At 61.7% G+C, this 230,146-nt stretch carries 194 protein-coding genes, 2 tRNA genes, 1 pseudogene and 2 riboswitches (2 of these 199 cut by a window edge); of the genes and pseudogenes, 104 read left to right on the forward strand and 93 right to left on the reverse strand.

What is annotated here, in order from left to right:
• The 3 genes in view from IOD17_RS01840 to IOD17_RS01850 are tightly spaced (at most 31 nt apart) and all read left to right on the forward strand, a layout consistent with a single transcriptional unit that may run on beyond the window.
• A protein-coding gene (locus tag IOD17_RS01840; RefSeq protein WP_233683410.1) for an Hpt domain-containing protein crosses the window boundary here: on the forward strand, positions 1-5,605 show its 3' portion. The gene continues 1,874 nt to the left of window position 1, outside the view; 5,605 of the gene's 7,479 nt are visible here — the last part of the coding sequence; the start codon falls outside the window, past its left edge; it ends in the stop codon at positions 5,603-5,605.
• Positions 5,602-6,621, forward strand: coding sequence for a chemotaxis protein CheB (locus tag IOD17_RS01845; protein WP_233683411.1), 1,020 nt, complete (start codon positions 5,602-5,604; stop codon positions 6,619-6,621). The genes IOD17_RS01840 and IOD17_RS01845 overlap by 4 nt, the downstream gene beginning before the upstream one ends.
• A 31-nt stretch (positions 6,622-6,652) precedes the next feature.
• A complete protein-coding gene (locus IOD17_RS01850; protein WP_233683412.1) occupies positions 6,653-7,123 on the forward strand; it encodes a chemotaxis protein CheW in 471 nt (156 codons plus the stop codon).
• 56 nt (positions 7,124-7,179) lie between these two features.
• Here the strand turns inward: IOD17_RS01850 and IOD17_RS01855 are convergent, their stop codons facing one another.
• Positions 7,180-7,899, reverse strand: coding sequence for a 16S rRNA (uracil(1498)-N(3))-methyltransferase (locus tag IOD17_RS01855; RefSeq protein WP_233683413.1), 720 nt, complete (start codon positions 7,897-7,899; stop codon positions 7,180-7,182).
• Between the two features lie 145 nt (positions 7,900-8,044).
• The gene (locus IOD17_RS01860) at positions 8,045-9,451 is read right to left on the reverse strand and encodes an adenosylmethionine--8-amino-7-oxononanoate transaminase (protein ID WP_233683414.1); all 1,407 of its coding nucleotides are present in this window, start codon (positions 9,449-9,451) and stop codon (positions 8,045-8,047) included.
• Positions 9,452-9,824: 373 nt separating this feature from the next.
• On the opposite strand from IOD17_RS01860, the gene IOD17_RS01865 reads away from it, so the two are divergent.
• A complete protein-coding gene (locus IOD17_RS01865; RefSeq protein WP_233683415.1) occupies positions 9,825-10,370 on the forward strand; it encodes a cytochrome b in 546 nt (181 codons plus the stop codon).
• 66 nt (positions 10,371-10,436) lie between these two features.
• Positions 10,437-11,015: a YceI family protein gene (locus IOD17_RS01870; RefSeq protein WP_233683416.1), complete on the forward strand. Its 579-nt coding sequence runs from the start codon at positions 10,437-10,439 to the stop codon at positions 11,013-11,015.
• 101 nt (positions 11,016-11,116) lie between these two features.
• Here IOD17_RS01870 and IOD17_RS01875 read toward each other — a convergent pair whose 3' ends face one another.
• The 4 genes from IOD17_RS01875 to ahcY form a co-directional block, all read right to left on the reverse strand.
• Positions 11,117-12,955, reverse strand: a complete 1,839-nt coding sequence (locus IOD17_RS01875) for a DEAD/DEAH box helicase (RefSeq protein WP_233683417.1) — start codon at positions 12,953-12,955, stop codon at positions 11,117-11,119.
• Between the two features lie 229 nt (positions 12,956-13,184).
• Positions 13,185-14,558 carry a nucleotide 5'-monophosphate nucleosidase PpnN gene (gene ppnN / locus IOD17_RS01880; protein ID WP_233683418.1) on the reverse strand — a complete coding sequence of 458 codons (1,374 nt, stop codon included), beginning with the start codon at positions 14,556-14,558 and terminating at the stop codon, positions 13,185-13,187.
• A gap of 186 nt (positions 14,559-14,744) precedes the next feature.
• Positions 14,745-15,590 carry a methylenetetrahydrofolate reductase [NAD(P)H] gene (gene metF, locus IOD17_RS01885; RefSeq protein ID WP_233683419.1) on the reverse strand — a complete coding sequence of 282 codons (846 nt, stop codon included), beginning with the start codon at positions 15,588-15,590 and terminating at the stop codon, positions 14,745-14,747.
• Positions 15,591-15,689: 99 nt separating this feature from the next.
• Positions 15,690-17,078: an adenosylhomocysteinase gene (gene ahcY, locus IOD17_RS01890; protein ID WP_233683420.1), complete on the reverse strand. Its 1,389-nt coding sequence runs from the start codon at positions 17,076-17,078 to the stop codon at positions 15,690-15,692.
• A 23-nt stretch (positions 17,079-17,101) separates the two neighbouring features.
• Positions 17,102-17,252, reverse strand: a riboswitch (S-adenosyl-L-homocysteine riboswitch).
• Positions 17,253-17,442: 190 nt separating this feature from the next.
• On the opposite strand from ahcY, the gene IOD17_RS01895 reads away from it, so the two are divergent.
• The gene (locus IOD17_RS01895) at positions 17,443-17,829 is read left to right on the forward strand and encodes an MAPEG family protein (RefSeq protein ID WP_233683421.1); all 387 of its coding nucleotides are present in this window, start codon (positions 17,443-17,445) and stop codon (positions 17,827-17,829) included.
• 123 nt (positions 17,830-17,952) lie between these two features.
• Positions 17,953-18,405 carry a c-type cytochrome gene (locus IOD17_RS01900; protein ID WP_233683422.1) on the forward strand — a complete coding sequence of 151 codons (453 nt, stop codon included), beginning with the start codon at positions 17,953-17,955 and terminating at the stop codon, positions 18,403-18,405.
• Positions 18,406-18,410: 5 nt separating this feature from the next.
• Here IOD17_RS01900 and ligB read toward each other — a convergent pair whose 3' ends face one another.
• The 4 genes from ligB to IOD17_RS01920 form a co-directional block, all read right to left on the reverse strand.
• A complete protein-coding gene (gene ligB, locus IOD17_RS01905) occupies positions 18,411-20,072 on the reverse strand; it encodes an NAD-dependent DNA ligase LigB (protein WP_233683423.1) in 1,662 nt (553 codons plus the stop codon).
• Positions 20,073-20,190: 118 nt separating this feature from the next.
• Positions 20,191-21,381, reverse strand: coding sequence for a methionine adenosyltransferase (metK, locus tag IOD17_RS01910; protein WP_233683424.1), 1,191 nt, complete (start codon positions 21,379-21,381; stop codon positions 20,191-20,193).
• Positions 21,378-22,409 (reverse strand): ArsR/SmtB family transcription factor, encoded by a 1,032-nt coding sequence (locus IOD17_RS01915; protein WP_233683425.1) that lies wholly within the window; start codon positions 22,407-22,409, stop codon positions 21,378-21,380. Before IOD17_RS01915 ends, metK begins: the two co-directional genes overlap by 4 nt.
• 46 nt (positions 22,410-22,455) lie before the next feature.
• The gene (locus IOD17_RS01920; RefSeq protein WP_233683426.1) at positions 22,456-23,367 is read right to left on the reverse strand and encodes a LysR family transcriptional regulator; all 912 of its coding nucleotides are present in this window, start codon (positions 23,365-23,367) and stop codon (positions 22,456-22,458) included.
• Between the two features lie 110 nt (positions 23,368-23,477).
• On the opposite strand from IOD17_RS01920, the gene IOD17_RS01925 reads away from it, so the two are divergent.
• The 7 genes from IOD17_RS01925 (at position 23,478) to IOD17_RS01955 (ending at position 31,179) form a co-directional block, all read left to right on the forward strand.
• On the forward strand, positions 23,478-24,602 hold the full coding sequence (locus tag IOD17_RS01925) for a TDT family transporter (RefSeq protein WP_233683427.1): 1,125 nt from the start codon (positions 23,478-23,480) through the stop codon (positions 24,600-24,602).
• 137 nt (positions 24,603-24,739) lie between these two features.
• Positions 24,740-26,740, forward strand: a complete 2,001-nt coding sequence (gene tkt / locus IOD17_RS01930; RefSeq protein ID WP_233683428.1) for a transketolase — start codon at positions 24,740-24,742, stop codon at positions 26,738-26,740.
• Positions 26,741-26,808: 68 nt separating this feature from the next.
• Complete coding sequence (gene epd, locus IOD17_RS01935) at positions 26,809-27,864, forward strand: erythrose-4-phosphate dehydrogenase (RefSeq protein WP_233683429.1); 1,056 nt, start codon at positions 26,809-26,811, stop codon at positions 27,862-27,864.
• A 3-nt stretch (positions 27,865-27,867) separates the two neighbouring features.
• The gene (locus tag IOD17_RS01940; protein WP_233683430.1) at positions 27,868-29,028 is read left to right on the forward strand and encodes a phosphoglycerate kinase; all 1,161 of its coding nucleotides are present in this window, start codon (positions 27,868-27,870) and stop codon (positions 29,026-29,028) included.
• Positions 29,029-29,044: 16 nt separating this feature from the next.
• Positions 29,045-29,365 (forward strand): MliC family protein, encoded by a 321-nt coding sequence (locus IOD17_RS01945; RefSeq protein WP_392541043.1) that lies wholly within the window; start codon positions 29,045-29,047, stop codon positions 29,363-29,365.
• A 105-nt stretch (positions 29,366-29,470) separates the two neighbouring features.
• A complete protein-coding gene (gene fba, locus IOD17_RS01950) occupies positions 29,471-30,535 on the forward strand; it encodes a class II fructose-bisphosphate aldolase (protein WP_090380503.1) in 1,065 nt (354 codons plus the stop codon).
• Positions 30,536-30,753: 218 nt separating this feature from the next.
• A complete protein-coding gene (locus IOD17_RS01955; RefSeq protein ID WP_233683432.1) occupies positions 30,754-31,179 on the forward strand; it encodes a hypothetical protein in 426 nt (141 codons plus the stop codon).
• Here the strand turns inward: IOD17_RS01955 and IOD17_RS01960 are convergent.
• Positions 31,176-32,141 carry an alpha/beta hydrolase gene (locus IOD17_RS01960; RefSeq protein ID WP_233683433.1) on the reverse strand — a complete coding sequence of 322 codons (966 nt, stop codon included), beginning with the start codon at positions 32,139-32,141 and terminating at the stop codon, positions 31,176-31,178. The two genes, IOD17_RS01955 and IOD17_RS01960, sit on opposite strands and share 4 nt — an antisense overlap.
• A 177-nt stretch (positions 32,142-32,318) precedes the next feature.
• On the opposite strand from IOD17_RS01960, the gene IOD17_RS01965 reads away from it, so the two are divergent.
• From IOD17_RS01965 to IOD17_RS01975, 3 genes are all read left to right on the forward strand, one after another.
• Positions 32,319-32,774 (forward strand): hypothetical protein, encoded by a 456-nt coding sequence (locus IOD17_RS01965; RefSeq protein ID WP_233683434.1) that lies wholly within the window; start codon positions 32,319-32,321, stop codon positions 32,772-32,774.
• Between the two features lie 31 nt (positions 32,775-32,805).
• Entirely contained in the window at positions 32,806-33,906 is a 1,101-nt protein-coding gene (locus IOD17_RS01970) for a PQQ-dependent sugar dehydrogenase (protein ID WP_233683435.1), read from the forward strand.
• Between the two features lie 88 nt (positions 33,907-33,994).
• Entirely contained in the window at positions 33,995-34,519 is a 525-nt protein-coding gene (locus IOD17_RS01975; RefSeq protein WP_233683436.1) for a YgjP-like metallopeptidase domain-containing protein, read from the forward strand.
• Here the strand turns inward: IOD17_RS01975 and IOD17_RS01980 are convergent.
• A complete protein-coding gene (locus IOD17_RS01980; protein WP_233683437.1) occupies positions 34,502-34,735 on the reverse strand; it encodes a DUF2789 domain-containing protein in 234 nt (77 codons plus the stop codon). The two genes, IOD17_RS01975 and IOD17_RS01980, sit on opposite strands and share 18 nt — an antisense overlap.
• A 190-nt stretch (positions 34,736-34,925) precedes the next feature.
• On the opposite strand from IOD17_RS01980, the gene IOD17_RS01985 reads away from it, so the two are divergent.
• Complete coding sequence (locus IOD17_RS01985) at positions 34,926-35,681, forward strand: substrate-binding periplasmic protein (protein ID WP_233683438.1); 756 nt, start codon at positions 34,926-34,928, stop codon at positions 35,679-35,681.
• On the opposite strand, the gene IOD17_RS01990 is transcribed toward IOD17_RS01985, so the two are convergent.
• Both IOD17_RS01990 and yccS read right to left on the reverse strand, forming a co-directional pair.
• Positions 35,678-36,160, reverse strand: a complete 483-nt coding sequence (locus IOD17_RS01990; RefSeq protein ID WP_233683439.1) for a GreA/GreB family elongation factor — start codon at positions 36,158-36,160, stop codon at positions 35,678-35,680. The genes IOD17_RS01985 and IOD17_RS01990 overlap by 4 nt on opposite strands.
• The gene (gene yccS, locus IOD17_RS01995) at positions 36,157-38,328 is read right to left on the reverse strand and encodes a YccS family putative transporter (RefSeq protein WP_233683440.1); all 2,172 of its coding nucleotides are present in this window, start codon (positions 38,326-38,328) and stop codon (positions 36,157-36,159) included. Before yccS ends, IOD17_RS01990 begins: the two co-directional genes overlap by 4 nt.
• Before the next feature lie 154 nt (positions 38,329-38,482).
• On the opposite strand from yccS, the gene IOD17_RS02000 reads away from it, so the two are divergent.
• Positions 38,483-39,277 carry a substrate-binding periplasmic protein gene (locus IOD17_RS02000; RefSeq protein ID WP_233683441.1) on the forward strand — a complete coding sequence of 265 codons (795 nt, stop codon included), beginning with the start codon at positions 38,483-38,485 and terminating at the stop codon, positions 39,275-39,277.
• Position 39,278: 1 nt separating this feature from the next.
• Here IOD17_RS02000 and IOD17_RS02005 read toward each other — a convergent pair whose 3' ends face one another.
• Complete coding sequence (locus tag IOD17_RS02005) at positions 39,279-40,463, reverse strand: NAD(P)/FAD-dependent oxidoreductase (RefSeq protein ID WP_233683442.1); 1,185 nt, start codon at positions 40,461-40,463, stop codon at positions 39,279-39,281.
• A 133-nt stretch (positions 40,464-40,596) separates the two neighbouring features.
• Here IOD17_RS02005 and IOD17_RS02010 point away from each other — a divergent pair, with 133 nt between their 5' ends.
• Positions 40,597-41,334 carry a substrate-binding periplasmic protein gene (locus IOD17_RS02010; RefSeq protein WP_233683443.1) on the forward strand — a complete coding sequence of 246 codons (738 nt, stop codon included), beginning with the start codon at positions 40,597-40,599 and terminating at the stop codon, positions 41,332-41,334.
• 33 nt (positions 41,335-41,367) lie between these two features.
• Here IOD17_RS02010 and IOD17_RS02015 read toward each other — a convergent pair whose 3' ends face one another.
• The 3 genes from IOD17_RS02015 to IOD17_RS02025 all read right to left on the reverse strand — a co-directional run bounded on the left by IOD17_RS02015 (position 41,368) and on the right by IOD17_RS02025 (position 46,554).
• Positions 41,368-42,603, reverse strand: a complete 1,236-nt coding sequence (locus IOD17_RS02015) for a diguanylate cyclase domain-containing protein (RefSeq protein WP_233683444.1) — start codon at positions 42,601-42,603, stop codon at positions 41,368-41,370.
• A gap of 60 nt (positions 42,604-42,663) precedes the next feature.
• A complete protein-coding gene (dbpA, locus tag IOD17_RS02020) occupies positions 42,664-44,043 on the reverse strand; it encodes an ATP-dependent RNA helicase DbpA (RefSeq protein ID WP_233683445.1) in 1,380 nt (459 codons plus the stop codon).
• Positions 44,044-44,334: 291 nt separating this feature from the next.
• Positions 44,335-46,554: a primosomal protein N' gene (locus IOD17_RS02025; protein ID WP_233683446.1), complete on the reverse strand. Its 2,220-nt coding sequence runs from the start codon at positions 46,552-46,554 to the stop codon at positions 44,335-44,337.
• Between the two features lie 155 nt (positions 46,555-46,709).
• On the opposite strand from IOD17_RS02025, the gene rpmE reads away from it, so the two are divergent.
• From rpmE to IOD17_RS02045, 4 genes are all read left to right on the forward strand, one after another.
• Positions 46,710-46,925, forward strand: coding sequence for a 50S ribosomal protein L31 (gene rpmE / locus IOD17_RS02030; RefSeq protein ID WP_090249983.1), 216 nt, complete (start codon positions 46,710-46,712; stop codon positions 46,923-46,925).
• A 26-nt stretch (positions 46,926-46,951) separates the two neighbouring features.
• The gene (locus IOD17_RS02035) at positions 46,952-47,752 is read left to right on the forward strand and encodes a thermonuclease family protein (protein ID WP_233683447.1); all 801 of its coding nucleotides are present in this window, start codon (positions 46,952-46,954) and stop codon (positions 47,750-47,752) included.
• Positions 47,749-49,188 carry a M48 family metalloprotease gene (locus IOD17_RS02040; RefSeq protein WP_233683448.1) on the forward strand — a complete coding sequence of 480 codons (1,440 nt, stop codon included), beginning with the start codon at positions 47,749-47,751 and terminating at the stop codon, positions 49,186-49,188. Before IOD17_RS02035 ends, IOD17_RS02040 begins: the two co-directional genes overlap by 4 nt.
• A gap of 101 nt (positions 49,189-49,289) precedes the next feature.
• Positions 49,290-50,558 carry a malic enzyme-like NAD(P)-binding protein gene (locus IOD17_RS02045; RefSeq protein WP_233683449.1) on the forward strand — a complete coding sequence of 423 codons (1,269 nt, stop codon included), beginning with the start codon at positions 49,290-49,292 and terminating at the stop codon, positions 50,556-50,558.
• A gap of 102 nt (positions 50,559-50,660) precedes the next feature.
• Here IOD17_RS02045 and IOD17_RS02050 read toward each other — a convergent pair whose 3' ends face one another.
• Positions 50,661-53,072: a penicillin-binding protein 1A gene (locus IOD17_RS02050; RefSeq protein ID WP_418904245.1), complete on the reverse strand. Its 2,412-nt coding sequence runs from the start codon at positions 53,070-53,072 to the stop codon at positions 50,661-50,663.
• Between the two features lie 184 nt (positions 53,073-53,256).
• On the opposite strand from IOD17_RS02050, the gene IOD17_RS02055 reads away from it, so the two are divergent.
• The 11 genes from IOD17_RS02055 to hemE all read left to right on the forward strand — a co-directional run bounded on the left by IOD17_RS02055 (position 53,257) and on the right by hemE (position 68,971).
• The gene (locus IOD17_RS02055; RefSeq protein ID WP_233683451.1) at positions 53,257-54,321 is read left to right on the forward strand and encodes a pilus assembly protein PilM; all 1,065 of its coding nucleotides are present in this window, start codon (positions 53,257-53,259) and stop codon (positions 54,319-54,321) included.
• Positions 54,321-54,893, forward strand: a complete 573-nt coding sequence (locus tag IOD17_RS02060) for a PilN domain-containing protein (protein WP_233683452.1) — start codon at positions 54,321-54,323, stop codon at positions 54,891-54,893. Before IOD17_RS02055 ends, IOD17_RS02060 begins: the two co-directional genes overlap by 1 nt.
• Positions 54,890-55,513, forward strand: coding sequence for a type 4a pilus biogenesis protein PilO (gene pilO / locus IOD17_RS02065; RefSeq protein WP_233683453.1), 624 nt, complete (start codon positions 54,890-54,892; stop codon positions 55,511-55,513). Before IOD17_RS02060 ends, pilO begins: the two co-directional genes overlap by 4 nt.
• Complete coding sequence (gene pilP, locus IOD17_RS02070) at positions 55,510-56,034, forward strand: type 4a pilus biogenesis lipoprotein PilP (protein ID WP_233683454.1); 525 nt, start codon at positions 55,510-55,512, stop codon at positions 56,032-56,034. The genes pilO and pilP overlap by 4 nt, the downstream gene beginning before the upstream one ends.
• Before the next feature lie 54 nt (positions 56,035-56,088).
• Positions 56,089-58,194 (forward strand): type IV pilus secretin PilQ, encoded by a 2,106-nt coding sequence (gene pilQ, locus IOD17_RS02075; protein WP_233684494.1) that lies wholly within the window; start codon positions 56,089-56,091, stop codon positions 58,192-58,194.
• Positions 58,195-58,198: 4 nt separating this feature from the next.
• Positions 58,199-58,717, forward strand: coding sequence for a shikimate kinase AroK (gene aroK / locus IOD17_RS02080; RefSeq protein ID WP_233683455.1), 519 nt, complete (start codon positions 58,199-58,201; stop codon positions 58,715-58,717).
• A 51-nt stretch (positions 58,718-58,768) separates the two neighbouring features.
• A complete protein-coding gene (aroB, locus tag IOD17_RS02085; protein ID WP_233683456.1) occupies positions 58,769-59,872 on the forward strand; it encodes a 3-dehydroquinate synthase in 1,104 nt (367 codons plus the stop codon).
• A gap of 10 nt (positions 59,873-59,882) precedes the next feature.
• Positions 59,883-61,466: an AAA family ATPase gene (locus IOD17_RS02090; RefSeq protein WP_233683457.1), complete on the forward strand. Its 1,584-nt coding sequence runs from the start codon at positions 59,883-59,885 to the stop codon at positions 61,464-61,466.
• A 240-nt stretch (positions 61,467-61,706) separates the two neighbouring features.
• The gene (gltB, locus tag IOD17_RS02095; protein ID WP_233683458.1) at positions 61,707-66,155 is read left to right on the forward strand and encodes a glutamate synthase large subunit; all 4,449 of its coding nucleotides are present in this window, start codon (positions 61,707-61,709) and stop codon (positions 66,153-66,155) included.
• Positions 66,156-66,189: 34 nt separating this feature from the next.
• Positions 66,190-67,608, forward strand: a complete 1,419-nt coding sequence (locus IOD17_RS02100) for an FAD-dependent oxidoreductase (RefSeq protein WP_233683459.1) — start codon at positions 66,190-66,192, stop codon at positions 67,606-67,608.
• Between the two features lie 295 nt (positions 67,609-67,903).
• On the forward strand, positions 67,904-68,971 hold the full coding sequence (hemE, locus tag IOD17_RS02105; RefSeq protein WP_233683460.1) for a uroporphyrinogen decarboxylase: 1,068 nt from the start codon (positions 67,904-67,906) through the stop codon (positions 68,969-68,971).
• Positions 68,972-69,165: 194 nt separating this feature from the next.
• Here the strand turns inward: hemE and IOD17_RS02110 are convergent, their stop codons facing one another.
• From IOD17_RS02110 to IOD17_RS02215, 22 genes are all read right to left on the reverse strand, one after another.
• Positions 69,166-69,495, reverse strand: a complete 330-nt coding sequence (locus IOD17_RS02110; protein WP_233683461.1) for a c-type cytochrome — start codon at positions 69,493-69,495, stop codon at positions 69,166-69,168.
• A complete protein-coding gene (locus IOD17_RS02115) occupies positions 69,485-69,928 on the reverse strand; it encodes an excinuclease (RefSeq protein WP_233683462.1) in 444 nt (147 codons plus the stop codon). Before IOD17_RS02115 ends, IOD17_RS02110 begins: the two co-directional genes overlap by 11 nt.
• Positions 69,929-70,020: 92 nt before the next feature.
• On the reverse strand, positions 70,021-71,256 hold the full coding sequence (locus IOD17_RS02120; RefSeq protein ID WP_233683463.1) for a beta-ketoacyl-ACP synthase: 1,236 nt from the start codon (positions 71,254-71,256) through the stop codon (positions 70,021-70,023).
• Positions 71,256-72,002 carry a 3-oxoacyl-ACP reductase FabG gene (fabG, locus tag IOD17_RS02125; RefSeq protein WP_233683464.1) on the reverse strand — a complete coding sequence of 249 codons (747 nt, stop codon included), beginning with the start codon at positions 72,000-72,002 and terminating at the stop codon, positions 71,256-71,258. The genes IOD17_RS02120 and fabG overlap by 1 nt, the downstream gene beginning before the upstream one ends.
• The gene (locus tag IOD17_RS02130; RefSeq protein WP_233683465.1) at positions 71,999-72,463 is read right to left on the reverse strand and encodes a hotdog family protein; all 465 of its coding nucleotides are present in this window, start codon (positions 72,461-72,463) and stop codon (positions 71,999-72,001) included. Before IOD17_RS02130 ends, fabG begins: the two co-directional genes overlap by 4 nt.
• Entirely contained in the window at positions 72,460-73,695 is a 1,236-nt protein-coding gene (locus IOD17_RS02135) for a beta-ketoacyl-[acyl-carrier-protein] synthase family protein (protein ID WP_233683466.1), read from the reverse strand. The genes IOD17_RS02130 and IOD17_RS02135 overlap by 4 nt, the downstream gene beginning before the upstream one ends.
• Positions 73,695-74,195 (reverse strand): DUF3261 domain-containing protein, encoded by a 501-nt coding sequence (locus tag IOD17_RS02140; RefSeq protein ID WP_233684495.1) that lies wholly within the window; start codon positions 74,193-74,195, stop codon positions 73,695-73,697. The genes IOD17_RS02135 and IOD17_RS02140 overlap by 1 nt, the downstream gene beginning before the upstream one ends.
• Positions 74,195-74,920 (reverse strand): class I SAM-dependent methyltransferase, encoded by a 726-nt coding sequence (locus IOD17_RS02145; RefSeq protein ID WP_233683467.1) that lies wholly within the window; start codon positions 74,918-74,920, stop codon positions 74,195-74,197. Before IOD17_RS02145 ends, IOD17_RS02140 begins: the two co-directional genes overlap by 1 nt.
• Before the next feature lie 11 nt (positions 74,921-74,931).
• On the reverse strand, positions 74,932-76,176 hold the full coding sequence (locus tag IOD17_RS02150) for an NAD(P)/FAD-dependent oxidoreductase (RefSeq protein WP_233683468.1): 1,245 nt from the start codon (positions 76,174-76,176) through the stop codon (positions 74,932-74,934).
• The gene (locus IOD17_RS02155) at positions 76,163-77,320 is read right to left on the reverse strand and encodes a sodium:proton antiporter (protein WP_233683469.1); all 1,158 of its coding nucleotides are present in this window, start codon (positions 77,318-77,320) and stop codon (positions 76,163-76,165) included. Before IOD17_RS02155 ends, IOD17_RS02150 begins: the two co-directional genes overlap by 14 nt.
• Positions 77,317-79,662, reverse strand: a complete 2,346-nt coding sequence (locus IOD17_RS02160) for an MMPL family transporter (protein ID WP_233683470.1) — start codon at positions 79,660-79,662, stop codon at positions 77,317-77,319. Before IOD17_RS02160 ends, IOD17_RS02155 begins: the two co-directional genes overlap by 4 nt.
• Positions 79,646-80,326 (reverse strand): outer membrane lipoprotein carrier protein LolA, encoded by a 681-nt coding sequence (locus tag IOD17_RS02165; protein WP_233683471.1) that lies wholly within the window; start codon positions 80,324-80,326, stop codon positions 79,646-79,648. Before IOD17_RS02165 ends, IOD17_RS02160 begins: the two co-directional genes overlap by 17 nt.
• A 215-nt stretch (positions 80,327-80,541) precedes the next feature.
• Positions 80,542-80,967, reverse strand: a complete 426-nt coding sequence (locus IOD17_RS02170; protein ID WP_233683472.1) for an acyl-CoA thioesterase — start codon at positions 80,965-80,967, stop codon at positions 80,542-80,544.
• Positions 80,960-82,501: an HAL/PAL/TAL family ammonia-lyase gene (locus IOD17_RS02175; protein ID WP_233683473.1), complete on the reverse strand. Its 1,542-nt coding sequence runs from the start codon at positions 82,499-82,501 to the stop codon at positions 80,960-80,962. The genes IOD17_RS02170 and IOD17_RS02175 overlap by 8 nt, the downstream gene beginning before the upstream one ends.
• Positions 82,482-83,420: a glycosyl transferase gene (locus tag IOD17_RS02180; RefSeq protein WP_233683474.1), complete on the reverse strand. Its 939-nt coding sequence runs from the start codon at positions 83,418-83,420 to the stop codon at positions 82,482-82,484. Before IOD17_RS02180 ends, IOD17_RS02175 begins: the two co-directional genes overlap by 20 nt.
• On the reverse strand, positions 83,417-84,151 hold the full coding sequence (locus IOD17_RS02185; RefSeq protein WP_233683475.1) for a glycosyltransferase family 2 protein: 735 nt from the start codon (positions 84,149-84,151) through the stop codon (positions 83,417-83,419). The genes IOD17_RS02180 and IOD17_RS02185 overlap by 4 nt, the downstream gene beginning before the upstream one ends.
• A complete protein-coding gene (locus IOD17_RS02190) occupies positions 84,144-85,814 on the reverse strand; it encodes an acyl-CoA synthetase family protein (protein WP_233683476.1) in 1,671 nt (556 codons plus the stop codon). The genes IOD17_RS02185 and IOD17_RS02190 overlap by 8 nt, the downstream gene beginning before the upstream one ends.
• The gene (locus IOD17_RS02195; protein WP_233683477.1) at positions 85,811-86,356 is read right to left on the reverse strand and encodes a hypothetical protein; all 546 of its coding nucleotides are present in this window, start codon (positions 86,354-86,356) and stop codon (positions 85,811-85,813) included. Before IOD17_RS02195 ends, IOD17_RS02190 begins: the two co-directional genes overlap by 4 nt.
• Positions 86,356-86,616: an acyl carrier protein gene (locus IOD17_RS02200; protein ID WP_233683478.1), complete on the reverse strand. Its 261-nt coding sequence runs from the start codon at positions 86,614-86,616 to the stop codon at positions 86,356-86,358. Before IOD17_RS02200 ends, IOD17_RS02195 begins: the two co-directional genes overlap by 1 nt.
• An 11-nt stretch (positions 86,617-86,627) precedes the next feature.
• Positions 86,628-86,888, reverse strand: a complete 261-nt coding sequence (locus IOD17_RS02205) for a phosphopantetheine-binding protein (protein WP_090249897.1) — start codon at positions 86,886-86,888, stop codon at positions 86,628-86,630.
• A complete protein-coding gene (locus tag IOD17_RS02210; protein WP_233683479.1) occupies positions 86,863-87,678 on the reverse strand; it encodes a lysophospholipid acyltransferase family protein in 816 nt (271 codons plus the stop codon). Before IOD17_RS02210 ends, IOD17_RS02205 begins: the two co-directional genes overlap by 26 nt.
• Positions 87,651-88,382: a beta-ketoacyl synthase chain length factor gene (locus IOD17_RS02215; RefSeq protein ID WP_233684496.1), complete on the reverse strand. Its 732-nt coding sequence runs from the start codon at positions 88,380-88,382 to the stop codon at positions 87,651-87,653. Before IOD17_RS02215 ends, IOD17_RS02210 begins: the two co-directional genes overlap by 28 nt.
• A gap of 212 nt (positions 88,383-88,594) precedes the next feature.
• Between IOD17_RS02215 and IOD17_RS02220 the strand changes: the two genes are divergently transcribed.
• On the forward strand, positions 88,595-89,365 hold the full coding sequence (locus tag IOD17_RS02220; protein ID WP_233683480.1) for a ParA family protein: 771 nt from the start codon (positions 88,595-88,597) through the stop codon (positions 89,363-89,365).
• A 97-nt stretch (positions 89,366-89,462) separates the two neighbouring features.
• Here the strand turns inward: IOD17_RS02220 and IOD17_RS02225 are convergent, their stop codons facing one another.
• From IOD17_RS02225 to IOD17_RS02245, 5 genes are all read right to left on the reverse strand, one after another.
• Entirely contained in the window at positions 89,463-90,263 is an 801-nt protein-coding gene (locus tag IOD17_RS02225) for a universal stress protein (protein ID WP_233683481.1), read from the reverse strand.
• An 88-nt stretch (positions 90,264-90,351) separates the two neighbouring features.
• A complete protein-coding gene (locus tag IOD17_RS02230; protein ID WP_233683482.1) occupies positions 90,352-90,795 on the reverse strand; it encodes a YiiD C-terminal domain-containing protein in 444 nt (147 codons plus the stop codon).
• A gap of 94 nt (positions 90,796-90,889) precedes the next feature.
• Entirely contained in the window at positions 90,890-91,324 is a 435-nt protein-coding gene (gene trxC, locus IOD17_RS02235) for a thioredoxin TrxC (protein WP_233683483.1), read from the reverse strand.
• A gap of 60 nt (positions 91,325-91,384) precedes the next feature.
• A complete protein-coding gene (locus IOD17_RS02240; protein WP_233683484.1) occupies positions 91,385-92,662 on the reverse strand; it encodes a bifunctional O-acetylhomoserine aminocarboxypropyltransferase/cysteine synthase in 1,278 nt (425 codons plus the stop codon).
• Positions 92,663-92,785: 123 nt separating this feature from the next.
• Positions 92,786-94,582, reverse strand: coding sequence for an SLC13 family permease (locus tag IOD17_RS02245; protein ID WP_233683485.1), 1,797 nt, complete (start codon positions 94,580-94,582; stop codon positions 92,786-92,788).
• A 237-nt stretch (positions 94,583-94,819) separates the two neighbouring features.
• Between IOD17_RS02245 and IOD17_RS02250 the strand changes: the two genes are divergently transcribed.
• Complete coding sequence (locus IOD17_RS02250; protein ID WP_233683486.1) at positions 94,820-95,518, forward strand: aspartate/glutamate racemase family protein; 699 nt, start codon at positions 94,820-94,822, stop codon at positions 95,516-95,518.
• An 88-nt stretch (positions 95,519-95,606) separates the two neighbouring features.
• Here the strand turns inward: IOD17_RS02250 and selO are convergent, their stop codons facing one another.
• The 5 genes from selO to IOD17_RS02275 form a co-directional block, all read right to left on the reverse strand.
• The gene (gene selO / locus IOD17_RS02255) at positions 95,607-97,067 is read right to left on the reverse strand and encodes a protein adenylyltransferase SelO (protein ID WP_233683487.1); all 1,461 of its coding nucleotides are present in this window, start codon (positions 97,065-97,067) and stop codon (positions 95,607-95,609) included.
• 73 nt (positions 97,068-97,140) lie between these two features.
• Positions 97,141-100,506 carry a mechanosensitive channel MscK gene (mscK, locus tag IOD17_RS02260; protein WP_233683488.1) on the reverse strand — a complete coding sequence of 1,122 codons (3,366 nt, stop codon included), beginning with the start codon at positions 100,504-100,506 and terminating at the stop codon, positions 97,141-97,143.
• Positions 100,507-100,586: 80 nt separating this feature from the next.
• A complete protein-coding gene (locus IOD17_RS02265) occupies positions 100,587-102,332 on the reverse strand; it encodes a potassium/proton antiporter (RefSeq protein WP_233684497.1) in 1,746 nt (581 codons plus the stop codon).
• 137 nt (positions 102,333-102,469) lie between these two features.
• Positions 102,470-104,272, reverse strand: coding sequence for an acyl-CoA dehydrogenase (locus tag IOD17_RS02270; protein WP_233683489.1), 1,803 nt, complete (start codon positions 104,270-104,272; stop codon positions 102,470-102,472).
• A gap of 82 nt (positions 104,273-104,354) precedes the next feature.
• On the reverse strand, positions 104,355-105,398 hold the full coding sequence (locus tag IOD17_RS02275; RefSeq protein ID WP_233683490.1) for an NAD(P)H-dependent flavin oxidoreductase: 1,044 nt from the start codon (positions 105,396-105,398) through the stop codon (positions 104,355-104,357).
• Between the two features lie 97 nt (positions 105,399-105,495).
• Here IOD17_RS02275 and IOD17_RS02280 point away from each other — a divergent pair, with 97 nt between their 5' ends.
• Positions 105,496-106,344: a 23S rRNA (adenine(2030)-N(6))-methyltransferase RlmJ gene (locus IOD17_RS02280; protein WP_233683491.1), complete on the forward strand. Its 849-nt coding sequence runs from the start codon at positions 105,496-105,498 to the stop codon at positions 106,342-106,344.
• Here the strand turns inward: IOD17_RS02280 and IOD17_RS02285 are convergent.
• Positions 106,341-107,594, reverse strand: coding sequence for an HD-GYP domain-containing protein (locus IOD17_RS02285; protein WP_233683492.1), 1,254 nt, complete (start codon positions 107,592-107,594; stop codon positions 106,341-106,343). The genes IOD17_RS02280 and IOD17_RS02285 overlap by 4 nt on opposite strands.
• Before the next feature lie 86 nt (positions 107,595-107,680).
• Positions 107,681-108,232 carry a PadR family transcriptional regulator gene (locus tag IOD17_RS02290; protein WP_233683493.1) on the reverse strand — a complete coding sequence of 184 codons (552 nt, stop codon included), beginning with the start codon at positions 108,230-108,232 and terminating at the stop codon, positions 107,681-107,683.
• Between the two features lie 126 nt (positions 108,233-108,358).
• On the opposite strand from IOD17_RS02290, the gene IOD17_RS02295 reads away from it, so the two are divergent.
• Positions 108,359-110,011: a phytoene desaturase family protein gene (locus IOD17_RS02295; protein ID WP_233683494.1), complete on the forward strand. Its 1,653-nt coding sequence runs from the start codon at positions 108,359-108,361 to the stop codon at positions 110,009-110,011.
• Here IOD17_RS02295 and IOD17_RS02300 read toward each other — a convergent pair.
• The 3 genes from IOD17_RS02300 to IOD17_RS02310 all read right to left on the reverse strand — a co-directional run bounded on the left by IOD17_RS02300 (position 110,008) and on the right by IOD17_RS02310 (position 113,581).
• Positions 110,008-110,199: a putative motility protein gene (locus tag IOD17_RS02300; RefSeq protein ID WP_233683495.1), complete on the reverse strand. Its 192-nt coding sequence runs from the start codon at positions 110,197-110,199 to the stop codon at positions 110,008-110,010. The two genes, IOD17_RS02295 and IOD17_RS02300, sit on opposite strands and share 4 nt — an antisense overlap.
• Before the next feature lie 21 nt (positions 110,200-110,220).
• Positions 110,221-110,868, reverse strand: coding sequence for a peptide-methionine (S)-S-oxide reductase MsrA (gene msrA / locus IOD17_RS02305; protein ID WP_233683496.1), 648 nt, complete (start codon positions 110,866-110,868; stop codon positions 110,221-110,223).
• Positions 110,869-110,941: 73 nt separating this feature from the next.
• Positions 110,942-113,581 carry a putative bifunctional diguanylate cyclase/phosphodiesterase gene (locus IOD17_RS02310; RefSeq protein ID WP_233683497.1) on the reverse strand — a complete coding sequence of 880 codons (2,640 nt, stop codon included), beginning with the start codon at positions 113,579-113,581 and terminating at the stop codon, positions 110,942-110,944.
• Between the two features lie 131 nt (positions 113,582-113,712).
• Here IOD17_RS02310 and IOD17_RS02315 point away from each other — a divergent pair, with 131 nt between their 5' ends.
• Positions 113,713-114,189, forward strand: coding sequence for a hypothetical protein (locus IOD17_RS02315; RefSeq protein ID WP_233683498.1), 477 nt, complete (start codon positions 113,713-113,715; stop codon positions 114,187-114,189).
• Between the two features lie 93 nt (positions 114,190-114,282).
• Here the strand turns inward: IOD17_RS02315 and aceF are convergent, their stop codons facing one another.
• Both aceF and aceE read right to left on the reverse strand, forming a co-directional pair.
• Complete coding sequence (gene aceF / locus IOD17_RS02320) at positions 114,283-115,950, reverse strand: dihydrolipoyllysine-residue acetyltransferase (protein WP_233683499.1); 1,668 nt, start codon at positions 115,948-115,950, stop codon at positions 114,283-114,285.
• Positions 115,951-115,961: 11 nt separating this feature from the next.
• The gene (aceE, locus tag IOD17_RS02325) at positions 115,962-118,607 is read right to left on the reverse strand and encodes a pyruvate dehydrogenase (acetyl-transferring), homodimeric type (protein WP_233683500.1); all 2,646 of its coding nucleotides are present in this window, start codon (positions 118,605-118,607) and stop codon (positions 115,962-115,964) included.
• A 266-nt stretch (positions 118,608-118,873) separates the two neighbouring features.
• On the opposite strand from aceE, the gene glnE reads away from it, so the two are divergent.
• From glnE to IOD17_RS02385, 12 genes are all read left to right on the forward strand, one after another.
• Positions 118,874-121,819 carry a bifunctional [glutamate--ammonia ligase]-adenylyl-L-tyrosine phosphorylase/[glutamate--ammonia-ligase] adenylyltransferase gene (gene glnE, locus IOD17_RS02330; RefSeq protein ID WP_233683501.1) on the forward strand — a complete coding sequence of 982 codons (2,946 nt, stop codon included), beginning with the start codon at positions 118,874-118,876 and terminating at the stop codon, positions 121,817-121,819.
• An 87-nt stretch (positions 121,820-121,906) separates the two neighbouring features.
• Positions 121,907-122,830, forward strand: a complete 924-nt coding sequence (gene ilvE / locus IOD17_RS02335; RefSeq protein ID WP_233683502.1) for a branched-chain-amino-acid transaminase — start codon at positions 121,907-121,909, stop codon at positions 122,828-122,830.
• A gap of 111 nt (positions 122,831-122,941) precedes the next feature.
• Positions 122,942-123,976 (forward strand): lipopolysaccharide heptosyltransferase II, encoded by a 1,035-nt coding sequence (gene waaF, locus IOD17_RS02340; protein ID WP_233683503.1) that lies wholly within the window; start codon positions 122,942-122,944, stop codon positions 123,974-123,976.
• A gap of 1 nt (position 123,977) precedes the next feature.
• Positions 123,978-124,979, forward strand: a complete 1,002-nt coding sequence (waaC, locus tag IOD17_RS02345) for a lipopolysaccharide heptosyltransferase I (protein ID WP_233683504.1) — start codon at positions 123,978-123,980, stop codon at positions 124,977-124,979.
• Entirely contained in the window at positions 124,979-126,100 is a 1,122-nt protein-coding gene (locus IOD17_RS02350) for a glycosyltransferase family 4 protein (RefSeq protein ID WP_233683505.1), read from the forward strand. The genes waaC and IOD17_RS02350 overlap by 1 nt, the downstream gene beginning before the upstream one ends.
• Positions 126,097-126,903 carry a lipopolysaccharide core heptose(I) kinase RfaP gene (gene rfaP / locus IOD17_RS02355; RefSeq protein WP_233683506.1) on the forward strand — a complete coding sequence of 269 codons (807 nt, stop codon included), beginning with the start codon at positions 126,097-126,099 and terminating at the stop codon, positions 126,901-126,903. Before IOD17_RS02350 ends, rfaP begins: the two co-directional genes overlap by 4 nt.
• The gene (locus IOD17_RS02360; protein WP_233683507.1) at positions 126,903-127,652 is read left to right on the forward strand and encodes a lipopolysaccharide kinase InaA family protein; all 750 of its coding nucleotides are present in this window, start codon (positions 126,903-126,905) and stop codon (positions 127,650-127,652) included. Before rfaP ends, IOD17_RS02360 begins: the two co-directional genes overlap by 1 nt.
• Positions 127,649-128,395: a lipopolysaccharide kinase InaA family protein gene (locus IOD17_RS02365; protein WP_233683508.1), complete on the forward strand. Its 747-nt coding sequence runs from the start codon at positions 127,649-127,651 to the stop codon at positions 128,393-128,395. The genes IOD17_RS02360 and IOD17_RS02365 overlap by 4 nt, the downstream gene beginning before the upstream one ends.
• Complete coding sequence (locus tag IOD17_RS02370; RefSeq protein ID WP_233683509.1) at positions 128,395-129,843, forward strand: lipopolysaccharide kinase InaA family protein; 1,449 nt, start codon at positions 128,395-128,397, stop codon at positions 129,841-129,843. Before IOD17_RS02365 ends, IOD17_RS02370 begins: the two co-directional genes overlap by 1 nt.
• Before the next feature lie 14 nt (positions 129,844-129,857).
• Positions 129,858-131,612 carry a carbamoyltransferase gene (locus IOD17_RS02375; protein WP_233683510.1) on the forward strand — a complete coding sequence of 585 codons (1,755 nt, stop codon included), beginning with the start codon at positions 129,858-129,860 and terminating at the stop codon, positions 131,610-131,612.
• Complete coding sequence (locus IOD17_RS02380) at positions 131,599-132,507, forward strand: glycosyltransferase family 2 protein (protein ID WP_233683511.1); 909 nt, start codon at positions 131,599-131,601, stop codon at positions 132,505-132,507. The genes IOD17_RS02375 and IOD17_RS02380 overlap by 14 nt, the downstream gene beginning before the upstream one ends.
• 16 nt (positions 132,508-132,523) lie before the next feature.
• Positions 132,524-133,975 (forward strand): hypothetical protein, encoded by a 1,452-nt coding sequence (locus IOD17_RS02385; RefSeq protein WP_233683512.1) that lies wholly within the window; start codon positions 132,524-132,526, stop codon positions 133,973-133,975.
• Positions 133,976-133,978: 3 nt separating this feature from the next.
• Here IOD17_RS02385 and IOD17_RS02390 read toward each other — a convergent pair whose 3' ends face one another.
• Positions 133,979-134,629 carry a lipopolysaccharide kinase InaA family protein gene (locus tag IOD17_RS02390; RefSeq protein ID WP_233684498.1) on the reverse strand — a complete coding sequence of 217 codons (651 nt, stop codon included), beginning with the start codon at positions 134,627-134,629 and terminating at the stop codon, positions 133,979-133,981.
• Between the two features lie 111 nt (positions 134,630-134,740).
• Here IOD17_RS02390 and msbA point away from each other — a divergent pair, with 111 nt between their 5' ends.
• From msbA to IOD17_RS02420, 6 genes are all read left to right on the forward strand, one after another.
• Positions 134,741-136,573 (forward strand): lipid A export permease/ATP-binding protein MsbA, encoded by a 1,833-nt coding sequence (msbA, locus tag IOD17_RS02395; RefSeq protein ID WP_233683513.1) that lies wholly within the window; start codon positions 134,741-134,743, stop codon positions 136,571-136,573.
• Complete coding sequence (locus tag IOD17_RS02400; protein WP_233683514.1) at positions 136,573-137,469, forward strand: GNAT family N-acetyltransferase; 897 nt, start codon at positions 136,573-136,575, stop codon at positions 137,467-137,469. The genes msbA and IOD17_RS02400 overlap by 1 nt, the downstream gene beginning before the upstream one ends.
• 2 nt (positions 137,470-137,471) lie before the next feature.
• Positions 137,472-138,872, forward strand: coding sequence for a PIG-L deacetylase family protein (locus tag IOD17_RS02405; RefSeq protein WP_233683515.1), 1,401 nt, complete (start codon positions 137,472-137,474; stop codon positions 138,870-138,872).
• 64 nt (positions 138,873-138,936) lie between these two features.
• Positions 138,937-140,358, forward strand: coding sequence for a bifunctional D-glycero-beta-D-manno-heptose-7-phosphate kinase/D-glycero-beta-D-manno-heptose 1-phosphate adenylyltransferase HldE (hldE, locus tag IOD17_RS02410; protein WP_233683516.1), 1,422 nt, complete (start codon positions 138,937-138,939; stop codon positions 140,356-140,358).
• A 110-nt stretch (positions 140,359-140,468) separates the two neighbouring features.
• Positions 140,469-141,752, forward strand: a complete 1,284-nt coding sequence (locus IOD17_RS02415) for an acyl-CoA dehydrogenase family protein (protein ID WP_233683517.1) — start codon at positions 140,469-140,471, stop codon at positions 141,750-141,752.
• Between the two features lie 12 nt (positions 141,753-141,764).
• Positions 141,765-142,973 (forward strand): acyl-CoA dehydrogenase family protein, encoded by a 1,209-nt coding sequence (locus IOD17_RS02420; RefSeq protein WP_233683518.1) that lies wholly within the window; start codon positions 141,765-141,767, stop codon positions 142,971-142,973.
• A gap of 70 nt (positions 142,974-143,043) precedes the next feature.
• Here IOD17_RS02420 and IOD17_RS02425 read toward each other — a convergent pair whose 3' ends face one another.
• The 4 genes from IOD17_RS02425 to IOD17_RS02440 all read right to left on the reverse strand — a co-directional run bounded on the left by IOD17_RS02425 (position 143,044) and on the right by IOD17_RS02440 (position 146,375).
• Entirely contained in the window at positions 143,044-143,916 is an 873-nt protein-coding gene (locus IOD17_RS02425; RefSeq protein ID WP_233683519.1) for a metal ABC transporter ATPase, read from the reverse strand.
• Positions 143,917-143,985: 69 nt separating this feature from the next.
• A complete protein-coding gene (locus tag IOD17_RS02430; protein WP_233683520.1) occupies positions 143,986-144,804 on the reverse strand; it encodes an aldo/keto reductase in 819 nt (272 codons plus the stop codon).
• Positions 144,804-145,976: an NAD(P)/FAD-dependent oxidoreductase gene (locus IOD17_RS02435; RefSeq protein WP_233683521.1), complete on the reverse strand. Its 1,173-nt coding sequence runs from the start codon at positions 145,974-145,976 to the stop codon at positions 144,804-144,806. Before IOD17_RS02435 ends, IOD17_RS02430 begins: the two co-directional genes overlap by 1 nt.
• Before the next feature lie 66 nt (positions 145,977-146,042).
• On the reverse strand, positions 146,043-146,375 hold the full coding sequence (locus tag IOD17_RS02440; protein WP_090249763.1) for a DMT family transporter: 333 nt from the start codon (positions 146,373-146,375) through the stop codon (positions 146,043-146,045).
• Between the two features lie 87 nt (positions 146,376-146,462).
• Between IOD17_RS02440 and IOD17_RS02445 the strand changes: the two genes are divergently transcribed.
• Positions 146,463-147,347 carry a LysR family transcriptional regulator gene (locus tag IOD17_RS02445; RefSeq protein ID WP_233683522.1) on the forward strand — a complete coding sequence of 295 codons (885 nt, stop codon included), beginning with the start codon at positions 146,463-146,465 and terminating at the stop codon, positions 147,345-147,347.
• Positions 147,348-147,379: 32 nt separating this feature from the next.
• Positions 147,380-148,675, forward strand: coding sequence for a lipid IV(A) 3-deoxy-D-manno-octulosonic acid transferase (gene waaA / locus IOD17_RS02450; protein WP_233683523.1), 1,296 nt, complete (start codon positions 147,380-147,382; stop codon positions 148,673-148,675).
• 126 nt (positions 148,676-148,801) lie between these two features.
• Here the strand turns inward: waaA and IOD17_RS02455 are convergent, their stop codons facing one another.
• Positions 148,802-150,241, reverse strand: a complete 1,440-nt coding sequence (locus tag IOD17_RS02455) for a TolC family outer membrane protein (protein WP_233683524.1) — start codon at positions 150,239-150,241, stop codon at positions 148,802-148,804.
• 219 nt (positions 150,242-150,460) lie between these two features.
• A riboswitch (TPP riboswitch) is annotated at positions 150,461-150,567 on the forward strand.
• 97 nt (positions 150,568-150,664) lie between these two features.
• Here IOD17_RS02455 and thiC point away from each other — a divergent pair.
• The 10 genes from thiC to IOD17_RS02505 all read left to right on the forward strand — a co-directional run bounded on the left by thiC (position 150,665) and on the right by IOD17_RS02505 (position 161,898).
• Entirely contained in the window at positions 150,665-152,548 is a 1,884-nt protein-coding gene (gene thiC / locus IOD17_RS02460) for a phosphomethylpyrimidine synthase ThiC (protein ID WP_233683525.1), read from the forward strand.
• Between the two features lie 88 nt (positions 152,549-152,636).
• Complete coding sequence (locus tag IOD17_RS02465) at positions 152,637-153,236, forward strand: NUDIX domain-containing protein (protein WP_233683526.1); 600 nt, start codon at positions 152,637-152,639, stop codon at positions 153,234-153,236.
• Entirely contained in the window at positions 153,227-153,691 is a 465-nt protein-coding gene (locus IOD17_RS02470; RefSeq protein WP_233683527.1) for a DUF1249 domain-containing protein, read from the forward strand. The genes IOD17_RS02465 and IOD17_RS02470 overlap by 10 nt, the downstream gene beginning before the upstream one ends.
• A 174-nt stretch (positions 153,692-153,865) precedes the next feature.
• Positions 153,866-154,687, forward strand: a complete 822-nt coding sequence (gene cpdA / locus IOD17_RS02475) for a 3',5'-cyclic-AMP phosphodiesterase (RefSeq protein WP_233683528.1) — start codon at positions 153,866-153,868, stop codon at positions 154,685-154,687.
• Positions 154,688-154,751: 64 nt separating this feature from the next.
• Positions 154,752-155,363, forward strand: a complete 612-nt coding sequence (locus tag IOD17_RS02480; protein ID WP_233683529.1) for a YqiA/YcfP family alpha/beta fold hydrolase — start codon at positions 154,752-154,754, stop codon at positions 155,361-155,363.
• Positions 155,364-155,378: 15 nt separating this feature from the next.
• Positions 155,379-157,277 (forward strand): DNA topoisomerase IV subunit B, encoded by a 1,899-nt coding sequence (parE, locus tag IOD17_RS02485; RefSeq protein WP_233683530.1) that lies wholly within the window; start codon positions 155,379-155,381, stop codon positions 157,275-157,277.
• The gene (locus IOD17_RS02490; protein ID WP_418904246.1) at positions 157,277-158,260 is read left to right on the forward strand and encodes an esterase-like activity of phytase family protein; all 984 of its coding nucleotides are present in this window, start codon (positions 157,277-157,279) and stop codon (positions 158,258-158,260) included. The genes parE and IOD17_RS02490 overlap by 1 nt, the downstream gene beginning before the upstream one ends.
• Positions 158,257-158,781: a retropepsin-like aspartic protease family protein gene (locus IOD17_RS02495; protein ID WP_233683531.1), complete on the forward strand. Its 525-nt coding sequence runs from the start codon at positions 158,257-158,259 to the stop codon at positions 158,779-158,781. Before IOD17_RS02490 ends, IOD17_RS02495 begins: the two co-directional genes overlap by 4 nt.
• A gap of 7 nt (positions 158,782-158,788) precedes the next feature.
• Positions 158,789-161,047: a DNA topoisomerase IV subunit A gene (gene parC, locus IOD17_RS02500; RefSeq protein WP_233683532.1), complete on the forward strand. Its 2,259-nt coding sequence runs from the start codon at positions 158,789-158,791 to the stop codon at positions 161,045-161,047.
• 143 nt (positions 161,048-161,190) lie between these two features.
• On the forward strand, positions 161,191-161,898 hold the full coding sequence (locus IOD17_RS02505) for a PqiC family protein (protein WP_233683533.1): 708 nt from the start codon (positions 161,191-161,193) through the stop codon (positions 161,896-161,898).
• Positions 161,899-161,956: 58 nt separating this feature from the next.
• On the opposite strand, the gene IOD17_RS02510 is transcribed toward IOD17_RS02505, so the two are convergent.
• A complete protein-coding gene (locus tag IOD17_RS02510; protein ID WP_233683534.1) occupies positions 161,957-163,480 on the reverse strand; it encodes an AhpA/YtjB family protein in 1,524 nt (507 codons plus the stop codon).
• Positions 163,481-163,654: 174 nt separating this feature from the next.
• Between IOD17_RS02510 and serB the strand changes: the two genes are divergently transcribed.
• Positions 163,655-164,869 (forward strand): phosphoserine phosphatase SerB, encoded by a 1,215-nt coding sequence (gene serB / locus IOD17_RS02515; protein ID WP_233683535.1) that lies wholly within the window; start codon positions 163,655-163,657, stop codon positions 164,867-164,869.
• A 64-nt stretch (positions 164,870-164,933) separates the two neighbouring features.
• On the opposite strand, the gene IOD17_RS02520 is transcribed toward serB, so the two are convergent.
• The 5 genes from IOD17_RS02520 to IOD17_RS02540 all read right to left on the reverse strand — a co-directional run bounded on the left by IOD17_RS02520 (position 164,934) and on the right by IOD17_RS02540 (position 172,370).
• On the reverse strand, positions 164,934-167,003 hold the full coding sequence (locus IOD17_RS02520; protein WP_233683536.1) for an EAL domain-containing protein: 2,070 nt from the start codon (positions 167,001-167,003) through the stop codon (positions 164,934-164,936).
• A gap of 64 nt (positions 167,004-167,067) precedes the next feature.
• Positions 167,068-168,873: a molecular chaperone gene (locus tag IOD17_RS02525; RefSeq protein ID WP_233683537.1), complete on the reverse strand. Its 1,806-nt coding sequence runs from the start codon at positions 168,871-168,873 to the stop codon at positions 167,068-167,070.
• A gap of 232 nt (positions 168,874-169,105) precedes the next feature.
• The gene (asd, locus tag IOD17_RS02530) at positions 169,106-169,966 is read right to left on the reverse strand and encodes an archaetidylserine decarboxylase (RefSeq protein WP_233683538.1); all 861 of its coding nucleotides are present in this window, start codon (positions 169,964-169,966) and stop codon (positions 169,106-169,108) included.
• 27 nt (positions 169,967-169,993) lie between these two features.
• Positions 169,994-170,809, reverse strand: coding sequence for a rhodanese-like domain-containing protein (locus IOD17_RS02535; protein ID WP_233683539.1), 816 nt, complete (start codon positions 170,807-170,809; stop codon positions 169,994-169,996).
• 46 nt (positions 170,810-170,855) lie between these two features.
• Complete coding sequence (locus tag IOD17_RS02540) at positions 170,856-172,370, reverse strand: HDOD domain-containing protein (protein WP_233683540.1); 1,515 nt, start codon at positions 172,368-172,370, stop codon at positions 170,856-170,858.
• Between the two features lie 119 nt (positions 172,371-172,489).
• On the opposite strand from IOD17_RS02540, the gene motA reads away from it, so the two are divergent.
• Positions 172,490-173,341, forward strand: coding sequence for a flagellar motor stator protein MotA (motA, locus tag IOD17_RS02545; RefSeq protein ID WP_233683541.1), 852 nt, complete (start codon positions 172,490-172,492; stop codon positions 173,339-173,341).
• A gap of 8 nt (positions 173,342-173,349) precedes the next feature.
• The gene (gene motB, locus IOD17_RS02550; protein ID WP_233683542.1) at positions 173,350-174,357 is read left to right on the forward strand and encodes a flagellar motor protein MotB; all 1,008 of its coding nucleotides are present in this window, start codon (positions 173,350-173,352) and stop codon (positions 174,355-174,357) included.
• A 48-nt stretch (positions 174,358-174,405) separates the two neighbouring features.
• On the opposite strand, the gene rsgA is transcribed toward motB, so the two are convergent.
• Positions 174,406-175,437: a small ribosomal subunit biogenesis GTPase RsgA gene (rsgA, locus tag IOD17_RS02555; RefSeq protein WP_233683543.1), complete on the reverse strand. Its 1,032-nt coding sequence runs from the start codon at positions 175,435-175,437 to the stop codon at positions 174,406-174,408.
• Positions 175,438-175,556: 119 nt separating this feature from the next.
• Between rsgA and IOD17_RS02560 the strand changes: the two genes are divergently transcribed.
• Together IOD17_RS02560 and orn are read left to right on the forward strand one after the other, a co-directional pair.
• Entirely contained in the window at positions 175,557-176,330 is a 774-nt protein-coding gene (locus IOD17_RS02560; RefSeq protein ID WP_233683544.1) for a class I SAM-dependent methyltransferase, read from the forward strand.
• Positions 176,331-176,426: 96 nt separating this feature from the next.
• A complete protein-coding gene (gene orn / locus IOD17_RS02565; protein ID WP_233683545.1) occupies positions 176,427-176,969 on the forward strand; it encodes an oligoribonuclease in 543 nt (180 codons plus the stop codon).
• Between the two features lie 43 nt (positions 176,970-177,012).
• Here the strand turns inward: orn and queG are convergent, their stop codons facing one another.
• Entirely contained in the window at positions 177,013-178,074 is a 1,062-nt protein-coding gene (gene queG, locus IOD17_RS02570) for a tRNA epoxyqueuosine(34) reductase QueG (protein ID WP_233683546.1), read from the reverse strand.
• 60 nt (positions 178,075-178,134) lie between these two features.
• On the opposite strand from queG, the gene IOD17_RS02575 reads away from it, so the two are divergent.
• From IOD17_RS02575 to IOD17_RS19435, 14 genes and pseudogenes are all read left to right on the forward strand, one after another.
• Positions 178,135-179,634, forward strand: coding sequence for an NAD(P)H-hydrate dehydratase (locus IOD17_RS02575; protein WP_233683547.1), 1,500 nt, complete (start codon positions 178,135-178,137; stop codon positions 179,632-179,634).
• Entirely contained in the window at positions 179,622-180,089 is a 468-nt protein-coding gene (tsaE, locus tag IOD17_RS02580) for a tRNA (adenosine(37)-N6)-threonylcarbamoyltransferase complex ATPase subunit type 1 TsaE (protein ID WP_233683548.1), read from the forward strand. The genes IOD17_RS02575 and tsaE overlap by 13 nt, the downstream gene beginning before the upstream one ends.
• Positions 180,090-180,108: 19 nt before the next feature.
• Complete coding sequence (locus IOD17_RS02585; RefSeq protein WP_233683549.1) at positions 180,109-181,527, forward strand: N-acetylmuramoyl-L-alanine amidase; 1,419 nt, start codon at positions 180,109-180,111, stop codon at positions 181,525-181,527.
• Positions 181,524-183,401, forward strand: a complete 1,878-nt coding sequence (mutL, locus tag IOD17_RS02590) for a DNA mismatch repair endonuclease MutL (RefSeq protein ID WP_233683550.1) — start codon at positions 181,524-181,526, stop codon at positions 183,399-183,401. The genes IOD17_RS02585 and mutL overlap by 4 nt, the downstream gene beginning before the upstream one ends.
• 28 nt (positions 183,402-183,429) lie before the next feature.
• Entirely contained in the window at positions 183,430-184,407 is a 978-nt protein-coding gene (miaA, locus tag IOD17_RS02595; RefSeq protein ID WP_233683551.1) for a tRNA (adenosine(37)-N6)-dimethylallyltransferase MiaA, read from the forward strand.
• A 102-nt stretch (positions 184,408-184,509) separates the two neighbouring features.
• Entirely contained in the window at positions 184,510-184,770 is a 261-nt protein-coding gene (gene hfq, locus IOD17_RS02600) for an RNA chaperone Hfq (RefSeq protein WP_090249679.1), read from the forward strand.
• Between the two features lie 14 nt (positions 184,771-184,784).
• Entirely contained in the window at positions 184,785-186,086 is a 1,302-nt protein-coding gene (gene hflX, locus IOD17_RS02605) for a ribosome rescue GTPase HflX (RefSeq protein WP_233683552.1), read from the forward strand.
• A gap of 96 nt (positions 186,087-186,182) precedes the next feature.
• On the forward strand, positions 186,183-187,343 hold the full coding sequence (hflK, locus tag IOD17_RS02610; protein WP_233683553.1) for an FtsH protease activity modulator HflK: 1,161 nt from the start codon (positions 186,183-186,185) through the stop codon (positions 187,341-187,343).
• Positions 187,343-188,212, forward strand: a complete 870-nt coding sequence (hflC, locus tag IOD17_RS02615) for a protease modulator HflC (RefSeq protein WP_233683554.1) — start codon at positions 187,343-187,345, stop codon at positions 188,210-188,212. The genes hflK and hflC overlap by 1 nt, the downstream gene beginning before the upstream one ends.
• A gap of 100 nt (positions 188,213-188,312) precedes the next feature.
• The gene (locus IOD17_RS02620; RefSeq protein WP_233683555.1) at positions 188,313-188,498 is read left to right on the forward strand and encodes a DUF2065 domain-containing protein; all 186 of its coding nucleotides are present in this window, start codon (positions 188,313-188,315) and stop codon (positions 188,496-188,498) included.
• A 37-nt stretch (positions 188,499-188,535) separates the two neighbouring features.
• On the forward strand, positions 188,536-189,723 hold the full coding sequence (locus IOD17_RS02625; protein ID WP_233683556.1) for an ATP phosphoribosyltransferase regulatory subunit: 1,188 nt from the start codon (positions 188,536-188,538) through the stop codon (positions 189,721-189,723).
• Positions 189,724-189,787: 64 nt separating this feature from the next.
• Positions 189,788-191,083, forward strand: coding sequence for an adenylosuccinate synthase (locus IOD17_RS02630; RefSeq protein WP_233683557.1), 1,296 nt, complete (start codon positions 189,788-189,790; stop codon positions 191,081-191,083).
• A 965-nt stretch (positions 191,084-192,048) separates the two neighbouring features.
• Positions 192,049-192,309: pseudogene (locus tag IOD17_RS19430) on the forward strand (HAMP domain-containing protein); the annotation flags it as partial.
• Positions 192,283-193,167, forward strand: a complete 885-nt coding sequence (locus tag IOD17_RS19435) for a methyl-accepting chemotaxis protein (RefSeq protein WP_418904251.1) — start codon at positions 192,283-192,285, stop codon at positions 193,165-193,167. The pseudogene IOD17_RS19430 and the gene IOD17_RS19435, both read left to right, overlap by 27 nt.
• A gap of 100 nt (positions 193,168-193,267) precedes the next feature.
• Here IOD17_RS19435 and IOD17_RS02640 read toward each other — a convergent pair.
• Positions 193,268-193,354: transfer RNA gene (locus IOD17_RS02640), tRNA-Leu, on the reverse strand.
• 84 nt (positions 193,355-193,438) lie between these two features.
• Positions 193,439-193,525 (reverse strand) — tRNA-Leu (locus IOD17_RS02645).
• Between the two features lie 202 nt (positions 193,526-193,727).
• Between IOD17_RS02645 and rnr the strand changes: the two genes are divergently transcribed.
• From rnr to alr, 8 genes are all read left to right on the forward strand, one after another.
• Entirely contained in the window at positions 193,728-196,277 is a 2,550-nt protein-coding gene (rnr, locus tag IOD17_RS02650) for a ribonuclease R (protein WP_233683559.1), read from the forward strand.
• The gene (gene rlmB, locus IOD17_RS02655; protein ID WP_233683560.1) at positions 196,274-197,026 is read left to right on the forward strand and encodes a 23S rRNA (guanosine(2251)-2'-O)-methyltransferase RlmB; all 753 of its coding nucleotides are present in this window, start codon (positions 196,274-196,276) and stop codon (positions 197,024-197,026) included. Before rnr ends, rlmB begins: the two co-directional genes overlap by 4 nt.
• 252 nt (positions 197,027-197,278) lie before the next feature.
• Positions 197,279-197,701, forward strand: a complete 423-nt coding sequence (rpsF, locus tag IOD17_RS02660) for a 30S ribosomal protein S6 (RefSeq protein WP_108485748.1) — start codon at positions 197,279-197,281, stop codon at positions 197,699-197,701.
• A 28-nt stretch (positions 197,702-197,729) separates the two neighbouring features.
• On the forward strand, positions 197,730-197,960 hold the full coding sequence (gene rpsR, locus IOD17_RS02665; protein ID WP_003246847.1) for a 30S ribosomal protein S18: 231 nt from the start codon (positions 197,730-197,732) through the stop codon (positions 197,958-197,960).
• Between the two features lie 36 nt (positions 197,961-197,996).
• Positions 197,997-198,890, forward strand: coding sequence for a hypothetical protein (locus tag IOD17_RS02670; protein ID WP_233683561.1), 894 nt, complete (start codon positions 197,997-197,999; stop codon positions 198,888-198,890).
• Positions 198,891-198,911: 21 nt separating this feature from the next.
• On the forward strand, positions 198,912-199,358 hold the full coding sequence (rplI, locus tag IOD17_RS02675) for a 50S ribosomal protein L9 (RefSeq protein WP_090376762.1): 447 nt from the start codon (positions 198,912-198,914) through the stop codon (positions 199,356-199,358).
• A gap of 119 nt (positions 199,359-199,477) precedes the next feature.
• A complete protein-coding gene (dnaB, locus tag IOD17_RS02680; protein ID WP_233683562.1) occupies positions 199,478-200,872 on the forward strand; it encodes a replicative DNA helicase in 1,395 nt (464 codons plus the stop codon).
• Between the two features lie 101 nt (positions 200,873-200,973).
• On the forward strand, positions 200,974-202,053 hold the full coding sequence (gene alr / locus IOD17_RS02685; RefSeq protein WP_233683563.1) for an alanine racemase: 1,080 nt from the start codon (positions 200,974-200,976) through the stop codon (positions 202,051-202,053).
• Position 202,054: 1 nt separating this feature from the next.
• On the opposite strand, the gene IOD17_RS02690 is transcribed toward alr, so the two are convergent.
• On the reverse strand, positions 202,055-203,947 hold the full coding sequence (locus IOD17_RS02690; protein WP_233683564.1) for a diguanylate cyclase domain-containing protein: 1,893 nt from the start codon (positions 203,945-203,947) through the stop codon (positions 202,055-202,057).
• Between the two features lie 110 nt (positions 203,948-204,057).
• Positions 204,058-205,968 carry a diguanylate cyclase gene (locus IOD17_RS02695; RefSeq protein WP_233684500.1) on the reverse strand — a complete coding sequence of 637 codons (1,911 nt, stop codon included), beginning with the start codon at positions 205,966-205,968 and terminating at the stop codon, positions 204,058-204,060.
• A 202-nt stretch (positions 205,969-206,170) separates the two neighbouring features.
• On the opposite strand from IOD17_RS02695, the gene IOD17_RS02700 reads away from it, so the two are divergent.
• Positions 206,171-208,486: a YgiQ family radical SAM protein gene (locus IOD17_RS02700; RefSeq protein WP_233684501.1), complete on the forward strand. Its 2,316-nt coding sequence runs from the start codon at positions 206,171-206,173 to the stop codon at positions 208,484-208,486.
• Between the two features lie 137 nt (positions 208,487-208,623).
• Here IOD17_RS02700 and IOD17_RS02705 read toward each other — a convergent pair whose 3' ends face one another.
• The 4 genes from IOD17_RS02705 to IOD17_RS02720 all read right to left on the reverse strand — a co-directional run bounded on the left by IOD17_RS02705 (position 208,624) and on the right by IOD17_RS02720 (position 212,464).
• Positions 208,624-209,889: an Hsp70 family protein gene (locus IOD17_RS02705; protein ID WP_233683565.1), complete on the reverse strand. Its 1,266-nt coding sequence runs from the start codon at positions 209,887-209,889 to the stop codon at positions 208,624-208,626.
• Between the two features lie 147 nt (positions 209,890-210,036).
• Complete coding sequence (locus tag IOD17_RS02710) at positions 210,037-211,011, reverse strand: lysylphosphatidylglycerol synthase transmembrane domain-containing protein (RefSeq protein ID WP_233683566.1); 975 nt, start codon at positions 211,009-211,011, stop codon at positions 210,037-210,039.
• A 235-nt stretch (positions 211,012-211,246) separates the two neighbouring features.
• Positions 211,247-211,684, reverse strand: a complete 438-nt coding sequence (locus tag IOD17_RS02715; protein WP_233683567.1) for a YqaA family protein — start codon at positions 211,682-211,684, stop codon at positions 211,247-211,249.
• A 51-nt stretch (positions 211,685-211,735) separates the two neighbouring features.
• The gene (locus IOD17_RS02720) at positions 211,736-212,464 is read right to left on the reverse strand and encodes a VC0807 family protein (protein ID WP_233683568.1); all 729 of its coding nucleotides are present in this window, start codon (positions 212,462-212,464) and stop codon (positions 211,736-211,738) included.
• 314 nt (positions 212,465-212,778) lie between these two features.
• Between IOD17_RS02720 and IOD17_RS02725 the strand changes: the two genes are divergently transcribed.
• The 6 genes from IOD17_RS02725 to IOD17_RS02750 all read left to right on the forward strand — a co-directional run bounded on the left by IOD17_RS02725 (position 212,779) and on the right by IOD17_RS02750 (position 217,768).
• On the forward strand, positions 212,779-213,720 hold the full coding sequence (locus IOD17_RS02725; RefSeq protein ID WP_233683569.1) for a substrate-binding domain-containing protein: 942 nt from the start codon (positions 212,779-212,781) through the stop codon (positions 213,718-213,720).
• 102 nt (positions 213,721-213,822) lie between these two features.
• Positions 213,823-214,584, forward strand: coding sequence for a substrate-binding periplasmic protein (locus IOD17_RS02730; RefSeq protein WP_233683570.1), 762 nt, complete (start codon positions 213,823-213,825; stop codon positions 214,582-214,584).
• A gap of 55 nt (positions 214,585-214,639) precedes the next feature.
• Positions 214,640-215,392, forward strand: a complete 753-nt coding sequence (locus tag IOD17_RS02735) for a substrate-binding periplasmic protein (RefSeq protein WP_418904252.1) — start codon at positions 214,640-214,642, stop codon at positions 215,390-215,392.
• 36 nt (positions 215,393-215,428) lie between these two features.
• Complete coding sequence (locus IOD17_RS02740) at positions 215,429-216,427, forward strand: type II secretion system F family protein (RefSeq protein ID WP_233683572.1); 999 nt, start codon at positions 215,429-215,431, stop codon at positions 216,425-216,427.
• A gap of 136 nt (positions 216,428-216,563) precedes the next feature.
• On the forward strand, positions 216,564-217,427 hold the full coding sequence (locus IOD17_RS02745; RefSeq protein ID WP_233683573.1) for an isocitrate lyase/PEP mutase family protein: 864 nt from the start codon (positions 216,564-216,566) through the stop codon (positions 217,425-217,427).
• A gap of 74 nt (positions 217,428-217,501) precedes the next feature.
• The gene (locus IOD17_RS02750; RefSeq protein ID WP_233683574.1) at positions 217,502-217,768 is read left to right on the forward strand and encodes a DksA/TraR family C4-type zinc finger protein; all 267 of its coding nucleotides are present in this window, start codon (positions 217,502-217,504) and stop codon (positions 217,766-217,768) included.
• Positions 217,769-217,852: 84 nt separating this feature from the next.
• Here IOD17_RS02750 and ureC read toward each other — a convergent pair whose 3' ends face one another.
• The 13 genes from ureC to atzF all read right to left on the reverse strand — a co-directional run.
• The gene (ureC, locus tag IOD17_RS02755; protein WP_233683575.1) at positions 217,853-219,553 is read right to left on the reverse strand and encodes an urease subunit alpha; all 1,701 of its coding nucleotides are present in this window, start codon (positions 219,551-219,553) and stop codon (positions 217,853-217,855) included.
• Between the two features lie 102 nt (positions 219,554-219,655).
• Positions 219,656-219,961, reverse strand: a complete 306-nt coding sequence (locus IOD17_RS02760; protein WP_233683576.1) for an urease subunit beta — start codon at positions 219,959-219,961, stop codon at positions 219,656-219,658.
• A 7-nt stretch (positions 219,962-219,968) separates the two neighbouring features.
• Positions 219,969-220,463: a GNAT family N-acetyltransferase gene (locus IOD17_RS02765; protein WP_233683577.1), complete on the reverse strand. Its 495-nt coding sequence runs from the start codon at positions 220,461-220,463 to the stop codon at positions 219,969-219,971.
• Positions 220,464-220,614: 151 nt separating this feature from the next.
• Positions 220,615-220,917 carry an urease subunit gamma gene (gene ureA, locus IOD17_RS02770; protein ID WP_117165508.1) on the reverse strand — a complete coding sequence of 101 codons (303 nt, stop codon included), beginning with the start codon at positions 220,915-220,917 and terminating at the stop codon, positions 220,615-220,617.
• Between the two features lie 3 nt (positions 220,918-220,920).
• Complete coding sequence (locus IOD17_RS02775; RefSeq protein WP_233683578.1) at positions 220,921-221,754, reverse strand: urease accessory protein UreD; 834 nt, start codon at positions 221,752-221,754, stop codon at positions 220,921-220,923.
• Complete coding sequence (locus IOD17_RS02780; protein ID WP_233683579.1) at positions 221,751-222,167, reverse strand: hypothetical protein; 417 nt, start codon at positions 222,165-222,167, stop codon at positions 221,751-221,753. Before IOD17_RS02780 ends, IOD17_RS02775 begins: the two co-directional genes overlap by 4 nt.
• Positions 222,168-222,230: 63 nt before the next feature.
• Complete coding sequence (gene urtE / locus IOD17_RS02785) at positions 222,231-222,929, reverse strand: urea ABC transporter ATP-binding subunit UrtE (protein WP_233683580.1); 699 nt, start codon at positions 222,927-222,929, stop codon at positions 222,231-222,233.
• A 113-nt stretch (positions 222,930-223,042) separates the two neighbouring features.
• Entirely contained in the window at positions 223,043-223,894 is an 852-nt protein-coding gene (urtD, locus tag IOD17_RS02790; protein WP_233683581.1) for an urea ABC transporter ATP-binding protein UrtD, read from the reverse strand.
• Entirely contained in the window at positions 223,894-224,985 is a 1,092-nt protein-coding gene (gene urtC / locus IOD17_RS02795) for an urea ABC transporter permease subunit UrtC (protein ID WP_233683582.1), read from the reverse strand. The genes urtD and urtC overlap by 1 nt, the downstream gene beginning before the upstream one ends.
• Positions 224,985-226,556: an urea ABC transporter permease subunit UrtB gene (gene urtB / locus IOD17_RS02800; RefSeq protein WP_233683583.1), complete on the reverse strand. Its 1,572-nt coding sequence runs from the start codon at positions 226,554-226,556 to the stop codon at positions 224,985-224,987. Before urtB ends, urtC begins: the two co-directional genes overlap by 1 nt.
• Positions 226,557-226,697: 141 nt before the next feature.
• Complete coding sequence (urtA, locus tag IOD17_RS02805; protein WP_233683584.1) at positions 226,698-227,963, reverse strand: urea ABC transporter substrate-binding protein; 1,266 nt, start codon at positions 227,961-227,963, stop codon at positions 226,698-226,700.
• A 95-nt stretch (positions 227,964-228,058) separates the two neighbouring features.
• On the reverse strand, positions 228,059-228,790 hold the full coding sequence (locus IOD17_RS02810) for a GntR family transcriptional regulator (protein WP_233683585.1): 732 nt from the start codon (positions 228,788-228,790) through the stop codon (positions 228,059-228,061).
• A gap of 4 nt (positions 228,791-228,794) precedes the next feature.
• Positions 228,795-230,146, reverse strand: the 3' portion of a protein-coding gene (gene atzF, locus IOD17_RS02815) for an allophanate hydrolase (protein WP_233683586.1). It continues 451 nt past the right edge of the window; only the last 1,352 of its 1,803 coding nucleotides appear in the window; its start codon lies beyond the right edge, outside the window; the stop codon is at positions 228,795-228,797.

Genomic DNA, 230,146 nt, shown 5'->3' on the forward strand with positions numbered 1-230,146 from the left:
TCTGAATTCAACCACGATTGAGGCTCCGCGCAGCGAACCCGAGTGGTCGACTGCCAGCGCCGAGACTGAACTTGAACTGGTCGACTTCAGCATTGATCTGGTCGAGGCTGAGCCTCTGCCACTGCTGGACAGCGCTGAGGAACAAGTCGCTGAAGAACTGTCGCTCGATAGCCTGGAGCTGGACGCTCCTGACAGCCTGAGCAACTGGGGCGAAGCCGAATTTGCTGCCCTTGAACTGCCTGAGGTCGAACTGCCCAGCGCCCCGCTGAACGAAGAGCCTGAACAACCGGCTGTTGAGAAAGCCCTGTCGATGGCCGATGTCATGGCCGCTCCGGTGCAGGCGATCAATCCGCCCGCTCACGACGTGCCGCCCAGCCTGTTGCCACCGCCGGCCGATGAAGAACCGGTCGATGACGAATTGCTGGAAGTCTTCATCGAAGAAGTGGGTGAAGTCTTGGAGACCATTGGCGAGTACCTTCCCCAGTGGTGTGCCGATACCGACAACAAGGATGCCCTGACCGAAATTCGCCGTGCCTTCCACACCCTCAAGGGCAGTGGCCGTATGGTACGTGCCCTGGTGATCGGTGAACTGGGTTGGGCAATTGAAAATCTGCTCAACCGTGTGCTCGACCGCACCATCACCCCGGGTGCCGAGGTTCAGCAGGTGATCGCTGATGTGGTCGCTCTGATGCCGGCACTGGTCGCTGAATTTGCCAACAAGGCGCAGCGTCAGCGCGACGATGTCGACCTGCTGGCGGCAACCGCGCATGCCTTGGCCAAAGGTCGAACCCTCCCAAAACCTGAGGCCCCGGTGGAGCTGGTAGCAGAGCCCGAGGGCAGCCCGGCCGCTACCACCGAGACCAGTGCCGCCGCTGTTGTTGAAGACAGCGACGACGGCCTCGACCCGCAGTTGCTGGAAATCTTCCGCAACGAAGCGGAAATGCACCTGGATACCCTGGTGGGCTTCCTGGCTGATTGTGCCCAGGAGCTACCACAACAGGTTACCGATGATCTGCAACGTGCCCTGCACACCCTCAAGGGCAGCGCCTCGATGGCCGGTATTCAGCCGGTGGCAGAGATTGCCTCGCCGCTGGAAAAACTGGTCAAGGAGTTCAAGACCAACCTGATCCCGATGGATCTGGCAGAAGCCGAGCTGCTGAGCAGCGCTGAAAAGCTGTTCCGTCTGGGTCTTGAACAGCTGGAAACCCATCCATTGGCAGCTTTGCCGGGAGCCAGCGAGTTTCTTGAGCGCGTGCAGAAACTGCACAACGACCGCCTGGAACATGCGGAAAGCAGCCGTCAGAGCGAACCGGGTGAGAAGCGCGATCCGCAGATGATCAGCATCTTCCTAGCCGAAGGCATGGATATCCTGCTGGACGCTGAAGACCTGCTGCGCAAGTGGCGCGAACACCCGTCCGAGCGCCAGGAACTCAGCTCGCTGCTGGAGGAACTGACCACCCTTGGCCGTGGTGCCGAGATGGCAGATTTGCCGCAGATCGATGAGCTGTGCGAGGCGCTGCTTGACCTCTACGGTGCTGTTGAAGAAGGCAGCCTGGCAGTTAGCGAGCGTTTCTTCAGTGAGGCCGAGCAGGCCCACGAAGCCTTGATTGGCATGATGGATCAGGTAGCCGCAGCGCTGCAGGTCAGTGCCGCCCCCGAGCGGGTTATGGCGCTGCGTAATCTGCTGGACGAGGCACTGGATCCCAACACTCTGGCGCTGTTGTCCAGCAACGGTGACTCCGGCATTGAGGTCGTCGAACTGGCCGATGCCACCGCAGCCCTGGAAACCATGGCTGAACCACAAGAATTGCAAGAGCCGGATACTGCGCTGGTGCTTGATGCATTTGTCGTGGAAGAACAACCTGCGCCCCTCGCCGAGGTGATCGAACCTGCCGAGGAACCTGCAGCGGCTTCGCTCTACGAGTCGCTGGATGAGGAAATGGTGGCGATCTTCCTCGAAGAAGCCGTCGATATCCTCGACAGCGCCGGACAGGCACTGGAACGCTGGTTGGCTGATCCGGAAAACAAGGCTGCGTTGTCGTCTTTGCAACGTGACCTGCACACCCTCAAGGGAGGTGCACGCATGGCCGAGATTCGCCCGATTGGCGATCTCGCCCATGAGCTTGAATCCCTTTACGAAGGCCTGGTTGACCGTCGCTACAGCTTCTCGCCTGCACTGGCCGGTCTGCTGCAGCAGAGCCATGACCAACTGGCGCAGTTGCTGGAGCAACTGCAGGCCCGTGACGTCATGCGTTCGTCTGAGCAATTGATCGAGGCTATTCGCAGTTTCCGTCAAAGTGGCGGGCAAAGCTTGCCTGTTACCCCGGTGGCGCCCGAGCCTGAAGCCGAAGCCGAAGCCGAAGCCGAAGCCGAAGCCGAAGCCGAAGCCGAAGCCGAAGCCGAAGCCGAAGCCGAAGCCGAAGCCGAAGCCGAAGCCCTGCCTGAGCTGGAAACAGTCGAATTGCTGGACACCGAGCTGCCTGAATTGCCGGCGGTTGAAGAAGAGATCGACTTCGGCATTCTGGCGGATACCGCCCCGATTGCCGCCGAAATCAATCTGACTGACGAGCTGCCGGTAGAGATCGAGGTATTTGCATTACCAGCCATTGAGCTGGATGAGCAGCTGCTTGAGCCCGAGTTGCCCGCGCCGGTTGAGTGGCAGGACACTCTTGCAGAGCCAGAGCCAGAGCCAGAGCCAGAGCCAGAGCCAGAGCCAGAGCCAGAGCCAGAGCCAGAGCCAGAGCCAGAGCCAGTTGTGGCCGTGGCAGCTGCGCCGGTGCTGGATGACGAACGTGATCCAGAACTGGTGGAAATCTTCCTTGAGGAAGGTTTCGACATCATCGACAGCGCCGGGGCAGCCTTGCAGCGCTGGATGGATGACGTCGACAACAGCCTGGAACTGGAGTCGCTGCAGCGTGACCTGCACACCCTCAAGGGTGGTGCACGGATGGCCGAGATTCGTGAGATTGGTGATCTGGCCCACGAGTTGGAGTTCCTTTATGAAGGGCTTGGACAAGGCCGCTTGCGGGCCAGTCAGGACCTCTTCACCTTGCTGCAGAGCTGTCACGACAGCCTGGCCGAGATGCTTGAGGCTGTGCGCAACAAGCGTGCGGTACCCAATGGCGACGCACTGATCGAGACCATCAAACGCTTTCGTGCCAACCCCGACGAGCAGTTGAGCATGCCGTCCTCGGTAGCCCTCAAGGCGGCCGAAACCGAGCAGGATGACGATGCCGAGTCAGACATCCTCGACATCTTCCTTGAAGAAGGTGATGACCTGCTGGAGGCCATGGAAGAAGCCATCGGCCGTTGGGAAGCTGACCGTGAAGACGGCAGCAGCATTGATGACATGCTGCGGATTCTGCACACCCTCAAGGGTGGTGCGCGGCTGGCCGGGCAGAAACGCCTGGGCGATCTGACCCATAGCCTGGAGCAGCACCTGAGCGAAGCGCAGACTCAGGGCGCGCCGTGGCCGCAAAGCCTGTTTGTTGATGTGCAGTCGGGCTTTGAAGGCTTGCAACAGGAACTCGATGTCCTGCGTCAGCGCCTGAATGCCAGCTTGGCAGTCGATAGTGGTAATGCGCCAAGCGAGGTTGTTGCGGCTGAACCGACCGCGCGTCTGCCTGAACTGGCCACACCGATTGTCGCCGCCAGTGCCATGCCGGCGCAGGAACTGGTGGCCAAGGTGCTGCCGTTCGTTCGCCGCGCTGAAGAGGCTGCGCAGGAAGCCGCCTCGCGTCGTGCGCCGCAGGAGCTGGTCAAGGTGCCGGCCGAGCTGCTGGAGGGCCTGGTCAACCTGGCGGGTGAGACTTCGATCTTCCGTGGCCGGGTCGAGCAGCAGGTCAGCGATTTTGGTTTCACCCTGAGCGAGATGGAAGCCACCATCGACCGTGTGCGTGATCAACTGCGCCGCCTCGATACTGAAACCCAGGCGCAGATTCTCAGCCGGATCCAGGCTGAGGCCGAGCGCGCCGGCTATGAAGATTTCGACCCGCTGGAAATGGACCGCCACTCGCAGTTGCAGCAACTCTCGCGTGCGCTGTTCGAGTCGGCCTCCGACTTGCTAGACCTGAAAGAAACCCTGGCTGCGCGTAACCGCGATGCGGAAACCCTGTTGCTGCAACAGGCGCGGGTCAACTCCGAGCTGCAAGAAGGCCTGATGCGTACGCGGATGGTGCCGTTCGACCGCCTGGTGCCGCGTCTGCGCCGTATCGTGCGGCAGATTTCCGGTGAGCTGGGCAAGCAGGTCGAGTTTATTGTCGGTAACGCCGAAGGCGAGATGGACCGTACCGTACTTGAGCGTATCGTTGCGCCGCTGGAGCACATGCTGCGCAACGCCGTCGACCACGGCATCGAGGCCGCTGACGTGCGCCGTGCCGCCGGCAAACCTGAGCAAGGCACCATTCGCCTGGCGCTGGGCCGCGAAGGTGGCGATATCGTTTTGACCCTGGCCGATGACGGTGGCGGGATTCGCCTGGAAGCAGTCAAGCGCAAGGCCATCGAGCGCGGCCTGATGGATGCCGATTCCGACCTGACTGACTACGAAGTGCTGCAGTTTATCCTTGAGGCCGGTTTCTCTACCGCGGAGAAGGTTACGCAGATTTCCGGGCGTGGCGTCGGGATGGACGTGGTTCACTCCGAGGTTAAACAGCTTGGCGGTTCGATGAGCATCGAGTCTGTGCCCGGCACCGGCACCACCTTCACCATTCGCCTGCCGTTTACCGTATCGGTCAACCGTGCGCTGATGGTGCTGTCGGGTGAAGACCTCTACGCCATTCCGCTGAATACCATCGAAGGTATTGTGCGGGTCTCGCCGTACGAGCTGGAAGCCTATTACGCGCCGGATGCGCCGCGCTTCGAATACGCCGGGCAGATCTATGAACTGCGCTATCTGGGCGACCTGCTGAACAACGGTCAGCAGCCCAAACTGGTTGGCCAGAGCCTGCCGCTGCCGGTGATTCTGGTGCGCTCCAAGGAGCACGCCGTGGCCGTGCAGGTCGACTCCCTGGCCGGTTCGCGTGAGATCGTGGTGAAGAGCCTGGGCCCGCAGTTCGCCGGGGTGCACGGGATTTCCGGTGCGACCATCCTCGGTGACGGCCGCGTGGTGGTGATTCTCGACCTGCTGGCGACCATTCGTGTGCTGCATGCGCACCTGCTTACCCAGCTGCAACCGCGACAGCTCAAACAGTCGGCCAGTGCCGCCGAGATTGAGGCGGAGCGCCCGACGCTGGTCATGGTGGTCGACGACTCGGTTACCGTGCGCAAGGTCACCAGCCGTCTGCTCGAGCGCAACGGCATGAACGTATTGACGGCCAAGGACGGTGTGGATGCCATTTCCCAGCTGCAGGAGCGCAAGCCCGACATCATGCTGCTGGACATCGAAATGCCACGCATGGACGGTTTCGAGGTGGCAACCCTGGTGCGCCACGACGAAGGCCTGAAAGACTTGCCGATCATCATGATCACCTCGCGTACCGGTGAGAAACACCGTGAGCGGGCCATGAGCATCGGTGTCAACGAGTACCTCGGTAAGCCTTATCAGGAGTCCTTGTTGCTTGAAACCATTCAGCAATTGGTGGGCCGCCACCCGGTAAACCGCACATGACTGAGAAGACTGCAGCCCGCATTGCGGTGATCGCCGATACCTCCCTGCAGCGTCACGTGTTGCAGCAGGCGCTGACCGGCAGTGGTTATCAGGTGGTGATGAACAGTGACCCTGCGCGCCTCGATCAGGACACCCTGAGCGCCTGTGAAACCGATCTGTGGCTGGTCGATCTGGCGCAGTCGGAAGATTCGCCGCTGGTCGACAGCCTGCTGGAAAGCGCCTCGGCCCCGGTGTTGTTCGGCGAAGGCCACGCCCCGGAGCGACATTCGGAAAACTATCCGCGATGGGAGCGCCGGCTGTTCGGCAAATTGAAGAAGCTGGTTGGCGATCCGTCGCAGGCCGTTGGCCCGAGCCTGGAAGCCTTGCTGGCTGAAGCGCAGCGGCCATCGCGCCTGGACCTGCCGGCTGCATTGGCGGACACCCCGTTGGTGGCGGGTGAGCCGGCGCGCCAGGTGTGGCTGCTGGCCGCCTCGCTGGGTGGACCGGCGGCGGTCAAGGCGTTCCTCGATGCCCTGCCGGGCGGTCTGCCAATTGGTTTTGTCTACGCCCAGCATATCGATGCCAGCTTCGAGAATGCCTTGCCGCAAGCCGTGGGTCGGCACAGCCAGTGGCATGTCAACCCGGCCCGGCATGGCGATGCCGTGCGCTGTGGCGAAGTGGTGGTTGTGCCGATCAGCCATGAGCTGGGGTTTGCCGATGACGGTGCGATGCAGATTGCCGAGCGTGGTTGGCCAGAGCCCTACAGCCCGTCGATCGACCAGATGATGCTCAACCTGGCTCAGCATTTCGGTGCCATGAGCGGGGTGATTGCCTTCAGCGGCATGGGCAGCGATGGCAGTGCCGCCGCCGCTTATGTACGCCGTCAGGGCGGTTTGATCTGGACCCAGCGCGCCGACAGCTGTGCCTGCCCGAGTATGCCGGACAGCCTGCGTGAAGGTGGCTACAGCAGCCATAGCGGTGACCCGCGTGAGCTGGCCGAGACGTTGGTCAATCACCTGGCCGAGCAGTGCAGTTAATTCGGGCGGGTGCCCTGAACAGGAAATTTTCATGAGCCAAGCCGTCGCCAACCAGAACAGCGCCAACAGCCTGACCGGCCTGTTGATGCCGCTGACTGACCGTACTCTGCTGCTGCCCAACGTCGCGGTGGCCGAGCTGATTCCCTATCGCGCGCCACAGGTCAGCGAAGGCCTGCCCAGCTGGTTCCTCGGGCAGATTGCCTGGCGTGATCTGCGCCTGCCGCTGTTGTCCTTCGAGGCAGCATCGGATGGCCAGGTCAGCGTCAGCCCTGGCTCGCGGGTTGCGGTGATCAACGCCCTGGGCGGCCGGCCGAGCATCAAGTTTATTGCTGTACTGGTGCAGGGTATTCCACGCTCGATCAAGGTCGGCAGCGATCTGCTACGTGCGGATGTCGATCTGGCGCCGCTTGAGCTGGATGCGGTGCAGTTCGGTGACGCTGTGCTGAAGATTCCGGATCTGATCGGTCTGGAGCAGAAGCTGGCGGACGCCGGATTGATCTGACGGTTTCTGTACGAAAAAGCCCGCATCTGCGGGCTTTTTCTTGGGCGCACACTTATCTAGAAATCGCCCCACAACTGCTGCGCCACGCTCAATGCCACGACCGGCGCGGTCTCCGTACGCAGCACCCGTGGGCCGAGGCGCGCGGCGTGAAAACCCTGTGCTTTTGCCTGGCTTACTTCATTGTCACTCAGGCCGCCTTCCGGGCCGATCAGAAAGGCCAGCGACTGTGGTTGAGGATGGCTGGCCCAGGGCTCGGCGACCGGGTGCAGCACCAGCTTGAGGTCAGCTGATACCTGCGTCAGCCAGTCTGCGAGGTTGATGGGCGGATGAATGATCGGCAGCACTGAACGGCCGCATTGCTCGCAGGCACTGATCGCCACCTGCCGCCAGTGCGCCATGCGCTTGTCGGCGCGTTCATCCTTGAGGCGCACTTCGCAGCGTTCGCTGACGATCAGGCTGATTTCGTTGGCACCCAGCTCGGTGGCCTTCTGAATCGCCCAGTCCATCCGCTCGCCGCGTGACAGGCCTTGGCCCAGATGAATGTGCAGCGGTGATTCGGCCTGGCCGGCAAAGGCTTCGCGTAACTCGACGCGTACGCTTTTTTTGCCCACTTCGATCAACTCGCCGCGGTATTCCTGGCCGCTGCCATCGAACAACTGCACCGCATCGCCCACGGAATGCCGCAACACACGGCCGATATAGTGGGCCTGGGCTTCCGGCAGCTCGTGCTGGCCGAGGGCGAGGGGGACATCGATAAAGAAACGGGATAGGCGCATAAAGGTGAACCTGGAATAAAGGCGCGAATTTTAGCCTTAGGGTGCGCCGCGCGCATGGATATCCGTACGGTGGATGACGCTCTTTTCATCCACCGTAATATCGCAATGGTGGATGGATAAAGCGTCATCCACCCTGCGACTGTATTTAGCCTGGATCGCGAAAGCCGGGGTAGTTGGCATTGCCCTGCGCCACGCTGACCGAGGCGCGGGTGGCGATATCGATGCCTTCGCTAGCCACTTCGGCGAGGAAGTCGATCTGCTCGGGGGTGATCACGTAGGGCGGCAGGAAATACACCACGCTGCCCAGTGGCCGTAGCAGCGCGCCGCGTTTCAGGGCGTGCTGGAACACCTTGAGGCCACGGCGTTCCTGCCAGGGGTAGGCGGTCTTGCTGGCCTTGTCCTGCACCATTTCGATGGCCAGGGCCATGCCAGTCTGGCGTACTTCGGCGACATGCGGGTGATCAGCCAGGTGCGCGGTGGCGCTGGCCATCCTTGCGGCCAGGGCTTTGTTGGCTTCGATCACATTGTCCTGCTCGAAGATATCAAGGGTCGCCAGGGCGGCGGCGCAGGCCAGCGGGTTGCCGGTGTAGGTGTGCGAGTGCAGGAAGGCGCGCAGGGTGGCGTAGTCGTCATAGAAGGCGCCATAGACCTCATTGGTGGTCAGCACCGCTGCCATCGGCAGGTAGCCGCCGGTCAGCGCCTTGGACAGCACCAGAAAGTCCGGGGTGATGCCGGCCTGCTCGCAGGCGAACATCGTGCCGGTACGGCCGAAACCGACGGCTATTTCGTCGTGGATCAGGTGCACGCCGTAGCGGTCGCAGGCCTCGCGCAAGAGCCTGAGGTAAAACGGGTGGTACATGCGCATGCCGCCAGCGCCCTGGATCAGTGGCTCGACGATTACCGCGGCGGCTTCGTGGTGATGCTCAGCCAGTGTTTGCTCCATGTGGGCGAACATGACGCGCGAATGTTCTTCCCAGCTCACGCCCTCGGGGCGCAGGTAGCAATCCGGGCTGGGCACCTTGAGGGTGTCGAGCAGTAGCGGCTTGTAGGTATCGGTGAACAGCGATACGTCGCCCACCGACATCGCCGCCACGGTTTCACCGTGATAGCTGTTGCTCAGGGTGACGAAGCGCTTCTTCTCCGGTCGGCCGTTGTTGAGCCAGTAGTGGAAGCTCATCTTCAGCGCCACTTCGATGCCCGAGGATCCATTGTCGGCGTAGAACACCTTGTTCAGGCCTGCCGGGGTGATCTGCACCAGGCGTTCGGACAGCTCGATAACCGGTTGATGGGTAAAGCCGGCGAGCATCACGTGTTCGAGGTTTTCCAGCTGCTCGCGGATGCGCGCGTTGATACGCGGGTTGGCGTGGCCGAAGACATTGACCCACCAAGAGCTGACGGCATCCAGGTAGCGTTTGCCATCGAAATCCTCGAGCCATACGCCTTCGCCGCGTTTAATCGGCACCAGCGGCAGCTGTTCGTGGTCTTTCATCTGGGTGCAGGGGTGCCAGAGTACGTTCAGGTCACGCTGCATCCATTGTTCATTCAGGCTCATCGCGGTACGGGTGCCTCAGCTTGTCATCGTCTGCGCCAAGCCTATCAGATGCCCCGTGTGCGCAGGACGGCACAACCTGCGGTGATTGCCCGGTTGGCCGCTGATCCGCTCTATCATGCCGCCTGTAGCCCGCACGCTGAACTTTGCAGCGTGGCGTTAGACTAATCTGGTTGGATCAAACTCGATGGTAACGCATCGTATTTCTCGATATTTCAAAGCGAAAATTTCCGCTTTTTGTCGATAGGTTTGTTGCTAGTCTTGCCCCACTCGCGGTTTAAGCACTTGCACGGCTTGCCAGCATGGTGTCCACCTCAAGGGCGTTGCGACCTGATGTTTAGAGATGGCTCTCGGTAATTTTATCGGAATGTTTGTTATGCAATGGCGCAATAGTTCTTCCCATTACGGCCTGGTCAGCATCCTGTTGCATTGGTTGGTGGCGCTGGTCGTATTTGGCCTGTTTGGCCTGGGTTACTGGATGGTCGGCCTGGATTACTACAGTGGTTGGTACAAGACCGCGCCGGATCTGCATAAGAGCATCGGCCTGCTGCTGTTTGCCGTGATGTTGGTGCGCGTGTTGTGGCGTTGGGTCAGCCCGGCCCCGGCGAGTTTGCCGAACCATGGTCGGCTGACCCGTCTGGGCAGCAAGCTGGGACATGGTTTTCTGTACCTGGGGCTGTTCGTGCTGATGATTTCCGGTTATCTGATTTCCACTGCCGATGGCCGAGGCATCGAAGTCTTCGGTCTGTTTGAAGTGCCTGCCAGCCTGACCAGCATCCCCGATCAGGAGGATGTCGCCGGCCTGGTGCACGAGTATCTGGCCTGGGCCCTTGTGATCTTTGCTGGTGTACACGCTCTGGCGGCACTGAAGCACCACGTTATTGACCGTGATCGCACGCTGCTGCGTATGTTCGGTCGCTAGTTTTTTTCGCTGTTTCCGGGCGCTGGATGACCACGTGCCCATTCCACACACATAAGGAGCATGCCCATGTTGAAGAAAACCCTCGTAGCTCTGGCACTTGGTGGCGCACTGATCGGCGCTGGTCAGGCGATGGCGGCTGATTACGCCATCGACAAGCAAGGCCAGCACGCCTTCGTCAACTTCAAGATCAGCCACCTCGGCTATAGCTGGCTGTACGGTACGTTCAAGGACTTCGACGGCAGCTTCAGCTTCGACGCCGCCAAGCCGCAGGACAGCAAGGTTAACGTGACACTGAACACCACCAGCGTCGACACCAACCATGCCGAGCGTGACAAGCACCTGCGCAGTGGTGATTTCCTCAACGTCAGCAAGCACCCGACGGCGACCTTCACCTCCACTTCGGTGACATCCACCGGTGAAGGCACTGCCGATATCACCGGCGACCTGACCCTCAATGGCGTGACCAAGCCGGTGGTGATTGCGGCCAAGTTTATCGGTGAAGGCAAAGACCCGTGGGGTGGCTACCGTGCCGGCTTTGAAGGCAGCACCAAGCTGAAACTGAAAGACTTCGACATCCAGAAAGACCTCGGCCCGGCATCTCAGGACGTTGAGCTGATCATCTCGGTTGAAGGCGTACGCAAGTAAGCCAGTAGGCGGGGTACAACCTGCCTGTTCAGACCTGCCAACAAAAACGCCGCCCAATGGGCGGCGTTTTTCGTTTTGTGTTTCAACGGCCGGCTAGCTGACTATGACTCTTCGCGGTTGCGCGTCAGCAGGGCCGGTTTTTCGCCGCGTGGACGTGCGCTTGCCAGTTCGTCGAGCTGCTCCGGGGTCGGGAAGCGGTCCAGGCGCGAGCCTTTGTGCATGATCACCGGTTGCTTGTCGCGCGGGCTTTTCACCGCAGCTTCCTGACGTGGCAGCTCATCGCGGTTCAGCGAGGTGGTGCGGGTGTCGCGTGGTGGGCGTGCACGGCCGGAGCCATTGCGGCCCTGGCCGCCTTGAGCGCCGCCGCCCTGACGACGGCCCTGGCCACCGGTATTGGCGCCGCCACCATTGTTACGCGGCTTGGCTGCGCGTGCACCCTGGCCGCTAGCATTGTTGGCGCCAGGCGCACCGGGCCGACGGCCACGGTTCTGCTGCTTGTTCTGATTCGGGCTGACGTAGTCGACACGGTTGCCGAAGTTGTCGATGTCATCATCGCGGAACTCGTCCGGCGCGCGGTCCGGAGGCAACGCAGGCACGGCCGGTGCAGCTGCGCGGGCCGAACCGCGAGGTTGTTGCGCGCGGCCACCCTGAGGCTTGCGGCTGTTATCGCGTCCGCTGTCCTTGCCTTTGTCCTTGCGTCCGCCGCCGTGGCGTTCGCCTTCTGCTTTGGCTCCGCGCGGTTGACGCGGCTTCTGCGGCTCGCGCACTTCCGGACGCTCGGCCTCAACGGTGCTGGCATCGAAGCCCTGCAAATCGCCATCCGGGATTTTCTGCTTGGTCATCCGTTCGATGGCTTTGAGCAGCTTCTCTTCGTCCGGAGCAACCAGGGAGATCGCTTCGCCGCTACGGCCGGCACGGCCGGTACGGCCGATGCGGTGCACGTAGTCTTCTTCAACGTTGGGCAACTCGAAGTTGACCACGTGGGGCAGCTGGTCGATATCCAGGCCGCGGGCGGCGATATCGGTGGCCACCAGAATGCGTACCTTGTTCGCCTTGAAGTCGGCCAGCGCCTTGGTGCGGGCGTTCTGGCTCTTGTTACCGTGGATCGCCACAGCTGGCAGACCGTGCTTGTCGAGGTATTCGGCCAGGCGGTTGGCGCCGTGTTTGGTGCGGGTAAACACCAGCACTTGCTCCCAGGCGCCCTGGGTGATCAGGTGGGCGAGCAGGGCGCGCTTGTGGCTGGCAGCCAGGCGGAAGACGCGCTGTTCGATACGCTCAACCGTGGTGTTCGGCGGCGTGACTTCGATGCGTTCCGGGTTGTGCAGCAGCTTGCCGGCGAGATCGGTGATGTCCTTGGAGAAGGTCGCCGAGAACAGCAGGTTCTGCCGTTGCGCGGGTAGCTTGGCCAGCACCTTCTTCACGTCATGGATAAAACCCATGTCGAGCATGCGGTCGGCTTCGTCGAGTACGAGGATTTCCACGTGCGAGAGGTCGATGGCGCGCTGGTTGGCCAGGTCGAGCAAACGGCCGGGGCATGCCACCAGCACGTCGACGCCCTTGGCCAGGGCCTGGATCTGCGGGTTCATGCCAACGCCGCCGAAGATGCAGGCGCTGACGAATTTCAAATCGCGGGCATACAGCTTGAAGCTGTCGTGCACCTGGGCGGCCAGTTCGCGGGTAGGGGTGAGCACCAGTACGCGCGGTTGTTTCGGACCGTGGCGTTGTTCGCGATCCGGGTGACCGTTAGGGAACAGTCGCTCGAGAATCGGCAGGGCAAAACCGCCCGTCTTACCTGTACCCGTCTGGGCCGCCACCATCAGGTCGCGACCTTGCAACGCGGCGGGGATAGCCCGCTGTTGCACCGGAGTGGGTTGGGTGTAGCCGGCATCTTCTACTGCACGGACTAAAGCCTCGGAGAGACCGAGGGAGGCAAAGGACATGTGTAATCCTGTCTAGTGAGGGCGCTGCCCTATGGGGTGTATTGCCAGGCTTGAATCACGCTTGGGGGGCGTAATCCCGTCCGGTACTGCTGGCCTCTGGGGACTAGCATCCGGGCGCAAGCCTGGCGGGAAGGCCCGAGTATAACAGAGCCGCCCTGCTGTGCGAGTGTCGGCCTGCCCGGTGGTTGCCCGCGCCAGGCAGCTCAGCAGTGGCGCGGGTTACAGCTGATCAGGTGACCAGTTTGTAGCAGGGCACATAGGCGCTGTTGCCCGGCAGTTTCATGCGGTGCTGATCGACGAAGGCCTGCAGCAGTCGATCCAGTTGCAGCATGATCTCGCGCTCGCCGCTGATTTCATACGGGCCGTGCTGCTCGATCAGGCGGATGCCCTTGTCCTTGACGTTGCCCGAGACAATCCCGGAAAACGCCCGGCGCAGGTTGGCCGCCAGCTCATGCACCGGCTGCTCGCGGGTCAGCTTGAGACTGGCCATATTGGCGTGCGTCGGCTCGAATGGGTGCTGGAAGCTCTCGTCGATCTTCAGCAGCCAGTTGAAGTGGAAGGCGTCGTTGTGTTCGCGGCGGAATTGTTTCACCGCCTTGATTCCCGCGGCCATTTCCCGGGCGACCTGCTCCGGGTCGTTGATGATGATGCGGTAGCGCTGTTGCGCCGTCTCACCCAGGGTCGCGCCGATAAATTCATGCAGCTGTTCCAAGTAGGCAGCGGCGCTGCGTGGCCCGGTCATGATCAGTGGAAAGGGGATGTTCTGATTATCCGGGTGCATGAGAATGCCGAGGAAATACAGCAGCTCCTCTGCTGTGCCCGCTCCGCCAGGGAAGATGATGATGCCGTGTCCGACGCGGACAAAGGCCTCCAGGCGCTTCTCGATATCCGGCAGGATCACCAGCTCATTAACGATTGGGTTGGGCGCTTCGGCGGCGATGATTCCCGGCTCGGTCAGACCCAGATAGCGGCCATGCACGTTGCGCTGTTTGGCGTGGGAGATGGTCGCGCCTTTCATCGGCCCTTTCATGACGCCAGGGCCGCAGCCGGTGCAGATGTCCAGCCCGCGCAGGCCGAGTTCGTGGCCGACTTTCTTGGTGTACTTGTATTCCTCGGTGCTGATCGAGTGCCCGCCCCAACACACCACAATTTTCGGTTCGACACCGGCGCGCAGGGTGTGGGCGTTACGTAGCAGATGGAAAACGTAATCGGTGATGCCCTGGGAACTGCTGAAATCGATGCGCTGGTTTTCCAGCTCGCTTTGCGTGTAGACGATGTCACGCAGGGCGCTGAACAGCATTTCGCGGGTGCTGGCGATCATTTCGCCATCGACGAAGGCATCGGCCGGCGCGTTGAACAGCTCCAGGCGGATGCCACGATCCTGCTGCAGGATGCGGATTTCGAAGTCCGGGTAGGCTTCCAGAATGGTCTTGGCGTTGTCGCTGTGCGAACCGGTGTTGAGGATGGCCAGGGCGCATTGGCGGAACAGCGCATAGACGCTGCCAGAACCGGTTTCGCGCAATTGTTGCACTTCACGCTGCGAGAGGGTTTCCAGACTGCCTTTGGGGGTGACGGACGCGTTGATGGTTTTTCTGCTGACCATTGAGCAACTCCATGGTGGTCTTGAGCTTCAAGCTATGCAGGGTTGACCTTGTGGTCAAGTCGGCGGCGGTGTTGAGTCGCTGCAGGATATGTCTGAGGCAGGGCGCTCTGTTGAAGTCACAGCTGAGGAGAGTGTCGCGGGAAGCGTCCATGGCACCTGGGGTGTCCATGGACGAGGTAGAGCCCCTCAGCGTGGCAGCTTGAGGTTGTTCCAGATCGCCAGGCTCGGTTCGGCCTGGTTCATGCTGTAGAAGTGCAGGCCCGGAGCGCCGCCCTGCAGCAGGCGTTCACACATTTCAGTGATGACCTGCTCGCCATACGCCTGGATGCTGTCGGTGTCGTCACCGTAGGCTTCCAGCTGCTTGCGCACCCAGCGTGGGATTTCCGCGCCGCAGGCGTCGGAGAAGCGCGCCAGCTTGCTGTAGTTGGTGATCGGCATGATACCCGGCACCACCGGAATGTCCACGCCCAGCTTGCGTACGCGGTCGACAAAGTAGAAGTAGCAGTCGGCGTTGAAGAAATACTGAGTGATCGCACTGTCCGCGCCGGCCTTGGCCTTGCGCACGAAGTTGGCGATGTCGTCTTCGAAATTGCGTGCCTGTGGGTGCATTTCCGGGTAGGCAGCGACTTCGATATGGAAGTGATCGCCGGTCTCGCTGCGGATGAACTCGACCAGTTCATTGGCATAGCGCAGCTCGCCGCTGGCCATGCCCATACCGGACGGCAGGTCGCCACGTAGGGCGACAATGCGCTTGATGCCGGAATCCTTGTACAGGGTCAGCAGCTCGCGCAGCTCGGCCTTGCTGTCGCCCACGCAGGACAGGTGCGGGGCCGTGCTGACACCGACATCGTTATTCAGCTGCAGCACGGTATTGAGCGTGCGGTCGCGGGTGGAGCCACCGGCACCATAGGTGCAGGAGAAGAAGTCGGGGTTGTAGGTCGCCAGTTGGCGCGCCACGTTCATCAGTTTTTCGTGCCCGGCTTCGGTCTTGGTGGGGAAGAACTCGAAGCTGTAACGGCGTTCTTGGCTCATAGGGTTTCTAGCCTTGCAGACGTAAGGTGGATGGCGTGCAGCCATCCACCGTGCGGGAAGTCGGCGGTGGATAAGCCCTGGGCTTATCCACCCTACGCATTAGTAGCGGTAAGCGTCCGGCTTGAACGGGCCTTCCACGGTCACGCCAATGTACTCGGCCTGCTGCTTGGTCAGTTGAGTGACCACGCCGCCGAAGCCCTTGACCATTTCCAGGGCGACTTCTTCGTCGAGCTTCTTCGGTAGCACTTCAACGGTCAGGCGCTCGGCCTTCTTCTCGGCGGACAGATCAGCGAACTTCTGCTCGAACAGGAAGATCTGCGCCAGCACCTGGTTGGCGAAGGAGCCGTCCATGATGCGGCTCGGGTGGCCAGTGGCGTTGCCCAGGTTCACCAGACGGCCTTCGGCCAGCAGGATCAGGTAGTCGTCGTTGGTCGGATCGAAGCTGCCGGCACCGGTGCGGTGAATCTTGTGCACCTGCGGTTTGACCTCTTCCCACGCCCAGTTCTTGCGCATGAAGGCGGTGTCGATTTCGTTATCGAAGTGGCCGATGTTGCACACCACGGCGCGCTTCTTCAGGGCCTTGAGCATACCGGCGTCGCAGACGTTGACGTTACCGGTGGTGGTGACGATCAGGTCGATCTTGCCCAGCAGCGCAGCGTCGACGCTGGCTTCGGTGCCATCGTTGAGGCCGTTCTTGTACGGGGAAACCAGCTCGAAGCCGTCCATGCAGGCCTGCATGGCGCAGATCGGGTCGATTTCGGAAACCTTGACGATCATGCCTTCCTGACGCAGGGACTGGGCCGAGCCCTTGCCCACGTCACCGTAGCCGATGACCAGCGCCTGCTTGCCCGACAGCAGGTGGTCGGTACCGCGCTTGATGGCGTCGTTGAGGCTGTGACGGCAGCCGTACTTGTTGTCGTTCTTGCTCTTGGTCACGGCGTCGTTGACGTTGATCGCCGGGACTTTCAGGGTGCCGGCCTTGAGCATGTCGAGCAGACGGTGCACACCGGTGGTGGTTTCTTCGGTGACGCCGTGGATGCGCTCGAGCATCTGCGGGTACTTCTTGTGCAGGATCTCGGTCAGGTCACCGCCGTCGTCGAGCACCATGTTGGCGTCCCACGGCTGGCCGTCCTTGAGGATGGTCTGCTCGATGCACCACTCGTACTCTTCTTCGGTTTCACCCTTCCAGGCGAACACCGGGATGCCGGCGGCGGCGATGGCGGCAGCGGCCTGATCCTGGGTGGAGAAGATGTTGCACGACGACCAGCGCACTTCGGCGCCCAGGGCGGTGAGCGTCTCGATCAGCACGCCGGTCTGGATGGTCATATGAATGCAGCCGATGATCTTCGCACCTTTCAGCGGTTGGCTGGCGGCGTATTTGCGGCGCAGGCCCATCAGTGCCGGCATCTCGGATTCGGCGATGATCAGCTCTTTGCGGCCCCAATCGGCCAGGGAGATGTCGGCGACTTTGAAATCATTGAAAGACATGCAATAGCACTCCATTCGTTGTCTGCGAATGGGCGCCGTTGATGCGTATGGTTAACGCCCCATCCGAGCCTGACAGGCGGAAGGTTGATTTGAATCCGCCTGATTGCATTGCTGGAATGCGCGGCTTGAGGATTCAAAACAGACTTACCGCATGCTGCAGCGCCCCTCGGACAGGTGGCGGGAGCGACCGGAGCTGTGCCGGCCACATGAAGCTGGCGAAGTATAGCCAGCCTGGGGCATAAGCCCAAGGCTTTCTGTCGGGGCAATTGGCTGGAGCGCCGTGTGTTCTGGCCAGTTCAGCCATCGCCCTGGCGGCGTATCTGCGCCAGGCTGCAGCTCTCACTATCCCCTCTCTGGAGCGTCCATGACTCTTGCCTACTGGTGCGTGTTGATTGCCATTGTCCTGCCTTACCTGGCCACCGCCAGCGCCAAGTTCCTCGGTGCCGGTTACGGGCCGCGTGCCAACAGTGATCCGCGGGCCTTTCTCTCCGGGCTGGAAGGCTGGCGCAAGCGGGCCAATAACGCCCAACTCAACGGTTTCGAGGTGACGCCGGCATTCGCCGCAGCAGTGATCATCGCTCACCAGGCCGGTGGTGCCGAGCAGGCGCTGCTGGATCAGCTGGCCATGGCCTTCGTGGCCAGCCGGTTGGTGTATTTCCTCTGCTATCTGGCCGACTGGGGGCCGATCCGTTCGCTGGTGTGGTTTGCCGGGATGGCGCTGATCGTCAGTCTGTTTGTGGTTTCCGCGTAACCTCTGCGCAGCAGCACCCGCGCGGCTTCTGACATCTGCGGCAAAACACCACGCTTGGCCGGTGGCGGACGGGTGGCGATACTGTCGCCCGTTATCCACCCGGTTGTTGGCAGTGAAGGTGTTATGAAGCTTAAAACCCTGTCCCTGGTTGTACTGGCGCTGGCTCTAAGTGGCTGCGGCGGTGTCGATCCCAATTCGCCGCAAGGCCAGCGGCAGGCATTGTTCAAGCAGATGCTCAAGGTCAGCGAAGACCTCGGCGGTATGCTACGTGGACGTCTGCCGTTCAAGGAACAGGCGTTTGTGGCGGGCGCCGCCGAGCTGGATCAGCTGACACGCAAGCCCTGGCAGCACTTCCCGCAGGTACGCGAAGAGGAGGGCGGTGAAAGCCGCGCCAAGGATGAAGTCTGGCAACGCCAGGCGCGCTTTCAGGAACTGGCCCAGGCCATGGAAGCCAGCACGGCTGCGTTGGTGGCCGCGACTGCCGTGCAACCGCTGACGCCTGAAGCACTCGCGGCGCCAATGCAGCGTGTCGAGGACAGTTGCAAGGCCTGCCATGAAGAGTTTCGCGCGTTCTAGACCTCTCAAAACCCGGCAATCTGCGCTCCTCGCAACTGGGCTTGCAGGCTTTTGACCTCGGGATGCTGAAAGAACGCTTCTAACTGCGCCGCGCGGTGCGCGCCGATACCCGGTTGACGTTGCCAATCGGCGGCACTGCGCTGAGCCAGGCTGTCCCAGTCGGCGTCCAGCGGCACTTGGCGCGGAACCCCGAGGGCGCGCAGCCAGGCCTGCTGCGGACGTGCGCGGGCCAGCTGGAAGCTCTGCTGCAAAGCTGCTGCGCTGCGTGGGCCAAGGCCGGGTACGTGGCTCAGCTGCTCGGTGGACAGGTCCAGCCAGTCCAGCAGGCCGTTGATCTTTCCCGCCTGCAACAGCTTTTCCCAGGTGCCGGGGCCGACCCCAGGCAGGGCCAGACCCTGTTTGCCGCTAAGCCAGGCCAGGCGTGCGCGAAACTGGCTGGCGCAACCGACGCTGGCCTGCCAGCAGCTCAGCGTGTTGTAAGCACTGGCATCCGGCACTTGCAGTTCGGCGCGCTCCTGGGTATGCCAGAGCACGCTGTCGAGCACCGGAATGGTCAGCCCGGAGAGGCGAATCACCACCTGATCACCGGGGCGAATATCCAGTGCCTGCCAGCGCTGCAGTGAGTTGGCGCTGACGTATTCGATGCGTCGGTCATCCAGTTTTACCGGCTGTACGCGCAGCACTGGGGTGATACGCCCGCTGCGGCCAATGCGAAAGTCCACAGCCTGCACCACGGCCAGGGCCTGGCTGACCGGGTATTTCCAGGCCACTGCCCAATGTGGCGGTTGCGCTTGCCAGCGTGCGGCCAGTGGGCGCTGGCTCTGGCGCAGGACTACGCCATCGCTGGCAAAGGGCAGGGCGTTGCGATACCACTGCTCGCGCCAGCGCGTGGCGTCGGCCACGCTGCGGATGGGCTGGCTGAACCGGGCGCTGTCGGCAAAGCCCAGGGCATTCAATTGTTGCAGGCGCTCCAGCAGGCTGGCCGGACCGTCGGGCCAGTCCCAGACAAACAAGCCAATACCTGCGGCGTCCTCGCCGCTCAGCGTCTGCCGATTCATAAGACCGGCCACCTTGCTGCGTGCGCCCTGGCTGCCATGCTTGTGCTGGATATGTGCTGGCATGCGCCAGTACAGCTCGCCTTGCAGGGTCAGGTTCAGTGCCGAAGGCAACTCGGCGGGAATTGCTGGTAGCTGGCGGGCCAGGGCGGTCCAGTCCTGCCCCTGACGGCCGTCACCGCGACTGATCAACTGCTGCAAACGGCCTTGGCGATACACCAGGCTGACAGCCACACCATCAACCTTGGGCTGAATCCACAGCTCATCGCGGTTGGCGATCCAGCGCGCGACGGCGTGTTTGTCCGGCAGCTTGCGCAGACCGGTGTGGGCCACCGGGTGTGGTTGCGGCCCGGCGCTGCTGGCCAGTGGGTTATCAGTTGCACTGTGGGCTGTGGGGAAGCAGCTGCGCCAGTGCTGCAACGTGCTGCTGGCCTGGTCATACAGCTCGTCGGCGACCGGGCTTTGTCCCTGGCGGTGGTAAGCATCGTCCCATGCGGCCAGCTGTTGGCTCAGGGCATTGAGTTCGCGTTCGGCGCGGCTGGCGGCCCAGTCGGGGCAGGCGGCCCAGAGGGAATTGCAGAACAGCAGCAGACAGGCAATGCGGGCGTTCATCGTGAGCGTCCTTGCTCGGCAGATGGCCCACTCAGCCTAGCCGCTTTTACACCGGCAGGCCGAATTGCGGGCAAGAAAAAGCCCCGCACAAGGCGGGGCTTTGGCTGTTGCGCTGAGCTTACAGACCGGCAGCGGCGCGCAGGTCGGCGACCTTGTCGGTCTTCTCCCAAGTAAAGGTGCTGAAGGTGTCGTCGCCAACGGTCTTCTGCTGCGGCGTACGGCCGAAGTGGCCGTAGGCGGCTGTCTCCTGGTACATCGGGTGCAGCAGGTCGAGCATCTTGGTGATGGCGTACGGACGCAGGTCGAAGACTTCCCGCACCAGCTTGATGATCTTGTCTTCGGCGATCTTGTGGGTGCCGAAGGTGTTGATCGAGATGGAGGTCGGCAGGGCCACGCCGATGGCGTAGGACACCTGGATCTCGCAGCGGTCAGCCAGGCCGGCGGCGACAATATTCTTCGCCACGTAACGACCGGCGTAAGCGGCGGAACGGTCGACCTTGGATGGGTCCTTGCCGGAGAACGCGCCACCGCCGTGACGAGCCATGCCGCCGTAGGAGTCGACGATGATCTTGCGCCCGGTCAGGCCGCAGTCGCCCACCGGGCCGCCGATCACAAAGTTGCCGGTCGGGTTGATGTGGAACTGGGTGTCCTTGTGCAGCAGTTCGGCCGGCAGGGCGTGCTTGATAATCAGTTCCATCACGCCTTCACGCAGATCGCTCAGCGACACTTCCGGGTTGTGCTGGGTGGACAGCACCACGGCGTCGATGCCGACCACCTTGCCGTTCTCGTACTGGCAGGTGACCTGGCTCTTGGCATCTGGGCGCAGCCACGGCAGCAGGCCGGACTTGCGCGCTTCTGCCTGGCGCTGCACCAGGCGGTGGCTGAAGCAGATTGGTGCTGGCATCAGCACGTCGGTTTCGTTGCTGGCGTAGCCGAACATCAGGCCCTGATCGCCGGCGCCCTGGTCTTCTGGCTTGGCGCGGTCGACGCCCTGGTTGATGTCCGGGGACTGCTTGCCAATGATGTTCATCACGCCGCAGGTGGCGCCGTCGAAGCCGACGTCGGAGCTGGTGTAGCCGATGTCGCAGATCACGTCACGGACGATCTGTTCCAGGTCAACCCAGGCGCTGGTGGTGACTTCGCCGGCGACGATGGCGACGCCGGTCTTGACCAGGGTCTCCACGGCCACGCGGGCGTGTTTGTCCTGGGCGATGATGGCGTCGAGGACGGCATCGGAGATCTGGTCGGCGATCTTGTCCGGATGGCCTTCGGATACGGACTCGGAGGTAAAGAGGGAGTATTCGCTCATCGTGCGGGTTCCTGTTGGTGACCGGTAATTGCAGCCCGGAGGCCATGAGTTATTGAAGGTTTGGCGAAGTGCCGCACCTGAATCTGGAAGCCGTTGCGCAAGCCCACATAGAGGCTTTCGCAGGTGTTGAGGCCGGCTGCGCTGGCCCAGCGGGCCAGGTCGTCCTGTTCGAAGCCCAGCCACAGGTCGCCGCAGGCTTCGCGGGCCCAGCTTTGGTTGTGGCTGCACAGTTCGGTGATCAGCAGGCTGCCGCCGGGTTTTGCGCGTTGCGCCAACTGCTTGAGCGCCTCGGCCGGGACGGCGAAATGATGCAGCACCATGTTCAGCACCAGGCAGTCGGCGGCTGGGTACTCGTCCTGCAGGGCGTCGGCCAGTTGCAGCTGAACATTGCCCAGGCCTTCTTGCTCGCAGCGCAGGCGCGCCAGCTCGAGCATCGCTGCGCTGTTGTCCAGCGCCAGCACCTGCTGAAAGCGCTGTGCCAGGTCCGGGAGAAAACCGCCGTCGCCGGGGCCGATTTCCACGGCGCAGGCTGCGTCGGCAAACTCCAGGGAGTCGAGCAGCGCCAGTACGCTGTCGCGGTACTGTGGCAGGCCGGCGATCAGGTCCTGCTGAGCCTGGAAGCTCGCTGCCGTACGGGCGAAGAATTCCTGGCTGGCGGCGGCGCGTTGGCCATGCACTTCGGCAATCCGCCCTTGCACCTCGGCCGGCAATTGCAGGCTGTCAATTTCTTCGAGCAAGGCATTGTGCAGGCGACTGCCCAGCTGTTCGCTCTGCGCCAGGGCGCGGCGGTAGAAAATTGCGTTGCCTTCACGGCGGGTGGCGACCAGGCCAGCCTGGGCCAGCACCTTGAGGTGGTGGCTGATGCCGGATTGACCGGTGGCGAAGATCTGCGCCAGCTCGAGGACACCGAACGAGTCGTTGGCCAGGGCGCGCAGAATATTCAGGCGCAGCGCATCGCCGCTGGCCTTGCACAGGGCAGCGAGGGCGTCGACAGGCTCGAAGGCCAGATGGGCGGCGCGCATATTCATAGGTCGGGCAGTCTAGTCGGTCATTTTTTATCCAGCAAGGGCAATATCAAAAAGTTTTGATATTGCCCTTGCTGGCGCTTAGCGCCTGTTCCACCTGCTCCAGCAGTGCATTAGCGGCCGGGCTTAGGCTGTGTTCGCGGCGCCAGATGGCATGCAGGTCACGGCTGATCTGCAGGTCGCGAACGGGCAGGTGGCACAGCTGTCCGCTGCGCAGCTCCTGCTGCACTGCCAGTTCGGAAATCCAGGCCACGGCTTGGCCGGCCAGTAGGCTGCGCTTCAGCGCCTCACTGTTGCCCAGGGCCATGGCGATACGCGGTTGCAGGCCGAGTGCCTGGTAAGCCTGCTCCAGTGTGGCGCGGGTGCCGGACCCTTGCTCGCGGATCAGCAGGGCGGCGTCGGCAAGCTCAACCGGGCTGACGCTCGCCTGCTTGGCCAACGGATGCTTGGGGCTGGCGACGGACAGCAACGCATCCGTGCCCAGGTGGCGGTGATTGAACTGCTCCGCGGTGAATGGCCCTTCGATAAAGGCCAGAGTGATGGCGTTGTCTTCCAGTTGTTGCAGGCAGGCTGCGGTGTTGTCGATCTGCAGGCTCAGTTGCAGGTCGGGGTATTGCTGATGAAAGGCCGCGATCAGCGTTGGCAGCAGGTAGCTGCCCAGGGTGGCGCTGGCGCCCAGGTGCAACTCACCGCAGCCGAGGTTGGCGAAGGCTTGCAGGTCGCGCTCGGCGGCTTGCTCCAAGGCAAAGATGCGCTCGGCATAAGGCAGCAGACGTTGCCCGGCGGCGGTCAGGGTCACGCCACGGCTTTGTCGATCAAACAGCGGCAAGCGCAGGCGTGCTTCCAGCTCGCGGATCTCGCGGGTCACCGCCGGCTGACTGATAAACAGGCGGGCGGCTCCCGCGCTGATGCTGCCGGTCTGGGCGATGGCGAGAAAGACCTTGAGGTGGTGTAGATTCATAAATAGAAGGTATGCCTTGTATCTTTTATATGTATTTTACCTATAGCACGGCTCTGCCTAACCTCCCAGTCATGGATCGCCAGTGGCGATTGTCTGTGAGGAATGCCGTGATGTTGCGCCCCTTTACCCGTTTGCATGAGCCGCTGGCTTTTGTTCGTCAATTCACCCCCAACTGGTTCGCCATGACCATGGGCACCGGCGTGCTGGCCCAGGTGGTGGCCAAGTTGCCGCTGTCTTTCCCTGGGCAGATGCTGCTGGCCGAAGGCCTGTGGTGGCTGACCGCGCTGCTGTTTGGCCTGTTCAGCCTGTTGTTTGCCGCGCGCCTGCTGCTGTTTCGCGACACGCTGTGGCCGATGCTCGATCACCCTGTGCAGTCTATGTTTCTCGGCGCGATTCCCATGGGGTTGGTGCAGGTGATCAACGGCCTGCTGCTGTTTGCCGTGCCGGTGCATGGTGCGCCCATCGTGATGCTGGCCCATGGCTTGTGGTGGCTGGCGTTGGTGCTGGCGATTGGTGTGGCGCTGGGGGTGCCGTACCTGATGTTCACCCGGCAGAAGCATGTGCTGGAAACCCTGACTGGCGTCTGGCTGCTGCCGATTGTCGCGCCGGAGGTGGTGGCCAGCGGCGCGGCCGCCTTGGCACCGCACCTGGCTGCGGAATCGGCGCAATTACTACTCAGTCTGGGCTATGTGCTGTGGGGCTTGTCGCTGAGCCTGGCGTTTGCCCTGATCGCCCTGGTGCTGCTGCGCCTGGCCCTGCACAAGTTGCCGGATATGGATTTTGCCGCCAGCAGCTGGCTGCCACTGGGGCCGCTGGCCACCGGTTGCCTGGGCTTGATCAGCCTGGGGCAAGCGGCGCCGCAGGCCTGGCAGGGCACCGCGTTGCAGGGTGCGGCCGAAATGGCGCAGCAACTGGGCCTGGTCGGTGGGTTGGCGCTGTGGGGCGCGGGGTTGTGGTGGTTGGTGGCGGCCAGTCTGTTTACCCAGCACTACATGCGCCGTGAGCTGCCGTTCAACCTGGGCTGGTGGGGTTTCACCTTCCCGCTGGGGGTGTTCACCCTGGCCACCTTTGCCTTGCAGCAGCTGACCGGCCTGGCCTTCTTCACCTGGGTGGGCCTGCTGCTGGCAGCCAAGCTGGTGCTGGTCTGGGGGCTGGTGATGCGCCGTACGCTGCACGGTTTGTGGCACGGTGAGCTGTTTCGCGCCCCCTGTCTGGCCACGCAAGCATCGATTTGAGGCGGCTGACCGGGGGCTAATCGCTGATTGTCTGGGCTTAACGACCATCTGTGATTGCCCCCATGGCGCTGCTGGGCGAAAATGGCCGCCTTTTTCGACCCTCAGTTGCCCAAGCAGCCCCCGCAGGAGATTCAGTGATGCCCAGCCGTCGTGAGCGAGCCAATGCCATTCGTGCCCTCAGCATGGATGCCGTGCAGAAAGCCAACAGCGGCCACCCCGGTGCCCCGATGGGCATGGCGGATATCGCCGAAGTCCTATGGCGCGACTTCCTCAAGCACAACCCAAGCAACCCGAAATTCGCCGACCGTGACCGCTTTGTGCTGTCCAACGGCCACGGCTCGATGCTGATCTACTCGCTGCTGCACCTGACCGGCTACGACCTGGGCATCGAAGACCTGAAAAACTTCCGCCAGCTGCACAGCCGCACCCCGGGCCACCCGGAATACGGCTACACCCCAGGCGTGGAAACCACCACTGGCCCGCTGGGTCAGGGCATTGCCAACGCCGTCGGTTTCGCCATTGCCGAGAAGGTACTGGGCGCGCAGTTCAACCGTGACGGCCACCAGATCGTTGACCACTTCACCTACGCCTTCCTCGGCGACGGCTGCATGATGGAAGGCATCAGCCATGAAGTCTGCTCCTTGGCCGGCACTCTGGGCTTGGGCAAGCTGGTGGCGTTCTATGACGACAACGGCATCTCCATCGACGGTGAAGTTGAAGGCTGGTTCACCGACGACACCCCGGCGCGCTTCGAAGCCTACGGCTGGCAGGTGATCCGCAATGTCGACGGCCACGACGCCGACGAAATCAAGATGGCCATCGAGACCGCGCGCAAGGCCAGCGACCGCCCGACCCTGATCTGCTGCAAGACCACCATCGGCTTTGGTTCACCGAACAAGCAGGGTAAGGAAGAGTGCCACGGCGCGCCGCTGGGCAATGACGAAATCGCCCTGACCCGCGCCACCCTGGGCTGGAACCATGGCCCGTTCGAAATCCCGGCGGACATCTACGCCGAGTGGGATGCCAAGGACGCGGGTGCCGCCGCTGAAGCCGAGTGGAACGAGCGCTTTGCCGCCTATGCCGCTGCCCACCCTGAGCTGGCCAGCGAGTTCAACCGCCGTATCAGCGGTGAGCTGCCGGCTGATTTCGCCGAGAAAGCCGCTGCCTACATCAAGGACGTCGCCGAGAAGGGTGAAACCATCGCCAGCCGCAAGGCCAGCCAGAACACCCTGAACGCGTTCGGCCCGCTGTTACCGGAATTCCTTGGCGGCTCGGCCGACCTGGCCGGCTCCAACCTGACCCTTTGGAAAGGCTGCAAAGGTGTGTCGGCAGACGACGCGTCCGGCAACTATATGTTCTACGGCGTGCGCGAGTTCGGCATGAGCGCGATCATGAACGGCGTGGCCCTGCACGGCGGCTTCGTGCCGTACGGCGCGACCTTCCTGATCTTTATGGAATACGCCCGCAACGCCGTACGCATGTCGGCGCTGATGAAACAGCGTGTGCTCTATGTATTCACCCACGACTCCATTGGTCTGGGTGAAGACGGCCCGACTCACCAGCCGATCGAGCAGCTGGCCAGCCTGCGCGGCACGCCGAACCTCGACACCTGGCGCCCATGCGACGCCGTGGAGTCCGCCGTGGCCTGGAAATACGCCATCGAGCGCAAAGACGGCCCGTCAGCACTGATCTTCAGCCGCCAAAACCTGCCGCACCAGAGCCGTGATGCCCAGCAGCTTAGTGATATTGAACGTGGCGGTTACGTGCTCAAGGACAGCGCTGGCGAGCCGGAACTGATCCTGATCGCCACCGGTTCGGAAGTCGGTCTGGCCGTGGCCGCCTACGACAAACTGACCGCCGCCGGGCGAAAGGTGCGCGTGGTGTCGATGCCGTCCACCAGTGTGTTCGACGCTCAGGACGCCGGCTACAAGCAGGACGTGCTGCCGCTGCAGGTCGGTGCGCGTATCGCCATCGAGGCCTCGCACGCCGACTACTGGTACAAGTACGTGGGCCTGGAGGGTCGCATCATTGGCATGACCACCTTCGGTGAGTCGGCCCCGGCTCCGGCGCTGTTCGAGGAATTCGGCTTTACCGTCGAAAACATCTTGGAAACCGCCGCCGAGCTGCTCGACGCCTGATCCGGCGAATGATGGGTGAGATGCCGCATTGCGGCTCACCCATCCTACGGCTCCCTATCGAGACCAACATGTCCAAGCGCCCCTATCGAATTGCCCTCAACGGTTACGGCCGTATTGGCCGCTGCGTGCTGCGTGCGTTGCATGAGCGCGGTGCGGGAGCGCAGTTGGAAATCGTCGCGCTGAATGATCTTGCCGATCAGGCCAGCATCGAATACCTGACCCGTTTCGACTCCACCCATGGGCGTTTCCCCGGTGAGGTGAAGGTCGACGGCGATTGCCTGCATATCAACGGCGACTGCGTAAAAGTTCTGCGCCAGGCCAGCCCGGAAGCCATCGACTGGGCGGCGCTGGATATCGACCTGCTGCTCGAATGCTCCGGTCAGTACACCAGCCGCAGCGAAGCGCAGCGCTTTATTGAGGCTGGCGCGCCGCGAGTGCTGCTGTCACAACCGATGGCCAGTGAAGCGGATATCGACGCCACAGTGGTCTACGGGGTCAATCAGGATTGCCTGAGCGGCGCCGAGCAGCTGGTGTCCAACGCCTCCTGCACCACCAACTGCGGCGTACCGCTGCTCAAGCTGCTGAATGAGACGGTGGGCATCGACTATGTGTCGATCACCACCATCCACTCGGCGATGAACGACCAGCCGGTGATCGACGCCTACCACCACGAAGACCTGCGCCGCACGCGTTCGGCCTTTCAGTCGGTGATTCCGGTCTCTACCGGGTTGGCCCGTGGTATCGAGCGCCTGCTGCCAGAGCTTGCCGGGCGTATCCAGGCCAAAGCCATTCGTGTGCCGACGGTGAACGTGTCGTGCCTGGACATCACCCTGCAGACCGCGCGTGACACCTCCACCGAGGAGATCAACCGCGTGTTGCGCCAGGCCGCGGAAAGCGGCCCGCTCAAGGGCTTGCTGGCCTACACCGAACTGCCGCACGCCAGTTGCGACTTCAACCATGACCCGCATTCGGCCATCGTCGATGGCAGCCAGACCCGCGTCTCCGGGCCGCGTCTGGTCAACCTGCTGGCTTGGTTCGACAACGAGTGGGGGTTTGCCAACCGCATGCTCGATGTTGCTGAACACTTTCTCTCCCTGACTACTCCAGCCCCCGTGAAGGACTGATATATGACCGTTCTGAAGATGACCGACCTCGACCTCGCCGGTAAGCGCGTGCTGATCCGCGAAGACCTCAACGTGCCGGTAAAAGACGGCGCGGTGAAGAGCGACGCGCGCATCCTCGCCTCCCTGCCGACCATCAAACTGGCATTGGAGAAGGGCGCAGCGGTCATGGTCTGTTCGCACCTGGGGCGTCCGACCGAGGGCGAATTCAGCGAAGAGAACAGCCTGGCGCCGGTCGCGGCCTACCTGAGCAAGGCGCTGGATCGCGACGTGCCGCTGGTCAAGGACTACCTGGGCGGTGTCGAGGTGAAAGCCGGTGAGATCGTGCTGTTCGAGAACGTGCGCTTCAACAAGGGCGAGAAGAAAAACGCCGATGAACTGGCCCAGCAATACGCCGCCTTGTGCGACGTGTTCGTCATGGATGCCTTCGGCACTGCTCACCGCGCCGAGGGTTCGACCCATGGCGTAGCCAAGTTCGCCAAGGTCGCCTGCGCCGGCCCGCTGCTGGCGGCCGAGCTGGACGCCCTGGGCAAGGCGCTCGGTGCACCGGCCCGTCCGATGCTGGCCATCGTCGCCGGCTCCAAGGTGTCGACCAAGCTGGACGTGCTCAACTCCCTGGCCGATATCTGCGACTCGCTGATCGTCGGCGGCGGTATCGCCAACACCTTCCTCGCCGCTGCCGGCCTGCCAGTGGGCAAGTCGCTGTATGAAGCGGATCTGGTCGACACCGCCAAGGCCATCGCGGCCAAGGTCAGCGTGCCGTTGCCGGTCGACGTGGTGGTGGCCAAGGCCTTCGCCGAAGACGCCGAAGCCACCATCAAGGCCGTGGCCGACGTGGCCGAAGACGACATGATCCTCGACATTGGCCCTCAGACCGCGGCCATGTTTGCCGAGATGCTCAAGGCCTCCAGCACCATCCTGTGGAACGGCCCTGTGGGCGTGTTCGAGTTCGACCAGTTCGGCAATGGCACCAAGGCCCTGGCCCTGGCCATCGCCGAAAGCTCGGCGTTCTCCATTGCCGGCGGTGGCGACACCCTGGCGGCCATCGACAAGTACGGCGTGGCGGCGAATATCTCCTACATTTCCACCGGTGGTGGTGCCTTCCTCGAGTTCGTCGAGGGCAAAGTGCTGCCGGCCGTTGACGTGCTGGAACAGCGCGCCAAGTAATTAAGGAGTGATGGCCATGCTGAAGCCTGTTTCCCTGCTGGTGTTGTCCGCTCTGTTAGGCGCATGCGCCAGCCAGCCGGCACCCTCGGACAACTGGACGCGCTGGGTCTGCGACAGTCAGGCCGAAGTGCTCTGGCGCTTTGCCGACAGCAGCCTTGAGTCGGTTGACGTGCGCCTGGGCGGCGGCGATATCGTTTATCGCCTGACTCAGGAGCCTGCAGCTTCCGGGGCGTTGTACAGCGACGGCATGCTGTCCTTCCATACCAAGGGCGAAGAAGGGCTGGTGTACTGGACGGCCAACGATGACCTGATCGGCCGTGGCTGCAAGGCACCCTGAAACGACTTGAATACAGGCCGGGTTTGCTCCCGGTCTGAATGACTTGAATAGCGCCTGCCCCTGCGGCAGGCTTGCACGATTAACCCCACCGGGAGAAAGAACACCATGGCACTTATCAGCATGCGCCAGATGCTCGACCACGCCGCCGAATTCGGCTACGGCGTGCCGGCCTTCAACGTCAACAACCTCGAGCAGATGCGCGCGATCATGGAAGCGGCCGACAAGACCGACTCCCCGGTGATCGTCCAGGCTTCCGCTGGCGCCCGTAAATACGCCGGCGCGCCGTTCCTGCGCCACCTGATTCTGGCGGCCATCGAAGAATTCCCGCATATCCCGGTGTGTATGCACCAGGACCACGGCACCAGCCCGGACGTCTGCCAGCGCTCGATCCAGCTGGGCTTTTCCTCGGTGATGATGGACGGCTCGCTGAAAGAAGACGGCAAGACCCCGGCCGACTACGACTACAACGTCCGCGTGACCCAGCAGACCGTGGCGTTTGCCCACGCCTGCGGCGTTTCCGTGGAAGGTGAGCTGGGTTGCCTGGGCAGCCTGGAAACCGGCATGGCCGGCGAAGAAGACGGTGTTGGCGCCGAAGGCGTACTCGACCACAGCCAGATGCTCACTGATCCGGAAGAAGCCGCTGACTTCGTCAAGCGCACCCAGGTCGATGCCCTGGCCATCGCCATCGGCACCAGCCACGGCGCCTACAAGTTCACCAAGCCGCCGACCGGTGACATCCTCGCCATCGACCGCATCAAGGAAATCCACAAGCGCATCCCCAACACCCACCTGGTGATGCACGGTTCCTCTTCTGTTCCGCAAGAGTGGCTGGCGATCATCAACCAGTACGGCGGCGACATCAAAGAAACCTACGGCGTACCGGTTGAAGAAATCGTCGAAGGCATCAAGTACGGCGTGCGCAAGGTCAACATCGACACCGACCTGCGTCTGGCCTCCACTGGTGCGATGCGCCGTCTGATGGCCACCAACCCAAGCGAGTTCGACCCGCGCAAATTCTTTGGCGCCACCGTGACCGCCATGCGCGACATCTGCATCGCCCGTTATGAAGCCTTCGGCACCGCCGGCAACGCCTCGAAGATCAAACCGATCTCCCTGGAAGGCATGTTCCAGCGCTACGCTAAAGGCGAATTAGCGGCCAAGGTTAACTAACGCTGTTGCTGTACTGAGAGCCCCGCCGAAGCGGGGCTTTTTGTTGGCTATGTCCCCGTGTTGTGGTGCATGCGATGGGTAGGTTGGGTTAAGGAGCAACGCGACGAAGCCCAACGAGAAGGCCGCTGCTTGTTGGGCTTCGCTGCGCTCAACACCAACCTACGACTTTGTGCCTTATCGCATGCAATAGGTTCTGAGTCGTTATCCAGGAGGACTCTATGACGAGGTTGATCGCGTTGTTGGTCGGACTAGCCGTATTGGCCGGCTGTGCCAGTCAGCCGCCGGTTGGCGAGCCGCCAGTCGCCATAACCATGGCGAGCGATCCGCAGCGCTGTGATAGCCGTGCCGAGTGCACCACCAAGGTCTCGCGTACCCTGTTGTTTGTCTACGACTACGCGGCGGTCGGCGCGCCGCTGGTGCAGCGCGATGGACGCTTGCTGTTTACCCCGGCCGATGCCCCCGTCACTGATTGGCCGGCGCTTTATATTCGCCTGGCCGAAGCCGAACACAGCGCCTTTGCCTTTAATGCGCAGTGCCGGGCGCAGGCCTGTCGCCTGACGGCCCCACAGCTACTGCAGATCTACCGCAGCTACCTGGCAGACAAACCCTGCGCCTTCAGTACGGCGGTGTGCCGTATCGACTAACGCGGTGGTAGGCCGGCGAGAAACGCCAGAATTGCCGCCTGCACCCGTGGCGTGTCCTGCGGCGAGAGGATATCGCCGGCCAGCACGTGGTGTGACGGATCCTGGGTGTCCTTGAGGGCAATCAGCTGTTTGTGCGGCGAGCCGAAGCGGGCAAAGGCGGCCTCGATGGCGGGGGCACTGACCACCTGATCGTCCTGTGAATAGAGTGTGAGAATCGGCGCACTGATCTGCTCCAGCGGCTGCTCACGCATGTATTTCACCAGCGCCATCATCGGCAGCAGCGCCTGCACCGGGTAGCGGTGGCTCCAGTAGCGCGCCTGCTCGGCGTTACGCGGTTGCCACTGATGTTCCGGGCCCAGCAACAGGGGTACAAAGTGCGTGGCCCAGGGCCAGGTGAGTACGGTGGCGGCTGGGTCTTTGGGAGCAAAGTTCGGCGACACCATGACGTAGGCCAGCGTCTGCGGATTATCGCCTTGCAAGGCCAGCCAGGTGGCCAGGGTGGCGCCGGTGGAGGTGCCGATCACCAGCACCTGTTTGCCCAAGCGCTGGCCGATCTGCAGGGCCTCCTGACTGTCCTGCAGCCAGTCCTGCACGCTGGCCTCGGCCATCGCGGCCTCGCTACGGCCGTGACCGGTGAGGCGGGTGTAGAACAGGTTGGCGCTCAGCTGCTGGGCCAGTCGGTCGCTGAGCGGTGCGGTTTCCTGGCGAGTGGCCGAGTAACCATGCAGGTAGATGATCGCCAGGTCGGTCTGGCGCTTATCCGGATAAGCCCAGACGATGGTTTTTTCCGCGCCGGGGGTGATGTCCGCGTGGCGCGCTTCACTTTCGCTCAGGTAGCGCTCAAGGTCGGCGGGCAACTGGGCAGGCGTCAGTGGCGTGTCGACGGGTGGCACGGGACCGAGGATGAATACTACGACAAGCAGTGCGAGGGTCAGCGCAGCAAGGGACAGGGCTTTTTTCATCGTGCGGTTCTTGTGTGAGTTGTTGTCGGCAGGATGGCTGTCGGCATTCTGCTACAGCCCGGTGCCTGCTGCCATCGCCCATCCGTGTGCGTGGAAAAACCATGTAAAACACCGACTATCTGTGGGTGCGCAGGCTGGGCCATACTCGGCGCACCCTTTTCCCGGATATTCGCCCGCATGCCAAGCAAACTCCGCACCCTGTTGTACTTTCTACTGGCCGTGCTGCTGGCGAGCGCACTGGGCAGTGTGTTGCAGACCCAGTTCAACCTGGCCAATCTGCAGGCCCTTGGCGCGCCGATGTCGCTGAGCGTGCGCCTGCACACCACCGGCCTGGATCTGCTCGGTTTCAGCCCGACCTTCGCGGTGCTGGTGCTGCTCGGTTTTGTCTTTGCCTTGCCATCTGCCAGCCTGCTGACGCGCAGTTGGCCAGGTGGGCGCTGGCTGCTATTTGCCCTGGCTGGGGCACTGGCGGTTCTGGCGGCCATGGCGCTGGCCAATGCGCTGTTGCCGATGCCGACGCTGATTGGCGCCAACCGCAGCCTGGCCGGCACCCTCGGCTTGATGGCCTGCGGCAGCCTGGGGGCGCTGTTGTTCGCCAGCCTGGCGCAGCGCGCGTCGGCAGTTCACGCCTGACTCCATCCACTTCGACCATAAGGCCCGTGCCATGCTGAATACTTCCCGTGCCCTGCTGTTGCTTGGTCTGCTTGGCAGCAGCCTGGCCAGCGCCATGGATTACCGCATCGAAACCGTGACTGAAGGCCTGGAGCATCCCTGGTCCATGGCCTTTTTATCGGATGGGCGCATGCTGGTGACCGAGCGAGTCGGTCGCCTGCGTATCATCGAGCAGGACGGCAGCCTCAATCCGCAGCCGGTCGGTGGCGTGCCCGAAGGCTTTGTCGCGGCCCAGGCCGGGTTGATGGAGGTGCTGCTCGACCCTGATTTTGCCAGCAATCAGCAGCTCTACCTGAGCTATGCCTACGGCACTACCCAGGCCAACAACACCCGCCTGAGCAAGGCTCGGCTGGTCGATGGTCAGCTGCAGGACGTGCAAGTGCTGTTCAGCGCGCAGCCGGCCAAGTCCGGTGCCGCGCATTACGGCGGGCGCATGGCCTGGCTGCCAGACAACAGCCTGGTGCTGACCCTGGGCGATGGCTTCGACTGGCGCGAGCAGGCCCAGGACCCGAGTAACCACCTCGGCAAGATCGTGCGCCTCAATCGCGACGGCAGCATTCCCAAGGACAACCCGCTGGTGGGCCAGACCGGCGCGGCCGCAGAGATCTACAGCCTGGGCCACCGCAACGTGCAGGGCATCGTCTATGACGCCGAGTCGCAACGCCTGTACAGCCATGAGCATGGTCCGCGCGGTGGTGACGAGCTGAACCTGATCAAACCCGGCAATAACTATGGCTGGCCGCTGATCACCTACGGCATCGACTACACCGGCGCGCAGATTTCGCCGTACACCGAGCTGCCCGGTCTGCAGCAACCCTTGCTGCACTGGACGCCCTCGGTGGCACCGTCGAGCCTGACCCAGTATCGCGGCGCGCTGTTCCCCGAATGGCAGGGCGACCTGTTTGCCTCGACCCTGGCCGAACGCAGCGTGCGCCGCATTCGCCTGCAAGACGGCAAGCGGGTCGAGCAGGAAGTGCTGTTTGCAGAGTTGGGCGAGCGTATCCGCGATGTTCGCAGCGGCCCGGACGGTGCGTTGTATCTGCTGACTGACAGCGCCGAGGGACGGCTGCTGCGTGTGCTGCCGAAGCAGTAGCTCCGCCGAATGACCTTGAACGCCGCACCCTGACGCGTGCGGCGTGCGGCATAATCCACGGCCTTACTGTGCCCATACTGCTTCGACCATGACCCCGCTTAAATACCTGCAAGGCTACCCGGCCCAGCTGCAAGACAAGATTCGCCAGCTGATTGCCGAGCAGCGTCTGGGCGATTACCTGGCGCGCTCTTACAGCGGCAAGCACGGGATTCAGAGCGACAAGGCGCTGTACGCCTATATCCAGGGCCTCAAGCAGGAGCATTTGCGCAATGCCCCGGCCATCGACAAGGTGCTCTACGACAGTCGCCTCGACCTGACTCATCGGGCCCTCGGTCTGCACACGGCAATCTCGCGGGTGCAGGGTGGCAAGCTCAAGGCGAAGAAGGAAATCCGTGTGGCCTCGTTGTTCAAGGACGCCGCGCCGGAATTTCTGCAGATGATCGTGGTGCACGAGCTGGCGCACCTCAAAGAGGCCGAGCACAACAAGGCTTTCTACAAACTCTGCGAGTACATGCTGCCGGGCTATCACCAGCTGGAGTTCGATCTGCGCGTATACCTGACCTGGCGCGAGTTGCCGGGTACGGCCGGTGAATTGTCAGCCCCGCAGCAGTAGATTGAGCTGATCGACCACCTCGGCCCAGTCAGCATCTTCAAGAATTTCTTCGCACAGAAAGGCCGCTTGCGCCTTGTCCCAGAACGGCGCGTCGGCCAACCGGCAGTCTTCCGCTAAAGGCGAGTGCTGTTTGATAAAACGCTCGATGCTGGCCTGGTCATGATCCAGGCCAAGTTGTTTGAACAGTGACGGCAGGCTGTGGGTATGTGCTTGCATGGGGGCTCCTGAGGTTGGATGGCGAAGGAATAGGCTGACTATCAAGTGATAGCAGCTTTATCGACAGGCAGGCACTCGAACCGCTGTATGCAGGTGTTTTGCCGAGCGGGCCTGGGTATTGTGGCGTGCATCGGGGCTGACCTGCTAGGCTGGCAGATACCGCCACTCCATGGCTGAGGCCACTGTCTCCATGTGTTTGAACTTTCTGCGCAGGCTGTCGCTGGCATTTTGCTGTGTGCTGCTGATCCCGCCCCTGGCGGCGCGCGAACTTTTGGCTGTAGGCAGTAACTTTCCCGGCGTATTTGAGCAGCACGGCAGCAGCTATAGCGGCCTCGCCACCAGTGTATTGCGCCAGGCGCTGGAGCCGTTGGGCTATCAGGTGCGCTTCGAGTTGTATCCCTGGGCCCGTGCGCAGCACATGGTGGCCCGCGGGGAGGCCGACATCCTTATCGGGCCTTACAAGAACGCTGCGCGTGAGCAGCTCTTAGTGTTCTCCGCACAGCCCTTCTACCGCGACCACATCGTTTTTTACCGCCCGCGCGGCGGCGTGTTGCGCTGGGACGGCGACTATCAGCAGTTGCTTGGTCGGCGCATTGGCGTAGTGCGTGCCTGGTTCTATGGCGCGGGTTTCGACAGCCGGCGTGAGCAGCTCGAATTGGTCACCGTGGAACAGGTCGAGAATGGCTTGAAGATGCTCGCTGCCGGCCGCCTGGAGCTTCTGGCCAGTAATCAGCGTAATACTCAGCCGGCGCTTCTAGCATTGGGGCTGGCTGACAAACTCGAACAACTAGAAACGCCGATCGACCTGCAGGACGGCTACTTTGCCTTTCCCCGCGATGAGCGTTACCGGTCTTTGCGTGAGCAGTTCGACCGGGCGCTGCAGCAGATGACCGAACAAGGTCGGTTGGCGCAGTTGGCTGCCGACTGGCAGGTGGAAATTCCTTAGACGACGCGCACTATTCCCAACAGTTGCACGCCACTGGCCAGACGCAGGGTCACTTCGTCGCCAATCTGTTTGCCGAGCAGGCTTTGTCCCAGCGGTGCCTGCGGGCCGATCACCTGCACGGCCTGGCCATCCTGCTGCAGCTTCATCGCTGCGCCGTCCGGGCCGAGGAACAGGCACTGGCGGCGCTCTTGCTCGTCGTTTAGCTCAACCAACGCGCCGAGTTGAATGCCCAGTTGTGGGTCAAAGCTACGCAGCACCAGCTGCTTCCAGTTGGCCAGCGTCTGGCGAATGGCGGCGGCGCGGCGGGCCTGTCCGGTGGCCAGATAAGAGGCTTCCAGACCCAGGGTGTCGTATTTGTTTTCGGCGATATTTTCTTCATGGGTCGCCGCTTCGTAGGCGGTCAGTGCCGCCTGTTGGGCCTGCAACAGGTCATCTTCGAGGCGGGCGATTACCTGTTGTAGCAGCTGGGCTTTGTTCATGTTTGCTTCTTCAGTAGGTGCGCGGCCAGGGTGCGCAGTGGCCCCAGTTGGCGGCAGATCAGCGCCAGTTGGGTTTGCACCAGTCGTTGTTGGTCATCCAGGTCATCGCTGAGTGTTTCCAGCTCACGGGCCAGCTGCTCTTCGGCGTCACTGTGGATGGCTACCGGGCGCTCATCGCTGAGGCAGCTGGCAATCTCTTCCAGGCTGGCGGCCAACTGGCTGGCGCTGGCCAGCAGCGGGTTGTCGCTGCCACTCAGGCTGGTTTCACCGCGGTGTGCGCCAAGGCCCGAAAGGTAGCTCAACAGGGTGTGGGAGAGCACCAGAAAGCGGAAGCCAATATCCGCTTCCTTACGAAAATGCCCCGGCTCCATCAGCATATTGCCCAGGGTGGTCGAGAGTGTGGCATCGGCGTTGTGCGCGTTGCGCCGGGCCAGGCGATAGGCCAGGTCGTCGCGCTTGCCGCTGGTGTATTGGGCAATGATCTGTTGCAGGTAGCGGCTGTTGCAGCTCAGGGTATTGGCCAGCAGACGGTTGAGGCGGCGACCCTGCCAGTCCGGCAGGATCAGCAGCACGGCCAGGCCGGCGATCAGGCTGCCGAGCAGCGTGTCGACCAGGCGCGGAATAAACAGCCCGTAACCGTCGCCGACCTGGTTGAAGCAGAACAACACCAGCAGGGTGATGGCAGCCGTGGCCAGGGTGTAGCGCGTGCTGCGCAGGGCGAAGAACGCCACCCCGGCGACCACCGCGAACAGCGCCTGTATCAGCGGGCTGGGGAACAGGTCGAACAGCGCCCAGCCGATCAGCAGGCCAAGTACGGTGCCGCTGATGCGCTGCACCAGCTTGAGCCGGGTCGCGCCATAGTTCGGCTGGCAGACGAACAGCGTGGTCAGCAGGATCCAGTAGCCTTGCGCCGGGTGAATCCAGTGCAGTACGCCATAGCCGGCGGCCAGGGCGATGGACAGGCGCAGGGCGTGGCGAAACAGCAGCGAGGTGGGCGTCAGTTGCAGGCGCAGGCGTTCCCAGACGTCCTTGAGTGACTGCGGTTCGCGGTCGAGCAGGCTGCTGTCTTGTTCTTCGGCGAGGGCATCGGGGTTGCTGGCATTGCCCAGCAGCGCATCCAGGCTGCGCAGGTTGCCGGCCAGCGCACCGAGTGAGCGCAGCAGGTGACGCCAGGCTGGGTTGCTCTGCATGCGCAGGTGTTCGAGCGAGTCGTGCAGGTCGGTCAGTGCCTGGCGGCAGAGCTCGCGGTACTCGAACGGCTGGCGCAGCTCGATGGCCTGGGCCAGGCGCTGACAGGCTTCGCCATGCAGGCGCAGCAGGCGTTGGCAGCGGAACAGCACATCGCTGTGGAAGAACGCCTCGGCCAGCTCGTTGTAGGGGTAATGCGAGGAGCTGGCGCGCTCGTGAATATCCTGGGCGAGGAAATACAGCTTGAGATAGCGGCTGACCTTCGGCCCCGGCCGGCCATTGCCGACCCGGTGCAAGATGATCTCTTTGGCTGCGTTGAGTGCCGCCACCACTTTGCCGTTCTGCTTGGCCAGGGCCAGGCGACGTTCTTCCACATCCAGCTGGCGCAGCGGTTCGAACAGCGCGGCCTTGAGCTTGAGGTAGCGTCCCAGCTCGCGAAACAGCCGCGCCAGGCTGTGCTGCACCGGCTGGTTGGCAAACAGCGCATTCCACAGCACCGACAGCAGGCCATACCAGGCCGCACCGGCCACCAGCAGCAGAGGCTCCTGCCACAGGCCCGCCGCACCGCCGCGCTGCTCCACGCCGATCATGCTGTACACCGCGAGAATCAGCGTGGCCGCGCCGAGGGTGGCGTAGCGTTCGCCGAGTGCGCCGAGCATGGTCAGAGCAAAGCTCGACAGCGCCAGGGCGCAGACAAACAGCCAGGGATAGGGGAAGAGAAACTCCACCGCATAAGCGGCGACGCTAAAGCAGCCGAGGGTGACCAGCAGCGCTCCCAGGCGGCCCTGCCAACTGTCGTCGGTTTCCGCCAGGGCGCTGGCGATCACCCCGAGAAACAGCGGAATCAATGCATGCATCCAGCCCTGCGACCAGCACAACAGCAGCGCGCCGCTGAGGGCGATAAACACCCGCAGGCTGTAGCTGAATTTATCCTGAGCCCAGAGGCGGCGTAGCGAATAAGGTAATGAGCGCGATGGCATGGCCCGGCCTTGAGCAAGCGTAAACAGGTAGCAGCCTAACGGAGTCTGTGCCGAGTTGGCAGCCATCGCAGGCGTTTCATGCTTATTTATCGGTTGCCGGGCTTGCGCGCGTGGTACGAATCCGCATGGCAGCTACGCTGAAATCATTCGCTGTTTGCGTGAGGCATCCGCCGTGCTGTTCACCTCGTTGCGTGCGTTGCTCCCGTTGCTGTTCGCCAGTCTGCTGTGCGCACCGTTGACGGCCGAGCCGTTACGGCTGTTTACCGAAGAGTACCCGCCGATCAATTTCAGTCAGAACGGCGAGCCGGCTGGTCTGGCCACCGAGGTGGTGAAAGAAATCATGCGCCGCACCGGGCAGAATGCGCCGATCAGCGTGGTGCCCTGGGCGCGTGGTTATCAGGAGGCCCTGACCCGCGCCAACACCGGACTGTTTGTGGCCATGCGCACCCGTGAGCGTGAGCACCTGTTCAAGTGGGTCGGGCCGGTTACCCGCAACGTCACCAGTTTCTACGCCCTGCGCCGCTCCTTTCTCTCGATCAGCCGCGCTGAGGAAGCCCGTGAGTACGGTGAGATAGCCGTGCCGCGCGATTGGTACAGCCACCAGCGCCTGTTGGCCGACGGCTTCAGCAACCTGACCCCGGTTACCGGGCCGGCGCAGGTGGTCAGCATGCTCAAGCGGGGGCGGGTCAAGCTGATGGTGCTGGACAACCTGAGCATCAATGCGCTGCTGGCCCAGGGCGATATCCAGGCCGACGAGGTGCAGCTGCTGTTCAACTACATGCACAGCGACAGCTATATCGCCTTTTCTCAACAAACCGATGATGCGCTGATCAGCCGTTGGCAGCGCGAGTTGAACGCGATGAAGCAGGACGGCAGCTTTGCCGCTATTCATCACAAGTGGTTACCGGGCGAGCCGCTGCCACCGCTTGAGCCGGCCCCGGCCCCTTGAATCAGACAAACTGCGCGGCGGCGTAGCCTGAGGCCCAGGCCCACTGGAAGTTGAAGCCGCCCAAGTGACCGGTGACATCCAGCACTTCGCCGACAAAATACAGCCCAGGCGATTTCAGCGACTCCATGGTTTTCGACGACACCTCTCGGGTGTCCACGCCGCCCAATGTCACCTCGGCGGTGCGATAACCCTCGGTGCCGGCCGGCACCAGTTGCCAGTCACCGAGCTGCTCGGCAATCGCCTTGAGTTCGGCGTGGGTGTACTGCTTCAGCGGTTTGGAGGCGAACCAGTTGTCCGCCAGCAGGCCGGCCATTTTCTTGGTAAATAGCTCGGCCAGCAGGGTTTTCAACTCGCTGTTGGGGCGTTCGCGCTGTTGCTGTTCCAGCCACTCGGGCAGGTCGATATGCGGCAACAGGTTGATGCTGATGGCTTGGCCCGGTTGCCAGAACGAGGAAATCTGCAGGATTGCCGGGCCACTCAGGCCGCGGTGGGTGAACAGGATATTTTCCTTGAAGCTCTGCCCGTTGCAGCTCACCACACAGTCTTCCACCGAGGTGCCGGACAGTTCGCTGCACAGCGCCTTGAGTTGTGGGTCGGTGAGGGTAAACGGCACCAGACCGGCGCGGGTTGGCAGCAGGTTATGGCCGAACTGCTTGGCCACCTGATAGCCGAAACCGGTGGCACCGAGGGTCGGAATCGACAGGCCGCCGGTGGCGATTACCAGCGACTCGCAGCGCACCACGCCGGCGCTGGTGTGCAGCTGATAGCCGTTGTCCAGTTTGCTGATCTCGCCCACCGAGGTGTCCAGGCGCAGCGTTACGCCGGCTTCGTCACACTCGCTGAGCAGCAGGCCGAGGATGTCGCTGGCCTTGTTGTCACAGAACAGCTGACCGAGCTTCTTCTCGTGGTAGGGCACGCCATGCTTGGCCACCAAGCCGATAAAGTCCCACTGGGTATAGCGCGCCAGGGCGGATTTGCAGAAGTGCGGGTTTTCCGAGAGAAAGTTGCTCGGCTCGCAGTACATGTTGGTGAAATTGCAGCGCCCGCCACCGGACATCAGGATCTTCTTGCCGGCCTTGTTGGCGTGATCGAGCAACAGCACCTGACGCCCGCGCGCCGCCGCTGTCAGCGCGCACATTAGCCCGGCGGCACCGGCTCCGATAATCACGACCTGGGGTGTCAGCACTGCAATTTCCTCAACCTACGACCCGCGCCACTGCGGGCGCAAAACAGCGCGCATCTTAACTGATGGCTTATGAGGTGTGCCTGGACCGGTGATCGACTAGGCTTAGCACTCTGTGATTTCTGGACCGCGATTGATGAATGGAACGCGTGTTTGCCTGCTGTTGTGGGTGCTCCTGCTGCCCTTGCATGGCAATGCTGCGCAAGCCCTGCGGCTGGTGGCTGACCCCTGGCCACCGTTCAATGATCAGACGCTACTGAATAACGGCGTGGCTTCTGACCTGGTGGCCACGGCGCTGACTCGTGCCGGCTACACCACCAGCTATGCCCAGGTGCCCTGGGAGCGTGCGGTGCGCGGGTTGCAGCAGGACACCTACGATGTGCTGATCAACGCCTGGTACACCGATGAGCGGGCCGTCTTCGGTCATTACTCGCAGCCTTACCTGATCAACCGCATCCGTTTTCTGCAACGCAAGGGCAGCCAGATCAAATTCACCCAGTTGCCCGACCTGTACCCCTACAGCATTGCCGTGGTGCGCGGTTATGCCTACTCCAGCGAGTTTGATCAGGACAGCCGGCTGACCAAGGTCGGCGTGGTCGGCTTTGAGGTCGGTGCGCGCATGTTGCAGGCGCGGCGGGTGCAGTTGACCCTGGAGGACGAGCTGGTGGCGCGCTATCACCTGAGCCGTAGCCTGGCCGGGATTCGTGATCAGCTGGAGTTTCTGCCGCAGCCGTTAAGTGAGAACGGCCTGCATATTCTGATCAGCCGTAAACACCCGCAGCACCGGCAGATTGCCGATGCCTTCAACAAGGCGATTGAGGACATGCGCGCCGATGGCAGTTATGCGCAGATCTTTCTGCGTCATGGGCTTTAGAGTCTTCACTGCTGCATTGTTAGCCAGCGCTGGTCACTGCCAGCAGTTGCGCCCACGGCCCTGGCTCTTGGCCTGATACAGGCGCAGGTCGGCCTGGTGCAGCAGGCTTTCCAGGTCGTCCGGGGCACCGTGGTAGATGCCGGCGCTGAACGACAGCGGCGGTGCACCAACGGCGTATTTCAGGCTGGCGCAGTAGCTGCGCAACTGGTCGAGGGCGTCGCTGAGGGTGGCGGCGTCCTGCTGGCTGACCATGGCGAACTCTTCACCGCCCAGACGGCCGAGCAGAGCATCGGGGAACACCGCAGAAAATGCCCGGGCAAAGGCGATCAGTGCGGCGTCACCGCTGGCGTGGCCGTGTTCGTCGTTGATCCGTTTGAAGAAATCCAGATCGAGCATCGCCACGCTGAGGTCGCGACCGCCCGAGCGGGCCTGCTGGAACAGTTGCTGGCCGTGCTCATAAAAGGCGCGGCGGTTGTTCAAGCCGGTCAGGGCATCAAACTGTGCGGCCTGCTTGAGGGCGCGCAGCAGGTCGCGGCGTTCCAGGGTCGACATCACCCGGCAGTTGAGTTCTTCCGGGCAGAAGGGCTTGCGCAGAAAATCGTCGGCACCGTGCTTGATAAACTTTGCGCTAAGCGAACCCTTGGTGTCGGCAGACAGGCCGAGAATGATCAGTTCGTGGCGTTTCATCTTCTGCCGCAGCAGCTTGACCAGATCAAAACCGCTGAGTCCCGGCATGCTGTGGTCGACCACCAGCAGGTCGATATCCGGCTGCTCCTTGAGCAGGCGCAGGGCTTCGTCACCGTCGCAGGCTTCGAGAATCTGGTAGCGGTGCGGGGTTAGAACATGGCGGATGTAGTGACGGGTGGCCTCGGAGTCCTCGGCGATGAGGATCTTTACCGCACTGTTGCTTTCCAGGCGGTGCAACAGGCGGAAGGCGTACTCGTAGGAGTGCTGGCTTTCCTTGAGTACGTAATCGACCACGCCCTTGAGCAGCATCTGGTCGCGGCGCTGCTCGTTGTAGGTGCCGCTGAGGACGATGCAGGGCAGGTGGTAACTCATCACCACATCGACAATCTCACCGTCCGGGGCGTCCGGCAGGTTGAGGTCGACGATAGCCGCGAAGAACAGCTCGGCCGAGGTTTCCAGTATCACCTGGGCTTCACCCATGGAGGCGCAGAAGATGGGCTGGAAGCCCGTCTCCTTGCGAAACAGATGTTCGAGAATCTTCAGCACCAGTGGGCTGTCTTCGATCACCAGGATATTGCGCAAGGGGATACTCCTCTGTCGCTGACCGCATCACTGCGGCCGTCTGCTTAGCTCATGCGGCAACTATAGGGTACGCACGCGCAGCGAACGACCTTTGATCTTGCCTTCACTGAGGCACTTGAGTGCCTGCATGGCGACGACGCGCTCAACGGCTACATAAGCCTGGAAGTCGAAAATGGCGATCTTGCCGACCTGCGCGCCAGGGATGCCGGCTGCGCCCGTCAGGGCGCCAAGAATATCGCCGGGACGCAGTTTGTCCTTGCGCCCGGCGCCGATGCACAGGGTGATCATCGATGGCTGCAACGGCGCGCCGCCCTGGTGTTTCAGGCTGCTCAGCGGATGCCAGTTGAGTGGCGACTTTTGCAGGGTCTCGATGGCCTGGGCGCGATGGCCTTCGGCTGGTGCGACCAGACTCACGGCCAGGCCCTTTTCACCGGCACGTCCGGTGCGGCCGACGCGGTGAATATGGATTTCCGAATCACGCGCCAGTTCGACGTTGATCACCATGTCCAACGCGTCGATATCCAGGCCGCGTGCGGCCACATCGGTGGCCACCAGCACGGACAGGCTGCGGTTGGCGAACATTGCCAGCACCTGATCACGGTCGCGTTGCTCCAGGTCACCATGCAGCGCAGCGGCCGAGATGCCTTTGGCGGTCAGATGGTCGACCACGTCCTGGCACTGCTGCTTGGTAAAGCAGAAGGCCACGCAGGACTGTGGGCGGAAGCTGTTGAGCAGCTTGACCACGGCGTCCAGGCGCTCTTCCGGGGCGATTTCGTAGAAGCGCTGTTCGATCTGCGTGTCGTCGTGCAGGGCCTCGGCCTTGACCTGCTGCGGGTCGCGCATAAAGGCCGCGGCCAGTTGCTTGATCCCGGCCGGGTAGGTGGCGGAGAACAGCAGGGTCTGCCGGCGGCTCGGGGTCTGCCCGATGATGTCGGCGATGCTGTCGTAAAAGCCCATGTCGAGCATGCGATCGGCTTCATCGAGCACCAGGGTGTTCAGACCGTCGAGCTTCAGTGTGCCCTTGCTCAGGTGCTGCTGGATGCGCCCCGGGGTGCCGACGATGATCTGCGCGCCGTGTTCCAGCGAGCCGATCTGCGGGCCGAACGGCACACCGCCGCACAGGGTGAGAATCTTGATGTTGTCTGCCGAGCGCGCCAGGCGACGCAGCTCCTTGGCCACCTGATCGGCCAACTCGCGGGTCGGGCAAAGCACCAGCGCCTGGCAGCCAAAATAGCGTGGGTTGAGCGGGTTGAGCAGGCCGATGCCAAAAGCGGCGGTCTTGCCGCTGCCGGTCTTGGCCTGGGCGATCAGGTCCATGCCCTTGAGCATGACCGGCAGGCTCTGCGCCTGGATCGGCGTCATCTCGGCGTAACCGAGGGACTCGAGGTTGGCCAGCATGGCGGCGGAAAGCGGCAGAGAAGAGAAAGCGGTTTGAGTCACGGTGCAGGCCTGCTAAACGAAATGGCGTGCAGTGTAACAGGCTGCGCCCTACGCCCTGACGTTAACAGGCAGCCGGTCGTGGGCCGGTGCGGCTTAGAACCTTATTTATGATCTCGCGAGCTAGAGCCATGCAAGGCAAGAACAGGCGAGGAAGCGGAGTTTACTGGTGTAAATGAGCATAACTCGCTTAGCTCGCCCTTCGGGTCGCGCTAAAGCGCGTTAGCCGCAAGCGGCTTGCCGAGCCTGTTTTTAACGCAGTAGGGCCGACGCGCAGCAGATCGTAAAAAGGTTCTAGAACAGATCGATGGGGTCTACGTCCAGCGACCAACGCACCGCGCGGCCACTGGGCATCTGCTCCAAGGCCAGCATCCAGCTGTTGAGCAGGCGGTGCAGCGGGGCACGGGCATTGGCCTGGATTAGTAACTGGGCGCGGTAGCGACCGGCGCGGCGCTCCATCGGTGCGGGAATCGGCCCGAGCAGTTCGATGCCGCTGAGTGCCAACTCGCCGAGCAACAGTTCGGCTTCCGTGCAGGCATTGTCGAGAAAACCTTCGGCCTGGCCGGGTTTGTGCGCTTCGGCGCGCAGCAGGGCGAGGTGGCAGAACGGCGGCAGGCCAGCGCTGCGGCGCTCACTGAGGGCCTGTTCGGCGAAGGCGAAGTAGCCCTGCTCGGTCAGCTGCACCAATAAAGGGTGGTCGGCCAAGTGGCTCTGGATAATCACCTTGCCTGGCTCTTCGGCGCGTCCGGCGCGGCCGGCGACCTGTACGATCAGCTGGGCCATGCGCTCGCTGGCGCGAAAATCCGCCGAGAACAACCCGCCATCGGCATCGAGAATCGCCACCAGGGTTACGCGCGGGAAGTGGTGACCCTTGGCGAGCATCTGCGTGCCGACCAGGATGCACGGTTCGCCGCGCTGCACGGTATTGAACAGGCTGGTCATGGCCTCCTTGCGCGAGGTGCTGTCGCGGTCGACGCGCAACACCGGCACACCGGGGAAGAGAATCTCCAGGCGTTCTTCGGCGCGTTCGGTGCCTGCGCCAACCGGGCGCAGGTCGACGGTGTTGCATTTCGGGCAGTTGCTCGGCTGGCGCTCGACGTGGCCGCAGTGGTGGCAACGCAGCTCGCGTGAGCGCTGGTGCACGGTCATCCGCGCGTCGCAGCGTGGGCACTCGGACAACCAGCCGCAGTCGTGGCAGAGCAGGGTCGGGGCGAAACCGCGGCGGTTGAGGAACACCAGCACCTGCTGGCCGGCTTGCAGGGTTTGGCCGATGGCCTGCTGCATGGGCCCGGAGATGCCAGAATCCAGCGGTCGGCTTTTTACATCCAGGCGCAGAAAGCGCGGCTGCTTGGCACCGCCAGCGCGTTCACGCAGATGCAGCAGGGCGTAGCGGCCGTTGTGGGCGTTGTGCAGGCTTTCCAGCGAGGGTGTGGCCGAGCCCAGCACGATTGGGATGTTCTCCTGATGGGCGCGCACCACCGCCAGGTCGCGGGCGTGGTAACGCAGACCTTCCTGCTGTTTATAGGAGGCGTCGTGTTCCTCGTCGATGATGATCAGCCCGGGGTTCTGCATCGGGGTGAACAGCGCCGAGCGGGTGCCGATGATGATATCGGCCTCACCGTCGCGCGCGGCCAGCCAGGCGTCCAGGCGTTCGCGGTCATTGACTGCAGAATGCAGCAGGGCGATGCGCGCGTTGAAGCGCTGCTCGAAACGCGCCAGGGTCTGCGGGCCTAGGTTGATCTCCGGGATCAGCACCAGAGCCTGCTTGCCGGCCTCCAGGGTTTCGCGGATCAGTTGCAGGTAGACCTCGGTCTTGCCGCTGCCGGTCACCCCGGCGAGGAGAAAGGCGTTGAAACTGCCGAACCCTGAACGGATCGCCGCGCTGGCCGCGCGCTGTTCGGCATTCAGCGGCAGTTCCGGCTGGGCCAGCCAGTTGGCGTGGCGCTCGCTTGGCGCATGGCGGCGCACGTCAATCTGTACCAGGCCCTTTTCCAGCAGCAGGTCGAGGCTGTCCTTGTTCAGCTGTAATTTGCTCAGCAGTGCATGGGCAACGCCATGGGGGTGCTGGGCCAGGGTTTTCAGCGCATCGCGCTGGCGCGGTGCGCGGCTCAGGCGTGGGTCGTCCAGTTGTGCACCGGGAGTGACCGACCAGAAGCGCTGTTGGCGCACTTCCGCCGGCTCGCCCTGGCGCAGCAGCACCGGCAGCGCCCAGCTCAGCGTGTCGCCGAGGCTGTGCTGGTAATACTGCGCGGTCCACAGGCACAGCTTGAACAGTGCGGGCGGCAGCGGCGATTGGGCATCGAGCAATTGCAGGGCGGGTTTGAGCTTGTCGGCCGGCACGTCGCTGTGCTCTGTGACTTCGATCAATATGCCGATCATCTCGCGTCGGCCAAACGGCACCCGCAGCCGCGCCCCTGGCTGCAAGGCGCTGCGCGGCACACCGAGCGGGGCACGGTAATCGAACAGGCGGCGCAGCGGCGAGGGCAGGGCGAGGCGCAGAATCACGTCGGGCACGCAGAGGCTCCAGTGGCAAGGGCGCGATCTTAGCACGCAGGCAAGCGACAGCCGGCCTTGCGTCGCTGCGGTGCTCTGGTATTATCGCCGGCCTATTTCCGTGCGGTACCTGACAATAGTGTCTGGTGGCGGCACGACAGCCCTGAGGAATCATCATGAAAGCCGATATCCACCCGAACTATGTAGCCGTCACCGCCACCTGCAGCTGTGGCAACGTGATCGAAACTCGCTCCACCCTGGCCAAGCCACTGAGCCTGGACGTGTGCAACGAGTGCCACCCGTTCTACACCGGCAAGCAGAAAATGCTGGATACCGGCGGCCGTGTTGATCGCTTCAAGCAGCGTTTCGGCATGTTCGGCGCCAAGCAGTAAGCTTGCGCGCAGCGACGCAGACCCACATGGTTTGCACCTCGCTACTGAAAAAGGCGTCCCTTGTGGGCGCCTTTTTCGTTTTCGGCGTTTATGCCGGCGGCGCGCTGGCGTTCTGCCCGGCGCCGGGCAAGCTGCCCAGCGTCAAGGTGCAGCGCGTGGTTGACGGTGACACCCTGCGTCTGGCCGACGGACGCAATGTACGTCTGATTGGCATCAACAGTCCCGAACTGGGCCGCCAGGGCCGTTCCGCCGAACCATTTGCCGAAGCCGCACGCAAGCGCTTGCAGGCGCTGGTGGCGGCCAGTGAGGGGCAGGTGGCCTTGCAGCTTGGCCGGCAAGCCAAGGACCATTACGGGCGCACCCTGGCGCACGCCTATGACAGCCAGGGGCGCAATCTGGAAGCGCAGCTGCTCGCCGAAGGTCTGGGCTATCGGGTGGCGGTGGCGCCCAATCTGGCGTTGGTGGCGTGTCAGCAAGCCGCCGAGCGTCGTGCAAGAGAGACGCGTACCGGGCTTTGGCAGCGTTCACCAGTGCAGGCGGCTAAACAGATAGCCCGTGGCGGATTTGCCTTGGTGCAGGGTCGGGTCCAGCGTGTCGAGCGCAATGGCGGTGGCGTATGGCTGGAAATGGAGGATGCGCTGGTGCTGCATATCGCCCCGCGTGCAGTGGACAATTTTGACCTGCGCGCTGTCCAAGGCTTGGCCGGGCAGCAGATCGAGGCGCGCGGTTGGGTGGTCGATCGCGCGAAACGCGGCGGCCTGCGTGCCGGGCAGGCGCGCTGGATGTTGCCGTTGACCGACAAGAGCATGCTGGAGGTGCTGCCATGAACGTGCGTGCATTGCTGCTACTCGTTCTGCTGGGCCAACTTGCCGGCTGTGCGGTTAATCCTGCGACCGGGCGCAATAATTTCGTGATGATGAGCGAGCAGCAGGAGCTTGACCTCGGGCGCCGCTACAACCAGCAGATCCTCAAGGAAAATCCGCGTTACGCCGACGAGAAGCTGCAAGCCTATGTGCAGCAGGTGGGCGAGCGGGTGGCGAAGAACAGCCACCGCAATCAACTGGCTTATCAGTTCACGGTGGTGGACAGCCCGGATATCAACGCCTTTGCCTTGCCAGGTGGCTACATCTATATCCATCGCGGATTGTTGGCCTACCTCAGCTCGGAGGCCGAACTGGCTGCTGTGCTCGGTCATGAAGTGGGTCACGTTAGCGCGCGGCACAGCGTGCAGCAGCAGAGCCAGTCCACTGCCTGGGGGTTGCTGGGCCAGGCGGTGGCAATTGGTACTGGCGTGGGTGCCGCTGCCGATGTGACCAGTGTGCTCGGTGGCGCCGTTGTTCGCGGCTATGGCCGCGACATGGAGCTGGAGGCCGACGGCCTCGGTGCGCAGTATCTGGCGCGTAGCGGCTATGATCCGCAGGCCATGGTCGCCGTGGTCAAGGTGTTGAAGAATCAGGAAGACTTCGCCCGTGACCAGGCTGCCGAGCGCGGCGAAGCGCAGCCGGCGGGCGGTTATCACGGTTTGTTCGACACTCACCCGGACAATGATCGACGTCTGCAACAGGTGCTGGGCCCTGCACGCGCCCTGGCCACCGGTCAGCAGGAGGTCAATCGCGAGGGCTTTCTCAAGCGCCTCGACGGCCTGCCTTTTGGCGATTCGGCTGAAACCGGGGTGCGCCGTGGTCAGCGCTTTTATCATGCGGATCTGAACTTCACCCTGGCTTTTCCCCAGGGTTGGAACCTACTCAATCGCCCGGATGCGCTGATCGGTCACACTGCCGATCAGCAGGCATTTATCGCCATGACGCTGGACGACAATCCGCAAAAGCTGGCGCCGGCTGAGCTGCTGCGCCAGCGCGTCGGCGGCCAGCGCCTGGTGGCGGGTGTCGAGTTACAGCAGGCTGGCCTCACGGGTTACAGTGCGGTGCTGCCGGGTAATGCCGCCAAGCGGATAGCGGTGATCCAGCATGGCACGCGGGCGTACCTGTTCGTTGCGGCGGTGCGCGGGCAGGCCTCGCTGGAGAGCCAGGATGCGCAGTTTCTCAGCGTGATCAAGAGCTTTCGCCCGATGACCGCTGCCGAATACATGCAGGCGCAGCCGCAGCGGCTGCAACTGGTCAAGGTAAAGCCGGGTCAGACCCTGGAAAGTCTGGCCAAGGACAGCCCTCTGGCGGGGGATGCAGTGAAGGCTCTGCGCTTGCTCAACAACCTCTACCCCAGCGGCCAGCCTCGCCCCGGTGATTGGCTCAAAGTCGTACGCTAGGGCCTGCGTGCGTATCCGGACTCGTCAGTCTTGTGCAGCTGTATACAACTTGCGTATCCTCGCCGCCTGCCTGTTCAACACCCCCAAGCGGAAAAGCCACCATGTCTGATTTGAAAACAGCCGCTCTTGAATATCACGCCAATCCCCGTCCGGGTAAGCTGAGTGTCGAGCTAACCAAGCCCACCGCAACCGCGCGCGACCTGTCCCTGGCTTACAGCCCCGGCGTCGCCGAGCCTGTGCGCGAAATTGCGCGCGACCCGGAGCTGGCATACCGCTACACCGGCAAAGGCAATCTGGTGGCAGTTATTTCCGACGGTACCGCGATTCTCGGCCTGGGTGACCTCGGCCCTCTGGCGTCCAAGCCGGTGATGGAAGGCAAGGGTGTGCTGTTCAAGCGCTTTGCCGGCATCGATGTATTCGACATCGAAGTCGAGTCTGAAAGCCCTCAGGCATTTATCGACACCGTTCGCCGTATCTCGATCACCTTTGGCGGGATTAACCTGGAAGACATCAAGGCACCCGAGTGCTTTGAAATCGAGCGCACACTGATCGAACAGTGCGACATTCCGGTGTTCCACGATGACCAGCACGGCACCGCCATCGTGACCGCAGCGGGCATGCTCAACGCCCTGGAAATCGCCGGCAAGACCCTGCCGGACGCCAAGATTGTCTGCCTGGGTGCTGGTGCTGCGGCCATCTCTTGCATGAAATTGCTGGTGAGCATGGGTGCGAAGGTCGAGAACATTTACATGATCGACCGCAAGGGCGTGATCCACGCTGGTCGTGACGATCTGAACCAGTACAAGGCGGTGTTTGCCAGCGAAACTAGCAAGCGCACCCTGTCTGATGCACTGGATGGTGCAGATGTATTTGTCGGCCTGTCCGGTGCCAACCTGCTGGCTCCTGAAGACCTCAAGCGTATGGCGGCCAACCCGATCGTGTTTGCCTGCTCCAACCCGGACCCGGAAATCAAGCCGGAGCTGGCGCGTGAAGTGCGCAGCGATGTGATCATGGCCACCGGTCGTTCCGATTACCCGAATCAGGTCAACAACGTGCTTGGCTTCCCGTTCATCTTCCGTGGTGCGCTGGACGTCCGTGCGACCCGCATCAACGAAGAGATGAAGATTGCAGCCGCTCTGGCCCTGCGTGATCTGGCCAAGCTGCCCGTGCCGCAGGAAGTCTGCGACGCGTACGGTGGCATCGCTCTGTCGTTCGGCCCTGAGTACATCATTCCGAAGCCGATGGATCCGCGTCTGATCACCGTGGTTTGTGATGCGGTGGCCAAGGCCGCTATCGAGAGCGGTGTGGCGACCTTGCCGTATCCGAAGCACTACCCGCTGCAGTCGGTTAACGACGTGTTCAGCGGCTAAGCCTGCGAACAATAAAAAACCCGCTGCGGCGGGTTTTTTATTGTGTGCTTATCCGTCTGAGCATTCGAGACGAGCGGGGCACGCGTCTATGGCGGTGGTGACTTAGAACAGGTCGAGTGGCGCAGCCTCGTCTGCTGGCAGTGGGCTGCCAGGGATGCTCATGCCTGGGTCGAACTCTCCCATAGGCGGTGGCGAATCTTCGCTCTTGAAGAGCTCGAAGTAGGCGTCCGGTGTATCCGGTGTCGCAGCGCGCCCGCTGTGTGGGTCTACGCGCAGGGTCAGCAGGCCTTCGGGCTCGGGCAGCAGATGGCTGGGTTTGTCCTTCAGCGCCGCGCCCATGTAGCTCATCCAGATGGGCAGTGCCACGGTGCCACCGTATTCGTTGCGACCAAGGCTTTCCGGCTGATCGAAACCAGCCCATACGGTGGTGATGTAGTCGGCGTTGTAACCGGAGAACCAGCTGTCTTTGGATTCGTTGGTGGTGCCGGTTTTCCCTGCCAGGTCATCCCGGCCCATGGCCATGGCGCGGCGGCCGGTGCCGCGCTTGATCACGTCCTGCAGCATGCTGGTCATGATGTAGGCGGTACGACCATCAATGATCTGTTCGGCCAGGATCGGCTCGGCTGGCAGTGGTTGATCGCCAACGATTAATGTGGCGCTGCTCTGTTGGGCACGCAGTTCAATGCCGGCGGGGGTTTGTGCCGGGTTGGCGTTGAACAGCTGCTTGCCGTTACGGTCTTCAATGCGCTCGATCAGATAGGGCTCGACCTTGTAGCCGCCATTGGCAAAGGTGCTCCAACCTTCGGCGATCTCCATCGGCGTCAGGCTTGCGGTGCCTAGAGCCAGGGAGAGGTTGGGTGGCAGATCCTTGCGTTCAAAACCGAAGCGCTCGATGTAGCTCAGCGTACTGTTGATGCCGAGATCTTGCAGCAGCCGGATCGAAACCAGGTTGCGCGAGCGGTATAGCGCTTCGCGCAGGCGAATCGGGCCGAGGAAGGTGTTGTTGTCATTCTTCGGTCGCCAGACCTGCGACAGCGCATCGTCGGCGAACACGATCGGTGCATCATTCACCAGTGTCGCGGCGGTGTAGCCTTTGTCCAGAGCAGCGCTATAGACGAAGGGCTTGAAACTCGAGCCTGGCTGGCGTTTGGCCTGAGCCGCACGGTTGTAGTTGCTCTGCTCAAAGGAGAAACCGCCGACCAGGGCGCGAATGGCGCCATTGTTCGGATCAAGCGACACCAGGGCGCTCTGTGCGGCGGGCAACTGAACAAAACGCAGGCTGCCGTCATCCTGGCGCTGCACGCGGATTAGGTCGCCAATCTGGCTGACGTCCGCAGGCTGCTGTGGGCGTGGGCCAAGGCTGTTGGTGTTGAGGAAGGGGCGTGCCCATTTCATGCTGTCCCAGGCCACTGCCTGTTCTTCGCCATTGCGCAACAGTACCAGGATGCCGCTCTTTTCCACGCTGGTGACGATGGCCGGCTCCAGGCCGCCCAGGGATACCTGTTTGCTCAGTTCGCTGAGCCAATTTTCCTTGGTCATGCCCGGCAGGCGGCTTTCCGGGCCGCGGTAGCCATGGCGCTGATCGTAGGCAATCAAGCCTTCGCGCACCGCGCTGTTGGCGGCGATTTGCAGATCACTGGGCACCGTAGTGGTGACGTTGAAGCCTTCGGTATAGGCCTCGCTGCCAAACCGACCGACCATCTCTGCGCGGGCCATCTCGGCAATATAAGGCGCAACCAGTTCCGGGGCCGGAACGTGATAACTGACGTTGATCGGTTCTGCCAGGGCTTCGTCGTAGCGCTGTTTGTCGATTCGGCCAAGGTTGTACATACGCCCGAGAATCCAGTCGCGGCGCTCAAGTGCGCGGGTTGGATTGACCAGCGGGTTGAAGCGCGACGGCGCCTTGGGTAGGCCAGCAATCATGGCCATCTGAGCCAGGCTGGTGTCACGAATCGACTTGCCGTAATAAACTTGGGCGGCTGCTTCGATACCGTAAGCACGGTTTCCCAGGTAAATCTTGTTCACATAAAGTTCAAGAATTTCGTTCTTACTGAGTTCCCGTTCAATTTGCAGTGCAAGAAGTATCTCGTTGATCTTGCGAGAGAAACTTCGCTCGCTGGTAAGGAAGAAGTTCTTCGCTACCTGCATGGTGATGGTGCTGCCGCCCGATTGGATCTGCCCGCTTTTCACGATTTGCGTTGCAGCGCGCATCAGGCTGGTAAGGTCAACGCCATAATGGTTGGCAAAGTTGTCGTCTTCGGCAGCGAGCAGCGCACTGATGAAATCCTGAGGAATGTCTGCAAAAGCGATAGGCGAGCGGCGCATTTCGCCAAATTCGGCGATCAGCTTGGCATCACTGCTGTAGACCCTCAGTGGGATCTGCAGCTGGATGCTGCGCAAAGATTCGACGGATGGAAGGCTAGGGCTAAGATAGAGGAAGGCCCCGCTGAAACTGAGTACCAAGCCACAAAAAACGGCGAGGCAGGACCAGCAGAAAAAACGCAAAAGACGCATCAAGATTTTTGGATTTCCAGATAAAAGAACGAGTTAAGCCGAACACAAGGTTAAAAGAGAAAAACTGATCACATTATAAGCGGTTTTTTTGCTGGGTAGCCATTTGCGCTTCTGTCAAGACTGTTATTTAATGTGAAAAAACATAAATAGTCCGTAAGTCGCGGATGCCAATAGGAAATCGGTCGTGCTAGGGCTCTTCAATAAGAAAGCGAATACGCTACTCGGGATCGATATCAGTTCGACCTCCGTCAAGCTCCTCGAATTGAGCCGCTCCGGAAGCCGCTACAAGGTAGAGGCTTACGCAGTCGAGCCGCTCCCCCCTAATGCTGTGGTCGAAAAGAACATCGCTGAACTGGAAGGGGTGGGGCAGGCCCTTTCGCGCGTTCTGGCAAAGGCCAAAAGCGGTGTGAAAACCGCCGCAGTGGCGGTTGCCGGTTCAGCTGTGATCACCAAGACCATCGAGATGGAAGCAGGGCTTTCAGACGATGAGCTGGAAAATCAGCTGAAGATCGAAGCCGATCAGTACATCCCTTATCCGCTGGAAGAAGTTGCAATCGACTTTGAGGTGCAAGGTGCATCGCCGCGCAATGCTGATCGTGTCGAAGTGTTGCTTGCGGCGTGCCGCAAGGAAAACGTCGAAGTGCGCGAAGCGGCGTTGGCGTTGGCTGGTTTGACCGCCAAGGTTGTCGACGTTGAAGCCTATGCCCTTGAGCGTGCATACGGTCTGTTGATCGAGCAGCTTGGTGGTGGTCGCGATGAGCTAACCGTCGCCGTTGTCGATATCGGTGCCACAATGACCACGCTAAGTGTGTTGCACAATGGCCGCACCATCTATACCCGCGAGCAGCTGTTTGGTGGCAAGCAACTTACCGAAGAGATTCAGCGGCGCTATGGTCTTTCTGTAGAAGAAGCCGGCCTGGCCAAGAAGCAGGGCGGTCTGCCTGACGACTACGAAAGTGAAGTACTGCAGCCATTTAAAGAGGCGGTCGTGCAACAGGTTGCCCGTTCGCTGCAATTCTTCTTCGCCGCTGGCCAGTTCAATGATGTGGATTACATCCTGCTGGCGGGTGGTACCGCGTCAATTCCAGATCTTGATCGCCTGATTCAGCAGAAGATCGGTACCCAGACATTGGTGGCCAACCCCTTCGCTGAAATGGCGCTGAGCGGCAAAGTTAACGCAGGAGCGCTCGCCAGTGATGCGCCAGCCTTGATGATTGCCTGCGGTCTGGCGATGAGGAGTTTTGACTAATGGCGCGGATTAACCTACTCCCTTGGCGCGAGCAGTTGCGCGAAGAGCGCAAACAACGGTTTCTGGTAACGCTTGCTGGGGTCTTCATTGTTTCCGCAGGTGCTGTTTTCTTGGGGGATCAATATCTTGGTGGGGCAATAGAGCAGCAAAATTCTAGAAATGAGTTTATTAGCAGAGAAATTGCTCTTCTAGATGCTCGCATAAAAGAAATCAGTGAGCTCAAAACGCGTAGGGAGCAGTTGCTGGAGCGTATGAAGATTATTCAGGACCTTCAGGGGAATCGCCCAATTATCGGTCGAGTATTTGATCAGTTGGTGAGGACTCTTCCTGATGGTGTTCATTTCACTGCCGTTAAAATGACTGGGAAAAATATTGCGATTGTCGGGGCAGCTGAGTCCAATAACCGTGTTTCTAATCTGATGCGCAATCTTGATTCTTCTGATTGGCTGACTGCTCCGAATCTAACTGAGGTCAAGTCTGTGACCGCCGGTGCGGTGGATCAGGCGAATGTGTTTACACTCAGTGTTCAGCAAACTCAGCCTGGCGCTGATGTGCAGGAGGCTAAGCAATGAGTTTAAATGATTCGCTGGAAAGCCTGCGGAAAATTGATATCAATGATTTGGATTTCAACAATGTTGGCTCATGGCCGGTAGCTGTTAAGTTTATTGCTGGTGTAATAGTTTTCGTGGCTGTTTTGGCTCTTGGATATAATTTTCACCTGAAAGATTTGCAGTTACAGCTAGAAGCGCAGCAGGCTCAGGAATTGTCGCTTAAAGAGCAGTTTTCAAGTAAGGCATTCCAGGCTGCTAACCTAGAGGCCTACAAGGAACAGATGCAGGAAATGGAGGTTTCCTTTGGTGCGCTGCTCAAACAGTTACCCAGTGATACTGAGGTTCCTGGGCTTCTTGAGGATATTACAAGGACTGGTCTAGGTAGTGGGCTTGAGTTTGAGGAAATAAAGCTTTTGCCTGAAGCTGTTCAGCAGTTTTACATTGAGTTGCCTATCCAGATAAAAGTTGTCGGCTCCTATCATGATCTTGCGACTTTTGTCAGTGGCGTGGCAAGTTTGCCAAGGATCGTAACTCTCCATGACTTTGAGCTTGTTCCCGTTGAGGTTGGTGGCGTGAGTACGCTAAGAATGAGTATCTTGGCTAAGACGTATCGTTATAATGATAAGGGGATTGTTAAATGAGAGGGCATCTCCTTTTTCTTACTATGTTTTGTCTTTTACTTGGTGGTTGTGGTTCGGGTAGTGACTTTTCTGATCTGCAAGCATTTATGGATGAGGTTCGTGCGCGACCTAAAGGTGCAATCGAACCTATGCCAAAATTTCAGCCTTATGAGAGTTTCACCTACAGCGCGGCATCCATGCGCAATCCTTTTCAGCCACCAGTAAAGCTTGATCTGGCAAGTCGTCCGAAGGGGTCGCCAGATGTTAAGCCGGATGAGTCAAGAACTAAGCAGTTTTTGGAAGATTTTAATATTGAGACATTCCAGATGGTTGGGACTCTTTCCAATGGAGCTGGGGTTTTTGCGCTAATTAGTGGTGCGAGTGGCGTGCATCGTGTGCGCGTAGGGGATTACTTGGGGCGTAATCATGGTCGGATTATGTCTATAGATGAGGCCAAAATAGATGTCGTTGAGATTGTCCCCGATGGTGAGGGTGGCTGGTTAGAGCGCCCGCGCAGTCTCTCTCTCAAGGAGCGCTCTTAATAGAGTGAAACAGATATGAAGAAAAATAATTGGTCTGCCCAGTGGGATTTTTCAATGAATAACTACTTTTCACGCTTTACTTTATCTTTAGTTACTATTTTTTTATCGCAACAGCTAGTTGCTGCAGACTTGCAGTCTCTCGATGTGGCCGCTTTGCCAGGTGATCGGGTTGAGTTGAAAATCACTTTCGATGAGCCGGTATTGGCTCCTCGGGGCTACACCATTGAGCAGCCGGCACGTATTGCTCTTGATTTGCCTGGGGTATCGAGCAAGCTGGGTGTTAAGAATAAAGAGCTAGGTGTAGGTAATGCGCGTAGCGTAACTGTTGTTGAGGCTAAGGATCGGACAAGGCTGATTATTAATCTGACCAATTTGGCTCCTTACAGTACTCGGGCCGAAGGTAATGTTCTATTTATTGTGGTGGGCGAAAGCGCATCTAGCTTGGCTGCCACGGCTCAGCCAGCGACGGCTGTGAGTGCTTACGCGGCGGCGCCTGCGAAGCAATATGCTCCTAGAGAGCGTGCAATCAAAGCCATAGATTTTCAGCGGGGCGAGCAGGGCGAAGGTAATGTAGTTATTACTTTGTCTGATGCAACCTTAAGTCCTGATATTCAGGATCAGGGAGGGAAAATTCGACTGGGTTTTGCAAAGACTCAGTTGCCAGAGTCCTTGCGTGTTCGTTTGGATGTTAAGGATTTTGCAACTCCTGTGCAGTTTGTTAGTGCTGCAGAGTCTAGTGGGCAAGCAAGCATAGTGATTGAGCCAAGTGGTAGTTATGACTATCTCGCTTATCAGGCGGATAATAAACTGACACTAAGCATTAAGCCGCTGACTCAGGATGAGGTGGAGCGTCGTAAAAGCGAGAGTTTTGCCTACAGTGGTGAGAAGCTGTCCCTTAACTTTCAAGATATTGACGTGCGCTCAGTTCTTCAGTTGATTGCTGATTTTACTGACTTGAACTTGGTCGCTAGTGACACTGTCAAAGGTAATATAACCCTGCGTCTGCAGAATGTTCCTTGGGATCAAGCGCTTGATCTGGTTCTTAAAACTAAAGGCTTGGATAAGCGGAAAGTAGGTAACGTCTTGCTGGTTGCTCCGGCAGACGAAATTGCCGCTCGTGAGCGCCAAGAGCTGGAGGCGCAAAAGCAGATAGCTGAGCTAGCTCCTTTGCGTCGTGAGCTGATTCAGGTTAACTACGCTAAAGCTTCTGATATGGCTAAGTTGTTTCAGTCTGTAACAAGTGCTGATGGCGTGAGTGATGATCGTGGTTCAATTACTGTAGATGATCGTACTAACAGTATTATTGCATATCAAACGCAAGATCGCCTTGATGAGTTGCGGAGGATTGTCGCGCAGTTAGATGTTGCTGTCCGTCAAGTTATGATTGAGGCTCGTATTGTTGAGGCGAATGTTGATTATGATAAGGCGTTGGGTGTCAATTGGCGTGGTGCAAGCGTGGGTGACACCAGCTACGTGATCAGTGGGCGTGGTGGCAACAGGGTTGGTGCGCCAGGGTATGGTCAGAATATTCCAAACGTGCAAAATCCTACTCCTTCCTTAGGGAACTTTGTTGATATGGGTGCTGCTGGTGCTACATCAGGATTTGGTATTGGTTTTATAACGAATAATGCCATTCTTGATCTTGAACTTTCAGCAATGGAAAAGACGGGTAATGGTGAGGTTGTATCTCAGCCGAAAGTTGTTACTGCTGATAAAGAGACTGCAAAAATACTGAAGGGTTCTGAAGTTCCATATCAGGAGGCTAGTTCTAGTGGGGCAACGAGTACTTCGTTTAAAGAAGCTGCGCTGTCTCTTGAGGTGACTCCTCAAATTACTCCGGATAATCGGATCATTATCGAAGTTAAGGTCACTAAGGATGCGCCAGATTTCTCTCAGGCTGCATCTACTGGTGGTGTGCCGTCAATTTCAAAGAACGAAGTTAATGCTAAGGTTCTTGTTTCTGATGGTGAAACGATTGTAATTGGTGGTGTGTTTACTAATACGCAGTCGAAGTCAGTTGATAAGGTGCCTTTCCTTGGCGATGTTCCATATATTGGTCGGTTCTTCAAACGCGATCTAGTTCAGGACAAGAAGTCAGAACTTCTGATCTTCCTCACTCCGCGCATCATGAACAACCAAGCCGTCGCGGTGAGTCGTTGATTCAGTGCGAAACTTGATCCTTGTAGGCCCGATGGGGGCAGGTAAGAGCACCATCGGGCGTTTGCTTGCTAAAGAGTTGCGGTTGCCGTTCAAGGACTCTGATAAAGAGATTGAGCAGCGCACCGGCGCGGATATTCCTTGGATCTTCGATGTTGAAGGTGAGCAGGGTTTTCGCGAGCGTGAGCAGGCGGTGATCGCTGATCTTTGTGATGCGGGCGATATGGTGTTGGCGACTGGCGGTGGTGCGGTTATGCGTGCTGAAAACCGTGACGCCCTTAAGCGCGGTGGCTATGTGGTTTATTTGCATGCTTCTGTTGAGCAGCAGGTGGACCGTACTTCTAGAGATCGCAATCGACCGTTGTTGCGTGCGGCAGATCCGGGCAAGGTTTTGGCAGACCTGCTTGCGATTCGTGACCCGCTTTATCGTGAGATTGCCGATATCGTGGTGGAAACCGACGAGCGTCCGCCTCGTCTGGTGGTGCAAGAGATCCTGGAGCGTCTTGAGGCGCTTTCTTCCCGTTAAAGCGCAGGCTGAACTGCGCTATCCTAGCCCCCTTTGTAACCTGGGGGCTTTATGCAGACTCTTCATGTCGATCTTGGTGAACGCAGCTACCCGATCTATATCGGTGCCGAGCTGTTAGCGCGTGCGGACTTGCTGGCTGCCCATATAGTGGGGCGGCAAGTCGCAATCGTGACCAATGAGACAGTCGCTCCTCTTTATCTGGCCGCGCTTGAGCGGTCGCTCGCGGGCTATACCGTTACCTCGGTGATTCTTCCTGATGGTGAAGGCTACAAAACCTGGGAAACCCTGCAGCTGATTTTTGATGGGCTATTGGGGGTGCGGCATGATCGGCGCACAACAGTGATTGCCTTGGGTGGCGGTGTAATTGGTGATATGGCGGGTTTTGCTGCTGCCTGTTATCAGCGTGGCGTAAATTTTATCCAGGTGCCAACAACGCTGCTGTCGCAGGTCGATTCATCCGTTGGCGGCAAAACCGGTATCAACCACCCGCTGGGTAAGAACATGGTCGGCGCGTTTTACCAGCCGCAAGCTGTGTTGATTGATACGGGCACGTTGGTTACGTTGCCGGCTCGTGAGTTGTCTGCTGGTCTTGCCGAAGTAATCAAGTACGGCCTGATATGTGACGAGCCTTTTCTGTCATGGCTCGAGGAGCATATGCCTGCGTTGCGTGCGCTTGATCCGCGGGCGTTGACCGCTGCAATTGCTCGCTCCTGTGCGGCCAAAGCACGTGTGGTGGCGGCCGATGAGCGTGAGTCCGGGGTGCGTGCCACCTTGAACCTCGGGCATACCTTCGGCCATGCCATAGAGACGCACCAGGGGTACGGTGTCTGGCTGCATGGCGAGGCGGTTGCCGCTGGCACGATCATGGCGTTGGATATGTCTGAGCGCTTGGGCTGGATTACGGCTGCAGAGCGTGAGCGTGCAGTGCGTTTATTTGTCGCAGCGGGTTTGCCTGTGGTGCCGCCGCAAGATATGACGGCCGAGGATTTTATGGGGCATATGGCGGTCGACAAGAAAGTCCTCGATGGTAAGTTGCGTTTGGTGTTGTTGCGTGGCTTGGGCGAGGCGGTGGTAACCGGTGATTTTCCCCGGGAAATTTTGAATGCCACGCTGAGCGCAGATTATGCGGCGCAGCTGGCTCAGCTTAAAAACTAACGAGTGGCCCATGACAAGTTTGCATGCTGACGAGGCGTTTCTCGATCACTACCAGTTCACCCATGATCCCTTCGCATCCCGGGTGCCAGGGTTCAAATTCTTCCCGGCGCAGCGCAAGCCGGTATTGGGACAGCTGCATCACCTGGCGCGATACAGTCAGTTGTTGCTGGTGGTCAGTGGCCCGGATGGCAGCGGTAAGACGTTGCTGCGCCAGGCGCTGGTTGCGAGCACCAACAAGCAGGCCGTGCAGAGTGTTGTGGTTTCTGCGAAGGGCGCTTCTGATCCTGCGAGCATTCTGCGTCAGGTTGCTCAGGGCTTGCAGGTGCAACGTCCAGAGTTGCCGGCGATTTTGGCCCAGGTCGGGCAGTTGGCGCTGACTGGGCAGGAAGTCTATGTGCTGGTTGATGATGCCGAGGATCTCAGTGACGCCGCGTTGACCAGTCTGCTGACTCTGGCGGGTGGCAATGCCGAGGGGCGTCCTCACGTTTTCCTGTTTGCCGAGTCGCAGCTGTTGCCGCGCCTTGAGCAGGTTGCGGCAGGCGATGAATGTTTCCATGTCATTGAGTTGCAGCCCTATAGCGAAGACGAGACCCGCGAGTACATGGCGCAGCGTCTGGAAGGGGCTGGGCAGGGTATTGAAGTCTTCAGTGATGATCAGGTCGCCGACATTCATGATCAGTCCGCCGGCTGGCCGGGTGCGATCAACCAGGTTGCTCGCGAAACGCTGGTGGATTCAATGCTGGCGCGGCGCGGTGCAGTGGGGCGTGGAGGGTTTGCCTTTAGTTTGCCGCGCAACCATCTATTGGCGCTGTGCGTCGTCGCTGTGGGTGTTCTCGCCGCCTGGTTTATGCAGGGGCGTGTGGTTGAGGATGCTGAGGCGCCAGTGATTGCACAGTTGCCGCTGGGTGGCGACGCTGCGCCTCCTGCTGTGGTGGCGGGCGCGGCAGCACCTGCTGCGCCTGCGGTTGCACCTGCTATTCAGTTTGAGGGTGCCAACCAGCCGTTGCCGCTGCCTTTGGTGGGTGAGGCGCAGCCGGTCATTCGTGAGCCTCTGGCTCAGGCTGCTGGATTGAGTGGCGCGGAAGAGGCTGATGTTGCAGGGGTGCCATCTACTCCTGAGTTGGTTGCTGAGGCAGCGCCAGCGCGCCCTGCAGCGATTCCGGGTGTGCCGGCTACGCCGGTTGCGCCTGCTGTCGCTGAGCCTGTAAAGGTTGCGCCTCCGGTTGCTCCGGTGGTGAAGCCTGCTGCGCCGGTTGCAAAACCGCAGGTATCGACCCCTCCTGCCAAACCGGCGACTTCGGCTGTTGGTGGTGATTGGTATGCAGCTCAGGCTGGCTCGCGTTTTACCCTGCAGATACTCGGTGCTCGTCTGGAAAGTGGCGCGCAGGCTTTTGTAAAAGCCCATGGTGCGGATTACCACTATTTCAAGAAGCAGCATCAGGGTAAGCCGCTGTACGTAGTGACCTATGGTAGCTTTGCAACCCGTGAGGCAGCTCAGGCGGCCTTGCGCACCTTGCCTGCCAAGGTGCAGGCTGGTAAGCCGTGGCCACGCAACTTTGCCGGCATTCAGCAAGAGATTGCCCAGGCACGCTAGCTGATACACTTCAGCGCTTGTGCTGACCGGTTGGTCGTTACCACGACCTTCCGGTCTTATCCTTCGTTTTCGCGACATATGTTTTCAAGGCTTCGTCACTAAGATTTGTGACGGCCTAGGTGGGTATGTACAATGACTACCCTTTCGCCTGCGCAAAGCTGGGGCTTAGTCCTGCGCGTATGGTAAGTGGTTGAATTAGAAAGTAATTGCCTTGTGATAGGCCGTCTGGTGAGAGTCCCTATGAAAGCAGGTTTGTACCGTCCTGATGAGTTCAAGGATAACTGCGGCTTCGGCCTTATCGCCCATATGCAGGGTGAGGCTAGCCATCACCTGCTGCAGACTGCGATTGAAGCCCTGACATGCATGACCCACCGTGGCGGGATCAACGCCGACGGTAAGACCGGCGACGGTTGCGGTCTGCTGATTCAGAAGCCTGATGCTTTCCTGCGTGCCATGGCCCAGCAGCACTTTGCCGTCGAACTGCCCAAGCAGTACGCCGTCGGCATGGTGTTCCTCAACCAGGATCCGGTGAAAGCCGAAGCAGCCCGCGAAAATATGAATCGCGAGATTCTTGCGGCCGGCCTGAGCCTGGTCGGCTGGCGCAAAGTGCCAATCGACACCAGCGTACTCGGCCGTCTGGCGCTTGAGCGTCTGCCGCAGATCGAGCAGGTGTTTATCGGCGGTGAAGGCCTGTCCGATCAGGAATTCGCGATCAAGCTGTTCAGTGCCCGTCGTCGTTCCTCGGTGGCTAACGCCGCTGACAGCGATCACTACATCTGCAGCTTTTCGCACAAGACCATCATCTACAAAGGCCTGATGATGCCGGCCGACCTGCAGCAGTTCTACCCGGACCTGGGTGACGAGCGTCTGCAGACCGCCATTTGCGTATTCCATCAGCGCTTCTCCACCAACACCCTGCCGAAATGGCCGCTGGCGCAGCCGTTCCGCTTCCTCGCGCACAACGGTGAAATCAACACCATCACCGGTAACCGCAACTGGGCTCAGGCGCGTCGCCTGAAGTTCGCCAACGACCAGATCTTCGATCTGGAAGAGCTTGGCCCGCTGGTTAACCGCGTGGGTTCCGACTCCTCGAGCATGGACAACATGCTTGAACTGATGGTCACCGGCGGTATCGACCTGTTCCGTGGCGTGCGCATGATTATTCCGCCAGCCTGGCAGAACGTCGAAACCATGGACGCCGATCTGCGTGCGTTCTACGAATACAACTCCATGCATATGGAGCCTTGGGATGGTCCGGCCGGGGTGGTACTCACCGACGGTCGCCATGCCGTGTGCCTGCTCGATCGTAACGGTCTGCGTCCGGCGCGCTGGGTCACCACCAAGAATGGTTACATCACCCTGGCCTCGGAAATCGGCGTGTGGAACTACGCCCCCGAAGACGTCGTGGCCAAGGGCCGCGTAGGCCCAGGGCAGATTCTCGCAGTGGACACCGAAACCGGGCAGATCCTCGGCAGCGACGACATCGACAACCGCCTGAAGTCGCGTCATCCCTATAAGCAGTGGATGCGCAAGAGTGCCCAGCGCATTCAGGCGACCTTGGAAGACCGCGACCACGGTTCGGCGTTCTACGACGTCGACCAGCTCAAGCAGTACATGAAGATGTATCAGGTCACCTTCGAAGAGCGTGATCAGGTGCTGCGTCCGTTGGGCGAACAGGGCCAGGAAGCGGTCGGCTCCATGGGCGACGACACGCCGATGGCCGTGCTTAGCCAGCGCGTGCGCTCGCCGTATGACTACTTCCGTCAGCAGTTCGCCCAGGTTACCAACCCGCCGATCGACCCGCTGCGTGAAGCCATCGTCATGTCGCTGGAGATCTGCCTTGGTGCCGAGCGCAACATCTTCGAAGAGTCGCCTGAGCACGCTGCACGGGTGATTCTCAGCAGCCCGGTGATCTCGCCGGCCAAATGGCGTGCGCTGATGAACCTGGATCGCCCGGGCTTCGAGCGTCACCTGATCGACATGAACTACGACGAGTCGATTGGCCTGGAAGCTGCTGTACGCAATATGGCTGATCAGGCCGAAGAAGCGGTGCGTGCCGGTAAAGTGCTGCTGGTTCTGTCCGACCGCCACATTGCTCCCGGTAAGTTGCCGGCCCACGCCTCGCTGGTGACCGGTGCGATTCACCACCGCCTGACCGAAAAAGGCCTGCGCTGCGACTGCAACATTTTGGTCGAAACCGCGACTGCTCGTGATCCGCATCACTACGCGGTGCTGCTCGGCTTCGGCGCTTCGGCGGTGTATCCGTTCCTCGCTTACGAAGTGCTGGGCGACCTGATTCGTACCGGCGAAGTGCTGGGCGATCTGTATGAAGTGTTCAAGCACTACCGCAAAGGCATTTCCAAAGGCCTGCTGAAGATCCTGTCGAAGATGGGTATCTCCACCGTAGCGTCCTACCGCGGTGCGCAGCTGTTTGAAGCTGTTGGCTTGTCCGATGAAGTCACCGAGCTGTGCTTCCGTGGCGTGGCCAGCCGCATCAAGGGTGCGCGTTTCGTCGATATCGAAGCCGAGCAGAAACTGCTGGCGGGCGAAGCCTGGAACAACCGCAAAGCGATCCAGCAGGGCGGTTTGCTCAAGTTCGTCTACGGCGGTGAATACCACGCCTACAACCCGGATGTGGTCAACACCCTGCAGGCCGCTGTTCAGCAGGGCAGCTACGAGAAGTTCAAGGAATACACCACGCTGGTTGATACCCGCCCGGTGTCGATGCTGCGCGACCTGCTCAAGCTCAAGCTGGCTGATCAGCCGCTGGCGCTGGATCAGGTTGAGCCGATGAGCGAGATTCTCAAGCGCTTCGACTCCGCTGGTATTTCCCTCGGCGCGCTGTCGCCTGAAGCCCATGAAGCGATTGCCGAAGCGATGAACCGCCTGGGCGCGCGCTCCAACTCCGGTGAGGGCGGTGAAGACCCGGCCCGCTATGGCACCGTACGCAGTTCGAAGATCAAGCAGGTGGCTACCGGCCGCTTTGGTGTGACCCCGGAATACCTGGTCAACGCCGAAGTGCTGCAGATCAAGGTCGCCCAGGGCGCCAAGCCCGGCGAAGGTGGCCAGCTGCCCGGCGGTAAGGTCAACGGCCTGATTGCGCGTCTGCGTTACGCCGTGCCCGGTGTGACCCTGATTTCGCCGCCGCCGCACCATGACATCTACTCCATCGAAGACCTGGCGCAGCTGATCTATGACCTCAAACAGGTCAACCCGGCGGCACTGGTGTCGGTCAAGCTGGTGGCAGAGGCCGGTGTCGGCACCATCGCCGCCGGTGTGGCCAAGGCCTACGCCGACCTGATCACCATCTCCGGTTACGACGGTGGTACCGGCGCATCGCCGCTGACCTCGATCAAGTACGCCGGTGCGCCGTGGGAACTCGGCCTGGCCGAAACCCACCAGACCCTGCGCGGTAACGACCTGCGTGGCAAGGTGCGGGTGCAGACCGACGGTGGTCTGAAAACCGGCCTCGACGTGATCAAGGCCGCCATCCTCGGCGCCGAAAGCTTCGGCTTCGGTACGGCGCCGATGATCGCCCTGGGTTGCAAATACCTGCGCATCTGCCACCTGAACAACTGCGCCACCGGCGTGGCCACGCAGAACGACAAGCTGCGCAAGGATCACTTCATCGGCACCGTCGAAATGGTGATGAACTTCTTCACCTATGTCGCCGAAGAAACCCGCGAGTGGCTGGCCAAGCTGGGCGTGCGCAGCCTGGAAGAGCTGATCGGGCGTACCGACCTGCTCGAAGTGCTGCCGGGCGAGACCGCCAAACAGGGCTATCTGGACCTGACCCCGCTGCTGGGCAGCGACCACATTCCGGCGGACAAGCCACAGTTCTGCCTGGTCGAGAAGAACCCGCCGTTCGACGAAGGCCTGTTGGCCGAGAAGATGGTCGAGTTGGCTAAGCCGGCGATTGAGGCGGCCAGCGGTGGCGAATTCGATCTGGATGTCTGCAACTGCGACCGCTCCATCGGTGCCCGTGTTTCCGGCGAAATCGCCCGCAAACACGGTAACCAGGGTATGGCCAATGCGCCGATCACCTTCCGCTTCAAGGGCACTGCGGGCCAGAGCTTCGGCGTGTGGAACGCCGGCGGCCTGAACCTGTACCTGGAAGGCGACGCCAACGACTACGTCGGCAAGGGCATGACCGGCGGCAAGCTGGTGATCACCCCGCCGAAAGGCAGCCCGTTCAAGACCCAGGACAGCGCCATCATCGGCAACACCTGCCTGTACGGTGCCACTGGCGGCAAGCTGTTCGCCGCGGGTACTGCGGGCGAGCGTTTCGCCGTGCGTAACTCCGGTGCGCACACTGTGGTGGAAGGCACGGGCGACCATTGCTGCGAGTACATGACCGGCGGCTTTGTCTGCGTGCTGGGCAAAACCGGCTACAACTTCGGCTCGGGCATGACCGGCGGTTTCGCCTACGTGCTGGACCTGGATAACAGCTTCTACGACCGCGTTAACCACGAGCTGGTGGAAATTCAGCGGATCAACAATGAGTCGATGGAGGCTTACCGTAGCCACCTGGAGCGCGTACTCGCCGAGTACGTCCAGGAAACATCGAGTGAGTGGGGCGCGACCCTGCTGGAAAACCTGGACGACTACCTGCGCAAGTTCTGGCTGGTCAAACCGAAGGCGGCAAGCCTGAAGTCGTTGCTCTCCAGCACCCGTGCCAACCCGCAATAAGAATGCGCCTGAAGTGGTTTGATGAGGTATTGCAATGACTGAACGTCTGAATAACGACTTCCAGTTCATCGAAGTCGGGCGCAAAGACCCGAAGAAGAAACTGTTGCGTCAGCGTAAGAAAGAGTTCGTCGAGATTTACGACAACTTCAAGCCTGCGCAAGCGGCAGACCAGGCACACCGTTGCCTTGGCTGCGGCAACCCGTATTGCGAATGGAAGTGCCCGGTGCACAACTTCATTCCCAACTGGCTCAAGCTGGTGTCCGAGGGCAACATCCTCGCCGCCGCCGAACTGTCGCACCAGACCAACACCCTGCCGGAAGTCTGCGGCCGCGTCTGTCCGCAGGACCGCCTGTGCGAGGGTGCCTGCACCCTGAACGACGGCTTCGGTGCGGTGACCATCGGCTCGGTGGAGAAGTACATCACCGACACGGCCTTCGCCATGGGCTGGCGCCCGGACATGTCCAAGGTCAAACCGACCGGCAAGCGTGTTGCCGTGATCGGTGCCGGTCCGGCCGGCCTGGGCTGTGCTGACGTGCTGGTGCGCAACGGCGTGACCCCGGTGGTATTCGACAAGAACCCGGAAATCGGCGGCCTGCTGACCTTCGGTATTCCCGAGTTCAAGCTGGAGAAGAGCGTGTTGAGCAATCGCCGCGAAGTCTTCAGCGGCATGGGCGTTGAGTTCCGCCTGAACACTGAAATCGGCAAAGACATCACCATGCAGCAGTTGCTGGATGAGTACGATGCTGTGTTCATGGGCATGGGTACTTACACCTACATGAAGGGCGGCTTCCCTGGTGAAGACCTGCCAGGTGTGACCGATGCGCTGGATTTCCTGATCGCCAACGTCAACCGCAACCTCGGTTTCGAGAAGTCGCCCGAAGACTTTATCGACATGAAAGGTAAGCGTGTGGTGGTTCTGGGCGGTGGTGACACCGCGATGGACTGCAACCGCACCTCGATCCGTCAGGGCGCCAAGGCCGTGACCTGCGCCTACCGCCGTGATGAAGAGAACATGCCGGGCTCGCGCAAGGAAGTGAAGAACGCCAAGGAAGAGGGCGTGAAGTTCCTGTTCAATCGTCAACCCATCGCCATCGTCGGTGAAGACAAGGTGGAAGGCGTGAAAGTGGTCGAGACCCGTCTCGGCGAGCCGGATGCCCGTGGCCGTCGCAGCCCCGAGCCGATTCCGGGTTCCGAGGAAATCATCCCGGCGGAAGCCGTGCTGATCGCCTTCGGCTTCCGCCCAAGCCCGGCGGCCTGGTTCAGCGATTTCAAGATCGACACCGACAGCCAAGGTCGCGTCGTTGCGCCCGAGCAGAGCCAGTTCAAGCACCAGACCAGCAACCCGAAGATCTTCGCCGGTGGCGATATGGTTCGTGGTTCCGATTTGGTGGTGACGGCGATCTTCGAGGGGCGTAACGCCGCAGAAGGCATCTTGGATTACCTCGGCGTGTAGGTTGGGTTGAGCGCAGCGAAGCCCAACGGTGGCTATGAGGCCCTGCATGTTGGGCTTCGTCGCTGCGCTCCTCAACCCAACCTACGGCCGCGACAAATTGACCCTATAGACAAAAGGCACGGCACTCGCCGTGCCTTTTGTTTTTGGGTCTGCGAAAATGTCCGCACTTTTTCTGCGCCACGGTGCGCGGTGCGCCTGCGATCCGGGAGCCCGCCCGGAGGAGGGGGACGCCGCATGGCGGGGTCCGCATACTTTCCGCCGTGAAGTTTCCCTGCTGATTTCCAGGAATCCTGCCATGTCCACCCTGAAGAACGACCGCTTTCTCCGTGCTCTGCTCAAGCAACCTGTCGACGTCACCCCCGTGTGGATGATGCGTCAGGCCGGTCGTTACCTGCCGGAGTACCGCGCTACCCGCGCCAAGGCCGGGGATTTCGTCAGCCTGATGAAGAACCCTGAGCTGGCCTGTGAGGTCACCATTCAGCCGCTGGATCGTTACCCGCAGCTGGACGCGGCGATTCTGTTCTCCGACATCCTGACCATCCCCGATGCCATGGGCCAGGGCCTGTATTTTGAAACCGGCGAAGGTCCGCGTTTCAAGAAGGTCATCAGTTCTATGGCCGATATCGAGGCGCTGCCGATCCCCGATCCGGAGCAGGACCTGGGGTACGTGATGGACGCCGTGCGCACCATTCGCCGCGAGCTAAATGGCCGTGTGCCGCTGATCGGCTTTACCGGCAGCCCCTGGACGTTGGCCACCTACATGGTCGAAGGCGGCTCCAGCAAGGATTTCCGCAAGTCCAAGGCCATGCTTTACGACAACCCGCAGGCCATGCATGCGCTGCTCGACAAGCTGGCGCAGTCGGTGACTGCCTACCTCAACGGGCAGATCAAGGCCGGTGCGCAGGCCGTGCAGATTTTCGACTCCTGGGGCGGCTCGCTGTCTGCGGCGGCGTATCAGGAGTTCTCCCTGCGCTATATGCAGCAGATCATCGACGGCCTGATTCGCGAGCACGATGGGCGCCGTGTGCCGGTGATCCTGTTCACCAAGGGGGGCGGTCTGTGGCTGGAATCCATGGCGGACAGCGGTGCCGAAGCCCTGGGCCTGGACTGGACCTGCGATATCGGCAGCGCCCGTGCCCGCGTCGGCAGCAAGGTGGCGTTGCAGGGCAATATGGACCCGAGCGTGCTGTACGCCAACCCGGCGGCAATTCGCGCCGAGGTGGGGCGTATTCTCGCAGCCTATGGTCATGGCAGCGGCCAGGTGTTCAACCTTGGCCACGGCATCACCCCGGAAGTCGACCCTGAGCATGCGCGCGCCTTCTTCGAGGCGGTGCATGAGTTGTCCGCGCAGTACCACCAGTAAGCCCAGCACAAAACAAAGGCCGCATCAGCGGCCTTTGTTTTATCTACGTTTCTTAGAACCTGACTCGGATCTCGCGAGCTAGAGCGAGACAAGGCAAAAATGGCCGAGGAAGCGGAGTTTACTGGTGTAAATGAGCATTCCGAGGCCATTTTTAACGCCGTATCGCCGACGCGCAGCAGAACCGTGGCAGGTTCTCAGGGCTTACGCAAATCGCGTACGGTCTTTACCAGTGCCAGCTGTTCGGCTTCGCTGAGCTTCTCGGCGTAACCGGGCATGGCGCCTGGGCCTTCCTGAATGGCTTCGAGAATATCGCTGTCGCTGTTGTTGTCCTGCCACTTGGCCTTGCTCAGGTTCTGCGCAAAGAACAGCCAGCCGCGCAGGGTGTTGGCGCGGCCGTCTGCAGCGTGGCATTTGACGCAATGTTGGCGGTACAGCTGCTGGCCGTCCACTTCAGCCTGCGCGGGCAGGCTGCCGAACAGCGTCAATGCCGCAAGCAAACCGAGCAGCGCGGGCTTATTTGACATTGGCCAGGTTCCCTTTGAGAGCCACGCCTGCCATCACCGCACCGGCATGGCATTCGTATTTCTGGCTGTCCTTGTACTCGACGTTCTTGTAGTTGCTGGCCAGGTCGACCACGGCATTGGCGCCGGCGGCCTTGGCGGCGTTCTGGAAGCGGATCAGCGCCGATTGCAGGGCCCAGCTGCAGGCGGCTTCATCGCTTTTGTTGAATGCGTTAGTTTTCTGGCTGGTGGTCACGCCGGATTTGATCACGCTGACCGAGCCGGCCGGTTTGTTGCCGGCCAGGTAGAACTTCACGCTGCCGTCGAGGCGACCGGCATTCAGGGCTTCCTGTACGGCGGTCTCGAAGGGCAGGAAGTGAGCGGTGTCACGGGCCTGGCTGACGGCGGGGAACAGGCTGATGCAGGCTGCTGCGAGAATCCAGGATTTGGCGTTCATGGGTCGCTCCTTGTTATGAGGCTTTTCTGGGAACTGCTTGTGAGTTGCGTAAAAGGTGTTATCAGCACACACCAGTGTAATCCAGCTGTTTTTTAGCTCCAGCGTTTGAAGATCAGCGATGTATTCACGCCGCCAAAGGCGAAGTTGTTGTTCATCACGTACTGGTGGCTCATCTGGCGGAACTCGCCGCGCAGATAGTCCAGTTCACCACAGGCTGGATCGATATTTTCCAGATTCAGCGTGGGTACATAGTTGTCCTGGTTCAGCATTTCGATACTGAACCAGGACTCCAGTGCGCCACAGGCACCCAGGGTGTGGCCAAAGTAGCTCTTCTGCGAGCTGATCGGCATCTGGTTGCCGAACAGCTCCTGGGTCGCCAGGGTTTCGGCGACATCGCCCTGGTCGGTGGCGGTGCCGTGGCCGTTGACGTAGCCGATGGCCGAGGGGACTAAGCCGGCATCCTGCAGCGCCAGTTCCATCGCCCCACGCATGGTGGCCTGCACCGGTTTGGTGGCGTGCTGGCCATCGGCGTTGCAGCCAAAGCCGACGATCTCGGCGTGGATGGTCGCGCCCCGCGCCAGTGCATGTTCCAGCTCTTCCAGCACCAGAATGCCGGCGCCTTCACCGATTACCAGGCCATCACGGCCACTGTCGTAAGGGCGCGGCGAGGTGTGTGGGGCATCGTTTTTCAAGCTGGTGGCGTACAGCGCATCGAAGACCATGGCCTCAGTCGGGCACAGCTCCTCGGCGCCACCGGCGAGCATCATTGGCAGGCGGCCGAACTTGATCGCTTCATAGGCGTAGCCGATACCCTGGCTGCCACTGGTGCAGGCGCTGGAGGTGGGAATCAGGCGGCCCTTGAGACCGAAAAAGATGCTGATATTGGCCGCGGTGGTGTGCGGCATCATGCGGATATAGGAGTTGGCGTTAAGGCCGTCGGCAACCGAGTTGAGCAGCATATTGCCGAACGCCTTGATCTCGTCGGTGCTGCCGGTGGACGAGCCGCAGGCCACGCCCATACGGCCATCCTGAATGCGCTCATCGCCTAGCAGGCCGGCGTGTTCCAGGGCGCGCTCGGCGGCGTAGACGGCCAGTTTCGACACGCGGCCCATGCTGCGGGTCTGCTTGCGGTTCCAGTGCTTGGGGGTGACGAAATCATCCACTGGGCCGCCGAGGCGGGTGTTCAGTTCGCTGAACCTATCCCACTCATGCATGTAGCGAATGCCGCTTTTGCCGGCTTTGAAATTCGCTTCAATCGTTGACCAGTCGCTGCCCAGCGAGGTCACCCCGGCCATGCCGGTGACTACAACCCGTTTGCAACCGTTCATCAGCACAACCCACCGTTCACCGCGAGGACCTGGCGGGTAATGTAAGCCGCCTCCTCGGACATCAGAAAATTCACCGCGCCGGCCACTTCTTCCGGGGTGCCCATGCGAGCGGCCGGGACCATCTTGAGGATTTCCTCGACCGGAACGTCAGCATCGAGGATTTCGGTGTCGATAAGCCCCGGCGCCACACAGTTGACCGTGATCTTGCGCTTGCCCAGCTCAATCGCCAAGGCCTTGGCCGCGCCGATGATGCCGGCCTTGGAGGCGCTGTAGTTGACCTGGCCGCGGTTGCCGATCAGCCCGGAGACCGAGGTGATGCAGACGATGCGGCCCGGTTTGCGGCGGCGAATCATCGGCATGGTCAGTGGGTGCAGGACGTTGTAGAAGCCGTCGAGGTTGGTGCGCATAACGATGTCCCAGTCCTCGTCACTCAGTGCCGGGAAGGCGCCATCGCGGGTCAACCCTGCATTACACACGACCCCATAGTACGCGCCGTGCTGCTCGACATCGGCTTCCAGCGCCGCACGGCAAGCAGCGCGGTCGGATACATCGAATTGCAGGATGCGTGCCTGCTGGCCTAGCGCCTCGATCTGCGCCTGCACCGCTTCGGCTTCATCGCGGCGCGAACGGCAATGCAGCACGATGTCATAGCCGCTTTTGGCCAGGCGCAAGGCAATCGCCCGGCCGATGCCACGGCTGGAGCCGGTGACCAGAATGGTTTCACGCGTGGCCGTTGTTTGGTTCATGACGGGGACCCTTGAAATTCTTCCTGAAGATAACTGGCCACTTGCGGTGGGCGGAATACGTTGAGGCGTGCGCTGGCCTCGATGTCGGGGCCGCGCAGGTGGCACTCGAACACGCCCATGCCGTTGTCGTCCTGCAACGAGCGGCTGGCGTGGATATGCAACACGGCGCCGGCTGGAAAGCGCTCGACGCTGCATTGGTAATTGCGCGTGCCGAGCAGAAAGCCCAGCTCCACCGGCTGATCCAGCAGGCGCGCCTGGCAGCCGGCATAGGCGGCCACGCTCTGCGCCATCAACTCGATGCCGACCCAGGCGGGCAGGCTGCCGTCTGCCTGGCTGAACAGATTGCCGTCGCGCACGGTGAGCTGGGTTTCGATGTCTTCGTCACCAAAGCGCAGCACCTGATCGATCAGGATCATGTCGCCGGCATGGGGAATCAGTTCGGCGATTGGCCATTGGCTCATCGTGGCTCTCCTGCTTCACCCGGCTCTTCACCCAAGAGCAGGCTGATATTGTTGCCGCCAAAGGCGAACGAGTTGCTCATCAGTCGGCGTGGGCGGTTGCCGCTCAGCGGTGCGCCGGGTTGCACCAGGTTGAGTGCCGGCAGTGCCGGGTCGGCCTGACCGTCCCAGATATGCGGCGGCAGCAACTGCTGCGGATTGAACTCACTCAGGGTCAACCAGCAGAAGGCCGCTTCCAGCGCCCCGGCCGCGCCGAGCGTATGGCCAACCATGGGCTTGCTCGATGAACAGGCCACGCCATGGGGGAAGATGGCCTGCACCGCCTGGCTTTCCATGGCGTCGTTGTGGGTGGTGGCAGTGCCATGCAGGTTCAGATAATCGACCTGCTCCGCCCTGATGCCTGCCGCAGCCAGAGCTTTGCGCATGGCGGCCTGAGCCCCCAGGCCATCGGGCTGCGGTGCGGAAATATGGTGGGCATCGGAGGTCGCGCCGCCGCCGAGCAGGGCGATGGGCACGGTAGAGCCTGCGGGTTCAGTGCTCAGGCGCTCTTTGGTCATAAGAAACAGCGCCGCGCCCTCGCCGATATTGATGCCGTTCCGGTTGGCGGAAAACGGGTTGCAGCGTTCGGCCGAGACCGCTTCCAGGGCGGAGAAACCATTCAGGGTCAGGCGGCACAGGCTGTCCACGCCGCCGCAGATCACTGCATCGCACACGCCCAGGTCAAGCAGGCGCTGGGCGCTGAGCAGCGCGCGGGCGCCCGAGGTGCAGGCGGTGGAAATGCTGAAGCACGGCCCGCTGAGGCCCAGCCAGTCACTGAGGAAGTTTGCCGGCTCGGCCAGTTCTTGCTGGGCGTAATCATAGGATGCCGGCAGCGCCCCCTGTTTAAGGTACTGGCCGATGCCCTGGCTGGCTTCTTCGATGCCTGAGGTGCTGGTGCCGAGCACTACGCCGATGCGCTCGGCACCGAAGCGGTTGATGGCCGCGCGCAATTCACCCTCGATTTCCAGGGCGGCCGCCAGCAGCAGCTGATTGTTGCGACTCGGCGGATGGCCCGGCAGGGCCGGCAACTCTGGCAGCTCGCCAGGTACGGCGCCGACGGTCAGCGTGTGCTCGGTCACCCAGCCGTTTTGCTGGTGCATGCCGCTGGTGTCGCCAGCAAACAGCGCGGCTGCGACCGCCTGTTTGCCTTGGCCGAGGGCACAGTTGAGGCCCAGGGCTGAGAGGTATGCGGCCATCAGGGTGCCTTATCGTCAGGGAGGGCGCTGACCTGATAGATCAGATCAAGCGAGCGCTCCAGGGTGAAATCCAGCGGCGCACGGTAACTGATTCGCCACTGCGGGTTAAGCCGGCGCGTGCCATCGGTGTCCAGTTGCCAGTTGCCCCCAGGGTAGTGACTGGGCAGTTGCGCGCTGGGCGTAAGGGCGAACAGCAGGGCGGCGAACAGTTCGCGGGCTTCGGCGTTGGGTGGTAAGAGGCCGTCGCTGTGCCATGCGCCATCACGCAGCATCTGCCGCGCCAGCGGCACGCCGAGCGGGTCGAACAGCGAGGCGCGCAACCCCTGTGGTTCGTCCTGCAGCACCAGCCACCAGGTGTGCTGGTTGGCGGCCTGCTGGCGCTGCACCTGCAGGGCCAGTGGCAGCGGCGCGGTCAGGCTGGGTGACTGGGCTGGCAGTGGCGTCTGCACGGCGCAGGCCGCGAGCAGCAGGCAGCAGCCGATAAGCCAGGCGCGGCGCATCAGGTGCATGGTTCCAGCGGCTTGCGCGCCACCACGTTGACCAGGGTTTCGTTGCGTTGGCCAACCGGTTTGGCTTTCATCAGGCCCCAGCGTTCCAGCAAGCCAAAGTCCTTGGAGCGGCTCCACCACAAATAGGGGTAGGAGATATTGTCGGCGGCAAATTCGAAGCCCTGATCGCGCAGCATAGCCAGATAGCCTTCGGCGCTTTTCTGCACATGCATGGGGTGGCGGAACAGCCAGCGGATCACCCAGGTGTCGATATAGTACTGGGTCGATTCGGCAAACAGCAGGTAACCGCCTGGCTTGAGCACGCGCCAGAACTCGGCCAGGGCCTGCTCCTGCTCGACCAGGTGGTGGAAGGTCTGGTGACAGAACAGCAGGTCAACGCTGGCATCGGCCAGGTCGATGGCCGCGCAGTCGCTGGTGAGCAGCTGCACCTCCAGGCCCAGCCGCTCTGCCTCGGCGCGCGAGCAGTCGAGGCTGTGCGGGTCGGCATCCAGACCGATCATTCGCGCAGGTGCAAACGCTTCATTGAGCAAGCCGAAGGACTTGCCCTGGCCGCAGCCGGCATCCAGCAGCACCGGCGCTTCTGGCAGCGGACCGTCAAACAGGCCGCGCAGGTCATTGATCGCCACGCGCAGCACATGGTGCTGCCAGACGTGGCTCTGCAGGAACCAGAAACCGAAACGGGTTTCCTCGACGTAGCTGGTGGCCGGGTTGTTCATGGATGTCCTTATCAGTTGCTGGCGCAGAGCTCGGCGAGCACCCGCAGGCGGCGGCGCGGCTCGGCGACATAGGGGTTGTTCTGGTCCCAGGCGTAGCCGGCGAGGATCGAGCTGATCATGCGGCGGATCTCCGGCTGGGCCTTCTCGAAATAGATCACGTCCTGGAAGCTGCCGTCGTACCAACCTTCGACATACACGCGGAAAGTGTCGACGCCGCGTTTGAGCGGAATGGCAAAGTCCTGCTCCCAGTCCACCGCTTCGCCGCTGAGTTGGCGGTGCAGCAGGCCGGCGGCCATGCTCGCCGAGCGCATGGCGATGGTCACCCCAGAGCTGAACACCGGGTCGAGGAATTCCGCCGCGTTGCCGAGCAGGGCAAAGCCTGGGCCATGCAGGGTTTTCACGTTGGCCGAGTAGCCGCCGATGGTGCGCGCCGGGGTGTCCCATACGGCATTTTTCAGCACCTTGTGCAGGCTGGGAGTCTCTTCGATAAATTGCTTCAAGCAGGCGTCCAGATCCTCTGGGCGACCCTCATAGCGGGTGGCATCGGCGACGACGCCCACCGAGCAGCGACCGTTGCTGAACGGGATGGTCCAGAACCACACGTCGCGCAGGGTCGGGTGAGTGGTGATGAGAATCTTCTCACGGTCGAAGCCAGTGCCTTCGCTGCGGTCTTCGACGTGGGTGAACACCGCCTGACGCACCGGGAAGTTCGACGGTGTGTCGAGGTCGAGCAGGCGCGGCAGCACACGGCCGTAGCCACTGCCATCGAGGACGAAGGCGCATTCGACCTGGTATTCGTGGCCATCGGCGAGGCGGCGTACCGAGAGGCGCGGGCAGTCACCGCTGAAATCGACGGCGAAGATTTCTTCTTCATAGCGGATTTCCACGCCTTGCAACTCGGCCTGGTCGGCCAGCAGCTTGTCGAAATCGGCGCGCAGCACCTGATAGGTCGAGCCTTGACCTTTGGTGAAGGTGTCGCGGAAATCGAACTCGGTGTAACGCTCGCCCCAGCCAAAGGCTGCGCCATGTTTGGTCTGGAAGCCCGCTGCGCGCACCGCATCGAGCATCCCGGCTTCTTCGACGAAGTCCAGACAGTGCGACAGCAGGCTCTCGCCGATCGAGAAGCGCGGGAAGCGCTGGCGCTCCAGCACCAGCACGTCATGGCCGTTGCGCTTGAGTAGCGCGGCGGCAATCGCGCCGGACGGGCCGGCACCGATGACTACGACTTGGCGTTGTTCGACTTCAAGAGACTTCATGACGGCTTCTGACCTCGTTCAGGGCGTGGGTGGCTGGGCGGGTGCCAAGCAGGGCTGGCAACAGTGTGGAAAACAGACTCGTCAGCAGCAAGCTGAAATACACCAGGGTGTCGATCAGCTGCAATTGCAACAGCAGGTTGAGGAAGACGATTTCGGTCAGCCCGCGAATATTCAGGAACAGGCTCTCCTGCCATTTGATCCGGCTGGAGGCCGCCGGGTCAGCCCAGTGCAGGCCCAGCCAGCTGCCGAGGATCTTGCTCAGTACCGGCAGCACCAGCAGCGCGCCGAGGTAGAGCCAGGAGTAGTGTGCGCCGATGTTGTGGAAATCCACGCGCAGCACGCCGTAGGTGAGAATCAGCGGCACCGCCAGGCCATTGAGCAGCAGTTTCCAGTGGCGCGCCGGCAGGGGCAGCAGGAAGGGTTGCTTGAGCCCGGCCAGGCACAGCATGTAGGCGATACCGAAGACCAGGGCGTTGAGCCCCAGTTGCTGGAACAACAGCATCAGGGCGAAGAACGGCAGGCTGTAGAACAAGCCATGGCGCAGCTTCAACGCACGCAGCAGTACCGGCAGGCCGGCGGCCAGCAGTGGCCAGAGCAGGGTCGTTGGGTGGCTGCTGCCCTGCGCCAGGCCGAACAGGCTCCAGCACATGACGTCCATCAGAATCGCCGCATGCAGCAGGCGTTTGGTGGCGGCCGCCGGGTAGCCGATGCTGTGCAGGAACAGGTACAGCACCGGGATCGCGGTGATCGAGAACAGCAGGCCGATGCCCACAGCGCTCAGCCAGTTGCGTTCACCGGGTAGCAGCCACAGCGAGCAGGCCAGGCCGGCGAGCATGGGTATGAGGAAACTCGGCAGAGCGATTTTCAGGCTGGCGCTGTCCAGCTCCAGATCGATCACATCGCTGAGGATATAGCCCAGCAGCAGGGCAAAGCACAGACCGTAACTCAGGTTCAGCCAGTCCGGGGCGAGCAGGTCGGAGGCCGTAAGCTGCCAGTGCGGTTCGACCCAGAACAGCAGCAAGACCGGGATCGCCAGGCTGGCAACCAGCAACTGGCCGACGATGGGGATCAATCGTTTGCCGCCAACGATGGCCACCAGGGCGTAGAGCGCCAGGGCCAGTAGCCAGAAGCCGAGTACCGTCATGCTGCAGCTCCTGCTGTGGCAGGTCGTTGGCTGCCGGCCCAGGGCGCGAGCAGGAAGCAGAACAGCAGGCCCAGGCTGATCGCCAGGCCGAAGTTGGCAATCGCCGGAGTGTCGCTGATCAGCAGCAGGCCGAACGACAGCCAGCTGGTCAGCGCCGAGAGCAGGGTGCCGAGCAGGCTGATCGCCGGGCCGCCGATGTTTTCGCGCATAAGGATGGCGTAATCGACGCCGATGGCGGTGATCAACAGCAGGCCAAACAGGCTGAACAGGGTTAGCGGCTGGCCCAGCCAGCCGAGGCAGGCCAATGCCGCCAGTGCCGCCAGCAGCGGCAGGCAGACCACCCGCAACGCGCCACCGAGGCCGAACGGCAGGCATAGCAGCAAGAGGATCGCCACGCTGGAGATGAGTTTTAATTCTGCGGCGCTAAGTTGGGTGGCGCTGAACAGTGCGTTGAGTTCGCTGATCCGGTCCACCAGTTGCACCCCCGGCAGGCCCTCGACCAGCGGTTTGAGTTCGGCACTGTTGCTGAGCCCTTGCAGGCTGACCAGGCCGGCCACACCCTCGGCATTGGTGCCCAGCCATAGCGGCCGCCAGGCCTCACCCAGCGGGCTGGCCAGGGCTTGTTCCAGGCTGGCCGGGTTGTTCTGTTGCAGCGCCTGCAATTCGTTCTGCAGTGCGGCAGGCGGGACGCCCAGGTCGAGCAGCGGCTGCCAGTGCTGCGGCAGTTTGCCAAGCGCCGCGCGCAACGCCTGCAACTGGCTGTCGGGGGCGACCAGTTGGCTGAGGGCGCGATAGTCACGCAGCTGACCGTTGCGCACTGCCTGATCCAGGCGCTGACTCAACGCCGCCTGGCGCTCCAGCAATTGCTGCGGATGCGTCGCGCGCACCAGAAAAAACTGGCTGGTGGGCTGTTGGCCGGTCAGCTCGGCAATGCGCTGGGCCTCGGCCAACAGTTGCGGCTCCTGGCCCAGCCATTGGCGCAGATCATTTTGCGTGTGCAGCTGCCACAGCCCGCCGGCGCAGAACAGCAAGAGCAGCGCCAGCAGCGGCGCGCTACCTATCTTGCCGAGCAGGCGTGCCCGGCCGGCCAGCAGGCGTTGACTAAAACTCAGCAGCTGCGGTGATGGGCTTAGCCGCAGGCCACGCAGCCAGGCTGGCAGCAGGCACACCGAGCACAGATAAGCGGCAATCAGCCCGGCGGCGGAGAACAGTGCGACCTGGGTCAGCGCCGGAAACGGGGTAAAGGCCAGCGCCAGGTAGCCGATCAGGTTGGTGCCCAGGCTCAGACTCAGGCCCGGCAAGGTGGCGCGCAGTGCGCCCCAGCTGCTCCAGCCATCTGTGCCCTCGGCGTTGCTCCAACTCTTGCTTAAGTAATGTTGCGGATAGTCCGCAGCGACCCCGACCAGGCTGGCACCGAGTACCAGGGTCAGCGCGTTGATCTGGCCGAACACCAGCACGCAGGCGGTGCAGCCGGCGAGCAAGGCCATGCCGATGGGCAACAGACTGACCAGCACCCGCACCCGGCGGAAGGCCAGCAGCAACAGCAGCAGGGTGCCGAGGGTGGCGCCGCCACCAATCAGGCTGATTTCGCGGGTCGCTTTGGTCTGCCCGGCGGCGGCATACAACACGCCGCCCGCTGCCAGCAGTTGGCCGCCGGCGGTTTCGACTTGTGCGCGGGTCGCGGCGACCTGGGTGGCAATCAGCGGCGGCTCCTGCATATCAAACGCGCTGCCCTGGGCGCTGGCGCGCAGCAGGGCCCAGGTCATAGCGGATTCTTCCAGCAGCAGCGCGCCGCTGCTCAGGTCGGCCTGGATGCGGCTGCCGGGGTTCAGCGCCTGTTGCGCGCGTGCGCCCAGGCCCAGCCAGTCCTGCTCGATGGGCAGCAGGCTGAAACCGCCGAAGGTGTCGAACAACTGGCCGGCGCGTTGTTCAATCAGCTGCTGCGGTTGCTCCAGCAGCAGTTGACGATCTGCCGCCGACAGCAGACTCAGGCGGTTGCTACGCAGGTAGTCGCGCAGTACAGCGAGGTCGCTGTCGACGCTCCACTGCACTTGGGCGAAGCGGCCGCTGCCGCGCCATTGCTCGCCCACCTGCTGCACCAGGGCAATCGCCTGGTCACGCTGCGGGTGGCCGATCAATAGCAGCAGGTCGCGGTTTAGCGGCTCCTGCATACGCTGTTCGGCTTGCTGCACTAGGGCATCGCCGCTGCCGGCAGGCAACAGCGCGAGCATATCCGCCGCCACGGGCGGGCCGTTGCGCCATTGCCAGGCGGCGAGGATCAGCAGGGCCGTGAGCAGCAGCAGAAAACCGCGCGGCAGCCAGCGTTCACTGAGCAAAGTCACGCTGCTCCTGCTCAGTCAGGGCATTGCCGGCCTGGCTATCCGGCAAGCGCAGCACGCTGTAATCGCCCTGTGTTTCATGCAGTTCTATGCGTTGCACCAGCGCGCCGCCATCAATCTGGATACGGCTGAAAATCTGCTTGAGCAACACCGAGTTCGGCACCAGACGCAGTTGCCAGGCCTCGGCGGTGCCGCTTAATTGCAGCTCAAAATCTCGTGCCAGACCGCTGTGGTCGCCCTTGAGTACAGCGAGAAATAGCCGGCTCTGCTGGGCGGCGACATCCTGTCCCGGCTGTTGTTGCCAGCCGCTCGGCGTGCGTTTGGCGATGCCTTGGCTGTCGATGCGGTAATCCTGTTTGAGCGGGCTGTGCAGCTGCCAGAGCAGGCCGAGGTCGCGGCTCAGGGCAAACTGGCCACGACTGGTCAGCGGCTGCGGCAGGGCGCGCAGGTGTTTTTCCTGAATCAGTGGGCCGCGCACCACCGCAGGTTTGGCCAGCTGGGCGCTGAGTTGGTCGAGGTCGAAGGCGTGAGCCTGGGTGGTCAGCAGCAGGCTTAGCGTCAGGCCTATTGTCGCGGTGAGTTTACGCTTGGGTTGCGCCCCCTCGGGCGCGTCACTTTTTCTTGCTTGCCCAAGAAAAAGTAACCAAAAAGAAGGGCACCCCGACATCCGGGTCTCGCTGCGCTCGACTTCCCTCGCTCCATCGCTGTTCCAGAGGCCCGCCGCGAAGGGCCATCCCTGGCCCATCGCGGCTCTCGCGGCACCCATGCCGCTCAACCTCTTCCACAGCGATTGCGCTCGGCCTTCTGACGGGTACGGTCCCCGCTCCAACATTTTTGTTGGGCAGGAGCTGAGCGCGCGGCTTAATCCGGCCCAAAGACTGTTCACGCCAACACCTTCTCAACCGCCTCAATCAACACCTTGGGCGAAGCGAACTGCATCTCCCGCGTCGCGATTTCCACGGCGACCTGCACGCTGCTGCCACGGGTCATGCGGTCACCGGTTGCTGCATCGCTGATCAGGTAGTTGATCTTCAGGCGGTTCTCCCACTCCACCAGATCGGCGCGCACGATGATCTGCTGGCCGAACTGTGCGCCACGGATATAGCGCAGTTGCAGGTCGATCACCGGCCAGGCGTAGCCAGCGTCACGCATCTGCACGTAGTTGTGGCCGAGCTTGTCGAGCAGGGCGCAACGCGCTTGTTCGAAGTATTTGACGTAGTGGCCGTGCCAGACCACTTCCATCATGTCGACGTCGAAGAACGGCACCTGCAGTTCGATTTCCGCCTGCAATACGCCCTTGCTACGCATAGAGCCTCCAGTGCTGTTCGCGGATGCGGGTCAGGCACAGGCGCAGCTCGGCTTCCAGGGCGCGGTCTTCGATCACTGGGTGGAAGTCCACGGCCAGTTGCTCGCGCATGGCGGCGACCGGCGCAGGGATATCGCTCTTGCCGTCGCGCTGGCGCAGCCACACGCCCTGGTTGGCGGCCAGCAGCGTGGCGGCGGCGACCTGTTCGGTCAGCTCCAGGCTGCGCAGGGCGTCGCGGGCGGCGATGGTGCCCATGCTCACCTTGTCCTGGTTGTGGCATTCGGTGGAGCGCGAGAACACGCTGGCCGGCAGGGTGTTTTTCAGCGCTTCGGCGGTCCAGGCGCTGGTGCCGATCTGCACGGCCTTGAAGCCGTGGTTGATCATTGCGCTGACGCTCGGCGCGCCGGACAGGTTGCTCGGCAGGCCGTGGTTGTAGCGGGTGTCGACCAGCAGGGCGAGCTGGCGGTCGAGCAGGTCGGCGACGTTGCCCACCAGGTTCTTCAGGCTGTCCATGGCGAAGGCGATATGCCCGCCGTAGAAGTGCCCGCCGTGCAGCACGCGTTCTTCTTCGGCGTCGATCAGCGGGTTGTCGTTGGCGCTGTTCAGTTCGGTTTCGATGAACTGGCGCAGCAGGCCCAGGCTGTCGGCCAGCACGCCCAGTACATGCGGGGCGCAGCGCAGCGAGTAACGGTCCTGCAGGCGGTGCAGTGGCGCGGTCGGCGCGTCGATGGCCAGGTCCTGGCGCAGCCAGGCGGCGACCTGCATCTGACCCGGATGCGGTTTGGCGGCGAACAGGCGCTCGTCGAAGTGCTCCGGGTTGCCTTCCAGCGCCACCACATTGAGTGCGGTGATGCGCGTGGCCAGCTTGAGCAGGTAATCGGCGCGGGAGAACGCCTGGCAGGCCAGGGCGGTCATCACCGCAGTGCCATTCATCAGCGCCAGGGCTTCTTTCGGGCGCAGCACCAGCGGCGTCCAGCCCAGCTCGTTGTGCACGTCGATGGCGCTGCGGCGTTCGCCGTTGAACAGCACTTCACGCTCACCGGACAGGGTGGCGGCAACGTAGGACAGCGGCGTGAGGTCGCCACTGGCGCCGACCGAGCCTTCTTCCGGGATCAGCGGCAGCACGTCGTATTCGAGAAACGCTTGCAGGCGCTCGAGCAGCTCCACGCGTACCCCGGAAACCCCGTGGCACAGCGACTGCAAGCGTGCGGCGAGCACGGCGCGGGTGCTGGCTTGATCCAGCAGCTTGCCCAGACCGCAGCCGTGGAAGGTGTACAGATGACGCGGCAGCGCCTCGACCTGATGCAGCGGCACGGCCACCACGCAGGAGTCGCCATAGCCGGTGGTGACGCCGTAGATCACCCCTTCCTTGTCCAGCAGGCTGTCGAGAAAACGTGCGCCTTTGGCGATTTTTTCGCGGTAGGCGGCATCGCTTTGCAGCTGCGCCGGGGCGCTGCGGCTGGCCAGGGCGACGACCTGCTCGATGCGCAGGGGCTGTTCGCCAAACACGATGGGATCAGGCTGATGTGTCGTCATCTTCATTCCAGAACGGGTAGAAATTGAACCATTGCAGGGGCGCACTCAGGCAGCGCTGGGCCAGGCGGTCGGCATAACGCTGGGTGCATTGGCGGATCGTTTCATCGCGCTCGCTGCGCTTCCACGGCAGGCGCTCGATAAAGGGTTCGAGGATCACCTGGTAGCGGCCATTGATCTTCAAGCAGCTCATCAGGTTGACCGGGCATTGCAGCAGCCCGGCCAGCAGCCAGGGGCCTTGTGGGAAGTCCGCCGGCTGGCCGAGAAAATCCACGCTGACTTTGCGGCTGCCCTTGAGCGGTACGCGGTCGCCGGCAATCGCCAGCCATTCGCCACGTTCCAGTCGCTCGGACAATTGCAGCATGATTGCCGCGTCCAGTTCGCTGACCTGGATCAGGCGCATATGGCTGGCCCCGGCGTCGGCCAGCAGGCGGTTGAACTGTTCGGCATGTTTGGTGTGCAGCAGCACGTTCATCTGCACCCGCGCGCCGACTTCGGCCAGGGCGCGGCAGACTTCCAGGTTACCCAGATGTGCGGCCACCAGAATCTGCCCGCGGTTCTGCCGTTGCAGTTGGCCGCAGAGGTCGTCGGGGTCGATCAGGTCGACCTGCTCCAGGCCGAGGCGGCCGCTCCATACGTCGAGCTTGTCGAGCAGGGTATCGGCGAAGCTCATGAATTGGCGGAAGACCGAGAGCCGGGTCGGCTTCAGCTCGGCGCGCCCGCTCCAGGCCGCCAGGTTGCTCTGGTAGTGGCGGATGCTACGCCGCGCCTTGGCGCCGAACAGGTAGAAATACAGCACGATCAGATACAGCAACGGGCTGATCAGGCGACGGCCCAGCACACGTGCCAGCCAGGCGGTGAATTTCATCAGGATAAAACTGCCGCGCTCGCGCTGGCTGGCCCAATGGCGTTGATCACTCATGCCCGCCACCTGTGCCAGAGAATCAGTGGGGCGCGCACTAACATGCCGAAGAACAGCTTGGCGTGCATCTTGGAAATCAGCGCGTTGTCGAGCCACAGGCGAAAGTGCGAGAGGCCGTCCAGCGGGTAATGCACCTTGGTTGGCAGCCAGTGCATCGGCTGATTGCGCCAGGCCAGGCGCACCAGTACCTCGGTGTCGAAATCCATGCGTTTGCCGATGTTTACCGCGTCGATCAGCGCCAGAGTGGCGGGCAGCGGGTAGACACGAAAGCCGCACATGGAGTCGCGGATACTCAGCGACAGGGTGTTGATCCACACCCAGATGTGGGTCAGGTAGCGCGCATAGAGGCGGCCTTTCGGCACGCTGTCGTCGTACTGTGGGTAGCCGCAGATCAGTGCGTGTGGTGCGGTTTGCGAGGCATCGATAAAGCGCGGCAGATCGCTGAGGTCGTGCTGGCCATCGGCGTCTACCTGCAGCGCATGGCTGAAGCCTAGCCGCGCCGCCTCACGCAGCCCGGCCATCACCGCGCCGCCCTTGCCCTGGTTGACTGGCAGACGGACGAGGTGGGTGTCGGGTTGTGCGGCCAACTGATCCATCACCGCTGCGCAGCTGCTGCTGGATGCGTCATCAACCAGCACGCAGGGCAGGCCGGCCGCATGCAGCGCGGCGACCACCACGGGTAGGGCGTGTTCGTGGTTGTAGACCGGGATTACCGCGCAGGGCTTATGCACTGGCAGCCCCCAGCAAAATCCGCCCGGAGGAGCAGGCGGCCTCGCCGTTGCGGAAAGCGAAGTACAGCTTGCCGCGCGCGGCGTCGAAACGCAGGGTCAATTGCAGACGGTCACCGGGGCGCACCAACTGCTGGAATTTCAGCACTTCCATGCCGCTGAAGCGTGGCGGCAGATCCTTGATCAGCTGTCGCGCCAGCTGCTGCGCCCAGTCGATTTGCACCACGCCGGGCAGCACCGGGGTCTGCGGGAAGTGCCCGCTAAAATGCGCCAGGTCCAGCGGTACATCCAGTTCCAACTGCCATTCGCCGTCCTGCTCGACGGCCGAGTTGGGTTCGACCTGGGTCGGCCGTGGCGCTGCCAGCACGGCTTCGACGGTGGCCTGGGGCAGTTTGCCCTGGCTGGTGTAGGGCAGCTGCGCCAGCAGACGCCAGCGGCGGGGCAGGGCGATGGCTTCGCAATGCTCGGCCAGGTGACGGCGCAGGGTTTCGGTAACAGTCTTGCGGCCCTGGTTGCGCAGGGCGTGCAAGCCGGCCGGGCTCAGGGCAACCAGGGCGCCGAGGTAGGCACGGCCTTCCTGCACCACACCCAGGCGTGCATCGCTGAGCCATTCGTGGCTGCTCAGCGCCTGTTCGAGCATGGGCAGGGAAATGCGTTTTTCTTCCAGCTTGATGATGCGGTCCAGGCGGCCGCGCAGGGCAAAGCGGCCATCGGCCTGCAGCTCCACCGCATCGGCAGTCTGCTCGCGGTGGCCGGCAGGCAGATACGGCGAGGTCAGGTGCAGCGCACCTTCGGCGTTTTGTCCCAATACGATGCCGGCAAACGGCGTCCACAGTTCCCCGCCCTGACGCCAGGCGATACCGCCGGTTTCCGAGCTGCCGTAGATTTCCGTGGGCCATTGGCCAAGCAGCGTGTGCAACTCGGTGGCGGTTTCACCTGGCAGCGCGCCGCCTGAGGAAAACACCTGGCGCACCGCGCGCAGCGCCGGCCAGTTGAGGTTGTCGCCCATTCTTTTTAATAGCGCGGGGCTGGCCACCCAGGCGAAAGCCGTGCCGGTTGCCAGGCTTTCGCGCTGCAAATCTTCGGGGAACGGTTGGGCGCGGCGCAGGAACGCGCGGCCGGCGCAGAGTGGCCACAGCACGCGAAACAGCAGGCCGTAGATATGCTGAGTGGCGACGCTGCCGAGAATGGTCGCGTCGCCCAGTTGCGCGCCCCACAGCTGTTCCAGCGCCTCGACTTCATTGGTCAGTTGGCGCAGGGACTTGTCGATCAGCTTGGCTTCACCGCTGGAGCCGGAGGTGCACAGGGTCAACCTGCATTGGTCGAGCTCCAGCGTGGCTGGTGGCAATGCGACACTTTCTGGATTTAGCAGGTCATCCAGGTTGTCCAGCCACAGGTCGCACTGGCTGGCCATGCGCTGGCGGGTTTGCGGCTGGGCATCGGCCGGCAGCAGCACGGCAATCCCGGCGCGCCAGGCGGCGAGCAGGGCAATCGCCAGTTCGCCGGCGTCGTCCAGATACAGGGCCAGACGCTGCACGCTACGCGCTTGCAGCTCAGCGGCCAGGCGCAGAGCGTGCTGGCGCAGCGCTGGCTGGTCCATATCCGGGGTTGCCGGGCGACCGCTGTGGGCTTTGTCGAGCAGGTGCTCGAGGGGCAGCCAGTTCATTCATGTCTCCTTACGTGCTGGCGCACCAGCCACTCACCGGCAAACAGCAGGCCCATCAGGCCATACGCGATCAGCCCGGTATACAGGGTCCACCAGCTCAGCGGTGCCCAGAAATTCAGCGCCACCACCACCAGGCCGTTGAGCAGAAAGAAAGCGGCCCAGACCTGCGTCACGGTGCGCGTGTAGCGCACGGCCACTTCCGGCAGCTGCGGTTCGCTCAGGCGTGCCAGGCGCTCGATCAGCGGCGGGCCGAACTTCAGGCTGAGGCCGAACAACGCCAGCAACAGGCCGTTGAGCAACACTGGGTACCAGCGCAGCAGTGCCGGCTCGCCGGCCAGGCCGAGCAGCAGGCAGAAGCTCAGGGCCATGGCGGTCATCCAGCGGTTGCCGGGCTTGCCCCATTGCGTCAGCGCCCGGGCCAGCCACAGGCCGCCAAGGCAGACGGCAAACAGCTGCGGCGAGAGGTGCTCCATGCCGTAATACACGGCAAAGGGGTAGAGCAGCCCGGCCAGCAGCAGGAGCAGGCCAAATAGGCGACTCATTATTCGCTGGCTGGGGCGTTGACCAGTTGCAGCACCGCCTCGACCACATCACCAACGGTGCGCACTGCCTTGAACTCTTCGGCCGCAAGCTTTTTACCGGTCTGACGCTTGATATGGTCGATCAGGTCGACCGCATCAATGCTATCGATCTCAAGGTCCTGATAGAGGTTCGCTTCCGGTGTAATACGTTCGGGCTCCAGCTCGAACAGCTCGACCAGGGCGTCGCGCAGGGTGTCGAAAATCTCTTCACGGGTTTGCATCGGCGGCTTCCTCAGGCGGTTTGTTGCGATGACACGAATGCCGCCAGGCTGGCTACGTTGGCAAAGTGCTTGCGGGTGTCTTTGGCTTCGGCGTCGATCTTGATGCCGAAACGTTTCTGGATCGCCAGGCCGAGTTCCAGGGCGTCTACCGAGTCCAGGCCCAGGCCTTCACCGAACAGGGTCAGGTCGGCGGCGATATCCTCTGCGGCCATGTCTTCGAGGCCCAGGGCGTCGATGATCAGGTTTTTAATTTCCAGCTGCAAATCGCTCATCTTCGGCGAGCTCCTTAATAAAGTGTTGGTGCAGTACATCATTGAGTTTGCGGGACGCAATCGGCGCTGGCCCCAGTGCATTGAACTGTTGTGGGTCGATATCCTCGCCTACCCGAAGGCGGAAGTGAAAGCGACGCGACGGAATGCTGTACCAGGGCTCGGCCTTGGTCAGGGTGGTGGGCGTGACGCTGATTACCACCGGGGTGACAACGCGTGCGCCGCGCAGGGCAATGGCCGCTGCGCCACGGTGAAATTCCGGGTGCTGGCCCGGCGTGGTGCGCGTGCCTTCCGGGAAAATCACCAGGGTCTGGCCGCTCTGCAGGGCGCTGGCGGCTTCGTCGAGCATGTCCATGCTGCCGCTGTTGCTGATGTAACCGGCGGCGCGGATCGGTCCGCGCATGCTCGGGTTGTCCCACAGGCTCTGTTTGACCACGCAGTTGGCATCACGAATAAAGGCGATCAGCACCACCACGTCGATCAGTGACGGGTGATTGGCAATCACCATCTGGCCTGGCTGGCCGAGACGCTCGATGCCTTCGACTTCGTAGGTCAGCACGCCGCTGCGGTACATAAAACGTACGAACAGGTAGAAGGTCTTGCTCACCACGGCGCGCGCGCGGGTACGCCGAACCAGGCTGTCACCCGGCAGCAGGGCCAGCAGCGGGAAGATCAGTACGCGCAGCAGCACCCCGCCGATGCCGAACAGGCTGAAACTCAGGGCCGTAGCGATCAGCCGCCACCAATAGGGCGCGCTGTACCGGCTCAGACCTTGTTGCGAGACCAGGTCCATTGGCGGTTCTTCCAGTGATGTTGCAGGGTGGTCTGGTCGCTGCACAGGGCGCGTACCAGGTTGAGCGCGTGCGGCCATTCGCTGCGGACGCCGTCGCCCCGGCTTAGCTGCAACTGCCAGTCTTCGCCCGGGGTCAGCAGCAGGCCAACCGCATAGGGAAACGGCACGTCATCGATAAACGGCGCGTACAGCGCGGGCGGGGTTTCTTCGGCAATCACCAGCAACACTGCCGGTGCGCCGTCGTGGAGCATGCCGCAGGCTTCCAGTACGGCGTTTTCCAGGCCGTCGCCGGCACCGGCAATGGCGGTCATTTCGCTGTGATCGCCACGCTGGATCGACCACAGGCCGATGATCGCGTTGTGTACCGAGAGGCTGAATTGGGTCGGCGACAGCGGCTCGTCGTGTGCCAGATCGCTGAGGATGGTCAGGGTGCGCGGGGTTTCGCCGTGGCGGCTGGCAAACACCATGGGCAGTTGCGGGTGCGCTTCGGCCAGCGGCCAGGCGACGTGAAAGGCCATACGTGCCAGGCGGCTCAGGCGCCGGCGTTGCATGGCGGGCAGGGCGCTGACATCCGGCTGTTCGCCGGCATCCGTCAGGCACAGCGGAGCCTGATGCCAGGCGCACCAGTCAGCCGTGCTGTCCAGGCCAGGGGCCCAGGCACGCCATTGTTCGATCCTGAAGTGTGTCACGCGCTGCGCGTCCATGTCGGCTACAGCCAGCCGCAACCAGCGTGGGGCTTGGCAGCAGGTGTGGCGAAGTGCTGGCATTATCCAGACCACGCGGGTCGTGCGCAAATCCATGGCGCCGGGTTCTGACCATCGGCGACAGGTCAAGTGCCGAAAATCTCGCCCTTGTCACGTAGTTTGCATAGAATTCGGGACCATTTCGGGGTTAATGCGGGTCAGGGAGGTGTTTCATGCGGCGCGTGATCTTCAATCAGAAGGGCGGTGTGGGTAAGTCCAGCATCGCCTGCAACCTGGCCGCGGTGAGTGCCTCGCAGGGCTATCGCACCCTGTTGATCGACCTGGATGCCCAGGCCAACTCGACCCATTACCTTACCGGCCTGACCGGCGAGGAAATCCCCATGGGCATCGCCGAGTTCTTCAAGGGCACGCTGTCATCCGCGCCGTTCGGCAAGAAAGGCAGCGTGGATATCTACGAAACGCCGTTTGAAAACCTGCATGTGGTCACCGCCACCGCCGAGCTGGCTGATCTGCAGCCCAAGCTGGAGCAGAAGCACAAGATCAACAAGCTGCGCAAACTGCTCGAAGACCTCAGCGAAGACTACGAGCGGATCTACCTGGATACCCCGCCGGCCTTGAACTTCTACACCGTGTCGGCGCTGATTGCGGCCGACCGCGTGCTGATTCCCTTTGACTGCGACAGCTTCTCGCGTCAGGCGCTGTACGGCTTGCTGCGCGAAATCGAAGAACTCAAGGAAGACCACAACGAAGGCCTGGAAGTTGAAGGCATTGTGGTCAATCAGTTCCAGCCGCGTGCCAGCCTGCCGCAGCAACTGCTCGATGAGCTGATCGCCGAGGGCCTGCCGGTGCTGCCGGTCAACCTGATGAGTTCGGTGAAGATGCGCGAGTCGCACCAGGCCTGCACGCCGCTGATCCATCTGGACCGTAGCCACAAGCTGACCCAGCAATTTGTCGAGCTGCACGACCTGCTTAACGCCAATTGAGCGTTAGCCCGTAAATAAAAAAAGCTGCCTAGGCAGCTTTTTTATTGGCTGGTTCAGAGCCAGTTTTCATGCAGCAGGGCCGACGCGCAGCAGATCGTCAGCGAACGACGTAAATGTCGCAGGGCGCCTTATGTAGGAAGTGTTGCGCCAGGCTGCCGAGCAATGCTTGCGACAGTGCGCTGCGGCCGTGGCTGCCGAGTACCAGCAGTTCGATATTGTGGCTTTTCAGGCGCGCTTGCAGGCAACGCAGAATGCCGCCCTGTTCCACCGAATGGCTCAAGGTCGGGCCTTTTTCCGGCAGGTTCTGCGCTTCATCTTCGAGCAGCTGGTTGATCAGCGCTTTCTGCGTGGCCAGTTGCGCTTCGACCTGCTTGGGCGTGCCCTTGTTCGGTTCGAACACATGCAGGGCATGCAGGTCGGCGGTTTCCGGCAGCAGGCGATAGGCCTGGCCGAGGGCGCTGCAGGCGCACAGGGAGAAGTCGATGGCGGCCAAGGCGCGCTCATACGGACGGAAATCGTTACGTGCCACCAGCAGCAGCGGCACCGGGCAGTTGCGCGCGATGCGGTCGAGGCTGGTGCCGGAGAAGAAGTCATGGCGCTGGTGATGGCCGCCGAGTACCAGCAGGTCGCAGTCCAGCTCGCTGAGCTGCTGCAGCACCACTTCCGAAGGCTTGATGCCACTGCGAATCAGCAGTTGGCTGCCGGGCGGTGCGTACTGGGTGATGCTGCGATCTAGGGCCTGTTTGGCAAGCTCATGATCTTGACTGCTTTTGCTCGGATCGAGCACGTGGAGGATGGTCAGTTTGGCGTTGAACTGCTTGGCCAACTGGGTGGCGCGGCACAGGGCCATGTCGGCCGTGTCGCGCAGGTCGTGGGCAATAAGGATGTGACTGGGCATGGTCGGCGTTCTCCTGCCGATGCATGTCGGCACATTTATTGTGACCTCGAGTCATAGCTGGACTTTTGACCCAGGGCAAGGTCAGGCGTCAGCGCGTGCGTAATTGGTACAGGCCGCGACTCTGAGCCACTACTTCACCACTGTCGTCGGTCAGCTGCAACTCTAAAACGTACTCCGCTTTACCCTCTTCTGTTGCCTGTTTTTGCAGTTGCTCGATTTGCGCCTCACTCAGGCTCGCTTCGACCTGTATATCACCGGTGGCCGGGCGGCGAAAACGCAGGTTCATTTCCTTGACGATGGGGTAAAAGCGCTGAGTATCGAAGCTGGTGAGAAACAATGCCCCGCCAGGAATTTCTGCCAGGGTGAACAGCGCGCCGGCGTACATGCTGCCGATATGGTTCTGGTTACCCGTCAGCGGCATGCGCAGACGCACATGACCCACTTCCAGCACATCGGCCTTGAGCCCGCTGCGCTGGACAAAGGCGATCTGTTCTTCGGTGAGCTGGCGCACCAGTTCAGTAGGCAGCGGCATGGTCGGCTCCACAGTTATGGGTGTGTAGCCAGCCTAAAGGTTGGTCGTGAGCTCGGTAATGACCGCGGTGCCGTGGACGGATTGACCGATTCGCTCAAATGCCCTGCTGGCGCAACCAGCCAAGCAGCTGCGGCAAGGGCAGGGCACCGCTCTGTCGGGCCACTTCCACACCGCCTTTGAGCAGGATCAGGGTTGGGATCGAGCGAATGCCCATTTCTGCCGACAGTTGCGGGTTGGCCTCGCTGTCCAGTTTGCTCAGGCGGCAGCGGCCTTGCAGCTGCGCGGCGGCTTGTTCATAGATCGGCGCAAAGCTGCGGCACGGGCCGCACCAACTGGCCCAGACATCAATCAGCAGTGGCAGGTCGCCCTTGTTCTGCGCATCGAAGTTGGCCTGGGTCAGCTCGAAGGGTGTGCTGGGCAGCACCTCGGCCTTGCAGCGGCCACAACGCGGCGTATCGCCCAGGCGCTCGGCGGGAATGCGGTTAAGGCCGTTGCAGTGCGGGCAGGGGATCAGCAGAGGGTTGGGCATGGGCGACTCCAGAGGCGGTTATCCCTTATCTGGAGTCGCTTGCGCGGATATCAAGGGTGATCAGCCCGCGGCAGCGTCCAGCGCCTGGGTCAGGTCGGCGAGGATGTCGTCGCTGTGCTCGATACCGATCGACAGGCGCACCATGTCACGCGGCACGCCGGCACGCTCCAGTTCTTCGTCATTGAGTTGACGGTGAGTGGTCGAGGCCGGGTGACAGGCCAGCGACTTGGCGTCGCCGATATTCACCAGGCGCACCACCAGCTTGAGCGCATCGATAAAGCGCGCGCCGGCTTCCTGACCGCCGACAATGCCGAACGAGAGGATCGCTGCCGGCTTGCCGCCGGTATAGCGCACGGCCAGATCATGCTCGGGGTGATCCGGCAGACCGGCATATTTCACCCAGGCCACCTGCGGATGGTTTTGCAGGTAGTGGGCGACCTTCAGCGCGTTCTCGGTGTGTCGCTCCATACGCAGGGCCAGGGTCTCCAGGCCTTGCAGAATCAGGAAGGCATTGAACGGCGACAGCGCCGCGCCGGTGTTGCGCAGCGGCACCACGCGGCAGCGACCGATGAAGGCGGCGGGGCCGAAGGCTTCGGTGTAGGTCACGCCGTGATAGGACGGGTCGGGGGTGTTGAGCAGCGGGAAGCGTGCCTTGTTGTCGGCCCAGGGAAATTTGCCGGAGTCGACGACGATGCCACCGATGCTTGTGCCGTGGCCGCCGATGTACTTGGTCAGTGAGTGCACGACGATGTCTGCGCCGTGTTCGAAGGGGCGGCAGAGTATCGGCGTAGCCACGGTGTTGTCGACGATCAGTGGCACGCCATGGCGGTGCGCAGCCGCAGCCAGAGCCGCCAGATCGACGATATTGCCAGCCGGGTTACCGATGGATTCGCAGAACACCGCCTTGGTGCGCTCGTCGATCAGCGCCTCCAGGGCAGCGATGTCGTCATGGGCGGCAAAGCGGGTCTGGATGCCGAAGCGCGGCAGGGTGTGGGCCAGCAGGTTGTAGGTGCCGCCGTAGAGCTTGGCCACCGAGACGATGTTGTCGCCGGCTTCGGCCACAGTCTGGATCGCGTAGGTGATCGCCGCCATGCCGGAGGCCACGGCCAGTGCGCCGACGCCGCCTTCCAGTGCTGCCACGCGCTCTTCGAGCACGGCGTTGGTCGGGTTCATAATTCGCGAATAGATATTGCCGGCGACTTTCAGGTCGAACAGATCGGCACCGTGCTGGGTGTCGTCGAAGGCAAAGGAGCTGGTCTGGTAGATCGGCACCGCCACGGCCTTGGTGGTCGGGTCAGGGCTATAGCCGGCGTGGATGGCCAGGGTTTCCAATTTCATGCGCGCGTTCCTTCAGGGCAGATTGAAAGGTTCGCAGCATGGAGAAAGCAGCAAGGCCCGGTCAATGCGCTGGAGCAATGAAACGGGCCTTGGGTTAGATCGATGTGTTTGCAGCTTATGCCGTCAGATTGGCGTTAGCGGGAAAAACCAGGGGATGATCACTGTAGCGACGCCCCACAACAGCAGGTTGAGCGGAATGCCGATCTTCATAAAGTCGGTAAAGCGATAGCCACCGGCGTTGTAGACGAAGGTGTTGGTCTGGTAACCGATCGGGGTGGCAAAGCTGGCGCTGGCGGCGAACATCACCGCGACCACGAAGGCGCGCGGATCGACACCCAGATGCTGAGCCATGCCGATGGCGATGGGCGTCACCAGCACCGCTACCGCGTTGTTTGACAGCACCTCGGTGAGAATGGACGTGAACAGGTAGATAAACGACAGCATCAGCAGCGGGCCGGCCCAGGGCAGCCAGCCCATGACGTTCTCCACCATCAACTTGACCAGGCCGACCTTGTCCATGGCGATGCTGATGGCCAGCATGCCGAAGATCAGGCTGAGGATCTTCCAGTCCACGGCCTTGTAGGCGTCTTCCACATCCAGGCAGCGGGTCGCCAGCACGGTGACTGCGCCGATGATTGCCAGACCCTCAATGGGCATTACGCCAAACGCGGCCAGCAGCATCACCGCCAGGGTGGCGATGATCGCAATCGGCGCCTTGTCACGGCGGAATGCGCGCTCCTGCACGTTGTTGAGGCTGATCAGTTCGCCGTTGTCGGCGAAGCGCTTGATCTGTGCCGGCGTGCCTTCAACCAGCATCACGTCACCGAACTGCAACTGGAACTCGTCCAGGTTGCCGGAAACATTCTCGTCCTGGCGGTGCACGGCCAGCACGGCGATGCCGTAGCGCGCAGTCAGGTCGAGGTCGCGCATGGGGCGGTTACTGTAGCGCGAGTTGCGCCCGACGATAGCCTCGGCCAGCACCACGTCGTGGCTGCTGATGGTCTCGAAGGCTTCGCTGCGGTTGAAGCTGAGGTGGCCGCTGCCGCGCAGTTCGACCACGTCTTTGACCTGGCCGTGGATCACCAGTTGGTCACCGGCCATCAGCAGCGTGTCATGGGCGGGCTCGGTGAATTCTTCCTGGTCACGGAAGATCTTCAGCACTTGCAGGCCACTGCCGCCATTGAGGTTGGCCTCGCTGAGGGTTTTGCCGATCATCGGTGAGTCGTGCGGTACCAGCAACTCGCTCATAAAGGTGCGCTCAAGATCTGGGCGCAACTGCTTGGACAGGGTTTCACGCTCAGGCAGCAGGCGATGGCCGATGGTCAGCAGGTAGGCCATGCCGAAGGCGGCCATGACCAGCCCGGCGCCGGTAATCTCAAAGATGCCGAAGGGTTCCAGGCCAGCCTTGCGCGCGACACCGTCGACCAGAATATTGGTCGAGGTGCCGATCATCGTCAGGGTGCCGCCGAGAATGGTGGCGTAGGACAGCGGAATCAGCAGTTTTGACGGCAGTGTGCCGGCACGGCGGGCCAGGGAAATCGCCACCGGGGTGAGAATGGCCACCACCGGGGTGTTGTTCAGGCAGGCGGAAATCACCAGGGCGGTGACGGTCAGCCCGGTGAGCACACGAATCGGGCTGGTGCCAACCAGATCACCCAGCCAGTTACCCAGGGCGTCAATACAGCCGGTGCGCTCCAGTGCCGCAGAGAGCACGAACATGCAGGCGATGGTTACCGGCGCCGAGTTGCTCAACACGCTGAGCACTTCCGCAGGTGTCAGCAACTGGGTAATCAACAGCGCCGCCACGGCGATGGCGGCGACGATGTCCGGGCTCCACTTCTCACGCACAAAGGCGTAGAGCACCCAGACCAGCAGGGCGCCGACAAACAGCAAGGGCAGGGGCAATGAATCCCAGAACATGGACATCCTTAGCGTCGAATCTCGTGTGAGGTATCGGGCGCGCCAGTTCAGACGGGGCGGCCACGCAAGGCGGAGAAGATAAGGGTTGCTGCTTAGAGAGTCTAAGAATGTTTGGAAAGGTTTATATGCCTTTTCGATTTAATAGATAAGGCTGTACCGGCCGCTCTGGCGCGCACTGTGCCTGTGCGCCTAACCGGTGGCGGATTAGGCTGCGGTCTTTGCGCAGCGGAGGTGGATATGCGTCAGCTAGGTATTCTGGGCGGGATGAGCTGGGAATCCACGGCCAGCTATTACCGCTTGCTCAATCAAGGCGTGCGCGAGCAACTGGGTGGCCTGCATTCGGCCCCGTTGTTGTTGCACTCCGTGGACTTCGCCGAGATCGCTGAACTGCAGCGCCGCGCCGACTGGCAGGCAGCGGGTGAACTACTGGCCAGGGCTGCGCAGGGCTTGCAGCAGGCCGGCGCAACGGCCTTGCTGTTGGCGACCAACACCATGCACAAGGTCGCGCCGGCATTGGAAGCGGCGGTGCAGATACCGCTGTTGCATATCGGTGACGCGGTTGCCCAGGCCCTGCAACGCCAGGGTGTGCGCCGTGCGGCTTTGCTGGGCACGCGCTTCACCATGCAGGAAGACTTCTACCGCCAGCGCCTGGCCGAGCGTTTCGGTATTGAAGTGATCACCCCGGACGCCGCGCAGATGGCGGAGATCGACCGGGTGATCTTTGCCGAGCTGTGCCAAGGCCAGTTTCTGCCGCAAGCACGCGACTTCTATCTGAACTGCCTGCGCAGCCTGCACGCGCAGGGTGCCGAAGTGGCCATTCTCGGCTGCACCGAAATCGGTTTGCTGCTCGATGGGCTGGATGCGCCGCTGCCACTGCTCGACAGCACCGAGCTGCATGTGGCCATGGGGCTGGAGTGGCTGCTGGGTGGTGTGTAGGTTGGGTTGAGGAGCTTGCGACGAAGCCCAGCGATAGCCGGGTGGAGCGCTATGCGCTCCTTGTTGGGCTTCGCAAGCTCAACCCAACCTACGATGAACAGCTTATTTCCAGGTGCTTGCCCCATTCCGGTGGGCGCTGGGCGTAGCGTTCGAAGCCGGGCTGCTCGTCGAAGGGCTGTGACAGCACCTGATGCAGTTCGCGCACTGGGGTGTAGTCGCCCTGTTCGGCGGCTTCGATTGCCTGTTGAGCCAGGTAATTGCGCAGGATGTATTTGGGGTTGACCGCGTGCATGCGCATACGGCGTTGCTCCTGGTCGTCGCCATCACGTGCGCTGCGCGCCAGGTAGTCGGCGGCCCAGGTGTCAAAGCCGGCCAGATCGGTGAAGTCGTCGCGCAGGCGCGTGACCGCGTGCGCGGCCGGGCTGTCGCCGAGTTCGCGGAAGAACAGGGTGTAATCCACTGCACTGCTTTGCATCAGTTGCAACAGGCGTTGCACCAGGGCTTCGTCGCCGTCATCGGCGCTGAGCAGGCCCAGGCGCTTGCGCATCAGGTCGAGGTAGTGCGCCTGGTACAGGGGCAGGAACAGCCCCAGGGTTTCCCGTAGCGCGTCTATATCCACCAGCGGCACCAGGGCCTGGCCGAGAGCTGCGAGGTTCCACTGGGCAATCGGCACCTGATTGCTGAAGCTGTAGCGGCCGCTGTCATCGGAATGGTTGCAGATGTGCTGGGTATCGAAATCATCGAGAAAGGCGTAGGGGCCGTAATCGAAGGTGATGCCGAGGATCGACATGTTGTCGGTGTTCATCACTCCATGGCAGAAACCGTAGGCTTGCCAGTAGGCGATCATTGTGGCGTTGCGTTCGATGATCTCGCGGAACATCGCCAGATACGGCTGCTCCTGTTGCGCGCAGTCGGCGTAATGCTGGTGCAGGACATGCTCGGCCAGCTGTTTGAGCTGCTCGTGCTGGCGGGTGTAGTAGAAGTATTCGAAGTGACCGAAGCGGATATGGCTGGGTGCCAGGCGCAGCACCATCGCCGCGCGTTCCTGCTTCTCACGCCACACCGGGGTGCTGGAGCCGGTGACGCACAGCGCCCGCGAGCTGGGAATGCCGAGGGCGTGCAGGTGTTCGCTGGCAAGGAATTCGCGGATCGAGCTGCGCAGCACCGCGCGGCCGTCGCCCATGCGCGAGTAGGGCGTTTGCCCAGCACCTTTCAGATGCAGATCCCAGTACTCGCCGGCGTCATTGACGACCTCGCCCAGCAGCAGGCCGCGGCCGTCGCCCAGGCGTGGGCTGTAGCCGCCGAATTGATGCCCGGAGTAGACCATGGCGCGCGGCTCGGCGCTGCTCCACAGCTTGTGCCCGGTGAAAATCTGCGCGAACACCTCGCTGTCGGCTTCATTCGGGTCCAGGTCGAGCAGGGCCATAGCCGCCGGGCTGGCGACCACCAGGCGCGGCTCGGCAATTGGCTCGGGCAGCACGTGGGTGGAAAAGGCATCGCCGAGGCGGGCGAAACGGTTGTCGAACTGCAACTCGATCAGCGATTTCACAATCAGGCTCCAGCCGGGCGAAGCAGCCTGGCAGTGGTCAGTAAACGGCCCGCTGGGGCGGGCCGGTGGCGCGTTACTGCGGGTCGACCGCCGGAGCGGGAGGCGGCAGTTTGCTCTGCTGGGCATCAGCGGCGGCCGTGGCAGCGACCATTTGCCCGGTGGTCAGGTTGAGTTCCTGACCATGCAGGTTCTTGATCATCACCTCGACCTGGTTGAAGGCCATTTCCACGTTGTGCTCGCGGAAGCTCATGGCAATACGCGTGAGGATTTCGTCTGTGGCGGCGTTACGGTCGCCCAGCTCGCGCACATGGAAGCGCAGTTCGTAATCGAAGGTGCTCGGGCTGATGGTCAGGAAGAACAGCACGGGTGCCGGGTCGCGTAGCACTCGTGGGTTTTCCTCGGCCGCTTGCATCATCAGTTTGCGTGCCAGGGGCAGGTCGGTCTCGTAGGCCACACCGATCTTCACGATGACACGGGTGACGGTGTCGTTGAGCGACCAGTTGATCAGCTGCCCGGTGACGAAGGTCTTGTTCGGCACGATGATTTCTTTGCGGTCGAAATCGGTGATGGTGGTGGCGCGGATGCGGATTTTGCTGACCGTGCCGGACAGGTTGCCGATGGTCACCACGTCGCCGATACGCACCGGACGTTCGAACAGGATGATCAGGCCGGAGATGAAGTTGGCGAAGATCTCTTGCAAGCCAAAACCGAGGCCGACCGACAGCGCGGCGACCAGCCACTGCAACTTGTCCCAGCTGACCCCGAGGGTCGACAGGGTGGTGACGAAACCGATGCCGACGATCAGGTAGGAGAGCAGGGTGGTGGTGGCGTAGGCGCTGCCCTGGGCCAGGTTGAGTCGCGACAGCACCAGCACTTCAAGCAGACCCGGCAGGTTGCGCCCCAGGGCCACGGTGATGCCGACGATGATCAGCGCGCCGAGCACATCGTTGAGGCTGATCGGCACCAGGGTGGCGGCATCGCCCGTGCCGCTGCTGTATTGGTAGAGGGTGATGTTGTCGAGGTAGGCGAAGACCGAGATCAGGTCCGCCCAGACCCAGTACAGCCCGGCGATAAAGGTGCCGAGCAGGGCCAGGCGGATCAGTCGCAGCGATTGCTGGTTGACCTGCTCGATGTCCAGGGTGGGTTCCTCGACCACGGTTTCCGTGCCTTCGATGCCATCTTTGCTCTGCGCCTGACGCTTGCTCAGGGCGCGCTGATAGGCCAGGCGTCGTGCAGCCACCGAGAGGCCGCGGACGAAGGTGGCTTCGATGATCAGCCAGATCATCAGCAGGTAGAGGGTGTTGATCAGGCGGTCGCTGAGTTTCAGGGCGGTGTAGTAATAGCCGAAGCCAACCGCGACGATCAGTGCCAGCGGCAGCAGGCTCAGGGCAATGCCAATCAGCATGCGCAGCGCCGAGGCGTGCTCGCGAGCCGGGCCACTGAGCAGCAGTTTGTGCAGCAGCCAGACCATCAGGGCATAGCAGCTGAGCACCACGGTCAGACCGATCACGTCGTCGCCGAGGCTGGCCGGCTGGTGTTCGGCCACCGTTACCACGGCGACCAGGGCGATCACCACCAGGCCCAGTCGACGGATCTGGCGATGCAGGAAGGCCACCTGCGGGCGGCCCCAGCGGAAGTGCAGTTCGGCCACGCCGCCATCAGCAAGGATGCGGTACACGGTGTAGAACACCAGCCAGGCCTGGGCCATCTGGAACAGCGCCTGGCCCAGGTTGGCGTTCTGCCCGCGGGCGTCCATCTGCAGGGCGAAACCGCACAGCGCGAGGAACAGCGTACCAGGCAGGGCCAGCAGCACGTTGAGCATGATCGCCATGGGCGTATGCAGCTGGCTGTCGCGTTTGAAGTGGCCGATGTCCTGGTGCAGTTCGCCGAGCTTGCGGTACAGGTAGCCGCGTCGCCACAGCAGCACCACGATCAGCAGCAACAGCGGCAGAAACAGCAGCGGTCGTTCGGTCAGGCCGGCAGCCAGCTGACGCAGGTTGGCGCCCCAGGGCAGTTCGGCGATCTGCCGCTCCAGCAGGTGCGGCACCGATTTGAACCACTCCAGGTCCAGCGGTTTGTTGCTAGGGATCCAGAACATCTGCTCGTCGAGGGTGGCGCGCAGGGTTTCGGCCGTGGCCTTCAGCTGTTTCTGATTGAGTTGCAGGGTGATCGATTCGTTGAGCAGGGCGTTCAGCTCACGGTTGAGGCGGTCAATCAGCTCGCGGCGGGTGTCGATGATGTCCAGCAGGTTGCTGCGCAGTGCAGCGATATCGGCATCCGGGTCGCTGTTCGGGGCGGCCAGCAACTGGTCGACATAGGCGCTGGGGTTGTTGATGCTTTCGCGCTGCTGGTTGAGCTCGAACTGGTACAGGCGCAGGTCGGCAATCTGGTCGGGCAGGTCGCTGTCGATCTTCAGCGTCGGCAGTGCCTGCTGCTGCTTATAGAGAATGCGCGAGAGCAGCAGGCTGCCCTGCAAAACGCTGATCTGCTCGTCCAGGGCCTGGTCGCTCTGGCTCAGGCTGTCGAGTTGCTGCTTGGTTTGCAGATTTTCCCGGGTCAGCTGGTTGAGGCGGTCGGTGGCGCGCAGCAGGTAGTCAGACAGTGTCAGGTTGAGCGCACTTTCCCGCGCCAGCAGGCTGTCGCTGCCGGCCTTTTCAGCTTCGCGGGACTGCTCGGCGACGGTCTGCTCGGAGAGGTCGCGGCGTTTATCGTTGATCAGGTTCTGCAGGTCGAACAGTTCTTTCTCGATGCGCTTGATGCGTTCTTCCAGCAGGCTGCGGCGGCTGTTGCCGAGGTCCTGTAGCAGGCTGTTGCCGGCCAGCTCCTGGCGACGCAGCTGGGTTTGCGCTTCCAGCTTGGCCAGCTCGGCATTGAGCTGATCACGGCGCTCGTTGCTCAGCGGCTTGCCGGCATCGCGGGCGCTTTTCAGGATGCTGTTGATTTCCTGGCTGCGGCTCTGGTTGCTGCTGATCTCGGCCTGAGCACGCTCGGGGCGGGTTTGCGCGGTGATGATCAGGCTGTTGGCTTCGATGATCTGCTTCTGCCAGTCGCTCAGCTGGTTATTGCGCTCGGCCAGCAGTTGTTCGAGTTGCGGCAGCGGGCTGTTGGCATAGCGCAGGTTGACCTGGGTCGGCTGGCTGCCTTTGAGGCGCTCGAAGTCGCGCTGGGCTTCGCCGATCAGGCGCGGCGCTTGTTGCAGCTGCTTTTCCAGGTCAGCCAGGTGTTGCCGGCTGTCGGCCTGTTCGGCAAGCAGCGCCAGGGTTTTCTCCAGGGTCTGTTTGATCGCCTGCTGCTCGGCTTCCGGCAGCTTGCGATCGGCCAGGCCGTCGAGGTTGCGTTGCACATCGGCGCTGCTGGGCGGCTCGCCCGCCAGCAGCACGGGGGCATTCAGGCACAGGCCGAGGAGCACGGCCGAGAGGTAGACGCGGAAAGAGGACATAGTGGTGATCGTAAGGCCCGAGAGGATGCTGAGTTTAACAGGCGGCCGCACAAACGCTGACCGCTGTTTCAGCTTCCTCGTCAGAGAAAGAGTGCCGGGCCCGGTCGGCTGCCTTCGGGGAATCTGACGCCGACTTTGCGGATCTTGTTCCCTTCCATCGCGGCGACGGTCCAGGTCAGGCCTTGCCACTGCACCTGGTCGCCGATCACCGGCTCGCCACCAATTTCATGGGCGATAAAGCGGCCCAACGCTTGCTGGCCATCAATCTCGCCCAGTTGCAGGCCATACAGCGCGGCCACGGCCGCCAATTCAGCATCGCCTTCGAGAACGAAATCACCAAAGAAGCGCAGGTCCTGACCGCGTTTGGGCGCCTGACTGAACAGTCTGCCCAGTGCGGTCAGGTCATGCTCATGGCCGACGACACAGAGCAAATCGCCCGCCTCCAGGGTGGTGCTGCCGGAGGGGTGGAGCAGCTCTTTGCCACGGAACAGGGCCGCAATACGGGTGCCTTCGGGCATGTTCAATTCACGTAGGGCGGCGCCAATACACCATTTCTCCGCGCCGAGGCGGTAGATAAACAGCTCCCACTGGCTGGTCGGGTGCACTTCCAGGCCGGCACGCGATACCGGCGCGGGCTCTGGTGGGACGGTGACGCGCAGCAATTTGGCGGCAAACGGCAGGCTGGTGCCCTGCAGCAGCAGTGAGACCAGCACGATAAAGAATGCCACGTTGAAAAACAGCTGGGCGTTGGGCAGGCCAGCCATCAGCGGGAACACAGCGAGGATGATCGGCACTGCGCCGCGCAGCCCAACCCAGGCGATAAAGGCCCGCTCGCGGTCATGGAAGGCGCGGAATGGCAACAGGCCGATGAAGATCGACAGCGGCCGAGCAAACAGGATCATCCACAACGCCAGGCCCAGTGCGGGCAGGGCGATCGGCAGCAGTTCGTGAGGCGTGACCAGCAAGCCGAGGACCAGGAACATGCCGATCTGCGCCAGCCAGGTCAGGCCATCAAGCATGTGCAGGATGCCGTGGCGCGAGCGGATCGGGCGGTTGCCCAGCAGCAGGCCGCACAGGTAAATCGACAGAATGCCACTGCCACCGACGGCCGTGGTGATGGCAAAGATGATCAGGCCGCCGCTGACCACCAACAGGGGGTAAAGGCCGTTGGCCAGCTCCATGCGGTTGATCAGGTTAAGCAGCAGCCAGCCACCGCCAAGCCCGAACAGCGTCCCGATGCCAAACTGCTGCAGCAGTTGCACCAGCAGATCCCAGGTCAGGCCGTCCTGGCCGCTGGACAGGATGGCGATCAAGGTGACTGTGAGGAACACCGCCATCGGGTCGTTGCTGCCCGATTCGATTTCCAGGGTCGCGCTGACCCGTTCGTTAAGGCCGCGTCCGCCAAGCAGGCTGAATACCGCTGCGGCATCGGTGGAGCCGACGATGGCACCGATCAGCAGGCCTTCCATCCAGCTCAGGTTGAATAGCCAGGCAGCAGCAATGCCGGTCAGCCCGGCAGTAATCAGCACACCCACTGTAGCCAGCGATAGTGAGGGCCATAAGGCCACGCGGAAGCTCGATACCCGTGTGCGCATACCGCCGTCGAGCAGGATGATGGCCAGCGCCAGGTTGCCGACCAGATAGGCCAGTGGGTAGTTATTGAAAACGATGCCGCCAGGGCCGTCAGTGCCGGCGAGCATGCCGACGCCGAGAAAGATCACCAGGATGGGGATGCCGAAGCGCGAGCCGAATGCGCTGACCAGGATGCTCATTGCTACCAGCACGCCACCGATCAAAAACAGGTTATTGATGGTGCTGGCATCCAAAGTGACGTACTCCTGGCGGGCTCGGTAATGCATGGTTATGCATGGCGCGTGCCAGGGATTCTAACCTGCCGCCTTGGCTTTCTGTCAAAAAAACGCCCGGCATGGGCCGGGCGTCTTGTAACAACATGCTGGGCGCGTTAGAACCAGGCGTCCTGCATGCCCAGACAAGTGTCGTCGCGGGCTTCGAGGATGGCCAGGTCGTGGTGGCAGCTCGGCACTTCCCAGGTCAGGAAGTAGCGCGCGGCCTGCAGCTTGCCTTTATAGAAGTCGGCATCGGCGGCGTTGCCGCGCGCCAGGCCTTCTTCAGCGCGAATCGCCTGTTCCAACCAGCGCCAGCCGATCACGGTATGGCCGAACACCTTGAGGTACAGCGCCGAGTTGGCCAGGCCTTCGTTGACCTTGCCGCTCATCAGGTCGCCCAGCAGCGCCAGGGTCACGCTTTGCAGGCGTGCCAGCAGTTGCTCCAGCGGCTGGCGCAGGGCTGTCAGCGAGGCATGGGCTTCGGCGCGCTGGCAGGTGCCGTGGATCAGCTTGAGTAGTTGCTTGAGCGCCGCGCCGCCGTTCATCGACACCTTGCGGCCCAGCAGGTCGAGTGACTGGATGCCGTGGGTGCCTTCGTGGATCGGATTGAGGCGGTTGTCGCGGTAGTACTGTTCCACCGGGTATTCGCGGGTGTAGCCGTGGCCGCCGAGAATCTGGATGGCCAGTTCGTTGGCCTTGAGGCAGAACTCCGAGGGCCAGGATTTGACGATCGGGGTGAGCAGATCGAGCAGTTCCAGGGCGGTCTTGCGCTGCTCCTCGGTCTCCAGGGTCTGGGTGTCGTCGAACAGTCGCGCGGCATATAGGCCGAGGTCGAAAGCGCCTTCCACATAGGCCTTCTGGGTCAGCAGCATGCGGCGTACGTCCGCGTGCTCGACGATGGAAATCTGCGGGCTGCTCGGGTCCTTGCCATCGGCGTGGCGGCCTTGCGGACGGTTGCGTGCATAGTCCAGCGAGTACAGGTAGCCGGCGTAGCCGAGCATGATGGCGCCCATGCCGACGCCGATGCGCGCCTCGTTCATCATCTGGAACATATAGCTCAGGCCGTGGTGCGGCTTGCCCACCAGATAGCCGACGCAATCGTCGTTATCGCCGAAGTTCAGCGCGGTGGAGGTGGTGCCGCGCCAGCCCATCTTGTGGAACAGACCGGCCAGCAGGGCGTCGTTGCGCTTGCCCAGTGAGCCATCTTCATTGACCAGGAATTTTGGCACGATAAACAGGCTGATGCCTTTCACGCCGGGCGGTGCGTCCGGCAGCTTGGCCAGCACCATGTGCACGATGTTCTCCGAGATCGGCTGATCGCCGCCGGAGATAAAGATCTTGTTGCCCTTGATCCGGTAGTTGCCATCGGCGTGCGGTTCGGCCTTGGTGCGGATGTCCGAGAGTGAGGAGCCGGCGTGCGGCTCGGTCAGGGCCATGGTGCCAAAGAAGCGGCCATCGATGATCGGCTGCAGATACTTGCGCTTCTGCTCATCATTGCCGAAGGCTTCGATCAGGTTGGCCACGCCCATGGTCAGCATCGAGTAGGAGCTGGTGGCGATGTTGGCCGACTGAAAGTGAGCGAAGCAGGCTTGCGACAGCAGGTTGGGCAACTGCATGCCGCCATGTTCGAAGTCGCGGGTGGCGTTAAGGAAGCCGGCGTCGTGGAAGGCGCGCAGGGCCGGTTCGACTTCCGGGATCAGCACCGCGGCACCGTCCACGTACTGCGGCTCGTGTTCGTCGTTCTTGCGGTTGTGCGGGGCGAACAGCTCTTCGGCAATACCGCGGGCGGTGCCGATGGCGGCGTCGAAGGTTTCGCGGTTGTGCTCGGCGAAGCGCTCGCGCTGGGTCAGGCCTTCGGCGTCCAGCACTTCATACAGCTCGAAGGCCAGGTTGCGGGAACTGAGCAGGGACTCGGACATGGGTGTACCTCCGGTTGCGATGCAGCGAGTCTAAGCAGGCGCGCGCGTGGCTCCCAGCACTATCAATAAGCGTGATAGAGGCTTAGCGAGTAAAGCCCAGGGCCAGCTCTGCGGTCAGCTCTGCGGCGCCTATAGCCTTGCAGCCGCTGACATTCTGCCCCGCCCACAGCGGTGAGAAGTCGCCGCTGCCCAGGCTTTCCGCTTTGGCCCGCAGCGGGGCAATGGCCGCCGTCGCCAGCGGGAAGGTGGGTGCCAGCGGGCTGAGCGGGCCCAGCTCGCGCATCACTCGGTTGACGATACCACGTGCCGGACGGCCGCTAAACAGATTGGTCAGCGTCGTGTGCTGTGCTGCCGGGCTATGCAGGGCAGCACGGTGAATGGCGCTGGTGCTGGCTTCATCACAGCACAGGTAGGCGGTACCGATTTGCACCCCGGCCGCACCGAGGGCCATGGCCGCGCGAACACCTTGCGCATCGGCAATGCCACCGGCAGCAATCACCGGCACGCGCACCGCCTGGACGATCTGCGGTAGCAGGGCGAAGGTGCCGAGCTGGCTGCTCAGCTCATCGCTGAGGAACATGCCGCGATGGCCGCCGGCTTCCAGGCCCTGGGCGATGATCGCGTCCGCGCCGTTGGCTTCGAGCCACAGTGCTTCCGCCACCGTGGTTGCCGAGCTGAGCACTTTGGCTCTGCACGCCTTGACCCGTGCTAACAACTCGGCCGAGGGCAGGCCGAAGTGGAAACTCACCACGGCGGGTTTGAATTCATCCAGCAGATCAGCCATCTCGGCACTGAACGGCTGGCGGCCAGGGCCGCTGGCGATGGTCGCGGGGTCAATGCCGAGTTTGGCGTAGAAAGGGCTTAGCGCCTCGCGCCAGGCCGCTTCGCGAGCAGCATCGACGGCTGGTGGGGTGTGGCAGAAGAAGTTCAGGTTATACGGCTTGCTGGTTTTCTCGCGCAGCGCCTGCAGTTCCTTGCGCAAGCCGGCGGCGTCGAGCATGGCGCAGGGCAGCGAGCCGAGCGCACCGGCATTCGATACGGCGGCGGCCAAACCGTGCAGCTGCACGCCGGCCATCGGTGCCTGAATCAGCGGCAGCTCAACGCCAAAAAGATTTTGCAGTGACATGTCGGTTCTCCCTTGCCAGGCGGATCAGCCGCCACCGTACTGATCCATCAGGCACCTGGCAAACTGGTAAACTGCCCGGCCACAGGAGTCCGCCCACATGAACTACCGCCACGCCTTCCATGCCGGCAACCATGCCGATGTGCTGAAACACTACGTCCTCACTCGCCTGATCGCCCTGCTGTCACGCAAGGAGGCGCCGTTCGCCTACCTCGACAGCCATGCTGGTATCGGCCTGTATGACCTGCGCGGTGACCAGGCCAGCCGCACCGGTGAGTGGTTGGAAGGCATCGCCCGGCTGTGGCAGGCCAGCGACGTGCCGGACCCGCTGCTGGACTATCTGGAAGTGATTCGGGCGATGAACCCGGATGGCGAGCTGCGCCATTACCCCGGCTCACCGGAATTGGCGCGGTTGTTGACCCGTGAACAAGACCGCCTGCACCTGAACGAGAAACACCCGGAAGACGGCCGCCTGCTCAAGGAAAACATGCACGGCGACCGCCGCGTGGCCGTGCACCTGGGCGAAGGCTGGTATGTGCCGCGCGCCCTGTTGCCAACCCGCGAAAAGCGCGCGCTGCTGCTGATTGATCCGCCGTTCGAGCAGGTCGATGAGATGGAACGCTGCGCCCAGTCGTTGAGCGAAGCCATCAGCCGCATGCGCCAGGCGGTGGTGGCGATCTGGTACCCGATCAAGGACCTGCGCCAGCTCAGCCGCTTCTACCGCGACCTGCAAAAAAGCAAAGCGCCCAAGCTGCTGCGCGTCGAACTCTACGTACACCCCACCGACGAAGCCGCGCGGCTGAACGGCTCCGGCCTGGTGATCAGCAACCCACCATGGGGCCTGGACGACGAACTCAAGCAGATCCTGCCGTGGCTAGCCGACCTGCTGGGGCAAAGCCAGGGCGGCTGGCGGCTGGATTGGCTGATTGAGGAGAACAGCGGCGGCTAGCGGCTGTTGCTCGGCTCGACGAAGTACGTCAGCTGCTGGCGCGGATTGAGGTACTCCAGCGCCTCGCGCGGCAGCTGGGTCGGGCGCAGGCAGGCGGCGATACCCAGGCGCGGCTCCTGTTCCAGGTCGAGGATCAGCGCCTCGTGCTTGGGCACGGAGGCGTCGTAGACAATCAGCGTCGGTTTCAGCGGTTGGCTCGGGTTCATGCCGAGGATCAGGCCGTAGCGCTGGTCGTCCAGTTGCACCAGGCTGCCGGGCGGGTAGATGCCCATGCAGCGGATAAAGGCCTTCAGCGCCACCGCATCGAAGCGCGCACTGTATTGCTTGAACATCAGCGCCAGGGCTTCGTGGGGGCTGAGGCCATCGCGCGGGTTGAGCGGGTTGCACAGGTTGTCGAACTGGTTGGTGATGCACACCAGGCGGCTTAGGCGGCCGATGGCGGCTTCAGACAGCTGACGCGGGTAGCCGCTGCCGTCGCAGTATTCGTGGTGCTCGTTGATGATGCGCAGCACCTCGTCGTCGAGCATCAGCTTGTGGCCCGTGCGCAGGCCGAATTCGCAGTGCAGTTGCAGCAGTTGCTGCTCCGGCCGCGTCAGCGGTTCGGGCTTGAGCAACACCTTGCTGGGGATGTCGAGCTTGCCAATATCGTGCAGCAGCGCACCCATGCCGAGGATGTGGCAATCCTCGCTGTCCAGGCCGATCTGGCGACCGAGCATCAGGCTCAGCACGGTGACGTTCAGTGAGTGGAAGTAGCTGTCCTCGGCCACCTTGCTGTTGATGCTGTGCAGCACCGCGCCGCTGCCACCGAGCAGGGCCTCGACCATTGAGCCGACAATTTCACCGGCCTGTTTGCTGGCGTCTTCCGGGCGGCTGCGCAGGCTCTGGTTGAGCGCTTTGACCTGCTGACTCGCTTGAACGAATTTGCGGTCCACCTCGGCCAGGCGTTTGCGCAGTGCGCCGAGCTTGGCGGCGCGTTGCTGGCGAGCAACGTCCTCAGGGTTGGGCTTGGCGGGCTCGATGGGCGCGGGTGCGCTTGCGGTCACGCGTTCCAGCGGCGGGCAATCGCTGCGCGCCGGGTCATAGCGCAGGCGTTCCAGGCCGAGGGCGCGCAGGGCCTTGATCTGCCCCTCGTCCTTGATCTTGAAATTGCTGAAAGCAAAGTTGTGTTCCCACCAGGCCAGTTCGAGCTGGATATACAGGCCGATACACAGTTGATCGGGTTCGATATAGGCAGGAGCGCTGGCAGGCATGCGGGTGTCGGCAATGATGGCTAATGGCTGGCAGTCTAGCGCTTTGCCTAGCGCCTGACAGCAGGCTGCAGGCGTTTCTGCACTAATTACGGGGCAGCTTCGCTGCTGTCTTGCAGAGCGTGGTCGACCTCATCGGCCCAGGCCAGCCAGGACTGCTCGCCAAGGATGCCGCGGCGCAGGGTCAGGTAGGGCAGGCGCAGGGCTTTGCGTTGCTCGTCGGGCAGAGCCAGGTACTCGCGCTCAATATTCAGCAGGCTGTCCAGGGTCTTGCGGTGTATGGCGACATGCCGCTGCATTTCTTCGCGCAGGTTATCCAGCGAGGTATGCGCACCGGCATAGAGTTTTACCAGCAACGCATCGTTAATCTTGTTCGGCTGCACCGGCTCGCCCAGCCAGCGCAGCAGTTCGGCGTGGCCGGCAGGTGTGAGGCGGTAGTTCTTTTTGTCCGGACGGGTGTCCTGGGCCTGTGCTTCGAACTCAAGCCAGCCGGCTTCGCTGAGTTTTTTCAGCTCCAGATAAACCTGCTGATGTTTGGCGTTCCAGAAGTAGCCGAGGCCATCCTTGAAGCGCTTGAGCAGGTCGTAGCCGCTGCCGGGTTCGCTTTCCAGGAGGATAAGGATGGCGTGCTTGAGCGACATAAGCGGGTTTCACCGGCTGCTATTGAGGTGCGCCGCAGTATACGGATTATGCAAAAAGTTGCATTGGCTCCAATCGCTGCCTAGTATGCAAAAAATTGCATAACAAGAATAGCGCAGGAGCTTCCCATGAAACGTACCGGTACCCGCTTCCGCCCGCGCCTGATTCAGGGTGATTACGACGCCATCATCATTGGCTCCGGTATCGGTGGCCTGACCACCGCCGCGCTGCTGGCCAAGCTTGGCAAGCGTGTGTGCGTGCTGGAGCAGCATTACACCGCCGGCGGTTACACCCACAGTTACGAACGTGAAGGCTACGAGTGGGATGTGGGGGTGCATTACATCGGCGAGGTGCATAAACCCTGGTCGACCATTCGCCGGGTGTTTGATGTGATCAGTGACGGTCAACTGCAGTGGGCACCAATGGACGCCCACTATGACCGCATCGTGATCGGCGAGCAGACCTACGACTACGTGGCTGGGCGCGAGGAGTTCAAGGCCGAGATGCTGCGCCATTTTCCCGCAGAAGGCGCCGTGCTTGACCGATATGTCGACCTGCTCAGTGAGGTCAGTGCCAAGGTTCTAAGATTTTTCGCCGGTCAGGCAATGCCACGCTCAGTGGGCATGCTCTACAGCAAGCTGCGCCGGTTGTGGCTTCCGGATTACTTCTTCAAAACCACCCGTGAAGTGCTTGAAGGCCTGACCGACAACCAGCAGCTGATCGGCGTGCTCACCGCGCAGTGGGGTGATTACGGCCTGCCGCCTGCCGAAGCGGCGTTTGTCATGCATGCGATGGTGGCCAAGCACTACATCACCGGCGGCAATTACCCGGTGGGTGGTGCGACGAAGATTTCCGAAAGCATTATCCCGGTGATCGAGGCGGCCGGCGGCCATGTCTTCACTTACGCCGGGGTCGACCAGATTCTGGTGGAGCACGGTCGTGCAGTCGGCGTGCGCATGCAGAAAGATGGCTTCGAGATCCGCGCCCCGCAGATCGTCAGCTGCGCCGGCCTGGTGCCGACCTATACCCGCCTGCTTGACCATCAGGTGGCCAGTAACCATGGCCTGCTGGAGCAGCTGCCCAAGGTCAAGCTGTCGGCCGCGACCCTGTGTCTCTACGCCGGCTTCAAGGGCAGCGCCGCCGAGTTGAAGCTGCCGAAGACCAACTACTGGGTCTACCCGACCCATGATCATGACCACAACGTCAGCAGTTTTATGGCTGGGCAAAATCCGGCGATGCCGCTGATCTATATCAGCTTCCCCTCGGCCAAGGACCTCGCGTGGGATGCGCAGTACCCGAACAAGGCCACGGTTGAGATCGTCGCGCCGACGCAGCCCGAGTGGTTTGCTAAATGGAAGGGCAGCACCTGGGGCAAACGCGGTGCTGACTATGACGCCTTCAAGGCCGAGTTGACGGCGCAACTGCTGGAAACCCTCTACCAGCATCAGCCGCAATTGCGCGGTGCGCTGGACTTTTGCGAGCTGGGCACGCCGCTGTCGACCGAGTGGTTCCAGTGGAACGAGCAGGGCGAGATCTACGGCATTGATCACACGGTCGAGCGCTTTGAGCAGCACTGGATCCACACCCAGACGCCGATCAAAGGGCTGTACCTGACCGGCGCCGATACGGTCACTGCAGGGGTGGGCGGTGCACTGATGGCCGGGGTGCTGACGGCCTCGCGCATGCTGGGCTGGCGCGGCTACAAGGTCGGCAAACTGTTGAAAAGCTGGAAGGCACAAGCGCCTAGCGAGGGCAGTGCGACTGCGGATGTAGCGGGCTAAACCACCACGTCGATACTATTACCTAGGTTCGGTGGATTGCTCGGCACGCTGGCTGGCGTGGCGGCCTGCACCAGGCCGCCGATGTTGGCAGCCTGCAGTTCCAGGGTTTTGCGCAGCAACAGCAGTGAGGCCAGGGCAGAGGCCTGAGCCGCTGCCTGGGTGGAAACCTGGCTGATGTTCAGTTCCATGGAATCTTCCTCTGCAAATTTTCAGCCTGGCAGGCAGACCCCGGTACCGCCCAGGCCGCAATAGCCGCCGGGGTTCTTCGCCAGGTACTGCTGGTGGTAGGCCTCAGCGTAGTAGAACGGCGGCGCTTCGCGCACTTCGGTGGTAATCGGGCCAAAGCCAGCCTTTTCCAGCTCGGCCTGAAACTGCGCCTGGCTGGCTTGGGCGGCGGCCAGTTGCGCCGCGTCATGGCAGTAGATCGCCGAGCGGTACTGGCTGCCGATGTCATTACCCTGGCGCATGCCCTGGGTCGGGTTGTGCGCTTCCCAGAAGACTTTCAGCAGGGCTTCATAGGAGGTGAGCTGCGGGTCGAACACCACCAGCACCACTTCGGTGTGGCCGGTCAGCCCGGAGCAGGTCTCCTCATACGTGGGGTTGGGCGTATGGCCGCCGGCATAACCAACGGCGGTGCTCCACACCCCGGGCTGCTGCCAGAAGCGCCGCTCGGCACCCCAGAAGCAGCCCAGAGCAAATACCGCCTGTTGCAGGCCTTCTGGGAAGGGCGCTTGCAAGGCGTTGCCATTTACGAAGTGGCTGCTGGGTACGGCCATGGCAGTGGCGCGGCCGGGCAAGGCCTGCTCGGCGGTGGGCAGTTCGAGTTTGTGGGCGAGAATTTGCGAGCGCAGAACCATGGGGGTGTTACCTCGGCAGCAGGCGGTAAGGCATAGACAGTCATCGGGCGGGCTTGTTACAGCCGGCATGGGTTCAGCGCCGTTGATAGCGCTTGAGTTTCTCCAGCAGGTCGCGCCCGGCAATCGGTTGGTCAAACAGGTAACCCTGGCCGATATCGCATTGATGGCGGCGCAGGAAGGTCAGTTGAGCGAGGGTTTCGATGCCCTCGGCCACCACCTTGAGCTTCAGGTTGTGAGCCATGGCGATCACCGCCGAGGTGATTTCCATGTCGTCCTGATTTTCGGGAATGTCCTTGATAAAGCTGCGATCGATCTTGATCACGTCGATGGGGAATTTTTTCAGGTAGCTGAGCGACGAATAGCCGGTGCCGAAGTCGTCCATGGCCAGGGTCAGGCCCAGGCTCTTCAGGCGGCTGAGTTGCTGGCGGGTGTCGCCAGTGGCTTCGAGCAGCAGGCTTTCCGTGAGTTCCAGCTCCAGCAGCGAGGGCTCCAGCTGTTCCTCGTGGAGGATGGCGGCGATCTCGCCCACCAGGTCCGGGTCGGAGAACTGTTTGGGTGACAGGTTGATGGCCATCTGCAACGGCACATGGCCGACCGCAATCAGCTGCTTGCTCATGCGGCAGGCCTGACGGGTGACCCATTTGCCGATGGGGATGATCAGACCGGTTTCTTCCGCCACGCTGATAAATTTATCCGGGCTGATCATGCCCTTTTCCGGGTGGTTCCAGCGCAGCAGCGCTTCCATGCCCAGCAATTGGCCGCTTTTGAGGCACAGCTTGGGTTGGTAGAACACTTCCAGCTCGTTCTGCATCAGCGCACGGCGCAGGTTGCTTTCGACGAACAGTTTGTAATGCGCTTCGGCATTCAGCGCGTCGGTAAACACCTGCAGCTGGTTCTTGCCGTTGGCCTTGGCTTTGTGCAGCGCCAGGCCGGTGTGTTTCATCAGGGTCTGCGGGTCATTGCCATGCAGGGGCGCGCAGCCCAGGCCGATGGAACCGGTGACGTTGATCAGCTGGTTGTCGACGAACAGGGGCTTGTCCAGGGTCTGCAGCAGCTTCTGCGCGATCATCTGGCTGTCGGCTTGGTTGGTGTCCAGCAGCACGGCAAATTCGTTGCTGGCAAAACGCGCCAGCACGCTGCTGACTGGCAGGGTATTGCGCAGGCGCCGGGCCAGGCTGACCAGCAGTTTGTCGCCGGTCTGGTGGCCGAGGCTGTCGTTGATCCGCTTGAAGTTGTCGATGTCTACCAGCAGCAGGCTGATCGGCTTGCCTGGGTGCTCGTTGAAGTGACTTTCCAGCGAGCGGATAAAGGCATAGCGGTTGCCCAGGCCGGTGAGGTTGTCGCGGAAGGCCAGGCGTTCGATGTGCTGCTGCGCCTGCTTGCTGGCGGTGACGTCCTCGTAGATGCCGATGTAGTGAGTCAGGCTGCCGTCGTCGGCGTGCACCTTGGACAGTGATAGCTGGCCCCAGTAAGGCTCGAGGTTCTTGCGGCGGCTTTTGAATTCACCCTGCCAGCTGTTCTGCTCGGCCAGGCTGGAGCGCGCGTCGAACAGCAGGTCGCTGAGGTTTTCCAGTGCAGGGATTTCGGACAGGCGGCGGCCTTCCACTTCGCTGGAACTGTACAGCGTGATGGCGGTAAAGCTGGGGTTGACGTATTCCACCTGGCCGTCGCGGTCGAGCAGGATGATCGCGCTGGAGCTCTGTTCGACGGCGCGCTGGAACAGGTAGCGGGCGCTGGTCGCAGAGCGTCGCTGCTGGCTGGTCAGCACCTGTGCATACTGATCGGCCAGCTCGCCGGCGAAGGCAATTTCGTCTGCTTGCCAGGTGCGGGGCAGGCCGGTGTGTTCCAGGCACAGCACACCCACCACCTCGCCTTCGATGCGGATGCTGGCATCGAGCATGGAGGTGATGCCCATGGGTTCCAGGTGGCTGCTCGCCAGTTCGCGGGTGCGCGGGTCGAGGTGAGCGTTGTGCGCATCCAGCGAGCGACCACTGTGCAGCGCTTGCAGGTAGGCCGGGTAGGCGCTGGCGTCGATATCGCCCTGCTCGACATGCCGGCCCAGGTCGCTCTGGTACAGCGCGACTGAATGCAGCATATGGCCATCGATATTCCAGATGCCCACGCGATTGACGCCATACAGTTCGCAGGCGCTTTTGCTGATCAGCTCGGCAGCTTCGCGCAGTGGGTTGCTGTCGCTGTAATGGCGGCGGGCGAGAGATACGATCAGCTGTTGCTGGGCCTGTGAGCGTTGTTGCTGTTCCTGCAGTTCGGCCTGGGTGCGTGGGTAGAGTGCGGGCGCCTGGGGGGCAGCTGTTTCCGGCTCGTCCAGCACCAAGAGGTAGCCGCGCAGTAACTGGCGGCCATGCTGTTTGAAGCTCTCACCCAGCTCCATCAGGTTGAGGCTGCCGCGCGGGCTGTGCAGGCGGTACTGCACGCAGTAATGGCGCTGTTGGGCGACCTGTTGCTGGATGGCATCGTGCAGCGCGTAGCGCGAACTGGGCTCCATCAGGCTGGCGTAGGGCGCGTCGAGCAGAGAGCAGAGCTGATTGGCCGGTAGACCGAACTGTTGCTCACAGCCTGAATCGAGGTACAGCAGGGTCCAGCTGGCTTCATTCAAGCGCTCGAAACGCAGTAGGCCGAGGCGCGAAGGCACTGGCAACTGTGTCACAACCTCGGCCGCTAAACGACTCGCGGCATCGGGATGGCTTTTCATTCGGTGGCTGGCTTCCAGTATGCTGATTGAAGCGGCAATCGACTCACTTCATTTATCGCGTCGAGTAAGGGTGCATCATGCAATTGCGACTGACAAGAAAACTAATAACCGCCGTGTTGCTGAGCAGCTGTATGGTCACGGCTCCGCTGTTTGCCGCTGAGCCCGAGGGCGGCTTGAGCAGTGCCGAGCAGAGCAATTACCTGCTTGAACTCAAGCGCCTTTACCTGACCCAGGATGAGCGCCAGGCGCTGTTGGCCCACTGCAATGATCTGCTGAAAACTTATGCCCTGCGCGCCGCCTATCAGGTCGGTCAGGCGCAGCGTCAGGACCTGCTTTATCAGCTGCGTCAGGGCGAGGCCGGTGAGTTGCTGCTGCGTGAGGAAACCCGTGGTCAGCAGGGTACCGACATTGCCGTGCGCAACCAGCGTGTGCCGTTGTTTGGCGTCGACCCTTTCGTGCGTTACGAGTGCCCAAGCAGCGGCATCAGTTGCGTGCTGCACAACCCCAACGACGGTAGCCCAATGCTGACCATCGTGCGTGACCACAAGGGCGCTGCTGAACTGGCCAAGGCGCTGAGCTTTCTGATCCGCAATCTGCAAAAAGGCTGATCCCCTGTTGTTCATCTGACGCGTACTCAAAAAAAACCCCGCCGAAAGGGGCGGGGTCGAGGATACGAGCGTGGCTGCTCGAAAGTTGACGCGTTACAGCAGCATCGTGCGGATGTCCGCCAGCACATCACCCAGGCGCTTGGTGAAGCGCGCTGCAGCGGCACCGTTGATCACCCGGTGATCGTAAGACAGCGACAGCGGCAACATCAGCTTGGGCTGGAAGGCTTTACCGTCCCAGACCGGTTGGATGGTCGCCTTGCTGACCCCAAGAATCGCCACTTCCGGCGCGTTGACGATCGGCGTGAAGCCGGTGCCGCCAATGTGGCCGAGGCTGGAGATGGTGAAGCAGGCGCCCTGCATATCGTCGGCCGACAGCTTCTTGGTGCGCGCCTTCTCCGCCAATGCGGCGGCTTCGGCAGCCAGTTGCAGCAGACTCTTCTGATCGACGTTCCTGATCACCGGGACCAGCAGGCCATCCGGGGTGTCCACGGCAAAGCCGATGTGCACGTATTTCTTGCGGATGATCGCCTTGCCACTTGGTGCCAGTGAGCTGTTGAAGTCCGGCAGTTCCTTGAGCAGGAAGGCGCAGGCCTTGAGCAGCGGCGGCAGTACAGTGAGTTTGACCCCGGCCTTTTCCGCCACGGCTTTCTGCGCAACGCGGAAGGCTTCCAGTTCGGTGATGTCGGCTGAGTCGAACTGGGTCACGTGTGGCACGTTGAGCCAGCTACGATGCAGGTTGCTGGCACCGACCTGCATCAGGCGGGTCATCGCCACTTCTTCAATTTCACCAAACTTGCTGAAGTCCACCGCCGGGATCGGCGGGATGCCTGCACCACCGGTTGCACCGGCGGCCGGTGCTTCCTTGGCCTTCTGCATCATCGCCTTGACGTACGCTTGCACGTCTTCCTTGAGGATACGGCCTTTCGGTCCGGTGCCCGGCACAGCGCCCAACTCGACACCGAACTCGCGCGCCAGCAGGCGTACAGCCGGGCCCGCATGCACCTTGGCGCCGTCACGCTTGGGCGCGGCAGTAACGCTGGCGGCAGCGGCTGCCAGCGAGGCAATGGCGCTAACTTCAGCGGCGACTGCTGGGTGTGCGCCTTCTGGCACTTTGTGCACATCGCTGGCGGGCGCAGCGGCCGGTGCTGGCGCTGCGGCAGCGGCAGCGGCAGCTGCAGCGGCGCCGGCTACTTTCAACTTGAGGATGAAATCACCGGTGCCGACTTCATCTTCCAGTTTGACGCTGATGCTTTCCACCACGCCGGCAGCCGGCGAGGGGATTTCCATGCTGGCCTTGTCCGACTCCAGGGTGATCAGCGACTGATCGGCTTCGACCGTATCGCCGACCTTGATCAGGATTTCGATGACCTTGGCTTTGCCGTCCGAACCGATGTCCGGCACATGCACGTCCTGCACACTGCTGCTGGTCTGTGCGGCTGGCTCGGGTGCGGCAGCTGGAGCAGGCGCTGCTGCTTTAGGTGCTTCTGCCGGTGCTGCAGCCGGCGCCGCAGGTGCTGCTTGGGCAGCGCCTTCGGCTTCCAGCTCAAACAGTTCGTCGCCCTCTTTCAGGCGGTCGCCCAGCTTCACTTTCAGGCTTTTCACCACGCCGGCTTTCGGCGCGGGAATTTCCATGCTGGCCTTGTCCGATTCCAGGGTCAGCACACTTTGGTCGGCTTCGATACGATCACCGACCTTGACCATCAGTTCGATGACTTCACCCTCACCACCACCGATGTCGGGTACGCGAATCAATTCACTCATCGTTTCGCTCCTTAGCAGTCCAGTGGGTTGAGTTTTTCCGGGTTGATGCCGAACTTGACGATGGCTTCGGCCACCACCTTCGGTTCGATATCACCACGGTCGGCGAGTGCTTCCAGAGCGGCCAGCACCACCCAGTTGCGGTCAACTTCAAAGAAGTCGCGCAGCTTCTTGCGGCTGTCGCTGCGGCCAAAGCCGTCGGTGCCCAGGACCTTGAATTCCTTGCTTGGCACCCACTGACGAATCTGCTCGGCGAACAGCTTCATGTAGTCGGTGGAGGCGATAACCGGGCCTTTGCGACCGCTCAGGCACTCTTCCACGTAGGTTTGCTTGGGTTTCTGGCCCGGGTGCAGGCGGTTGCTGCGTTCCACGGCCAGGCCGTCGCGGCGCAGTTCGTTGAAGCTGGTGACACTCCACACGTCTGCCGCAACGTTGAACTCGTCACGCAGGATCTTCGCCGCCTCGCGCACTTCACGCAGGATGGTGCCGGAACCGAGGAGCTGCACATGGTGCGCGGCTTCCTTCTTGTCCTCTTCGAGCAGGTACATGCCCTTGATGATGCCTTCCTCGGCGCCCGCCGGAATGGCCGGTTGCTGGTAGGACTCGTTCATCACGGTGATGTAGTAGAAGACGTCCTGTTGCTCTTCGGTCATCTTCTTCATGCCGTCCTGAATGATCACCGCCAGCTCGTAGCCGTAGGTCGGATCATAGGTGCGGCAGTTGGGGATGGTGGCCGCCATCAGGTGGCTGTGACCGTCCTCGTGTTGCAGGCCTTCGCCGTTCAGCGTGGTACGACCGGCGGTACCGCCGATCAAAAAGCCACGGGTGCGGCTGTCGCCAGCGGCCCAGGCCAGGTCGCCAATGCGCTGGAAGCCGAACATCGAGTAGAAGATGTAGAACGGCAGCATCGGCTGGTTGTGGCAGCTGTAGGAGGTACCGGCAGCGATGAACGACGACATGGCGCCGGCTTCGTTGATGCCTTCCTCGAGGATCTGACCCTTCTTGTCTTCGCGGTAGAACATCACCTGGTCTTTATCGACTGGCTCGTAGAGCTGGCCGACCGACGAGTAGATGCCGAGCTGGCGGAACATGCCTTCCATACCGAAGGTACGGGCTTCGTCCGGGATGATCGGGACGATGCGCTGGCCGATATCCTTGTCCTTGACCAGCTGCGCGAGGATGCGCACGAAGGCCATGGTGGTGGAAATTTCACGGTCGCCCGAGCCATCGAGGATCGCCTTGAGGGTTTCCAGCGGCGGCGTCGGGATGCTGAAGCTCTTGGCGCGGCGTTGCGGCACGAAACCGCCGAGTGCGGCGCGGCGCTCGCTCAGGTAACGGGCTTCGGCACTGCCTTCTTCCGGCTTGAGGAACGGCAGGTTTTCCAGCTCCTCGTCCTTGACTGGGATGTCGAAGCGGTCGCGGAACTGCTTGAGGCTTTCAACGTCGACCTTTTTGGTGTTGTGCGCGGTGTTTTTCGCTTCGCCGGCACCGGTGCCATAACCCTTGACGGTCTTGGCCAGGATCACGGTCGGCTGCTCTTTGTGGTTGACCGCCTGGTGGTAGGCCGCATAGACCTTGTACGGGTCGTGACCGCCACGGTTGAGCTTCCAGATCTCGTCATCGGACAGATCGGCCACCATCGCCTTGAGTTCCGGCGAGTTGAAGAAGTGCTCACGGACGAACGCGCCGTCCTTGGCCTTGTAGTTCTGGTATTCGCCGTCGATGACTTCGTCCATGCGGCGCTGCAGGATGCCGTCGACGTCCTTGGCCAGCAGTGGGTCCCAGAAGCGGCCCCAGACCACCTTGTTGACGTTCCAGCCACCGCCACGGAACACGCCTTCGAGTTCCTGGATGATCTTGCCGTTACCACGCACTGGGCCGTCGAGGCGCTGCAGGTTGCAGTTGATGACGAAGATCAGGTTGTCCAGTTTCTCGCGGCCAGCCAGGGAGATCGCGCCGAGGGATTCCGGCTCGTCGCACTCGCCGTCGCCCATAAAGCACCAGACCTTCTGCTTGCCAGCCGGGATAAAGCCGCGGGCTTCCAAGTACTTCATAAAGCGTGCCTGGTAGATCGCCTGGATCGGGCCCAGCCCCATGGATACGGTCGGGAACTGCCAGAAGTCCGGCATCAACCAGGGGTGCGGATAGGACGACAGGCCTTGGCCATCGACTTCCTGGCGGAAGTTGTTCATCTGCTCTTCGGTGATGCGGCCTTCCATAAAGGCGCGGGCGTAAACGCCGGGCGATGCGTGGCCCTGGAAGAAGATCAGGTCGCCGCCATGCTCCTCGGTGGGAGCCTGGAAGAAGTAGTTGAAGCCGATGTCATACAGGGTCGCCGAGGACGCAAAGCTGGAGATGTGACCGCCCAGGTCCGAATCTTTCAGGTTGGTGCGCATGACCATGGCCAACGCGTTCCAGCGTACCAGCGAGCGAATGCGGCGTTCCATAAACAGGTCGCCAGGCATGCGTGCTTCGTGGGTCAGCGGGATGGTGTTGCGGTAGGGCGTGGTAATCGCATACGGCAGCTGTGAACCACTGCGGGTGGCCAGCTCGCCCATACGGGTCATCAGGTAATGTGCGCGGTCTTCACCCTCGTTATCGAGGACGGACTCAAGGGCGTCCAGCCATTCCTGGGTTTCGACGGGATCGAGGTCTTGCATGGCTTGCTCCAGGGCGGAAAGGCTTCCAGAATCGGAGGCCAGGTTTCGTGGCCGACTTCGTGAGTGGCCGCGTGAATTCTTGGATTGACCGGGGGTAGGACCGGCTGCGTGTAGTTTTACTACATTCCGACGCCGATTTCAGCCTTTTGGATACAATCTTTGGTAGTAAAACTACAATTATTTTTCTGCCAGTGATTCGACCCGCTCTAGCGCTGGGTGTGCCATCCATGGTCGCTGCACTGACAGACCGCTAAAAAGGATAGACCATGAGCCTGCCCGCGCTGGCCTCTTTGCCTGCTGCCTTGTCCCCCCTCGCGGTACGCGCTGAACAGTCCTTGCAACAGGCCTTCGCGGGGTTATCCAGCGAGGCGGCGACGGCCTTTGCCACGTGGCCAGCAGAGCGTTTCGAGGCCCTGCGGCGAGTTGGGGCAGCCAGTGAGTTTGTTCTGCAGCAGGGGTTACGTGACCCGCAGATGCTGCTGGACCTGGCCGCCTCTGGTGAGTTGGAGCGCAGCCTGGCGTCCGGCGAGCTGCGTGGTCAGCTGGCTCAGGCCTTGGCTGAGTGTGCTGATGAGGATGAGCTGGCGCGGCGTTTACGACGTTACCGCAACCGCCAGCAGCTACGGATTATCTGGCGCGATATCAGCCGCCAGGCCGACCTGATCGAAACCTGTCGCGATCTCTCAGATCTGGCCGATGCCTGTATCGACCTGGCCTATCAATGGCTCTACCCCCGCCATTGTGCGCAGTTCGGCACACCCATTGGCCGGCGCAGCGGCCAGGCGCAGCATATGGTCATCCTTGGCATGGGCAAGCTGGGCGCCCATGAGCTGAACCTGTCTTCGGACATCGACCTGATCTTCGGTTACCCCGAAGGTGGCGAAACCGAAGGGGTGAAGCGGGCGCTGGATAATCAGGAATTCTTTATCCGCCTGGGGCAGAAACTGATCAAGGCGCTGGATGCGATCACCGTCGATGGTTTCGTGTTTCGCACCGATATGCGCTTGCGTCCCTACGGTTCAAGCGGTGCGCTGGTGTTCAGCTTCAATGCGCTGGAGCAGTACTACCAGGATCAGGGCCGTGACTGGGAACGCTACGCGATGATCAAGGCGCGGGTGGTCGGCGGTGATCAGGTCGCTGGCGCGCAGCTGTTGGAAATGCTGCGGCCCTTCGTCTATCGGCGCTATCTGGACTTCTCGGCGATCGAAGCGCTGCGCGCGATGAAACAGCTGATTCAGCAGGAAGTAAGGCGCAAAGGCATGGCCGAGAACATCAAGCTGGGTGCTGGCGGCATCCGCGAGGTGGAGTTCATCGCCCAGGCCTTCCAGCTGATTCACGGCGGTCGCGACCTCAGCCTGCAGCAGCGTTCGCTGTTCGCCGTGCTCAATACCCTGCGTGATCAGGGCTACCTGCCGGCAGCGGTGACCGACGAACTGCGCGACGGTTACGCCTTCCTGCGCTATGCCGAGCACGCGTTGCAGGCCATCGATGACCGGCAGACGCAGATGCTTCCGGACAACGAGCAGGACCGCGCGCGGGTGGCCTTTATCATGGGCTTCGACAGCTGGCAGGCGTTCCATGAACAGCTGATGCACTGGCGCGGTCGGGTGGACTGGCACTTCCGTCAGGTGATTGCTGACCCTGATGAAGAAGAGGGGGAGGCGGTCGAAGAGGTGGTGGGGTGCGAGTGGCTGCCGCTCTGGGAGGACGTGCAAGACGAAGAAGCCGCGTGCCGACAGCTGGCCGAAGCCGGCTTCGCCGAGCCGCAGTCGGCCTGGCAGCGCCTGGCGGGGCTGCGCAACGGCAATCAGGTGCGCGCCATGCAGCGCCTCGGTCGCGAGCGCCTGGATGCCTTTATTCCGCGGCTGCTGGCGCAAGCAGTGGAACATGCCAATCCGGACCTGGTGCTGGAGCGCGTGCTGCCGTTGGTCGAAGCGGTGGCGCGGCGCTCGGCTTATCTGGTGCTGTTGACGGAAAACCCCAGCGCCCTGCAGCGTCTATTGACCCTGTGCGCGGCCAGTCCGTGGATTGCCGAGCAGATCACCCGCTTCCCGCTGTTGCTCGATGAGCTGCTCAACGAAGGTCGACTGTTCAAGCCGCCGTTGGCGCCGGAGCTGGCCGCCGAGCTGCGTGAACGGCTGATGCGCATTCCCGAGGAGGATCTGGAGCAGCAGATGGAGGCGCTACGTCACTTCAAGCTGGCGCACCGGCTGCGTGTGGCTGCCTCGGAAATCGCCGGCACCCTACCGCTGATGAAAGTGTCCGATTACCTGACCTGGCTGGCCGAGGCGATTCTTGACCAAGTGTTGGCCCTGGCCTGGCGCCATACGGTGAGCCGCTATGGCGCGCCGCGCCGCGCTGACGGCAGCGTCTGTGATCCGGATTTCGTCATCGTTGGCTACGGCAAGGTCGGTGGCATCGAGCTGGGCCATGGCTCGGACCTCGACCTGGTGTTTATCCACGACGGCGACCCGCAGGCGGAAACCGATGGCGAGAAATCCATCGATGGCGCGCAGTTCTTCAATCGCCTGGGCCAGCGCATCATTCATTTGCTGACCACGCAGACCAACTCCGGTCAGCTCTATGAAGTGGACATGCGCCTGCGGCCGTCTGGTGCGGCGGGCCTGCTGGTCAGCTCCCTGGGTGCGTTCGAGCGCTATCAGCAGGGCGAAGCCTGGACCTGGGAGCACCAGGCCCTGGTGCGGGCGCGGGTGCTGGTTGGGTGTGCGCGCGTCGGCAAGGCCTTCGAGGCGGTGCGCGCCGGGGTGTTGGGGCGTGAGCGCGACCTGGCCACCCTGCGTACTGAAGTCAGCGAGATGCGCGCGAAGATGCGCGACAACCTCGGCAGCAAGGCCACGGCAGCCGGCACCGCAGCGAATGCCTTTGAGGCAGCCGCGCCGTTCGACCTCAAGCAGGACGCCGGAGGTATCGTCGATATTGAATTTATGGTGCAATACGCGGCCCTGGCCTGGTCGCGCCAGTACCCGGAATTGCTTGAGTTCACTGACAATATTCGCATTCTGGAAGGGCTGGAGCGGGTTGGCTTGCTACCGGGTGAAGATGCCCGCTTGCTGCAGGATATCTACAAGGCCTACCGCAGTGCAGCGCACCGTCAGGCCCTGCAAAAGCAGCCTGGGGTGGTCAGCGGTGAGCAGTTTGCCGATGAGCGGCGCACAGTGATGCGTATCTGGCAGGAACTGGGCTTGAGCTGACGCAGGCTGAGCTGAATTTAATAAGCGGCTGGTTACCTGGGGTGACCGGTCAGTGCTGTACCAATCGAATCTGAGGAGCAGGCAACTATGTCGATGGCCGATCGTGATGGCGTGATCTGGTATGACGGCGAGCTGGTGCCGTGGCGCAACGCGACCACCCACGTGCTGACCCATACCCTGCACTACGGCATGGGTGTGTTCGAAGGCGTGCGTGCCTACAACACCCCGCAAGGCACGGCGATCTTCCGCCTGCAAGCGCACACCGACCGCCTGTTCGACTCGGCCCACATCATGGGAATGAAGATTCCGTTCAGCAAAGACGAAATCAATGAAGCCACCCGCGCCGCCGTACGCGAGAACAACCTGGAAAGCGCCTATATCCGCCCAATGGTGTTCTACGGATCTGAAGCCATGGGCCTGCGCGCCAGTGGCCTGAAAACCCAGGTGATCGTCGCGGCCTGGAGCTGGGGCGCCTACATGGGCGATGAAGCCCTGCAGGTAGGCATCAAGGTGCGTACCAGCTCCTTTACCCGTCACCACGTGAACATCTCGATGACCCGCGCCAAGGCCAACGGCAACTACATCAACTCGATGCTGGCCCTGCAGGAAGCCATCTCCGGCGGCGCCGACGAAGCGCTGCTGCTGGATCCGGAAGGCTACGTGGCCGAAGGCTCGGGCGAGAACATCTTCCTGGTCAAGAATGGCGTGATCTACACCCCGGAAGTGACCTCCTGCCTCAATGGCATCACCCGTAACACCATTCTGACCCTGGCCGCCGAGCATGGTCTGGAAGTGGTCGAGAAGCGCATCACCCGCGATGAGGTGTATATCGCCGACGAAGCCTTCTTCACTGGCACCGCCGCCGAAGTCACGCCGATTCGTGAAGTCGATGGCCGGCAGATCGGCGCAGGCCGCCGTGGGCCGATCACCGAGAAGCTGCAAACCGCTTACTTTGACTTGGTGACGGGTAAAACCGATGCCCACGCTGAGTGGCGCACGCTGGTCAAATAACTGTCTCGCAGGGGCTGGATGCTACGGCATTCGGCCCGCGGGCTAGGCTGATAGCCGAGCGTTGAGTTTGTCTGGGAGGCGAAAGCCTCCTTGGTCGTTTCTGGAAACCGCATGAAAATACTGATCGTTGGCCCCAGCTGGGTGGGTGACATGGTGATGGCGCAGACGCTGTTCCAGTGCCTGCAACAGCGTCATCCCGGTTGCGCAATCGATGTGCTGGCCCCCGAGTGGAGCCGGCCGATTCTCGAGCGCATGCCCGAAGTGCGTCAGGCCCTGAGCTTTCCGCTCGGTCATGGCGTGCTGGAACTGGCGACGCGGCGCACGATCGGCAAGTCCCTGGCCGGCCAGTACGATCAGGCGATTTTGCTGCCCAACTCGCTGAAGTCCGCGCTGGTGCCGTTTTTTGCCGGGATTCCCAAGCGCACCGGCTGGAAGGGTGAGCTGCGCTACGGCTTGCTCAACGATATCCGCACGCTTGATAAAGAACGCTACCCGCTGATGATCGAGCGCTTTATGGCGCTGGCCTTCGAGCCCGGGGTCGCGTTGCCGCAACCTTATCCACGCCCCGCCTTGCAGATCGATGCGCAGAGCCGTGACGCCGCCTTGACCAAGTTCGGCCTGAGCCTGGATCGCCCGGTGCTGGCGCTGTGCCCAGGGGCTGAGTTCGGTGAGGCCAAGCGCTGGCCGAGCGAGCATTACGCCAAGGTCGCCGAGCTGAAGATCCGCGCCGGCTGGCAGGTGTGGATTTTCGGCTCGAAGAACGATCATCCGGTTGGTGAAGATATTCGCAGCCGGCTGATTCCCGGCTTGCGCGAGGAAGCGGTGAACCTGGCCGGCGAAACCAGCCTGGCCGAAGCCATTGATCTGCTGTCTTGCGCGGGTGCCGTGGTGTCCAACGACTCCGGCTTGATGCATGTGGCGGCTGCGCTGAATCGCCCGCTGGTGGCGGTTTACGGCTCGACTTCGCCGGGTTTTACCCCGCCGCTGGCCGAGCAGGTGGAAATCGTCCGCCTGGGCCTGGAATGCAGCCCGTGCTTCGACCGCACCTGTCGCTTTGGTCACTACAACTGCCTGAGTCAGCTCAAGCCGCGCCCGGTGATCGAGGCGTTGGATCGCCTGGTCAGCGACCCGGTTGAGGTTGAATAGCTTGCGGGTACTGTTGATCAAAACTTCTTCGCTGGGCGATGTGGTGCACACCTTGCCAGCGCTGACCGATGCGGCGCGCGCCATTCCCGGTATCCAGTTCGACTGGGTGGTGGAGGAGGGCTTTGCCGAGATTCCCGCCTGGCACCCAGCTGTGGCGCAGGTGATTCCGGTGGCCATTCGCCGCTGGCGCAAGCACCTCTGGCAGACCTTCAAGAGCGGTGAGTGGAAGCGCTTTAAGCAGCGGCTTGGTGAAACCAGGTACGACCTGGTGATTGATGCCCAGGGGCTGCTGAAAAGTGCCTGGCTGACCCGTTACGTCAAAGCGCCGGTTGCCGGGCTGGATCGTGACTCTGCACGCGAGCCACTGGCTAGCCGCTTTTATGATCACGCCTATGCCGTGCCGCGCGAGCAGCATGCCTTGGAACGAACACGTCAGTTGTTTGCTCAGGCATTGGGCTATGCGCTGCCTGCCGGTGTTGGCGACTACGGCCTGAACCGTGCGCAGCTGGCCGATGAGGCGCCGCAGCCTTACTTGCTGTTTCTGCACGGCACCACCTGGCCAAGCAAGCATTGGCCTGAAGCCGACTGGCGTGCGCTGGCCGAGCGAATGAGTGCACAGGGTTGGGCAGTGCGCCTGCCCTGGGGAAATGAGACCGAGAAAGCCCGTGCCGAGCGAATTGCCGCCAGCATTGAAAATGCGGCGGTGCTGCCCAAATTGAACCTTGCAGGCGTGGCGAAAGTGATCGCTGGCGCCAGCGCCTGCGTGGCGGTGGACACGGGCCTCGGCCACTTGGCCGCTGCGCTGGATGTACCGAGTATTTCCCTGTACGGCCCGACCTTGCCGGGGCGCGTCGGTGCCTATGGGCGTGGTCAGGTGCATCTGTGCGCCAGCGGGCCGAATGCCGGCTCGGGGGATCGCCACAAGCCTTGCTTCGATGGCCTGGACGCCGAGCGTGTCGCCACACAATTGCAGGCCCTGTTGCTGGCCGAGGACGTTGTCTGATGCAGCTCGCGTTTATTCTCTACAAGTACTTCCCGTTCGGCGGCTTGCAGCGCGACTTTATGCGCATCGCCCTGGAGTGCCAGGCGCGCGGTCATGCCATCCGCGTCTACACGCCGATCTGGGAAGGTGAAGTGCCGGCAGGTTTCGAGGTGGTGGTGGTGCCGGTGAAGGCGCTGTTCAACCACAAACGCAATGAAAAGCTCACCGCCTGGGTCAAGGCCGACCTGGCCAAGCGCCCGGTGGATCGGCTGATTGGCTTTAACAAGATGCCCGGTTTGGACGTCTACTACGCCGCCGATGGTTGCTATGAGGACAAGGCGCAAACCTTGCGCGCGCCGATCTACAAGCGCTGGGGGCGCTACAAGCACTTTGCCGATTACGAGCGGGCGGTATTTGCCCCCGAGTCGAAGACCGAAATTCTGATGATCTCCGAAGTGCAGCAGCCGCTGTTTATCAAGCATTACCACACCCCGCTGCAGCGCTTTCACCTGCTGCCGCCGGGTATCGCTGCAGACCGCCGCGCGCCCGCCAATGCCGCGGAGATTCGCGCCGAGTTCCGCGCCGAATTCAAGCTGGCGGATAGCGACCTGCTGCTGGTGCAGATAGGTTCCGGCTTCAAGACCAAGGGCCTGGATCGCAGCCTCAAAGCCCTGGCCGCCCTGCCGCGCGAGCTGAAGCAACGCACCCGACTGATCGCCATCGGTCAGGACGATCCGCGCTCGTTCCAGCTGCAGGCCAAGGCCCTGGGCGTGTCCGATCAGGTGCAGATTCTCAAGGGGCGCAGCGATATTCTGCGTTTCCTGCTGGGTGCTGATCTGTTGATCCACCCGGCCTACAACGAGAACACCGGCACCGTGCTGCTAGAAGCGTTGGTTTCCGGCTTGCCGGTGCTGGTGACCGATGTGTGCGGCTATGCCCACTACATTGCCGAGGCCGATGCCGGGCGGGTGCTGGCCAGTCCGTTCGAGCAGGAGCGGCTTAATCATCTGCTCGCCGATATGCTGGCTGACGATCAGCGCCGCGCCTTCTGGTCGCGCAATGGTCTGGCCTATGCCGACAGCGCTGACCTGTATTCCATGCCGCAGCACGCGGCCGACATCATCCTGGCGGCGCGTCCATGAAGTTGGTACTGGCTGAACCCTTTAAGAGCCTGTGGGGCGGACGCGATGCTTTTGCTGCTGTCGAGGCGCTGCAGGGGCAGGTGTACCGCGAGCTGGAAGGTCGTCGCACCCTGCGCACCGAAGTCGATGGACGTGGTTACTTCGTCAAGATCCATCGCGGTATCGGTTGGGGCGAAATCGTCAAGAACCTGCTCACTGCCAAGCTGCCGGTGCTCGGTGCGCGCCAAGAGTGGCAGGCCATTCAGCGTCTGAAAGAAGTCGGTGTGGCGACCATGACCGCCGTGGCCTACGGCGAGCGCGGCAGCAACCCGGCCGCGCAGCATTCCTTTATCGTCACTGAAGAACTGGCGCCGACCACCGACCTCGAACAGCTGAGCCTGAACTGGGCGCAGCAAGCGCCCGACCCAAAACTGAAGCGGGCGCTGATCAAGGAAGTGGCCTGCATGGTCGGCAACATGCACCGCGCCGGGGTCAATCACCGCGACTGCTACATCTGCCACTTTCTGCTGCACACCGATAAACCGGTCACCGCCGACGATTTCCGCTTGTCGGTGATCGACCTGCACCGCGCCCAGGTGCGCAGCCAGTTGCCCTTGCGCTGGCGCAACAAGGACCTGGCCGCGCTGTATTTCTCGGTGCTGGATATCGGCCTGACCCGACGCGATAAATTGAGATTTTTGCGCCACTACTTTCAGCAACCTTTGCGTCAGACGTTGAGTGCCGAGCGCTCCTTGCTGGCCTGGCTGGAGCGCAAGGCGGACGCGCTGTATGCGCGTAAACAGCGGTATGGGGATGCGCTCTGATGGCGGGTTGGACGTGCAAGCCGGATTACGCCGCGCTGACTGAGGAATTCGGCAGTGTGGACGCGGTATTTGCCTTGACTGGCGAGCAGATCACCCGTGATCCGAGTTCCGAATGCATTCGTATCGAACGTGATGGTGTGCGTTATTACGTCAAGCGTTACTGGCATGGTGGCAAAGGGCGGCCTGTGCGGCGCTGGCTTGGACGCTTCTTCGCCAAGCCCAGGGTCAAAGCTGAATGGCAGAACCTGCGCCGTTTCGCGCGCTGGGGTATTCCTACTGCCGAACTGGTGGCCTATGGCTTGGAGCGTGAGGCTGGTGCCTTTGTGCGCGGGGCACTGATTACTCGCGAGTTACCCGGTACGTTTGATCTGGCGCATATCGCCCATCATCAAGCGCAACGCCTACATGGCCAATGGTTACGCACGATCAGCCAACATTTGGCCGAGGCAACCCGCCGTTTGCATGCCCATCATTTCGCCCATAACGATTTGAAGTGGCGCAATTTGTTGGTGGATGAAGCCGGTAAGGTGTTCTTTATCGACTGTCCGACCGGAGCATTCTGGTGGGGGCCCTTCCTGCGTTACCGCATCGTCAAGGATTTGGCCTGCCTGGATAAGGTGGCCAAGCAGCGGTTGTCGCGGAGTCAGCGGTTGCGCTTTTATTTGCAATATTTGAGGCAAGAGCGTTTGAGCCCGAGTGACAAGGTGCGTATCCGGCGGATTGTGGGTTTCTTCGAGGGGCGCGAATGAGCGACTTTATTGCAGCCCAGGATCGCGCCCTGCTTGAACAGCATGGTTTGACTCATTTCGATGCGCTGTGGGCGTTGAAGCTCGAGGCGGTGGATGAACCCAACACTGAACGTGGCGGCTGGAGCAGCGTTTATCGCCTGGAATTGGGTGAGTGCGCTTTTTACCTCAAACGCCAGAGCAATCACCTGACCCGCACCCTGCGTCATCCTTTCGGTGAGCCGACCTTTGCCCGCGAATTGCGCAATATTCAGCGCTATGCGGCCCTGGGGATTCCGGCTCTGCAGGCGGCCTTCTTCGCCGAGCGCAAGCTACCGGGCGAACACCGTGCCGTGTTGCTGACCCGGGCGTTGGATGGTTGGGATGATTTGAGTCATTACCTGGATAGTTGGGCGCAATACTCCGCTGAGGTGCATCAGTCCATCCTGACGGCCTGTGTTGAGTTGGCGCGCAAGCTACACGGTGCCGGACAGGTGCACGGTTGCTTCTATCCCAAACATATTTTCCTGCGCCGCGAAGGCAGCACTTTTGCCGCCTGCCTGATCGACCTGGAAAAGACCCGGCCACTGTTATTGGGCCGGCGTGATCGCATCAAGGACCTGGAACCGCTGTTGCGCCGCATTGGCACGCTCTGGGGGGCGGACGAGATCCGACATTTCCTCGCAGCCTACCTGGATGACCCTCGGGATGTGGCGGATTGGCTACGGTATCTGGGCGCGCGCCGCCAGGACAAGGAGGCGCGTTGATGCAACTGGCTGAGCTGGCAGACGCCGGGCGCACTCCGCGACTACCGCAGCCTTTGCAGTTGCCGGGAGGCGATTTGCAATTGCAGCAGCTGCTGCGCGTGTTGCCTGGCCAGCGCTATGTGGCGTTGGCTCAGTGGCAGGGGCGCCCGGTGCTGGCCAAACTGCTGGTCGGCAATAAGGCGGCGCGGCATTTTCAGCGCGAACTGGACGGCGCCCGCCAACTCGCGGAGCAGGGCTTGAGTACTCCGCAGTTGCTGGCCGACGGCCTGTGTGAAGGTGAGGGTGGCTGGCTGCTGTTCGAATACCTGCAAGGCGCCGAGAGTCTGTGGGAGGCCTGGCGCGCGGTGGAACACCAGCCGCTGCTGAGTGTTGATCAACAGGCAATACTGGCCAGCGCGTTGGCCAGTATTGCGCAAATGCACAACCAGGGTTTGTGGCAGGCGGATCTGCATCTGGACAACCTGTTGCAGCATGACGGTCAGCTCTACGTAATTGACGGCGGTGGCGTACAGGTTGAGATCGCCGGGCAGCCGCTATCGCGTAAGCGGGTTCTGGAAAACCTCGGGGTGTTCTTCGCCCAACTGCCGGTTGAACTGACGCCCTTTATCGAAGAACTGCTGGTGCATTACCTGTTGGTCAATGGCGAGCATGCCCTGCCGCTGGAGGCGTTGCTGGGGGAGGTGGCCAAGGTGCGCAAATGGCGGCTGCGCGACTATCTACGCAAAGCAGCCCGCGACTGCACGCTTTTTGCGGCCAGGATCGGGGCTTTTGGCCTGCGCGTAGTGCGCCGTGCTGATCAGGCGATGTTGCAGCCCTTGCTGGAAAATATTGATCTACTCACCGAGCAGGGTCATATCTACAAAACCGGTGGTGCTGCCACCGTGGCACAAGTACAGCTGCAAGGCCGATCGCTGGTGGTCAAGCGCTATAACGTGAAAAGTCTCGGTCACTGGCTCAAGCGCTTCTGGCGGCCCAGTCGTGCCTGGCATAGCTGGATCGCCGGCAACCGCCTGCAGCTGTTGGGCATCGCCACACCACAGCCACTGGCCGTACTAGAGCGGCGCTGGTGCTGGCTGCGCGGGCGTGCCTACCTGATTACCGAATACTGCGGCGGGCAGGATATAATCGCGCGTTTTCAGGCGTTCCACGACGGCTCGCCCCCGGAAAGCGACCTGTTGGCGCTTGATCGCCTGTTCGCCGCCCTGCTGCGCGAACGCATCAGCCACGGTGATTTCAAGGGGCACAACCTGTTCTGGGATGACCGCCAGGCGTGCTGGTCGCTGATCGACCTCGACGCCATGCAACAACATTGCAGCGCGCGCAGTTTCGCCAGGGCCTATGCCCGCGACCGCGCCCGTTTTTTGCGCAATTGGCCGGCTGACTCTCAGCTGTTCAAACTGCTCGACCAACGTTTACCGCTGACGCCCGTCGTCGGCTCAGCAGACTAAAAGAGGCACAACCAGTGGCATTGACGATTCTCGGCCTTTCCGGCGCCCTCAGCCATGATCCATCCGCCGCCCTGTATATCGACGGCAAGTTGATCGCGGCCGCCGAAGAAGAGCGCTTCGTGCGCGACAAGCACGCGAAGAATCGCATGCCCTACGAGTCGGCCAAGTTCTGTCTGGAACAGGCCGGAATCAAACCGTCTGACGTTGATGTGGTGGCTATTCCGTTTGCGCCGATCAGTATCTTCGAGAAAGCCCGCTGGCAATATGCCAAGCGCTACTGGTACGCACCGGATCGCGCCCTCGATGCGATCCTCATGGGCAATCGCCGCTACAAGCGTTACCACAAGAAGATCCAGTGGTGCCTGGAGCAGCTGGGCTTTGACCTGAAGAAGATCAAGATCGAGCCGGTCGAGCACCACCTGGCCCACGCTGCCAGCGCCTACCACTGCTCGGGTTTCACCGAGAAGACCGCGATCCTCGGCATCGACGGTAAGGGCGAGTACGCCACGACCTTCTTCGGTTACGGCGAGAATGGCAAGATCCACAAGATCAAGGAATTCTACGATCCGGATTCGCTCGGCGGCCTGTACGGTGCGATCACCGAGTTCCTCGGCTTCGAAATGCTCGACGGCGAGTTCAAGGTCATGGGTATGGCGCCCTACGGTGACGCGGCTAAGTACGACTTTTCGCGCCTGGCCAAGTTCGAGAACGGTGAGCTGATTATCAACACCGACTACGCCAACGTCATCGGCTTCCGCCGCTACAAGGAAAACGGCAAGGGCTACTACTTCTCGCCCAAGCTGATCGAGTGGCTCGGCCCGAAACGCCAGGGCGACATCGCCGACGATCCGTACATCCATTACGCGGCCAGCATGCAGGCGCTGTTCGAGAAGCTGGCGCTGGAGATGATGGAGTACTACCTCGGCGACATCATCCGCGAGACCGGCAAGATCGCTTTCGCCGGCGGTTGCGCGCTGAACGTCAAGCTGAACCAGAAGATCATTGCCCGCGACGACGTGAAAGAACTGTTCGTCCAGCCGGCCTCCGGCGATGCCGGTACTTCGGTTGGTGCAGCTGCCTATATTTCGCACCAGCGCGGCGTGCCGGTGGAGAAGATGGAACACGTCTACCTCGGCCCGTCCTACTCCAACGAAGACGTGATCGCGGCTTGCGCCCGTCACCCGAGCAAGCCGGTGTTCAAGCGCATTGACGACATGCCGCAGCGCATCGCCAAGATCATGGTCGACGCGAATCCTGTGGCCTGGTTCCAGGGGCGTATGGAGTTCGGCCCGCGCGCCCTCGGCGGTCGTTCGATCATTGGTTGCCCGAGCGTGGCCGGTGTGGCGGATCGCATCAACGAGCAGATCAAGTTCCGCGAGCGCTGGAGGCCTTTCTGCCCGTCGATGCTCGACACCGTGGGTCCGCAGATGCTCAAAGTCGACCACCCGAGCCCGTTCATGACCTTCACCTTCGAGGTCAACGACGAGTGGAAGACCCGTGTCGGCGAAGTGGTGCACGAAGACGGCACCTCGCGCGCCCAGGTGCTCAAGCGCGAATACAACCCGCGCTATTACGACATGATGCTGGAACTGGAAAAACTGACCGGCAACGGCGTGTCGCTGAACACCTCGCTCAACCGCCGCGGCGAGCCGATGATCTGCTCGCCGACCGACGCGCTTAACATGTTCTACGGCTCCGACCTGCAGTACTTGATCATGGAAGACATCCTGGTGGTCAAGGATGGCAAGGATTGGTATGACAACGTCTGAGACGCTTATTAGCGTCATCATTCCTACATACAACTATGCACATTTGTTACCACGTGTGCTGGGCTCTGTATTGCCGCAGTTGACTGATGATATTGAGTTGATTGTTGTGAACGACGGGTCCACTGATGATACGTCATCGTTGTTGTCGGACTATGTAAGCCGTTACCCGCATTTACAAGTCGTTGAGCAGCCTAACGGAGGGGCCGCCTCGGCGCGCAACTCTGGTATTCGATTGGCTAAAGGGCGTTATGCGTTATTGCTCGATGCCGATGACGAATTGCTCCCTGGCGCTTTGTCTACATTACGAGCGACGATCAGCTCGGCTCCTCAGGTTGGTATGGTTCTAGGCGGATATATCTCCGTTTATCCTGATGGTAGAGCGCGGCTGCGTGCTCCAACCCCTGTTCCCGTAATGCCTGCTGACAAGTTGATTAAGCAGTATCTACTGGATAAGAGTATTGCTATTTCCCACTGCTGTTCACTGTTTCGTCGAGACTTGCTTTTGCAGCGCTTCTACCCAGAAAGCTTACGCAGTGGTGAAGATATCGCAGTATTTGCTTATCTATTAGTGAGTGCCCCTGTGCTTGTTGTAAGGGAGCCGCTGGCGAGAATCTTCAAGCATGGCGACAGCCTTCGGCATAGCCGTGTGGGAGAAGAGGCGATCGCGCTTGAAATGGTTAAGCAAGTCTTCGATGGATTGCCAGAGAATTGCCAGTATTTGCGAAGGCGTTATGAATCGCAGCGATATTTGTCACTGTTTCGAGCCGCCCAACTTGACTCGGATGTTGATGCCGCTTTGATTTTTTATCGAAAGGCGTTTGCTCTCGCTCCATTGCAGGCATTGCGCTGGGGTTATTTTCGTAAAGCTATACGCTTACTGGTATGTAAGAAATAGGCTGTAAGGAGTTTATATGGAAGTTGTTCTGTCACGTTTGAAACGGATTTCACCAGTCTGGTTGACGTTTTTTTCTAGTTTGCTTTTGTCGTTAATTGCAGTTGTGGGTGAGGTTACCATCGGTAAGGATGGTGCGTTCTATGTTGATTTAGCCGTTACATATCTTGAATCTGGTACGGCAGCCACTTTTGCACGATTTGACTGGCCTTGGTTTTCTATCATTTTGGCCGTCTTGAGTCGCTTTACCGGTATCGGCCTTGAGTTGGTTGCTTATTGCCTGTGTGCGCTTTTTATGGCGGGTACCTGTTGTCTTTTGGTTGATATTGTTGTTAAGCGCCTACCGCAAACTGGGTATTGGGCGTGCTTGGTCGTTCTATCAATGCCGGCTTTTAATGCTTTCAGGGGCGACGTATTAAGAGAGTATGGGTTCTGGTTTTTTAGCATTTTGGCGCTTTGGTTGGCTATGCGCTGGTATTCGCATCCCACTTGGATGAGAGCGTCACTGGTTCAGATAGCAATTGCAGCAGCAGCATTGTTCCGTCTGGAGGCTGTGTTATTGATGCCTGCACTCGCCGTTTGGCAGTTGGTAGGTGTTAGGTCGTGGGCTGATTTTGCTAAAAGTGTGCAGTTCAATGCGCTTCCTGCTTTTATTGGTATAGTTGCGCTGGTTTGGGTGCTTCTGGGTGCGGGCTTGTCGGCAGAGCGACTCAATGATTATGTGGAATTGCTAAACCCCAAAGGCATTTCCAGTAACTTTAGAGACGCAGCTGAGAATTTCAGTAAGGGTGTCCTTCATCGATTTGCAGAGAATGATGCCAAACACATCCTTTTGTTCGGCTTGTTTGGCAGTGCTGTTTTCATGTTCATGAAGCTGCTGGGGCCTTTTGCAGTGCCGCTTTTGTTTAGGCGAGGACGAGAGGCCGTTGGGCAATTTTTTGTGGAGTTCAAGCCGTTTGCTTGGGCTTTCGCTTTTTATTTTGCTGTGATTATGCTTTTTTATACACAGCAATTGTTTATGAACTCTAGATATATCAGCTTTTTGAATTTGCTTGCTGTGCCTGCGGCTGTTGTTTCGTTTGTATGGTTTGTTGGTCGCTTTCCTAAGTGGGGGCGCTTTTTATGTGTGCTCGCCTTGTTGGTAATGCTGGACAACGTGCTGTCGTTTTCTGCTAAGAAAACACACTATGTTGAAAGCGGTCATTGGATTGCGCAAAATGTAAAGAAAGATGCTTCTATCTATTATGCGGATCCGAGGATTTCCTACCATGCTGGCCGGGGCTATCCAAAGCAGCGACTAAATATGACTGCGGCCATGAGTGAAGATCATCAGGCGCGGTTTGATTATTTTATTATTGAGGCGGATGCTGATGAAAAGTGGCTTGTGGTTTGGATGCAACAGCACAATAAACGCGTAATCACGCAATTCGCGAATCGTAAAGGCGATACTGTGCTGGTTGTGGGTGACTAGTATTTATAGCGGTATTAGTTGCAGGCGATGTTTTAGTATTTTTCCGCTAGGTGCCAACGAGCTTTCTTGACAGTATTGGTCGAAGCAAGCAATCGCTTTGGGCTGGTTAAGTGTGTTGCGGTCTCGACTGTCTCTGAGCAGATGCTGAAAATTTCTCAGCCGTTTGATGGTGCCGAGCGCTCCCCGGCTTCGGCTCAAGTCAGCCAAATCGATCAGGCCCATCTTGTTTTCAGGCGTCAAGACGATGTTGCCGAGATGTAAGGACCGAAAATAGATCCCCTGGCTATGAAGTGTTGCGATCAGGCTGCCCAGTTGGGTGAAGAGTTTTTCTGTCAGCTCTTGCTCATGAAGCTGTCTCAGGGTTCGGCCTGGTAGTGGTTGGTAGTGCACGATGTCGCGCTTTAGCTCTCGGCAGCGGTATGTCTGGATGATTTGTGGGCATGGCAAGTTCAGTGTCTTGAGCATTGCGGCATTATCAGCAAAGCGCTGTGCGTAGGGCCAGATGGCTGCTGAGGAGATCAAGCGCTTGCGGCGAAAAAGCTTGAGGAAGCTGCCGTCACGCAAACGCAGCACTTTTTCGCCGTGGCCGTCGGCCTCGATGATTTCTGCGCCTTTGCGCAAGCTTTCATAATCAGATTTTGAGAGGGCTTGCATACCAATACCTTTCTTGGGACTCATCATTCTACCCTGAGACAGGCTCAGACCGCTCAGCGATGAAATGGTGCCGTGGTACACTAAGGCAATTTAACTGCTTTGGCGTTTTCCATGAGCCGATCAACCCAGCCGCAAACCTCCAGTTTGAAAATTTATTTCCGTTTGTTGGCTTACGTTAAGCCCTATATAGGGCTCTTTCTGGTTAGTATTCTTGGTTTTCTAATTTTTGCGTCTACTCAGCCCATGTTGGGCTATGTGCTGAAGTTTTTTGTGGACGGTCTGAATAACCCAGATGCTAGTTTTTTTGCCTCTGTACCGTATTTAAATGAATTTTCATGGCTTGAAGGTCTTAAGCTGTTGCAGGCTGTGCCTTTGCTTATTGTATTGATTGCACTGCTTCAAGGAATAGGTTCGTTTTTCGGGAACTATTTCCTGGCGAAGGTTTCACTGGGGCTCGTGCATGACATGCGTGTGGCGCTTTTCAATAATTTACTTGTATTGCCTAATCGCTACTTTGATAGTCATAACTCAGGGCACCTTATATCGCGAATTACTTATAATGTAACTATGGTTACGGGTGCGGCAACTGATGCGATTAAAGTTGTTGTGCGTGAAGGGATGACTGTGGTTTTTCTTTTTATCACGCTTTTGCTGATGAATTGGAAACTTACGTTGGTAATGCTCGCCATTCTTCCTGTTATTGGTCTAATGGTTTCTAGTGCAAGTAAGAAGTTTCGCAAGCAAAGTAAGAAAATTCAAGTGGCGATGGGGGATGTTACGCATGTTGCGTCCGAGACCATTCAAGGCTATCGGGTTGTGCGTAGTTTTGGTGGGGAGGCGTATGAGCAAGAACGTTTCTATAAAGCCAGCTCAGATAATAGGCAAAAACAGCTTAGGATGGTGAAAACCAACGCCGTGTATACACCTAGTTTGCAATTGGTAATTTATGGGGCAATGGCTGTATTAATGTTTCTTGTGTTGTTGTTACGTGGTGATGCGTCGCCCGGCGAGCTTGTTGCCTACATCACGCTGGCGGGTCTTTTGCCGAAACCGATCCGCCAGCTTTCGGAGGTTAGTTCGACTATTCAGAAAGGCGTTGCGGGCGCGGAAAGTATCTTTGAGCAGCTTGATGAGAAATTAGAAGCTGATAATGGCACTCAAGAGCGTACCAAGGTCGTAGGTCGTCTAGATGTACGCAACTTGAGCTTTCGCTATGAGGGAAGCGATAAAGCCGTTTTGGACAATATCAGCTTTGTGGCTGAGCCTGGGCAGATGGTTGCTCTGGTGGGGCGCTCGGGCAGTGGCAAGTCTACATTGGCTAATTTAATTCCGCGTTTTTATCATCATGATCAAGGACAAATTCTGCTCGACGATCTTGATGTTGAAGATTACAAGCTGCGTAACTTACGCAAGCATATAGCACTGGTTACGCAGCATGTGACGCTCTTCAATGATACGGTCAGGAACAATATCGCTTATGGCGATTTGGCTGATGCATCAATCGAAAATGTAAGGTGTGCATCTGAGTCCGCCTATGCCGCAGAATTTATAGAGCAGATGCCGCAGGGGTACGACACGCTCGTTGGTGAAAATGGTGTTCTTCTATCTGGCGGTCAGCGCCAGCGGTTGGCAATTGCTCGTGCGCTCTTGAAAGATGCGCCTTTACTTATTCTTGACGAGGCAACTTCTGCACTTGATACCGAATCGGAGCGACATATTCAGGCTGCTCTGGATGAGGTGATGAAAGGCCGCACCACGCTGGTTATTGCCCATCGGCTAAGTACTATTGAGAAGGCTGACCTTATTCTCGTAATGGACAAAGGCCGTATTGTTGAGCGTGGCACGCATACCGAGTTGCTGGCACTGAATGGCTATTATGCCCGTTTACATGAGCGAGATTTTGTCGAGCCTGTGGAGCCCTCCGTTCAAGGGGCTGATACCTGATGCTCAACCATCTGCGCGCCTGGCGCGAGCGTGGCTGGGCGTCGATTGATGCGGCTGCTTATGCCGAGGCCTGGCAACGATTTGGCGGTAGTGTGGCCACTCATCCTCAGGTGGTCGAGCGTCTGGCCGCTCTGGCCGGTATCCCTGTTCGCTATCTTGGCTGGTTTGCCGGTGGTGATCTGCAGGCGGCGATTCCGACCTGGGGGCGGCATCTGGCGCTGTCCAAGGATGTGCTCAAACAGCGGGGTAAACGCGGCCTGTTCGACCTCGGTAATGCCGAGTTGATTATTCCGGCAGCACCTTCAGCCGATGTCTCGCTGCGTCATCGCGGTCGTTATATCTCAATGCTCAATGCCGGTGTGATCAGCACCCTACGTGAGCAGCCCGAGGGCCTGGCCTTGGCCCGTGAACCCGAGGAGTACAGCAAGAAATTTCGCTACAACCAGCGTCGCGAGCAGCGTTTGCTGGAAGAGGCGGGCGGAGTGATTCGGCCGATGCTAGAGCTCTCTGCTGCCGAGCAGGCGCTGATTTATGCCGATTTGTTTCAGCGGCGCTGGGGCTTTGAGGCCACCGGCAAGGCGCATCTGACGGAGGTGTTCAGCCTGATGCGTGACTTTATGACGGGCTCGCTGATTTACCTGAACGACCAGCCGGTGGCGATTCAAGTGCTGTATCGCGTCGAGGCGCCGCAGTGGGTGAGTCTGGAATACATCAACGGCGGCGTTGATCCACAGAACCGCGAATTCAGCCCTGGCAGTGTGCTGAGTTTTATCAATACCCAGACCGCCTGGAGCGAAGCGCGCGCGCTGGGCAAACCCCTGCGTTATTCCTTTGGTCGGGCTGATCGCGAATACAAAGACCGCTGGTGCAACCGCGTTGCGGCTTATCAGGTGTAATCATGTCTGCCCGTAAACAGATCCTGCTCAAGCGCCATCGCCGACAAAAGCGCATAGCGTTGCTATTGGCCCTTGTTGTCTTGGCCTTGATCGGTGTTCTGGCGGCTTGGTGGTGGGTACCGATCCTTATGCTAGCTGGCTGGCTGGCGCATGAAGCCTGGTTTGCCGACCACCTGTTCTATTCGCCCAGCGATGATTACAGCTACGCCTTTGCCGAGTCGACCTGTACCGTTAATGGTCGCATTGCTGCCGGTTACATAAGGCTGGACGGCGAGATGGAGGCGGCGGACACCCTGATTCTGCAGGTGCAGATAAACGCCAGTTGGCTGGGGCGTTGGTTCGATCCTTATGTGCTGATGGGCACAGATCGTCAGGATTTTGAGCGCGGCGTGAACGGGCGGCGTTATCTGAACTTGTCCGGGCAGGGTGACCTATTGGCGCAGGGCAGGCTGTCGCTGCGTGGCCGCTTTTGTCGCCTGGATCCGCTTGTTACGCTTTATGCGCAGCGCAACCCGAACTACGCCGAGCAGCGTCTGATGATTATCGCGCCGCACGCCGACGACGCCGAACTGGCTGCCTTTGGCCTGTACAGCCGGGCGCGCGAGGTCAGCATCCTCACTCTCACGCAGGGTGAAATTGAAGCCGAGGCTTATCAAACCCTCGGGTTGGAACAAGCGGCGGCTGCGCAGCTCAAGGGCCGTTTGCGCGCCTGGGACAGTCTGGCCGTACCGCTGTGGGGCGGTGTGGCGCAAAGTCAGTGCCTGCAACTCGGCTATTACTGCCTGCAGTTGCCGGCGATGCAGGCGCAGCCTGAGCAGGCGTTTGGTTCGCGAGAGTCCGGCGAAGCCGATATTCGCAACGTGCGGGCGAACAATGCCCTGTCGTTGCCCGGTGATGCCGATGGCATGCCCAGTTGGCGCAATTTGCTGGCAGATCTGGTGGCAGCGCTGGAGCATTACCAGCCCGAGGTCGTCGTCACTCCGCACCCGCAACTGGACCCGCACAGCGACCATGTGGCGAGTACCCAGGCGCTGCTAGAAGCGGTTGAACTGAGCAGTTGGAAGCCGAGAACCCTGTTGCTGTACGCCAACCACCTGCATGACAACGACCGCTGGCCCATGGGGCCGGCCGGTTTTGGCATTGCCCTGCCGCCGGCGATCGAGGCTTTGCCGGCCGATGGTCTGTGGAGCCCGAGCCTGGATACCGCGCAACAACTGGATAAAGCCATGGCGCTGGCCATGCAGCACGATTTACAAGGCCCGCTGCCGCTTAAACGGCGTATTCGTCGGTTGATTCAGCGTGTGCTGGTCGGGCGGCGCTGGCCCGCTACCGGTGAAGATGAATTCTTCCGCAAGGCGGTGCGCCGCCATGAACTGTTCTGGGTACGCACGCTCGGCGGTTAGCCAGCGCAATGGCCTGCCAATGTTATGATCCCCGGCAATCTGTTCTGCCGTTTCTGGAGTGTTTATGAAAGTGTCCATGCCGCGTTTCGACCAGGCCGCCGTTCTGGTGGTGGGCGATGTCATGCTCGATCGTTATTGGCACGGCGGCACTTCGCGGATTTCGCCGGAGGCACCGGTGCCAGTGGTCAAGGTTGAGCAGATTGAGGATCGCCCGGGTGGCGCGGCCAACGTCGCGCTGAATATCGCTGCCCTCGGGGCGCCGGCCACCTTGCTCGGTGTAGCCGGTGAGGATGAAGCTGCAGCAAGCCTGCGCAACAGCCTGCAGGCGGTTGGCGTAAAGACCTTCTTCCAGACGATCAAAGACCAGCCGACCATCGTCAAACTGCGCGTGATGAGCCGTCATCAGCAGCTTTTGCGCATGGATTTCGAAGAACCGTTCCGCACCGACAGCGCGGCCCTGGTCGCCAGCGTCGAAGCGCAACTGGACGGCATCAAGGTGCTGATTCTTTCTGATTACGGCAAAGGCGCGCTGCAGAACCACCAGGCGCTGGTGCAGCTGGCACGCAGCAAGGGCATTACCGTGCTGGCTGATCCCAAGGGTAAAGATTTCTCCATCTACCGCGGTGCGAGCCTGATTACCCCGAACCTGCACGAGTTCGAAACCATCGTTGGCCATTGCCGTGATGAGGCCGAGCTGGTGGCCAAGGGTGCCGCCCTGATGGCAGAACTGGAACTGGGCGCGCTGCTGGTGACTCGTGGCGAGCATGGTATGACCTTGCTGCGTCCAGAGCATCCGGCACTGCACCTGCCGGCGCGTGCCCGCGAAGTGTTTGACGTGACCGGTGCCGGCGATACGGTGATTTCCACCCTGGCCGCCAGCCTGGCGGCGGGCGAAGAGCTGCCGAATGCAGTGGCGCTGGCCAATCTGGCCGCCGGTATTGTGGTCGGTAAGCTGGGGACTGCTGCCATCAGTGCGCCGGAACTGCGCCGTGCAATCCAGCGTGATGCCGGCTCCGAGCGCGGTGTGCTGAGCTTGGATCAACTGTTGCTGGCTATTGAAGACGCCCGCGCCCATGGCGAGAAGATTGTCTTTACCAATGGCTGCTTCGACATCCTGCATGCCGGGCATGTGACCTATCTGGAGCAGGCCCGCGCACAAGGCGATCGCCTGGTGCTGGCGGTAAATGACGACGCATCGGTCAGCCGCCTGAAAGGCCCGGGTCGGCCAATCAACGCCGTGGATCGGCGCATGGCTGTGCTGGCGGGGCTGGGCGCGGTGGACTGGGTGGTGAGCTTCAGCGAGGACACCCCGGAAAACCTGCTGCGCGCGGTCAAACCGGATGTACTGGTCAAAGGTGGTGACTACGGCATCGAGGGTGTGGTGGGGGGCGATATTGTCCGCGCCTATGGGGGCGAGGTGCGCGTGCTGGGGTTGGTGGAAAACAGTTCCACCACCGCCATCGTCGAGAAGATCCGCAGCAAGTAACCCTCCACACTGACTGGCTGCTTTGCCAGTCGCCGGCGTCGGCGCGGTCATAGGCGCTTGTCCTGGCCGCGCGCATGATCCGTGGCATCCCCCGTATGGAGTGAGATGCCATGAGTTCCGACGTACAGGGCCGTGCCCTGGCAGTGCTGAATCGAGTCGCCCAGGCTGACTGGCCGGACCGTTTGAGGCTGCGCAAACCTTTCGAAAAACTGATCTACACCGGCAGCCGTGCAAGCTTTCGCGCGGCGGCGCAGCGTGCGGGCAAAGTCGCCAAACTGCCGCGTCCGGTTGACCCGGATGCGCTGTTCGATCTGTCCCTCTCCGATGAGCAGCAGATGCTGGTGGAGATGCTCGAGGCTTTCGCCAGTGAAGTGCTGCGCCCGCTCGCCCACGATGCCGATGAACAGGCGGCGCTGCCGGCGGCGTTGCTCAACCAGGCGCACGAGTTGGGGTTGACCCACTATGCGGTCAGTGAGGCGCAGGGCGGCATGGCCGGTGAGCGCACCACCCTGAGCAATGCATTGATTGCCGAAGCGCTGGGCAAGGGAGATTTGTCCTTGGCGGCTGCCTTGCTGGTGCCCTTGTCGGCGGCCAACTGCATCCGTCGTTGGGGCAATACCACGCAGCAGGCGCGTTGGCTGCCTGCCTTTGTCGCTGAGGAACCCGCGCCCGTGATGGCCATCGCGGTGAATGAGCCGACGCCGTTGTTTGATCCGCACAAGTTGGCGACTCGTGCGCGTAAACGCGGCAAGCACTATGTACTCAGCGGTGAAAAGTGCCTGGTGCTGCGTGGCCTGGATGCCAGTCAGCTGATCATCGCGGCGCAAGCGGCGGATGGCCCGGCGTTGTTTATTGTCGAGGCTGGTGCCAAGGGCCTGCAGCGCAGCCCGCAGCCGGCTATGGGGCTGAAGGCCGGCAGTACGGCGCGGGTGCGGCTCAATGGGGTCAAGGTGCCGGTTGAGGCGCGACTGGCCGCCGAGTCGTTCAATTACCAGGGCTTTCTCGATTATGCAGGGCTGGCCTGGTGCGCATTGGCCGTGGGCACGGCGCAGGCGGCGCTGGATTATGTGGTGCCTTATTGCAACGAGCGCGTGGCCTTCGGCGAGCCGATCAGCCACCGCCAGGGCGTGGCCTTTATGGTTGCGGACATGGCCGTAGAAATTGATGCCATGCGCCTGATGGTCTGGCGTGCGTGCGCGCGGGCCGAGCAGGGTTTGCCGTTTCACCGTGAAGCCTATCTGGCACGCCTGCTATGCAGCGAAAAGGCCATGAAGATCGGCACCGATGCCGTGCAGCTGCTCGGCGGCCATGGCTTTACCAAAGAACACCCAGCCGAGCGCTGGTACCGCGATCTGCGTGCGCTGGCGATTATGGCCGGCGGTCTCCAGCTTTAAGGGCGCCTCAACATGAACCTGGAACCCCCAAAGAAATTCCGTGGCCTGGTCAATCAGGCCCATCAGGTGGCGGAGAATTATTTTCGCCCGATTTCACGCAAATACGACAAGGCCGAGCACGCCTATCCCAAGGAGTTGGACCTGCTCGCAGCGCTGCTCGATGGCATGAACGCCGGGTCGCCGGACGCCATCGGTGCCACCTCGGCGAGCAAGCGTGGCGCAGCCCGTGAGCAGCAGGACGGCATCAAGAATGGCGGCAATCTGTCGGCCCTGCTCGGGGTGATGGAGCTGTGCTGGGGTGATGTCGGCCTGCTGCTGGCCATGCCGCGTCAGGGCCTGGGCAACGCGGCGATTGCCGCGGTGGCCAATGATGAGCAACTGGCGCGCTTCGGCGGCACCTGGGCGGCCATGGCTATTACTGAGCCAGGCTGCGGCTCGGATTCGGCGGCGATTCGCACCACGGCGATCAAGGATGGCGATCACTACGTGCTCAACGGCGAGAAGATCTTCGTGACTTCCGGCGAGCGAGCCGATGCCGTGGTGGTCTGGGCCACCCTGGACAAGAACCTCGGTCGGGCGGCAATCAAGTCCTTTGTGGTTGAACACGGCACGCCGGGCATGACGGTGACGCGTCTAGAGAAGAAACTCGGGATCAAGGCTTCGGATACGGCCTCGATCAGTTTCAGCGATTGCCGCGTGCCGGCCGCGAACCTGCTGGGTAATCCGGAAATCGATGTGCAGAAGGGCTTTGCCGGGGTGATGGAAACCTTCGACAACACCCGCCCGCTGGTCGCCGGGATGGCAGTGGGTGTGGCCAAGGCCTCGCTGGACCGCACCCGTGAACTGCTGAAGAAAGTCTGCAAGCTGGATTACCGCACGCCGCTGCTCAGCGTCAGCCATGCCGAGGCGACCCTTTATCGCCTGGAAGCCGAATGGGAGACTGCGCGCCTGCTGACGATGAAAGCCGCCTGGATGGCCGATAACAAGCTGCCCAACTCCAAGGAAGCCTCCATCGCCAAGGCCAAGGCCGGGCGAGTGGCCAACGAGGTCACGCTGAAATGTGTCGAACTGGCCGGCACGTTGGGCTACGGCGAAGATGAGCTGCTGGAAAAATGGGCGCGCGACTCGAAGATTCTCGACATCTTTGAAGGCACCCAGCAGATCCAGTTGCTGATTGTGGCGCGGCGGTTGCTGGGTAAGAGCTCCAGCGAATTGAAGTAGTTGTTTACGCGGGCTGGATGAGTCCAGCCCGTCTGCCTGAAATCCCTTTTTGCCTCGGCTAGACGGGGCTTTATTGCATCTGTGCCAGCCAATCCTTCCAGCGAATACGCTCATCGCGCACCAGCCAGCCCTCCTGTGCGGCAAAGCCTTCTGCCAGCCATAGGCCGCGAGTGCTGGCCGGGTGCAGTTGGCCCTGTTTCAGGGTCAGCAGCTCGGCAGTCGGTCGGCCTTGGTTCAGCGGGATTAGAAACAGATCGGGGCGGGCGCGGTTGAGGCGGGCGATCAGTTGGCCGTCTTCCAGGTGTTCGTCGACATGCAGCAGGCTGAGTTGACGTGTTTCCTTGGGCAAATCCAGGCGCAGGTCGTAGACCAGCTGCAACGAGGCGGTCGGCAGGTGCACATAGGCGCGCGGGCGTTCGAGCAGCTTGAGGTTGCCGCATTGCACTGGGCACGCGGCGCCCGACAGCGGGCTGAGGCTGAAGTGAGCGGTTTCACGGTAGCGTAAGGTGCTCTGGTAGGGCGTAGGCAGCCAGGTGTCGCCAAAGCGGCCGCTTAGCCAGCCTTCCGGGGTTTCCAGCAGGCATTCTTCGGCTACTTCCTGAATCGCCGTGAGCAGCGGCAGGTTGAGTTCATGGGCCGGCACGTAGCCGGAGATCAGTTTGAGCACCACATCGCCCCGATCCGCGCGGCGCTGGCGCACCAGCACCCAGTATTCGCGGCCTTGCCAGCAAAGGGTTAAACGCACTGAAACGCCCAGATTGGCCAGTTCCACGGCAAAGCGCTGGCTGTCGGCCACCGCCACCGGTTGGCGCTTTTCCAGCATCTGCGCAAAGTTCAGCGGCATGCCCAAGCCTTGGTAAGTCAGGCCTTCCGGGCTGGCTTCGACAAACAGTTGCAGGGTCTTGAAGCGGCTGGGGTCTTTGCGGATCAGGGTGCGCGGCATGGCAACTCCTCGCGGATGTCGGCGTGGGCATGGCCTGAGAGCTTGGCACAGATCGTCGGGTGAGACTCGTCAGGCAATATCCTGAATTACAGCGGCTGCGGTGGCGACGTTATGGGCCAGGTGCTGCGGGTTGATGGTGCCGATAATCGCGCTACAGGCGCCTGGGTGACCAAAGATCAACTCGAAACTGGCGCGCACCGGGTCGACACCCGATGCCAGACAGGCGTGCCCGCTGGCCAGGGCCTTCTTGATCAGGATGCCTCTGCCGTGCAGTTCGGCATAGTCGAGTACGGCCTGTTCGCCTTGTTCGTTGAGGTTGTAGGTGACCATGGCGCAGTCACCCTGTTCAAGGGCCAGCAGGCCGCCTTCGACGGTTTTGCCGGAGAGGCCGAAGCCGCGAATCTTGCCCTCGCGCTTAAGCTCGGCGAGGGTTTCGTACACGCCGCTATCACGCAGAATCGCCACATCGTTGCCGTCGGAGTGCACCAGCACCAGGTCGATAAAGTCGGTTTCCAGGCGCTTGAGGCTGCGCTCCACCGAGAACCGTGTGTGCGCCGGGCTGAAGTCGAAGTGCGATTGGCCGTTGTCGAACTCTTCACCGACCTTGCTGACAATCACCCATTGCTGGCGCTGGCCGCGCAGCAGCGGGCCGAGGCGGGTTTCGCTGGTGCCGTAGGCCGGCGCGGTGTCGATCAGGTTGATGCCTAGATCATGGGCTTGGGCCAGCAGTTCGCGGGCAGCGGCATCGCCGGGGATGGTGAAACCGTTGGGGTATTTCACCCCCTGATCACGGCCCAGTTTGACCGTGCCCAGGCCCAACGGCGAAACCAGCAACTCGGTGGCGCCCAAGGGGCGATGCAGGTTGTGCAGGCTGTGCAGGGGATGCATCAGAACAGTTCCTCCCAGACGGGTGGGGCAACGCTCGGGCGCGGCAGCGCGGGCAGTGGCGCATGTGTGGTCGGCTGAATACCGTCACGGCTCAGTGCGGCCAGCACGCGGTCGGCAAAGTCCGGGGCTAATGCCAGTTTAGTTGGCCAGCCGACCAGCAGTTTGCCCTGCTCGTGCAAAAAGGCGTTGTCCGGGCGCACCAGGCCGGACTGCGCCGGCTCCGCGCGATCCACTCGCAGTGTGGCCCATTGCGCGGCGGACAGATCGACCCAGGGCAGCAGCTCGCTCAGCTCTTTTTTCGCTGCCTGGATCTGCGCCGCTTCGTCGCGGGCTACGCCATCGACTTCGGCCAGATCGCCGCCCAGGTACCAGACCCACTGGCCATCGGCCGCGGGGTGGGTGGTGATGGTCACGCGCGGCTTCGGCCCGCCGCCCAGGCAGTGGGCGTACAGCGGTTTGAGTGTCGGGCCTTTGACCAGGGCCATATGCAGCGGGCGCAGTTGCTGGGTCGGTTGGCTGAGGCCGAGGGCGCTGAGCAGTTCGGCATTGCCACGGCCGGCGCTGAGGATGACGCGTTGCGCGCGAATCTCACGGCCATCGATAATCAGGCCGAGCAGCTCACCGTTTTCCCGCAGCGGTTCGATGCGCTCGGCGGCCAGTAGACCATCGCCAGCCAGTTCACTGAGGCGGCTGATCAGGCTCGGCACATCCAGCACCAGTTCCGCCAGGCGATAGACCTTGCCCTTGAATTTCGGGTGCTGCAGGGCCGGTGGCAGCTGTTCGCCCTTGACCTGATCGACCCGGCCGCGCACCGCTTTGCTGGCAAAGAAACTGGTGATATTGCCGGCCAGACTGCCGGGCGACCACAGGTAGTGGGCATCGGAGAGCAGGCGTACGCCGGTCAGATCCAGCTCACCGCTGCCGGCCAAGGCTTCGCGCCAGCGCCGCGGCATATCGGCGATGGCTTCGGAGGCACCGGTCAGCGCGCCGTGCAGGGCGTATTTGGCACCGCCGTGAATGATGCCCTGGGATTTCACACTCTGGCCGCCACCGAGGCGGGTGTTCTCCACCAGCAGGGTGGCAAAGCCCTGGCGGCGCAGGCGCGCATTCAGCCAAAGGCCGGCAATGCCGCCGCCCACGATCAAAACATCAGTGCTCAATGCCTGGGACATGCAGGTGTCTCACCGGGAAAACAGGCGCGCAGTATAACCGGCTCGCGCTAACGCGCCTCCCTCGGCTCAGTGGCCGACGCTTTGCGAGAACAGCTGAATCACCACCACGCCGGCGACAATCAGGCCCATGCCGAGCATGGCCGGCAGGTCCAGCCGCTGCTGGTAAAGAAACACCGCCGCGATGCTCACCAGCACGATACCCAGGCCCGCCCACACCGCATACGCGACGCCGACCGGGATGGTCTTCACAACCAGGCTGAGCATCCAGAACGAGATGGCGTAGCCGACCACGACCAGCAGCAGGGGCAGGGGTTTGTTGAAACCGTCCAGGGCCTTCATTGAGGTGGTGGCGATGACTTCGGCAGTGATGGCAATTGCGAGGTAGAGATAGCCGCCCATGATGTGGCCTCCAGAGTGATCTGGCGGCCATTCTAGTGATCTTGCGGATGGGATAAAGTGATTACCTATCTGATATGGAGATGGGTTATGCAGTGGAGCCTGGAGCAGGTTCGCCTGTTTGTCAGCGTTGCGGATGGTCAGTCGTTCTCCGCTGTGGGCCGGCAAATGCAGCGCGCGCAATCGGCCGTGAGTAATGCGATTGCCTTGCTGGAGGCTGACCTTGGCGTACGGCTGTTCGAGCGCAGCAGCGGCCGCCAGCCACGCCTGACCGATGCCGGCGCGGCTCTGCTGGAGGAGGCGCGCGAGGTGCTCCGCCAGTGTCAGCGTCTGGAAGGGCGGGCGCTGGGCCTGGTGCGCGGAGAAGAAGTACGCCTGCGCCTGGCGCAGGATGAAGCCATGCCCTATCAGCCGGTGCTCGACAGCCTGGAGGCGCTGGCGCAGCAGTTCCCGCTGCTGGAGGTGCAGCTGGCCAGCGGCGCCCAAGGCGATGTGGCGCGCAAGCTGCTGGAGCACCGCGCCGACCTCGGCCTGCTGTTTCACCATGAGCAGATGCCCGATGCGCTGGAGCGCCAGCGCCTGGGCACCATCGAGATGGTCACCGTGTGCGGGGCAGGGCACGCTTTGGCGCGGGCCGGACATGTCGACCGGCGTGAGCTGGCGCGCCATCGGCAACTGCTGATGGCGCCACAGGACAGCCACTATCCGGGCGGTGAGCAGCTCAGCCCGTCGGTCTGGCGAACGGACAGTTTCTACGCCATGGCCGAGTTGCTGATGCGCAATCTCGGCTGGGCCTGGTTGCCGCGCCATGTAGTGCAGTACCCGACTTACCAGAGCCAGCTGGTTGAGCTGAGTAGCGATTGGACGCCACCACCCTTGGTGGTCGAATTGGTCTGCCGTCGCGATGAGGCGCTGGGGCCGGCTGCGCTGTGGCTGGCCGAGTGCTTTGCCGAGCACCTGCAGGCCATCGGCTGATCAGCCCCAACCACTCTGTTAAGCTGCGCGCCATGAATAGAAGCCTCTACACTCTGCTGTTTCATCTCGGCTTACCACTGGTGGCCGGGCGTCTGGCCTGGCGTGCCTGGCAAGCGCCGGCCTATGCCAAACGTGTCGGCGAGCGCTTTGCGCTTGGTTTGCCGCCACTCAAACCCGGTGGCATCTGGCTGCATGCGGTGTCGGTGGGCGAGAGCATCGCCGCCGCGCCGTTGGTGCGTGAGCTGCTGGCGCGTTACCCGCAGTTGCCGATCACCATCACCTGCATGACGCCGACCGGCTCGGAGCGCATCCAGGCCATGTTCGGCGGCGGCGAGTACGCTGGCCGCGTACAGCATTGCTACCTGCCATATGACCTGCCCTGGGCGGCGGCTCGCTTTCTCGATCAGGTTAAGCCCAAGTTGGCTGTGATTATGGAAACCGAACTGTGGCCCAACCATATCCACCAGTGCGCCAAGCGTGGCATCCCGGTGGTGCTGGCCAACGGGCGGCTGTCCGAGCGCTCGGCCCGTGGCTATGCGCGCTTTGCCAAGCTCACCGCACCGATGCTCGCCGAGCTGGATTTGCTGGCGGTGCAAACGGCGCTGGAGGCCGAACGCTTTCGCAGCCTGGGTGCGCGGCCTGAGTGCGTTGAGGTTACCGGCTCGATCAAGTTTGATCTGACCATTGATCCGGCGCTGCTGACCCGCGCCGCTGCCTTGCGTGAGCAATGGCAGGCCACGCAGCGCCCGGTGTGGATCGCCGCGAGCACCCATGCAGGTGAAGACGAGATTGTTCTTGCCGCCCACCGCGAGCTGCTCACACACAATCCTGATGCTCTGCTGATTCTGGTGCCGCGCCATCCCGAGCGTTTCAATGCGGTGTTCGAGTTGTGCCAGCGGCAGGGCTTTAGCGCACGCCGTCGCTCAACGGACGAAGCGCTGCTGACGAGCGATCAGGTGCTGCTCGGCGACACCATGGGTGAGTTGCTGTTTCTTTATGCCCTGGCTGATATCGCCTTTGTCGGCGGCAGCCTGGTGGCCAATGGCGGGCATAACCTGCTGGAGCCGGCGGCGCTGGGCAAACCGGTATTAAGCGGCCCACACCTGTTCAACTTCCTGGAGATTGCCGCGCAGTTGCGCGCTGCCGGTGCGTTGAGCGAGGTGGCGGATGCAAACGGTTTGGCGCAGCGAGTCGCGCAACTATGGCGTGAGCCCGAAACAGCACTGGCCATGCGTGATGCTGGACAGGCCGTTATGCAGGCCAATCAGGGCGCTCTGGCGCGTTTGCTGGCAGGGCTTGGACGCTTGCTTGAGGGTAAATCGCAATAGGTTATGTCGGCGTGGCGGGGGACTAACCCATGCCCGCGAAATTGCAATCGCGGGCATGGCCCGCTCCTACAAATGGTGTTCCACAAAAAAGCCCGCTGATTCAGCGGGCTTTTTATTTGGCTCAACTCAGTACTGCGAGTTGCTGCGCAGCTGTGCCTCGGCAGCCTTGGCCAGGTCCGGCGGGAGGAAGTCTTCATCCGGGTTGTAGTCGGATTTCAGGTACTGCTCCAGGGCGTTGAGGTCGTCCGGGCTGAGGGTGCCGGCGGCCTGTTTCAGGCGCAGGTTGTTGAGGATGTAGTCGTAGCGTGCGTTGTTGTAGTTGCGCACCGAGCTGTACAGCTGGCGCTGGGCGTCGAGCACGTCAACGATGTTGCGCGTACCGACCTGATAGCCGATTTCGGTGGCTTCCAGGGCGCTCTGGTTAGAGATGATCGACTGCTTGCGCGCCTGCACGGTTTCCACGTCGGTATTCACCGCGCGGTGCAGGTTGCGGGTGTTCTGCACCACTTGGCGACGCAGGCTTTCACGCAGTTGCTCGGTCTGGTTCAGGCGCTGGTAGGACTCGCGCACCTGGGAGCTGGTCAGGCCGCCGCTGTAGATCGGGATATTTAGTTGCAGGCCGATTGTGCGTTGCTCGACGTCGCCGCTGAAGCGGTTGACGGTGGCGGCGTTGTTGCTGAAACCAAGGCTGTCGTTGTCGCCTTTCTGGTAGCTGGCCACCGCGTCCAGGGTCGGCGCATGGCCGGATTTACGCTGGCGCAGGGTTTCTTCGGCGGCATCGACGGCGTAGTTGCTGGCCTGCAGATTGAGGTTCTGCGCGGCGGCGGTATCGACCCAGGCCTTGGCGTCGTTCGGCGTCGGGGCGAGGATCGGCAGGCTGTGCTCGATGCCTTCCAGCGCGCTGAAGTCGCGGTTGGTCAGGGTGGTCAGGGCCTGGAAGGCATCTTCTACCTGGCGCAGGGCGATGATGCGGTTGGCGCGGGCGGTGTCGAAACCGGCCTGGGCTTCCAGCACGTCGGTTTTGTCCGAGAGGCCGACATCAAAGCGCTCGTTGGCCTGGTCCAGCTGGCGCTTGAAAGCCGCTTCTTCAGCCTTGGTCGAAGCCAGGTTGTCCTGCGCGCGCAGCACGGCGAAGTAGGCTTCAGCACTTTGCAGAATCAGGTTCTGTTCGGTGGCCGACAGCTCCAGCACGGCTTGTTCGTTGCTGGCTTTGGCCGCCTGCAACTGGAACCAGCGATCAGCGCGGAACAGCGGCTGGCTCAGGTTGGCCTGGTACACGGTGCCGCTGCGCGAGCTGGTGATGGCTGGCGAGTCGACCTGGGTGCGGGTGTCGCTCAGGTTGGCCCCGGCAGACAGGTTTGGCAGCAGGCCGGCGCGGGCCTGGGGCACCACTTCACTGCGCGCTTCATAATCAGCACGGGCGGCGGCCAGGTCGGCGTTGTTGGCGGCGGCTTCCTGGTAAACCGTGATCAGGTCAGTTTTGGTGGACAGCGGGGCTTGTTCAGCCCAGGCCATTGCGTTGGACGCGGCGGCCACGGCGATAGCCAGAGAGAGTCTGCGCAACATTAGGGGAAATCCTGAATTTGGCGGTAATCGACAAGGCTAAGGGGCCGTGCCTAGGGGGTCAAGGGCAGTTATGGCGGCTGTAGTGTAGTTTGCAACAAGCTATGTTGCCTGGGTGCAACAATCCGGGTGTCGGCGTCGGATTCGTCATTATCCGACGCATGGGTCATGAATATTTGACTCGCGGGTTGGTTTTATTGTCCGGGGTTGATTAGACTGGCCAGGTTCTTGTCGGGGTGCCCCAATTGCGGGGCTGAGATTGGCAGCTGCCGGATCCCGTTGAACCTGATCAGGTTAAGGCCTGCGTAGGGAACAAGATGTGCTCGCCCTTCCCCTGGCGAGCCTCTGGCACCGCCTCAGGTGCGCCGTGCGCCGCTCGTCTCTTGCAGGTTCGCTCCGACATTCAGCCCTGGAGAGAGCCCGCCGATGAGTGCACAACAACAAAAGAACCTGAGTGAAAGCGCTCAGGTCGATCAGCAATCCATCCAACCCTTCCCGCGTTCGCAGAAGATCTACGTCCAGGGTTCGCGCCCGGATATCCGCGTGCCGATGCGCGAAATCAGCCTGGACGTCACCCCGACCGACTTCGGCGGTGAGATCAATGCACCCGTGCTGGTTTATGACACCTCCGGCCCGTACACCGATCCGAACGTCACCATCGATGTGCGCAAGGGGTTGGCCGATGTGCGCTCGGCCTGGATTGATGACCGTGGCGACACCGAGCTGCTCGCTGGTCTGAGTTCGCACTTCGGTCAGGAGCGTCTGGCCAGCCCCGAGCTGACGGCCATGCGCTTCGCCCACGTGCGCAACCCGCGCCGCGCCAAGGCCGGCAAGAACGTCAGCCAGATGCACTACGCGCGCCAGGGCATCATCACTCCGGAGATGGAATACGTCGCCATCCGCGAGAACCTCAAGCTACAGGAAGCCCGAGCTGCCGGTTTGCTCAAGGAACAGCATGCCGGCCACAGCTTCGGCGCGAGCATTCCCAAGGAAATCACCGCCGAATTCGTTCGCGAGGAAATTGCCCGTGGCCGCGCGATCATCCCGGCCAACATCAACCACACCGAGCTGGAGCCGATGATCATCGGCCGTAACTTCCTGGTGAAGATCAACGGCAATATCGGCAACTCGGCGCTGGGTTCTTCGATTGAAGAAGAAGTGGCCAAGCTGACCTGGGGGATTCGCTGGGGCTCGGACACGGTGATGGACCTGTCCACCGGCAAGCACATCCACGAAACCCGTGAGTGGATCATCCGTAACAGCCCTGTACCGATTGGCACCGTGCCGATCTACCAGGCGCTGGAGAAGGTCAACGGCGTGGCTGAAGACCTGACCTGGGAGCTGTTCCGCGACACCCTGATCGAGCAGGCCGAGCAGGGCGTGGACTACTTCACCATTCACGCCGGCGTGCTGCTGCGTTATGTGCCGATGACCGCCAAGCGAGTCACCGGCATCGTTTCTCGTGGCGGCTCGATCATGGCCAAGTGGTGCCTGGCGCATCACAAAGAGAACTTCCTCTATACCCATTTCGAAGAAATCTGCGAAATCATGAAGGCCTACGACGTCAGCTTCTCGCTCGGCGATGGCCTGCGTCCGGGCTCGATTGCCGACGCCAACGACGAAGCGCAGTTCGGCGAGCTGGAAACCCTCGGCGAGCTGACCAAGATCGCCTGGAAGCACGACGTGCAGACCATGATCGAAGGCCCTGGCCACGTGCCGATGCAGCTGATCAAGGAGAACATGGACAAGCAGCTGGAGTGCTGCGACGAGGCGCCGTTCTACACCCTCGGCCCGCTGACCACTGACATCGCCCCCGGTTACGACCACATCACCAGCGGCATCGGAGCTGCGATGATCGGCTGGTTCGGTTGCGCCATGCTCTGCTACGTCACGCCCAAGGAGCACCTGGGTCTGCCGAACAAGGATGACGTGAAAACCGGCATCATCACCTACAAAATCGCCGCCCATGCGGCGGACTTGGCCAAGGGCCATCCGGGCGCGCAGATTCGTGATAACGCACTCTCCAAGGCGCGCTTCGAATTCCGTTGGGAAGATCAGTTCAACCTCGGTCTGGATCCGGATACCGCGCGCAGTTATCACGACGAAACGCTGCCCAAGGACTCGGCCAAGGTGGCACACTTCTGCTCCATGTGCGGGCCGAAGTTCTGTTCGATGAAGATCACCCAGGAAGTTCGCGTCTATGCTGAAGAACAGCGCATTGCCGCTGTCGACCTGGAAGTCGAAGAGGGCATGCAGGCCAAGGCGCAGGAGTTCAAGGCGCAGGGCAGCCAGCTGTATCAGAAAGTGTGAAGGGGCTTTTGCTAGGCAATTTTGCGTAGCAGTATGAGCGTAACCAGGACGGGCCTTCGGGCCCGTTTCTGTTAATGATGGGGGCGTTATGCAACGAGATGATGTTGAAGTGATCGCGCGTGAGGCCTGCTTTAGCGGCTTCTATAAGCTCGATCGGCTGCGTTTGCGCCATCGCCAGTTTGCCGGTGGCATGGGGCCTACGCTGACCCGTGAGCTGTTCGTGCGCCACGATGCAGTGTGCGTGCTGCCCTACGATCCGCAGCGCGATTGCGTGGTGCTGATCGAACAGTTCCGCGTCGGTGCGCTGGATAAAAGCCCCAATCCCTGGCTGCTTGAGCTGGTCGCCGGTTTGATCGACAAGGACGAAGAGCCCGAGGAGGTCGCCCGTCGCGAAGCCGTCGAGGAAGCCAATCTGCAGCTGACCTCGCTGTGGCCGATTACCCAGTATTACCCGTCGCCGGGCGGCTCGGATGAGCGCGTGCATCTGTTCGTTGGGCGTTGCAGCAGTGAAGGTGCCGGTGGCGTGCATGGTCTGGCCGAAGAAGGCGAGGACATCCGGGTCCAGGTGATGCCGCTGGAAGATGCGCTGGCCGCCGTGCGCGACGGACGTATCGATAACGCCGCGAGCATCATCGCCCTGCAATGGCTGGCACTGAACCGTGATGAAGTGCGGGGAATGTGGTCGTGAATCTGTTGCGCGAGCGCTATCGGGTCGACCTGGTCGAGCTGCAAGCGGCTTGCGAGGCCAACTATGCACGCCTGATGCAGCTGCTACCGGCCATGCGCGATGGCCCAACAGCTCAGCCGCAAGCGCGTCGTGTGGCCTTGAGTCAGGGCGAACAGCAGCTGGGTGTATTAGCCCTGCAAGTGCTGGAAACCTGTCCCTATACCTCGACCATAGAAGTGCGCCAGGAGCACAGCCTGCCCTGGTTGCCGGTACCCCAGCTGGAAGTGCGCGTGTACCACGATGCGCGCATGGCCGAAGTGGTCGGCGCGCAGCGCGCCCGGCGTTTTCGCGGCATCTATCCCTACCCCAATGCCGACATGCATCAGCCCGATGAGAAGACCCAGCTCAACCTGTTTCTGGGGGAGTGGCTGAGCCATTGCCTGGCTTGTGGTCATGAGTTGGAACCGGTTCGCTAGGTTTTTCTCCGTCCCTGCCGATAGCCTGTTGCAGGCGCATCTCACCGGGACGCGCTAGCCTTAAGGCGGGCGCTGGATTTACAGCGGGCGTTCTGTGATCTATTCCCCTTTCACGGGTTTACCGGCCGCAGGGCTAGCCACCATAATTCACGCATTCCGCTCAAGGAGAAGGTCTTGCCGGGCGCGCCGATTAAAACCACTGCTGTTGATCGCTCGGTACTGCTGGTGCAGTTGTCCGACAGTCACCTGTTTGCCGACGGCACGGGCAAGCTGCTGGGCATGGACACCCAGGACAGTTTGCAGCGGGTGATCGAGCGTGTGCTGCTGGAGCAACCGCAGATCGACCTGATCCTGGCCAGCGGCGATCTGTCCCAGGACGGAAGCGAGGCGTCCTATCAGCGTTTTCTTGAGATGACCGCTTCTATCCCCGCGCCGGCGCGCTGGTTCCCTGGCAATCATGATGAAGTGCCGGCGATGCAGGCCGCCTGCGTTGGCAGTGATCTGCTCGAACCGGTGGTTGATCTGGGCAACTGGCGCGTGACTCTGCTGGACTCTTCGATCCCCGGTGCGGTGCCCGGCTACCTCAGCGATCAGCAACTGGCCTTGCTGGAACGTGCACTCAGCGAAGCGCCGGAGCGTCATCACCTGATCTGCCTGCACCACCATCCGGTGTCCATCGGCTGCAAATGGATGGAGCCCATTGGCCTGCGTAATCCGGATGCCCTGTTTTCCGTACTGGAGCGTTTCAGTCAGGTGCGAGCAGTGCTCTGGGGGCATATTCATCAGGAGCTTGATCAACAACGCGGCCCGATCCGTCTGTTGGCCTCGCCCTCTACTTGTGTGCAGTTCGCCCCGGGTAGCGAGGAGTTTCAAGTGGACACCACGGCGCCTGGCTATCGCTGGTTGCGCCTGTTCGATGACGGTCGCCTGGAAACCGGGGTCTCGCGGGTGACCGGGATCAAGTTCGAAATCGATTACACCATCAAAGGCTATTAAGGCGTTTGCAGTGCTCGGCTAACCGGTTGCAGCCGGCCGCCGCAACCGGTTAGCCTCCCGCCCCATGATCGCATCCATTCTTTATATCCACGGGCTTAACAGCTCGCCGGTCTCGCTCAAGGCCAGCCGGTTATGCCGCGCCATGGACCAGCTGGGGCTGGCCGCACAGTTGCGCGTGCCGGCGCTGCATCACCACCCGCGCCAGGCGATGGCCCAGCTTGAGGCGTTGGTTGCCGAGCTGGGGCGCCCCGTGCTGGTTGGCAGCTCGCTGGGCGGCTACTATGCCACCCACCTGGCCGAACGCCATGGCTTGCCGGCACTGCTGATCAACCCCGCCGTGCGCCCGCACCTGCGCTTCGATGGCTACCTGGGGCCGCAGAAAAACTATTACAGCGATGAAACCTGGGAACTGACCGCCGACCACGTCACGGCCCTGGCTGAGCTGGATGTAGCATGCTTGCAAGACCCCGCGCGCTATCAGGTATGGCTGCAGACCGCCGATGAAACCCTCGATTATCGCGATGCCGAACGTTACTACCGGCACGCCGCCCTGCGTATTCAGGCAGGGGGTGACCATGGTTTCCAGGGCTTTGCCGAACGCTTGCCAATGCTTTTTGCTTTCGCCGGTATTCCCCGCCATCTGTGGCAGGATATCGACTTTTCCGCTCTCAATTGACGAACAAGAGACCCCATGGCCCAGCAGAACACCTACAACGCCGATGCCATCGAAGTCCTTTCCGGCCTCGACCCGGTGCGCAAGCGCCCGGGCATGTACACCGATACCAGCCGGCCCAACCACCTGGCTCAGGAAGTCATCGATAACAGCGTCGACGAGGCGCTGGCCGGGCATGCCAAATCGATTCAGGTGATCCTGCATGAGGACAACTCTCTGGAGGTGCTCGACGACGGGCGCGGCATGCCCGTGGACATTCACCCGGAAGAGGGCGTGCCAGGCGTTGAGCTGATCCTCACCAAGCTGCATGCCGGCGGCAAGTTCAGCAACAAGAACTACCAGTTCTCTGGCGGCTTGCATGGCGTGGGTATCTCGGTGGTCAACGCGCTGTCGACACGGGTGCTCGTCACGGTCAAGCGCGACGGCAACGAATACCAGATGAGTTTTGCCGACGGCTTCAAGGCCAGCGATCTGGCGGTGATCGGCACAGTCGGAAAGCGCAACACCGGTACCAGTGTGCACTTCTGGCCGGATGCCAAGTACTTCGACTCGCATAAGTTTTCTGTTAGCCGCCTCAAGCACGTTCTCAAGGCCAAGGCCGTCCTGTGTCCGGGGCTGGCGGTCAGCTTCGAGGACAAGGCCAGCGGCGAGAAAGTCGAGTGGCTGTATGAAGACGGCCTGCGCTCCTACTTGGTGGATGCCGTCATCGAATTTGAACGGCTACCCAATGAGCCCTTCTGCGGCGCGCTGGCCGGCAACAAGGAAGCCGTGGACTGGGCGCTGCTGTGGTTGCCGGAAGGCGGCGACGCTGTGCAGGAAAGCTACGTCAACCTGATCCCCACCGCGCAGGGCGGCACCCACGTCAATGGTCTGCGCCAGGGCCTGCTGGATGCCATGCGCGAGTTCTGCGAGTTCCGCAGCCTGCTGCCGCGCGGGGTCAAGCTGGCACCTGAAGACATCTGGGAGCGAATTGCCTTTGTCCTGTCGATGAAGATGCAGGACGCGCAGTTCTCCGGGCAGACCAAGGAGCGCCTGTCGTCCCGTGAAGCGGCGGCATTTGTCTCCGGCGTGGTCAAGGATGCCTTCAGCCTGTGGCTCAACGCCCACCCGGAACTCGGTCAGCAGCTCGCCGAGTTGGCGATCAGCAACGCCAACCGCCGCCTCAAAGCCGGCAAGAAAGTCGAGCGTAAACGCATCACTCAAGGCCCGGCACTGCCTGGCAAACTGGCGGACTGCGCCGGGCAGGACCCGATGCGTTCCGAGCTGTTTCTGGTCGAGGGTGATTCCGCCGGCGGCTCGGCCAAGCAGGCGCGGGACAAGGAGTTTCAGGCCATCATGCCGCTGCGCGGGAAGATCCTGAATACCTGGGAAGTTGACGGCAGCGAAGTGCTGGCTTCGCAGGAAGTGCACGATATCGCCGTGGCCATCGGCATCGATCCGGGCTCCAGTGACCTGACCCAGCTGCGCTACGGCAAGATCTGTATCCTCGCCGACGCCGACTCCGACGGTCTGCACATCGCCACCTTGCTATGTGCCCTGTTCGTCCGCCATTTCCGCCCGCTGGTGGATGCCGGCCACGTTTATGTAGCGATGCCGCCGCTGTACCGCATCGACCTGGGCAAGGAAATCTTCTACGCCCTGGATGATGCCGAGCGCGATGGCATCCTCGACCGCCTGGTGGCCGAGAAGCGCCGTGGCAAGCCGCAGGTCACGCGCTTCAAGGGCCTGGGTGAAATGAACCCGCCACAGTTGCGCGAAACCACCATGGACCCGAACACCCGGCGTCTGGTGCAACTGACCCTGGAGGACTATCCCGGGACTCAGGAAGTCATGGACATGCTGCTGGCCAAGAAACGCGCCGGCGACCGTAAATCCTGGCTGGAGTCCAAGGGCAACCTGGCCGAGGTGTTGCTCTGATGCAGCGCTTGCTGGCTGCATGCCTGCTGTTCTGTGCGCCTTTGCTGAGTGCCGCTGCGGCGTTGGAAGAGCTGCAACTGCTCAACGAGCGGCCGGTAGAGGGCGTCAGTGGCGGCAATCTCTCGGGGCTGGCCTGGTGCGACAGCGCGCTGTGGGTGGTATCCGACCGTGATGACCGGCAGATCTACCGTTTGACCGGGCAGGATACGCAGTGGCAGGCCACGGCCGAGCCTTTTGTTGCGCCGCCCCCGCCGGATGTCCGGCTGCCCTGGGGGCTGCGTATGCGCAGTTGGCTGGCCGGGCTGGTGCGCGGTGGCGAGCTGGATTTCGAAGGCCTGAGCTGCGACGCCGCAGGCAACCGCTACCTGGTCAGTGAGGCGCATGCCGCCGTGTTGCAATTGCCGGTGATGGGTGAGCCGAACTGGCTCAAACTGCCTCAGGGCTTGGTGCGCCAGGCGCGGGCCAGCGGCATGCTGCTGCATCACAACTCGCTGTTTGAAGGGGTTGCCGTGGATCCTGCAGGCGAGCGCCTGTACCTGGCCGCCGAGCGCATGCGTCGCGGGTTGCTGGTGGTGCACAAACAGCGCGCCACTTGGCGCTGCACTGGCGGTTGCGTGCTGTTCAGCGAGGCTGGCAGCGAAGCCGGGCCGGAGCAACTGGGCAGCAAGGCGCAGCCGCGGGATTTTTCCGGGCTGGCGTTTTATAACGAAAAACTCTTCACCCTGGAGCGTCAGGCGCACCGTATCTGTCGGCGCAACCTGAGCAATGGCCAGGCCGAGAAGTGCTGGTCGTTTGCCGCCGAAGCGCTGACCCCGGAGCGTCGTTACCCGCCATCCTACGGCCTGGCCGAAGCGCTGTGGGTGGATCAGGACGGTGCCTGGGTCGGTGTCGACAACGGCCGTTTCAGCCGCACCGACGGTGAGTCGCGGCCGATCATCTGGCAGTTTGCCGCGCCGAAAGGCGGCTGGGGCAGCAAGCCGTGAGTGAACAGCCCGCTGGCAAGCGCGCCGGCCGAGTGATGCTGGTGCTGGCCTGGGGGGCTGCCTTGCTGTTGGCCACGCAGTTCTTTGCCGACTGGGAAGAGGGCCGTCGCAACCCCAACCGTGCGCCTGAGTCGCAGCATGGCAACGGTTATGTCGAGGTAAACCTGGCCAGTGGCCGGCAGGGGCACTACATGGCTGGCGGCAAGATCAATGGCGAGGCGGTGACCTTTCTCCTCGACACCGGTGCCACCCAGGTGGCGGTGCCTACCGAGGTGGCGCAGCGTCTGGGTTTGCAAGCCGGCGCAGCGATCACCATCAGCACGGCCAATGGCCGCGCCACAGCGCACCGCACTCGCCTGGCTCGTCTGGAACTGGGCGATATCGTCCTGACCGACGTAGAGGCTTTGATCGCCCCCGGCATGGGCGGCGATGACGTATTACTGGGCATGAGCGCCCTGAAACAACTCGAATTTACCCAGCGCGGCGGCACCTTGGTGCTGCGCCAATCCACCTTGCAATGAGGCACGCATGAGCGAACCCCTCGATTTGAGCCTGGACGGTGTAGAGCGCCGTTCCCTTGCCGACTTCACCGAGCAGGCTTACCTCAACTATTCCATGTACGTGATCATGGACCGCGCCCTGCCGCATATCGGCGACGGCCTGAAACCCGTGCAGCGGCGCATTGTCTACGCCATGAGCGAGCTGGGCCTGGACGCCGACTCCAAACACAAGAAATCGGCACGTACCGTCGGCGACGTGCTCGGTAAGTTTCACCCGCACGGCGACAGCGCTTGCTACGAAGCCATGGTGCTGATGGCGCAGCCATTCAGTTACCGCTACACCCTGGTCGACGGCCAGGGCAACTGGGGTGCACCGGACGATCCGAAATCCTTCGCCGCCATGCGCTATACCGAGGCGCGCCTGTCGCGTTACTCGGAAGTGCTGCTCACCGAGCTGGGTCAGGGCACGGTGGACTGGGTGCCGAACTTCGACGGCACCCTGAATGAGCCGGCCACGCTGCCGGCACGCCTGCCCAACCTGCTGCTCAATGGCACCACCGGCATCGCCGTGGGCATGGCCACCGACGTGCCGCCACACAACCTTCGCGAAGTGGCAGCGGCCTGCGTTCGCTTGCTGGATCAGCCGGATGCCACGGTCGAGCAGCTCTGCGAACATGTGCTCGGTCCGGACTTCCCTACCGAGGCGGAAGTCATCACTCCGCGTAGCGACCTGCTGAAAATCTATGAAACCGGCCGGGGTTCGGTGCGCATGCGCGCCGTGTACCGCATCGAAGACGGCGATATCGTGGTCACCGCGCTGCCGCATCAGGTCTCCGGGGCCAAGGTGCTGGAGCAGATTGCCGCGCAGATGCAGGCCAAGAAGCTACCAATGGTCGCCGACCTGCGTGATGAGTCTGACCACGAAAACCCGTGCCGCATCGTCATCATCCCGCGCTCCAACCGCGTCGATGCCGATGAACTGATGACCCACCTGTTTGCCACCACCGAGCTGGAGTCCAGCTACCGGGTCAACACCAACGTCATTGGTCTGGATGGCAAGCCGCAGGTGAAGAACCTGCGTCAGCTGCTGCGCGAATGGCTGGAATACCGCGTGGGCACAGTACGCCGGCGCCTGCAGTTCCGCCTGGACAAGGTGGAGAAACGTCTGCACCTGTTGGAAGGTTTGCTGGTGGCCTTCCTCAACCTGGATGAAGTGATTCATATCATCCGCACTGAAGATCAGCCCAAACCAGTGCTAATGGAGCGTTTCGGCCTGACCGACGTGCAAGCCGATTACATCCTCGACACCCGCCTGCGTCAGCTCGCGCGTCTGGAAGAAATGAAGATCCGCGGCGAGCAGGACGAGCTGGCCAAGGAGCGCGCCAAGCTGCTGGCCCTGCTCGGCAGTGAGGCCAAGCTGAAGAAGCTGGTGCGGGACGAAATCATCAAGGATGCCGAAACCTACGGTGATGATCGCCGCTCGCCAATTGTGGCCCGTGCCGAAGCCCGTGCCCTGTCTGAAACCGAGCTGCTGCCGACCGAGCCGGTGACTGTTGTAGTGTCCGAGAAGGGCTGGGTACGCTGTGCCAAAGGCCACGATATCGATGCCACCGGGCTGTCCTACAAGGCCGGCGATGGTTTCAAGGTTGCTGCGCCCGGACGCTCGAACCAGTACGCGGTGTTTATCGACTCCACCGGGCGCAGTTATTCGCTGGCGGCGCATACCTTGCCTTCGGCGCGCGGCCAGGGCGAGCCACTGACCGGCCGCCTGACGCCGCCGCCGGGCGCGACCTTCGAATGTGTGCTGTTGCCGGATGACAGCGCGCTGTACGTGATCGCCTCTGACGCGGGCTACGGCTTTGTGGTCAAGGGTGAAGACCTGCAAGCCAAGAACAAGGCAGGCAAAGCCCTGCTTAGCCTGCCGGCTGGCGCCCTGGTGGTGCCGCCGAAAGCGCTGGCTAATCGTGAGGAAGACTGGCTGGCGGCGGTCACCACCGAAGGTCGTCTGCTGCTGTTCCCGGTGCGTGACCTGCCACAGCTGGGCAAAGGCAAGGGCAACAAGATCATCGGCATCCCTGGTGAGCGGGTTGCGTCGCGTGAGGAATACCTCACCGATCTGGCCGTGCTGCCGGTCGGCGCGACGCTGGTATTGCAGGCCGGCAAGCGTACCCTGTCGCTGAAAGCCGATGACCTGGAGCACTACAAGGGCGAGCGCGGCCGGCGCGGCAACAAGCTGCCGCGCGGCTTCCAGCGTGTCGACAGCCTGCTGGTCGAGGTTCAGGGCTAGCGGATGCATGCGGCTACAGTGTCGCGCTGGAGTCGCGCGTGGCTTTCAAGGATGATACGCAGCCGCAAGGCGGGTCGTGGTAAGCGACCCGCCGGCACCTAATAGGTATGCACGCCGGTGGTTCTGCCGGCTGGATGAGTGAGATGACTGCACTGCGTTTCCCCGCAATTCTGCTGCTGGCGGGCGTGCTCGGCCTGGCCGGCTGTACCCGTTATCAGCAAACGCCGCTGTACCAACTGGACAGTGGCAATATCCGCGTGCCAGCGGCCGAGCAGGGTGTGGCTGTGCTGATTGGGCCGGTGGCGATTGCCGATTACCTGCAGCGTGAAGCCCTGTTGCAGCGTCAGGCCGATGGCAGCCTGACCGCCGCCGAGGATGCGCGTTGGGCCGGTAGCCTGGCGGCCGAGATCGACCAGCAGCTTTTACGTCAGCTGGCTTCGCGTCTGGACAGCCAGCGTCTGGTGCTGGCGCCTGCCACTGCCGGCTTTGTTCCGCAGGTGCGCCTGGGCTTGTCGATTACCCGTCTGGATTCTGGCCCGCAGCGCCCGGCCGTGCTGGAAGCGCAGTGGCGCCTGGCCGGGGCGGACGGCAAGCTGCTGGATGGCCGTCTGGTGCGCCTGGAAGAGGCTCACAGCGGCAGTATTGTGGATCAGGTGAGGGCGCAGAGCCTGGTGCTGCAACAGTTGGTCGAGCAGCTGGCTGACGCTGTGCAAACCCATGGCAAGCCCGCACCAGTGGCCACTCCCGCGCCCGCGCGCAAACCGGCGCCGGCCAAACCGGCAGCGCCCGCCGTACCCCGTATACCGGTGGCTGAGCCGATTCGCAGCGAAGGCGAAGTGTTCCGCTTCTAGCAATACGCCATAACCCCATAAAAAACCCGCCGATTGGCGGGTTTTTTATGGGCGCTGATCAGCGGCTTTCGTGCATGCGCGCCAACTGGCGCTCCAGCAACGACGGGTAAGGCTCCAGCAAGCGCTCGACGCAGCATGCGCCCTGGGGGCTGGCGATGGCGCGGATGCGGGCGCGCTGGCTGACCAGAGCATCGTCGGCGACGCTGCGCTCGACCAGCAGCAGGTTGCGGCTGTGCTGCGACAACGCCAGGGCGTTCTGGGCGGTTTCGCTGAGCAGCAGGTCGCCCTGGCTGAGGTTTGTCAGGTTTTCCCCAAGGGTCAGGCCGAGCTGCAGTTGCAGGGTAATGCCGCTGTCCGCCACTTCGATTTGCAGGGCATGGCCGAGGGCGCGCATCAGTTCACCGCAGCAGATGGCGTGGGTCAGGTAATCCTCGTCGCAGTCCAGCTGATGGAACAGCATCAGGCTGCTGCCGTCGCTCAAGGTGTGCAGTTCGCCCTGGTACAGGCTGGCAGCCTGGTCCAGGCAGTCCCGGTAGCGTTGCAGCAGCTCCATCAGGCGCGTACGCGGCAGGCGCCGCAGCTGCTCCTGGGCGCCCAACTGAATCGCCAGTACGGCGCTGGGCAGGACCTGCTGGATTACTGGGGGCGGTACCAGTGTGGGTTCGCTGTGGTCGCGCAGGTCGGCAAAGGGGTCATCCACTGCGCTGTCGTATTCATCGCTGGCGCTAGCCTGTGGGGCTGGCACTTCATCCTCAACGTCGAAGCGCTCATCGTGCAGATCCGGGACGCTGAAGTCCGGTTCGTTGTCGAACGACTCCTCAAGGTAGTCGTCTTCATCCTGGGCAACAGGCTTTTCGTCGTAGGGCTGTTCTTCGACCAGCACAGGTTTTTCTGGCACCAGGCGCGCTTGCAGCTGGCGCGCCAGGTCGCCGATTTCATCCTGGCGACCTGCGCCGGGGGCCGGATCATCCGGGTCACGCAGCCAGACGCGCAACTGCAGCAGCGGCGTGGAAATATGCCGGCCCAGGCGCATGCTCAGGGACAGGGTCAAGGCCAGCAAAATCAGGCTGAGGATGCCCATACTCTGCAGGCTGATGGTCATCGGCTGTTGGAATTGCTGCATATCGAGGCTGATGCGCAGCTGCCCGGCGATCACTTCCTGAAAGGTAATCGGTGTGGAATACAGCCCTTCGGTTTCCCCCAGCATGCTCTGGTTCGGGCGCGAGCCGGCTTCGGCGAGGATGCGGTTGTCCACGCTGTAGATCGCGGCGTGGGCCACCAGCGGGTTTTTCACCAGGTTATTGAGCAACACGTTGAGGCTGAGGATGTCGTTGGACACCAGCAACTCGGTTGCCGAGGCGGCCGTCTGGGTAATCAGGCTGGTGCCCAGGGCTTCGGCTTGCTGCTGCATGGCGTGCTTGAACTGCATGCCGATCACCCAGCCATAGATCACCAGGGCCAGGGCCACCAACAGCAAACTGTGGCTGACAATCCGCAATGCCAGGGGAATGCGCCGTTGGCGCAGGGCCTGGAACAGCAGGAGGAAGAAATTATCGGGCTTTACGGGGGCAGGCCGGTTCACAGAGCTCGGCTCTTGTCGACTGTAGTTGGCGCGCAGTATAGCGGTGCCCCCGCAGTGGGCAAAGCGCCGTGCGTGGCTGTTTGCCGGTGAAAATGGGTAGAATGTGCGCCTTTTCCACGGCATGTGACCTGTTCAACATGCCGCTGCCCTTGACGCTGTCCCGGAGACCGAGCCTTGCGCGAAATCGTCCTGATCAATATCACCGGCGAAGATCGCCCCGGTTTGACTGCCGCCATCACTGGCGTACTGGCCCAGGGTGGGGTGAATATCCTCGATATCGGCCAGGCGGTGATCCACGACACGCTGTCGTTCGGCATTCTGGTGGAAATTCCCGACAGTGCTGCCGCCTCGGCCGTGCTCAAGGACATTCTCTTCACTGCTTACAAGCTCGATCAGCAGGTGCGCTTTACCCCGGTGTCCGAAGCGGACTACCAGCAGTGGGTGAGCGGCCAGGGCAAGGCCCGGCATATCGTCACCCTGCTGACCCGCAAGGTCACGGCCGAGCAGCTGCAGCGTGTCAGCGCGATTACCGCGCGTTATGACCTGAATATCGACCATATCGACCGTCTCTCAGGGCGCATGCCGTTGGATATGCCGGCCGAGCAGGGCAAAGGCTGCATCGAGTTTTCGGTGCGTGGCGAGCCGGCTGATCCGGCGGCCCTGCGTGCCGAGTTCCTCAGCGTGGCTCAGGAGTTGAATGTCGACATCGCCTTCCAGCGTGATTCGCTGTTCCGTCGCAACCGTCGTTTGGCGGTGTTCGATATGGATTCGACGCTGATCGAGGCAGAAGTCATCGACGAGCTGGCCAAGGCCGCCGGTGTGGGTGAGCAGGTCTCGGAGATTACCGAGCGCGCGATGCGCGGCGAGCTGGATTTCGCCGCCAGCTTTCGTGAGCGCCTGGCGCTGCTCAAAGGGCTGCCGGAAACCGTGTTGGCGGACATCGGCGCTTCGTTGCGCCTGACCGAGGGTGCCGAGACGCTGTTCAGCGAATTGCGCAGACTGGGATACAAAACCGCGATCCTATCCGGCGGCTTTACCTACTTTGCCAAACAGCTGCAGGCCAAGCTGGGTATCGATTATGTGTTCGCCAACGAACTGCAGATCGTCGATGGCCTGGTTACGGGTGTAGCGGTCGAGCCGATTGTCGATGCTCAGCGCAAGGCCGATTTGCTGCGCGAGCTGGCAGTCAAGGAAGGGTTGCGTCTGGAGCAGACCATTGCCGTGGGTGACGGTGCCAATGACCTGCCGATGCTGGCCATTGCCGGCCTGGGCGTGGCGTTCCGCGCCAAACCGCTGGTCAAGCAGTCGGCCAAGCAGGCGATTTCCACATTGGGGCTGGACGGCATTCTCTACCTGCTGGGCTTCCGTGATCGCGACGGTCAGGAATAAGTGCCAGGCAATAAAAAGCCGCCTACGGGCGGCTTTTTATTGCCTGGCTTGAGCGCGTTGAGCCTTACTCGTCCCCAGCAGCGAAGTCGTAGTCCATCGACTGGCTCGGCCCCTGCAGGTAATGGCCCTGGATATAGTTGACCCCGGCCTGCCAGAGGGTGGCCAGCACGCTGGCGCTCTCGACGAAGGGCACGATGGTCAGCTTGGCCTGGGAGTGTAGGCTGGCCAGCAGGGTTTTCAGGGCTTCCTGATTGTCTGCCTTGCTCAGGTCCTGGGAGAACGAGCTGTCGACTTTGACGAAGTCGATATGCAGGTGCTTGAGCGTGTTGAATGGATTCAGCGAGCAGCCGAACTGAGTCAGTGCAGTTTTGCAATGCAGCTCGTTGAGGCCTTGGGTGATGGCCTTGGCCTGTTTCAGGTAGGCAATCGCATCCGGTTCGCTGAACTGGAAGACCAGTGAGTCCGAAGGCAGGCGGGCGGCTTTCAAGGCCACGCTGAGCCACGGCAGCAGGGTCTGGTCCTGCAGGCTGGCGCTCGACAGGTGCACGAACAGGCGGGTGTTGTGACCTTTACTGCGATGGTCGGCGAGCAGCTTGATCGAGTTGAGGATCACCCAGCGATCGATTTTCTCGGCCAGCCCGGCGTCCTTGGCCGCGTTGAACAGATCCACGGGTGGGATTTCTTCGCCCTGCGGGTTGATCAGGCGCAGCAAGGCTTCGTAATGCTCGAAGCTGTCGCCACGTAGGCTGATGATCGGCTGGAATAGCAGGCGGAAGCTGTTGTTTTCCAGGGCCTGTTGGATCATCGCGACGATGTTGCCGCGGCTGGCTGCTGCGGCCAGTTCATCGGCTGGGTTGAAGAGTTTGAGGGCATTGCCGTCGTTCAGCTCATCGGCGCAGCGGTGGGCGCGATCAACCACTTCCTGGGCCTTGGCGGTCTTCTCGTTGAGTCCGGCCACGCCAATCGACAATGTGCTTTGCACGGTGCGGCCGCTGACGTCGAACAGGTGGCCTTCGACTTTTTTCAACAGGCTGACCAGCTGTTCGCGGGTGCTCTCCGGGCTGACGCCGGGTTGCAGCACGGTAAATACGTCATCGCCAAAGCGGGCCAGTTGCGCGTCGGCGCTGAAGTGCGCGCGCAGCAGGTTGGCCAAGTCGGTGAGCAGGATGTCGATGCCGGCCAGGCCAATGTCGGCGAGCAGGCTGGCATAGCGGTCGACACGGATGTAGGCGAGGCTCGAAGGCTGGCCAGCATTCACCGCGCGCTCGGCGGCGCTGTCCATCAATTCGAGGAAGTGAGTGCGGTTGAACAACCCGGTGACCAGATCCTGGCTGCTGATTTCGCGTAGCTTCTCTTCCAGTTCGGCATTGCCGGTTTCGGCGCGAATCACCACCTGGATACACGGCTCGCCATCGTAGGTGGCCGGGGAAAAGCTCATCTGCGCCTGGAAGCTCTGGCCGTTGGCCTTGATGCCGGTGCAGTTGAGTTCGGCATTGCCTTCGGCGCTCTGATAATTCTTCAGAAAGTCCTTGAAGCTGGATTGGTCGCTGCCGCCGATCAGGTCGATCATCGGCATGCCTTCCAGCTCGTCGGCATCTTCGTATGCAAACAGCTCCAGATAGGCGCGGTTGGCGTAGATGTGCATGCCGTCGTGCACATAGGTAATCGCATCAACGGAGCTGTCGAGCAGCAACTGGCAGCGTTTTTCCGCTTCGCGCAGGGCAACTTCCGAGGCGCGGCGGGCGCGGCGTTCTTCCAGGTTGGCCAGCTCGCGCTTGGCCACAAGAACCAGGCGTTCATCCTCGCCTTGCGGCATGGCGTCCTGGGCACCGAGCATCAGGGCTTCGGTGACGCTGTCGGAGTCGTTGTCGCTGAGTAGCTGAATAACCGGGATGTCTTTGGCCTGGCGGCGGATGGCGCCAATCGCCTCGCTGGGCGGCAGTTGTTCGCTGCTGGGGGCACAGATCAACAGATCCCAGCTTTGTTGCAGGGCCTCATTGAGGTCGTCGCTGGAGGTCAGGCGATGCACACGAGTCGCTCGGCCAGCGTTGCGGAACAGGCTGACCAGTCGTTCGGCCTCGTTCTGCGAATCTTCGAGAATCAGTAGCCGTATGGTTTTTTTTTCAATGGCCATGGTGTGGTATCAAATCTGCGCCGAACGGGCGCGAAAAGGCGACAAAAGGGAGTGCGTCGGCAATCTACAGCGACTTCCAGAGTGAGTCAAAGTCTTCCTCCCCGCCTGGTGTGCGGCTTTTCGGCGCTGTGACGGGCTTCCCGTGATCGCTGCTGGTCTGCTCGACACTGCGGTATTCGAACTGGTTGAAACTGCCGGTGCTGGCCTGGCGTCGGCTGAGTACGGCGCGGTGTTCGCTGCCGTTGAGGTTGATGCTGACCTTATTGCCTTCCTGGAATGGCAAACGTGCCGTGATCAGGCTGGCTGGACGCGAGATGGCGCTGATTTCCGGCAGCAGCAGGGCGCGCAGGTACTGGCTGTTCTGCTCGGCCTTGCGCACCAGTTGCAGGCCGCAGGCCTGGGCGTGCGGGGCAATCAGCTCAATGCCCATCTGCGTTCCGCCGCCGCGTACCTGGCGAATCCAGCGCACCACGGCAATGCTCCAGCCCTGCTTGGGTAAGCCTTGTACGCCGAGCAGTTCGCCGGCCTGCAACTGACTGGGGACTTCCTTCGGCCAGGACAGGCAATAGCCGCCTGGGCTGATATTGACGATGGCCACTTCATAGGTCGGATAGCTTTCGGTGCTGCTCGGTTCGGCGGCAGCTGCGCCTTTGGCGGGCGCGTTGTACTGGATTTCCTCGAAAGGCAGGCCGTTCTCCCAGAGGTTGGTCTTCTGCGCATCGAAGGCATTCGACCAGACGTCCGGTGCGCCGGTGTCGGGCTTGAATACGGCGGCATTGGTGGTCTCGGGCAGTTGCAGCACTTCGTTGAACGGACGCTTGCCTGCCAGGTGGTAGTGCAGCGAACTCATGCCGATGCACAGGGTCAGGGCGCCCTGGCCCTGGCTGCGCTGGAAGGTGCGCTCGGCAATATCGCCCCAGGCGGCCGCCAGGTGCTGCAGCATGTCCTGGCTGAAACCTTCCGGGACCAGCAGGCGCGACTGGGCCAGGTTCTCGGCAGGCAGCAGCAGGTGCTCCTTGATCGCATCGACCAGCGCGCTGGGGTCGATGCCAACGGCATTGTGCAGTTCATTCTGCTGGAACAAGGAGATGTAACGCGGTGGGCCATCCAGTTGTGGGGCTACGGCAAACAGGCTGGAGGCCTGGTCGCCAGCTTGCAGAGTAGCCAGAGCGCTCCATGGCTCAAGCACTTCGGCGAGGCGTGCGATGGCGCTTTGGCGCATCTGGTTGCAGCGGGCGCAGCCGAGCAACAGGGCCACCAGGTAGCTTTGTTCAGTGCTCAAACCCTGGGTGTGACGGGCCTGAGTGTCACGTACTAGGGTCTTGTGCAAGTCGCGGGTGCGGGCAATTTGGTACAACTGGTGCAGCTCCAGCCACAGCCCTTCCGGCACCGGGCAGTACAGCTGGCTGGCGCGGATCAGCGGGCCGCAGAGGCTGTGGGTCGAGCGTTGCAGGGCTACTGCCAGCAGTTGGTTGCGTGCCGGGTTAGCTTGTGCGGCGATGCGCGCGACGATCAGTTTGTAGCCGATGGCCAGGTGATTTTGCAGGGCCTGGCACAGGTTGGCGACCTTGCGCGGGCGTTCATCCAGGACAATCGCCTGGTTGAGGAAGTGTTTCTCGAGTTGCTTACAGACGAAATAGATTTCCGGACGGAGAATCTCCAGCAGTTGCAGGCGATTTTCCGACGGGGTCAGCAGTTGGTTGAGTTCGACCAGGGCCTGGTAGAGCTGGCGTGCCGTTTCACCAATATTGGCCTTGGGCAGGCCGTCCACCCATTTCTTCAGGTCGCGGGGGCTGGCTTCGCAGAATGACAGGCTTTGCTTGTCTGGCGTGGTGACGCGCAGCAGCAAGTGAGAATTCTGTTTATCCATCTAAATCAGAGGCTCCAGCACACAGGCAAGGCGGGTGAATCTAAGAATTATGTTTCGACTCTAGCAGTATCTCGCATGCCCCGCAGCCAAGACCTTGGCGCGATTGCCGCTATGGTGTGGCAAACCAATCAGCAGAAGGCATGCATATGTGACTGCATATGACGTGTGCAGGTTCACTGATGCGCGGGGCGATGACACACGCCGCCGCAGCGGCGCGTGCCACGGGGATTACTCAAGCACGTGGCGTGCCGAGACCCTGACCCATGCGTACCGGGCTGTTGGCCGCCAGTTCAGCAGCCCACTGCACCTGTTCGGGGCCAAACAGCACGATGGCGGTGGAACCCAGTTTGAAGCGCCCCAGTTCTGCGCCTTTTTCCAGATGGATCGGCGCGCGGGCGGCTTCGTCATACTTGACGGTTTTCAGGGTGCGCTTGGGCGGTGTGACCAGCCCGGCCCATACGGTTTCGATCGAGGCAACGATCATCGCGCCGACCAGTACCACAGCCATCGGCCCGCGCTCGGTGTCGAACAGGCAGACCACGCGCTCGTTGCGGGCAAACAGCTCAGGCACATTCTCGGCCGTGGTCTGGTTGACCGAGAACAGCCGGCCCGGCACATACACCATTTCTTTCAGGGTGCCGGCAAGCGGCATGTGCACGCGGTGGTAGTCCTTCGGCGACAAGTAGATGGTAGCGAAGTCGCCGCCCATGAAGGCCGCCGCGCGTTCGCTGTCACCGCCCAGCAGTTCGATCACGCTGAAACTGTGGCCTTTGGCCTGAAATACCCGGCCTTGTTCGATCTTGCCGAGCTGGCTGACCGCGCCGTCGGCCGGGCAGAGCACTGCGCCTGGCGTGCTGTCGAGTGGGCGCGCGCCATCTTTCAGGGCGCGGGTGAAGAAATCATTGAAGTGGGCGAAAGCGCTGAGGTCTTCGACCTGGGCTTCGCTCATGTCGACCTGGTATTGCTTGGCGAACCAGCCAATCAGGCGATTTTTGAACCAGTCCGCGCGGCACTCGGCCGCGCAGCCGATCAGGCGCGACAGCAGGTGGTGGGGCAACAGGTACTGGCTGAGGATAAACAGGCGATCTTTCATGGAGTTTCCTTAAGTGGGGGCGGGCGTTCAGCGTTCGACGGGGGTGTCGGGGTGGTTGCCCCATTCGCCCCAGGAGCCGGCATAGGCTTTTACGCGTGGATAGCCCAGGACCTTGGCGGCCAGGTAGGTGAATCCTGAGCGGTGATGGGTCTGGCAGTGGGTGATGATTTCCTTGTCGGCGGTGATGCCGAGGCTATTGAGCTGGTCCTGCAGGTCCTGACGAATGCGCAGGGCGCGCGCCGGGTCCATGCCGGCAGTCCATTCGAAGTTGACCGCGCCGGGGATATGCCCGGCTTTCTGGGTCAGAACTTTCGCGCCGCTGTATTCACCGGGTGAGCGGGCATCCCAGATCGCCAGGTCGGTCGCGCCGAGGCGGCTTTGCAGATATTCGCGGCTGGCGGTGGGGGCATCTTGCAGGTTAAGCGAGAGGCTTGCAGTGCCAGCGTCCGGTGTTGCGGTGCTGAGTTCGTACTCTTCGGCCAGCCAGGCGTGCAGGCCGCCATCCAGGTAGTGGTAGTGCGCGTGGCCAATGACATCCAGCAGCCAGATAAAGCGTCCAGCCCAGCCTCCACCTTCATCGTCGTAGACCACATAGACCGCGTCCGGGTTGTGCCCCAGCTCGCTGAACAATTGCTCCAGCTGCTCGCGTTCAGGTTGCAGGCCGGGCGCTGGTGGCTGGCCCAACTGGGTGCGCTTGGGGTCAACAAAGCGTGCGCCGGGGATATGCCCGGCGGTATAGCGCGCTGTGCTGGTGAGGTCGACCAGAATCAGCTCGGGGGCGTTCAGGCGGCTGGCCAGTTGGGCCGGCTCAATCAATAAGGGCAACTCAGCGAAGGCGGTCATGCCGGGCCTCTTTTCGTTCTCAAAGGGGGCGAATTGTAGCGGAAGCCTAACGCCCACGGCTGGCAAAGGTGCTCAGTGCCCGCTCAATGCATTGCACGGTTTTGCCGAAGCCCTGCACGCTGGCGTCGCTGAAGGCACTACCCGCCTGGTCGGCGAAGATCAGCATGACCACCCGGTTGTTGTTGGCCAGCGAGCGGATCAGCAGATGTTCGGTGGGGAACAGGCTTTTCAGGGTGCCAGGCAGCGTGGCCGAAAATTGGGCAATGTTGCTCGGGCTGAGGCGCAGTTGCGCCGGTGTGCTGAGCAGGCGGCGCAGCAACTGGCTTTGCTGCGGATCAAGGCTGAGGCTGCTGGCTGACTTGTCCAGGCCGCTGTGCTGCTGGGTCATCAGGCGAGTGTGATTACGGTCTGCCAGAAGAATCAGCACGCGTTGCATGCCACAGGCTTGTAACGCGTGATTGGCGCAGGCGGTCAGTTGCAGTACGTTGCTGAAGGCACTGGGCTGCGCGAGAAGCTGAGCACAGTGTTGACGCCACGCGCTGACGACCACGGGTTTCGGCGGCTCGACGACGGCCTGCAAGTGGCGCGCCTGCCACGGCCAGAGCAAGGCTTCGGCAGGGTGCCAGAGGTCACTGCTGTACACCAGGCGTGCACTGCTGACGGCGTGCTGGTGCACCTGTTGCTGCAGGGTATCCAGCGGCAATTGCAGGAACAGGCCGGTCAGACGTTGCCAGCGCAGGCTATGCGGGCTGTTCCAGGCATAGTGCGCGGAAATCGCCAGGCAGTTGGCCAGCAGGATGCTGTTGGCGGGTTGGGTCAACCAGCGGCGCAGATTGCTGTCCGCATCCAGGCATTGCTGCTGTTGCAGCGGGTGCTCATTGTTGTGGGCGATGTGCAGTGCCTTGACCAGCAGGCGGCGGTCATTCACCAGCAGGCGGTAGCCGAGGGTGATCCACTCCGGCAGTCGCCAGTGTTCGCTGAGGGCCAGGCACAGCTTGAGCAGGGGCACGCCGAGCAGATCCTGCTCCACCGTGCTCGTTGCTTCACCCTTGACCAGCACCCGTTGTTCCCAGGCATCAAACAGTTCGGGGTGGGCGGCCAGCAAGGTCCAAACAGGGGCGAGAAACAGCAGGCTGCCCCAATGCACCTCCTGCCACAGGCGGGCCAGGCGGCCGGCGAACAGGCCATTGGCCTGCTGGCTGGCGTGTTGGCTGATCAGCTGAATCTGGCGTAGCGCCTTCGGCAGATCCTGTTCAGGCAGGGCAGGCAGGCGGTTGAGCAGTGCTTCGGTGCGGCTCAGGCCGAGGCGGCTAATGGCGGCTTCGAGGCTGTCAGTCTGTTCATTGAGCCCGCTGCTCTTGCTGTTGGCTTCGCGCAGCACGCTGAGGGCCAGTGCTGGGCAGCTTTGCATCAGATCAGCCAGTTCACGCCGTGAGCGGCTGCTGTCAGCCAGGGCGCGGCGCAAGGTTTGCAGGCTGTCGCTGGAGGCAGGCAATAGCTGGTTGTCCAGCTTCTTGAGCCAGTCGTTGAGCGTACGCGGAGAGTGGACTGGCTTATGCATGCGGGTTGAGACAAGCTGGCTTTTGACCTTAACTGGCTATAGTCTCGCGCAAAACTTCCGATAAATAGAAGGGTTGTTTTGCACAGCCTCTTTCTACCCTCTCTGGCAAGTCTCTTCCTATGGCAAAGATCATTGGCATTATCGTTGTATTCGCCAGCGTTTTAGGGGGGTTTATCCTCTCTGGCGGCAAGTTCATGGCGTTGGTCCACCCCTTCGAAGTGATGATTATTGGCGGTGCAGCATTGGGGGCATTTCTGCAAGCCAACCCGGGCAGCATGTTCATGCAGGTGTTCAAGAAGTCGCTGACCATGTTCAGCTCGCGCTTCACCCACCACTACTACCTGGACGTGCTCAAGCTGCTCTACGAGATCCTCAACAAGAGTCGTCGTGAAGGCATGATGGCCATCGAGGCGGATGTTGAAGACCCCGCCGCCAGCCCGATCTTCAGCAAGTACCCCGGCATTCTCAAGGATCAACGGATGACCTCGTTCATCTGCGATTACTTGCGCATCATGTCCTCTGGCAACATGGCGCCACATGAGCTTGAGGGTCTGTTCGATATGGAAATCGCCAGCCTCAAGGAAGAACTCGAGCACCCCGCGCACGCTGTGGCCAAGGTTGCTGACGGCATGCCGGCGATGGGGATCGTGGCCGCGGTACTGGGGATCGTGATCACCATGTCGATTCTCGCCGAGGCGGACAACGCGGAAATCGGTGAGAAAGTGGGTACGGCCCTGGTCGGTACCTTCCTCGGCATCCTGGCGTCTTACGGCTTCTTTGGTCCGTTGTCTGGCGCGCTGGAGCACGATGCCAAGGAAGAGCTCAACGTCTACGAGGCGATCAAGGCTGGTCTGGTGGCCTCAGCATCGGGCATGCCGCCGTCGCTGGCCGTGGAGTTTTCCCGCAAGGTGCTCTACCCGGCGCATCGGCCAAGCTTTGCCGAGCTTGAACAAGCCATGCGTGGGGGCTAAGACGCAGCATGGAGAATAACCAGCCGATTATCGTCAAACGGGTCAAAAAGGTTGCTGGCGGCCACCACGGTGGCGCCTGGAAAATTGCCTTTGCCGACTTTGCCACGGCGATGATGGCGTTCTTTCTGGTGATGTGGCTGATGTCCTCGGCCACACCCGAGCAGAAGAAACTGATTTCCGGCTACTTTCAGGACCCGGTGGGCTTTTCTGAAAGCGCCAGCCCTTATGTGATCGACCTGGGCGGCTCGCCCACCCCCGCGCCCGACCGTACCCTCAACCCGGAGCCCAAGGACGAGCAGACCCCGGCCGAGGATGCCCAGGCTGACATCAGCAAGGAGCAGGCCGAGTCGTTGGCAGAGGAAGTCGAGCGCGAGCGCCTGGAGCTGTTGTTGCAGGAATTGCAGAACAAGGTCGAGGAAAACCCGCAACTGCAGAACTTCAAGGATCAGATTCTGTTCGAGATCACCCAGGATGGTCTGCGAATTCAGATCATGGATGCCGAGAACCGGCCGATGTTCGCCTCCGGCAGCGCGCGCTTGCAGCCGTATTTCGAGGACATCCTGCTGGCCATGACCGACACCATTGCTGCCGTGCCGAACAAAATCAGCGTCAGTGGTCATACCGACGCGGCGCCTTTTGTCGGCCGCGGTGGTTATGGCAACTGGGAGCTGTCAGCTGACCGGGCCAACGCGGCGCGGCGCGTGCTGATCGCCGGCGGCTACGACGAGGAGCAGGTCGCGCGGGTGGTGGGGTATGCGTCATCGGCGCTGTTTGATCGAGACAATCCACTCAATCCGGTCAACCGCCGTATCGATATCGTGGTGCTGACCAAGAAGGCCCAGCGCGCCATCGAGGGCGAGCAGGGCGAGTCGGGCACTGATGCGCCACCCGCCGAAGCCGGCGCGGCACCGGCAGCACCGGCGGCTCCGGGTGACCCGTTGCCGGACGGCCAATTGCGTGAACGGCTGAATATCTTTGAAGACGGTGTACTGAAGTTCGATCAGCCCGGGGGATAAAGGGCGAGCACCCGAACAAGGCCGCGCAATGTCGCGGCCTTGTGCATTTCAGTACTCGGCTTCCGGCAGGCTGGCCAGGATATGTCGATAGCTGGCCATGCGCTGCGGGTGCAGGCGGCCATCTTCCAATGCCTTGAGCAAGGCGCAGCCCGGTTCGCGGTCGTGCTTGCAGTCGCGGAAGCGGCATTGGCCGATCAGCTCGTGAAACTCGATAAAACCGGCTTCTACATCGTCACGGCTGACGTGCACCAGGCCGAATTCGCGAATCCCCGGGGAGTCGATCAGCTCGCCGCCGCCGGGGAAGTGGAACAGTCGTGCGGTGGTGGTGGTGTGGGTGCCTTTACCGGTCAGCTCGGAAAGTGGTCCGACGCGGGTGTCGACTTCCGGCAGCAGGCTGTTGACCAGCGATGATTTACCGACGCCGGACTGGCCGACGAACACGCTGACATGGCCATCGAGTTGCTGTTGCAACTGCTGCATGCCGTCGCCGCCGTGGGCCGAGACTTCCAGCAGCGGATAGCCGAGTTCGCGGTAAACACCGAGCATGCGGTTGAGGGCGACGGCGTTCTGCTCATCCAGCAGGTCGGTCTTGTTCAGCAACAGCAACGGACGGATGCCGGCGTGCTCGGCGGCTACCAGGTAGCGGTCGATCAGGTTGGCGTGGGGCTCGGGTAGTGGGGCGAAGACGATCACGATCAGGTCGACGTTGGCCGCGACTGGCTTGAGCTGGCCACGGGTGTCCGGGCGACAGAGTTCGGTGCTGCGTGGCAATTGCGCGACGATCACGCCAATGCCCTGGTTGCCGGCGCGCCACACCACCTGGTCACCAGTGACCATGGTCGGCAGGTTGGCGCGCAGGTGGCAACGGAATACCTGGCCGGCCAGCTCGCCATCCAGAGCTTCTACTTCGACCTGTACGCCGAAGTGCGCGATGACCAGGCCGGTCTGTTCCGGGCCGAGGTCGCCGCCTTCAAGAATCTGTACGGCCTGCGACTCGCGCTTGGCGGCGCGGGCAGCACGCTCGCCCTGGATTTTTTCGATACGCCAGTTTTGCCGGCGGTTGAGTTGGCGTTTGGCCATGGGGCTTCCGAGAGTTGAATTGCGCAGTAAACGGTCGCGAGTCTAGCACGGGCTGCCTATTGAGCTGCTGGCGCAGCTAAACTGCGGCGCATCATCGGTCGGACAGTTGAGGAGTCTGCATGCTGCGCGTTGTCCGCCATTATCCGGCGCTGCTGGCCTTGTCTGCTCAAGTGGGCGCGACCCTGTTGGTCGGTTTGGCGCTGTACCTGATCGCTCAGCTGTCACCCTGGCGACCGACGCTGCTGGCTGCCGGCCTGCTGCAAGGCTTGCTGGCTGCCACGCTGGCGCGCTATCTGGGGTTGTCGCGCTGGTGGTGCGGCTTGAATCTGCTGTTTGTCCCGGCGCTGCTGCTAGCCAGTGGCGCGCCGCTGCCATCCTGGGTGTTTCTTGGGGGGTTCTTTCTGCTGTTGTTGCTCAACTGGAACAGCTTTGGCGAGCGCGTGCCGTTGTACCTGACCGCAGCCGGCACGCGTCAGCATTTGCGTGCAGTGCTTGACCAGCAACCCGCGCAGTTTCGCTTTATCGATCTGGGCTGTGGCCCGGCCGGCATGTTGCTGAGCTTGGCCCGCGATTACCCGCAGGCGCAGTTTGTCGGCGTGGAGACCGCGCCGCTGTCCTTTGCCATCGCCTGGTTGCGCGCTGTACCGCAGCGTAATTGCCAGATTCGCTACGAAAACCTCTGGCGTACCGACTTGGCTGCGTTTGATGTGGTGTATTGCTTCCTCTCGCCGGCGCCGATGCCCGAGCTGTGGGCCAAGGCCTGCGCGCAGATGCCGGCCGGCAGTCTGTTGATCAGCAATACCTTCGAGGTGCCGGGGCAGCCTGCGGATCAGCAGATCGAGTTGCACGACTGGCGCACGTCGCGGCTGCTGTTATGGCGCATGCGTGGCTGACGCATTCGTCAGTCGTTCGAGTTGCGTGCTGCATCGCCGAGCGCAGTAGTTTTTCGGTGGCCTGTTAAACTGTCGGCCTTAGTTGAGGAGCCGCCCATGCAGAACGCCAATAACCTGATCTGGATCGACCTGGAAATGACCGGTCTGGAACCTGAAACAGACGTCATCATCGAGATGGCCACCATTGTTACCGACAGCGATTTGAACATCCTCGCCGAAGGCCCGGTAATTGCCGTGCACCAGAGTGATGAGCTGCTGGCTGGTATGGATGAGTGGAACACCCGTACTCACGGGCAGAGCGGCCTGACCCAGCGCGTACGCGAAAGCACCATCGGCCCGGCCGAAGCGGAAGCCATGACCATCGCCTTCCTCGAACAGTGGGTGCCGAAGGGCAAGTCGCCGATCTGCGGCAACAGCATCGGCCAGGACCGGCGCTTCCTCTACAAATACATGCAGAATCTGGAAGCCTACTTCCACTACCGTTATCTGGATGTATCGACCCTGAAGATTCTTGCGGGTATGTGGGCACCTCAGGTCAAAGAGTCGTTTCAGAAGCAGGGTACACACCAGGCGCTGGACGATATCCGTGAATCCATCGCTGAGTTGAAGCACTACCGCCAGCACTTTCTTAAAGTGTGATGCATAAAAAAGCCCGCAATTGCGGGCTTTTTTCTGTGTTCGGTTACAGGCCGTGGCGCGCCAGCGCCCACTCGACATGCTCGCGCACCAGTTCTGATGGGTGTTCGCGGCGCGCCTTGAGTGCTTCCAGCACCGGGATGCTGGACGGTGCATTGCCCAGGCCCACGGCCAGGTTGCGTAGCCAGCGCTCGTAGCCGGCGCGGCGTAGCGGCGAGCCTTCGGTGCGGCTGAGAAATTCTTCTTGGCTCCAGCAAAACAGCTCGGCTAGCTCGGCATTATCCAGGCTATGGCGCGGCTGGAAGTCGCTCTGTGCGCTGGGTTTGGCAAAGCGGTTCCACGGGCAGACCATCTGGCAGTCATCGCAGCCAAACACCCGGTTGCCGATGGGCGCACGCAGCTCTTCAGGGATTGAACCTTTGAGTTCGATGGTCAGGTAGGAGATGCAGCGCCGCGCGTCCAGCACATAGGGCCCGACAAAGGCGGCAGTGGGGCAGATGTCCATACAGGCCGTACAGCGCCCACAGTGCTCAGTGGCATGCGGCTCATCCACTGGCAGTGGCAGGTCGACAAACAGCTCGCCAAGGAAGAAGTAGCTGCCGGCCTTGCGGTTGAGCACCAGGGTGTTTTTGCCGATCCAGCCGAGCCCGGCCTGTTCGGCAATGGCCTTTTCCAGCACCGGCGCGCTGTCGACAAAGGCGCGAAAGCCGAACGGGCCGATTTGTTGCTGAATGCGTTCGGCCAGCTGCTGCAGGCGTTTGCGGATCAGCTTGTGGTAATCGCGGCCCAGGGCGTAGCGCGACACGTAGGCCTTCTCTGGCTGGGCGAGGCGTTGCACCATCTGCGTGTCGCCAGGCAGGTAGTCCATACGCAGCGACACCACGCGCAGGGTGCCGGGCACCAGTTCGTCCGGGTGGGAGCGTTTGCTGCCGTGGGCGGCCATATAGTCCATCTCGCCCTGATAACCCGCTTTCAGCCAGCGCTGCAGGTGCGCTTCGTGCTCGCCCAGATGCACATCGGCAATCCCGACCTGTTGAAAGCCCAGCTCACGGCCCCAGTCTTTGATCGACTGGGCGAGGGTGGCGAGGTCAAGGGTGTCAGTCTTCATATGAGGGCGGGTAACCGGGGCGCAGGTGGGTATAATTCTGCCAGACATCGGAGCCGACGCATGCTGCAATCGCCTGACAATCTTCCTCTGCCGCTGTACAGCGCTGCCCAGGTGCGCGAGCTGGACGCGCGGTTGATCGCGGCCGGCACGCCGGGTTTCGAGCTGATGAGCCGCGCCGCGCATGCCATCTGGCGTGCCCTGCGTCGGCGCTGGCCGGATGCCGGTGTGCTGACGGTGCTGGCCGGGCGCGGCAACAACGCCGGTGATGGTTACCTGGTGGCCGCTTTGGCGCTGCGTGCGGGCTGGCGGGTGCAGGTGCTGGCGGTCGGTGATGCCGCGCAGTTGCATGGCGATGCCGCTTTGGCCCGAGATCAGGCGCTGGCCGCTGGTGTGGCGGTGCAGCCCTGGAGTGAGTGCGCCGAGCTACAGGGCGTGGTGCTCGATGCTCTGCTTGGCACGGGCTTGCAGGGGGCCGTGCGTGAACCCTATGCCCAGGCCATCCGCCTGTTGAATGTCAGCGGTCTGCCGGTGCTGGCGGTGGATATTCCGTCCGGGCTTTGCGCCGATACTGGCCAGGTGCTGGGCGTAGCCGTGCGAGCAGAGCTTACGGTCACCCTGATCGGCCTCAAGCTAGGCCTGTATACCGGGCAGTCGGCGGATTACCGCGGTGAGTTGCAGTTTGATGATCTCCAGGCCGATGCGGCGCTGGTCGCTGCTCAAGCATTTATGGCCCAGCGCCTGGCGCAAGCCCGTTTGCCGCAGTTGCCGGCGCGTTTGCATGGCGTGCACAAGGGGCAGCTGGGTCATGTGCTTGTGGTGGGCGGCGATCGTGGCTTTGCCGGTGCCGGCCTGTTGGCGGCGCAAAGCGCGCTGCGCGCCGGTGCCGGGTTGGTCAGTCTTGCCACGCGCAGTGAGCATTTGCCTGCGGCGCAGGCGCGCTTACCCGAAGTGATGGCCGCTGGCGTGGCGTCAGCCAATCAGCTGCTGGCGCTGGGTGCTAATGCCAGCGTTTGGGTGGTCGGGCCGGGATTGGGACAGGGCGCCTGGGGGCGCAGTCTGCTGTCGGCGGCTGCGGTCAGTCAGGTTGCGCAGGTTTGGGATGCCGATGCACTGAATCTTCTGGCTCAGGGGTTGGTTCAGTTGCCGATGGGGGGCGTGCTGACGCCGCACCCTGGTGAGGCCGCGCGTTTGCTGGGTATCAGTACGGCCGAGGTGCAGGCTGACCGTCCGGCGGTGGCGCGGGCTTTGGCCCAGCGCTATCAAGCGGTATGTGTGCTGAAAGGTGCGGGCAGCCTGGTTGCTGCGCCGGATGGCGGCCTGTGGTTGTGTGAGCGTGGCCATCCGTCCATGGCCGGTGCTGGTTTGGGTGATGTGCTGGCCGGTTTTCTCGGTGCGTTGCTGGCGCAAGGTCTGGCTGCGCTGCCAGCGGCGCAACTGGCGGTCTATCTGCATGCCGTGGCCGGTGAGCGTCTGGCGCAGCAGGGGTGTGGTCTGGCGGCCAGTGATTTGTGTGCGGTTATTCGTCAATTGTTGCAGGAGCAGTCTGCGTGTCTGAGTTAGAACTGTTTGCCGCCGATGAAGAGGCGATGCTGGCGCTGGGCGCGCGTATTGCCGCAGTGACCGGCGGGGTTGGAGTGATCTATCTGCATGGAGATCTCGGTGCCGGTAAAACCACCCTGTCGCGCGGCATTATCCGTGGGTTGGGGCATGCCGGTGCGGTAAAAAGTCCGACCTTTACCCTGGTGGAGCCCTATGAGCTGGGCACGGCACGGGCCTTTCACTTCGACCTGTACCGTTTGGTCGATCCCGAGGAACTGGAGTTTCTTGGTATTCGTGATTATTTCGAGGGCGATGCCCTGTGTCTGGTCGAATGGCCGCAACGCGGTGCAGGCGTTTTGCCAAAGGCAGACATGGACATTACCATTAGCCCGCAAGGAGCCGGCCGGGCGCTGCATTTACAGGCGCAGGGCGAGCGCGGCAACACCTGGTGCGCCACCTTGGCCGTCGGGGCATGAATTAATAATGGGGTTGGCTATGCGCATAGGCGCGCGTTTCATCGCAATTGGAGTGGCATTGGTCGCCTTGGCCGCCGATGTGTTGGCCGCTTCGGATGTGCGCAGTGTTCGCTTGTGGCGCGCGCCGGATAACACGCGCCTGGTGTTTGATCTGTCCGGCCCGGTGCAACACAGCGTGTTCCTGCTGTCGGCGCCCAATCGCATCGTTATTGATGTCAGTGGGGCCAAACTGGCCACCAATTTCGACCAGTTGACCCTGAGCAACACCCCGATCACTGGCGTGCGCTCGGCGCAGCGCACTCCGGATGACCTGCGCGTGGTCATCGACCTGTCAGCGGCGGTCACGCCGAAGAGCTTTACCCTGGCGCCCAATCAGCAGTACGGCCATCGCCTGGTGGTTGATCTGTTCGATCAGGAAAGCGGCGCTGCACCTAGCCTGCCGGCCACAACCGTGACCACTGCTCCCCAAGTGCCGGTTACGCCGACCCAGGCTCCGCCGAAGCTGACGCCAGTGCCCAATGGCAAGCGCGATATCGTGATTGCCATCGACGCTGGCCACGGTGGTGAAGACCCTGGGGCGCTATCGCCGGTCAAAGGCCAGTATGAAAAGCATGTGACCTTGGCGATTTCCAAGGAGTTGCAGCGGCAGATCAATGCCGAGAAGGGCTTCCGCGCCGAGTTGGTGCGCACTGGCGACTACTTTATCCCGCTGCGCAAGCGCACCGAGATTGCCCGCAAGAAGGGGGCTGATCTGTTTGTCTCCATCCATGCCGACGCTGCGCCGCGCGCCGCTGCATTTGGAGCGTCGGTGTATGCCCTGTCGGATCGCGGCGCCACCTCGGAGACCGCGCGCTGGCTGGCGGATGCGGAAAACCAGTCGGACCTGATCGGTGGTGCTGGCAATGTCAGCCTGGACGACAAGGACAAGATGCTCGCTGGGGTATTGCTTGATCTGTCGATGACGGCTTCGCTGTCATCCAGCCTGAACGTTGGCAACAAGGTGCTTGGTCATATGGGGCGCGTCACCCCACTGCATAAGCGGCGGGTGGAACAGGCCGGTTTTATGGTATTGAAATCACCGGATATTCCGTCGATCCTCGTGGAAACCGGGTTTATCTCCAACCCGAACGAAGCCAAGAAGCTTTCTACTGCCAGCCATCAACAGGCGCTGGCGCGCTCCATCGTTACGGGCGTGCGGCAGTTCTTCCATGAAAATCCGCCGCCTGGCACTCACGTGGCCTGGCTGCGTGATAACGGCAAGATTGCCCTCGGCCCGCGCGAGCATGTGGTCAGCTCCGGTGAAAGCCTGGCACTGATTGCTCAGCGTTATCAGGTCAGTCTGGGTGCCCTGCGCAATGCCAATGCGCTGAAAAATGATGTGATCAAGGTCGGTCAGCGTCTGCAGATTCCTGCCACTGCTCTGGCTGCGCAGCCATGAGTGAAGCCGCACGTATCCAGCTGCTCAGTCCGCGGCTGGCGAACCAGATTGCTGCCGGTGAAGTGGTCGAGCGGCCTGCCTCGGTGATCAAAGAGCTGTTGGAGAACAGCCTGGACTCCGGGGCCAGCCGCATCGAAGTGGATGTCGAGCAGGGTGGCGTCAAGCTGCTCAAGGTCCGTGACAACGGCAGCGGTATTTCCTCGGACGACCTACCGCTGGCATTGGCCCGCCACGCCACCAGCAAGATCCGTGAGCTGGAAGACCTGGAGCAGGTCATGAGCCTGGGTTTTCGCGGTGAGGCGCTGGCGTCGATCAGCTCCGTCGCTCGCCTGACGTTGACCTCACGCACCGAGGGTGCGGAGCAGGCCTGGCAGGTGGAAACCGAAGGTCGTGATATGCAGCCGCGGGTGCAGCCCGCAGCGCACCCGGTTGGTACCTCGGTGGAAGTGCGCGACCTGTTCTTCAACACCCCGGCGCGGCGCAAGTTTCTCAAGACCGAAAAAACCGAATTCGATCACCTGCAAGAAGTAATAAAACGTTTGGCGCTGGCGCGTTTTGATGTGGCCTTCCATCTACGTCACAACGGCAAGACGGTGCTCGGTCTGCATGAGGCGCCAGATGAGCAGAGCCGTGCGCGGCGCGTGGCATCGGTGTGCGGCCCGGCGTTTCTCGAGCAGGCGCTGCCCATCGATATCGAGCGCAATGGCCTGCATCTGTGGGGTTGGGTTGGTTTGCCGACCTTCTCACGCAGCCAGGCGGACCTGCAGTATTTCTATGTGAATGGCCGCATGGTGCGCGACAAGCTGGTTGCTCACGCCGTACGCCAGGCCTATCGCGATGTGCTGTTCAACGGTCGCCATCCGACCTTTGTGTTGTTTCTGGAAATTGACCCGTCGGTGGTCGACGTCAACGTACACCCGACCAAGCATGAAGTGCGCTTCCGTGACGGTCGCATGGTGCATGACTTCCTCTACGGCACCTTGCATCGGGCGCTGGGTGAAGTGCGTCCGGAGGATCAGCTCGCGGCTCCGGCGACGGTGGCCGAGATGGTGCGGCCTACCGGGCAGGCAGCTGGCGAGTTTGGTCCGCAGGGCGAGATCGGCCTGGCGGCCAGCCTGCTTGAACCTGCGCCGAGTGCATCCGTCTGGCGTTCGCCAGGCGCCGGCTATCAGGGTTATCGCCCGGAAACCCCGCTGCCGGCCGCCGAGGCTCAAGGCGCTTATCGCGAGTATTTCACTCCGTTGGCCAATATGCCGGCGCCAGCAGCCCTGCCGGATGCCCAAGGGGATATTCCGCCGCTGGGTTATGCGATTGCTCAGCTCAAGGGCATTTATATCCTTGCCGAGAACGTCCAAGGGCTGGTGGTGGTGGATATGCACGCGGCCCATGAGCGCATCACCTATGAGCGACTGAAGGTGGCGATGGCCAGTGAAGGGCTGCGGGGGCAACCGTTGCTGGTGCCGGAATCGATTGCGGTGAGCCAGCGCGAGGCGGACTGCGCGGAAGAACATGCCGAGTGGTTCCAGCGGCTGGGTTTCGAGTTGCAGCGCCTAGGCCCGGAAACCCTGGCAATTCGGCAGATTCCGGCATTGCTCAAGCAAGCTGAAGCCACTCGTCTGGTGCAGGACGTGCTGGCGGACCTGCTGGAATACGGCACCACCGACCGCATTCAGGCGCATCTCAATGAGTTGCTCGGCACCATGGCTTGTCACGGGGCGGTTCGCGCCAATCGGCGGTTGACCTTGCCAGAGATGAACGCCTTGCTACGCGACATGGAACACACCGAGCGAAGTGGTCAGTGCAACCATGGGCGTCCAACCTGGACGCAAATGGGCATGGATGATCTGGACAAGCTGTTCCTGCGCGGCCGTTAAGCCGCCGCGCCACTAAGAGACTTTGAGCATGTCCGAGCGCCTGCCTCCGGCGATCTTCCTGATGGGGCCGACTGCAGCCGGTAAGACCGATCTGGCTATTGAGCTGGCGCGTGTGCTGCCATGTGAGTTGATCAGCGTGGATTCGGCGCTGATCTACCGTGATATGGATATCGGCACCGCCAAGCCGGACAAAGCCACGCTGGCTGAGTTTCCACATCAATTGATTGATATCCGCGATCCGGCTGAGAGTTATTCGGCGGCCGAGTTCCGCGCTGATGCCCTGGCGGCCATGGCGGATATCACTGCGCGTGGCCGCATTCCGCTGCTGGTGGGCGGCACTATGTTGTATTTCAAGGCGTTGCTGGATGGTCTGGCCGAGATGCCGAGCGCCGATGCGTCGTTGCGCGCGCAGCTGGAGGCGCGTGCCCAGGCCGAAGGTTGGGCAGCGCTGCATGCCGAGTTGCGTGCGGTCGACCCCGAGTCGGCGACGCGTATCCACCCCAATGACCCGCAGCGCCTGATTCGCGCCCTTGAGGTCTATCACGTCAGCGGCGAAAGCATGACCGTTCACCGCCAGCGCCAGGCTGCAGAAAATACTGCGGGCGGCACATCGGCGGCGCGCCAATTCCCCTATACTGTGGCGCAGCTGGCCATTGCCCCGGCGCAACGGCAGCTGCTGCACGAGCGAATCGCTCTGCGATTTCAGCTGATGTTGGAACAGGGATTGGTTGCTGAGGTCGAACGCCTGCGTCAGCGAAGTGACTTGCATGTCGGTCTGCCGTCTATACGAGCGGTGGGGTATCGCCAGGTCTGGGATTATCTGGACGGCAACCTCGATGCTGCGCAGATGCAGGAACGCGGCATTATCGCTACGCGGCAGCTGGCCAAGCGGCAGTTCACTTGGTTGCGTGGTTGGCAGCAGGATGTGCATTGGCTCGACAGTGCGGCTTGCGACAATCTGCCGCGTGCCTTGAAATACCTGGCAGCGGTCTCCATATTGACCTGAGACCTTGCCGTTGGCCGTCTACTCTTGGGGGTAAGACGGCTTTAAGCCGTTCGTTGGTTTACTAAAAATTATTGAAAATTGATCCTTAAAGGAGTGCGGCACATGTCAAAAGGGCATTCGCTACAAGACCCTTACCTGAATACCTTGCGTAAGGAACGCGTCCCGGTTTCCATCTATCTGGTCAACGGCATCAAGCTGCAGGGCCAGATCGAATCCTTCGACCAGTTCGTGATTTTGCTGAAAAACACTGTCAGCCAGATGGTCTACAAACACGCCATTTCCACTGTGGTGCCGAGCCGTCCGGTGCGTCTGCCGAGCGCAAGCGAAACCGAGCAAGCTGAAGCTGAGCCTGGTAACGCCTGATTTAGGAGGCTGCATTGTTCTTCGAGCGCCATGAAGGTGGAGAGCGGGCCATTCTGGTTCATCTGGACGGCCAAAATTCCGAGGTGCGCGAGGACCCGCAAGAGTTTCAGGAGCTGGCGCTTTCAGCCGGTGCCGAAACTGTTGCGTTTTTCAGCATTCCGAGCAATCGGCTGACCGCCAAGTACCTGATCGGCAGCGGCAAAGTTGAAGAGCTGCGTGATCAGGTCAAGGCTGCTGAGGCTGACCTGGTTATCTTCAACCATGTGCTCACGCCCAGTCAGGAGCGAAACCTTGAGCGCGCTTTCGAGTGTCGAGTGCTGGACCGTACCGGCCTGATCCTCGATATCTTCGCCCAGCGCGCGCGTACCCATGAAGGCAAGTTGCAGGTCGAGCTGGCGCAGCTCGATCACATGAGCACGCGCCTGGTGCGCGGCTGGACCCACCTTGAGCGACAGAAGGGCGGGATCGGCCTGCGTGGGCCGGGTGAAACCCAGCTGGAAACCGACCGCCGCCTGCTGCGTGTACGGATTCGTCAGATCAAACAGAAGCTCGAGAAGGTGCGCAGCCAGCGTGAGCAGGCGCGGCGTGGTCGCCAGCGTGCAGATATTCCGTCGGTGTCGCTGGTGGGGTACACCAACGCCGGCAAGTCGACCCTGTTCAATGCCCTGACCACTTCGGACGTTTACGCGGCCGATCAGCTGTTCGCCACCCTCGATCCAACCTTACGCCGTTTGGAGCTCGATGACCTCGGGCCGATTGTGCTTGCCGATACCGTGGGTTTTATCCGTCATCTGCCGCACAAGCTGGTTGAGGCATTTCGCGCGACCCTTGAAGAATCGAGCAACTCCGACTTGCTGCTGCACGTGATCGATTCTCACGAGCCGGAGCGTGATCAGCAGATCGAGCAGGTGCTGGCGGTGCTGGGCGAGATTGGTGCCCAGGAGCTGCCGATGCTTGAGGTGTACAACAAGCTCGACCTGCTTGAGGGGGTGGAGCCGCAAATTCAACGTGATGCGGATGGTAAACCGCAGCGGGTTTGGCTCTCTGCGCGTGATGGGCGTGGTTTGCCGCTGTTGCGTCAGGCGATAGCGGAGCTGTTGGGTGACGACCTGTTTGTCGGTACATTGCAATTGCCGCAGCGGCTGGGGCGTATGCGTGCGCAGTTCTTTGCTCTTGGCGTGGTACAGAGCGAATCCTACAGTGAAGATGGCAGCAGTTTGCTGGCGGTGCGTCTGCCGCGCGTTGAGCTGAACCGCCTGGTGAGTCGCGAAGGGCTTGCGCCACAGGAATTTATCGAGCAACACACTTTGCAATAAAGCCTGCGCCCGCGACTTTGCCGCGGGTTGCATGCATTCTGTAGCATTGGCGGGCGCGCCGTGGGCGCGTCTTTGCTTTATCAGATGGAGAGCGCTATGGCTTGGAATGAGCCGGGTGGCAACTCGAATAATCAGGACCCATGGGGCGGCCGTAAGAACGGTGATCGCAAGGGGCCGCCTGATATCGATGAAGCCTTCCGCAAGCTGCAGGAGAGCCTGAATGGGCTGTTCGGTGGCGGCAAAAAACGAGGCAGCGAGACTGGCTCAGGCAACGGTGGCGGTTTCGGCCTGCTGTTCGTGGGTCTAGGGTTGCTGGCTGCGGTCTGGCTGTACAGTGCTATCTATGTCGTCGACGAGCAGGAGCAGGCCGTGGTGCTGCGCTTCGGCAAGTACTACGAGACGGTCGGTCCGGGTCTGAACATCTACTTTCCGCCGATTGATCGCAAGTTTCAGGAAAACGTCACCCGCGAGCGTGCTTACAGCAAGCAGGGGCAGATGTTGACCGAAGACGAGAACATCATCGAAGTGCCGCTGACGGTGCAGTACAAGATCAGCAGTTTGCAGGACTTCGTCCTCAACGTTGATCAGCCGGAAATCAGTCTGCAGCACGCCACCGACAGCGCCGTGCGCCACGTGGTGGGCTCCACCGAGATGGACCAGGTGCTGACCGAAGGTCGTGAGTTGATGGCCAGTGAAGTCAAGGATCGCTTGCAGCGTTTCCTCGACAACTATCGCACCGGTATCGCGGTGACCCAGGTCAACCTGCAGAGCGCTGCGGCGCCGCGTGAAGTGCAGGAAGCCTTTGATGACGTGATTCGTGCTCGTGAAGACGAGCAGCGCGAGAAGAACCAGGCGGAAACCTATGCCAACGGCGTAGTGCCGGAAGCGCGCGGTCAAGCGCAGCGCCTGATCGAAGATGCCAATGGTTATCGTGATGAGGTGGTTTCCCGTGCCCAGGGTGAGGCGGATCGTTTCACTGCGCTGGTTGCCGAGTACCGCAAGGCGCCGGAAGTGACGCGTGAACGTCTGTATCTCGACACTATGCAGGAGCTGATGACCAACACCAGCAAGGTGCTGGTAACTGGCGACAAAGGGCAGAACAACCTGCTTTACCTGCCGCTGGACAAGATGATCGACGGGCGTGCCTCGTCGGCGCCAGGCACGATTTCCGGTGCGGCCGGTGCCGCTGATACCGGCAGTGCGCGCGTAACCATCGATCCGCGTCAGGTTGAGCTGCGTACAAGGGAGAGCCGTTGATGAGCAATAAATCGCTGGTCGCCCTTATTGTTGGCGTGGTGCTGGCGCTGGTCGCCTGGAACAGTTTCTACATCGTCGCGCAGACTGAGCGTGCGGTGCTGTTGCAGTTTGGTCGTATCGTCCAGCCGGACGTACAGCCGGGCTTGCATGTGAAGATTCCTTACGTCAATCAGGTGCGTAAGTTTGACGCTCGCCTGTTGACGCTGGACTCCACCAGCTCGCGTTTCCTCACTCTGGAAAAGAAAGCGTTGATGGTTGATGCCTTCGCCAAATGGCGGGTGCTGGATGCCGAGCGTTACTACACCGCAACGTCCGGTATGAAGCAGATTGCCGATGAGCGTCTGGCGCGTCGTCTCGAAGCGTCGCTGCGTGACCAGTTCGGTAAGCGCACCCTGCATGAGTCGGTATCGGGTGAGCGTGATGCGCTGATGGCGGATGTGACGGCCTCCCTGAACCGTGCTGCGCAGCGTGAGCTGGGCATCGAAGTGGTCGATGTGCGCGTCAAGGCGATTGACCTGCCGAAGGAAGTCAACCGCAGCGTGTTTGATCGCATGAGTTCCGAGCGTGAGCGTGAGGCTCGTGAGCACCGCGCCAAAGGTAAGGAGTTGGCTGAAGGTATTCGCGCCGACGCCGACCGTCAGCGTCGTGTGCTGCTGGCCGATGCCTACCGTCAGGCGGAAGAGTTGCGCGGTGAGGGGGATGCCCAGGCTGCGGCGATCTATTCCAAGGCCTACGGCATGGATCAGGAGTTCTATTCGTTCTATCGCAGCCTGCGGGCTTATCGCGAGAGTTTCGCGGACAAGCGTGACGTGCTGGTGCTGGATCCGAAGAGTGACTTCTTCCGTTATTTGGAGAAATCCAAGCCTTAAGTCATCACCCCGGCGGGCAGCCGCCGGGGTGATCCTTGTAGAAAACGTGGTATGATGCGGCAGCCGGGAAAATCCCGGCTTTTTTGCGTCTGTGGGAAGCATGTGGCAGGAACTGGGCATCGCGTTGTGTCTCGTGCTGGTGCTGGAAGGCATCCTGCCCTTCCTGTGTCCGCGTCATTGGCGTGGCGCGCTTTTACAACTGGCTCAGCTGTCTGATCGGCAGCTGCGTCTGATGGGGTTGGCCAGCATGCTGCTGGGAACAACCGTCCTTTATTGGCTTCACTGAAGGCTTGTGCCGCCCGGTTCAAGAGGGGAATGGCGAAATGGCAACGGTAGACCGCTGGCTGCTGCCAGATGGCATCGAAGAAGTACTGCCACCGTACGCAGGGCGTATTGAAGTGGCGCGCCGCCAGGTGCTGGACCTGTTCCAGCGCTGGGGCTATGAATTTGTGGTCACCCCGCATATTGAGTACCTGGAATCGCTGTTGACTGGCGCGGGCCAGGACCTGGATCTGCGCACCTTCAAGGTGACAGACCCGCTGTCCGGCCGGCAGATGGGCTTTCGCGCCGACATCACGCCGCAAGTGGCGCGCATCGATGCGCATACCCTGCGCCGTGAAGGGCCAAGCCGTCTGTGCTATGCCGGCAGTGTGGTGCATGCCCAACCGCGTGCGCTGACCACTTCGCGCAGCCCGATTCAGCTGGGTGCTGAGTTGTATGGCGATGCCAGCCCGGCCAGTGATGTGGAAGTGATCAGTCTGTTGGTCAATACCCTTGAGCTGGCAGCGGTGCCGGATGTGCACATGGACCTTGGTCATGTCGGCATCTATCGCGGTTTGGCGCGCGCAGCGCAATTGTCGCGTGAGGTTGAGCAGCAGCTGTTCGACGCTTTGCAGCGCAAAGCCATCGACGAGGTGGATGAGCTGACCGGAGCGTTGCCGGATGACCTGCGTAAGATGCTGCGCGCGCTCAGCGAATTGTGCGGCGGCCGAGAGGTGCTGGATCTGGCTCAGGCGTGCCTGATCGATGCGCCGGATGATGTGCATGCGGCGCTGGATGATCTGATGGCGATTGCCGATGCGCTGAGCTTGCGCTACCCGGAATTACCGCTGTACTTCGATCTTGGTGAGTTGCGCGGCTATCACTATCACACCGGTGTGGTGTTCGCGGCCTTTGTGCCGGGAGTGGGGTATGCCATTGCTCAGGGCGGCCGCTATGACGACATCGGTGCCGATTTCGGCCGGGCGCGTCCGGCCACTGGTTTCTCCACTGACCTGAAAACCCTGGTAAGCCTGGGGCAGATGCAGTTGGGTGAAGAGCCTGCCGGTATCTGGGCTCCGGATAACCATGATGTGTTCCTGTGGCAGGCGATTGCGCGTTTGCGCCTTGAGGGGCAGCGGGTGGTGCAGGCGTTGCCTGGGCAATCCGTCGCTGACGCCGAGGCAGCAGGTTGTGATCGCCAGTTGCTGTTGCGTGATGGCCGCTGGCAGTTGGCTGCACTGACAGCCTGAGCGGTTGAGCAAAAAGTTTCCGTCGGTGCGAGCCGGCATCAAGTTTGCGAAGAGGGTTAGTGTTATGGGTAAGAATGTCGTAGTCCTGGGCACCCAGTGGGGCGATGAGGGCAAAGGCAAGATCGTCGACCTGCTGACCGAACAGGCTGCAGCTGTTGTGCGTTACCAGGGTGGTCACAACGCGGGCCACACTCTGGTGATCGACGGCGAGAAGACCGTTCTGCACCTGATTCCCTCCGGCATCCTGCGCGAAAACGTGCAGTGCCTGATCGGCAACGGCGTGGTGGTTGCACCCGATGCCCTGATGCGCGAAATCATCAAGCTGGAAGAAAAAGGTGTGCCGGTGCGTGAGCGCCTGCGCATCAGCCCATCCTGCCCGCTGATTCTGTCGTACCACGTGGCCCTGGATCAGGCACGTGAGAAAGCCCGCGGCGATGCCAAGATCGGCACCACCGGGCGTGGTATCGGCCCGGCTTATGAAGACAAGGTGGCGCGTCGCGGCCTGCGTATTGGCGACCTGTTCCATCGCGAGCGTTTTGCCGCCAAGCTCGGTGAGCTGCTGGACTACCACAACTTCGTGTTGGTCAATTACTACAAAGAGCCGGCCATCGACTTCCAGAAAACTCTGGATGAGTGCATGGAGTATGCCGAGCTGCTCAAACCGATGATGAGCGACGTGACTGCCGTGCTGCACGACATGCGTCGTGACGGTAAGGACATCATGTTTGAAGGCGCCCAGGGCTCGCTGCTGGACATCGACCATGGCACCTACCCCTACGTCACCAGCTCCAATACCACGGCGGGCGGTATCGCTACCGGTTCCGGTTTCGGTCCGATGTACCTGGATTACATCCTTGGTATCACCAAGGCGTACACCACGCGTGTGGGTTCCGGCCCGTTCCCGACTGAGCTGTTCGATGAGACCGGTGCATTCCTCGCCAAGCGTGGCCATGAGTTTGGTTCCACTACCGGTCGCGCGCGTCGCTGCGGCTGGTTCGATGCGGTGATCCTGCGTCGCGCCATCGAGATCAACAGCATCTCCGGCCTGTGCCTGACCAAGCTGGACGTGCTCGACGGCCTGGAAACCATCCGTATCTGTACGGGCTACAAGGATGCCAACGGCCAGGTGCTGGTCGATGCGCCGACCGACGCCGACAGCTACCTGGGCTTGCAGCCGGTTTACGAGGAAATGCCTGGCTGGAGTGAGTCGACCCTGGGTGCCAAGACCCTGGACGAGCTGCCGGCTGCTGCTCGCGCCTACATCAAGCGTGTGGAAGAGCTGGTCGGTGCGCCGATCGACATTATCTCCACTGGCCCGGATCGCAACGAGACCATTGTGTTGCGCCATCCGTTTGCCTGATAGTCACAGGCATGTGCACAGGGGGTCGCCAATTGGCGGCCCTTTGTCGTTTCAGGCCTCGGTAAAGGCGTTGAGAGAAATATCCGGGCTAGCCTTTATAAATCGTTCCCCCGCCGTTAAAGGCATTACCGCTGTTAGGAGTGTCTGCCGTGTTTGCCATTATTTCTGTGTTGCGCAGTCGCCTGTTGTTGCCGGTGTTTCTGGCATTGGGGGTGGCCCTTCTGGTTCAGGTGGTGGTCGCGGTGGCGCTGACTCGCACCACGGTGGCGACGCTCGAGGCCGATCTGGCCAAAGGTATGCAGAGTGATACGGCGCGCCTGGTGGATGAGTTGAGTCAGGCGGGGGCTGAGGTGCGCGTTGGGCTGGACAGCCTGTCTGCCAGTACCCAGGCGCAGCTCGCCAAGGGACTTTCCGAGCGTTTGGCGCAAGAGCAGGGTCAGATACGTGCGGTACTCGATAGCAACCTCAAGCATTCGGCTGATGAGTTGGCCCAGCTGTTGGCAGCTGTTGCGCCGAAGGCCATCTGGGATGCCGATGTGCCGGCGTTGACTGAACTGGCGCGGGGTGCGCAACGCAATCCGGCGGTGTTATTCGCTGTGTACTTCGATGCTCAGGGGCAGCGTTTGACGCGCCACCTCAATCGTCAGGATGCGCGAGTGCGTGCACTGATGGCCAAGGGCGAGGGCGAAGGTGCATTGGATAAGGTGCTGCAGGCAGCGGCCAATGATCCGGGGGTGTACATCGCTGAGGCATCGATCAGCCCGATGGGGTCGGATATCGGTAAGGTCAGATTGGGGATTTCGACTGCTGCTGTGGATGAGGAGCTGGCTGCGCTGGATAAGCGCTTTGCCGGGCTGATCGACAGCAGCGGTCAACTGGTGTCCGAGAGCCTGAGTGGGGCTGCGAGTAGCAGTGCCGAGGCTCTGGCTGCGCGCCTTGGTGTGGCGCGGGATACCGCCAGTGGCATGGCGCAAAGCAGTCGCGAAGTGGTGCAGAAGGCTGCTGCCGGACTGCGTTGGAATATCAGTGTCGGCTTGGTGGTGGTGGCGCTGCTGATTCTGCTGGTGCTGGCGCTGGTGCTGGGGCAGCGGGTGGTCAGCAAGCTGCATACTTTGATTGCGGTGCTGAACGATTGGGCGGCGGGGGAGGGTGATCTGACCAAGCGCGTCGAGCTCAACAGTCGCGACGAGATTGGTGACATGGCGGCTGCGGTTAATCGTTTCGTGGCCAAGTTACAGCCGATTGTGCGCGAGGCTGGCGAAGTGGCTTCGCTCACTGGGCAGGAGATCGGCAGCTTGACTTCGCGCAGTGCGGCGGCACAAGCAGCCGCCGAGCGCCAGCGCGATGAAGTGGCCGGTAGCCTGCAGGCGCTGGCGGAAATGGCGGGTGAAGCTCAGGCGGAAAGTCAGGCTATGCGCGAGGCTCAGCAGCGGGTGGGTGCGATTCGCCAGGCGGCGGATGAAAATGCGGCGATTGCCCTGCGCGTGGGGGGCTCGATCGAAGAGCTGGTGCAGCGTGTGGAAACCGGTGCGGCGGTGATTGAGCGGCTGGCCAAGCAGAGTGAGCAGATCGAGGTGGTGCTGACGGTAATCCGCTCGATTGCTGAGCAGACCAACTTGCTGGCGTTGAATGCCGCCATCGAAGCGGCGCGAGCGGGCGAAAGTGGGCGCGGCTTTGCCGTGGTGGCCGATGAGGTGCGGGCGCTGGCGAGCAAGACGCAGCAGTCCACCGGTGATATCCAGACCCATATCGGCGCCCTGCAGCAAGGTGCGCGTGAGGCGGTCGATGCAATCAGTCAGGCTGGTAAGCAGGCTGATCAGGGCTTGGCCGCGTTGCGCGAGAGTGCGCGGGTGCAGCAGTCGGTGCGGGCAGCGGTCGAGGAGGTGCATGGCGCAATCAGCGCGGCGACCGAGGCGGCGGCTCATCAGGCTGAGGGTGCTGATGCGGTGCGTGGTCGGGTAGAGGTTATTCACGTCGAGGCGCAACGTGCAGCCGAGGCTGTGGCTGCAACGGCTAACAGTGGGCGTGTGCTGGATGGTTTGGCGAAGAAGCTTAAAGCCAGCCTGGGTCAGTTCCGCGTTTAGCGGTCGGTGGCTGGCGGAGCAGATTGTTCTCCGCCAGCAGGTGCCTGATCAAATCGCAGGCAATAAAAAACCGAGCACTTGGCTCGGTTTTTTTGAAATTTGGTGCCCAGGAGAAGACTCGAACTTCCACGACCTTGCGATCACTGATACCTGAAACCAGCGCGTCTACCAATTCCGCCACCTGGGCACTGCAGCAATGTTCACCGTTACCGGTACGGAGCGTTGCATCCGTTTATTTGCGAAGTGATTTATCAGATCACTTCACGAAATTTGGTGCCCAGGAGAAGACTCGAACTTCCACGACCTTGCGGTCACTGATACCTGAAACCAGCGCGTCTACCAATTCCGCCACCTGGGCACTGAAATCGATGATTGCTCATCTTTTCCGTGTTACAACGTCTGCTCGACGCTGTGGGCGCGAACTATACGGTCGCCCTTTTACCTTGTAAAGCCCTGATGGCGAAAAATTATTGTCGCGCAATGCTGACCCAGAGGGCTTTTTCGCGCTTCAATAGGCACATGGCAAACCGACTCTATATAGAACAGGCGAACACTCTCTAATGGCCGATTGGCAATCCCTCGATCCTGAGGCCGCTCGTGAAGCGGAAAAGTACGAAAACCCCATTCCAAGTCGTGAACTGATCCTCCAGCACCTGGACGAGCGCGGCTCACCTGCGGCGCGTGAAGAGTTGGCCGCAGAGTTCGGCCTGGTCAGTGATGAGCAGCTCGAAGCGCTGCGTCGCCGTCTACGCGCCATGGAGCGTGACGGCCAGTTGATCTATACCCGGCGTGGCACCTATGCCCCGGTGGACAAACTTGACCTGATTCTCGGTCGCGTCAGTGGTCACCGTGATGGCTTCGGCTTTCTGGTGCCGGACGACGGCAGCGATGACCTGTTCCTCAGCCCGGCGCAAATGCGCTTGGTATTCGATGGCGACCGTGCACTGGCGCGGGTTTCTGGTCTGGACCGGCGTGGGCGCCGCGAAGGTGCGATAGTTGAAGTGATCGCCCGTGCCCATGAAAGCATCGTCGGGCGTTACTACGAAGAGCATGGCGTAGGTTTCGTGGTCGCCGACAACCCCAAGATTCAGCAGGAAGTGCTGGTCACGCCCGGCCGTAATGCCGGTGCCAAACAGGGTCAGTTCGTTGAGGTGAAAATCACCCATTGGCCGACCCCACGTTTCCAGCCGCAGGGTGATGTGGTCGAAGTCGTTGGTAACTACATGGCGCCGGGCATGGAGATCGATGTTGCCCTGCGTAGTTATGACATTCCGCATGTCTGGCCTGAAGCCGTGATCAAAGAAGCGCGCAAGCTCAAGCCGGAAGTGGAGGAGAAGGACAAGGAAAAGCGCATTGATCTGCGCCACTTGCCGTTCGTCACCATCGACGGTGAAGACGCCCGCGACTTCGATGATGCGGTGTATTGCGAGAAGAATGGCAGCAACTGGCGGCTGTTCTCTGGTGGCTGGAAGCTCTACGTCGCCATCGCCGACGTATCGCACTACGTGAAGATTGATTCGGCGCTGGACGCCGAGGCCCAGGTGCGCGGCAACTCGGTGTACTTTCCGGAGCGGGTGATCCCGATGCTGCCGGAAGAGCTGTCCAATGGCCTGTGCTCGCTGAACCCGCATGTCGACCGTCTGGCCATGGTGTGCGAGATCAGCATCTCGAAAACCGGCAAGATGACCGATTACCAGTTCTATGAAGCGGTGATCCATTCCCACGCTCGGCTGACCTACAACAAGGTCAGCGCCATGCTTGAACAGCCGAAAAGCAGCGAAGGCAAGGCCCTGCGTAGCGAATATAAGGAGGTGCTGCCGCACCTCAAGCAGCTGTATTCGCTGTATCAGGTATTGCTGGCTGCGCGTCATGAGCGTGGGGCCATCGACTTCGAGACTCAGGAAACCCGCATCATCTTCGGTGCTGGACGCAAGATCGCCGAGATCCGCCCGACCCAGCGCAACGATGCGCACAAGCTGATCGAGGAGTGCATGCTGGCGGCCAACGTTGCCACTGCTGCGTTTATGCAGAAGCATGAAATTCCGGCGCTGTATCGCGTGCACGATGGCCCGCCGCCGGAGCGCGTGGAAAAACTCAAGGCATTCCTCACCGAGTTGGGCTTGTCGCTGCATCGTGGTAAGTCCAAGGACGGCCCGACGCCGAAGGACTATCAGCTGCTGCTGGAAAGCATTCGTGAGCGTCCGGATTACCACCTGATCCAGACCGTGATGCTGCGCTCGCTCAGTCAGGCGGTATACAGCGCTGATAATCAGGGCCACTTTGGCTTGAATTACGACGCCTATGCGCACTTCACTTCGCCAATTCGTCGCTACCCGGATCTGCTGATTCATCGGGCGATTCGCAGCGTGATTCGTTCCAAACTCGATACCCCGCACGTCAAGCGTGCTGGTGCGGCGATCATGCCGCGGGCGCGCATCTATCCGTATGACGATGCGATCCTCGAGCAGTTGGGCGAGCAATGCTCGATGTCCGAGCGTCGCGCCGATGAGGCAACCCGTGATGTGGTGAACTGGCTCAAGTGCGAGTTCATGAAGGATCGCGTGGGTGAGACCTTCCCGGGTGTGATTACCGCGGTGACGGGGTTTGGTCTGTTTGTCGAGTTGCAAGACATCTATGTCGAAGGGTTGGTGCACGTCACTGCCTTGCCGGGTGACTACTACCATTTTGATCCGGTGCATCATCGTCTGGCGGGCGAGCGCAGTGGTCGCAGTTTCCGTCTGGGCGACAGTGTTGAAGTCAAGGTTATGCGTGTCGATCTCGACGAGCGCAAGATCGACTTCGAACTGGCCGAAGGCAAAATGGCTATGCCGGCGGGGGCGGGTCAGCGCCGTGGTGGTTTCGAGTCGGCGGCAGGTCGGGCCGGGCGTCGCAGCGAGCGCGCAACGCCGGGTAATGCCGATGTGGAAAAGAGCCGGGCATTGAAGAAGTCTCTACTCAACGAGTCGAAAGGCAAACCGGCCAAGGGTGCTGCTGGCAAGGGCGACAGCGCTCGCCCGGCCGCCAAGGGTAAGCCGAGTAGCCATCGCAAGGGCACTGCTGGTGGTGCGCCGAGCAGCGGCGGGCCGCGCAAGCGTAAGGCGAAGTCATGAGTCAGCTGGAAAAAATCTACGGCGTGCATGCTGTAGAAGCGCTGCTGCGTCACCATCCGAAGCGGGTCAAGCAGATCTGGCTGGCAGAAGGGCGTAATGATCCGCGAGTGCAAACGCTGCTGGCGTTGGCAGCGGATGCGCGGGTGGCTGTCGGTCAATGCGAACGTCGCGAGATGGATGCTTGGGTCGAAGGCGTGCACCAAGGTGTGGTGGCGGATGTCAGCCCCAGTCAGGTGTGGGGCGAGGCCATGCTGGACGAACTGCTGGATCGCACTGAAGGGGCACCGCTGTTGCTGGTACTCGACGGTGTGACCGATCCGCATAACCTTGGGGCTTGCCTGCGCACGGCCGATGCTGCCGGTGCGCTGGCTGTGATCGTGCCCAAGGACAAATCCGCCACCTTGAACGCCACGGTGCGCAAGGTGGCCTGCGGTGCGGCGGAAGTGATTCCGTTGGTGGCCGTGACCAACCTGGCGCGCAGCTTGGAGAAGTTGCAGCAGCGCGGTCTGTGGGTCGTCGGTACGGCCGGCGAGGCCGAGCAGGAACTCTACGAACATGACCTGACCGGGCCGACCGTGCTGGTTATGGGTGCTGAAGGCAAAGGCATGCGGCGGCTGACTCGTGAGCACTGTGATTATCTGGTCAAGCTACCCATGGCCGGCAGCGTCAGCAGCCTAAATGTCTCGGTGGCGACCGGTGTCTGTCTGTTTGAAGCACTGCGTCAGCGCAAGGCTGGCAGCAAAGCCTAGTGCCTGTCGGGCGTCTCGCGACGCCCGTGATTCTGATGTGCAGCGCGACCTTCCCCTGTTCAGGGGTTGCTTGCGTACTGTTCAAATAATCACCAGTTTGCCTTGCGTGTGGCAGGGGGCTTCTCTAGAATGTCGCCCCTTGCCGCGACGGCAGGTGCTTTTGTGCCTTTTTGTTGTGGCAAGACAAACAAGTGAACTTCACTCCTTGCCTGACCGCGTTTGGCGGCAGGCTACAACCCGTAAGGAGCATTTATGCGTCATTACGAAATCATCTTTCTGGTTCACCCGGACCAGAGCGAGCAAGTCGGCGGCATGGTTGAGCGTTACACCAAGCTGATCGAAGAAGACGGCGGCAAAATTCACCGCCTGGAAGATTGGGGCCGTCGTCAGCTGGCTTACGCCATCAACAACGTCCACAAAGCTCACTACGTCATGCTGAACGTAGAGTGCACCGGCAAAGCCCTGGCTGAGCTGGAAGACAACTTCCGTTACAACGATGCCGTGATCCGTAACCTGGTCATCCGTCGCGACGAAGCCGTTACCGAACAGTCCGAAATGCTGAAAGCTGAGGAAAATCGTAGCGAGCGCCGCGAGCGTCGTGATCGTTCTGAAAGCGCTGACTCTGCCGATGGCGATGACAGCGACAACAGCGACAGCGATAACGCTGACGAGTAATCCACGGATCTATTGAGGAGCCACTCTCATGGCACGTTTCTTCCGTCGTCGTAAGTTCTGCCGTTTCACTGCTGAAGACGTGAAAGAGATCGATTTCAAAGATCTCAACACTCTGAAAGCCTACATCTCGGAAACCGGCAAAATCGTTCCAAGCCGTATCACCGGTACCAAGGCTCGTTATCAGCGTCAGCTGGCTACCGCTATCAAGCGCGCCCGCTTCCTGGCCCTGCTGCCTTACACCGACAGCCACGGCCGCTGAGACCGGATGTTCGACAAGAAGTAAGGGATAAATTGCATGCGCGCCTTAGCTGAATTCATTATGCGCGGCCGTATGCAGGCCACTCTCGTAGTGGTGGTTTCTGCGGCATTGCCGCTGCTGTTCTGGTTGAGTGCTGCCGCTGGAAGCCTGGTGCTTCTGCGGCGCGGTTGGAGTGATGCCGCTGGCATCCTCGCCTGGGCCCTGCTGCCTGCCATTGGCTGGTGGTGTTTCGGTGAGCCGCGCACCCTGTTGGTGTTGCTCGGTGCGCTGGGATTGGCGTTGTTGTTACGCGCCAACTTGTCCTGGAATCGTGTGCTGCTGTGCAGTGTGGCATTGGGCCTGGTGTATGGGCTGATCTTGGGTGCGGTGTTCCGCGAACCCATTGATGCAATGGCGCTTGAGCTGCAAAAGCTGATGCCGCAAATGCTCGATGGGGTTCACCAACAGATGTCGGTGGATGAGCGAGCGCGTCTGGATAGCCTGATTGCACCGGTACTGACCGGATTGATCGCGGCGTTGTTGCAGACAGTCAGCCTGTTGAGCCTGATCCTTGGGCGCTTCTGGCAGGCGCAGTTGTATAACCCGGGTGGTTTTGGCCGCGAGTTTCGCGCGCTGCGCCTCCCGCCTCCGCTGGCGATGCTGTTGCTGGTCGGTATGCTGTTGGGGCCCAATCTGGGGCCGCAAATGGCCATGCTGACACCGCTGTGCAGTGTGCCGCTGGCGTTTGCAGGCATCGCCCTGTTGCATGGGCTGGTGGCGCAAGGGCGGTTGGCGAAGTTCTGGCTGGTTGGGTTGTACATCACGCTGTTGCTGTTTATGCAGCTGACTTATCCGTTACTGGTGGTTTTGGCCATTGTCGACAGTCTGTTTGATTTTCGTGGTCGCTTTGAGCGCAAGCACGGCTCGGGCCCCGCGAACGGTGAAGGTTAAAAGTTAAGAGGTTATTACCAAATGGAACTGATCCTGCTGGAAAAAATCGCCAACCTGGGCAACCTGGGCGATAAAGTGAATGTTAAGGCCGGTTACGGTCGTAACTTCCTGCTGCCGCAAGGCAAAGCCACTGCTGCTACTCCTGCAAACGTTGCTGCGTTTGAAGCGCGTCGCGCTGAGCTGGAAAAACTGGCTGCCGAGAAGAAAGCTTACGCTGAATCCCGCGCTGCTCAGTTGGCTGAACTGGAAGTCACCATCACCGCTACCGCGGGCGATGAAGGCAAACTGTTCGGCTCCATCGGTACTCACGACATCGCTGAAGCCCTGACCGCCTCTGGCGTTGAAGTGGCCAAAGCTGAAGTGCGTCTGCCGAACGGCACCATTCGTCAACTCGGCGAATACGACGTAGCCGTGCACCTGCACAGCGACGTTGAAGCAACCGTCAAGGTTGTCGTCGTAGCAGCCTAATCAGCTCGCGACTAAGTGGGCTTGCACTCAGGTGCCGGGCCGCTAACAATCAGGCACGACATTACGCAAGTGATGTCGTGCCTTTTGTTTTGTGAACACAGAATTTTGCCCAGAGCCCTATGAACGACACCAGCCTGCCCGAACAGTACGACCTGCAAACCTCCGCCCTGAAGGTGCCGCCGCACTCGATCGAGGCCGAGCAAGCCGTACTCGGTGGTCTGATGCTCGACAACAATGCCTGGGAGCGCGTGCTGGATCAGGTCTCCGATGGCGACTTCTATCGACATGACCACCGGCTGATCTTTCGCGCCGTGCACAAGCTGGCCGAGCGCAATCACCCCTTTGACGTGGTGACTCTGTCCGAGCAACTGGACAAGGAGGGGCAGCTGTCCCAGGTCGGCGGCTTGGCCTATCTCGGTGAGCTGGCCAAGAACACCCCCTCGGTGGCCAACATCAAGGCCTATGCGCAGATCATTCGCGAGCGGGCCACCCTGCGCAAATTGATTGGCATCAGCAACGAGATTGCCGACAGCGCCTATGCCCCGGAAGGGCGTACTGGCGAGGAAATCCTCGATGAAGCTGAACGGCTGATCTTCCAGATCGCCGAAGCGCGGCCGAAGACCGGTGGCCCGGTGGGGATCAACGACATCCTGGTCAAGGCCATCGACCGCATCGACGAGCTGTTCAACAATGGCGATGCGATTACCGGCTTGTCTACCGGTTTTACCGATCTGGACAACCTGACCAGCGGCTTGCAGCCAGCCGACATGATCATCGTCGCCGGTCGTCCCTCCATGGGTAAGACCACTTTCGCCATGAACCTGGTGGAAAACGCGCTGATGCGCAGCGACAAGTCGATCCTGGTGTACTCTCTGGAAATGCCCTCGGAATCCATCGTGATTCGTATGCTGGCGTCCCTGGGGCGTATCGATCAGACCAAGGTGCGCGCCGGTCGCCTGGATGATGATGATTGGCCGCGGCTGACCAGTGCGGTCAACCTGCTCAACGACCGTAAGCTGTTTATCGACGATACCGCTGGCATCTCGCCGTCGGAAATGCGTGCGCGCACCCGGCGTCTGGCACGTGAGCATGGTGAGATCGGCCTGATCATGGTCGACTACCTGCAACTGATGCAGATTCCCGGTTCCAGCGGCGATAGCCGGGTCAATGAGATTTCGGAAATCTCGCGCTCGCTCAAGGCCCTGGCCAAGGAGTTCAACTGCCCGGTGATCGCTCTGTCGCAGCTTAACCGTGGCCTGGAACAGCGCCCGAACAAACGCCCGATCAACTCTGACTTGCGTGAATCGGGTGCGATCGAGCAGGACGCCGACATCATCCTGTTCGTCTACCGTGACGAGGTCTATCACCCCGAGACCGAGTACAAGGGTGTCGCCGAAATCATCATCGGCAAGCAGCGTAACGGTCCGCTGGGTACAGCGCGGCTGGCCTTCCTTGGCAAGTATTCACGCTTTGAGAACCTGGCGCCGGGCAGTTATCAGTTCGACGACGAGTAACTGACTCGCGGGAAACAGGCCTTGTTGCCGCGCCAGATCAATAAAAACGGGCGGCCAGTGGTTAAACTGGCCGCCCGTTTGGCTTTAAGGACCCTGCCCCCATGCGCCCGCTTGTTGCCACTGTCGATTTATCCGCAATTGCCCACAACTACGCGCAGGCCAAACGCTGTGCGCCGGGACGGCAGGCGTTTGCGGTGGTCAAGGCGAATGCCTATGGGCATGGTGTACGCGAGGTGGTGACGGCTTTGCACGATGTCGCCGACGGCTTTGCCGTGGCCAGTCTGGAGGAGGCCGCCGAGGTGCGCGCGTTGCATGGCGCGGCGCGGATTCTGTTGCTTGAAGGCTGCTTCGAGGCAGATGAGTACGCGTTCGCCGCGCAGTTGGGCCTGGATGTGGTGCTGCACAGTGAGCAGCAGGCGCAGCAACTGCTCGCGGCCAATCTGGCGCGGCCGCTGAACCTGTGGCTGAAACTGGACAGCGGCATGCATCGCCTGGGCTTCAGCGCCGCTGCTGCGCGTGACTGGCATGGGCGTTTGCAGGGCGCTGCGCAGGTGGCCGAGTTGAATCTGCTCAGTCACTTTGCCTGCGCCGATGAGCGCGGCAGCGAGACCACCGAATGGCAGCTGGAGCAGTTTCTCGATCTGCTGGATCTGGACTTCGCGCAGCGCTCGCTGGCCAACTCGGCGGCGATTCTGACCATCCCGGCTGCGCATATGGATTGGTTGCGCCCCGGCATCATGCTCTATGGCGCTACGCCCTTTACTGACCTGAGTGCGGTGCAGCTGGGCCTGCGTGCAGCGATGAGCCTGACTGCGCAGCTGATTGCCTGTCGCGAGATTGCCGTTGGTGAAACGGTGGGCTATGGCGACACCTGGCGCGCCGAGCGTGTGTCACGCATCGGCACCGTGAGCTGTGGTTATGCCGACGGTTATCCGCGTCATGCGCCGGCGGGAACACCCGTGGTGATTCTGGGGCAACGGGTACCGGTGGTGGGGCGGGTGTCGATGGACATGCTGACAGTCGATCTCACCGATTTGCCGCAAGCGGTTGAAGGCGACGCAGTGGAGCTGTGGGGGGCGCAGTTGCCGGTGGACGAGGTGGCGCAAGCAGCGGGCACCATCGGTTACGAGTTGCTCAGCAAGGTCACTGCGCGGGTGCCACGCCGTTACCGGCGCGGCTGAATCAGAGCAGGCCGCTGGGTACGCTGAGCACATCCAGGTGCAGGCGTGTGCTGTCGCTGAGCTCGCCATCTTCGCCGCACACTGCCGAGCCTGAACGGCCACGGGTTTTGACCCGATAAAGCATCTCGTCAGCGGCTTTGTATAACGCGGCAAAGTTACCGGCGTGCTGCGGGTAGAGCGCCACGCCGATGCTGATGGTCACCGTCAGGCGTTCGGCGCCATAGAGCACGGGTTTGGCCAGCTCTGCCAGTAATCGTTCGGCGATTTCCCGCGCGTGCGTTTCGGCGTCTGCGCCGCATACCAAGGTCGCGAACTCGTCGCCCCCCAGACGGGCCACGGTATCGCCTGCGCGTACATGCTCGCGCAGGCGCTGGGCGATGCACTGCAGCATCAGGTCGCCGGCATCGTGGCCGTGCTTGTCGTTGATCGGCTTGAAATGGTCGAGGTCGATCAGCAGCAGGGCAATCGCTTCATTGTGGCGGCGCGCATTGGCCAGTGCGGTTTCACAGCGTTCAATCAGGTAACGTCGGTTCGGCAACTCGGTCAGCGGGTCGTGAAACGCGGCGTGCTGCAATTCACGTTCGCGTTGCCGCAGGCGCTCATTGGCCGCCGCCAGTTCGGCGGTGCGCAGGTCAACCGCGTGCTGCAGTTCAGCGGTATTGGCCTGGGCCTGGGCTAGGCGTGCGGTTTTCTCGCGGTCTGCCTGAAGCACGGCGTCGGCTTTTTCCTGCTTGAGAATCTGGATGCGATAAGCCAGGGCGAAGGAAAACAGAATCGCCTCGGCGGCCACGGCCAACGGGAACAGGTAGGCGGTGGATTCGCCCGGCTGCACCACGCCGGCGGCGCGCAATACCAGCACCACAAAGCTGAGCAGTACGCTGCCGTAGCCCAGTAGGTAGAACAGCGCTGGAATAAAACCCTGCTTCCAGCGAATCGCTGAGCTGATCAGCAGGGTGGGTACAGTCACTATCGGAATCAGACCGATCAGCAGGCCCGTTTCACTGCGATAGCCGGCCAGGTTGACCCCCAGGGCCAGCAGATAGACCGCGATGCAGCCATTGAGAATGTGATGCGCCAGGCGTAGGTGGGTGCGAGTGGACAGGAGTTCCTGAGCGAAGCGCAGAATACCCAGGCTGACCAGGATCGGCAGGGTGATGCGGTCCAGCCAGGTGGGCACCGGTCCGTTGGGCCAGAGGTACTGGAAGCCATGGCCGCTCATGCTGGCGATAAACACCAGCGATGCACCCATGGTCAGTACATACCAGAGGTAGGCGCGGTCGCGCAGGGCCAGCAGGATAAACAGGTTGTACAGCAGCAGGGCGAGAATCACTCCGTAGATCAGACCGAGCAGCAGATGTTCGCGTTTGGCCAGTTGCTCAAGGTCGTGCAGTTGCCAGGCACGCAGCGGGAAGGAGTTACCGGCGGGGTCATAGGTACGCAAATAAATGGTCAGCGGCTGTTGCCCAAGGTCTGGCAGGCGGAACACGGCGCGGCGGTAGTCGTGGTCGCGGCCTTCGGCAAAACCGACGCGCTCGCCGGCCTGGCGTTGTTGCCATTGGCCATCGGCACCGGGCAGATACAGTTGCAGGTCGAGCAGGGTGACTGCGCCAACCTCCAGCCACCACTGGCTGGGCGCATCGCTGCCGCGCTGCAGGTTGAGCTTGATCCACCAGGGGTTGCGACTCTGGCCGACGCTGGTGCGTCCGGCGGCCGGCTGAAAGCGGCTTTGCACCGCAGGGTCGGCCATATCGGCGATGCTCAGCTGGCCACCGACATCTTCCAGGAGTTCGATCCGATCATTGAGCACGCTGCCGCTGCTCGGGGCGCTCAGAGTGATCGGTGCGGCGTTTAGGGCGCTGCTGGCCAGGAGCAGAACAAGGAGTAGGCGCTGCACTGCGGACTTCCTGTGTCGAGTGGCGTTTGCCGCGAGTATAGGCGCTTATGTGCGGGTGATCACAGGAGATCGCTGCTAGTCGTTGGTTGGGTGATGCTGGGCGAGCGGTATCAGCTCAGGCCGCTGGGAACATTCAGCACATCTAGGTGTAAGCGTGCTTCGCTGCTCAGCTCGCCGTCTTCACCGCAGACCGCCCAGCCAGAGCGGCCACGGCTCTTGACCTTGTAGAGCATCTCGTCGGCGGCCTTGTATAGCGTGGTGAAATTGCTGGCGTGGCGGGGGTACAGCGCCACGCCAATGCTGATGGTGACCGTCAGGCGCTCGGCGCCGTAGATCACCGGTTTGGCCAGTTCGGCCAGCAGGCGGCGGGCAATTTCGCGGGCATGCTGCTCGGCATCGTCCCCACCTATGAGCACGGCAAACTCATCGCCACCCAGGCGCGCTACCGCGTCACCGGCGCGCACATGTTCGCGTAGACGTTGAGCGATGCTTTGTAGCATCAGGTCGCCGGCGTCGTGGCCGTATCGGTCGTTGATTGGTTTGAAGTGGTCGAGGTCAATCAGTAGCAGAGCCGTGGCTTCACTGTGCCGACGAGCGTTGGCCAATGCCGCCTCGCAGCGCTCGACCAGAAAACGGCGATTCGGCAGTTCGGTCAACGGATCATGGAAGGCTGCGTGTTGCAATTCGCGTTCGCGCTGCAGCAAGCGCTCGTTGGTGGCGGCGAGTTCTGCTGTGCGCTGCTCTACCGAGTGCTTGAGCTCGGCAGCGTTGGCTTGGGCCTGAGCCAGACGTGCGGTTTTCTCGCGGTCGACCTGCTGCAGGGCTTCGGCCTTCTCCTGCTTGAGCATCTGAATGCGGTAAGCCAGAGCGAACGAGAACAGAATGGTTTCTGCCGCAACCGAAATCGGGAACAGGTAAGCGGTGAAGTTGCTGGGTTCGATCAGTCCGGCGGCGCGCATGACCAGCACAACCGTGCTGGCGAGTACCGCCCCGTAACCCAGCAGGTAAAAGCGTGAAGGGATAAAGCCTTGATAGCAGCGCACTCCAGCGCTGAACAGTGCGGTCGGGACGGTGACAATTGGGGTCAGGGCAATCATCAACGCACCTTCGGCGCGGTAGCCGAAGGCATTGATCACGATGGCGATGACATAGAGGATGCAGCCTGCATTCAGCAGCCGGTGCGGCCAGATCAAGCCGCGCTTGGTGTAGAGCAGCTCCTGAGTGAAGCGCATGACAAATATGCCCCACAGGGAAGGTAGGGTGATGCGATCGAGCCAGAAGGGCACGGGATCATCCGGCCAGAGGTATTGGGCGCCGTGGCCGGTCATGCTGAGAATAAAGATCAGCACGCAGGCCGTTGCCATCACGTACCAGAAATAGGCGCGGTCGCGCAGGGCTACCAGAATGAACAGGTTGTACAGCAGCAGGGCGAGAATCACCCCGTAGATCAGACCAAAGCCGATGTTTTCGTTGCCTGCCTGTTGTGCCAGGTCCGGCAGTTGCCAGATTTTCAGCGGGAAGGAGTTCCCCGCCGGGTCCAGGCTGCGGAAGTACAGGGTTAGCGGCTGTTCGCCAATTTCGGGTAGCTGGAACACCATGCGGCGGTAGGCATAGTCGCGGCCATCCAGATAGGGCACGGCCTCGCCGGTTTCGCGCACCGTCCAGCCGCCTTGGCCGTCAGGCAGATAAAGCTGCAGGTTGAAGATGGTGATACCGGCATTTTCCAGCCACCACTGGCTGGGAGCATCGCTGCTGCGTTGCAGGGTAACCTTGACCCACCAGGGGTTGCGGCTCTGACCAACGGTGGCACGGCCTGCCGCCGGCTGGAAGCGGCTCTGCACGGCCGGGTCGGCCATGTCGCGGATGGTCAGTTGGGCGCCGACATCTTCCAGCAGTTCAATCTGTTCATTCAATGAACTGCCGCTGCTTTGCGGGGTGAGCACGATTGCGGCTTGGGCCAGGCCATTGGCCAGTGCCAGACTCAGCGTGAAAAGGATCGAAAAGGCTAAGCGTTGCACCAGATGTGCTCCTGATCTCGGCTATTGGCGGCCGATGTTGTGCGCTGGAGTATAGCCGTAAGCCACTACTGTGAAGCTACAGCGCGCGGATGGTTTTTTGCGTGTTAATCCGAGCGTCTGAGTCGGGTTTGGTTAAATTTTGTGCTATATTCCGCGCCCGCGATTTTCCATCCCTGTTCGCCAACGCCGGTCACTTTTCATGCCCATGCAAGCCGCCAAGCCGTTATTCGATTATCCAAAGTACTGGGCCGAGTGTTTCGGGCCGGCGCCGTTCCTGCCAATGAGCCGGGAAGAGATGGATCAGCTCGGCTGGGACAGCTGCGACATCATTATCGTGACCGGTGACGCCTATGTGGATCATCCCTCGTTCGGCATGGCCATTATTGGCCGGCTGCTGGAGTCGCAAGGCTTTCGCGTGGGCATCATCGCCCAGCCGAACTGGCAGTCGAAAGACGACTTCATGAAGCTTGGCGAGCCGAACCTGTTCTTCGGCGTCGCGGCCGGCAACATGGACTCGATGATCAACCGCTACACCGCGGACAAGAAAATCCGCTCGGACGACGCCTACACCCCCGGCGGCCTGGCCGGCAAACGTCCGGACCGCGCCAGCCTGGTGTACAGCCAGCGCTGCAAGGAAGCCTACAAACACGTGCCGATCGTGCTCGGCGGCATCGAAGCCTCGCTGCGCCGCATTGCCCATTACGATTACTGGCAGGATCGCGTGCGCAACTCGATCCTGATCGACGCCAGCGCCGACATCCTGCTGTACGGCAACGCCGAGCGCGCCATCGTCGAAGTGGCCCAGCGCCTGTCCTACGGCCACAAGATCGAAGACATCACTGACGTGCGTGGCACCGCGTTTATTCGCCGTGACACGCCGCAGGGTTGGTACGAAGTGGACTCCACCCGTATCGACCGCCCGGGCAAGATCGACAAGATCATCAACCCGTATGTGAATACTCAGGACACCCAGGCCTGCGCCATCGAGCAAGAGAAAGGCCCTGTCGAGGATCCGAACGAACCGAAGGTTGTGCAGATTCTTGCCAGCCCGCGGATGACTCGCGACAAGACGGTGATCCGTCTGCCGTCTATGGAGAAGGTGCGCAACGACCCAGTGCTCTACGCCCACGCCAACCGCGTGCTGCACCTGGAAACCAATCCGGGTAACGCCCGTGCGCTGGTGCAGAAGCATGGCGAAGTTGACGTGTGGTTCAACCCGCCACCCATTCCCATGACCACCGAAGAAATGGACTACGTGTTCGGCATGCCCTATCAGCGCGTGCCACACCCTGCCTACGGCAAGGAAAAAATCCCGGCCTACGAGATGATCCGCTTCTCGGTGAACATCATGCGCGGCTGTTTCGGCGGCTGCACCTTCTGCTCGATCACCGAGCACGAAGGGCGGATCATCCAGAACCGCTCGGAAGAGTCGATCATTCGCGAGATCGAAGAAATCCGCGACAAGGTGCCGGGCTTTACCGGAGTGATCTCCGACCTCGGCGGGCCGACTGCCAACATGTACCGTATCGCCTGCAAGAGCCCGGAAATCGAATCCGCCTGCCGCAAGCCGTCCTGCGTGTTCCCCGGCATCTGCCCGAACCTGAATACCGATCACTCCAGCCTGATTCAGCTGTACCGCAGCGCCCGCGCGCTGCCGGGGGTGAAGAAGATTCTGATTGCCTCGGGTCTGCGCTACGACCTGGCCGTCGAGTCTCCGGAGTATGTGAAGGAGCTGGTCACCCACCACGTCGGCGGCTACCTGAAGATCGCCCCGGAGCACACCGAGGAAGGCCCGCTGAATCAGATGATGAAGCCGGGCATTGGTAGCTACGACAAGTTCAAGCGCATGTTCGAGAAGTACTCGAAAGAGGCGGGCAAAGAGCAGTACCTGATCCCGTACTTTATCGCTGCGCACCCAGGCACCACCGACGAGGACATGATGAACCTCGCCCTGTGGCTCAAGGGCAACGGCTTCCGCGCCGACCAGGTGCAGGCGTTCTACCCCTCGCCGATGGCCACTGCCACGGCCATGTACCACTCGGGCAAGAACCCGCTGCGCAAGGTCAGCTACAAGAGCGACGGTGTGACCATCGTCAAGAGTGAAGAGCAGCGCCGTCTGCACAAGGCCTTCCTGCGTTACCACGACCCGAAAGGCTGGCCGATGCTGCGTGAGGCGCTGTTGCGCATGGGCCGTGGCGATCTGATTGGTAATGGCAAACACCAGCTGATTCCGGCTTTCCAGCCCAAGGTCGACGAGTACCACAGCGCACGGCGGAAGAACTCGACGCCGGCTGGTAGCCACAAGGTTGCCAAGGACACCAGCAAGGGCAAGCCAATGCTGACCCAGCACACTGGCTTGCCGCCGCGTGATACTGGTGCGGCCGGTGGCAACCCCTGGGACAAGCGCGAGCAGGCCAAGGCCGCAGCGCAGGCGCGCAACCAGCAGGCGGCCAAGGAGCGTGCTGATGCGGCCAAGGGTAAAGGCAAGAAGCCGGTGAAGAAGCCGGCCGTGCCGCGCTGATTCTGCAGTCATAAAAAACGCCAGCTTCGAGCTGGCGTTTTTTATGCTGGCGTTTGCCGTTGTGTCGCGGCTAAAGCCCCTCCCACGGAGCCCGATGCGTTTGTGGGAGGGGCTTTAGCCGCGAGCTGTTGCAGTGTTTAGCCGTAACGCTTATGCGCTTCGATGGCCAGGCCGCTGCCGATGCTGCCGAAGGTGTTGCCTTCCACGTGCTGGGCATTGGGCAGCATTGCCGCGACGCTCTGGCGCAGCGCCGGAATACCGCTGGAACCGCCGGTAAAGAACACCGTGTCGACCTGCTCGACACCGACGCCGGCATCGCCGAGCAGTTGGGTGACGCTGGCGCGCACGCGCTCCAGCAGCGGCTCGATCGCCCCTTCGAACAGCTCGCGGGTCAGCTCGGCGACCAGTCCTTCTTCCAGGCGGCTGAGGTCGATGGGCCGGGCATCCTGCTCGGTCAGGGCGATCTTGCTTTCCTCCACCTGCATGGCCAGCCAATGACCGTCACGGCGTTCGATCAGCTGGAACAGACGATCGATGCCGGTGGGGTCGACGATGTCGTAGCGCATGCTCTGCAACTGGCGCTGCGACTGCGCCGAGTACACCGCGTTGATGGTGTGCCAGGTGGCCAGGTTGAGGTGGGTGCTGGTGGGCATCGGCGCATCGCTCTTCATCCGGCTGCCGTAACCGAACAGCGGCATGACGCCGGCCAGCGACAGTTGCTTGTCGAAGTCGGTACCGCCGATATGCACGCCGCCGGTGGCGAGGATGTCGCTGTGCCGGTCGGCCACTGCGCGGCGTTCGGGCGCCAGGCGCACCAGGGAGAAGTCCGAGGTACCGCCACCAATATCGACGATCAGGACCAGTTCTTCGCGGTTGATGCCCGACTCATAGTCGAAGGCTGCCGCAATCGGCTCGTACTGGAACGACACGTCCTTGAAGCCGAGTTTGTGCGCCACGGCTACCAGGGTGTTCTGTGCTTCTAGATCGGCCACCGGGTCATCGTCGACGAAGAACACCGGGCGCCCTAGCACCACTTGTTCGAATGGACGTTCGGCCACGGCTTCGGCCCGACTTTTCAGCTCGCCGATAAAGAACCCGAGCAGGTCCTTGAACGGCAGGGCGCTGCCCAGCACGGTGGTTTCGCTTTTCAGCAGCTTTGAACCCAGCAGGCTTTTCAGCGAGCGCATCAGGCGACCTTCGTAGCCTTCCAGGTACTCCTGCAGGGCCAGGCGACCGTAGACTGGGCGGCGTTCTTCAAGGTTGAAGAACACCACAGAGGGCAAGGTGATCTTGCCGTCTTCCAGGGTAAGCAATGTGTCGCTATCGGGGCGTAGCCAGCCGACGGTGGAGTTGGAGGTGCCGAAGTCGATGCCAATGGCGCGGGCGGGAGTGGACGTGGTCATGGTGCAGGCAGCCAGAAAATTACCGGGAGAGGTTCTTGTGGTCGTATCGCTACGGCCCGGAGGGTGGCGCCTGGAAGCGACGACCGCCAAAAACGGCCGCGCATTCTATGTCAGAGCGGCGGCTTGTGCCGCTCTTTCAGATGAGGATCAGGAGGGTAGATCGATGTCGTCGTGTTTGTGCCTCCACTGCGACCATTCGAAACCCAGTACCACCAGCAGCGACAGGGCAAATGGCAGCAGCAGATAGAAACCGCGAAATACGATCAGTGCCGCGAGGACATCGGGCGCAGGTACTTCCGGTAGGGCAGCGATAAAGGTGACTTCCAGTACGCCGAGGCCGCCTGGTGCGTGTGACAGCAGCGCCAGGGAGAAGGATGCGAGGAATACGCCGAGCACCACCAGGTAGCCTGGGTGGTTATCGGCCGGCAGGGCAAAGTAGATGATCGCCGCTGCGCACAACAGCTCCAGCGGGCCTGCCAGCAACTGGCGACCGACGATGGGGAGGCGTGGGTACTCGACCCGCAGCTTGCCCAGGGTCCAGGGCTTGAATTGACGCCAGGAACCAAACACGTAAAGCCCGACAATGCTCAGCAACAGCGTGCCGAGGGCCATGGAAATCAACGGGGACACGCTGATAACCCGGTGAATCAGGTCGGGTTGGGCAATCAGTACACAACCACTGGCGAAGATCGTGCCGAGGGCGAAGGTGAAGGAGCAGAACACGATCAGGATGCCGATTTCCTGAGGCGTCAGACCTTTGGTGCGGTAAGCGCGGTAGCGCACCACGGCGCCGGAAAATACCGATGCGCCGATGTTGTGGGCCAGCGCATAGGTGGTGAAAGAGCACAGGGTGATGAACCGCCAGGAAATCTTTCGGCCCAGGTGGGCGACGGCGATGCGGTCGTACCAGGCCAGCGCCCAGTAAGCACCGAGCGTGGCTCCGGCAGCCAGCATCCAGTTGATATGGGATATCGCGCGTAGGCTGTCGGCGATTTCGTCGAGAGAGATAGTGCGCAATTCGCGGTAGAGCAGAAAGCAGGACAGCACTACAGCGCCAAGACCAATCAGCGACCAGATCAGATCGCCGCGTTTCAGTTTGGGTTTGGCTTCAACAACAGACACTGCAACTCCTCACTCGATAGGCCCATGAGGCGGTGAGACGGGCCGTAGGCCCCTATCGAGGCTACTGTTCATCGGCTTTGTGGGCCGGTTATGCGGAGGGCGGACGTGTCATGCCCGCGCGGCGCGCTGCGCAGTATCACGGACGCGCGGCCGATGCTCAACCGCTATACGCATTTGCCGCGTTACCGAGTATGTCCTCGCAGAGCGTGTGGGTACCTGCGAGCGGCTCGGTTGATCAGAACCAGGCCAGGGTGATGGCGGCCAGTACGGCATAGCGCGCAGCCTTGGCCACGGTGACGATCAGCAGAAAACGCCACAGGGGTTCGCGCATCACGCCGGCCACAAGGGTCAGTGGATCGCCGATTACTGGCATCCAGCTTAGCAGCAGTGACCAACGGCCATAGCGTGCATACCAGGCCTGGGCCTGTTGCAGGCGAGCCTCGCTGACCGGAAACCAGCGGCGTTGGCGGTAGTGCTCGAGGGAGCGGCCAAGCAGCCAGTTGATCCAGGAGCCCACTACGTTACCGAAGGTGGCCACGGCAAGCAGCACCCAGGTGGTGTGGGCACCGCCCAGCAGTAGCACGACCAGCACCGCCTCCGACTGCAATGGCAGCAGCGTGGCGGCAGCCAAGGCGGAGAGAAACAGCGCCGGGTAAGCGCTCAGGCTCAGCATGGCGAAGACAGGTCGACCGGGTGGCCTGACGGACGGTATTTCAACGGCCTGTCAGGACTGTTTTTCCTGCTCGACGTTGGCCATCACGTCTTCCAGTTTGAGGCCGGTCAGACCGTGGATGGTGCGCCACAGGTAGTAGAAGATGGCCATCAGCATGATCATCGAGGGGATCGCGATCATCGGGTAACTGAGCAGGTTCATCTGCCCCAGTTCTGCGTTGAAGGCTTCGCTGCCGGCCGGGCTGATAACGATCCACTTGGCCAGCGCGTAATTCATCGCTGAGGAGAAGAAGAAGGTGCCGCTCAGCCAGTAAGTGGCCTTGAGCAGGCGTGCCTCGAACTGCTCGGTGTTGCCGGCCTGTTCCAGGCGCTCATGAATCTTGTCGACATTGAGCACGGCTTTATTGAACAGCATGGTGCGAATCAGCGGGAAGCGAGTACGGGTCGAAACCAGCACGGCGATACCGATCATGCCGGGGATCGCGGCTTCTTTAATCGCCAGCCATTGGTTGTCCAGCTTGAGCAGGCCGATACCGCCGGTCAGCAATACGCTGACCAGGCCGAGCAGGGCGATGAAGTTGAATTTGCGGTACTTGATCAGCTCGAAGCTGCCCCAGCCCAGCGGAAAGGCCAGTGCCAGGATCAGCGCGCCGTCGGCCCCGAGATGGCTCTCGCCACTGAGTTTCATCAGGATCAGGGACGGGATCAGGATGCTGACCAGCAAATCGATCAGGGGACGGGGTTTATGAGTTGCCTGGGTGCTCTGCGTGGTATCGGTCATGTTATTCAAGGTGCGGGAAAGAAACGCGATCATCGCCTGCCTGAGCGGCGGCTACCAGCCCAGCCGTCGCCTGGAGTGTGAAAAAGTGTGAGGTGTCGGTGCATGCCACGGTTTTCTGGCGGATGGCCGGCAACTCGGCGTCCGGCGTGGCTAATCGACTGATGCTAAAGTGATATTAGGGTCTGTTCCCGTTTAGGTGCGGTCGCGAACGCAACGAGAAGAGGTGCGAATAACTCTACGGTGGCACCTGAGCGCTGTTTGCTGTTGCGCATGCAGGTTGCGCACGGTGCCGCCAGGTTTTGGGAGTGATGGTGATGTACGGCCGATGCCAAGCGAAATATGTACTGCTGTTCGTTGTCTTGACCAGCTGGACCACTCAGGCGCTGGCAAAGGATTGCATCGGTGTAGTGGCCGCGGGTGCTACGCCCTTCTGGGTTCAGGTAGAGGCCGGGGCGCGACAGGCTGCCACTGAGCGTGGCCTGGATATGCATTTTCGCGGGCCGAGCCAGGAGGGGCGCGCAGAGACCCAGTTGCAGATGATCAACTGGGTACTGGCGCGCGGTTGCAAGGCCTTGGTCATCGCCCCTGGTGGGCCGGAGATTGCTCCGCGAGTGCAGCAATTGGCAGTCAGCGGTATCAATACAGTGTACGTCGATCGTGACCTGCCCGGCAGCGCCGTGCGCGGCGTGGTTGCCACCGATAACTTCCGCGCCGGTGTGCAAGCGGGGGAAGCCATGGCGGCAGCCCTGGGCGGGCAGGGACAGGTCGCATTGTTGCGTTTGCAAGCCGGTGTGCCTTCGACCAGCGTACGTGAGCGCGGCTTTCGCCAAGCTGCCGAGCAGGGTGGCTTGAGTATTCTGGTTGATACCTATATCGGCGATGACAGCCAGGCCGCCGTGACGGCGTTGCGTGATCAGTTGCCGCAACTGGTGGGCGTGTTCACGCCCAATAGCACCAGTACGCGGGCGGCTCTTGCCGCGTTGCGCCGGCTCGGCAAGGCGGGTGAGCTGGTGCATGTTGGTTTCGATGGCGACCAACTGCTGCTTGATGCGTTGCGCGAGGGTGAGGTCCATAGCCTGATGATTCAGCAAGCGCATGCCATCGGCTATCAAGCCGTCCAGCTGGCCGTGCAGAGCCTGCGTGGCGAGCTATCGGCACAACCTGTGAACATCGCGCTGCCAGTGCAGCAGGTAAACCGCGAAAACCTGGCTCAGTGGCTGCAAACTCGGAAGGTGGAGCTGACGGCCAACCCATAGCCTCGCGCGGATTTGCCGCAGAGCTATGCTGGTTGCTGATTCAATGGCTGTTTATCATGCAGCCTTTCGGCTCGCTGTTCGTTTGTTTGCAGGTATTGCCTAATGCGGTTGAAGCCCTGGCTCGTGGTGATGTTGCTTGGCTGCTGTACATCGGCACTGGCGACGCAGTTACAGCTGTACACCGAGGAATATCGCCCGCTGAGCTTTTACGACAACGGTAAGTTGACCGGGATGGCGGTGGAGGTGGTCGAGCAGTTGATGCAGCGTACTGATACCTCGGCAGCCATCCAGGTCGTGCCCTGGACCCGCGGTTACCATCAGGTTCAACACGAAGCCAACAGTGGGCTGTTTTCCATTGTCCGCACGGCTCGGCGCGAGGCGCTGTTCCAGTGGGTTGGACCAATTGCCCTGGGGCACACCAGCTTCTACGCACGGCGCGGTGCCGGCTTGAATGTGCGCTCGCTCAAGGACGTTGAGCGCTTCAGTACTGTGGCCGTGCCGAAGCAGTGGTACTCCTATGAGTACCTCAGTGATCTGGGGTTGAAGAATCTTTACGGCGTACCGACCCCGCAGCACATGGTCAAGATGTTCAAGCATGGACGCATCGAGTTACTGGTGGCCAGCAGCCTGGCCCTGGACGATATGCTGGCTGAGCAGGGTATGAAGGCTGAGGATGTCGAGTTGCAGTTCACCCTGATGGGCACCAACTCCTACATCGCCTTTTCCCGGAATACGGACCCGGCGTTGGTGCAGGACTGGCAGCTGGCGCTGGATCAATTGAACCGTGATGGAGGCCTGCTGCGCATTCACCGGCGCTGGTTCTCCGATCCCAACAGCATGCCGCTACTGGCGCCGCTGCCTTGACGCAATCCGCCGACACTGAGCTAGTCTGAGAGCAGTGCCGGGAGATTCCACCTTGCTGAAACGATGTTGCCTGCTGGGCATCTGGCTACTCTGTGGCCTTATCGGCCCGGTGCAGGCCGAGCTGCAGTTGCTGACCGAAGAGGCGCCACCTACCAGCTACAGCCAGAACGGCGAGCTGCATGGCCTGGCGGTGGAGGTCGTGCGTCAACTGATCGAGCGCACCGGCGATGCAGCACACATCGAACTGTTGCCCTGGACGCGGGCCTACCACCTGGCGCAACAGCAGGCCGATACGGCGATTTTCTCCACGGTGCGCACGCCAGAGCGCGAGGCCAAATTCCAGTGGGTGGGTCCGTTGCTGATCGGCACCACCAGCTTCTATTCGCTGAAATCACGTAACCTGCGTTTCGACAGCCTGCAGCAGGCCGCCGAAAGTGGCCCGCTGGCTGTGCCGAAGCAGTGGTACACCTACGAGACCCTGGCCGCGCAAGGCTTCAAGAACCTCTACGGGGTAACCAGTTCGAAGAGCATGGTGACCATGCTCAAGCATGGTCGGGTGCAATTGATCGCCACCGAGGACCTCACCCTGGACGCCGAGCTGGCTCGGGGCGGGTTGCGTGCTGATCAGGTGCAGGCGCACTTGCCGTTTATGCGCTCGGCGTATTACATCGCTTTTTCCCGGCAGACCGATACCGCTGTGGTGCAGCGTTGGCGACGCGCCCTTGATGCCATGCACCAGGACGGTAGTTTTGCCGAGATATTTCGCCGCTGGATGCCGCACGCACAGTTACCCACCGTCACTGAATAGCCCGGGCCACTCCCGCTATCACCGCCGAGCCTGCTGATGCCCCGCTCCCCCTCTGTCGCACTGGATTTTGCTGCCCGCGCCCAACTGTTCAGCCACTTGGCGGCCATGGAAAAGGCCGGTGTGCCGGTGGGGCAGGCGCTGCTCAGTGTGGCGTTGCCTGGGCACGCCAAGGCCGCATTGCAGGGGTTGCAGGTGCAGGTCGCCGGTGGTCGCGATATGGCCAGCGCCGGGCTGCAGAGTGGCCTGTTGACGCCATTGGACAGCAGCCTGCTGAGCGCGGCGCAGAGCAGTGGTTGCCTGGCTGCTATCTATCAGCGGCTGGCTGAGCGTTACAGCCATAGGGCACAGCAGGTCGCTGCGGTGAAGTCACGTCTACTGATGCCGGCGGCGGTGTTGGTGCTGGCGCTGCTTATTCAGCCGTTGCCGGCATTGATCGGCGGCCAGCTGAGTCTCGCCGGGTATCTATGGGGTGTGCTCTGGCCGTTGCTGGTGCTGGGCATGTTCTACGTGCTGGGACGTGGACTTTATCGGCGCAGCGAGTCTGCCCCGGTGGGGATGGTGTCGTCGTCCGCAGGCTTATTGACGAGTGTGCCGATCCTTGGCTCTGCGTTGCTGCGGCGTAATCTGCGCGACTTTTTCGACAGCCTGGGGCTGATGCTGGAGGCCGGGATGCCGATGCTCGAGGCCCTGCCCAAGGCCTGCGCAGTGATCCGCCATGCGCCGTTGCGTAAACGGCTCAGCAGTGTGCAACTGGTAGTGCAGCGCGGCCAGAGCCTGGCGCAGGCATTGGCCAGTGTGGATTTCCCTGGCCACGGGCTGGCTCTCGGGCTAATTCGTACGGGGGAGGCCAGCGGCACCTTGCCGGCCAGCCTGCTCAACTACGCCGGGGTAGAAACGCAGAAGCTGGATAGCCTGACCGAACAGCTGGCCACCTGGCTGCCGCGTTTGCTATATGCCGGGGTGATGCTGTGGATGGCTTATGGGCTGTTGACTGGTGCCGGCTTTGGCCCACGTCTGCCTGCGGACTTGGGGTAGCGCGCTGAATGGCTGGGTAGACTGAAAGGTGGGGGCAAGGTTACTGGTCGACTATGTAGTTTTACTACATGACGGGTTTTGTAGTTTTGCTACATAATCCCATGCTCAGAATCGACTATGAACGATGGTGCACCCCATGCAAAGAGCCTCGCATCACGACCTTCGCGCGCAATTTCGCGCGCTTCTTGCTTCAAATAACTGCTATCACACGGCTTCAGTATTTGACCCCATGGCTGCGCGAATTGCGGCCGATCTGGGTTTTGAAGTCGGTATTCTGGGTGGTTCTGTAGCTTCACTACAAGTTCTCGCCGCGCCGGATTTCGCCCTCATCACCCTCAGTGAGTTTGTTGAGCAGGCCACGCGGATTGGCCGCGTCAGTCGCCTGCCAGTGATTGCCGATGCCGACCACGGTTATGGTAATGCGCTCAACGTGATGCGCACCGTGGTCGAACTGGAGCGCGCCGGGATTGCTGCACTGACCATCGAAGACACCCTGCTGCCCGCACAATTCGGACGTAAATCCACCGACCTGATCGGTATTGATGAAGGGGTCGGCAAGATCCGTGCGGCCCTGGAAGCGCGGGTGGATCCGGACCTGGCGATCATCGCCCGTACCCATGCCGGTGTGCTGGAAGTCGGTGAGGTGATTCGCCGTACCCAGGCGTATCAGGCGGCCGGTGCCGATGCCATCTGCTTGGTCGGGGTTGAGGATTTTGCCCACCTGGAGCAGATTGCCGAGGCCCTCAGCGTTCCACTGATGCTGGTCACCTACGGTAACCCCAAGCTGCGTGACAACGCCCGCCTGGCCAGCCTCGGCGTGCGCATCGTGGTCAACGGTCATGCCGCCTACTTCGCGGCAATCAAGGCCACCTACGACTGCCTGCGCGAGCAGCGCGGCGCCGAACTCTGCGACCTTAACGCCACCGAGCTGACCCACAAGTACACCCAGCCCGAAGACTATATCGTCTGGGCGCGGGAGTTTATGGAGGTCAAGGAGTAGGGCGACCGCGTGCGCTTGAGATTTGCCCGTAGACGGCGCATATCTAGAGGCACACACAGCGGAGGGCAATTGCGATGGCCGGTGGCTGGGCAAGTGATGGTGCGGTACAGGAGCAGATCGACAGCAGCATCGAGGACGCCATCCAGCGTGCGCGTAGCCAGCTGCCGCGCGGTGAAAGCCTGAGCCACTGCGAGGAATGTGACGCGGCGATTCCTGAGGCGCGACGCCAAGCCATTCCCGGCGTGCACCTGTGCGTCGCTTGCCAGAGTGAGCACGACAAGGAACAGGCCAGATTCAGCGGCTACAACCGCCGGGGCAGCAAGGATAGCCAGCTGCGCTGAGCAGGCGCGCGCAGGGGGAGCCTTGCGCACCTCTCACCGCTGCTGTTGGTGCGCGCAGTGCACCCTACGCCTCAGGCAGCGACATCAGAATAGAAAATAGCGCTGCGCCATTGGCAGTACATCCGCCGGCTCGCACCAGAGCAGTTGGCCATCGGCCTTGACCTGATAATTCTGTGCATCCACCTCGATATTTGGCAGGTAGTCGTTGTGGATCAGGTCGGTCTTCTGCACTTCGCGGCAGCCTTTGACCACGCCGATCTTCTTCTTTAATCCGAGCTGTTCGGGTACGCCCGCCTCGAACGCGGCCTGGCTGATAAAGGTGATGCTGGTGGCATGCCGGCTGCCGCCGTAGCTGGCGAACATCGGTCGGTAGTGCACCGGTTGCGGCGTCGGGATCGAGGCGTTGGCGTCGCCCATCAGGCTGGCGGCAATTGCGCCTCCTTTGAGAATCAGGGTCGGTTTGACGCCGAAAAACGCCGGGCGCCAGAGCACCAGATCGGCCCATTTGCCCACTTCGATCGAGCCCACTTCATGGCTGATGCCGTGGGTGATCGCCGGGTTGATGGTGTACTTGGCGATATAGCGTTTAACCCGGAAGTTGCTGTTGCCGGGGCCGTCGCCGTCCAGCGGGCCGCGCTGCTTGTGCATCTTGTCGGCGGTCTGCCAGGTACGGGTGATCACCTCGCCGACGCGGCCCATGGCCTGGCTGTCGGAGCTGATCATGGAGAACGCGCCGAGGTCGTGGAGGATGTCCTCCGCCGCAATCGTTTCGCGGCGGATGCGGCTTTCGGCGAAGGCCACGTCCTCGGCGATGCTCGGGTCGAGGTGGTGACAGACCATGAGCATGTCCAGGTGTTCGTCGATGGTGTTGCGGGTGAAGGGCCGGGTCGGATTGGTCGAGCTGGGCAGCACGTTGGGGAAGCCGCAGGCCTTGATGATGTCCGGCGCGTGGCCGCCGCCGGCACCCTCGGTGTGATAGGTGTGGATGGTGCGGCCCTTGAAGGCGCCGAGGGTGGTTTCGACGAAGCCCGATTCGTTGAGGGTGTCGGTGTGGATCGCCACCTGTACGTCGTATTCGTCGGCCACGCTCAGGCAGTTGTCGATGGCTGCCGGGGTGGTGCCCCAATCTTCGTGCAGCTTGAGGCCGATGGCGCCAGCTCTCACCTGCTCGATCAGCGGCTCTGGCAAGGAGGCGTTGCCCTTGCCGGTAAACCCCAGGTTCATCGGGAAGGCATCGGCGGCTTGCAGCATGCGCGCCATATGCCACGGCCCGGAGGTGCAGGTGGTGGCGTTGGTGCCGGTGGCCGGCCCGGTGCCGCCGCCGATCATGGTGGTCACCCCGCTCATCAGCGCCTCTTCGATCTGCTGCGGGCAGATAAAGTGGATATGGGTGTCGATACCGCCTGCGGTAAGGATCATGCCTTCGCCGGCGATCACCTCGGTGCCGGCGCCAATGGCGATAGTCACGTCCGGCTGGATATCCGGGTTGCCGGCTTTGCCGATGGCAGCGATGCGGCCGTCCTTGAGGCCGACGTCGGCCTTGACGATGCCCCAGTGGTCGATGATCAGCGCGTTGGTGATCAGCGTGTCGACCACATCGGCGGCGCACAGCTGGCCCTGGCCCATGCCGTCGCGGATCACCTTGCCGCCGCCGAATTTCACTTCTTCGCCGTAGGTGGTGAAGTCCTTCTCGACTTCGATCCACAGCTCGGTATCGGCCAGGCGCACCTTGTCGCCGACGGTGGGGCCGAACATATCGGCATAGGCTTGGCGGGAGATTTTCATTCTCTGATCCTGTCGGTAGGGCGGACAACGCGAAGCTTGTCCGCCAGCAATCTAGGAGGTGGAAAAGCCTGCAGCGTTTCTCACCCTACGCAACGCGAGGCCTTAGAGGTCGCCCATCACCCGTCCGGCAAAGCCGAACACGCGGCGATGGCCAGCCAGGTCGACCAGCTCCACCACGCGGCTCTGTCCGGGCTCGAAGCGCACCGCAGTGCCGGCCGGGATATTCAAGCGCATACCGCGCGCGGCGCTGCGCTCAAAGGTCAGCGCATCGTTGGTCTCGAAGAAGTGGTAATGCGAGCCGACCTGAATCGGCCGGTCGCCGCTGTTGGCCACGCTCAGGCTGATCGTGCGGCGGCCGGCATTAAGCTCGATTTCGCCGTCCTGAATCTGGTATTCGCCGGGAATCATCGCTGCTTCACTCCAGGGTCAATTGCATAAAGGTGAGGTCCAGCCAGCGGCCGAACTTGCGGCCGACCTGCGGCATCTGGCCGGTGGTGACAAAGCCGAGGCGCTCGTGCAGGCGAATCGAGGCGCTGTTGCCGCTCTCGATGGCGGCGACCATCACGTGCAGGCCGGCCGCTTGCGCGCGTTCGATCAAGGCGTGCATCAGCAACGGGCCGAGGCCCTGGCCGCGCTGGTCGCTGCGCACATACACCGAGTGCTCCACGGTATGGCGAAAACCTTCGATGGCGCGCCAGGTGCCGTAGCTGGCGTAGCCGAGCACTTCGCCAGCGTCGCTGTGGGCCACCAACACCGGAAAGCCGGCCGCGGTGCGTTCATTCAGCCAGGCCTGGCGGTTGGCCAGGTCGACCAGGGTTTCGTTCCAGATCGCCGTGGTGTGCTGCACGGCATCGTTGTAGATGGCCAGGATGGCAGGCAGGTCGGCGGTGGTAGCGTCTTGGATAATCATCTGTTTTCCAGGAATCCATTCAAGGTCGTAGCGAGCGCAGCTCAGGCAAGGCGCAAGTTGGCGAGGATGCGCAGTTGACGCCTGTCAATGAGCAATCCGAGCCAACTTGCAACGCAGCATGGGCAAGCGCAGTAGACATTGGATGGGTTCCTTAGGCGATCGGTTGGTGGACGGTTACTAACTTGGTGCCGTCGGGAAAGGTCGCTTCCACCTGAATCTCCGGGATCATTTCTGGAATGCCTTCCATCACCTGATCGCGACTCAGCAAGGTGGTGCCGTAATGCATCAGCTCGGCCACGGTCTGGCCATCGCGCGCGCCCTCCAGCAGGGCGGCGGAGATATAGGCCATGGCTTCCGGGTAGTTGAGCTTTACCCCACGGGCCAGACGGCGTTCGGCCACCAGACCAGCGGTGAAGATCAGCAGTTTGTCTTTTTCTCGGGGTGTCAGATCCATCGTTCAGGTGCTCCAGATTCTTGGGGGGACGGCGGTGCGGCCGAGCAGGGCCGGGCGCAACAGCTGCCAGAGGGCGATCAGCCAGGCGCGCGCGTGCAGAGCCTCGTCGGCCAGGCAGCGGGCAACCAGCAGGCCGGGTAATTGGCTCAGGTCGCCGCGCACCGGTGTGCTCAGGTTGCGGCAGTGCTCCAGCAGGTCGCTGTCGATTTCACCGCTGATCAGCAGGGTGGCGAATACCGGTTTGCCCGCCAGGCCGATGGGCGAGTCGAGCAGGCCATCGCCGCCCTGGATGCGTTGGCGTTCATGCCAGAGCAGTTGGCCGTCGCGGCGGATATTCAGCTGGGCCTGGAAGTGACCGGCATCGAAGCGTTCATCACTGGCCGGACGGCCGAGGGCAACGATGTCCCAGTAGAGCAGCTTGGCATCGCCGTGCAGGTCGATCTCGGTGGTCAGTTCGGCCTGTGCGGCGGCGTAGACGATGGTTTCCTGCGGCAGCCATTCCAGGGTGGCGCCGGCCTCAACGCACAGTGTGAGGCTCTGGTAAGCCGGGCCGGCGGCGCGGTACCACTTGGCTGCACCGGGGCTGGTCAATTGCGCCCAGGCACCGCTGCCCACGTTGGCCGAAATATCCAGGCGGTCGCCGCCGGCGATGCCGCCGGGCGGGTGGACGATGATGTGCTGACACACCTCGGGCCCTTCGGCGTAGAGGTGCTTCTGCACCCGCAGCGGGCCTTTATGCCGGCGCAAGGTCGGCCGCGTGCAATCGCCGTCGCGGCCATAGCCCAGCGCCAACTCGGCGTGCCAGCTGGGGGTGAAGACGGCGGCGGGGGCGTTCATGCGCTCACCCGGTTGCGCCGTTGACGCCAGGCTTGCACGGCGGAGTAAACACACAGCAGAACCAGCCCCAGGCTGACCACCAGCCACCATTGCAGGTGCATGCCGTAGTAAGGCGGTGCATGCAGCGCACCTTGCAGCCAGAACAGCGCCAGGCCGATGGCCAGCAGGCAGGCGCACAGCGCGCGGCCCCAGGAGTGGCAGTAGGAACGCGGGCGCAGCAGTGCCAGCAGCAGGCCGCATTCAGCCAGGATGATGGCGCAGAAGATCAGTACCGGTTTCAGCGGGTAGGGCACGTCGCTGCCGACGGGCAAGGCGCGCAGCATCCAGTAGTCCGGCTGGCTGCCGGCCCAGATCAGCAGGGCGATGCCCGTCAGTGCGGTGAGCGGGAGCAGGGCGTGACGCAGGGCAAACATCGGGGCCTCGAATCCGTCGGCGAAAGCCTGATTATGCGCAAAGTAAAGGGCCAGCGTCGTCATTCAGATTGCGACCAGTCCGCGCACGCCGTCGGCTTCCATGGTTTCGCCACGGCCCTGCTGGACGATTTCGCCCCGGCTCATCACCAGGTATTGGTCGGCCAGCTCGGCAGCAAAGTCATAGAACTGCTCGACCAGCAGGATGGCCATGTCGCCACGTTCGGCGAGCTTCTTGATTACCACGCCGATCTCCTTGATCACCGAGGGCTGGATGCCTTCGGTGGGCTCGTCGAGGATCAGCAGGCGCGGTTTGCTGGCCAGCGCGCGGCCGATGGCCAGCTGTTGCTGCTGGCCGCCGGAGAGGTCGCCGCCGCGGCGTTGCTTCATCTCACGCAGCACGGGGAACAGCTCGTAGATAAATTCCGGCACCACCTTGGCGTCGCTGCCGGGAAAGCGCGACAAGCCCATCAGCAGGTTTTCTTCCACGGTCAGGCGGCCGAAGATTTCCCGGCCTTGCGGCACGTAGGCGATGCCTGCATGTACACGCTGGTGCGGTTTGAAAGCGGTGATGGCTTTGCCTTCCCAGTTCACCGCGCCTTCTTTGGCGGGGATCAGGCCCATCAGGCATTTCAGCAGGGTGGTCTTGCCCACGCCGTTACGCCCGAGCAGGCAGGTGACTTCGCCGACCTTCACGTCGAACGACAGGCCACGGAGGATATGGCTGCCGCCGTAGTATTGATGGAGTTGTTGGACTTGCAGCATGGGTTCTGCCTCTCAATTCTGTGGAGTCTGTCAGGCCGTTATCGCGAGCAAGCTCGCTCCTACAGGTTCAGCGCTGCCCATGTAGGCGCGAGCTTGCTCGCGATCCTCGATATTTACCGGCCCAGATAAACCTCAATCACCCGCTCGTCGTTCTGCACCTGTTCCAGCGAGCCTTCGGCCAGCACGCTGCCCTGGTGCAGCACGGTGACGTGGTCGGCGATGCTGCCGACAAAGCCCATATCGTGCTCGACCACCATCAGCGAGTGCTTGCGCGCCAGGGACTTGAACAGCTCGGCGGTGAACTCGGTTTCGGCGTCGGTCATGCCCGCCACCGGCTCATCGAGCAGCAACAGTTGCGGGTCCTGCACCAGCAGCATGCCGATCTCCAGGAACTGCTTCTGGCCGTGGGACAACAGCCCGGCCGGGCGCTGGCGCGAGGAGTCGAGCTTGATGGTCTGCAGCACCTCGTCGATGCGGTCTTTCTGTTCGCCAGTCAATTTGGCGCGCAGGCTGGCCCACACCGATTTGTTGGTTTTCTGCGCCAGTTCGAGGTTTTCGAACACGCTCAGCGCCTCGAACACCGTCGGCTTCTGGAACTTGCGACCGATGCCGGACTGGGCGATTTCGACTTCGCTCATCTGGGTCAGGTCGTAGGTTTCGCCGAAGTAGGCGACACCGTTGTCCGGGCGGGTCTTGCCGGTGATCACGTCCATCATGGTGGTCTTGCCGGCACCGTTGGGGCCGATGATGCAGCGCAGTTCACCGACGCCGATGTACAGCGTCAGGTTGGTCAGGGCCTTGAAGCCGTCGAAGCTGACGTTGATGTCTTCCAGCGTCAGGATGGTGCCGTGACGGACGTTAAGGCCCTTGCTGGCCAGGGCGCTGGCACCGATGGGGTCACGGCCGCTGCCGGACGGGTCATAGGCGGGTTCGAGCATCAATTCGGGGGCCGGAGTGGCGCGCATCATTGCTCTCCTTTTTTACGCAACAAACCGATCACGCCTTTGGGCAGGAACAGGGTTACGACAATGAATAGGAAACCCAGGGCGAACAGCCAGTATTCGGGGAAGGCCACGGTGAACCAGCTCTTCATACCGTTGACCAGGCCGGCACCGAGCAGCGGGCCGATCAGCGTGCCGCGCCCGCCGAGGGCGACCCAGACGGCGGCCTCGATGGAGTTGGTCGGCGACATTTCGCTGGGGTTGATGATGCCCACCTGTGGCACATACAGCGCGCCGGCCAGACCACAGAGCACCGCGCTGAGCACCCAGATAAACAGCTTGTAGCCGCGTGGATCGTAGCCGCAGAACATCAGGCGGTTTTCCGCATCGCGCAGCGCGGTCAGTACCCGGCCGAACTTGCTGCGGGCCAGTCGCCAGCCCAGGTACAGGCTGCCGACCAACAAGGCCACGGTGGCGAGAAACAGCACCGCGCGGGTGTGCGCGGCGGTGATGTCGAAGCCGAGGATCGTCCTGAAATTGGTAAAGCCGTTGTTGCCGCCAAAGCCGGTCTCATTACGGAAGAACAGCAGCATGCCGGCGAAGGTCAGGGCCTGGGTCATGATCGAGAAATACACGCCCTTGATCCGCGAACGGAAGGCGAAAAATCCGAACACCAACGCCAGCAACCCCGGAGCCAACACCACCAGGCACAGCGCCCAGAGGAAGCTGTCGGTGCCGTACCAGTACCAGGGCAACTCGGTCCAGGCCAGGAAGCTCATAAAGGCTGGCAAGCCGTCGCCGGCCGCTTCGCGCATCAGGTACATGCCCATGGCGTAACCGCCGAGGGCAAAGAACAGGCCGTGGCCGAGCGACAGCAGGCCGGCGTAACCCCAGACCAGATCGAGCGCCAGGGCGACGATGCAGTAGCAGAGGATCTTGCCGACCAGGGTCAGGCTGTAGGCCGAGACGTGCAGGGCGTTGTCCGCCGGCAGCAGGTGCAGCAGCGGCATGGCAACCAGTACGGCAAGTACCAGCAGGCCGATGGCCATGGACGCTTGCGGGCCGAGCTTGGCGCTGGCGCGGGCCAGCAGCGTTTGGTTGAGTGGCATAGTCATCAGTCGATCACCCGTCCTTTCAGTGCGAAGAGACCTTGCGGGCGTTTCTGAATAAACAGAATGATCAGCGCGAGGATAAGGATCTTGCCGAGTACGGCACCGATCTGCGGTTCGAGAATCTTGTTGGCGATGCCCAGGCCAAAGGCGGCCATGACGCTACCGGCCAACTGACCAACGCCGCCGAGCACCACCACCAGGAATGAGTCGATGATATAGCTCTGGCCGAGGTCCGGACCGACGTTGCCGATCTGGCTGAGGGCCACGCCGCCGAGGCCGGCGATACCGGAGCCGAGGCCGAAGGCGAGCATGTCCACCCGGCCGGTGGGCACGCCGCAGCAGGCGGCCATATTGCGGTTCTGGGTGACGGCACGCACGTTGAGGCCGAGGCGGGTCTTGTTCAGCAGCAGCCAGGTCAGCACCACCACGAACAGGGCGAAGCCGATGATCACGATGCGGTTGTACGGCAGCACCAGGTTTGGCAGTACCTGCACACCACCGGAGAGCCAGGCCGGGTTGGCCACTTCGACGTTCTGCGCACCGAAGATCACCCGCACCAGCTGGATCAGGATCAGGCTGATACCCCAGGTCGCCAGCAGAGTTTCCAGTGGGCGACCGTAGAGGTGGCGAATTACCGTGCGCTCCAGCGCCATGCCGATGGCGGCGGTGACGAAGAACGCCACCGGCAGTGCCACTAGCGGGTAGAGCGCCAGGGCTTCCGGGGCGAAACGCTGGAACAGCACCTGCACCATATAGGTGGAGTAGGCACCGAGCATCAGCATCTCGCCGTGGGCCATGTTGATCACCCCGAGCAGGCCGAAGGTGATGGCCAGGCCGAGGGCGGCAAGCAGCAGGATCGAACCCAGCGACAGGCCGCTGAAGGCCTGGCCGAGCAGCTCTCCGATCAGCAGCTTGCGTTTGACTTGGGCCAGGCTGGTTTCGGCAGCGGTGCGCACCGTCGGGTCGCTTTCCACGGCCGGGTCGAGCAGGGCTTCCAGGCGGGTGCGGGCCAGCGGATCACCGGTTTCACCGAGCAGGCGCACGGCGGCCAGGCGCACCGCCAGGTCGTTGTCGACCAGTTGCAGGTTGGCCAGGGCCAGGGTCAGGGCATCGCGCACGGCGTCGTCGGTTTCGCTGGCGACCTGGGCGTTAAGCAGTTGCAGCTGCGCCGGCTTGGCGCTTTTTTGCAGTTGCTTGGCCGCGGCCAGGCGCAGCGCCGGGTCATCGACCAGCAGCTGATGGCTGGCCACGGCGGTAGCGACCAGACCGCGCAGGCGGTTATTCAGGCGCAGCTTCTTTGGCGTGTCGAGGGGCTGTGCTTCACCTTCGGCAGCCTGGTAGTTGCCGGCGGTTTCGATAAAGGCGGTTTTGGCGCTGTCAGCAGCGACGCGGCCTTGTTGCAGGGCTTCGAGCAGTGGCAGGCGTGCGGCATCCGGCGCGGCAGACCAGCTCTCCAGCAGGCTGGCCTGCTTGGCCGGGTTGGCAGCGACAAAGTCCTGGGCGTCACCAGCGTGCGCGGCCAGGGGCAGCAGCAACAGCAGGCTCAGCAGAATTCGGTTAAAGGCAGTGGGCATGGGGCAGTCCTTTGATATCCCGATAAAGGCGGGACACTGTAGGAGCGAGCTTGCTCGCGATCGAACTCAATGACGCACCGAGTACTGCTGATCGCCAGCAAGCTGGTTCCTACAGGATTTAAGCGGGCTAGGCCCGTCGGATCAGTTCGACTTCACCGCGTAATCCGGCTTCTTGTCGTTGCCTTCGATGTACGGGCTCCACGGCTGGGCGCGGATCGGGCTGCTGGTTTCCCAGACCACGGAGAACTGCCCGTCTTCCTGGATTTCACCGATCATCACCGGCTTGTGCAGGTGGTGGTTGGTCTTGTCCATGGTCAGGGTGTAACCGCTCGGCGCGGCGAAGGTCTGGCCGGCAAGGGCATCACGCACTTTGTCGACATTGGTGGTGCCGGCTTTCTCTACGGCCTGGGCCCACATGTGGATGCCGACGTAGGTGGCCTCCATCGGGTCGTTGGTCACCGCCTTGTCGGCGCCTGGCAGGTTCTTGGCCTTGGCGTAGGCCTTCCACTTGTTGACGAACTCGGTGTTGACCGGGTTTTCCACCGACTGAAAGTAGTTCCACGCGGCCAGGTGGCCGACCAGTGGCTTGGTGTCGATGCCACGCAGTTCTTCTTCACCCACGGAGAAGGCCACCACCGGCACGTCGGTGGCTTCCAGGCCCTGGTTGGCCAGCTCCTTGTAGAACGGCACGTTGGAGTCGCCGTTGACGGTGGAGATCACGGCAGTCTTGCCGCCAGCGGAGAACTTCTTGATGTTGGCGACGATGGTTTGATAGTCGCTGTGACCGAACGGGGTGTAGACCTCTTCGATGTCTTTCTCGGCCACGCCTTTGCTGATCAGGAAGGCGCGCAGGATCTTGTTGGTGGTGCGCGGGTAGACGTAGTCGGTGCCGAGCAAGAAGTAGCGCTTGGCCGCGCCGCCGTCTTCGCTCATCAGGTACTCGACCGCCGGGATGGCCTGCTGGTTTGGCGCGGCGCCGGTGTAGAAGACGTTGGGCGACATTTCCTCGCCTTCGTACTGCACGGGGTAGAACAGCAGGCCGTTGAGTTCTTCATAGACCGGCAGCACGGATTTGCGCGATACCGAGGTCCAGCAGCCGAAGGTCACGTCGACCTTGTCCTGGGTCAGCAGCTGGCGGCCACGCTCGGCGAACAGCGGCCAGTTCGAAGCGGGGTCGACCACCACCGGCTCCAGCTGCTTGCCGAGTACACCGCCCTTGGCGTTGATTTCGTCGATGGTCATCAACGCCATGTCTTTCAGCGAGGTTTCCGAGATGGCCATGGTGCCGGACAGCGAGTGCAGGATGCCGACCTTGATGGTTTCGGCGGCTTGCACGGTCCAGGTCATACCCATGGCGGCGATGGATGCGGACAGGGTCAGGGCCTTGATCAGATTGCGACGTTGCATGGTGCGATCTCCATTCACGAACTTAAGTGTTTAAGCTGCTGGTTTTTAGTTGTTTGTTTGGCAGTTGAAACAGGGCGGGGCCCCGGGTCTTCACTTCAGGTCTTCACCTCTGGTGCCGGCATGGTGCGCTGACGCGCGCTGTGCAGCATGTGCAGGGTGATCTTGCGCACTTCGGCCTTGCTGACCTCTATATGGGTCTTGAGCAATAGCTGTGCCTCTTCGCATCGCCGCGACAAAATTGCCGCGAGAATTTTTCCGTGTTCGTCATAAGTGGCCGCTACGCGCGGGCTCTGGGTGAAGTCCAAACGCCTGATAATGCGGATTTTCTCGCTTACCTCGGCATGCAGGCGGGCCATCTCGCGGTTGCCGACGGCCTCCACCAGCAGGCAGTGAAAACGCTCATCCAGGCGCGAGACTTCGCGGCCGTCCTGTAAACGCTGCTCGGGTTGCACCAACCAGGTGCGCTCAAGTTGCACCAGTGCATCGCTGTGCTCGTCTTGGGGGCGTTCGCATAAACGCCGCACGGCCTCCAATTCGAGGACGATGCGCACTTCGTACAATTCCTCGAAATGCGCGAAGTCGAACGGCTTGACCTGCCAGCCGCTGCGGAAATACACCTCCAGATAACCCTCGCGCTCCAGGCGATACAGCGCCTGGCGCACCGGCGTGCGGCTGGCTGACATGCGCTCGGCGACCTCGCCCTCGCTGAAGCGATCACCGGGCAGCAGGCGGAACTCGAAGATGTCGTCCTTGAGCTGCAAGTAGATGCGCTCGGCGAGATTCTCCGGGCGCTCTTTGCCGCTGCCTGGGGGGCCACTCAGCTGCATGGACTCAGCCCTGTTGCTGGCTGGTGATAAAGGCGCGCCAGCCGCCGAAGCTGGTGATGTCGCGCGCGCCATCCAGCGCGTAGGGCTCGCAGATAAAGCCCTTGACCCAGCGGCCGTCGACCAATTGCAGATTGCCGATGCCCAGCGGTGCGGGAATCTCCGCGACGAATTCGCCGAAACGCGCCTGGGGGATATCCCACAGCTCGACGATGATCGCCGCACCATCGGCGGCTACCCGTGCCAGACCCGGTTTTGGCGGCACGGTGCCGGGTAGGGCATAAAGGCGGTAATGCGCGGAGCTAGTGGTCTGCTCCACCAGCACCGCATCGCGCGAGGTGAGCTGGAAGTTCAGCGGCATACCGGTCAGGTGTGCGCCGACTACGGCCACGCGCACGCTGCCGGGGGCTGGCGTGTTGCTCGGCGGCTGCTCGGGCAATGCTTTACCCGTGGCACCCAGCGGCAGATTGATTGCCTGCTGCCAGCGCTGACCGAAGGCGGCCAGTGCCTGGTCATGCCAGGCCGGGGCGAGCAGGGTGATGCCGGCTGGCAGGCCGTCCTCGCGTAGGCCAGCCGGCACGGCCAGAGCAGACAGGTCGGCGAGGTTGGTGAAGTTGGTGTAGGTGCCGAACTGGCTGTTGAACAGCACCGGTTCGGCTTCCATCTCGGCCAGGGTGCGGATGGTTGGAGAAGTCGGCACCGCCATGGCATCGAAGCCTGCCAGGATGTCATTGATCTTGCGGCTCAGTGCGGCGCGAATGTACTCGGCCTTATAGGCATCGCAGGCGCTGTAGTTGTGGCCGTTTTCGACGATGCCGCGTACCACCGGGTTGATATGGTCGGGGTTGATGCCTTCCACCGCGACGGTACGTTCAGCGACCCAGCTGCCGTAATACAGCTGCTCGGCCAGTTGCTGGAAGGGCGCAAAGTCGATTTCCACCAGCTCCGCGCCCAGCTCGCGCAGTGTGCCCAGGGCCTGCTCAAACACCGCCTGGTTCTGCGTGTCCTCAAAGAACTCGGGGTTGCTCGGCACCGCCAGACGCGGCTTGGTCGGCATACCGACCTTGGCGCTATTGGGGTTCTTGCGGCTGTACGGGTCGGCTGCGTCATAGCCACCGGCGATCTGCGCCACGCTCAGGGCATCGCTGACGGTCAGGGCAAAGACCGAGATGCAATCCAGCGTTTTGCAGGCTGGCACCAGGCCGCTGTTGGACAGCCAGCCTTTGCTAGGTTTGAGTCCGACAATATTGTTGAAACCGGCCGGCACGCGCCCGGAACCGGCGGTGTCGGTGCCCAGGGCGAAGGGCACCAGGCCGCGCGCCACCACACTGGCCGAGCCGGAGCTGGAGCCGCCGCTGA

It is taken from the genome of Pseudomonas anguilliseptica, assembly GCF_021375795.1.
GTDB lineage: Bacteria > Pseudomonadota > Gammaproteobacteria > Pseudomonadales > Pseudomonadaceae > Aquipseudomonas > Aquipseudomonas anguilliseptica_A.

Excerpts from the sequence above, each read along its gene's own strand:
- metF (WP_233683419.1), bottom strand. The coding sequence starts at position 15,590 with ATGAGCCAAGAACGCCGTTACAGCTTCGAGTTCTTCCCCACCAAGACC.
- IOD17_RS02585 (WP_233683549.1), top strand. The coding sequence starts at position 180,109 with ATGCGCATAGGCGCGCGTTTCATCGCAATTGGAGTGGCATTGGTCGCC.
- IOD17_RS02520 (WP_233683536.1), bottom strand. The coding sequence starts at position 167,003 with ATGGCCATTGAAAAAAAAACCATACGGCTACTGATTCTCGAAGATTCG.
- IOD17_RS02040 (WP_233683448.1), top strand. The coding sequence starts at position 47,749 with ATGAACGTGCGTGCATTGCTGCTACTCGTTCTGCTGGGCCAACTTGCC.
- rlmB (WP_233683560.1), top strand. The coding sequence starts at position 196,274 with ATGAGTCAGCTGGAAAAAATCTACGGCGTGCATGCTGTAGAAGCGCTG.
- aceE (WP_233683500.1), bottom strand. The coding sequence starts at position 118,607 with ATGCAAGACCTCGATCCCGTCGAAACCCAGGAATGGCTGGACGCCCTT.
- IOD17_RS01945 (WP_392541043.1), top strand. The coding sequence starts at position 29,045 with ATGCTGAAGCCTGTTTCCCTGCTGGTGTTGTCCGCTCTGTTAGGCGCA.
- msrA (WP_233683496.1), bottom strand. The coding sequence starts at position 110,868 with ATGGTTCTGCGCTCGCAAATTCTCGCCCACAAACTCGAACTGCCCACC.
- mscK (WP_233683488.1), bottom strand. The coding sequence starts at position 100,506 with ATGTCCTCTTTCCGCGTCTACCTCTCGGCCGTGCTCCTCGGCCTGTGC.
- IOD17_RS02205 (WP_090249897.1), bottom strand. The coding sequence starts at position 86,888 with ATGAGCGATTTGCAGCTGGAAATTAAAAACCTGATCATCGACGCCCTG.
- IOD17_RS02700 (WP_233684501.1), top strand. The coding sequence starts at position 206,171 with ATGCAAGCCGCCAAGCCGTTATTCGATTATCCAAAGTACTGGGCCGAG.
- miaA (WP_233683551.1), top strand. The coding sequence starts at position 183,430 with ATGTCCGAGCGCCTGCCTCCGGCGATCTTCCTGATGGGGCCGACTGCA.
- IOD17_RS02090 (WP_233683457.1), top strand. The coding sequence starts at position 59,883 with ATGACAAGTTTGCATGCTGACGAGGCGTTTCTCGATCACTACCAGTTC.
- IOD17_RS02705 (WP_233683565.1), bottom strand. The coding sequence starts at position 209,889 with ATGACCACGTCCACTCCCGCCCGCGCCATTGGCATCGACTTCGGCACC.
- IOD17_RS02250 (WP_233683486.1), top strand. The coding sequence starts at position 94,820 with ATGCGTCAGCTAGGTATTCTGGGCGGGATGAGCTGGGAATCCACGGCC.
- IOD17_RS02715 (WP_233683567.1), bottom strand. The coding sequence starts at position 211,684 with ATGCTGAGCCTGAGCGCTTACCCGGCGCTGTTTCTCTCCGCCTTGGCT.
- waaF (WP_233683503.1), top strand. The coding sequence starts at position 122,942 with ATGAAAATACTGATCGTTGGCCCCAGCTGGGTGGGTGACATGGTGATG.
- IOD17_RS01960 (WP_233683433.1), bottom strand. The coding sequence starts at position 32,141 with ATGAAAAAAGCCCTGTCCCTTGCTGCGCTGACCCTCGCACTGCTTGTC.
- IOD17_RS02380 (WP_233683511.1), top strand. The coding sequence starts at position 131,599 with ATGACAACGTCTGAGACGCTTATTAGCGTCATCATTCCTACATACAAC.
- ligB (WP_233683423.1), bottom strand. The coding sequence starts at position 20,072 with ATGAACGCCCGCATTGCCTGTCTGCTGCTGTTCTGCAATTCCCTCTGG.
- ppnN (WP_233683418.1), bottom strand. The coding sequence starts at position 14,558 with ATGGTCAGCAGAAAAACCATCAACGCGTCCGTCACCCCCAAAGGCAGT.
- IOD17_RS02365 (WP_233683508.1), top strand. The coding sequence starts at position 127,649 with ATGAGCGACTTTATTGCAGCCCAGGATCGCGCCCTGCTTGAACAGCAT.
- IOD17_RS02720 (WP_233683568.1), bottom strand. The coding sequence starts at position 212,464 with ATGACCGATACCACGCAGAGCACCCAGGCAACTCATAAACCCCGTCCC.
- IOD17_RS02210 (WP_233683479.1), bottom strand. The coding sequence starts at position 87,678 with ATGGACCTGGTCTCGCAACAAGGTCTGAGCCGGTACAGCGCGCCCTAT.
- IOD17_RS02120 (WP_233683463.1), bottom strand. The coding sequence starts at position 71,256 with ATGAACGGTTGCAAACGGGTTGTAGTCACCGGCATGGCCGGGGTGACC.
- IOD17_RS02350 (WP_233683505.1), top strand. The coding sequence starts at position 124,979 with ATGCAGCTCGCGTTTATTCTCTACAAGTACTTCCCGTTCGGCGGCTTG.
- IOD17_RS01990 (WP_233683439.1), bottom strand. The coding sequence starts at position 36,160 with ATGAACAAAGCCCAGCTGCTACAACAGGTAATCGCCCGCCTCGAAGAT.
- metK (WP_233683424.1), bottom strand. The coding sequence starts at position 21,381 with ATGAGCGAATACTCCCTCTTTACCTCCGAGTCCGTATCCGAAGGCCAT.
- epd (WP_233683429.1), top strand. The coding sequence starts at position 26,809 with ATGTCCAAGCGCCCCTATCGAATTGCCCTCAACGGTTACGGCCGTATT.
- IOD17_RS01860 (WP_233683414.1), bottom strand. The coding sequence starts at position 9,451 with ATGAGCCTGAATGAACAATGGATGCAGCGTGACCTGAACGTACTCTGG.
- IOD17_RS01925 (WP_233683427.1), top strand. The coding sequence starts at position 23,478 with ATGTTGCGCCCCTTTACCCGTTTGCATGAGCCGCTGGCTTTTGTTCGT.
- dnaB (WP_233683562.1), top strand. The coding sequence starts at position 199,478 with ATGAACGACACCAGCCTGCCCGAACAGTACGACCTGCAAACCTCCGCC.
- IOD17_RS02465 (WP_233683526.1), top strand. The coding sequence starts at position 152,637 with ATGCAACGAGATGATGTTGAAGTGATCGCGCGTGAGGCCTGCTTTAGC.
- gltB (WP_233683458.1), top strand. The coding sequence starts at position 61,707 with ATGAAAGCAGGTTTGTACCGTCCTGATGAGTTCAAGGATAACTGCGGC.
- IOD17_RS02110 (WP_233683461.1), bottom strand. The coding sequence starts at position 69,495 with ATGTCAAATAAGCCCGCGCTGCTCGGTTTGCTTGCGGCATTGACGCTG.
- IOD17_RS01865 (WP_233683415.1), top strand. The coding sequence starts at position 9,825 with ATGCAATGGCGCAATAGTTCTTCCCATTACGGCCTGGTCAGCATCCTG.
- IOD17_RS01895 (WP_233683421.1), top strand. The coding sequence starts at position 17,443 with ATGACTCTTGCCTACTGGTGCGTGTTGATTGCCATTGTCCTGCCTTAC.
- IOD17_RS02300 (WP_233683495.1), bottom strand. The coding sequence starts at position 110,199 with ATGGAACTGAACATCAGCCAGGTTTCCACCCAGGCAGCGGCTCAGGCC.
- IOD17_RS01875 (WP_233683417.1), bottom strand. The coding sequence starts at position 12,955 with ATGTCCTTTGCCTCCCTCGGTCTCTCCGAGGCTTTAGTCCGTGCAGTA.
- hldE (WP_233683516.1), top strand. The coding sequence starts at position 138,937 with ATGAAAGTGTCCATGCCGCGTTTCGACCAGGCCGCCGTTCTGGTGGTG.
- IOD17_RS02625 (WP_233683556.1), top strand. The coding sequence starts at position 188,536 with ATGGCAACGGTAGACCGCTGGCTGCTGCCAGATGGCATCGAAGAAGTA.
- urtD (WP_233683581.1), bottom strand. The coding sequence starts at position 223,894 with ATGCGCGCCACTCCGGCCCCCGAATTGATGCTCGAACCCGCCTATGAC.
- IOD17_RS01900 (WP_233683422.1), top strand. The coding sequence starts at position 17,953 with ATGAAGCTTAAAACCCTGTCCCTGGTTGTACTGGCGCTGGCTCTAAGT.
- IOD17_RS02745 (WP_233683573.1), top strand. The coding sequence starts at position 216,564 with ATGCAAAGAGCCTCGCATCACGACCTTCGCGCGCAATTTCGCGCGCTT.
- IOD17_RS02280 (WP_233683491.1), top strand. The coding sequence starts at position 105,496 with ATGAACTACCGCCACGCCTTCCATGCCGGCAACCATGCCGATGTGCTG.
- IOD17_RS02275 (WP_233683490.1), bottom strand. The coding sequence starts at position 105,398 with ATGTCACTGCAAAATCTTTTTGGCGTTGAGCTGCCGCTGATTCAGGCA.
- IOD17_RS01980 (WP_233683437.1), bottom strand. The coding sequence starts at position 34,735 with ATGCAAGCACATACCCACAGCCTGCCGTCACTGTTCAAACAACTTGGC.
- urtE (WP_233683580.1), bottom strand. The coding sequence starts at position 222,929 with ATGCTGCAAGTCCAACAACTCCATCAATACTACGGCGGCAGCCATATC.
- IOD17_RS02175 (WP_233683473.1), bottom strand. The coding sequence starts at position 82,501 with ATGACGACACATCAGCCTGATCCCATCGTGTTTGGCGAACAGCCCCTG.
- IOD17_RS02190 (WP_233683476.1), bottom strand. The coding sequence starts at position 85,814 with ATGAACTGGCTGCCCCTCGAGCACCTGCTCGACAAAGCCCACAGCGGT.
- IOD17_RS02145 (WP_233683467.1), bottom strand. The coding sequence starts at position 74,920 with ATGAACAACCCGGCCACCAGCTACGTCGAGGAAACCCGTTTCGGTTTC.
- IOD17_RS02180 (WP_233683474.1), bottom strand. The coding sequence starts at position 83,420 with ATGAGTGATCAACGCCATTGGGCCAGCCAGCGCGAGCGCGGCAGTTTT.
- IOD17_RS01955 (WP_233683432.1), top strand. The coding sequence starts at position 30,754 with ATGACGAGGTTGATCGCGTTGTTGGTCGGACTAGCCGTATTGGCCGGC.
- rfaP (WP_233683506.1), top strand. The coding sequence starts at position 126,097 with ATGAAGTTGGTACTGGCTGAACCCTTTAAGAGCCTGTGGGGCGGACGC.
- pilP (WP_233683454.1), top strand. The coding sequence starts at position 55,510 with ATGAGAGGGCATCTCCTTTTTCTTACTATGTTTTGTCTTTTACTTGGT.
- hemE (WP_233683460.1), top strand. The coding sequence starts at position 67,904 with ATGTCCACCCTGAAGAACGACCGCTTTCTCCGTGCTCTGCTCAAGCAA.
- IOD17_RS02445 (WP_233683522.1), top strand. The coding sequence starts at position 146,463 with ATGCAGTGGAGCCTGGAGCAGGTTCGCCTGTTTGTCAGCGTTGCGGAT.
- IOD17_RS02225 (WP_233683481.1), bottom strand. The coding sequence starts at position 90,263 with ATGCCCAGTCACATCCTTATTGCCCACGACCTGCGCGACACGGCCGAC.
- IOD17_RS02750 (WP_233683574.1), top strand. The coding sequence starts at position 217,502 with ATGGCCGGTGGCTGGGCAAGTGATGGTGCGGTACAGGAGCAGATCGAC.
- IOD17_RS02240 (WP_233683484.1), bottom strand. The coding sequence starts at position 92,662 with ATGAAATTGGAAACCCTGGCCATCCACGCCGGCTATAGCCCTGACCCG.
- hflC (WP_233683554.1), top strand. The coding sequence starts at position 187,343 with ATGAGCAATAAATCGCTGGTCGCCCTTATTGTTGGCGTGGTGCTGGCG.
- IOD17_RS01920 (WP_233683426.1), bottom strand. The coding sequence starts at position 23,367 with ATGAATCTACACCACCTCAAGGTCTTTCTCGCCATCGCCCAGACCGGC.
- rsgA (WP_233683543.1), bottom strand. The coding sequence starts at position 175,437 with ATGGCCAAACGCCAACTCAACCGCCGGCAAAACTGGCGTATCGAAAAA.
- IOD17_RS02765 (WP_233683577.1), bottom strand. The coding sequence starts at position 220,463 with ATGATTATCCAAGACGCTACCACCGCCGACCTGCCTGCCATCCTGGCC.
- IOD17_RS02130 (WP_233683465.1), bottom strand. The coding sequence starts at position 72,463 with ATGAGCCAATGGCCAATCGCCGAACTGATTCCCCATGCCGGCGACATG.
- pilO (WP_233683453.1), top strand. The coding sequence starts at position 54,890 with ATGAGTTTAAATGATTCGCTGGAAAGCCTGCGGAAAATTGATATCAAT.
- pilQ (WP_233684494.1), top strand. The coding sequence starts at position 56,089 with ATGAATAACTACTTTTCACGCTTTACTTTATCTTTAGTTACTATTTTT.
- rplI (WP_090376762.1), top strand. The coding sequence starts at position 198,912 with ATGGAACTGATCCTGCTGGAAAAAATCGCCAACCTGGGCAACCTGGGC.
- parE (WP_233683530.1), top strand. The coding sequence starts at position 155,379 with ATGGCCCAGCAGAACACCTACAACGCCGATGCCATCGAAGTCCTTTCC.
- IOD17_RS02215 (WP_233684496.1), bottom strand. The coding sequence starts at position 88,382 with ATGGACGCGCAGCGCGTGACACACTTCAGGATCGAACAATGGCGTGCC.
- IOD17_RS01985 (WP_233683438.1), top strand. The coding sequence starts at position 34,926 with ATGTGTTTGAACTTTCTGCGCAGGCTGTCGCTGGCATTTTGCTGTGTG.
- IOD17_RS02430 (WP_233683520.1), bottom strand. The coding sequence starts at position 144,804 with ATGCATCCCCTGCACAGCCTGCACAACCTGCATCGCCCCTTGGGCGCC.
- IOD17_RS02140 (WP_233684495.1), bottom strand. The coding sequence starts at position 74,195 with ATGCGCCGCGCCTGGCTTATCGGCTGCTGCCTGCTGCTCGCGGCCTGC.
- IOD17_RS02425 (WP_233683519.1), bottom strand. The coding sequence starts at position 143,916 with ATGCCGCGCACCCTGATCCGCAAAGACCCCAGCCGCTTCAAGACCCTG.
- IOD17_RS02435 (WP_233683521.1), bottom strand. The coding sequence starts at position 145,976 with ATGTCCCAGGCATTGAGCACTGATGTTTTGATCGTGGGCGGCGGCATT.
- IOD17_RS02245 (WP_233683485.1), bottom strand. The coding sequence starts at position 94,582 with ATGTTCTGGGATTCATTGCCCCTGCCCTTGCTGTTTGTCGGCGCCCTG.
- tkt (WP_233683428.1), top strand. The coding sequence starts at position 24,740 with ATGCCCAGCCGTCGTGAGCGAGCCAATGCCATTCGTGCCCTCAGCATG.
- IOD17_RS02270 (WP_233683489.1), bottom strand. The coding sequence starts at position 104,272 with ATGTCCGAGTCCCTGCTCAGTTCCCGCAACCTGGCCTTCGAGCTGTAT.
- IOD17_RS02230 (WP_233683482.1), bottom strand. The coding sequence starts at position 90,795 with ATGCCGCTGCCTACTGAACTGGTGCGCCAGCTCACCGAAGAACAGATC.
- IOD17_RS02400 (WP_233683514.1), top strand. The coding sequence starts at position 136,573 with ATGCTCAACCATCTGCGCGCCTGGCGCGAGCGTGGCTGGGCGTCGATT.
- glnE (WP_233683501.1), top strand. The coding sequence starts at position 118,874 with ATGAGCCTGCCCGCGCTGGCCTCTTTGCCTGCTGCCTTGTCCCCCCTC.
- thiC (WP_233683525.1), top strand. The coding sequence starts at position 150,665 with ATGAGTGCACAACAACAAAAGAACCTGAGTGAAAGCGCTCAGGTCGAT.
- urtA (WP_233683584.1), bottom strand. The coding sequence starts at position 227,963 with ATGCAACGTCGCAATCTGATCAAGGCCCTGACCCTGTCCGCATCCATC.
- urtB (WP_233683583.1), bottom strand. The coding sequence starts at position 226,556 with ATGCCCACTGCCTTTAACCGAATTCTGCTGAGCCTGCTGTTGCTGCTG.
- ureA (WP_117165508.1), bottom strand. The coding sequence starts at position 220,917 with ATGGATCTGACACCCCGAGAAAAAGACAAACTGCTGATCTTCACCGCT.
- IOD17_RS02780 (WP_233683579.1), bottom strand. The coding sequence starts at position 222,167 with ATGTTTGCCCTGCGTCACGCCCTGCTCCCGCTCACCGCACTGACGGGC.
- waaA (WP_233683523.1), top strand. The coding sequence starts at position 147,380 with ATGAATAGAAGCCTCTACACTCTGCTGTTTCATCTCGGCTTACCACTG.
- IOD17_RS02810 (WP_233683585.1), bottom strand. The coding sequence starts at position 228,790 with ATGCAGCTGAGTGGCCCCCCAGGCAGCGGCAAAGAGCGCCCGGAGAAT.
- hfq (WP_090249679.1), top strand. The coding sequence starts at position 184,510 with ATGTCAAAAGGGCATTCGCTACAAGACCCTTACCTGAATACCTTGCGT.
- IOD17_RS02760 (WP_233683576.1), bottom strand. The coding sequence starts at position 219,961 with ATGATTCCCGGCGAATACCAGATTCAGGACGGCGAAATCGAGCTTAAT.
- rpmE (WP_090249983.1), top strand. The coding sequence starts at position 46,710 with ATGAAAGCCGATATCCACCCGAACTATGTAGCCGTCACCGCCACCTGC.
- hflK (WP_233683553.1), top strand. The coding sequence starts at position 186,183 with ATGGCTTGGAATGAGCCGGGTGGCAACTCGAATAATCAGGACCCATGG.
- trxC (WP_233683483.1), bottom strand. The coding sequence starts at position 91,324 with ATGCCCAACCCTCTGCTGATCCCCTGCCCGCACTGCAACGGCCTTAAC.
- ahcY (WP_233683420.1), bottom strand. The coding sequence starts at position 17,078 with ATGTCTTTCAATGATTTCAAAGTCGCCGACATCTCCCTGGCCGATTGG.
- IOD17_RS02505 (WP_233683533.1), top strand. The coding sequence starts at position 161,191 with ATGACTGCACTGCGTTTCCCCGCAATTCTGCTGCTGGCGGGCGTGCTC.
- mutL (WP_233683550.1), top strand. The coding sequence starts at position 181,524 with ATGAGTGAAGCCGCACGTATCCAGCTGCTCAGTCCGCGGCTGGCGAAC.
- rnr (WP_233683559.1), top strand. The coding sequence starts at position 193,728 with ATGGCCGATTGGCAATCCCTCGATCCTGAGGCCGCTCGTGAAGCGGAA.
- IOD17_RS02360 (WP_233683507.1), top strand. The coding sequence starts at position 126,903 with ATGGCGGGTTGGACGTGCAAGCCGGATTACGCCGCGCTGACTGAGGAA.
- IOD17_RS02045 (WP_233683449.1), top strand. The coding sequence starts at position 49,290 with ATGTCTGATTTGAAAACAGCCGCTCTTGAATATCACGCCAATCCCCGT.
- IOD17_RS02370 (WP_233683509.1), top strand. The coding sequence starts at position 128,395 with ATGCAACTGGCTGAGCTGGCAGACGCCGGGCGCACTCCGCGACTACCG.
- IOD17_RS01915 (WP_233683425.1), bottom strand. The coding sequence starts at position 22,409 with ATGAATATGCGCGCCGCCCATCTGGCCTTCGAGCCTGTCGACGCCCTC.
- IOD17_RS02540 (WP_233683540.1), bottom strand. The coding sequence starts at position 172,370 with ATGCATAAGCCAGTCCACTCTCCGCGTACGCTCAACGACTGGCTCAAG.
- IOD17_RS02165 (WP_233683471.1), bottom strand. The coding sequence starts at position 80,326 with ATGTCGGGGTGCCCTTCTTTTTGGTTACTTTTTCTTGGGCAAGCAAGA.
- IOD17_RS02315 (WP_233683498.1), top strand. The coding sequence starts at position 113,713 with ATGGTCACGGCTCCGCTGTTTGCCGCTGAGCCCGAGGGCGGCTTGAGC.
- IOD17_RS02405 (WP_233683515.1), top strand. The coding sequence starts at position 137,472 with ATGTCTGCCCGTAAACAGATCCTGCTCAAGCGCCATCGCCGACAAAAG.
- IOD17_RS02115 (WP_233683462.1), bottom strand. The coding sequence starts at position 69,928 with ATGAACGCCAAATCCTGGATTCTCGCAGCAGCCTGCATCAGCCTGTTC.
- IOD17_RS02170 (WP_233683472.1), bottom strand. The coding sequence starts at position 80,967 with ATGCGTAGCAAGGGCGTATTGCAGGCGGAAATCGAACTGCAGGTGCCG.
- motB (WP_233683542.1), top strand. The coding sequence starts at position 173,350 with ATGGAGAATAACCAGCCGATTATCGTCAAACGGGTCAAAAAGGTTGCT.
- IOD17_RS02290 (WP_233683493.1), bottom strand. The coding sequence starts at position 108,232 with ATGTCGCTCAAGCACGCCATCCTTATCCTCCTGGAAAGCGAACCCGGC.
- IOD17_RS02440 (WP_090249763.1), bottom strand. The coding sequence starts at position 146,375 with ATGGGCGGCTATCTCTACCTCGCAATTGCCATCACTGCCGAAGTCATC.
- IOD17_RS02035 (WP_233683447.1), top strand. The coding sequence starts at position 46,952 with ATGGTTTGCACCTCGCTACTGAAAAAGGCGTCCCTTGTGGGCGCCTTT.
- IOD17_RS01845 (WP_233683411.1), top strand. The coding sequence starts at position 5,602 with ATGACTGAGAAGACTGCAGCCCGCATTGCGGTGATCGCCGATACCTCC.
- IOD17_RS02620 (WP_233683555.1), top strand. The coding sequence starts at position 188,313 with ATGTGGCAGGAACTGGGCATCGCGTTGTGTCTCGTGCTGGTGCTGGAA.
- IOD17_RS02135 (WP_233683466.1), bottom strand. The coding sequence starts at position 73,695 with ATGGCCGCATACCTCTCAGCCCTGGGCCTCAACTGTGCCCTCGGCCAA.
- ureC (WP_233683575.1), bottom strand. The coding sequence starts at position 219,553 with ATGAAAATCTCCCGCCAAGCCTATGCCGATATGTTCGGCCCCACCGTC.
- parC (WP_233683532.1), top strand. The coding sequence starts at position 158,789 with ATGAGCGAACCCCTCGATTTGAGCCTGGACGGTGTAGAGCGCCGTTCC.
- rpsR (WP_003246847.1), top strand. The coding sequence starts at position 197,730 with ATGGCACGTTTCTTCCGTCGTCGTAAGTTCTGCCGTTTCACTGCTGAA.
- IOD17_RS02060 (WP_233683452.1), top strand. The coding sequence starts at position 54,321 with ATGGCGCGGATTAACCTACTCCCTTGGCGCGAGCAGTTGCGCGAAGAG.
- IOD17_RS19435 (WP_418904251.1), top strand. The coding sequence starts at position 192,283 with ATGGCGGCTGCGGTTAATCGTTTCGTGGCCAAGTTACAGCCGATTGTG.
- IOD17_RS02670 (WP_233683561.1), top strand. The coding sequence starts at position 197,997 with ATGCGCGCCTTAGCTGAATTCATTATGCGCGGCCGTATGCAGGCCACT.
- IOD17_RS01870 (WP_233683416.1), top strand. The coding sequence starts at position 10,437 with ATGTTGAAGAAAACCCTCGTAGCTCTGGCACTTGGTGGCGCACTGATC.
- IOD17_RS02295 (WP_233683494.1), top strand. The coding sequence starts at position 108,359 with ATGAAACGTACCGGTACCCGCTTCCGCCCGCGCCTGATTCAGGGTGAT.
- aceF (WP_233683499.1), bottom strand. The coding sequence starts at position 115,950 with ATGAGTGAATTGATTCGCGTACCCGACATCGGTGGTGGTGAGGGTGAA.
- IOD17_RS01970 (WP_233683435.1), top strand. The coding sequence starts at position 32,806 with ATGCTGAATACTTCCCGTGCCCTGCTGTTGCTTGGTCTGCTTGGCAGC.
- IOD17_RS01855 (WP_233683413.1), bottom strand. The coding sequence starts at position 7,899 with ATGCGCCTATCCCGTTTCTTTATCGATGTCCCCCTCGCCCTCGGCCAG.
- orn (WP_233683545.1), top strand. The coding sequence starts at position 176,427 with ATGCAGAACGCCAATAACCTGATCTGGATCGACCTGGAAATGACCGGT.
- IOD17_RS02195 (WP_233683477.1), bottom strand. The coding sequence starts at position 86,356 with ATGAGTCGCCTATTTGGCCTGCTCCTGCTGCTGGCCGGGCTGCTCTAC.
- IOD17_RS02310 (WP_233683497.1), bottom strand. The coding sequence starts at position 113,581 with ATGAAAAGCCATCCCGATGCCGCGAGTCGTTTAGCGGCCGAGGTTGTG.
- aroB (WP_233683456.1), top strand. The coding sequence starts at position 58,769 with ATGCAGACTCTTCATGTCGATCTTGGTGAACGCAGCTACCCGATCTAT.
- IOD17_RS02415 (WP_233683517.1), top strand. The coding sequence starts at position 140,469 with ATGAGTTCCGACGTACAGGGCCGTGCCCTGGCAGTGCTGAATCGAGTC.
- IOD17_RS02390 (WP_233684498.1), bottom strand. The coding sequence starts at position 134,629 with ATGCAAGCCCTCTCAAAATCTGATTATGAAAGCTTGCGCAAAGGCGCA.
- IOD17_RS02155 (WP_233683469.1), bottom strand. The coding sequence starts at position 77,320 with ATGACGGTACTCGGCTTCTGGCTACTGGCCCTGGCGCTCTACGCCCTG.
- yccS (WP_233683440.1), bottom strand. The coding sequence starts at position 38,328 with ATGCCATCGCGCTCATTACCTTATTCGCTACGCCGCCTCTGGGCTCAG.
- IOD17_RS02730 (WP_233683570.1), top strand. The coding sequence starts at position 213,823 with ATGCGGTTGAAGCCCTGGCTCGTGGTGATGTTGCTTGGCTGCTGTACA.
- IOD17_RS02150 (WP_233683468.1), bottom strand. The coding sequence starts at position 76,176 with ATGAAGTCTCTTGAAGTCGAACAACGCCAAGTCGTAGTCATCGGTGCC.
- ilvE (WP_233683502.1), top strand. The coding sequence starts at position 121,907 with ATGTCGATGGCCGATCGTGATGGCGTGATCTGGTATGACGGCGAGCTG.
- alr (WP_233683563.1), top strand. The coding sequence starts at position 200,974 with ATGCGCCCGCTTGTTGCCACTGTCGATTTATCCGCAATTGCCCACAAC.
- IOD17_RS01975 (WP_233683436.1), top strand. The coding sequence starts at position 33,995 with ATGACCCCGCTTAAATACCTGCAAGGCTACCCGGCCCAGCTGCAAGAC.
- IOD17_RS02285 (WP_233683492.1), bottom strand. The coding sequence starts at position 107,594 with ATGCCTGCCAGCGCTCCTGCCTATATCGAACCCGATCAACTGTGTATC.
- IOD17_RS02050 (WP_418904245.1), bottom strand. The coding sequence starts at position 53,072 with ATGCGTCTTTTGCGTTTTTTCTGCTGGTCCTGCCTCGCCGTTTTTTGT.
- urtC (WP_233683582.1), bottom strand. The coding sequence starts at position 224,985 with ATGACTATGCCACTCAACCAAACGCTGCTGGCCCGCGCCAGCGCCAAG.
- rpsF (WP_108485748.1), top strand. The coding sequence starts at position 197,279 with ATGCGTCATTACGAAATCATCTTTCTGGTTCACCCGGACCAGAGCGAG.
- IOD17_RS02575 (WP_233683547.1), top strand. The coding sequence starts at position 178,135 with ATGCTGCAATCGCCTGACAATCTTCCTCTGCCGCTGTACAGCGCTGCC.
- IOD17_RS02535 (WP_233683539.1), bottom strand. The coding sequence starts at position 170,809 with ATGACCGCCTTCGCTGAGTTGCCCTTATTGATTGAGCCGGCCCAACTG.
- queG (WP_233683546.1), bottom strand. The coding sequence starts at position 178,074 with ATGAAGACTGACACCCTTGACCTCGCCACCCTCGCCCAGTCGATCAAA.
- IOD17_RS01850 (WP_233683412.1), top strand. The coding sequence starts at position 6,653 with ATGAGCCAAGCCGTCGCCAACCAGAACAGCGCCAACAGCCTGACCGGC.
- asd (WP_233683538.1), bottom strand. The coding sequence starts at position 169,966 with ATGAAAGATCGCCTGTTTATCCTCAGCCAGTACCTGTTGCCCCACCAC.
- fba (WP_090380503.1), top strand. The coding sequence starts at position 29,471 with ATGGCACTTATCAGCATGCGCCAGATGCTCGACCACGCCGCCGAATTC.
- IOD17_RS02455 (WP_233683524.1), bottom strand. The coding sequence starts at position 150,241 with ATGTTGCGCAGACTCTCTCTGGCTATCGCCGTGGCCGCCGCGTCCAAC.
- IOD17_RS02010 (WP_233683443.1), top strand. The coding sequence starts at position 40,597 with ATGAATGGAACGCGTGTTTGCCTGCTGTTGTGGGTGCTCCTGCTGCCC.
- IOD17_RS02490 (WP_418904246.1), top strand. The coding sequence starts at position 157,277 with ATGCAGCGCTTGCTGGCTGCATGCCTGCTGTTCTGTGCGCCTTTGCTG.
- motA (WP_233683541.1), top strand. The coding sequence starts at position 172,490 with ATGGCAAAGATCATTGGCATTATCGTTGTATTCGCCAGCGTTTTAGGG.
- IOD17_RS02560 (WP_233683544.1), top strand. The coding sequence starts at position 175,557 with ATGCTGCGCGTTGTCCGCCATTATCCGGCGCTGCTGGCCTTGTCTGCT.
- IOD17_RS02420 (WP_233683518.1), top strand. The coding sequence starts at position 141,765 with ATGAACCTGGAACCCCCAAAGAAATTCCGTGGCCTGGTCAATCAGGCC.
- fabG (WP_233683464.1), bottom strand. The coding sequence starts at position 72,002 with ATGAACCAAACAACGGCCACGCGTGAAACCATTCTGGTCACCGGCTCC.
- IOD17_RS02740 (WP_233683572.1), top strand. The coding sequence starts at position 215,429 with ATGCCCCGCTCCCCCTCTGTCGCACTGGATTTTGCTGCCCGCGCCCAA.
- msbA (WP_233683513.1), top strand. The coding sequence starts at position 134,741 with ATGAGCCGATCAACCCAGCCGCAAACCTCCAGTTTGAAAATTTATTTC.
- IOD17_RS02630 (WP_233683557.1), top strand. The coding sequence starts at position 189,788 with ATGGGTAAGAATGTCGTAGTCCTGGGCACCCAGTGGGGCGATGAGGGC.
- IOD17_RS02220 (WP_233683480.1), top strand. The coding sequence starts at position 88,595 with ATGCGGCGCGTGATCTTCAATCAGAAGGGCGGTGTGGGTAAGTCCAGC.
- IOD17_RS02725 (WP_233683569.1), top strand. The coding sequence starts at position 212,779 with ATGTACGGCCGATGCCAAGCGAAATATGTACTGCTGTTCGTTGTCTTG.
- IOD17_RS02200 (WP_233683478.1), bottom strand. The coding sequence starts at position 86,616 with ATGCAAACCCGTGAAGAGATTTTCGACACCCTGCGCGACGCCCTGGTC.
- IOD17_RS02480 (WP_233683529.1), top strand. The coding sequence starts at position 154,752 with ATGATCGCATCCATTCTTTATATCCACGGGCTTAACAGCTCGCCGGTC.
- IOD17_RS02775 (WP_233683578.1), bottom strand. The coding sequence starts at position 221,754 with ATGAACGCCCCCGCCGCCGTCTTCACCCCCAGCTGGCACGCCGAGTTG.
- IOD17_RS01940 (WP_233683430.1), top strand. The coding sequence starts at position 27,868 with ATGACCGTTCTGAAGATGACCGACCTCGACCTCGCCGGTAAGCGCGTG.
- IOD17_RS02100 (WP_233683459.1), top strand. The coding sequence starts at position 66,190 with ATGACTGAACGTCTGAATAACGACTTCCAGTTCATCGAAGTCGGGCGC.
- IOD17_RS01965 (WP_233683434.1), top strand. The coding sequence starts at position 32,319 with ATGCCAAGCAAACTCCGCACCCTGTTGTACTTTCTACTGGCCGTGCTG.
- IOD17_RS02385 (WP_233683512.1), top strand. The coding sequence starts at position 132,524 with ATGGAAGTTGTTCTGTCACGTTTGAAACGGATTTCACCAGTCTGGTTG.
- IOD17_RS02525 (WP_233683537.1), bottom strand. The coding sequence starts at position 168,873 with ATGGATAAACAGAATTCTCACTTGCTGCTGCGCGTCACCACGCCAGAC.